This is a genomic window from Cupriavidus sp. 10L43_2 (assembly GCF_056395265.1).
Genome location: NZ_JBFTJE010000004.1, coordinates 111971 through 338164, shown reverse-complemented (window position 1 = coordinate 338164; position 226194 = coordinate 111971). Strand labels below are relative to the sequence as shown.

The 226194-nt window shown below is 67.5% G+C and carries 203 protein-coding genes and 2 pseudogenes (2 of these 205 only partly in view); 82 read left to right on the top strand and 123 right to left on the bottom strand.

Annotated features, from left to right (window positions below; all coding sequences use genetic code 11):
• Positions 1-313, top strand: partial view of a cupin domain-containing protein gene (locus tag AC1DEL_RS08290; protein WP_092294512.1) — the 3' portion only. Its footprint begins 92 nt before the window's first position; only the last 313 of its 405 coding nucleotides appear in the window; its start codon lies off the left edge, out of view; it ends in the stop codon at positions 311-313.
• Between the two features lie 74 nt (positions 314-387).
• Here the strand turns inward: AC1DEL_RS08290 and AC1DEL_RS08285 are convergent, their stop codons facing one another.
• Positions 388-612: a hypothetical protein gene (locus AC1DEL_RS08285; RefSeq protein WP_143093890.1), complete on the bottom strand. Its 225-nt coding sequence runs from the start codon at positions 610-612 to the stop codon at positions 388-390.
• Positions 613-721: 109 nt separating this feature from the next.
• Positions 722-1975, bottom strand: coding sequence for an MFS transporter (locus AC1DEL_RS08280; RefSeq protein WP_477125718.1), 1254 nt, complete (start codon positions 1973-1975; stop codon positions 722-724).
• Between the two features lie 278 nt (positions 1976-2253).
• On the opposite strand from AC1DEL_RS08280, the gene AC1DEL_RS08275 reads away from it, so the two are divergent.
• Together AC1DEL_RS08275 and AC1DEL_RS08270 are read left to right on the top strand one after the other, a co-directional pair.
• On the top strand, positions 2254-3201 hold the full coding sequence (locus tag AC1DEL_RS08275; RefSeq protein WP_441643804.1) for a Bug family tripartite tricarboxylate transporter substrate binding protein: 948 nt from the start codon (positions 2254-2256) through the stop codon (positions 3199-3201).
• Between the two features lie 99 nt (positions 3202-3300).
• Positions 3301-3987, top strand: a complete 687-nt coding sequence (locus AC1DEL_RS08270; RefSeq protein WP_092294518.1) for a GntR family transcriptional regulator — start codon at positions 3301-3303, stop codon at positions 3985-3987.
• Between the two features lie 33 nt (positions 3988-4020).
• Here the strand turns inward: AC1DEL_RS08270 and AC1DEL_RS08265 are convergent, their stop codons facing one another.
• Positions 4021-5004, bottom strand: coding sequence for a Bug family tripartite tricarboxylate transporter substrate binding protein (locus AC1DEL_RS08265; protein ID WP_369823418.1), 984 nt, complete (start codon positions 5002-5004; stop codon positions 4021-4023).
• A 43-nt stretch (positions 5005-5047) separates the two neighbouring features.
• Positions 5048-6238, bottom strand: a complete 1191-nt coding sequence (locus AC1DEL_RS08260; RefSeq protein WP_092294522.1) for a CaiB/BaiF CoA transferase family protein — start codon at positions 6236-6238, stop codon at positions 5048-5050.
• Positions 6239-6430: 192 nt separating this feature from the next.
• Here AC1DEL_RS08260 and AC1DEL_RS08255 point away from each other — a divergent pair, with 192 nt between their 5' ends.
• The 4 genes from AC1DEL_RS08255 to AC1DEL_RS08240 all read left to right on the top strand — a co-directional run bounded on the left by AC1DEL_RS08255 (position 6431) and on the right by AC1DEL_RS08240 (position 10639).
• Positions 6431-7411: a quinone oxidoreductase family protein gene (locus AC1DEL_RS08255; RefSeq protein WP_092294524.1), complete on the top strand. Its 981-nt coding sequence runs from the start codon at positions 6431-6433 to the stop codon at positions 7409-7411.
• A gap of 15 nt (positions 7412-7426) precedes the next feature.
• Complete coding sequence (locus AC1DEL_RS08250) at positions 7427-8179, top strand: glutathione S-transferase family protein (RefSeq protein WP_477125717.1); 753 nt, start codon at positions 7427-7429, stop codon at positions 8177-8179.
• Positions 8180-8195: 16 nt separating this feature from the next.
• The gene (locus AC1DEL_RS08245; protein ID WP_477105293.1) at positions 8196-8954 is read left to right on the top strand and encodes an enoyl-CoA hydratase/isomerase family protein; all 759 of its coding nucleotides are present in this window, start codon (positions 8196-8198) and stop codon (positions 8952-8954) included.
• 65 nt (positions 8955-9019) lie between these two features.
• Positions 9020-10639: a carboxylesterase/lipase family protein gene (locus tag AC1DEL_RS08240; protein ID WP_255370809.1), complete on the top strand. Its 1620-nt coding sequence runs from the start codon at positions 9020-9022 to the stop codon at positions 10637-10639.
• A 14-nt stretch (positions 10640-10653) separates the two neighbouring features.
• On the opposite strand, the gene AC1DEL_RS08235 is transcribed toward AC1DEL_RS08240, so the two are convergent.
• The 4 genes from AC1DEL_RS08235 to AC1DEL_RS08220 form a co-directional block, all read right to left on the bottom strand.
• Positions 10654-10971: an NIPSNAP family protein gene (locus AC1DEL_RS08235; RefSeq protein WP_092294531.1), complete on the bottom strand. Its 318-nt coding sequence runs from the start codon at positions 10969-10971 to the stop codon at positions 10654-10656.
• Positions 10972-11015: 44 nt separating this feature from the next.
• The gene (locus AC1DEL_RS08230) at positions 11016-11990 is read right to left on the bottom strand and encodes a Bug family tripartite tricarboxylate transporter substrate binding protein (protein ID WP_092294532.1); all 975 of its coding nucleotides are present in this window, start codon (positions 11988-11990) and stop codon (positions 11016-11018) included.
• A gap of 122 nt (positions 11991-12112) precedes the next feature.
• Entirely contained in the window at positions 12113-13012 is a 900-nt protein-coding gene (locus AC1DEL_RS08225) for a helix-turn-helix domain-containing protein (RefSeq protein ID WP_441643771.1), read from the bottom strand.
• A gap of 61 nt (positions 13013-13073) precedes the next feature.
• Positions 13074-14207, bottom strand: a complete 1134-nt coding sequence (locus AC1DEL_RS08220) for a DSD1 family PLP-dependent enzyme (protein WP_092294536.1) — start codon at positions 14205-14207, stop codon at positions 13074-13076.
• A 90-nt stretch (positions 14208-14297) separates the two neighbouring features.
• Between AC1DEL_RS08220 and AC1DEL_RS08215 the strand changes: the two genes are divergently transcribed.
• On the top strand, positions 14298-15296 hold the full coding sequence (locus tag AC1DEL_RS08215; RefSeq protein ID WP_477125716.1) for a LysR family transcriptional regulator: 999 nt from the start codon (positions 14298-14300) through the stop codon (positions 15294-15296).
• 27 nt (positions 15297-15323) lie between these two features.
• Here AC1DEL_RS08215 and AC1DEL_RS08210 read toward each other — a convergent pair whose 3' ends face one another.
• Entirely contained in the window at positions 15324-17519 is a 2196-nt protein-coding gene (locus AC1DEL_RS08210) for a phosphocholine-specific phospholipase C (RefSeq protein ID WP_441592832.1), read from the bottom strand.
• A gap of 53 nt (positions 17520-17572) precedes the next feature.
• Positions 17573-17779: a hypothetical protein gene (locus AC1DEL_RS08205; RefSeq protein WP_477125715.1), complete on the bottom strand. Its 207-nt coding sequence runs from the start codon at positions 17777-17779 to the stop codon at positions 17573-17575.
• Between the two features lie 321 nt (positions 17780-18100).
• On the opposite strand from AC1DEL_RS08205, the gene AC1DEL_RS08200 reads away from it, so the two are divergent.
• The 5 genes and pseudogenes from AC1DEL_RS08200 to AC1DEL_RS08180 all read left to right on the top strand — a co-directional run.
• Positions 18101-18289 carry a hypothetical protein gene (locus tag AC1DEL_RS08200; RefSeq protein ID WP_477125714.1) on the top strand — a complete coding sequence of 63 codons (189 nt, stop codon included), beginning with the start codon at positions 18101-18103 and terminating at the stop codon, positions 18287-18289.
• Positions 18286-19170: an isocitrate lyase/PEP mutase family protein gene (locus AC1DEL_RS08195; protein ID WP_092294542.1), complete on the top strand. Its 885-nt coding sequence runs from the start codon at positions 18286-18288 to the stop codon at positions 19168-19170. The genes AC1DEL_RS08200 and AC1DEL_RS08195 overlap by 4 nt, the downstream gene beginning before the upstream one ends.
• A gap of 14 nt (positions 19171-19184) precedes the next feature.
• On the top strand, positions 19185-19331 hold the full coding sequence (locus AC1DEL_RS08190) for a hypothetical protein (protein ID WP_255370838.1): 147 nt from the start codon (positions 19185-19187) through the stop codon (positions 19329-19331).
• Complete coding sequence (locus AC1DEL_RS08185; RefSeq protein WP_477125723.1) at positions 19270-19488, top strand: isochorismatase family protein; 219 nt, start codon at positions 19270-19272, stop codon at positions 19486-19488. The genes AC1DEL_RS08190 and AC1DEL_RS08185 overlap by 62 nt, the downstream gene beginning before the upstream one ends.
• Positions 19467-19820, top strand: a pseudogene (locus tag AC1DEL_RS08180) (YciI family protein); the annotation flags it as partial. The gene AC1DEL_RS08185 and the pseudogene AC1DEL_RS08180, both read left to right, overlap by 22 nt.
• A 24-nt stretch (positions 19821-19844) precedes the next feature.
• On the opposite strand, the gene AC1DEL_RS08175 reads toward AC1DEL_RS08180, so the two are convergent.
• Complete coding sequence (locus AC1DEL_RS08175) at positions 19845-20465, bottom strand: LysE family translocator (protein ID WP_177219912.1); 621 nt, start codon at positions 20463-20465, stop codon at positions 19845-19847.
• A 97-nt stretch (positions 20466-20562) separates the two neighbouring features.
• Here AC1DEL_RS08175 and AC1DEL_RS08170 point away from each other — a divergent pair, with 97 nt between their 5' ends.
• The 4 genes from AC1DEL_RS08170 to AC1DEL_RS08155 all read left to right on the top strand — a co-directional run bounded on the left by AC1DEL_RS08170 (position 20563) and on the right by AC1DEL_RS08155 (position 24344).
• Positions 20563-21414: a LysR substrate-binding domain-containing protein gene (locus tag AC1DEL_RS08170; protein ID WP_092294550.1), complete on the top strand. Its 852-nt coding sequence runs from the start codon at positions 20563-20565 to the stop codon at positions 21412-21414.
• A gap of 148 nt (positions 21415-21562) precedes the next feature.
• Positions 21563-22405, top strand: a complete 843-nt coding sequence (locus AC1DEL_RS08165) for an IclR family transcriptional regulator (protein ID WP_092294552.1) — start codon at positions 21563-21565, stop codon at positions 22403-22405.
• Positions 22406-22455: 50 nt separating this feature from the next.
• Complete coding sequence (locus tag AC1DEL_RS08160) at positions 22456-23268, top strand: SDR family oxidoreductase (protein WP_092294554.1); 813 nt, start codon at positions 22456-22458, stop codon at positions 23266-23268.
• A gap of 98 nt (positions 23269-23366) precedes the next feature.
• A complete protein-coding gene (locus AC1DEL_RS08155; RefSeq protein ID WP_477105308.1) occupies positions 23367-24344 on the top strand; it encodes a Bug family tripartite tricarboxylate transporter substrate binding protein in 978 nt (325 codons plus the stop codon).
• A gap of 9 nt (positions 24345-24353) precedes the next feature.
• Here the strand turns inward: AC1DEL_RS08155 and AC1DEL_RS08150 are convergent, their stop codons facing one another.
• Positions 24354-25097, bottom strand: a complete 744-nt coding sequence (locus AC1DEL_RS08150; protein ID WP_177219913.1) for a winged helix-turn-helix domain-containing protein — start codon at positions 25095-25097, stop codon at positions 24354-24356.
• Positions 25098-25654: 557 nt separating this feature from the next.
• On the opposite strand from AC1DEL_RS08150, the gene AC1DEL_RS08145 reads away from it, so the two are divergent.
• Positions 25655-28351: a glycoside hydrolase family 18 protein gene (locus AC1DEL_RS08145; protein ID WP_477125713.1), complete on the top strand. Its 2697-nt coding sequence runs from the start codon at positions 25655-25657 to the stop codon at positions 28349-28351.
• Between the two features lie 365 nt (positions 28352-28716).
• Here AC1DEL_RS08145 and AC1DEL_RS08140 read toward each other — a convergent pair whose 3' ends face one another.
• The 3 genes from AC1DEL_RS08140 to AC1DEL_RS08130 form a co-directional block, all read right to left on the bottom strand.
• Positions 28717-30117, bottom strand: a complete 1401-nt coding sequence (locus AC1DEL_RS08140) for an MFS transporter (RefSeq protein ID WP_092294562.1) — start codon at positions 30115-30117, stop codon at positions 28717-28719.
• 129 nt (positions 30118-30246) lie between these two features.
• Positions 30247-33678, bottom strand: coding sequence for an ATP-binding protein (locus AC1DEL_RS08135; protein WP_477125712.1), 3432 nt, complete (start codon positions 33676-33678; stop codon positions 30247-30249).
• 6 nt (positions 33679-33684) lie between these two features.
• Positions 33685-34329 (bottom strand): response regulator, encoded by a 645-nt coding sequence (locus AC1DEL_RS08130; RefSeq protein ID WP_092294566.1) that lies wholly within the window; start codon positions 34327-34329, stop codon positions 33685-33687.
• A 574-nt stretch (positions 34330-34903) separates the two neighbouring features.
• Here AC1DEL_RS08130 and AC1DEL_RS08125 point away from each other — a divergent pair.
• Positions 34904-35155 carry a hypothetical protein gene (locus AC1DEL_RS08125; RefSeq protein WP_092294568.1) on the top strand — a complete coding sequence of 84 codons (252 nt, stop codon included), beginning with the start codon at positions 34904-34906 and terminating at the stop codon, positions 35153-35155.
• Between the two features lie 62 nt (positions 35156-35217).
• On the opposite strand, the gene AC1DEL_RS08120 is transcribed toward AC1DEL_RS08125, so the two are convergent.
• The 5 genes from AC1DEL_RS08120 to AC1DEL_RS08100 all read right to left on the bottom strand — a co-directional run bounded on the left by AC1DEL_RS08120 (position 35218) and on the right by AC1DEL_RS08100 (position 40787).
• On the bottom strand, positions 35218-35667 hold the full coding sequence (locus AC1DEL_RS08120; RefSeq protein WP_092294570.1) for a BLUF domain-containing protein: 450 nt from the start codon (positions 35665-35667) through the stop codon (positions 35218-35220).
• 10 nt (positions 35668-35677) lie between these two features.
• Positions 35678-36403, bottom strand: a complete 726-nt coding sequence (gene folE / locus AC1DEL_RS08115) for a GTP cyclohydrolase I (protein WP_092294572.1) — start codon at positions 36401-36403, stop codon at positions 35678-35680.
• Between the two features lie 90 nt (positions 36404-36493).
• The gene (locus tag AC1DEL_RS08110; protein ID WP_477125711.1) at positions 36494-37762 is read right to left on the bottom strand and encodes an arsenic transporter; all 1269 of its coding nucleotides are present in this window, start codon (positions 37760-37762) and stop codon (positions 36494-36496) included.
• A 21-nt stretch (positions 37763-37783) separates the two neighbouring features.
• Positions 37784-39850: a penicillin-binding protein 1A gene (locus tag AC1DEL_RS08105; RefSeq protein WP_441592826.1), complete on the bottom strand. Its 2067-nt coding sequence runs from the start codon at positions 39848-39850 to the stop codon at positions 37784-37786.
• A gap of 10 nt (positions 39851-39860) precedes the next feature.
• Positions 39861-40787 carry an alpha/beta hydrolase gene (locus AC1DEL_RS08100; protein ID WP_454757979.1) on the bottom strand — a complete coding sequence of 309 codons (927 nt, stop codon included), beginning with the start codon at positions 40785-40787 and terminating at the stop codon, positions 39861-39863.
• Positions 40788-40919: 132 nt separating this feature from the next.
• On the opposite strand from AC1DEL_RS08100, the gene AC1DEL_RS08095 reads away from it, so the two are divergent.
• Positions 40920-41153, top strand: coding sequence for a hypothetical protein (locus tag AC1DEL_RS08095; RefSeq protein ID WP_092294580.1), 234 nt, complete (start codon positions 40920-40922; stop codon positions 41151-41153).
• A gap of 18 nt (positions 41154-41171) precedes the next feature.
• Here the strand turns inward: AC1DEL_RS08095 and bglX are convergent, their stop codons facing one another.
• A complete protein-coding gene (gene bglX / locus AC1DEL_RS08090) occupies positions 41172-43469 on the bottom strand; it encodes a beta-glucosidase BglX (RefSeq protein WP_477125710.1) in 2298 nt (765 codons plus the stop codon).
• Positions 43470-43742: 273 nt separating this feature from the next.
• On the opposite strand from bglX, the gene AC1DEL_RS08085 reads away from it, so the two are divergent.
• Positions 43743-45290, top strand: coding sequence for a glucan biosynthesis protein G (locus tag AC1DEL_RS08085; protein ID WP_477125709.1), 1548 nt, complete (start codon positions 43743-43745; stop codon positions 45288-45290).
• Positions 45291-45330: 40 nt separating this feature from the next.
• Here the strand turns inward: AC1DEL_RS08085 and AC1DEL_RS08080 are convergent, their stop codons facing one another.
• Positions 45331-45588, bottom strand: a complete 258-nt coding sequence (locus tag AC1DEL_RS08080) for a DUF3820 family protein (RefSeq protein ID WP_092294585.1) — start codon at positions 45586-45588, stop codon at positions 45331-45333.
• Positions 45589-45639: 51 nt separating this feature from the next.
• Positions 45640-46368, bottom strand: coding sequence for a 2OG-Fe(II) oxygenase (locus AC1DEL_RS08075; protein ID WP_454757978.1), 729 nt, complete (start codon positions 46366-46368; stop codon positions 45640-45642).
• Positions 46369-46531: 163 nt separating this feature from the next.
• Here AC1DEL_RS08075 and AC1DEL_RS08070 point away from each other — a divergent pair, with 163 nt between their 5' ends.
• Entirely contained in the window at positions 46532-47107 is a 576-nt protein-coding gene (locus AC1DEL_RS08070; RefSeq protein ID WP_255370811.1) for a cupin domain-containing protein, read from the top strand.
• A gap of 5 nt (positions 47108-47112) precedes the next feature.
• Here the strand turns inward: AC1DEL_RS08070 and AC1DEL_RS08065 are convergent, their stop codons facing one another.
• From AC1DEL_RS08065 to AC1DEL_RS08015, 11 genes are all read right to left on the bottom strand, one after another.
• Positions 47113-47658, bottom strand: coding sequence for a MarR family winged helix-turn-helix transcriptional regulator (locus AC1DEL_RS08065; protein ID WP_092294587.1), 546 nt, complete (start codon positions 47656-47658; stop codon positions 47113-47115).
• Positions 47659-47660: 2 nt separating this feature from the next.
• On the bottom strand, positions 47661-48146 hold the full coding sequence (locus tag AC1DEL_RS08060) for a DUF3237 domain-containing protein (protein ID WP_092294589.1): 486 nt from the start codon (positions 48144-48146) through the stop codon (positions 47661-47663).
• Positions 48143-49288 carry an ABC transporter substrate-binding protein gene (locus AC1DEL_RS08055; RefSeq protein ID WP_092294591.1) on the bottom strand — a complete coding sequence of 382 codons (1146 nt, stop codon included), beginning with the start codon at positions 49286-49288 and terminating at the stop codon, positions 48143-48145. The genes AC1DEL_RS08060 and AC1DEL_RS08055 overlap by 4 nt, the downstream gene beginning before the upstream one ends.
• Before the next feature lie 25 nt (positions 49289-49313).
• The gene (locus tag AC1DEL_RS08050; RefSeq protein WP_441592821.1) at positions 49314-50594 is read right to left on the bottom strand and encodes a flavin-dependent oxidoreductase; all 1281 of its coding nucleotides are present in this window, start codon (positions 50592-50594) and stop codon (positions 49314-49316) included.
• 120 nt (positions 50595-50714) lie between these two features.
• Positions 50715-51761, bottom strand: a complete 1047-nt coding sequence (locus tag AC1DEL_RS08045) for a DUF2955 domain-containing protein (RefSeq protein WP_477107254.1) — start codon at positions 51759-51761, stop codon at positions 50715-50717.
• A gap of 16 nt (positions 51762-51777) precedes the next feature.
• Positions 51778-52908 carry an HlyD family secretion protein gene (locus AC1DEL_RS08040; protein WP_441592820.1) on the bottom strand — a complete coding sequence of 377 codons (1131 nt, stop codon included), beginning with the start codon at positions 52906-52908 and terminating at the stop codon, positions 51778-51780.
• The gene (locus AC1DEL_RS08035) at positions 52905-54434 is read right to left on the bottom strand and encodes an efflux transporter outer membrane subunit (protein ID WP_441592819.1); all 1530 of its coding nucleotides are present in this window, start codon (positions 54432-54434) and stop codon (positions 52905-52907) included. Before AC1DEL_RS08035 ends, AC1DEL_RS08040 begins: the two co-directional genes overlap by 4 nt.
• Before the next feature lie 17 nt (positions 54435-54451).
• A complete protein-coding gene (locus AC1DEL_RS08030) occupies positions 54452-55621 on the bottom strand; it encodes an AI-2E family transporter (protein ID WP_092294600.1) in 1170 nt (389 codons plus the stop codon).
• A gap of 221 nt (positions 55622-55842) precedes the next feature.
• Positions 55843-56958, bottom strand: coding sequence for a porin (locus tag AC1DEL_RS08025; protein WP_477125708.1), 1116 nt, complete (start codon positions 56956-56958; stop codon positions 55843-55845).
• A 46-nt stretch (positions 56959-57004) separates the two neighbouring features.
• On the bottom strand, positions 57005-58054 hold the full coding sequence (locus AC1DEL_RS08020) for an amidohydrolase family protein (RefSeq protein WP_092294604.1): 1050 nt from the start codon (positions 58052-58054) through the stop codon (positions 57005-57007).
• A 27-nt stretch (positions 58055-58081) separates the two neighbouring features.
• A complete protein-coding gene (locus AC1DEL_RS08015; RefSeq protein ID WP_477125707.1) occupies positions 58082-59230 on the bottom strand; it encodes a 4-oxalomesaconate tautomerase in 1149 nt (382 codons plus the stop codon).
• 154 nt (positions 59231-59384) lie between these two features.
• Between AC1DEL_RS08015 and AC1DEL_RS08010 the strand changes: the two genes are divergently transcribed.
• The 4 genes from AC1DEL_RS08010 (at position 59385) to AC1DEL_RS07995 (ending at position 65386) form a co-directional block, all read left to right on the top strand.
• Positions 59385-60599, top strand: a complete 1215-nt coding sequence (locus AC1DEL_RS08010; protein WP_092294607.1) for a LysR family transcriptional regulator — start codon at positions 59385-59387, stop codon at positions 60597-60599.
• A gap of 234 nt (positions 60600-60833) precedes the next feature.
• Positions 60834-62162, top strand: coding sequence for an MFS transporter (locus AC1DEL_RS08005; protein ID WP_092294609.1), 1329 nt, complete (start codon positions 60834-60836; stop codon positions 62160-62162).
• Positions 62163-62171: 9 nt separating this feature from the next.
• Positions 62172-63497, top strand: coding sequence for a gallate dioxygenase (locus AC1DEL_RS08000; protein ID WP_092294610.1), 1326 nt, complete (start codon positions 62172-62174; stop codon positions 63495-63497).
• A gap of 143 nt (positions 63498-63640) precedes the next feature.
• Entirely contained in the window at positions 63641-65386 is a 1746-nt protein-coding gene (locus AC1DEL_RS07995) for a tannase/feruloyl esterase family alpha/beta hydrolase (protein WP_250025521.1), read from the top strand.
• Positions 65387-65431: 45 nt separating this feature from the next.
• Here AC1DEL_RS07995 and AC1DEL_RS07990 read toward each other — a convergent pair whose 3' ends face one another.
• From AC1DEL_RS07990 to AC1DEL_RS07970, 5 genes and pseudogenes are all read right to left on the bottom strand, one after another.
• Positions 65432-65782, bottom strand: a complete 351-nt coding sequence (locus AC1DEL_RS07990) for a hypothetical protein (protein WP_092294614.1) — start codon at positions 65780-65782, stop codon at positions 65432-65434.
• Between the two features lie 203 nt (positions 65783-65985).
• Positions 65986-66941 (bottom strand): annotated as a pseudogene (pip, locus tag AC1DEL_RS07985) (prolyl aminopeptidase).
• A 55-nt stretch (positions 66942-66996) separates the two neighbouring features.
• Positions 66997-67662, bottom strand: coding sequence for a DUF2076 family protein (locus AC1DEL_RS07980; protein ID WP_092294618.1), 666 nt, complete (start codon positions 67660-67662; stop codon positions 66997-66999).
• 85 nt (positions 67663-67747) lie between these two features.
• The gene (locus tag AC1DEL_RS07975; RefSeq protein ID WP_477125706.1) at positions 67748-68158 is read right to left on the bottom strand and encodes a VOC family protein; all 411 of its coding nucleotides are present in this window, start codon (positions 68156-68158) and stop codon (positions 67748-67750) included.
• A gap of 86 nt (positions 68159-68244) precedes the next feature.
• Positions 68245-70677: a DUF3772 domain-containing protein gene (locus AC1DEL_RS07970; protein WP_477125705.1), complete on the bottom strand. Its 2433-nt coding sequence runs from the start codon at positions 70675-70677 to the stop codon at positions 68245-68247.
• Positions 70678-70957: 280 nt separating this feature from the next.
• Here AC1DEL_RS07970 and AC1DEL_RS07965 point away from each other — a divergent pair, with 280 nt between their 5' ends.
• A complete protein-coding gene (locus tag AC1DEL_RS07965) occupies positions 70958-72025 on the top strand; it encodes a zinc-binding metallopeptidase family protein (RefSeq protein WP_092294624.1) in 1068 nt (355 codons plus the stop codon).
• On the opposite strand, the gene AC1DEL_RS07960 is transcribed toward AC1DEL_RS07965, so the two are convergent.
• The 4 genes from AC1DEL_RS07960 to AC1DEL_RS07945 all read right to left on the bottom strand — a co-directional run bounded on the left by AC1DEL_RS07960 (position 72009) and on the right by AC1DEL_RS07945 (position 76840).
• Positions 72009-73253, bottom strand: coding sequence for an MFS transporter (locus AC1DEL_RS07960; RefSeq protein ID WP_477125704.1), 1245 nt, complete (start codon positions 73251-73253; stop codon positions 72009-72011). The two genes, AC1DEL_RS07965 and AC1DEL_RS07960, sit on opposite strands and share 17 nt — an antisense overlap.
• A gap of 141 nt (positions 73254-73394) precedes the next feature.
• Positions 73395-74465: a tRNA 2-selenouridine(34) synthase MnmH gene (gene mnmH / locus AC1DEL_RS07955; RefSeq protein WP_441592812.1), complete on the bottom strand. Its 1071-nt coding sequence runs from the start codon at positions 74463-74465 to the stop codon at positions 73395-73397.
• Positions 74462-75529 carry a selenide, water dikinase SelD gene (gene selD / locus AC1DEL_RS07950; RefSeq protein ID WP_477125703.1) on the bottom strand — a complete coding sequence of 356 codons (1068 nt, stop codon included), beginning with the start codon at positions 75527-75529 and terminating at the stop codon, positions 74462-74464. The genes mnmH and selD overlap by 4 nt, the downstream gene beginning before the upstream one ends.
• Before the next feature lie 66 nt (positions 75530-75595).
• Positions 75596-76840, bottom strand: a complete 1245-nt coding sequence (locus AC1DEL_RS07945) for a cytochrome P450 (protein ID WP_477125702.1) — start codon at positions 76838-76840, stop codon at positions 75596-75598.
• Between the two features lie 357 nt (positions 76841-77197).
• Here AC1DEL_RS07945 and AC1DEL_RS07940 point away from each other — a divergent pair, with 357 nt between their 5' ends.
• Positions 77198-78454: an epoxide hydrolase family protein gene (locus tag AC1DEL_RS07940; protein ID WP_454758156.1), complete on the top strand. Its 1257-nt coding sequence runs from the start codon at positions 77198-77200 to the stop codon at positions 78452-78454.
• A gap of 76 nt (positions 78455-78530) precedes the next feature.
• Here AC1DEL_RS07940 and AC1DEL_RS07935 read toward each other — a convergent pair whose 3' ends face one another.
• The 5 genes from AC1DEL_RS07935 to AC1DEL_RS07915 form a co-directional block, all read right to left on the bottom strand.
• On the bottom strand, positions 78531-80267 hold the full coding sequence (locus AC1DEL_RS07935; protein WP_477125701.1) for a bifunctional protein-serine/threonine kinase/phosphatase: 1737 nt from the start codon (positions 80265-80267) through the stop codon (positions 78531-78533).
• 34 nt (positions 80268-80301) lie between these two features.
• On the bottom strand, positions 80302-81114 hold the full coding sequence (locus tag AC1DEL_RS07930) for a formate/nitrite transporter family protein (RefSeq protein WP_092294636.1): 813 nt from the start codon (positions 81112-81114) through the stop codon (positions 80302-80304).
• 275 nt (positions 81115-81389) lie between these two features.
• Positions 81390-82643 carry a nitrate- and nitrite sensing domain-containing protein gene (locus AC1DEL_RS07925; protein ID WP_477125700.1) on the bottom strand — a complete coding sequence of 418 codons (1254 nt, stop codon included), beginning with the start codon at positions 82641-82643 and terminating at the stop codon, positions 81390-81392.
• Positions 82644-82820: 177 nt separating this feature from the next.
• Positions 82821-84293, bottom strand: a complete 1473-nt coding sequence (locus tag AC1DEL_RS07920) for a YncE family protein (protein ID WP_477125699.1) — start codon at positions 84291-84293, stop codon at positions 82821-82823.
• Positions 84294-84306: 13 nt separating this feature from the next.
• Positions 84307-84753, bottom strand: coding sequence for a DUF305 domain-containing protein (locus AC1DEL_RS07915; RefSeq protein WP_477125698.1), 447 nt, complete (start codon positions 84751-84753; stop codon positions 84307-84309).
• A 165-nt stretch (positions 84754-84918) separates the two neighbouring features.
• On the opposite strand from AC1DEL_RS07915, the gene AC1DEL_RS07910 reads away from it, so the two are divergent.
• Complete coding sequence (locus AC1DEL_RS07910) at positions 84919-85533, top strand: DUF2239 family protein (protein ID WP_477125697.1); 615 nt, start codon at positions 84919-84921, stop codon at positions 85531-85533.
• Between the two features lie 21 nt (positions 85534-85554).
• On the opposite strand, the gene AC1DEL_RS07905 is transcribed toward AC1DEL_RS07910, so the two are convergent.
• Entirely contained in the window at positions 85555-86133 is a 579-nt protein-coding gene (locus tag AC1DEL_RS07905; RefSeq protein ID WP_477125696.1) for a DUF1294 domain-containing protein, read from the bottom strand.
• Positions 86134-86265: 132 nt separating this feature from the next.
• Between AC1DEL_RS07905 and AC1DEL_RS07900 the strand changes: the two genes are divergently transcribed.
• Both AC1DEL_RS07900 and AC1DEL_RS07895 read left to right on the top strand, forming a co-directional pair.
• The gene (locus AC1DEL_RS07900) at positions 86266-86811 is read left to right on the top strand and encodes an N-acetyltransferase family protein (RefSeq protein WP_477125695.1); all 546 of its coding nucleotides are present in this window, start codon (positions 86266-86268) and stop codon (positions 86809-86811) included.
• A gap of 228 nt (positions 86812-87039) precedes the next feature.
• Positions 87040-87516, top strand: coding sequence for a RidA family protein (locus AC1DEL_RS07895; RefSeq protein WP_441592806.1), 477 nt, complete (start codon positions 87040-87042; stop codon positions 87514-87516).
• A 7-nt stretch (positions 87517-87523) separates the two neighbouring features.
• On the opposite strand, the gene AC1DEL_RS07890 is transcribed toward AC1DEL_RS07895, so the two are convergent.
• The 3 genes from AC1DEL_RS07890 to AC1DEL_RS07880 all read right to left on the bottom strand — a co-directional run bounded on the left by AC1DEL_RS07890 (position 87524) and on the right by AC1DEL_RS07880 (position 90533).
• A complete protein-coding gene (locus AC1DEL_RS07890; RefSeq protein WP_092294648.1) occupies positions 87524-88222 on the bottom strand; it encodes an RraA family protein in 699 nt (232 codons plus the stop codon).
• Positions 88223-88230: 8 nt separating this feature from the next.
• The gene (locus tag AC1DEL_RS07885; protein WP_477125694.1) at positions 88231-89226 is read right to left on the bottom strand and encodes a Bug family tripartite tricarboxylate transporter substrate binding protein; all 996 of its coding nucleotides are present in this window, start codon (positions 89224-89226) and stop codon (positions 88231-88233) included.
• 101 nt (positions 89227-89327) lie between these two features.
• On the bottom strand, positions 89328-90533 hold the full coding sequence (locus AC1DEL_RS07880; RefSeq protein WP_454757964.1) for a pyridoxal phosphate-dependent aminotransferase: 1206 nt from the start codon (positions 90531-90533) through the stop codon (positions 89328-89330).
• A gap of 132 nt (positions 90534-90665) precedes the next feature.
• Here AC1DEL_RS07880 and AC1DEL_RS07875 point away from each other — a divergent pair, with 132 nt between their 5' ends.
• Together AC1DEL_RS07875 and AC1DEL_RS07870 are read left to right on the top strand one after the other, a co-directional pair.
• Positions 90666-91613, top strand: coding sequence for a LysR family transcriptional regulator (locus AC1DEL_RS07875; protein WP_255370812.1), 948 nt, complete (start codon positions 90666-90668; stop codon positions 91611-91613).
• 126 nt (positions 91614-91739) lie between these two features.
• Positions 91740-92201 carry a GNAT family N-acetyltransferase gene (locus AC1DEL_RS07870; protein ID WP_477125693.1) on the top strand — a complete coding sequence of 154 codons (462 nt, stop codon included), beginning with the start codon at positions 91740-91742 and terminating at the stop codon, positions 92199-92201.
• A 138-nt stretch (positions 92202-92339) separates the two neighbouring features.
• Here AC1DEL_RS07870 and AC1DEL_RS07865 read toward each other — a convergent pair whose 3' ends face one another.
• A complete protein-coding gene (locus tag AC1DEL_RS07865; RefSeq protein WP_092294656.1) occupies positions 92340-93281 on the bottom strand; it encodes a LysR family transcriptional regulator in 942 nt (313 codons plus the stop codon).
• 110 nt (positions 93282-93391) lie between these two features.
• On the opposite strand from AC1DEL_RS07865, the gene AC1DEL_RS07860 reads away from it, so the two are divergent.
• The 3 genes from AC1DEL_RS07860 to AC1DEL_RS07850 all read left to right on the top strand — a co-directional run bounded on the left by AC1DEL_RS07860 (position 93392) and on the right by AC1DEL_RS07850 (position 96808).
• Positions 93392-95221: a gamma-glutamyltransferase family protein gene (locus AC1DEL_RS07860; protein ID WP_441643740.1), complete on the top strand. Its 1830-nt coding sequence runs from the start codon at positions 93392-93394 to the stop codon at positions 95219-95221.
• Between the two features lie 96 nt (positions 95222-95317).
• On the top strand, positions 95318-96301 hold the full coding sequence (locus AC1DEL_RS07855; protein WP_092294660.1) for a Bug family tripartite tricarboxylate transporter substrate binding protein: 984 nt from the start codon (positions 95318-95320) through the stop codon (positions 96299-96301).
• 6 nt (positions 96302-96307) lie between these two features.
• Complete coding sequence (locus AC1DEL_RS07850; RefSeq protein ID WP_092294662.1) at positions 96308-96808, top strand: GAF domain-containing protein; 501 nt, start codon at positions 96308-96310, stop codon at positions 96806-96808.
• A 36-nt stretch (positions 96809-96844) separates the two neighbouring features.
• Here AC1DEL_RS07850 and AC1DEL_RS07845 read toward each other — a convergent pair whose 3' ends face one another.
• The 8 genes from AC1DEL_RS07845 to AC1DEL_RS07810 all read right to left on the bottom strand — a co-directional run bounded on the left by AC1DEL_RS07845 (position 96845) and on the right by AC1DEL_RS07810 (position 107399).
• Positions 96845-97567, bottom strand: a complete 723-nt coding sequence (locus AC1DEL_RS07845; protein WP_092294664.1) for an MgtC/SapB family protein — start codon at positions 97565-97567, stop codon at positions 96845-96847.
• A 45-nt stretch (positions 97568-97612) separates the two neighbouring features.
• The gene (locus AC1DEL_RS07840) at positions 97613-98554 is read right to left on the bottom strand and encodes a pyridoxamine 5'-phosphate oxidase family protein (protein ID WP_477125692.1); all 942 of its coding nucleotides are present in this window, start codon (positions 98552-98554) and stop codon (positions 97613-97615) included.
• 35 nt (positions 98555-98589) lie between these two features.
• Complete coding sequence (locus AC1DEL_RS07835; RefSeq protein WP_477125691.1) at positions 98590-99201, bottom strand: glutathione S-transferase family protein; 612 nt, start codon at positions 99199-99201, stop codon at positions 98590-98592.
• Positions 99202-99322: 121 nt separating this feature from the next.
• On the bottom strand, positions 99323-100222 hold the full coding sequence (locus AC1DEL_RS07830) for a LysR family transcriptional regulator (protein ID WP_477125690.1): 900 nt from the start codon (positions 100220-100222) through the stop codon (positions 99323-99325).
• 61 nt (positions 100223-100283) lie between these two features.
• Positions 100284-101267 carry a Bug family tripartite tricarboxylate transporter substrate binding protein gene (locus tag AC1DEL_RS07825; RefSeq protein ID WP_477125689.1) on the bottom strand — a complete coding sequence of 328 codons (984 nt, stop codon included), beginning with the start codon at positions 101265-101267 and terminating at the stop codon, positions 100284-100286.
• Positions 101268-101289: 22 nt separating this feature from the next.
• Positions 101290-103014 carry an AMP-binding protein gene (locus AC1DEL_RS07820; protein ID WP_477125688.1) on the bottom strand — a complete coding sequence of 575 codons (1725 nt, stop codon included), beginning with the start codon at positions 103012-103014 and terminating at the stop codon, positions 101290-101292.
• A gap of 31 nt (positions 103015-103045) precedes the next feature.
• Positions 103046-106351 (bottom strand): acetyl-CoA carboxylase family protein, encoded by a 3306-nt coding sequence (locus AC1DEL_RS07815; protein ID WP_441643736.1) that lies wholly within the window; start codon positions 106349-106351, stop codon positions 103046-103048.
• Positions 106352-106502: 151 nt separating this feature from the next.
• Positions 106503-107399 carry a LysR family transcriptional regulator gene (locus AC1DEL_RS07810; protein ID WP_092294676.1) on the bottom strand — a complete coding sequence of 299 codons (897 nt, stop codon included), beginning with the start codon at positions 107397-107399 and terminating at the stop codon, positions 106503-106505.
• Between the two features lie 113 nt (positions 107400-107512).
• Here AC1DEL_RS07810 and AC1DEL_RS07805 point away from each other — a divergent pair, with 113 nt between their 5' ends.
• From AC1DEL_RS07805 to AC1DEL_RS07785, 5 genes are read left to right on the top strand one after another with little or no spacing between them, the layout of a single operon-like run.
• A complete protein-coding gene (locus AC1DEL_RS07805; RefSeq protein ID WP_477125687.1) occupies positions 107513-108712 on the top strand; it encodes a CaiB/BaiF CoA transferase family protein in 1200 nt (399 codons plus the stop codon).
• A gap of 37 nt (positions 108713-108749) precedes the next feature.
• Positions 108750-109211 carry a MaoC family dehydratase gene (locus AC1DEL_RS07800; RefSeq protein WP_092294680.1) on the top strand — a complete coding sequence of 154 codons (462 nt, stop codon included), beginning with the start codon at positions 108750-108752 and terminating at the stop codon, positions 109209-109211.
• A 42-nt stretch (positions 109212-109253) separates the two neighbouring features.
• Complete coding sequence (locus AC1DEL_RS07795) at positions 109254-110255, top strand: Bug family tripartite tricarboxylate transporter substrate binding protein (RefSeq protein ID WP_477125686.1); 1002 nt, start codon at positions 109254-109256, stop codon at positions 110253-110255.
• Positions 110256-110269: 14 nt separating this feature from the next.
• Positions 110270-111430, top strand: a complete 1161-nt coding sequence (locus AC1DEL_RS07790; protein WP_477125685.1) for an acyl-CoA dehydrogenase family protein — start codon at positions 110270-110272, stop codon at positions 111428-111430.
• A 12-nt stretch (positions 111431-111442) separates the two neighbouring features.
• Positions 111443-112420, top strand: a complete 978-nt coding sequence (locus tag AC1DEL_RS07785) for an acyl-CoA dehydrogenase family protein (RefSeq protein ID WP_441592796.1) — start codon at positions 111443-111445, stop codon at positions 112418-112420.
• Between the two features lie 5 nt (positions 112421-112425).
• Here AC1DEL_RS07785 and AC1DEL_RS07780 read toward each other — a convergent pair whose 3' ends face one another.
• From AC1DEL_RS07780 to AC1DEL_RS07750, 7 genes are read right to left on the bottom strand one after another with little or no spacing between them, the layout of a single operon-like run.
• Positions 112426-113037 (bottom strand): glutathione S-transferase family protein, encoded by a 612-nt coding sequence (locus AC1DEL_RS07780; protein ID WP_477125684.1) that lies wholly within the window; start codon positions 113035-113037, stop codon positions 112426-112428.
• A gap of 1 nt (position 113038) precedes the next feature.
• Complete coding sequence (locus AC1DEL_RS07775) at positions 113039-114016, bottom strand: Bug family tripartite tricarboxylate transporter substrate binding protein (RefSeq protein ID WP_477125683.1); 978 nt, start codon at positions 114014-114016, stop codon at positions 113039-113041.
• A 41-nt stretch (positions 114017-114057) separates the two neighbouring features.
• Positions 114058-115008: an SMP-30/gluconolactonase/LRE family protein gene (locus tag AC1DEL_RS07770; protein WP_092294688.1), complete on the bottom strand. Its 951-nt coding sequence runs from the start codon at positions 115006-115008 to the stop codon at positions 114058-114060.
• Positions 115009-115021: 13 nt separating this feature from the next.
• A complete protein-coding gene (locus AC1DEL_RS07765; RefSeq protein ID WP_177219916.1) occupies positions 115022-115849 on the bottom strand; it encodes an amidohydrolase family protein in 828 nt (275 codons plus the stop codon).
• Positions 115850-115856: 7 nt separating this feature from the next.
• Entirely contained in the window at positions 115857-116864 is a 1008-nt protein-coding gene (locus tag AC1DEL_RS07760) for a Bug family tripartite tricarboxylate transporter substrate binding protein (RefSeq protein WP_092294692.1), read from the bottom strand.
• A gap of 36 nt (positions 116865-116900) precedes the next feature.
• Positions 116901-117713 carry an SDR family NAD(P)-dependent oxidoreductase gene (locus AC1DEL_RS07755; protein ID WP_441643729.1) on the bottom strand — a complete coding sequence of 271 codons (813 nt, stop codon included), beginning with the start codon at positions 117711-117713 and terminating at the stop codon, positions 116901-116903.
• A 16-nt stretch (positions 117714-117729) separates the two neighbouring features.
• Entirely contained in the window at positions 117730-118284 is a 555-nt protein-coding gene (locus tag AC1DEL_RS07750; RefSeq protein WP_477125682.1) for a carboxymuconolactone decarboxylase family protein, read from the bottom strand.
• Positions 118285-118436: 152 nt separating this feature from the next.
• Between AC1DEL_RS07750 and AC1DEL_RS07745 the strand changes: the two genes are divergently transcribed.
• The gene (locus tag AC1DEL_RS07745; RefSeq protein ID WP_477125681.1) at positions 118437-119333 is read left to right on the top strand and encodes a LysR family transcriptional regulator; all 897 of its coding nucleotides are present in this window, start codon (positions 118437-118439) and stop codon (positions 119331-119333) included.
• Here AC1DEL_RS07745 and AC1DEL_RS07740 read toward each other — a convergent pair.
• From AC1DEL_RS07740 to AC1DEL_RS07725, 4 genes are all read right to left on the bottom strand, one after another.
• Positions 119326-120120 (bottom strand): SDR family NAD(P)-dependent oxidoreductase, encoded by a 795-nt coding sequence (locus AC1DEL_RS07740; protein ID WP_092294700.1) that lies wholly within the window; start codon positions 120118-120120, stop codon positions 119326-119328. The genes AC1DEL_RS07745 and AC1DEL_RS07740 overlap by 8 nt on opposite strands.
• Before the next feature lie 130 nt (positions 120121-120250).
• Positions 120251-120382 carry an MFS transporter small subunit gene (locus tag AC1DEL_RS07735; protein WP_092294702.1) on the bottom strand — a complete coding sequence of 44 codons (132 nt, stop codon included), beginning with the start codon at positions 120380-120382 and terminating at the stop codon, positions 120251-120253.
• 21 nt (positions 120383-120403) lie between these two features.
• The gene (locus tag AC1DEL_RS07730) at positions 120404-121831 is read right to left on the bottom strand and encodes an L-lactate MFS transporter (protein WP_441592791.1); all 1428 of its coding nucleotides are present in this window, start codon (positions 121829-121831) and stop codon (positions 120404-120406) included.
• A gap of 538 nt (positions 121832-122369) precedes the next feature.
• On the bottom strand, positions 122370-124367 hold the full coding sequence (locus AC1DEL_RS07725) for a PhoX family protein (RefSeq protein WP_477125680.1): 1998 nt from the start codon (positions 124365-124367) through the stop codon (positions 122370-122372).
• 355 nt (positions 124368-124722) lie between these two features.
• Between AC1DEL_RS07725 and AC1DEL_RS07720 the strand changes: the two genes are divergently transcribed.
• The gene (locus AC1DEL_RS07720; RefSeq protein WP_477125679.1) at positions 124723-126594 is read left to right on the top strand and encodes a PhoX family protein; all 1872 of its coding nucleotides are present in this window, start codon (positions 124723-124725) and stop codon (positions 126592-126594) included.
• A gap of 96 nt (positions 126595-126690) precedes the next feature.
• Here the strand turns inward: AC1DEL_RS07720 and AC1DEL_RS07715 are convergent, their stop codons facing one another.
• Entirely contained in the window at positions 126691-127824 is a 1134-nt protein-coding gene (locus AC1DEL_RS07715; RefSeq protein WP_092294708.1) for a porin, read from the bottom strand.
• Positions 127825-128085: 261 nt separating this feature from the next.
• On the opposite strand from AC1DEL_RS07715, the gene AC1DEL_RS07710 reads away from it, so the two are divergent.
• The 5 genes from AC1DEL_RS07710 to AC1DEL_RS07690 all read left to right on the top strand — a co-directional run bounded on the left by AC1DEL_RS07710 (position 128086) and on the right by AC1DEL_RS07690 (position 132669).
• Complete coding sequence (locus tag AC1DEL_RS07710) at positions 128086-129000, top strand: LysR substrate-binding domain-containing protein (protein ID WP_092294710.1); 915 nt, start codon at positions 128086-128088, stop codon at positions 128998-129000.
• A 215-nt stretch (positions 129001-129215) separates the two neighbouring features.
• On the top strand, positions 129216-130376 hold the full coding sequence (gene metC / locus AC1DEL_RS07705) for a cystathionine beta-lyase (RefSeq protein WP_477105269.1): 1161 nt from the start codon (positions 129216-129218) through the stop codon (positions 130374-130376).
• Positions 130377-130417: 41 nt separating this feature from the next.
• A complete protein-coding gene (locus tag AC1DEL_RS07700; RefSeq protein ID WP_092294714.1) occupies positions 130418-131248 on the top strand; it encodes a transporter substrate-binding domain-containing protein in 831 nt (276 codons plus the stop codon).
• 3 nt (positions 131249-131251) lie between these two features.
• Complete coding sequence (locus tag AC1DEL_RS07695; protein WP_092294716.1) at positions 131252-131902, top strand: amino acid ABC transporter permease; 651 nt, start codon at positions 131252-131254, stop codon at positions 131900-131902.
• Complete coding sequence (locus AC1DEL_RS07690) at positions 131899-132669, top strand: amino acid ABC transporter ATP-binding protein (RefSeq protein ID WP_477125678.1); 771 nt, start codon at positions 131899-131901, stop codon at positions 132667-132669. The genes AC1DEL_RS07695 and AC1DEL_RS07690 overlap by 4 nt, the downstream gene beginning before the upstream one ends.
• Positions 132670-132723: 54 nt before the next feature.
• Here the strand turns inward: AC1DEL_RS07690 and AC1DEL_RS07685 are convergent, their stop codons facing one another.
• Entirely contained in the window at positions 132724-133071 is a 348-nt protein-coding gene (locus AC1DEL_RS07685; RefSeq protein ID WP_477107212.1) for a hypothetical protein, read from the bottom strand.
• Positions 133072-133327: 256 nt separating this feature from the next.
• Between AC1DEL_RS07685 and AC1DEL_RS07680 the strand changes: the two genes are divergently transcribed.
• The 6 genes from AC1DEL_RS07680 (at position 133328) to AC1DEL_RS07655 (ending at position 140862) form a co-directional block, all read left to right on the top strand.
• Positions 133328-133738: an auxiliary protein of the heavy metal cation-transporting efflux system HmyCBA gene (locus AC1DEL_RS07680; RefSeq protein ID WP_092294720.1), complete on the top strand. Its 411-nt coding sequence runs from the start codon at positions 133328-133330 to the stop codon at positions 133736-133738.
• A gap of 240 nt (positions 133739-133978) precedes the next feature.
• On the top strand, positions 133979-135421 hold the full coding sequence (locus tag AC1DEL_RS07675) for a TolC family protein (protein ID WP_477125677.1): 1443 nt from the start codon (positions 133979-133981) through the stop codon (positions 135419-135421).
• A 2-nt stretch (positions 135422-135423) separates the two neighbouring features.
• Positions 135424-136596 (top strand): efflux RND transporter periplasmic adaptor subunit, encoded by a 1173-nt coding sequence (locus AC1DEL_RS07670; protein ID WP_092294722.1) that lies wholly within the window; start codon positions 135424-135426, stop codon positions 136594-136596.
• Between the two features lie 6 nt (positions 136597-136602).
• Entirely contained in the window at positions 136603-139719 is a 3117-nt protein-coding gene (locus AC1DEL_RS07665) for an efflux RND transporter permease subunit (protein ID WP_092294724.1), read from the top strand.
• Between the two features lie 107 nt (positions 139720-139826).
• Complete coding sequence (locus AC1DEL_RS07660) at positions 139827-140195, top strand: DUF2880 domain-containing protein (RefSeq protein WP_143093892.1); 369 nt, start codon at positions 139827-139829, stop codon at positions 140193-140195.
• Positions 140196-140364: 169 nt separating this feature from the next.
• Positions 140365-140862 (top strand): DUF1579 domain-containing protein, encoded by a 498-nt coding sequence (locus AC1DEL_RS07655; RefSeq protein WP_092294728.1) that lies wholly within the window; start codon positions 140365-140367, stop codon positions 140860-140862.
• Positions 140863-140893: 31 nt separating this feature from the next.
• Here the strand turns inward: AC1DEL_RS07655 and AC1DEL_RS07650 are convergent, their stop codons facing one another.
• Entirely contained in the window at positions 140894-141193 is a 300-nt protein-coding gene (locus AC1DEL_RS07650) for a hypothetical protein (protein WP_255370816.1), read from the bottom strand.
• 283 nt (positions 141194-141476) lie between these two features.
• Here AC1DEL_RS07650 and imuA point away from each other — a divergent pair, with 283 nt between their 5' ends.
• From imuA to AC1DEL_RS07630, 4 genes are all read left to right on the top strand, one after another.
• Positions 141477-142370: a translesion DNA synthesis-associated protein ImuA gene (imuA, locus tag AC1DEL_RS07645; protein ID WP_477125676.1), complete on the top strand. Its 894-nt coding sequence runs from the start codon at positions 141477-141479 to the stop codon at positions 142368-142370.
• Positions 142297-143877 carry a Y-family DNA polymerase gene (locus AC1DEL_RS07640; RefSeq protein WP_477125675.1) on the top strand — a complete coding sequence of 527 codons (1581 nt, stop codon included), beginning with the start codon at positions 142297-142299 and terminating at the stop codon, positions 143875-143877. Before imuA ends, AC1DEL_RS07640 begins: the two co-directional genes overlap by 74 nt.
• Positions 143878-143907: 30 nt before the next feature.
• Entirely contained in the window at positions 143908-147393 is a 3486-nt protein-coding gene (locus AC1DEL_RS07635; protein WP_477125674.1) for an error-prone DNA polymerase, read from the top strand.
• Between the two features lie 124 nt (positions 147394-147517).
• On the top strand, positions 147518-147943 hold the full coding sequence (locus AC1DEL_RS07630; RefSeq protein ID WP_092294736.1) for a phasin family protein: 426 nt from the start codon (positions 147518-147520) through the stop codon (positions 147941-147943).
• Positions 147944-147995: 52 nt separating this feature from the next.
• On the opposite strand, the gene AC1DEL_RS07625 is transcribed toward AC1DEL_RS07630, so the two are convergent.
• The 4 genes from AC1DEL_RS07625 to AC1DEL_RS07610 form a co-directional block, all read right to left on the bottom strand.
• A complete protein-coding gene (locus AC1DEL_RS07625; protein WP_092294738.1) occupies positions 147996-148838 on the bottom strand; it encodes a class II glutamine amidotransferase in 843 nt (280 codons plus the stop codon).
• 107 nt (positions 148839-148945) lie between these two features.
• A complete protein-coding gene (locus AC1DEL_RS07620; RefSeq protein ID WP_092294740.1) occupies positions 148946-149431 on the bottom strand; it encodes a DUF4440 domain-containing protein in 486 nt (161 codons plus the stop codon).
• 128 nt (positions 149432-149559) lie between these two features.
• Positions 149560-151941, bottom strand: a complete 2382-nt coding sequence (locus tag AC1DEL_RS07615) for a cytochrome P450 (protein WP_477125673.1) — start codon at positions 151939-151941, stop codon at positions 149560-149562.
• Positions 151942-151951: 10 nt separating this feature from the next.
• Positions 151952-152941, bottom strand: a complete 990-nt coding sequence (locus AC1DEL_RS07610; protein ID WP_092294743.1) for a Bug family tripartite tricarboxylate transporter substrate binding protein — start codon at positions 152939-152941, stop codon at positions 151952-151954.
• A 102-nt stretch (positions 152942-153043) separates the two neighbouring features.
• Here AC1DEL_RS07610 and AC1DEL_RS07605 point away from each other — a divergent pair, with 102 nt between their 5' ends.
• Complete coding sequence (locus AC1DEL_RS07605) at positions 153044-153868, top strand: IclR family transcriptional regulator (protein ID WP_441592782.1); 825 nt, start codon at positions 153044-153046, stop codon at positions 153866-153868.
• A gap of 33 nt (positions 153869-153901) precedes the next feature.
• Here the strand turns inward: AC1DEL_RS07605 and AC1DEL_RS07600 are convergent, their stop codons facing one another.
• The 4 genes from AC1DEL_RS07600 to hppD form a co-directional block, all read right to left on the bottom strand.
• On the bottom strand, positions 153902-154615 hold the full coding sequence (locus tag AC1DEL_RS07600; RefSeq protein ID WP_477125672.1) for a glutathione S-transferase N-terminal domain-containing protein: 714 nt from the start codon (positions 154613-154615) through the stop codon (positions 153902-153904).
• Between the two features lie 150 nt (positions 154616-154765).
• Entirely contained in the window at positions 154766-155962 is a 1197-nt protein-coding gene (locus tag AC1DEL_RS07595) for an amino acid aminotransferase (RefSeq protein WP_477125671.1), read from the bottom strand.
• 35 nt (positions 155963-155997) lie between these two features.
• Positions 155998-157386 carry an amino acid permease gene (locus AC1DEL_RS07590; protein WP_454757951.1) on the bottom strand — a complete coding sequence of 463 codons (1389 nt, stop codon included), beginning with the start codon at positions 157384-157386 and terminating at the stop codon, positions 155998-156000.
• 184 nt (positions 157387-157570) lie between these two features.
• Complete coding sequence (gene hppD / locus AC1DEL_RS07585; RefSeq protein WP_092294752.1) at positions 157571-158644, bottom strand: 4-hydroxyphenylpyruvate dioxygenase; 1074 nt, start codon at positions 158642-158644, stop codon at positions 157571-157573.
• A gap of 194 nt (positions 158645-158838) precedes the next feature.
• Between hppD and AC1DEL_RS07580 the strand changes: the two genes are divergently transcribed.
• Entirely contained in the window at positions 158839-159312 is a 474-nt protein-coding gene (locus AC1DEL_RS07580; RefSeq protein ID WP_092294753.1) for an Lrp/AsnC family transcriptional regulator, read from the top strand.
• 9 nt (positions 159313-159321) lie between these two features.
• Here the strand turns inward: AC1DEL_RS07580 and AC1DEL_RS07575 are convergent, their stop codons facing one another.
• On the bottom strand, positions 159322-159663 hold the full coding sequence (locus AC1DEL_RS07575; protein WP_477105265.1) for a thioredoxin family protein: 342 nt from the start codon (positions 159661-159663) through the stop codon (positions 159322-159324).
• 75 nt (positions 159664-159738) lie between these two features.
• Positions 159739-162144: an ATP-dependent DNA helicase gene (locus AC1DEL_RS07570; protein ID WP_477125670.1), complete on the bottom strand. Its 2406-nt coding sequence runs from the start codon at positions 162142-162144 to the stop codon at positions 159739-159741.
• 129 nt (positions 162145-162273) lie between these two features.
• On the opposite strand from AC1DEL_RS07570, the gene xth reads away from it, so the two are divergent.
• On the top strand, positions 162274-163206 hold the full coding sequence (gene xth / locus AC1DEL_RS07565; protein WP_477125669.1) for an exodeoxyribonuclease III: 933 nt from the start codon (positions 162274-162276) through the stop codon (positions 163204-163206).
• 16 nt (positions 163207-163222) lie between these two features.
• Here the strand turns inward: xth and AC1DEL_RS07560 are convergent, their stop codons facing one another.
• The 4 genes from AC1DEL_RS07560 to AC1DEL_RS07545 all read right to left on the bottom strand — a co-directional run bounded on the left by AC1DEL_RS07560 (position 163223) and on the right by AC1DEL_RS07545 (position 166128).
• Positions 163223-163831 carry a TetR/AcrR family transcriptional regulator gene (locus AC1DEL_RS07560; RefSeq protein ID WP_092294759.1) on the bottom strand — a complete coding sequence of 203 codons (609 nt, stop codon included), beginning with the start codon at positions 163829-163831 and terminating at the stop codon, positions 163223-163225.
• A 241-nt stretch (positions 163832-164072) separates the two neighbouring features.
• The gene (locus AC1DEL_RS07555; protein WP_441643713.1) at positions 164073-164546 is read right to left on the bottom strand and encodes a copper resistance protein CopQ; all 474 of its coding nucleotides are present in this window, start codon (positions 164544-164546) and stop codon (positions 164073-164075) included.
• Positions 164547-164960: 414 nt separating this feature from the next.
• Positions 164961-165656, bottom strand: a complete 696-nt coding sequence (locus AC1DEL_RS07550) for a fumarylacetoacetate hydrolase family protein (RefSeq protein ID WP_477113053.1) — start codon at positions 165654-165656, stop codon at positions 164961-164963.
• A gap of 49 nt (positions 165657-165705) precedes the next feature.
• A complete protein-coding gene (locus AC1DEL_RS07545; protein WP_092294765.1) occupies positions 165706-166128 on the bottom strand; it encodes a VOC family protein in 423 nt (140 codons plus the stop codon).
• Positions 166129-166261: 133 nt separating this feature from the next.
• Between AC1DEL_RS07545 and AC1DEL_RS07540 the strand changes: the two genes are divergently transcribed.
• On the top strand, positions 166262-167191 hold the full coding sequence (locus AC1DEL_RS07540; protein ID WP_092294767.1) for a LysR family transcriptional regulator: 930 nt from the start codon (positions 166262-166264) through the stop codon (positions 167189-167191).
• Here the strand turns inward: AC1DEL_RS07540 and AC1DEL_RS07535 are convergent.
• Both AC1DEL_RS07535 and AC1DEL_RS07530 read right to left on the bottom strand, forming a co-directional pair.
• A complete protein-coding gene (locus AC1DEL_RS07535) occupies positions 167160-168464 on the bottom strand; it encodes an MFS transporter (RefSeq protein ID WP_477125668.1) in 1305 nt (434 codons plus the stop codon). The two genes, AC1DEL_RS07540 and AC1DEL_RS07535, sit on opposite strands and share 32 nt — an antisense overlap.
• 55 nt (positions 168465-168519) lie before the next feature.
• Entirely contained in the window at positions 168520-169158 is a 639-nt protein-coding gene (locus AC1DEL_RS07530) for a TetR/AcrR family transcriptional regulator (protein ID WP_441592777.1), read from the bottom strand.
• A 154-nt stretch (positions 169159-169312) separates the two neighbouring features.
• Here AC1DEL_RS07530 and AC1DEL_RS07525 point away from each other — a divergent pair, with 154 nt between their 5' ends.
• Both AC1DEL_RS07525 and AC1DEL_RS07520 read left to right on the top strand, forming a co-directional pair.
• Complete coding sequence (locus AC1DEL_RS07525; protein WP_477110117.1) at positions 169313-170077, top strand: SDR family NAD(P)-dependent oxidoreductase; 765 nt, start codon at positions 169313-169315, stop codon at positions 170075-170077.
• A gap of 183 nt (positions 170078-170260) precedes the next feature.
• A complete protein-coding gene (locus AC1DEL_RS07520) occupies positions 170261-172171 on the top strand; it encodes a methyl-accepting chemotaxis protein (protein WP_477125667.1) in 1911 nt (636 codons plus the stop codon).
• Here the strand turns inward: AC1DEL_RS07520 and AC1DEL_RS07515 are convergent, their stop codons facing one another.
• The 10 genes from AC1DEL_RS07515 to AC1DEL_RS07470 all read right to left on the bottom strand — a co-directional run bounded on the left by AC1DEL_RS07515 (position 172172) and on the right by AC1DEL_RS07470 (position 181708).
• The gene (locus AC1DEL_RS07515) at positions 172172-172774 is read right to left on the bottom strand and encodes a M23 family metallopeptidase (protein WP_477125666.1); all 603 of its coding nucleotides are present in this window, start codon (positions 172772-172774) and stop codon (positions 172172-172174) included.
• A gap of 27 nt (positions 172775-172801) precedes the next feature.
• Positions 172802-174046, bottom strand: a complete 1245-nt coding sequence (locus AC1DEL_RS07510; protein WP_477125665.1) for a BON domain-containing protein — start codon at positions 174044-174046, stop codon at positions 172802-172804.
• A gap of 198 nt (positions 174047-174244) precedes the next feature.
• Positions 174245-174649, bottom strand: a complete 405-nt coding sequence (locus tag AC1DEL_RS07505) for a hypothetical protein (protein WP_477125664.1) — start codon at positions 174647-174649, stop codon at positions 174245-174247.
• A gap of 220 nt (positions 174650-174869) precedes the next feature.
• The gene (locus AC1DEL_RS07500) at positions 174870-175268 is read right to left on the bottom strand and encodes a cupin domain-containing protein (protein ID WP_454757945.1); all 399 of its coding nucleotides are present in this window, start codon (positions 175266-175268) and stop codon (positions 174870-174872) included.
• 75 nt (positions 175269-175343) lie between these two features.
• Entirely contained in the window at positions 175344-176171 is an 828-nt protein-coding gene (locus AC1DEL_RS07495; protein ID WP_092294783.1) for an AraC family transcriptional regulator, read from the bottom strand.
• Positions 176164-177129: a patatin-like phospholipase family protein gene (locus AC1DEL_RS07490; RefSeq protein ID WP_092294785.1), complete on the bottom strand. Its 966-nt coding sequence runs from the start codon at positions 177127-177129 to the stop codon at positions 176164-176166. Before AC1DEL_RS07490 ends, AC1DEL_RS07495 begins: the two co-directional genes overlap by 8 nt.
• Positions 177130-177434: 305 nt before the next feature.
• Positions 177435-177902: a carboxymuconolactone decarboxylase family protein gene (locus AC1DEL_RS07485; protein WP_149138057.1), complete on the bottom strand. Its 468-nt coding sequence runs from the start codon at positions 177900-177902 to the stop codon at positions 177435-177437.
• 108 nt (positions 177903-178010) lie between these two features.
• The gene (locus tag AC1DEL_RS07480) at positions 178011-179288 is read right to left on the bottom strand and encodes an Nramp family divalent metal transporter (RefSeq protein WP_477125663.1); all 1278 of its coding nucleotides are present in this window, start codon (positions 179286-179288) and stop codon (positions 178011-178013) included.
• Between the two features lie 163 nt (positions 179289-179451).
• Positions 179452-180024 carry a diguanylate cyclase gene (locus AC1DEL_RS07475; RefSeq protein WP_092294791.1) on the bottom strand — a complete coding sequence of 191 codons (573 nt, stop codon included), beginning with the start codon at positions 180022-180024 and terminating at the stop codon, positions 179452-179454.
• Between the two features lie 142 nt (positions 180025-180166).
• On the bottom strand, positions 180167-181708 hold the full coding sequence (locus AC1DEL_RS07470; protein WP_092294793.1) for an acetyl-CoA hydrolase/transferase family protein: 1542 nt from the start codon (positions 181706-181708) through the stop codon (positions 180167-180169).
• Between the two features lie 283 nt (positions 181709-181991).
• On the opposite strand from AC1DEL_RS07470, the gene AC1DEL_RS07465 reads away from it, so the two are divergent.
• On the top strand, positions 181992-183773 hold the full coding sequence (locus AC1DEL_RS07465) for an FAD-dependent oxidoreductase (protein ID WP_092294795.1): 1782 nt from the start codon (positions 181992-181994) through the stop codon (positions 183771-183773).
• A gap of 57 nt (positions 183774-183830) precedes the next feature.
• Here the strand turns inward: AC1DEL_RS07465 and AC1DEL_RS07460 are convergent, their stop codons facing one another.
• Positions 183831-184808 carry a hypothetical protein gene (locus tag AC1DEL_RS07460; protein WP_477125662.1) on the bottom strand — a complete coding sequence of 326 codons (978 nt, stop codon included), beginning with the start codon at positions 184806-184808 and terminating at the stop codon, positions 183831-183833.
• Positions 184809-185261: 453 nt separating this feature from the next.
• Here AC1DEL_RS07460 and AC1DEL_RS07455 point away from each other — a divergent pair, with 453 nt between their 5' ends.
• The 4 genes from AC1DEL_RS07455 to AC1DEL_RS07440 all read left to right on the top strand — a co-directional run bounded on the left by AC1DEL_RS07455 (position 185262) and on the right by AC1DEL_RS07440 (position 188348).
• Positions 185262-185588 (top strand): hypothetical protein, encoded by a 327-nt coding sequence (locus AC1DEL_RS07455; RefSeq protein WP_092294799.1) that lies wholly within the window; start codon positions 185262-185264, stop codon positions 185586-185588.
• 195 nt (positions 185589-185783) lie between these two features.
• On the top strand, positions 185784-186860 hold the full coding sequence (locus AC1DEL_RS07450) for an alpha/beta fold hydrolase (RefSeq protein ID WP_092294801.1): 1077 nt from the start codon (positions 185784-185786) through the stop codon (positions 186858-186860).
• 41 nt (positions 186861-186901) lie between these two features.
• Entirely contained in the window at positions 186902-187744 is an 843-nt protein-coding gene (locus AC1DEL_RS07445; protein ID WP_477125661.1) for a class I SAM-dependent methyltransferase, read from the top strand.
• A 124-nt stretch (positions 187745-187868) separates the two neighbouring features.
• Positions 187869-188348 (top strand): nuclear transport factor 2 family protein, encoded by a 480-nt coding sequence (locus AC1DEL_RS07440; RefSeq protein ID WP_092294806.1) that lies wholly within the window; start codon positions 187869-187871, stop codon positions 188346-188348.
• Positions 188349-188411: 63 nt separating this feature from the next.
• On the opposite strand, the gene AC1DEL_RS07435 is transcribed toward AC1DEL_RS07440, so the two are convergent.
• Together AC1DEL_RS07435 and AC1DEL_RS07430 are read right to left on the bottom strand one after the other, a co-directional pair.
• Positions 188412-190169, bottom strand: a complete 1758-nt coding sequence (locus AC1DEL_RS07435; RefSeq protein WP_477125660.1) for a dipeptidase — start codon at positions 190167-190169, stop codon at positions 188412-188414.
• Between the two features lie 78 nt (positions 190170-190247).
• Positions 190248-191393 carry an FAD binding domain-containing protein gene (locus AC1DEL_RS07430; RefSeq protein WP_454757938.1) on the bottom strand — a complete coding sequence of 382 codons (1146 nt, stop codon included), beginning with the start codon at positions 191391-191393 and terminating at the stop codon, positions 190248-190250.
• A 214-nt stretch (positions 191394-191607) separates the two neighbouring features.
• Here AC1DEL_RS07430 and AC1DEL_RS07425 point away from each other — a divergent pair, with 214 nt between their 5' ends.
• On the top strand, positions 191608-192183 hold the full coding sequence (locus AC1DEL_RS07425) for an HlyD/EmrA/EmrK family protein (RefSeq protein ID WP_092294812.1): 576 nt from the start codon (positions 191608-191610) through the stop codon (positions 192181-192183).
• On the opposite strand, the gene AC1DEL_RS07420 is transcribed toward AC1DEL_RS07425, so the two are convergent.
• The 10 genes from AC1DEL_RS07420 to AC1DEL_RS07375 form a co-directional block, all read right to left on the bottom strand.
• A complete protein-coding gene (locus AC1DEL_RS07420; protein ID WP_092294814.1) occupies positions 192175-193692 on the bottom strand; it encodes an MFS transporter in 1518 nt (505 codons plus the stop codon). The genes AC1DEL_RS07425 and AC1DEL_RS07420 overlap by 9 nt on opposite strands.
• Positions 193693-193900: 208 nt before the next feature.
• Complete coding sequence (locus AC1DEL_RS07415) at positions 193901-199468, bottom strand: trifunctional serine/threonine-protein kinase/ATP-binding protein/sensor histidine kinase (RefSeq protein ID WP_477125659.1); 5568 nt, start codon at positions 199466-199468, stop codon at positions 193901-193903.
• A gap of 78 nt (positions 199469-199546) precedes the next feature.
• Positions 199547-199936: a response regulator transcription factor gene (locus AC1DEL_RS07410; RefSeq protein WP_255370819.1), complete on the bottom strand. Its 390-nt coding sequence runs from the start codon at positions 199934-199936 to the stop codon at positions 199547-199549.
• Positions 199937-200120: 184 nt separating this feature from the next.
• Positions 200121-201239, bottom strand: a complete 1119-nt coding sequence (locus AC1DEL_RS07405) for a porin (protein WP_092294820.1) — start codon at positions 201237-201239, stop codon at positions 200121-200123.
• Positions 201240-201243: 4 nt separating this feature from the next.
• Positions 201244-201531 (bottom strand): XapX domain-containing protein, encoded by a 288-nt coding sequence (locus AC1DEL_RS07400; RefSeq protein ID WP_092294822.1) that lies wholly within the window; start codon positions 201529-201531, stop codon positions 201244-201246.
• 26 nt (positions 201532-201557) lie between these two features.
• Positions 201558-203189: an MFS transporter gene (locus tag AC1DEL_RS07395; protein WP_441592761.1), complete on the bottom strand. Its 1632-nt coding sequence runs from the start codon at positions 203187-203189 to the stop codon at positions 201558-201560.
• 4 nt (positions 203190-203193) lie between these two features.
• On the bottom strand, positions 203194-203619 hold the full coding sequence (locus tag AC1DEL_RS07390; protein WP_092294826.1) for a DoxX family protein: 426 nt from the start codon (positions 203617-203619) through the stop codon (positions 203194-203196).
• Between the two features lie 36 nt (positions 203620-203655).
• Positions 203656-205593 carry an amidohydrolase gene (locus AC1DEL_RS07385; RefSeq protein WP_477125658.1) on the bottom strand — a complete coding sequence of 646 codons (1938 nt, stop codon included), beginning with the start codon at positions 205591-205593 and terminating at the stop codon, positions 203656-203658.
• Between the two features lie 13 nt (positions 205594-205606).
• Positions 205607-206428, bottom strand: a complete 822-nt coding sequence (locus AC1DEL_RS07380; RefSeq protein ID WP_092295101.1) for an alpha/beta fold hydrolase — start codon at positions 206426-206428, stop codon at positions 205607-205609.
• 251 nt (positions 206429-206679) lie between these two features.
• Complete coding sequence (locus tag AC1DEL_RS07375; protein ID WP_092294830.1) at positions 206680-207366, bottom strand: hydrolase; 687 nt, start codon at positions 207364-207366, stop codon at positions 206680-206682.
• Positions 207367-207734: 368 nt separating this feature from the next.
• Here AC1DEL_RS07375 and AC1DEL_RS07370 point away from each other — a divergent pair, with 368 nt between their 5' ends.
• Positions 207735-208394, top strand: a complete 660-nt coding sequence (locus tag AC1DEL_RS07370) for a response regulator transcription factor (RefSeq protein WP_092294832.1) — start codon at positions 207735-207737, stop codon at positions 208392-208394.
• Between the two features lie 25 nt (positions 208395-208419).
• Here the strand turns inward: AC1DEL_RS07370 and AC1DEL_RS07365 are convergent, their stop codons facing one another.
• The gene (locus AC1DEL_RS07365; protein ID WP_255370820.1) at positions 208420-208542 is read right to left on the bottom strand and encodes a hypothetical protein; all 123 of its coding nucleotides are present in this window, start codon (positions 208540-208542) and stop codon (positions 208420-208422) included.
• A 25-nt stretch (positions 208543-208567) separates the two neighbouring features.
• The gene (locus tag AC1DEL_RS07360) at positions 208568-209041 is read right to left on the bottom strand and encodes a hypothetical protein (RefSeq protein ID WP_477125657.1); all 474 of its coding nucleotides are present in this window, start codon (positions 209039-209041) and stop codon (positions 208568-208570) included.
• A 368-nt stretch (positions 209042-209409) separates the two neighbouring features.
• On the opposite strand from AC1DEL_RS07360, the gene AC1DEL_RS07355 reads away from it, so the two are divergent.
• The 5 genes from AC1DEL_RS07355 (at position 209410) to AC1DEL_RS07335 (ending at position 213868) form a co-directional block, all read left to right on the top strand.
• Positions 209410-210141 carry a glutathione peroxidase gene (locus tag AC1DEL_RS07355; protein ID WP_092294836.1) on the top strand — a complete coding sequence of 244 codons (732 nt, stop codon included), beginning with the start codon at positions 209410-209412 and terminating at the stop codon, positions 210139-210141.
• A 176-nt stretch (positions 210142-210317) separates the two neighbouring features.
• Positions 210318-211724: a dihydrolipoyl dehydrogenase gene (locus AC1DEL_RS07350; protein ID WP_477125656.1), complete on the top strand. Its 1407-nt coding sequence runs from the start codon at positions 210318-210320 to the stop codon at positions 211722-211724.
• A gap of 189 nt (positions 211725-211913) precedes the next feature.
• Complete coding sequence (locus AC1DEL_RS07345) at positions 211914-212738, top strand: DUF2092 domain-containing protein (RefSeq protein WP_477125655.1); 825 nt, start codon at positions 211914-211916, stop codon at positions 212736-212738.
• Positions 212739-212750: 12 nt separating this feature from the next.
• On the top strand, positions 212751-213296 hold the full coding sequence (locus AC1DEL_RS07340; protein ID WP_477125654.1) for a hypothetical protein: 546 nt from the start codon (positions 212751-212753) through the stop codon (positions 213294-213296).
• 5 nt (positions 213297-213301) lie between these two features.
• Entirely contained in the window at positions 213302-213868 is a 567-nt protein-coding gene (locus AC1DEL_RS07335) for a hypothetical protein (RefSeq protein WP_477125653.1), read from the top strand.
• Here AC1DEL_RS07335 and AC1DEL_RS07330 read toward each other — a convergent pair.
• Positions 213865-214698: a MipA/OmpV family protein gene (locus tag AC1DEL_RS07330; RefSeq protein WP_441592743.1), complete on the bottom strand. Its 834-nt coding sequence runs from the start codon at positions 214696-214698 to the stop codon at positions 213865-213867. The two genes, AC1DEL_RS07335 and AC1DEL_RS07330, sit on opposite strands and share 4 nt — an antisense overlap.
• Positions 214699-214968: 270 nt before the next feature.
• Between AC1DEL_RS07330 and AC1DEL_RS07325 the strand changes: the two genes are divergently transcribed.
• The 6 genes from AC1DEL_RS07325 (at position 214969) to AC1DEL_RS07300 (ending at position 221518) form a co-directional block, all read left to right on the top strand.
• Positions 214969-216129 carry a BamA/TamA family outer membrane protein gene (locus AC1DEL_RS07325; RefSeq protein ID WP_477110104.1) on the top strand — a complete coding sequence of 387 codons (1161 nt, stop codon included), beginning with the start codon at positions 214969-214971 and terminating at the stop codon, positions 216127-216129.
• Positions 216130-216229: 100 nt separating this feature from the next.
• Positions 216230-217219 (top strand): Bug family tripartite tricarboxylate transporter substrate binding protein, encoded by a 990-nt coding sequence (locus AC1DEL_RS07320; RefSeq protein WP_477125652.1) that lies wholly within the window; start codon positions 216230-216232, stop codon positions 217217-217219.
• 346 nt (positions 217220-217565) lie between these two features.
• Positions 217566-218024 carry a tetratricopeptide repeat protein gene (locus tag AC1DEL_RS07315; protein ID WP_369823423.1) on the top strand — a complete coding sequence of 153 codons (459 nt, stop codon included), beginning with the start codon at positions 217566-217568 and terminating at the stop codon, positions 218022-218024.
• Positions 218025-218072: 48 nt separating this feature from the next.
• Positions 218073-218903 (top strand): hypothetical protein, encoded by an 831-nt coding sequence (locus AC1DEL_RS07310; protein ID WP_092294889.1) that lies wholly within the window; start codon positions 218073-218075, stop codon positions 218901-218903.
• Positions 218904-219152: 249 nt separating this feature from the next.
• Positions 219153-220151, top strand: a complete 999-nt coding sequence (locus AC1DEL_RS07305; protein WP_477125651.1) for a Bug family tripartite tricarboxylate transporter substrate binding protein — start codon at positions 219153-219155, stop codon at positions 220149-220151.
• On the top strand, positions 220148-221518 hold the full coding sequence (locus AC1DEL_RS07300) for an MmgE/PrpD family protein (RefSeq protein ID WP_477125650.1): 1371 nt from the start codon (positions 220148-220150) through the stop codon (positions 221516-221518). Before AC1DEL_RS07305 ends, AC1DEL_RS07300 begins: the two co-directional genes overlap by 4 nt.
• 79 nt (positions 221519-221597) lie before the next feature.
• Here AC1DEL_RS07300 and purB read toward each other — a convergent pair whose 3' ends face one another.
• The 6 genes in view from purB to AC1DEL_RS07270 are tightly spaced (at most 57 nt apart) and all read right to left on the bottom strand, a layout consistent with a single transcriptional unit that may run on beyond the window.
• The gene (gene purB, locus AC1DEL_RS07295; RefSeq protein ID WP_454757920.1) at positions 221598-222947 is read right to left on the bottom strand and encodes an adenylosuccinate lyase; all 1350 of its coding nucleotides are present in this window, start codon (positions 222945-222947) and stop codon (positions 221598-221600) included.
• 38 nt (positions 222948-222985) lie between these two features.
• On the bottom strand, positions 222986-223333 hold the full coding sequence (locus AC1DEL_RS07290; RefSeq protein ID WP_092295109.1) for a carboxymuconolactone decarboxylase family protein: 348 nt from the start codon (positions 223331-223333) through the stop codon (positions 222986-222988).
• A gap of 57 nt (positions 223334-223390) precedes the next feature.
• Positions 223391-224380, bottom strand: coding sequence for a tripartite tricarboxylate transporter substrate binding protein (locus AC1DEL_RS07285; RefSeq protein WP_092294897.1), 990 nt, complete (start codon positions 224378-224380; stop codon positions 223391-223393).
• 21 nt (positions 224381-224401) lie between these two features.
• The gene (locus AC1DEL_RS07280) at positions 224402-225136 is read right to left on the bottom strand and encodes an enoyl-CoA hydratase/isomerase family protein (protein ID WP_092294899.1); all 735 of its coding nucleotides are present in this window, start codon (positions 225134-225136) and stop codon (positions 224402-224404) included.
• Positions 225133-225720: a cysteine dioxygenase family protein gene (locus AC1DEL_RS07275; RefSeq protein WP_092294901.1), complete on the bottom strand. Its 588-nt coding sequence runs from the start codon at positions 225718-225720 to the stop codon at positions 225133-225135. The genes AC1DEL_RS07280 and AC1DEL_RS07275 overlap by 4 nt, the downstream gene beginning before the upstream one ends.
• 5 nt (positions 225721-225725) lie before the next feature.
• A protein-coding gene (locus AC1DEL_RS07270; RefSeq protein WP_477125649.1) for a CaiB/BaiF CoA transferase family protein crosses the window boundary here: on the bottom strand, positions 225726-226194 show its 3' portion. It continues 704 nt past the right edge of the window; the window shows 469 of its 1173 coding nt (coding positions 705-1173); its start codon lies beyond the right edge, outside the window — the gene reads right to left on this strand; the stop codon is at positions 225726-225728.

The following is a 226194-nucleotide window of genomic DNA, read 5'->3' as shown; positions in this document are numbered from 1 at the left end:
GCAGTTGATGACGAAGCCGTTGCCCGAGTATCCGGGCAAGGAAGGCGAGATGATCGTCGTGGACTATCCGCCGGGCGCCGTGGATCCCGTGCATCGTCATGATGCGCACGCCTTCGTCTATGTGCTGGAGGGCAGCATCATCATGGGCCTGAAGGGCGGCAAGGAGGTCACGCTCAAGGCGGGCGATACCTTCTACGAAGGCCAGAACGATATCCACACGGTCGGGCGCAACGCCAGCAATACCGAGCCGGCGAAGTTCGTGGTGTTCCTGATCAAGAAAAAGGGCGCGCCGATCCTGACGCCGGTGAAGTAACCGGACAGGGGCCTCCGCGCGTCCCCGTCAACGTCATCTGACTTGGCAACATTTGCCTGCCCCGGACCCATCCCCTAGGGGGTCGTGCGTTTGGGGCGGGTGTCGTGCACGGTGGAGGGCGGCGGGTACACGTCGTCGCTCGCGGCGATGGGCTCGCGCGGGGGCGGGGGCGTGGAGGAGGTGTCCCGGGGCGGCGTGTCGCAGCCGGCCACGCCAAGCCCGAGCAGGGTAATGAGAATGCATCCGGCCAACGCGCTGCCCAGGGCGCGGCCAGGACGGGGATCTCGGTGGTAGGCCATGAATGGTCCCGGTGAATGTGCTGTCTTCCAGCATAGACCACCGGTGTTGCCTGCGGATGACTTGTGAGTGCGAACCGATTCAGCCCGTCCCTGGGGCTGACATGCCGGTTCAGCGCGCCTTGGCCCAGCGATCGAACACGGCGCAGGCGAGTAGCAGGGCGCTGGTAACAAAGAACACCGCGCGCATGCCAAGGTGCACGCTGATCTGCGCGCCGATCAACGGCCCGATCACCTGCCCGGAGAACTGCGCGGATTGCAGGTAGCCGAGCATCTTGCCGGACTGGTGCTCCTTGACGGCCTGGCGTACGAGCTTGCCGATGGCGGGGAGCAGCCCGGCGAGCGCCATCCCCATTACGCCGCGCAGCGCGGCCAGCGTCCACCAGTTGGTCACGAACGCCTGGGGAATCAGGACAAGGGCGGTGGCCACAAGGCAACCGATGATGACATGCCAGGCACCGACGCGGTCGGCCAGCGCCCCTAGCCGCGAGGCCGTCAGTACGCTGCCAAATGCCGAGCAGGCCATGACGATGCCGGCCACCGTGGCCAGCCGGTCGTGCGGTACATCGAGTTGTCCGATATAGACGGTGATGATTGGCTCGATCGACATATTGGCCAGCAACACCATCGCCGCGGTCACCAGCAAGGCCGGCAACGCGAAGCGATGCGCGCTGCGGGTAGCACCGTCGGAGGGCACGGATTGGCTGGCGGCCTTCGGCGGACGTGTGAAATCCTCGCGCACGCCAAAGATCGTCAGCAGCGCCGCCACGCCGATCATGGCGCCGCCGGCGAAGAACGTGCCGCGAATCCCGATCAGGTTCGGCAGCAGGCCCCCAATGAGCGGGCCGACCAGATTACCCGTCAGCGCACCGGTGGACAGCACGCCGAGCGCCCAGCCCGCCCGCTCGGGCGGCGCCTGCGTGCCGATCATCACGGTGGCCGCCGACGCATAGCCGCCGATCAACCCCGCAGCGAAGCGCAGCGCAACGAGTTCATAGACGTTGTGGGCCAGCCCGATCATCGACATCACGATGGCCATGCCCACCGCGGCGCGTACCAGCATCGGCTTGCGCCCGAAACGGTCGGCCAGCTTGCCCCACAGGGGCGCGGTCACGGCGGTCGCAAGGAACGTGATGCCGAACGCCACGCCTGACCACTGCACCACTTCGTCCTGCGACGTCACGCCGAGTTGCTCCACGTACAACGGCAAGAACGGCAGCAGCATGCTGAGGCTGACCAGCGTGGTGAAGGAGCCGAAGACGGCAACCGCCAGATTCCGTTGCCAGTAAGCGGCATTGCGGCCGACGTAGCTGTCAGTCGGGTGCCGGGTTGCGGGAGAGGGGAGGGAGGGGGCGGATTCAGTCATTGCGGCGGACGTCTGCGATCGGTGGGGGGCACGGGCCCAATCTAGCTGCCCGGCGCCGAGCGAAGAAGACACCTCGCGGATCAACAGTTTTGTGCGTTGGTAACGAATGCGGCGCGCCGGCCCCCCCGATGGCCGGATATCGAACACCACTTGCGCGGCGCTCGTTGGTTTGGCCGTTGCGTCCCCCATAATGAGCCGCCGACTCGCGCGGCAATTCAAAGAAACAGAATCGGAGACAGCAATTGAGTATCAAGACACGCGCCACGGGCGCCGCACGCATGGCGGCCATCCTCATTGCGGGACTGGCCATCGGCCAGGGGGCGAGCGCAGCAGAATGGCCGACGAAGCCGATCAAGGTCATCGTTCCTTATACGCCGGGCGGGTCGACCGACACCGTGTCGCGCGTGGTGTTCGAGCGGGTCTCGCAGACCCTTGGCCAGCCCATCATCATCGAGAACAAGCCGGGCGCCAACAGCACGCTTGGCGTGGGTGTCGCGGCGCGTTCCGCGCCTGACGGCTATACGTTCGTGTCGGTGCTGGCCGCCTACAGCGCCAACATGTCGCTCTACTCGAAGCTGAGCTACAAGCCGTCTGACCTGGTGCCGGTGGCCGAGATGGCGGAACTGCCGCTGTTCCTGTTTGCCAGCAAGCGGCTGCCGGTAAAGACCGTCGGCGAACTCGTCGCCTATGGGCGCAAGAACCCGGACGCGCTGACCTTCGGCTCGAGCGGCGTTGGCAGCTCGGCGCACCTGACCGGCGAACGTCTGGCGATGGAGTCGAAGCTCAAGATGACGCACGTGCCCTACAACGGTAGCGCGCCGATCCTGCCGGCGCTGGTGTCTGGCGAGGTGTCGATTGCGTTCGATCCGCTGCTGGTGCCCATGCCCCACGTGAAGTCCGGCAAGATCAACGTGCTGGCTGTGGCGTCGGCAAAGCGCTGGCCCGGCGAACCGCAGATCCCCACCATGGAGGAATCTGGCTTCCCCGGGTTTGTCATGAGTTCTTGGACCGGCCTGCTGGCGCCGGCCGGCACGCCGCAGCCGGTGGTGGACCGCATGGCGAAGGCCATCGCCGCCGCCACCACCAGCCCCGAGGTATCGAAGAAGCTGACCGAGCTCGGCTTCGTGCCGGTCAGCGATACGCCGGAGGCCTTCCGCAAGCTGATCGAGCGCGACACGGTGCGGTACGGCGAGATCGTCAAGGCGGGGAAGATCTCGCTGGACTGAGTGGCGTCGCTTTTGTGCACATAGCGGGCAATTGCGCATACGCGGGCGGGCGCGGTAGTAGAATCGCGCCATCCCCACTCAGCGCGCTCGCAGTGTTCCATGTCCGATGAAAAGAAGAGCTTGTCCGAGACCATCCGTACGGCGATCGAGCAAGACATTCTGAGCGGGAAGTTGCCCAGCGGCACGCAGCTGGAGGAACAGCAGTTGCTCGCGCGCTTCAAGGTGTCGCGCACCCCGGTGCGCGAGGCGCTGATCCAGCTCGAATCCGCCGGACTGGTCGATCTGGTGCCGCGTCAGGGCGCCATCGTGGCATCGATCACGCTGCGCGAATACGTGGCGATGAGCGAGATCCTGGTGCAGTTGGAGTCGCTGGCCGCCCGGCTGGCGGCACGCCGCATTTCGGCGCCGCAGCGCAAGGCGATCCAGACGGCACTGGAGGCATGCCGGGCGGCTGCCGAGCAGGCCGATGGCGGGGCGTACCGCAAGGCCAACGACACGTTCCATCACATCATCTACGAAGCCAGCTGTAACGACATCCTGTCGCGCCAGATCCTCACCATGCGCGCACGGATGCGCGGCATGCGCGATCTGCGCTTCGAAAAGCCTGCGCGCATCCGCGCCTCGCTGGCGGAGCACGAGGAAGTGCTGGAAGCGATCCTGCGCGGCAGCGAGGACGCCGCCGCGGCCGCCATGGTGCGCCACATCGCCACGGGTGGCGATGTCTATGCGGACATGATCGCCTCGATGCCCGGCGACGGTGCGGGGCGGGGGCGTGGCCGGCGCTGATCGGCGCCGGGGCTCTTCATCGTCGGATCTTCGTCAATCAAGCTTCACGCCGGCCTGCACGATACGCTCCAGCGCATTGCGCCCATCGGCGGAGGCCCACGCGCCGAACTCCGCCGGCGATTCCGATAGCGACACTTCGCTGCCATTGGCGGCCAGCTTGGCGCGGATTTGCGGGTCGGCCATGACCTTGCGCGTGGCCGCGAAGATCTTGTCCCGAATCTCCGGGGGCAAGCCCGCCGGGCCATAGAGACCGAACCAGAACGTGAAGTTGAACCCCGGGAGCCCGGTTTCGGCCAGCGATGGCAGGCCGGGCGCCACTTCGGACGGCTTCGGCGTCGTCACCCCAATCATCTTCACGACACCTTGCGTGCCCATCGGCAACACCGAGGCGGCCGTCCCGAATGACATTTGCACTTCACCGGCTGCCACGGCCTGCAAGGCCGGCGCGCCGCCCTTGTACGGCACATGCGTCATGCGCACGCCCGTGGCTTTCTCGAACTGCAGCCCCGCCACGTGCGGCGAACCGCCAATGCCGGACGACGAGTAGTTGAAGCCGCCCGCATCGGCCTTCGCCTTGGCCACGAGCGCCTTGACGTCCGCGACACCCAGGTTCTTGTTGACGGCCAGGATCAACGGCGAGACGGTCAGGCGCGTGATGGGCGTGAAATCCTCCCCTTTGTAGCGCGCCTTGTAGAGCCGCTGGTCGATGCCATACAGCGTGGCCGTGGCCAACGCCAGCGTATAGCCGTCCGGCGGGGCGCTGGCCAATGCGGTGGAGGCCAGCGTGCTGCCCGCACCGGGCTTGTTATCGACGACGATGGTCTGTCCGAGTTGCTTGGACAAGGCTTCGCCGAAGATGCGCGCCACGTAGTCGGCCGCGCCGGCCGGCGTGTAGCCCACCAGCACGCGAATGGGGCGATTCGGGTAGTCGTCGGCCGCGAGCGCGGGCGAGGCGAACGTTGCCGCCAGCGCCGCCATCGCGAGTACGCGCCTGGCGCGCAAGTATCGAGGGTTCATCGCTTGTCTCCGCTTATTGTTTTGGCTTGTCGGGTGCGGCCGGTCACGCCGCGATATTGGCTTCACGCAATCGGCCGATGCGGGCATCGTCGTAGCCCAGGTCGCGCAGGATGGCGTCCGTATGGGCACCGGGGTCGGGCGCCGCGCTGAAGAATCGCTCGGGATGCGGCGCGGCGGAGAGGTTGATCGGCGAACGCAGCAGCGCCAGCGGTCCCAGTTCGGGGTGGTCGGCGGGGCGTGTCATGCGCAGGTGCTGGACCTGCGGATCCTCGAACGCCTGGCCGATATCGAAGACCGGGCCGCACGGCACGCCGACGGCGTTGAGCCTGTCCGTCAGCTCCGCAGCGGTGAACGCGGCTGTGCAATCGTTGATTGCCGCGTCGACCCGCTCGCGCTGTGCATTTCGCCCGGCGGCACTGTGCAGCGAGGTATCGGCCAACAGCGCATCCGCGCCGAGCGCCTGGCAGAAGTGGGTCCACATGCGGTCGGTGCTGGCGGCGATGTTGACGACGCCATCCTGGCATCGATACGTGCCCATCGGGGCCAGCGTGGGGTGCGCATTGCCTTGCTGCGTGGGCACCACGCCTTCCACCGTGTAGCGTGCGCCCTGGAAATCGAGCTTGTTCAGCATCGCCTCGATGAGCGAGGTGTGGACCCATTGGCCGCGTCCCGTGCGCTCGCGTTGCAGCAGCGCCAGCAGGATGCCTTGCCCCAGGAACATGCCGGCCGTGGTGTCCGAGATGGCGATACCCACGCGTAGCGGACCGTCCCCGGGCATGCCGGTCACCGAACTCAGTCCGCACATGCCCTGCACGATCTGGTCGAGCCCGGGGCGCTCGCAGTACGGGCCGTCCTGCCCGAATCCGGAAATGCTGGCCAGGATCACACGCGGGTTCAGCGCGCTCAGGCGTTCATAGGTCAGGCCCAGCCGCTCCTTCACCACGGAACGGAAGTTTTCCACCACCACGTCCGCGCGGCGCACCAGCGTGGCCAGGATCTCAGCCCCTTCGGGCGTCTTCAGGTCCAGGCAGAGGCTGCGCTTGTTGCGATGCAGATTCTGTTCGTCCGAGCCCCGGCGGCGCCCGGTGACCGAGCCGCGGTCGCGCGGCGGTGGCGGTTCGATGCGGATGACATCCGCCCCCCAGTCCGCCAGCAGCCGCACGGCAACCGGGCCGGCGCGGGCGATGGAAAGATCCAGGACGGTGTAGCCGGACAGCGGTGCGTCGTGAGTCATCGGTCCTCTTCGAGAATTCGTTATCGCCGGTAAAGTATACGAATAGGCAGCATAAATATACGTATACGGATTTACCATGATGCGACTTGACCCCACATGCGCTACGCTTCCCCCGGCCCACCTACGGCCAATAGGCCACTTTTTGCAGCGGAGCCGGGCATACCTCCCGCCGGCTTGGAGACCACAGACCGTATGCATACGAACGCAGTCCGTATAAGAAAGCATGGCGACGCCGACGTGCTCGAACTCGACGAAGTGCCGGTTGCTGCGCCCGCAGCCGCCGAAGTCCAGATCCGGCAATCGGCTATCGGCCTGAACTTCGCCGACATCTACCAGCGCAGCGGCGCCCATGGCCCGCACACGCCGACGCCGTTTCCCATCACGTTGGGATCGGTCGGCGCGGGCATCGTCACGGCGGTCGGGCGGGAGGTGTCGGGCGTTGTGGTCGGGCAGCGCGTGGCGGCCATGTATCCGGGCGCGTATCAGGTCACGCGCAACGTGCCGGCCGATCGCGTCGTGCCGCTGCCGAACACGATTTCCGAGGAGGTGGCCGGCGCCACCCTGTTGCGGGGACTGACGGCCGAGTACCTGTTGCGGCGGCTGTATGTGGTGCAGCCCGGCGATGGGGTGCTGGTGCACGCGGCGGCCGGCGGAATGGGCGTGCTGCTGTCGCAATGGGCGCGCTCGCTCGGCGCGACAGTGATCGGCACCGTGGGCAGCGAAGCCAAGCGCCGCGTGGCGCTGGACCACGGCTGCCATCACGTGATCTGCTATCGCGGCACGGATTTTGTCGCGGAAGTCATGGCGCTGACACAGGGCAAGGGTGTCGCCGTCGTCTACGACGCGGTCGGCAAGGACGTCTTCGTGCCATCGCTGCAATGCCTGAAGCCATGCGGGATGGCCATCAACTACGGCACCGCGTCCGGCGACGTGGAAGCATTCGACCTGCAGCTGCTGCATGCGAAGTCGCTGATCGTGTCGCGGCCGACGCTGCGTACGTTCATCGCCGATGCGGCGTCGCTACGTCGCGCGGCGCTGGCGCTTTTCTCGGCGGTGGAAGCAGGGCACCTGCGATTGGAGGTGGGGCAGCGCTTTGCCTTGTCCGACGTCCGGGAGGCCCATCGCAGCCTCGAAGGCCGCGCCACGACAGGCGCCACCGTGCTGATTCCCTGACCGGAGATCGCCCACATGAGACTGTTCCACGGCTGGTTATCCAGCGCGTCGCGCCGCGTGCGGCTGTGTATGGCGGAGAAGGGCGTCGATTACGAGAGCGTGCCTGTCGATCTGGCCGCGCAGGAGCACCATTCGCCAGCGTTCCTGGCGATGAATCCGAACGGCGTGGTGCCGGCGCTGGTGCTGGACGATGGCCGTTTCCTGTACGAAAGCGGCACGATCTGCGAATACCTCGACGACGTCCTGCCGCATCCCCCGCTGCGCCCGGCCGACCCGTATGCGCGGGCCACGATGCGCAACTTCGTCCGCTGGACCGACGACAAGCTGCTGCCTAACCTGCTGATCCTGAACTGGAGCATCGCGCTGCAGCCCGTGGCGTCGCAATGGAGCGATGCGGATCTGGCGGGGAAGCTTGCGCGCATCCCGACACCGGAGCGGCGCGAAGCCTGGCGCCGTATCGCACGCAAGCCGTACTCGGACGAGGAGAAGCGCGCGGCGCTCGACGCCTTGCTGGCATTGCTGCCGCAGATGGCATCGATGCTCGACAACGGGTCCTGGCTGATGGGCCCACACTACTCGCTGGCCGATATCGCCGCGGTGCCGTTTATCGCGCGGATTGCCGAACTCGCGCCAGAGGCCATGGCGGCAGACCGCATGCCGGCGGTGGCCGACTGGTGGCAGCGCGTGCAGCAGCGTCCGGCCTTCGCGCAGGCGCGCATCGAACGATTCGACGTCGCGCTGCGAGCGCGAGAGACTACCCTTTCTTGATCCGGAGATTTGACGCATGGCTTCCGAAGGTTCGCTTCCCACGCTCGATATTGCCGCCCATGTGGCCACGCTGACGCTGCAGCGCCCCGATGTGGCCAACCGGCTGGGCCCTGACGATCTGCAGGCATTGCTGCAGCACATTGAAACCGTGAACGGCAGCGATGTCCGCGTGCTGATCCTGCGCAGCACGGGCAAGTACTTCTGCAGCGGCTTCGATATCGGCAAGCTCGCCGCCGGCCAGCGTGGCGCGGGCTTCGAGCCGCTGGTCAATGCGATGGAGGATTGCCGCGCGGTGACCATCGCCGAAATCCAGGGTGGCCTCTACGGCGGCGGCACGGACCTGTCGTTGGCGTGCGACTTCCGGCTCGGCACCGACGCCGTGGAGATGTTCATGCCAGCCGCGCGCCTGGGCCTGCATTTCTATGAGCGCGGCATGCGCCGCTACGTGACGAGGCTGGGCCTGAATGCCGCCAAGCGCCTGTTCCTGACCGCTGAACGGATCCAGGCGCCCGAGATGCTGGCGTGTGGGTTCCTGACCGAACTGCTCCCCGCGGATCAACTGCGCGAGCGTGCGGCGCAGTTGGCCGGGACCATCGCCGGGCTGGCGCCCATTGCCGTGCAGGGCATGAAGCGGCATCTGAACGCGATCGCGCGCGGAGACCTGGACACCGCGGCGCTTGCCGAGGACATCCGGCGCGCGACGCAATCGGAAGACATCCGCGAAGGCGCGCTCGCGTGGAAGGAAAAGCGCAAGCCAGCTTTTACGGGCAAGTAAGGTCGCATCACGCAGCAGACAAACACAAGACCAAAAGAAAGGGAGGGGCGATGGAGCGCAAGGGAATGTCGCGCAGGCAGTGGCTGAAGTCGGCTGCCGTGCTGACGGCGGGGAGTGCGGTCACGGGAAGCGTGCGCGCGATGGCAGAAGATCCGGTGTTCTCGGTGGTCGAGACCGCCGATGGCAAGGTGCGGGGCCTGCGGTCAGGGGGCGTGCACGTGTTCAAGGGCCTGCGCTACGGCGCCGACACAGGCGGTGCCAACCGCTTCATGCCGCCGCAGCCGGTGGCGAAGTGGAGCGGCGTGCGCGATGCCACCGCCTACGGCAACTACGCGCCGCAGATGCCGGCCGACCGGCGCCGTGCCTACGCGGACCTGATCGCCTACGATCTGCAGCCGGGCGGCATGGGCGAAGACTGCCTGGTGCTGAACCTGTGGACGCCATCGCCCGCAAAGGCCGCGAAGCGGCCGGTGCTCGTGCATCTGCACGGCGGCGGGTTCTATGCGGGATCGGGCAATTCGCCGCAGTTCGACGGCGAGATGATGGCGCGCTTTGGCGACGTGGTGTTCATCACCATCAATCACCGGCTCGGTTCGTTTGGCTACCTGAACCTGGCCGAGGCCGGCGGCGAGCGCTATGCGCAGTCGGGCGCGGTGGGCATGCTCGATATTGTCGCGGCGCTGCGCTGGGTGCGGGAGAACGTGGAGTCGTTCGGCGGGGATCCGTCGCGCGTGCTGGTGTTTGGCCAGTCGGGCGGCGGCCTCAAGACCAGCACGCTGATGGCGATGCCGTCGGCGCAGGGGCTGTTTCATCGCGCTGGCGTCATGAGCGGTTCGGGTATTCGTGTGCTGACGGCGGCGCAGTCCACGGAGGTCGCGGCCAAGTACCTGTCCACGCTCCAGATCGGCAAGGGCTCGGTGGACCGACTGCATACGCTGCCGTTCGAGCAACTGCTGGCGGCGCAAATGCGCTTCGAAGCCGCAGACCGATTGAAGGGCGAGGCGCCACGCGCCTTCGCGCCGTCGATAGACGGTGTGGCGATTCCCCGCCATCCGTTCGATCCGGATGCGCCGGCCATCTCGTCGCAGGTGCCGATGATCATCAGCACGACGCTGGACGAGCGCGCGTACCGCCAGATCAATTTCGATCTCGACGATGCCGGGCTGCTGCGATTCGCGCAGACGCGCGTGGGCGACGACGCGTCGCGTCTGGTGGCGATGTATCGGGATGAGGATCCGCGTGCCACGCCGTTCGTGCTGCAGGCGCGGATCGATACGGACATGACGTTCCGTCGCATCGCCCAGCTGCAGGCGGATCGCAAGGCCGCCGCGCACGCCAGTGGCAACAGCGCGCCGGTGTGGACATATCTGTGGAAGACGCCGAGCCCGGCTTACGGCGGCCGCTATGGCGCGCCGCATGGCGTCGATATCGGACCGAGTCTGCACGACATCCGCATGGGGCTGAACGGGCCGAGCGACACCAGCCTGCGTCTGGCCGATCAACTGGCCAGCGCCTGGGTCAGCTTCGCCGCGACGGGCGACCCCGCCAATGCCAAGACCCCGCAATGGCCAGCGTATTCGGCTACGCGGCGCACCACGTTGGTATTCGATGGCGAGGCCTCCGGCACCCGCGCGCAGGAGGATCCTCGCCGGGCGTTCCGGGAGTACTGGGCCGGGCGGCTGTAGGCCACCCGTGCCGGCTAGGGCTTGAAGAACGACACCGGCGTCATCAGCCGGTTTTCCTGGCTGATCAGGTAGGCGGCGTCGGCGCTTATCTTCAGGTACTCGCCCCAGGCCGGATCCTTCTGCAGCGCCTGGCGCTTGGCCTCGCGGTCGGCCGCGCTTTCATAGACCCAGATGTGCGTGTAGCTGTTCACATTGCCGGTCTCGGTTTGCATATAGGCCAGCGGCTTGCCCAGATGGCGGCTCTGGGTCTCGTAGCCGTGCTCGGCATACAGCGCCAGGTGTTTCTTGATCGTGCCGGGGCGGCAGGTGTAGGTGCGAACGTCGTACAGCATGGGGTTTCCTCCAGGGATAGCGATGGCGATGGCGATGCGTGGCGTCAATCGACGGTGGCGCCGGACTGCTTGACCAGCACGGCCCAGCGCGCCACTTCCTGATTCACGTATTTCTGAAATGCGGGTTGATCGTCCCCGACCGGGTCGGCGCCCAGCCCTTTCAGCCGATCCTTGACGGCGGGGTCGGCCACGCTCTGGACGATGGCCTGCGAGAGCTTCTCGACGGCAGCTTTCGGCGTGCCGGCCGGTGCGAACAGGCCGAACCACGAGCGCGCGGTCATGCCCTGGAACGGCGTTTCGGAGAAGGCGGGCACGTCGGGCAGGGCGGCGTGGCGCTTGTTGCCCGTCACCGCCAGTGCCTTGAGCTTGCCGCTCTGCACTTGCGCGAGGACTTCGGGCAGGTTGGCGAACATGACCTGCACCTGGCCACCCATCACGTCATTGAGCGCCTGCGCCCCGCCCTTGTAGGCGACGTGCGTCATCTTCGTACCAGCCAGCGTGCTGAACTGCTCGCCGGCCAGATGGGAGGCGGTGCCGGTGCCGCCCGACGCGTAATTGACACGGCCGGCGTTGGACTTGGCGTAGGCGGCGAGTTCGGCCGCCGAATTGACCGGTACGGTCGGATTCACCACCAGCAGCAGGGGGACGGACGCCAGGTTCGACAACCCTACGAAATCCCGCGTGAGACTGTAGTTGAGCTTCTGGTAGAGCGATGCGTTGATGGCATGGCTCGACGTGGCCATCAGCAGCGTGTAGCCGTCGGCGTCCGCGCGTGCGGCCGAGACGGCGCCGATATTGCCATTGGCGCCGGCCTTGTTCTCCACCACGACCGACTGCCCGAGCCGGGCCGACATGGCCTGCGCCACGGTGCGCGCGATCACGTCGGTGGCGCCGCCAGCGGCGAACGGCACGATGATGCGCAGGGGATGATCGGGGTATTCCGCCATCGCGCTGAAGGGGATAACGGCCAATACGGCGGCCACGGCAAGGCCCCGCAACGGGGCGATGACTCGGTACATGTCTGTCTCCTGTGCTTTTGGTACTTTTTGGTGCTTATGGATGCACCATGAGGAGCACTGTACGCACGCGCGTGGCGGCAGTGTTAGGACGGATCAGACGTTGAGTTGGACTTTTTCGCGCGTTAGTCGAGCGGACGGCAGTGCTTCCTGCGGAAATCGCCCGGCGTGAGGCCGGTCTGCTTCTTGAAGAAGCGCGCGAAGTAGGCCGGATCCTCGATATTGAGCCGGAACGCGATCTCGGCGATGCCGGTTTCGGTGTTGCTGAGCCAGCGCTTGGCTTCCAGTACCACGCGTTCCTGTACCACCTGGCTGGCGGTGCGCGCCAGGGTGCGCTTGACTGCCTCGTTGAGCTGGCGCTCGCTCACGCAGAGCGCCTCGGCGTACTGGCCGATCGTGCCGAAGCGCAGGTAGTGGGTCTCCACCAGCATCGTGAAGCGGCGCGTGAGGGCCTGATGCGGGCCAACGCCGCCGGCGGGCTCGTTCTCGGGGCACAGGCGGCGCAGGCGCGTGAGCAGGATCAGCAGGCAGGCCTGCACCACGTCCGGGAAGCCGGGCTGGCGATTCCGCGCCTCCTGCTCCATCTCGTCGAGCAATGGCAGCAGGCCGTCATGCTGGTCCGGCGTGAGATAGAGCGCGCTCTGGGCGCGCGTGGGGTGGTAGAACGGGAATTTCGCGGCGTCGTCGGCGCGCGGAAACATCCGGGCGAAGAAGTCAGTGCTGAAGTTCAGCACGTAGCCGTGCGGCTTCACGGATGACGTCCAGGCATGCACCTGCCCGGGCGAGAGGAAGAACACCGAGTGGTCGCGCACGTCGAAATGCGCGAAGTCGAGCATGTGCGTGCCGCTCGCCCGGGTCATCCAGAGCAGGTGATAGTAGTTGTGCCGATGCAGGAAGCCGCGCGGGATGTCGTCGCGGTCCTGCAGCCGTACGAGGTCGAAGTAGAACGACCCATCGCCCGCGAAATCCGATGTCTCGAAGGTGGGAATCTCGCCGGCGGGGCTGGCGGGGAGGGCTTCGGGCAAGCGCGGGTCTCCTTGTGTTTCTGATCCTGGTTACCGGCGCCATGCTATCGCAAAACCGTGCTCACCATCCCCCGAAACGAGGCCATTGCGCTTCCACCACAGTGCTGCCCGCGACGACCGTGTAGGCGCCATGCTGCGCCCCAGTGGCGCACGCGTGATTGGGCAGCACGCGCAACAGCGTGCCGACCGGCAGCATCGGCGTGGCGGACGGATCCGTGCGATGGCTGACGATGCCATGCTCCTGGTTGGCATCGACCATCACCAGATCCGGCAGCGGCTTGCCGTCGATATCGCACACCAGCCCGTAGCCCTGGTCGATCGGCTGCTTCGCGGTGCCACGGTCGCGCGACATCGCCATCCATCCCGCGTCCGTGATCAGCCAGCCTTTCTCGCGCTGGTGGCCGATCACCGTGCACAACACCGACAGGGCGATGTCATCCACGTTGCAGACCCCGATGCCGTGCATCACCAGATCGAAGAACACGAACACGCCGGCCCGGACCTCCGTCACACCTTCGAGCGAGCGGGCGAAATGCGCGGTAGGCGTGCTGCCGACGCTCACCACCGGCGCCCGGTAACCGGCGGCGCGCAGCCGTTCCGCCGCCTGGACCGCGCCGGCGCGCTCCTGCTCGGCGACGGCTTCGATGGCCTCGGCCGAACGGCAATTGTAGGAATCGCCCGCATGGGTGAGCACGCCCGCGAGCCAGGCGCCCGTGCCTTCGTCCTTGCCCAGTGCGGCGGCGATATCGAGCAATGCCGGGTCCGCCGGCTTGACGCCCGAGCGGTGCCCGTCGGTATCGATCTCGATCAACACCGGCACGTTCAGGGCGCGTTCGCGACACCAGTTGGCGAGTGCGTGGGCGGCCTCGACGTTGTCCAGCAACAGCGTCAGCGCGGCGCCGCGTCGCAGAAGGTCTTCGACATGGGGCAGCTTGGACGGCACGATGCCCACTGCGTACAGGATGTCGCGCCAGCCGTGGTCGAGGAAGTAGCCTGCTTCCTTCAACGTGGACACGGTGATGGGCGTGCCCGGTGCGCCGATGCGAGACGCGACGTCGGCGGACTTGTTGGTCTTGGCGTGTGGTCGCAGCGTGACGCCGAAGGGCGCAAGGCGGTCTCGCAGCCGCGCGATATTGCGCTCCATCTTCAGGCGGTCCAGCACGAGGACCGGCGTTTCAAGTGCTTGCAAGTTCATGGGAATCCGTTATGCGAGTGCCAGCACGCGCTGGAGGTTCGAGCCTTGCAGTGTAGAGGGGCCGGACCCTCAGGTGGTTAATGCCATAGAATGGCTTCATTCACCTACAGGTTAATAATGAAGCTGGACATCGAGGATCTGCGGTTCATCCTGGCGCTGGACCGTCTGGGGAGCCTGGCCGCCCTGGCCCGGGAAGAGAATGTCACGCCGCCGGCCGTGACCAAGCGGCTGAGCCAGTTGGAGGCGCGCCTGGGGATCCGGCTGGCCCAGCGGACCACGCGGCGCCTGCAACTGACGCACGAAGGACACCTCCTGGCGCAGCACGCCACTGGCGTTCTGGAGCAGATGCAGGTGATCGAAGAGGCGCTACAGCAGCGTAGTCAGGTTGTGGCGGGCAAGCTGAAGGTCCACGGGCCGTTTGGCTTCGGGCGCCGCTACCTCGGACCGCTGTTGGCGCAGTTTCACAGCACCCATCCTAATCTCGAGGTGCAGTTGTACCTGTCGGACAACCTGATGGTGCCGCGCCAACCCGTGCATGGCCGCGATGCCTTCGACGTGCTGGTCAGCATCGGCACGATCCCGGATTCGCGCTGGATTGCGCATCGCCTTGCCCCGAACCGTCGCATCCTGTGCGCCGCGCCCGAATACCTCGCCAAGGCCCCGCCGTTGGAGACGCCGGCGGACCTTGAACGGCACGCCTGCCTGGTGCTCAGGGAGAACGACGAGGATGTGACGCTGTGGCGCTTTGCCGAAGACGACGGCGACGGCGACAGGAACCATCGCCCAGCGCGATCACGGGAACTGACCGTACGGGTGCGTCCCACGATGGAGAGCAATGATGGCGACGTGGTTCATCACTGGTGCCTGACCGGCAAGGGCATCATGGCGCGGTCGGAATGGGATGTGGCCGATGAACTGGCCGCCGGGCGGCTGGTGGCGCTGCTGCCAGCGTACCGGCTGCCCGATGCGGATGTGATGGCGCTGGTGCCGCAGTCGCGCCAGTCGTCCATGCGCACGCAACGATTCGTCGAGATGCTGCGCAACGTGCTGGGGCCCAGGCCGCCGTGGCGCATGACCCGCCAGCCGTAGAAGGCGGACGGGTCAAGCCAAGGCAGGTTACGACAGCTGAGCCATGGCCGGATCGCTCACCGTATCCTTGCCGGTCTCGATACGGCCCGCGATACGGCGGCGGAGCGACGGTGCCAGATCGCAACTGATCTCGAAGTCGTACCAGTTGCCGCTGTCACCGAGCGTCCAGGTCAGCTCGCCCACCTTGCCGGCCTCGACCTTCTGGCCCCACGGGCCGTCCGTGCGATAGGCCTTGGCGCTCGCGCTGAACGTGCAGGCCTTGTCGCTGCGGTTGTACAGCTTGACCTGCAGCACGGGCGGATCGCACGGTTCGTAGCAGACCTGGATTTCCGTGCCGCCGGCAGCCGACTGCTCGTTCAGGTCGCCCACGAATTCGCGGTGATAGCCGTTCGGGCCCAGCACCCACAGATCGTACTTGCCGTTGTCGGCCGCCACGTTCCACAGGCCGTCCAGACTCTTGCCCGCCTCCACCACGTAGCGGCGCGGAATGGCGTCGAGGTGCAGCTTGTCGTAGACGTGGAAGACCGTGCCAGCCGTGCCGGTGTTCGAGAACATCAGCGTGACGGTCTTGGCGCCGGCGTCGATGCGGGACGTGGTGTGCAGCTCGTACGGCAGCGCGCGCGAGGGACGCGTGCCGGCCACCTGCGGCGGCAACACGGGCGTGGCCGGCACGGGAATCGCGACCGAAGCCTTTTGCGTCAGCGCAAGGTTGTCGACCGTGACCTTGGTGCTGCGGCCCGCCAGCGTCGGCAGGGCGTCCTTGTTCGGGCTGACGAAGTTGAAGGCCGAGGTCAGGTCACCGCACACGGCGCGGCGATAGGCGCCGATCTGCGGCTCCTTCACGCCGAAGCGTTTTTCCAGGAAGAGCAGCGTGGACGTATGGTCGAAGACCTGCGAGTTGACGAAACCACCGCGGCTCCACGGCGAGACGATCCACATCGGCACGCGCGGGCCCGGACCGTAAGGCTTGCCATCGCTGGCCGACTGGTTCGTCGTGGCGGGCGCGTAGTTGTGATACTCGAAGGCCATGTCGGCATCGCTGAGCGTGCTGCCGCCGGCGAGCGTGGCATCGGCATTGCGCGACGGGGCCGAGGGCGGCGGCAGGTGGTCGAAGAAGCCGTCGTTCTCGTCGTAGTTGATCAGCAGCACGGTCTTGCTGAAGACCTCGGGGTTGGCGGTCAGCGCGTCCAGCACCTGCTGCACGTACCAGCCGCCCTGCGCCGGGCTCGACGGCCCCGGGTGTTCGCTATAGAGCGACGGCGGGATGATCCACGAGATTTCCGGCAGCGTGCCGTTCTGCACGTCGTCACGGAAGGACTGGAGCAGGCCGTCGGGCATGGTGTTGCCAAAGCCCTTGGCGAGCGGGCTCAGCGCGTCGTCGATCGTCGGATCGTAGGCGGGCGAGGTGCCGGGCAGCGCCACCGGGCGCCGTGCCACCGGCATCGACTCCATCGCCGTGCGCCAGTGCTGGAAGCTCATCATCTCGTTGCAGCCGTAGTTGTCGGCCAGGCTCTGATACACCTTCCAGCTCACCCCCGCATCCACCAGGCGGTCGGCGTAGGTCTTCCACGTCCAGCCCTGGGTCGACGGTCCCACATCATTGCCGCCATTGAACTCGTTGACCATGGCCGCCACGTTGGCGCCGCTCGGGCCGTTCGTGCCGGTCCAGTAGAACAGGCGGTTCGGGATCGTGCCGGTGTGCATCGAGCAGTGGTAGGCGTCGCACAGCGTGAACGCATCGGCCAGCGCGCGCTGGAACGGCACCTCGGCGGTGTCGTAGTACGACATCGACAGCCGGTTCTTGGCCACGGGCCAGCGATTCATGCGCCCGTGGTCCCACGCCGCCTGCCCATCGGGCCAGGTATGCGGGGTGCTGCCCGCGCGCTGCGCGTTGCCCAGCGTGGCGTCAAGCCGATAGGGCGTGATCGTGTTGTTCGTGGCGTCGGTCTGGAAGAACGCGTTCTTGCCGTTCGCCAGAGGGATCGCGAAGCGGTCGCCGTAGCCGCGCACGCCCTTGAACGTGCCGAAATAGCTGTCGAAGGAGCGGTTCTCGAGCATCAGCAGCACCACGTGCTTGACGTCCTGGATCGTGCCAGTGGCGTTGTTCGCCTCGATGGCCAGGGCGCGGCGGATGCTGGGCGGGAACGATGCGAGCGTGGCAGCCGCAGCCGCGGTGCCGAGCGTGTTGCGCAGGAAGCTGCGCTTGGACGGGTTGAATGTCATGCCGGGTCGGTGTCGGTTGGATGGGGAGGGCGCGGGCGGCGCGGGGTTAGCGGTCAGGGAGCCGGCGCGCAGTGCGCCGTGGTGCAGGCGGCGGGCGTGGTGCCGGGGCCGCCGTTGCCACCGTCTCCGCCGCCCGTGGCCGGGGGCGGGGTGTTGTTGTCGTCGCCGCCGCAGGCGCTCAACAGCAGGGCCAGGCATAGTGCGCCGGCACCGAGCACCGGCCTGTACATGCGCGAATGAACAGGTTTTGTGGTTGTCATGGGTTCTAGGTCAGAGAAGTTCAGGTGACGGATCGGGTCGCAATCGCCCGCATTCCGTACGGATTCCACGCCGCCTTTGTCTGCCAATGTCTTGATGGACAAGGATCACCCTACTCAGGTGGGGTGCCGGTGGGCGAGACGTGGAGTCTGTCTTCTTGATATGTCAATGATGTGACCAAATCCATACGAAGCGACCGTTTGAAAGTAAAGACATTTCAAATGAATGTCACTTTTTGGGGTTGGAGGCAGGTGGCGGGGAGGGCATTTACCGGCATTCGTCGGCGACTTGAACGCCAACGGTGATACCGTGATGCGATTGCCGTGGGCGTGCAGAACGGTCTCGATATCTTCACCGCGGCGGCGCAGCCGAAGAGCTATGTGTTGCTCGATGGCGCCGATCATCTGTTGCAGGACCGGGCGTCGGCGGCCTACGCGGCGAACCTGATTGAAGCGTGGTCGCAGCGCTATCTGCCGGCTGGCGATCCAACCTCACTACCGGAGACACCATGACCTCCCTTTCATCCTCCCGCCGACAGGCATTCCGAAAACAGGTGGCGGCGAAACAGGCGCTGCTGGTGCCCGGCGCGTTCAACGCCATGAGTGCGCGCGTGATCGAGGACCTGGGCTTCCAGGCGGTCTACCTGACCGGCGCGGGCGTCACCAACATGTCATTCGGCCTGCCTGACCTTGGCTTCATCGGCCTGAGCGACATCGCAGAACATACCGCGCGCATCCGGGATGCCGTGGCGTTGCCGATGATCGTCGATGCCGACACAGGGTTTGGCAACGCACTGAATGTTCAGCACGCGGTGCGTACGCTCGAGCGCGCCGGGGCGGATGCGATCCAGCTCGAGGATCAGGTGATGCCCAAGAAATGCGGGCATTTCGCGGGCAAGCACGTCGTCAGCACGAGCGAGATGGTCGCCAAGATCCGCGCGGCGGCCGACGCCCGGCAGGATGACGCGTTCCAGATCATCGCCCGTACGGACGCTGCGGCGGTGCACGGCATCGAGGACGCCATCGACCGGGGGCACCGCTTTGCGGAGGCGGGCGCCGATATCCTGTTTCTCGAGGCGATTGAAGACTTGCCCGACATCGAGCGCCTGCCCGGACTCTTCCAGATTCCGTTGCTGATCAATATCGTCATCGGCGGCAAGACGCCCGTTCAGGATCGAGACGCGCTTCAGCGGCTCGGCTACGGGCTGGTCCTCTACGCGAACGCGGCGCTGCAGGGCGCGGTACGCGGCATGCAGCAGGCACTGGGCCAGTTGCAGTCGAACGGCCAGATGAACGAGGACCCCGCGATCGTGGCACCGTTCAGCGAGCGCCAGCGCCTGGTCAGGAAGCCGCTCTACGACGAGCTTGACGCCCGGTACAAGAGCGACGACTGAGCACGGGAGCCATCATGAGAACCGCCTTGCTCGTGCTCGACCTGATCAATGACATTGTGGATGCCCAAGGCAAGCTTGCCTGCGGCGGCACCGCAGCCCATGCGCGTTCGCAAGACCTGCTGCGCAACGTCGGTGGAGTCCACCGCGCGCGACGCGCATGACCGGGGCTATCAGGTCATCGTCATCCAGGACGCCTGCGCGGCGCGCAGCGACGAAGACCACGGCCACGGGCTGAAGATGGGCTGCGCCACGGGCAGGCCGTGGCGCCGTGAAATCGAAAGACAAGGAGACAGACGATGCGTGTCATGGTGTTGGTGAAAGCGACCGAAGACAGCGAAAGGGGCGACCTGCCCAAAACCGAGATGTTCGAGGCGATGCACAGGTTCAACGAGGAGCTGGCAAAGGCCGGCATCCTGCGCGCGGCCGATGGCCTCAAGCCCTCGTCGCACGGCAGGCGTGTGGCGTTCGATGGTGCCGGTCGTACGGTCATCGACGGACCGTTCGCCCAGACCCGTGAACTGGTGGCCGGCTTCTGGCTCTGGGAAGTCAAGGACATGGACGAAGCCGTCGCCTGGGTGAAACGCTGCCCCAACCCCATGCCAGGGCCGAGCGAGATCGAAATCCGGCCGCTGTACGAGATGTCGGATTTCGAATGAGGGGCTGAGTGCGGCTGCCTACCAGGCCTGGACGCCCAGCTTCACGCCCAGGCCAACCAGCAACACGCCAACGATCCAGCGCTGGGCGGTGAGCAGGCCCGGACGGCCGGCCATCGCCGTGGCCGCACTTCCCGAAGCAATCGCCACGCAGGCATTCACCGAGGCAAAGGCGGCCGTGAGCGCCAATCCCAGCGTGAGCGATTGCCTCAGCACGTCGCCGGCCTGGTAGTCGATGAATTGCGGCAGCACGGAGATGAAGACCAGGGCGAGCTTGGGGTTGAGCAGGCTGGTCACGGCCCCCATCGCCAGCAGCCTGCGTGTCGGCTGCGCATCCGCCTGCGCCACCTGGAGCGGGGAACGGCCGCCGGGGCGCAGGATCCGCCACGCCATGTAGAGCAGATAGCCGCTGCCGAACAGCGTCAGCAGGCGCGCGGCGCCGGGTATCGCCAGGAACAGCGCGCTGATGCCAAAGGCCGCGCCGAACATGTACGAGAGATAACCGAGCATGACGCCCGCCAGCGAGATCAGGCCCGCCCGGGTGCCTTGCGAAATCGAGCGCGCCATCACATAGACCATGTTCGGCCCCGGGGTCACGGCGAGCAGCCCGCCCACCACCAGGAAATCCACCATTGCTTTCATGTCTGCCACCGTCCGAGAGATGAAGACAGTGTCGGGGGGACCGATCCCTAAGTAAAACGGAATATACTGAAGCGATTCATCAGATTATCTGAATCGCATGCGCAAGCTCGACCTCGATGTGCTGGAAATGATCGTTGCCGTGGCGGATGCGGGCTCCTTCGCTCGCGCGGCGGAGGCGCTGCACCGCTCGCCCTCGGCCGTCAGCATGCAGATCAAGGCGATCGAGGATGTCCTGGGCAAGCCGCTGTTCGTGCGGAATACCCGCAACGTCGCGCTGACCGACGACGGCCGGATGCTCACCGACTACGGCCGGCAGATGCTGGCCCTGCGCGAGGAGGCCTGGTCGGCGGTGGTGCGGCCGGAGATTCGCGGCCGCGTGACGATTGGCGTGCCGGACGACTACGCGTCGTCCCTGCTGCCTTCCGTCCTGCGCAAGTTCGCAGCCGCCCATCCGCGCGTGGAGATCCGCGTCATCGGCATGCCCAGCCACGCGCTGGTTCCCCTCCTGAAGGACAACACGCTCGACCTCGCCTGCATGACCAGGTCGCGTGGCGTGAGCGGCGAGTTCCTCCGATATGAGCCGATGGACTGGGTGGCCGCGCGAGGGGCAACCCAGATCTGGAAGGAGCGGCCATTGCCGATCGCCGTCTTTCCGCAGGGCAGCGCGGGGCGCGCCAGCGCCATCCACGCGCTGCAGCAGGCCGGCATCCCGTTTCGCATGTCCTACGAGAGCCCGAGCCTGCTTGGCCTGATCAGCATGGTCGACGCCGGCCTGGCCGTCGCCCCGCTCGCCCGTTGCAGCATCCCGGCGCAGCTAGATGCCCTCGGGGCGGCGGAAGGGCTGCCGGAACTGCCGCCGCTCGAAGTGATCCTCGCCCGAAGCGCCGGCTCCGCCCGCCCGCCATGCGATTTCCTGGCCGAACAGTTGCTGGCTAATTTGAAGGGGTGAGGGGTCTTGAACGCGTAATCACTCAGCTAAAAGCTATCTATAAGACACGTCGCGTTGACTGTCCGGTTGTCATAAGCGCCGTTTCCGGGTCACATGTTTTCGCTGCATAGCGGGCGTGCCGCCGCGCGGAAACTGTTATGAATCTGCCATGAAGCGCACCACCTCGATTCCGCAACCGGCCGATGCCGGACTCCTGTCCGGCGACGCGGCCCATCCCGCTGACGGCGAGGACCGCAATTTCGTGACGGCGCTGGCGCGCGGGCTGGAGCTGCTGCGCGCGTTCGGCCCGAATGACGATTTCCTCGGCAATGCGGAGCTGTCGCGCCGGACCGGCATTCCGCGCCCCACGGTGTCGCGGCTGACCTACACGCTGGCGAGTCTCGGCTATCTGGTCTATGTGGAGGGACAGGAGAAGTACCGCATCGGGCAGGGCGCGATGCTGCCCGGACAGCGTTACCTTTCCGGCGCAGGCATCCGTGACATTGCCCAGCCGCTGATGCAGTCGCTGGCCTTCGCGACCGACTGCACCGTGGCGCTGGCGGCCCCGGACCGCCACGACATGCTGTACCTGGAAGTCTGCCAGCCGCGCGGCGCGCTGGTTATGCGCCTGACGCCGGGCTCGCGGCTGCCCATGGCCACGTCCGCCATCGGGCGTGCGTGGCTGGCCGGGCTGGCCCCGGCACGCCGCACGGCGGTGCTGGCGGAACTGGAGCGGCACCACGGCCCGCGCTGGCCGGGTCTGCGCGCCAAGCTGGATCGCGCCTTGCGCGACCACGCGCGGCGCGGCTTCTGCCTGGCCCATGCGGAGTGGGACCGCACGGTCAGCGGCGTGGCCGCGCCGGTGCGCCTGCAGGATGGCGCGGAGGTACTGTCGATCAATATCGGCGGGGCGTCCACGCGTCTTTCGCCCGAAATTCTCGAAACCAATCTCGGCCCGCGCATCCGCGAACTGGCCGATACGCTGGCCGCACGGCTCTGGCAGGCGGCCTGACGACCGAACACGCGAACGCTCGAACATTCGAACACCAAGAGGAGACAAGCATGGAGATTCGTAACAAGACCGTCATCGTGACGGGCGGCGGCACGGGCATCGGCCGGGCGCTGGTGCTGGCGTTCGCACAGGCCGGCGCGCGCGGCGTGGCCGTGGCGGACATCGACCACGCCGGCGCTGCCCAGGTGGCCGCCGAGGCCGCGGCGGCCGCGCCCGATTGCCAGATCTTCGCCCAGCGCGTGGACGTGGCCGATGCGGCCGCCGTGCAAGGGCTTGTCGATACCGCCACGGAGCGCTTCGGCCAGGTAGACATCTTCTGCTCGAACGCCGGCATCATCCTGCGCAAGGGGCTGGACGCCACTGACGCCGAATGGCAGCGCATCTGGGAGATCAACGTCATGGCCCATATCCACGCGGCCAAGGCGGTACTGCCGCAGATGCTCGAGCGCGGCGAGGGCTACTTCGTCAACACGGTGTCGGCGGCGGGTTTGCTGTCGCAGATCGGCTCGGCGCCCTATGCGGTGACCAAGCACGCGGCCATCGGCTTTGCGGAATGGCTGTCGATTACCTATGGAGAGCAGGGCATCCGGGTCAGCTGCATCTGCCCGCAGGGCGTGCAGACCAAAATGCTGTTTGGCGAGGGCGGCGAGCGCAAGGGCTTCCTGCAGGCAGGTTCCGTCACGCCGGAGCATGTTGCCGAGAAGACGCTCGAAGGCGTGGCCAATGAGAGTTTCCTGATTTTGCCGCACCCGGAGGTGCTCGAGTACTACCGCCGCAAGGGCCAGGATTACGACCGCTGGCTGCGCGGCATGCGCCGCCTGCACGACCAGGTGTCTAAGGAATTCGGAAATATCGCCGTATAAGATGACAGGCGGCAGAAGATCGCCGCCCATCCCAAAAAAAGACAAGACAATCAGGAGACAACTTCATGCGAGTACGTGTATACCCGCGCCGCCGCTTTATGGCCGCCATGGCCACGATGGCGGGCGTGGCAGTGACGGCGGCGCTCTCCGCGGTGCCGGGGGCGGCCCAGGCCCAGAACTATCCGAACAAGCCGATCCGCATGGTGGTGGGATTTCCGAGCGGTGGCGCGCCGGACATCCTCGCGCGGATTTTTTCCGAGAAGATCTCCCCGTCGTGGGGCCAGCCCGTGGTGGTGGACAACAAGCCCGGCGCGGGCGGCAACATCGGCGGCGAGGCCGTGGCCCATGCGGCGCCGGACGGCTACACGCTGGCGCTCGGCACTGTCGGCACCCACTCGATCAACGGCGCGCTGTACAGCAAGATGCCGTACGACATGGTCAAGGACTTCGCGCCGGTGATCCTGCTGGCGTCCACGCCCAACGTGCTCGTGGTCAATCCGTCCGTGCCGGCCAAGAACGTGCAGGAGCTGATTGCGCTGGCCAAGTCCAAGCCCGGCGCGCTGCAGTTCGGCACGCCCGGTGTCGGCACGTCACTGCACGTGGCCGGGGAACTGTTCAACACGATGGCGCAAGTCAAGATCACCCACGTGCCGTACAAGGGCCGGGCGATGGCCATCCCGGACCTGCTGGGCGGACACATTCCCATGATGTTTGACAACCTGCCCTCGGCGCTGCCGGTGGTGAAGGAGGGCAAGCTGCGCGCGCTCGGCGTGACCAGCGCCAAGCGCTCGCCGTCCGCGCCGGACATCCCCACCATTGCCGAGCAGGGCCTGCCCGGCTACGAGGCCGAGTCCTGGTTCGCCGTCTTCGCGCCAGCCAACACGCCCAAGGACGTGGTGGCCAAGCTCAACACCGAGCTGAACCGCATCTTCAAGCTGCCCGACGTGCAGGCCAAGCTGAAGACGCTGGGGCTCGATCCCGTGCTCGGAACGCCCGAGGCGCTGGCCACGTACCAGCGTAGCGAAATCGCCAAATGGGCCAAGGTGGTGAAGGACTCGGGCGCCAAGGCGGAGTAAGGCGCGGCGCTACATGGCGGGCGGGCGCGCCCCGCCATACCCCTGCTGGCGGAAGCGGTAGCCCACCTTGGGCACCGCCGCCACGCAGTTGTCGAGGCCGAGCGGGTGCAACGCCCGCCGCAACCGCGACACCAGCTGCGTGAGGCAATTCTCATCGACCATCGCCTCGGCGCCCCACACCGCCTCGATAATCTGCTGCCGCGACATCACGGTGTCGCGGTGCTCGATCAAGGCGGCCAGCAGGCGTAACTCAAAGCGCGTGACCTTGGCGACCACCCCGCCGTAGGAAATGACGCCCTGTGTCTCATCGACATGGAGGTCGTCCTCCGTGGCCGGCAAGGGCTGGGTGGCGGGCGGCATGCCCAGCCGGGCCAGCACATGCGCCAGGCCGCGCGCCTGTTCGAGTTCCGCACGGGCCTGGCCGGCGGGATCGGGCGCCAGCACGGTGTTCGGCACCGGGATGAAACGGTAGCCCTCGCGCGGCACGGTCACGATGTGCCCGTCCAGACCGACGGCGCTCAGTGCCTTGCGCAGCCGGTAGACCAGTTGCACGAGGTAAAGCTCGTCCACCAGTTCGGCACGCTTGCCCCAGACGCCATTCAGTAAATAATCCTTCGGCTTAACCGCTGGTTTTTCCTCTACCAATAACCGCAGCAATCGCTTTTGCTGGCCGGTTATCGTTGTCTCCACGCCGCCGCGAATCACGCGGTCATTGTCCCAGTCAAAAAATACCGAATCGCCATTACGGATCATTTCGCAACCCTCATGTCGTCTGCGATGGACGACAAGCGTACGGGCGCGATTCACCGGCTCCCATGGAAGATATTTTCGCGGCGATGTGCCCCGAGCGGGTGACGCCATCGCACCGGGCACGCGCAATATCACACGGGGTTGAAACAATGCGGCCGGACGCGCAATGGTTGTCGTCATTCTTTTCAGGAATTCACGTTGTCCACGCGGCGTAACCCAGCGCCGCGCGCGAACTCTCTAACATCGCGCGTTCCCGCTTATGGCGGCGATCATAACCCATTCGGGTCCGGCATCCTTGTGCGTCCGCACACTCAAAACTGCCAGTGCATAACCGGATGGATTCCCGGAAATCCACGTCATCCATTTCTTTGGCGTAGAAACATGATTCTTCGCATCGATTTTTTTTATAGCCTGCGATTAATCCTGACACAGAATATTCCATCCCCATTCCATGTCATTAAGTCTGGCCCGAGAGAAAGATGGCATGGCCGCCTGGCGAGGGTTTTGTCAACGCGAAGGGAACCGGCGGCATTCATCCAATTCTGCAAGGACAGATAGTCATGGCAAAAGTATCGGACAACAGCACCCCGGGCCAGCAAGGGCGGACAGGATTCGCATCCACGGGATATCGGAATGGGGCTCCCGATGAGCAGGCGCCGCCGAAAACGCCGCTGTCGCGCTTCAAGGGCCGCAGGCAAGCATTGAAGGGCGGGCGCGCCGGCAGTGCGCTGGTGTACAACGGCGACCCTGGCGATCCCGCCAAGCCGCAATCGGTAGGTGCCACGGAGCGCACTTACCAGCAAAACAAGTTCGATCCGGCCACGGAGACCGAGGACTATTCGTACACGGCGACGCGCGTGGTCAAGCGTGTCTACAACACCTACGGGGCCGTGCCCCAAGGCAGGAAGGTGTTTGGGTATTTCACGGATTGGTCGCAGTACGACGGTCGCCTCGAGGGCAACTTCAACAATGCATCGGCCGGGCGCGGCCTGGACATGATGCTGGTGAACGCGGCCGCCTACGACAAGATCATCATCGGCTTCGCCGGCATCGTCGGCGACAAGGGCGAGAAGCAGTACGTGATCGACAACGCCGCCGTGGACTTCGGCAAGAAGCTGCACGAAGCCACCTTCGTTGATCCCTGGGGCGATGTGGCGTCGTTCCTGAACGTGGGGTTCACCAGCTGGGTCAGCAATGACTACCAGGATCTCTTCATCCAGAGCAAGGCCCAGGGCGTGCTCGGCGGCCTGAAAAAGCTGAAGGACAAGAACCCCAACCTGAAGTTGTCGCTCAGTCTGGGCGGCTGGACGATGAGCGAGGCGTTCCACGCAGTGGCGGCGAATCCGAGCCAGCGCAAGACGCTGATCGACAGCCTGGCGTTCATCGTCCAGCGTTTTCCGATGTTCACCGAGATCGACCTGGACTGGGAGTATCCGGGCAACGCGGGCGCCGGCAATCCGCACGGCCCCGAGGACGCTGGCAACTTCCAGACGCTGGTGCGCGAACTCAAGCAGCGCCTGCCAAGCATCCGGGTCAGCATTGCCGCGGGCGCGTCCATGTCGACGCTGCTGACGTCCGATATCAAGGGGATGATCGCGTCGGGCGTGGAAGGCATCAACCTGATGACCTACGATTACTTCGGCACGCCGTGGGCGCCCAAGCTCGCCCATCACTCGAACTTGTTCGATGTCGATCCGGCGGACCCCGAAGGCCACAGCATTGACCGTGCCGTGAAGTACCTGCTCGGACAGGGCGTGCCGTCGACCAATATCAACATTGGCTTCGCCGCCTACAGCCGTAGCGGGCGCAACGCCGTGATCGACAGCTGGTCGCCGCTGCAGGGTACGTACAACCCGGGCTCCGGCACCACCACCGGCACGTTCGAGTCGGGCACCACGGAATTCTTCGACCTGCTCTACAACTACCTCGACCTGGAGCACCAGACCGGCATCAACGGCTTCAACGTCTATACGGACGAGGTGGCCGACGCGGACTATCTGTACAGCCCGGAGAGCGGCCTGTTCCTGTCCGTCGATACCCCGCGCTCGGTGTACGCCAAGGGCGAGTACGTGCGCAAGCACAACCTCGGCGGCCTGTTCACGTGGACCATCGACATGGACAGCGGCGTGCTGGTCAACGCCGCGCGTGAGGGATTGGGCGCACCCGTGCAGACGCGCGTCGTCGACATGGACCCGTTCTACTTCTCCGGTATCAACGTGCAGGACGGCGGCAGGGCGCCGGTAGCGGTGATCGACGGCCCCACGGAGGCGTTCGAGGGCGACGACGTGGAATTCACGGCGCTGCGTTCGGTGGGCTCTGACCTGACGTACAGCTGGAGCGCGCCGGGCCTGACCTTCATCGACGACAAGACCACGTCGACGGTGGGTGGCCTGCTGCCCACCGTGGCCCGTTCGTACACCATCACGCTGACCGTGCGTGACGGGAGCAACCGCACCAGCACGGCGACACAGACGCTGAAGGTCAAGGCGCGCACCGCGGCGCCGCCCACGTCGCGCATTTCGGTGGTGCTGGAGGCCGGCACGCCCTTCGCGCTCTCCGGGGAAGCGTCGTTCGATCCCGACAACGATCCGCTGACCTACCTCTGGGACGCGCCGGGCCTGCCGTTCTCCGGGAGTACCGAGGAGCTGGTGGAGGGTACGGCACCGTCGGTGGACGAGCAGACCGACTACTGGGTCAAGCTGACCGTGAACGATGGCACGCAGACCGACCAGAGCGCGATCTTCCTCTCCGTGGTGCCTGGCGAGACGCCGTCCGGCGGGGTGGTGGCCAAGATCACGGGTCGCTTGCAGGTAGAGGCGGGCGCGCCGATTTCGCTGTCGGCCGTCGACTCGACCGGCCCCGCGCCGCTGCTGTATGCGTGGGACGCGAACGGCCTGTCGTTCGATGGCGCCGACACGATCTCCGTGACCGGGAACGCGCCGATCGTCGACCGCGACACCACCATCCAGGTGACGGTGACGGTGACGGTGACTGGCGCGGGCGGCAGCGGCGACCGGGACTCGGATACCGTGGAACTCCTGGTGCTGGCCGGCGGCAGTAGCGGCGACGAGGGCACGTGGCGTCCCGAGGGCTATCCGGGCGATGCCATCGTGACCAACAACTACCAGGGCCAGGGGCTGCATCAGTACAAGGCCAAGTGGTGGGCGGGCGCCGATCAGGAGCCGGGCGATCCTGACGTGACGACCACCCAGGCGGAGGGCGACGCCAAGGTCTGGTACGACATGGGACCGGTCTGACAAACCGGGAAGACGGCCGGGTGAAGACCCGGTAGCGGTTCCGGGTGGCGGGTCATCGGCAGGATGACGCCCACCCGGCTTTTTTGTTTCGGGCTACCTGATGTGGGGCGAGGCGCCATGGCCAGACTGCGGCGGCGGCGGAGGTGGTGGGTGGGATGGAGCCGGTGGGCGTGCGCGGCATGCCTCCTGGCGCTCTCCGGCTGCACGATGATCTGCATCCGTGGCGACCACAACCGCGTGCAGGATGCCGGCGGGCACGGCAAGATCATGCTGCCCGACCTTCGGCACGATGACAGCCCGACCCGCCATCAACCTGACGGTCAGGCGCGCCATCGTGAGGGCGGCCGGGGGCCCTAGGCTATCGCCTACGCATCGGGTTCCGGCGGTTCCGGGCGGGCAACCGCGGGTCGCGCGTCGTCCTGGCTGCGCAGGCGGCTCAGGCTGATGGCGGCGCCGATGGCGGCGACTGCCGCGGCCACGCACAGCGCGCCGCGCGCGGCGCCGGTCGGATCGAGCCCGAACAGCAGCGCCACCACGGCCGTGCCGGTGGTCTGTCCCAGCAGTCGCGTTGTAGCTTGCGCGCCGCTCGCGCCGCCGCTGCGCTCGGGCGGCGTGGCGGTGATCATCGCGCGATTGTTCGGCGACTGGAAGAACCCGAAGCCGATGCCGCAGAGCGCCGTGCGCCAGGCGATGTCGAGGCTGGAGGCATCCTTGCCGAGCAGGGCCAGTCCGATCAGGCCGCCGGACAGGCAGATCAGGCCGGCACCGGCCAGGATCGACGCCGGATACCGCTCGGAGAGGCGTCCCGATACCAGCGCCATCGCGGCCACCATCAGCGGCCAGGGCGTGATCAGCAGTCCGGTCTCCTGGAGACTGCGTGCAAGCTGGTATTCCAGATAGAACGGCAGCGACACAAACGCCAGCATCTGGGTCATGAACGAGCAGAACGACGTGCCCACCGCCAGCGTGAAGGCCCGGCTGGCGAACAGGTCCACCGGCACGAGCGGCGCGAGGCGCCCGCGCTGGCGTCGCACCAGCAGCCAGCCGAGCCCGATCGCCGCGACCAGGCCCGCCGCGCCGGCCAGCCGCAGCGGGGCATGCCCGAGCGCGTCCACGCCCAGCACAAACATCCCGAACACGATGGCTGACAGCACGGCGCTGGGGTAGTCGAATTCGCGCGGCTGGGCGGGCGTCTCCGGCAGCGCGGTACGCGAGATCGCCAGCGCGGCGAACGCCACGGGAATATTCACGGCGAACAGCCATGGCCAGCTGCCCACGGCGAGGATCAGCGCGCCGAGCGACGGGCCCACCGCAATCGTCACCCCCACGACCAGCGCGTTGAGCCCGATACCGCGCCCGAGCTTGGTCGGCGGGTAGATGAACCGTACCAGCGCGGTGTTCACACTCATGATGCCGGCGCCGCCAATGCCCTGCAGCACCCGCGCCGCCACCAGCATCGGCAGGTTGGTGGCCAGTGCGCAGAGCACCGAGCCGACCAGGAAGGTGGCCAGCCCGACCCGGTACACGCGCTTGTAGCCGAGGATGTCGCCCAGCGACGACAGCGGCAGCAGGCAGACGGTGACCGTGAGCTGGTAGGCGTTGACGACCCAGATGGTTCGGGCGGGATCGGAATCGAGCGCCCGCGAGATGGACGGCAGCGCGATATTGGCGATGGAGCCGTCCAGCACGGCCATGATCAGGCCGCAGAAAACCGTGAGGATGGCCCAGGTGCGCTGGGGCTGGGGAAGACCTTGATCGGGCGGCATGAAAGGGGGGCGACTGGCGTATTCGTGCCGCGCCCCGGCCCCGGGGGAACCGGACCGGCGCGGCCGCGCCATTATCGTCCGGTGCCGCCGTCCCCGCAAATCGCGCTTTTGTGGTAGGCGCGGGTGGCCTCAGACCTGCGGCGCGGTGTCGCCCTCGGCATAGTGCTGCACCACGGTATGGAGCTGGTCGGCGAGGCCAGCCACCTCGGGCGTCCACGTGGCAGCGGCCTCGCACAGGTGTTCGACGTTTCGGCACACGCCCACGATATCGTGGGCCTGGACGATCTGGAACGCGCCCGCCGACCGGTGCGCCCAGTGCCGCAACCCGGCGGGGTCGTGCGCGGCGATGATCCGGGTGAGGTCGGGCAGATCGGTCTGCAGGTGTTCGCGCAGCAGCGACTGGTAGCGCGAGATGTCGGCGGGCGGCAGCACGGGCGGGGCCGGTGGCGCGGCCGGTGCCGAGGGGAGCGGCATCGCGAACGTCCGCAGCACCTGTTCCATCTCCCGCAGCGAGGCAGGTTTGCCGATATGGCCAGCGAAGCCCAGCGTATCCCAATCCACGGCCTGTCCGGTCTGGGTCACGGCGCTGAAGGCGAGCACGGGCAGGGCGGGCCGCGTGCGCCGCAGGGACTCGAGCAGCGCGTAGCCATCCATCACCGGCATGTGGATGTCGGTCAGCACGAGGTCGGGCTCGGCGGACATCTGCTCCAGCATCGCCAGCGCCTGACGCCCGTCGCCCACCACCACCGGATGCCAGCCCAGCGTCTGCAACTGTTCGGCGACCAGCGTCTGGTTCAGCGCGTTGTCCTCCACGACCAGGATCGTCCGGCCCGGGGCGGGGTTGTCATCGTTGGCGAGGGCTGCCGAGGCTTCGTCCTCTGCATTGTCGGCGTCGCCCTCATCCTCGCCGGAATCGCCCAGCGCCGCCTCGATGGCTGCAAAGATCGCGCTGTGGCTGTAAACCATCGCCTCATGCACGCCCGGTGCACGGCGCGCGGGACGATCAGGACCGTTGCGCGTGAGCCACGCCACGCCGGCAGGGCGGATCTCGCGCAGGGCCGCGAGCTCCGGCAGGCCGTAGTCCCCGGTTGCGACCAGTACATGGGGCCGGTTCCCGCGCAGGTATGCCAGCGCGCCGCCCAGGGTGTACGCGACATGGGTTTGCCATCCGGCCGATTGCAGCCAGGCGTCGATGGCCTCGCCGGACTCGGCTTCCTGGCACAGGACCATGGCGCGGCCGCCCGGCGCGGGCGGGGGCTGGGCGGCCCAGCCGGCGGCCCGTTCGAGCGGAATCGCCACGGTGAACGCCGTGCCGACGCCCTCCACGCTCTCCACGGCGATGCGGCCGTCCATCAGTTCGCAAAGCCGGGCGCAGATGGACAGCCCGAGGCCCGTCCCGCCATGGCGGCTGGTCGCTCCGGCGTCCCCTTGCACGAATGGCTGGAACACCCGCGCGACCAGTTCGGGCGGCATGCCGACGCCGGAATCCAGCACGCGGCACACCAGCGTCGTCCTGCCCCGGGGATCGGTGCTGACCTCGGCGGCCAGCGTGATCTTGCCGCAGGACGTGAACTTGAACGCGTTGCTGAGCAGGTTGTTGGCGATCTGCGCCAGCCGGGTCCGATCGCCCACGAGCACGGTATCGAGCGACGGCATCAGGTTGGCATGGAAGCGGATCGGCCGGTCCGCCGCCAGCGGGGCGAAGGCCAGCGCCACGCTTTCCAGTTCGTCGATGGGCCGGAACGGCGCTGCGGCCAGCGTCATCTCGCCGGCGTCGATCTTGGAGAAATCGAGGATGTCGTTGACGATGCGCCGCAAGCCCTCCGACGCCGCGTTCAGCGCGCGCAGGCGCGGCGCGTGGGCTTCCAGGCCCTCGTCGCGCGCCAGCAGTTCGAGGTTGCCGAGCAGCGCATTCAGCGGCGTGCGGATCTCGTGGCTCATCGACGCGAAGAAGTTCGAGCGGGCCCGCATCATCGCCTCGGAGGTCTGCTGTGCCGCGCGCAGTTCGTGCTCGATCTGCTGTTGCGCCGTCACGTCCTGAATCGCACAGAACAGCACGTCCTCCTCCTGATACCGGGCGCGCGCGTGCGTGATCTGGAGGAACTGCTGTGCTTCGTCGTGCGGCTTGGGGGCGTCGTCCGGCTCCCGGGCGGGTACCTCCACCTGCGCGACCGACACGATATCGCCCGGCGTGTCATCGCGTGCGCCATGCCGCAGCGCCTGCACCACGTGCGCGGGCAGCCGGCCGCCCTTGTTCAGGCTCAACAGCGAATCGGCGACCTGATTCGACGTCAGCACCACGTCGTCCTGGAGCCGGACGATGCACAGCCCGATCGGCGTGGCGCTGACCAGGATATGGTTGATCGTCTCGCTCTCCAGCGCACGGGCGGCTTCCGCGTGGCTGCGGCGCAGCAGGTGGACATCCCAATATCGCGCCGTCACGACAATGGCAGCGATCAGCAGCGCCCCGATCAGACCGATCAGCCCCAGCGCCTGCGCCACGGCGCTGAACAGGAGGCCGTACGAGAGCAGATAGACCAGCGCGCCGAAGCCGTGACCCAGCGGCTGGATCAGCACCATACCGGCGCGGGTGAAGGCAAAGGCGTCGGACGAGCGATCGCGCGCGTCAGTCAAGATGCGCCGAACCACCGCCGGCGGGGCGGGCGGGGACGGCGGTGACACGTCGATCTGCGCCTGCGCGTGGTTCACCAGCATCAAGGTGGCGGGGTCGCTGGGCCGCTGCAACTGGGCAAGGAAAGCGCCCACCGGGACGCTCGCGGCGACGAAGGCGACGGGTCGTTCCCCGTCGCTAACGGACATGAGGGCCGTCATCGCTGGCAACTGGAGCATGGGGTCGACGGTCGGGCCGATCCAGCGGGGCTCCCCTCGCGTGCCCGGCGCCGGGCCGGCGGGCAAAGCCCGCAGCGCCTCGGCGAAGCTGTCGCGCAACGTCGTCACAAGCCCCGGTTGCAGCGCAAGGGCCGTGGCCGAGGTACTGCCCGGCGACAGGACGATCGCGTAGGCCGCGTCGGCATCGACGATATAGGCCGGGTGATGGAGATCGAGCGCCTGTTGGGTGGTCAGCGCGGCATTGGCTACCTGCTGCAGCTGCCAGAGTCGATCAGGCAGCGCCGCACCCCAGGCGGCGCGCGTCTCGGGGGGAATCAGCAGGGTGTAGCGGCCGCCGGGCGGCGAGGCAATCCCGCTGGCGTGGACCTGCTGGAGCAGCGCCCGGGGCAGGTCGGCATCGGCGTGCGCCGGGTTGGGGGCCGGCCGGTACCGCTGCACATTCACCACGGTCAGGGCGGTGCGCCGCAGGAAGGTCGCCTCGCCCTGCAATTGCAGCGAGATTGCGCTGACATACTGGGCGACATGCCCGCGACGGTAGTCGATCTCCCGCGCCGCCGCCAGCACGGCAAGCAGCACCGCGGAGACGACGACAATGGCGATCAGCAGGCCGATGGTGGTGTAGTAGAGGTGCTGCTGCCGCCGGGCATTGCGCGCGAGCGAGGCGAAGGCCTGGGCGAGCGATTCTTGCGTGCGGTCGAGAATCTGCTGCATGAAGGATCAGATCAACCCGTGCTCGTAGGCATACCGGATGAGGTCCGTGTTGGTCTGGATGCTGAGCTTGCGCATGGCCACGGTCTTCTGGCTCGAGACCGTGCTGACCGAGCGGCCGAGCTTGCTGGCAATCTCGTTGAGCTGCAGCCCCTGCGCGTAGAGCCGCACGATCTCCAGTTCGCGCACGGTCAGTTCGGTGGATGGCGCGGCGGTGCTCGCGGCCTCCAGCACGGCGCGGATGGAGGGGGAAAAGAAATCGCCGCTGGTGGACGTGACCTGGATGCACGCGCGGATCACCTCGTGCGGATCGTCCTCCTTGCTCACGAAGGCGCGCGCGCCGAGTTTCATCGAGCGATGAATGACACCGGTATTGGTCTGGGCGCTGATCACGACGACCGGCGTCTTCGGATGCAGCCGCACCAGCCGGCGCAGCAGGTTGAAGCCGTCCAGCGAGCGGTCGCCGTGGCCCATGCTGAAATCGGTCACGGCGACGTCCGCCGGGGTGTGGCTCAGGGCGCTGGTCAGCTCGCTGCCATTCGTGCATTCGCACGCAATGACAAAGCCAGGCGTGCGCTGGAAGCAGTCTCGCAGGGCTGCCACCACGAGTGGGTGATCATCGGCCAGTGCAACTCGAATGATTCTTCCGGACATGCCTCGATTTCCTCTCGCTGACTGGCAGCGCATTCGGTATAAAACAGTGAAATGACAGCGCGTTGCGTGAAGTGTAGTGCTTTCGCAATGCTTAGGAAAATGCCTGCTGGATATCGATGATGTCTATCTTGAATTTCCGATGAATTAGGACCAGTCCGATATCGATGACGTATCTGCGAAGTCCATGACAATTGCAACAGTGTTGTTGCAATGCCGCGGCGTGGAACGCGATGATCGACCCTTTGCAGATTGTTGACGCCGGCGATTTCAGATTCGGAAAGATAAGATATTTTCGCAATAAATTCGATACGAAGAGAATCGTAATTTGGCGAAAAATTGATTGCCATCATCGATTTCTACTCGACGTGTTCGCAGTCTGGCGTGGGGCTGGAAAGGGGCTGGGATGGTGCTGGCGAAGGGGGCGGTGCCGGGCGGCGCCCGCCAGGGCCCGCCGGGAATACATCTACCGCCATTGGGGTCATTGGCCCGCCATCACGTGCCGGGCAGATTGGTGGCATGCTGTGGCGGCGCTCGCGCAATCCTGGCGCGACGCTCTTCCACGGTGAGGTGTGCCATGGCAAACCGCCCATTCTCCGAGTTTCCCGCCCATGAACGGCAAGACGTCGAGGCCGTGTTCCGGCAAGTCGGTCTTGCGTCACAAGAGTTCGAGATCTCAGACGTCAATGGCACGTCGGCCCGGCAGGTCACCGTGCGAAGGCAGCGCACCGGGGCCGAAAGCGTCTACGACGCCAGCCCCGGCAACGTATGGGTCGAGGAGTTCGAGAGCGATCTCGAGTGCGGCCTGTTCGGCCAGGTCTCGGTCTGACGGCGCTGGCGGTGCATGATCAGGCACCCAGGAGTGCCAGCCTGCCAGCGTCCTGACCGACGCTAGGACGTGTGCCGCCCGCGTTCCGGCGCGCGGCCGACAATGGCGGCGCCCGCGATCAACTCCTTCAGCAGCGCCAGCGACGACGCGCCGGGCATCCGGCACGGGTCCAGCTCGCCCTGGGCGGAGTAGCGCAGCAGCGTGGCGGCGTTGATCTTGCTCGCGTTGACGCGGCCCATCGACCAGCCCGCGAAGGCCCGCTCGGCGATTTCCTCGTAGTGCAGCAGCACCACGTCGTGGTGGCGCTTGTCCCGGCCAATGCTGAGGTACAGGCGCGAAACCGCCTCGCGGTCGCCTTCGAGCGCCTGCAGGAACACCCCGTTGCCGTGGCAGAGCACCCCGGTAATGCCATGGCGCAGGTTCTGCGCGAGGCTGGTTTCGAGAATATCGTCCAGCATGGCCGGTTCCATCGGCGCGCTGGCGCGGCTGGCGTAGATCAGGCGGACTAGCATCGGCAAATCCTCAGCGGCGATTCAGGTTGAGCAGCGTCAGGAACTCACGGCGCAGCTTGTCGTCCTTGAGGAACGAGCCGCGCATGACGCTGTTGGTCATCTTGGCGTCGGTGTCGCGCACGCCGCGCCAGTGCATGCAGAAATGCTCGGCCTCCATGACGATGGCCAGGCCATCAGGGTTCATCTTCTCCTGGAGCAGATCGGCGATCTGCGCCACCGCTTCCTCCTGGATCTGCGGACGGCACATGATCCATTCGGCCATGCGCGCGTACTTGGACAGGCCGATCAGGTTGGAATGGCGGTTCGGCATCACGCCGACCCAGAGACTGCCGATGATCGGGCACAGGTGGTGCGAGCACGCGCTGCGCACGCGGATCGGGCCCACGATCATCAGTTCGTTGAGCTGCTCGACGTTCGGAAACTCGGTGACCTCCGGCGCCTTGGCGTAGCGGCCCGCGAAAATCTCCTTCAGGTACATCTTGGCCACGCGGCGCGCGGTCTCGCGCGTGTTGTGATCCTGGTCCACGTCGATGACGAGCGTGCGCAGCACCTCTTCCATGCGCGCCTCGACTTCGGCCTGCAACGCGTCCAGCTCGCCGTGCTCGATAAAGCGGGCGATGTTGTCGTTGGCGTGGAAACGCTCGCCGGCGGCTTGCAGGCGGCCCCGGATGCGTTCCGAGACTGGTGTGGAGGCGGGCGCGGGGAGGGAATCCCCGGAATGATCCTTGTGTGGCATGAGCGGGTGCTGGGGCAGTGGTGCGCGGTGCTTCACTATATGGCAGATGGCAGGGCGCCACAACCGGCCCCATCCGCGTGGGCAAACCGGCTAGCGCAGCACGGCCAGTGCCGGCAGCAGCGCCAGCGGCATGACAAGGGCGCCAGTCTTCAGGAATGTGCCGGCGCCCACGGCATGGCCCTCACGCCGTAGGGCGGTCAGCCACAGCAGCGTGGCCAGCGAGCCGGTAACGGAGAGGTTCGGGCCCAGATCCACGCCGATCAGCACCGCTGCCGTCACGGTGTCCGAGGCGTGGCCGGCCGCCAGCGCCGAGGCCGACAGCAGCCCCGCCGGCAGGTTGTTCACGATATTGCTGATTACGCCCACCACCACGCCGGCCAGCCCGGCACCGAGCAGGCCGGCCGGGCCACCCTGCGCGGACATCGTGGAAAGATCGCGCACCCAGTGCGCCAGCGTATCGACCAGCCCGGTGCGTTCCAGGCCCGCCACCAGCACGAACAGCCCCGCCACCAGCGGCAGCACGCCCCAGGAAACCTCTTTCAGCGCCGGCACCAGCAGGCGGGGCCGCGTGGCGCAGACGGCGGCCAGCGTGGCCAGCCCGCCGAGGCAACTGGGCCAGCCCAGGTCCTGGCCGCGCAGCGAGGCCACCAGCAGCGCCAGCCCGGTACCGACGATGCCGAGCGTGGTCAGCCATGCCTGCGGCGTCAGCGGCGGGACAGGTACGTCCGAGTCGATGCGTTCCGCCAGCGCATGGCGCTGCGTCCAGTACAGGACGACGAAGGTCATGACGATGGCGACCACGGACGGCAGTGTGAAGCGTGCGAGCCAGCCCGCCAGCGGCGGCATCCGCTCGCCGAACAGCACGAGATTGGCCGGGTTCGAGATCGGCAGCACGAAGCTCGCCGCGTTGGCGATGAACGCGCAGGCGTAGAGGTAGGGCAGCGGATGCTTGACCCGCGCGGCGCGCGTGGCCGCCAGCACCGCCGGCGTCAGCACCACGGCGGTGGCGTCGTTCGACATGAACACCGTGACCGCCGTGCCGAAGCCGTAGACCAGCAGGAACAGCCGGCGCGCCGAGCCCCTCGCGCCGCGCACGGCCAGCGCGGCCACATGGTCGAACAGGCCGGTCTTGCGGGCCAGTTCCGAGATCAGCATCATCCCGGCCAGGAACAGGTAGACGTCGTTGCCGCGCGCCACGGCGGCCAGCGCCTCGCGCCAGGGCAGCAGGCCCGCCACGCAGAGCAGCAGCGCGCCGGCCATGGCCCAGAAGGCTTCGGGCAGACGGAACGGACGCAGCAGCACGCCGGCGGTGGCCGCCGCGGCCACCGTCCAGATCATCGAGGCATGTTCACCGGGCATGGGAGGGAGCGTGTCGTCGGTTCAGAGCGGCGCGGCGGGGCTGGCCAGGGCAGCGGGCGGCAAACTGGTCGCGGCGGGCGTGGGGCCGGCCGGGCCCGGCGTCACCGGCACGCCGGCATCGGCAGGCAGGTCCGCCACCGCTGGCGGGGGCGGGAAGCCCAGCGCCGCGATGCCGTGCGCGCCGTCCGCGTTCTCGGCATAGGCCCAGTCGCCGTTGAACTTGGCGAGGTCCGCAGGCGGGGGGAAGGGGGCTTCCGGCACGCCGGCCAGCCGGCCTTCCATATAGGCGGCCCAGATCGGCAGCGCCGTGGTGGCGCCGAACTCGTGCCGGCCCAGGCTGTGGTTGTCGTCGAAGCCCATCCACGTCACCGTGACCACGTCGGCCGCATAGCCGGCGAACCAGCCGTCCACGGCATCGTTGGTCGTACCGGTCTTGCCGGCGATGTCGCCGCGCCGCAGGTAGCGCCGCACGCCGTTGCCGGTGCCGGCATCGACTACGCTCTGTAGCAGGCTGTCCATCACGAAAGCGTTGCGCGCGGAAATCACTTGCGGCGGTTCCGCACCTGCATCGCCCGTGCCGGCGGTAAACAGCACGTTGCCTTCGCCATCGGTGATCTTGTCGATCAGGTACGGCTCCACGCGATGGCCGTGGTTGGCAAACACGCCATAGGCGGCCGCCAGCCGCAGCGGGGAGGTGCTGCCGGTACCCAGCGCCAGCGGCAGGTAGGGCGGCAGCCGCTTGGTGGCGAAACCGAACTTGCCGGCATGCTCGATGGCGTACGGCACGCCCACGGCCTGCAAGGTGCGGATGGCCGGCAGGTTGCGCGACTCGGCCAGCGCCTGGCGCACCGTGATCGGGCCCACGAAGCGGTTGTCGTCGTTCGACGGCTGCCAGCGCGGATTGTCCAGCGGCGCGTCGTTGATCAGCGTGGCCGGCGAGATGCCGCGCTCCAGCGCCGCGGAATAGATAAAGGGCTTGAAGGTCGAGCCGGGCTGGCGCTGGGCCTGCGTGGCGTGGTTGAAGCGATTGGTGGCGAAGTCCGCGCCGCCGATCATGGCCTCGATGGCGCCGGTGCGGCTGTCCAGCGAGACCAGCGCGGCCTGGGGCAGGGCGGCGTTAGGGGCATCGGCAGGCTTGGCGCCGTGGCGCTTGCCATAGCGCTCCAGGCCGGCCTGCACGGCGTCGTAGGCCAGCGTCTGGCGCATCGACGACACCGTGGTGTAGACATTCAGCCCGCGTGTATAGGCGTCGTCGCCAAAGCGGTCGTGCGCCAGTTGCCGGGCGAGTTCGGCCACGTACTCGGCATGGCCCGCGAAGCGGCCATTGCCGGCGTTGCTGACCACCAGCCGGGCCGCGCGCGCCTCGCGGTATTCATCCTGGTTGATCATGCCGAGCGCCAGCATGCGCCCCAGCACGTACTCCTGCCGCCGCTTGGCGCGCGGGAAGTTGACCACCGGATTCATCGTGGAGGGCGCCTTGGGCAGCCCGGCCAGCATCGCGGACTCCGCCAGCGACAACGCCGCGAGCGGCTTGCCGAAGTAGGTCTGCGCGGCACTGCCAAAGCCGTAGGCGTGCTCGCCCAGGTAGACCTGGTTCATGTACAGCTCGAGGATGCGCGCCTTGGGCAGCGTGCGGTCGATCTGCCAGGCCAGCAGGATCTCGTACCACTTGCGGGACAGCGTTTTCTCGCGCGAGAGGTAGAAATTGCGCGCCACCTGCATGGTGATGGTGGAGGCGCCCTGCGCGTAGCCTTCGCCCAGATTGGCCAGCGCGGCGCGGAACAGGCCCGGCACGTCCACGCCCACATGATGGAAGAACTGGTCGTCCTCGGCGGCGAGCAGTGCATTGGACATGCGCTGCGGCACGTGCTCGATCGGGATGAACTCGCGGTGCTCGGTGCCGAACTCGCCGATCAGCACGTCGTCGCTGGTGTAGACACGCAGCGGCACGTCGGGGCGGTAGTCGCGCAAGGCATCGACATTGGGGAGCTGCCGCAGGCTGATGACCGCGGCAAAACCGGCGAGCAACACGCCGCTCGCTGCCAGCGCCGCGGTGACGGCGGCAGCCTTGACTGCAAATCTTTTCATGGCGCGCATTCTACCGTGCTGCAGGTAGCGGCAACGCCACTCCGGTATCTGAATGATCGGTGGGTGGCACCTTATCCACACGGACGGTCGGTCGTTCGTGTGGATGATGAGGCACTTGTTGCGCGAATTCGCAGAGGGCCTGCCACGTCTCGGGCCGTTCGACGATGGTGAAGTGGTCCACGCCGGGAATGGTCTGGAGCGAAACCGGCCCCGGCCAGGCCGCCATCAGCCGTTCCGAGCACTCGTGCGGGACCACGTCGTCCGTCTCGGCCAGCAGCACCTTGGTGCTCTGCACGACCTTCTTGCAGTGCGAAATCGAGTCGAAATGGTGACGCATGAGCTGGCGCAGCGGCACCAGCGGAAAGCGCTTGCGGACGATTTCCAGCAGCGAGTCGTAGGGGGTGATCAGCTGCAGGCTTTCGAAATCCTGCAGATCGGCGAGCTGGATGGCCACCCCGGTCCCGAGCGAGCGGCCCACCACGTGCACGCGCACGCCGGGAAAGGCGCGGCGGATATGGAGCAGGAACTGGCTGGCATCGGCCACGGCGGCGGCCTCTGAAGGCATGCCGTCAGAATGGCCCAGGCCGCGATAGTCGAATGTGGCGAAGCCCATGCCCGGCGCCAGCCACTTCACGTATTGCAGGGTTTCCAGCACGTCCTCGCCACGGCCCGGCAGGTAGAACAGCAGGTCCCGCACGCCTTCGTGGTCCGCGTGGTAGACGTAGCCCCGGAACAGGCCGCCCGGCACGGTGTGCGAATAGGCGACGATGCCTTCGGGCAGGTCGCGCGGCGGGCGCCGGCGGGCATCGAACAGCAGCTTTTCCTGGTTCACGGCCAGGTAGGTCCAGTAGCAGACAAAGCCGCCGGCGGTCAGCAGCGTGGCGGCGACCGAGCGGCGGAGCAGCGTGGTGAGGCGGGGGGCGTCAAGGTCAGACATGGGGCGATGGGGCAGGCGCGGCGGCAGGTGGCGACGAAGCTACCTGATTTTGAGGGATGAGGGCGTTCGACCGCCAGAGGCGCCGCCGAGTTCTTGTACGATACGCCTCACAAACATGGAAGGAACCTTGGCATGAACGACGAACAGAAGCGCGCGGAAGAAAACGAGGCGATGGAACGCGTGGTCAACGCCACGCGCCAGGTACAGGTGGCGTTTGCCGCGCTGCAGAGCCAGTATCCGCCGCAGGGCAGCGGCAAGCCGTCGAAGATGGCGCTCCAGACCTTCGACGCCGCGCTCCAGGCGCTCGAAGACGCACAGGCCGGCTTCGACGATCTGCTAAACGAACTGCTCGACGGCAACCGCTGACTCCCTGTCACGCGTCATCTACGGTTGCAGCGTGAACCGCTGCTGCCGCACCGAGGCCGAATCCAGGCCGACCTGCACGTTGAAATCGCCCGGCTCGGCCACGTACTCCAGCTTGCCGTTGTAGAAGCGCAGCTTGTCCTCGCCGATCGGGAAGCTCACCACGCGGGACTCGCCCGGCTTGAGCATCACCTTGCGGAAGTCCTTCAGCTCCTTCACCGGCCGCACCACCGAGGCGGTCACGTCCTGAATGTAGAGCTGCACCACGGTCTCGCCTTCGCGCGTGCCGGTATTCTTCACGGTCACGCTGGCGGTGATCTGGCCGTTGCGCGGCAGCGCCTGGCCCGAGAGCGCCACGTCGGAGAGACTGAACGTGGTGTAGCTCAGGCCATAGCCGAACGGATACAGCGGGCCGGATTCCTCCTCGAAGTACTGGGAGGTGTAGTTCGGCGGCTTGCCCGGCGTGAACGGCCGTCCAATGCGCAGGTGGTTGTAGTACGTGGGAATCTGGCCGAGCGAGCGCGGGAACGAGATCGGCAGCTTGCCGGACGGGTTTTCGTCGCCAAACAGCACATCGGCGATGGCGTGGCCGCCCTCGGTGCCCGGATACCAGGCTTCCAGCAGCGCGTCGGCGTTGTCGCGCTCCCAGTTGATGGTCAGCGGGCGGCCGTTCATCAGCACCACCACCAGCGGCTTGCCGGTGGTGCGCAGCGCCCGCAGCAGCGTCTGCTGGCTGCCCGGCAGGGACAGGGTGGTGCGGCTGGAGGCCTCGTGCGACATCCCGCGCGACTCGCCCACGGCCACCACGATGGTATCGGCCTGCCGCGCCGTCTCCACGGCCTCGGCAATCATCTCGCCCGGGGAGCGCTTGTCCTGCACCACCTCGGGGTTATCCCAGTTCAGGAAGTTCAGGTAGCCGACCACGCGTTCGTCGTCGGTCATGTTGGCGCCGCGCGCGTACCGCACCTGGCCGCTTCCGGCCAGCGCGTCGCGCATGCCCTGCAGCAGCGTCACGGACTGGGTGGCCTTGCCTGCCGCCGACCAGCTACCCATGATGTCGATGGGCGCGTCAGCCAGCGGGCCGATCACGGCCACCGTGCCGCCCTTCTTCAGCGGCAGCGTCTGGTTGCGGTTTTCCAGCAGCACGAGCGACTTGCGCGCCGCGGCGCGGGCCTCCGCGCGGTGCAGGCGGCTCTCGGCGTTCACGTCGGCCGGGTCCTGTGCCGCCGTGCCGATGCGGCGATACGGGTCCTGGAACAGGCCCATATCGTACTTGGCGCCCAGCACCTCGCGCACGGCCTCGTCGATCAGCCGCACCGGCACCTCGCCTGTCTTCACGAGGTCGGGCAACTGCTCCAGGTAGCGCGAATCCGCCATGCTCATGTCCACGCCGGCCTCGATGGCGAGGCGGGCGGCCTGGCGGCCGTTGTCGGCCACGCCGTGGCGCAGCAACTCGTCGATGGCGCCGTGGTCGCTCACGGTCACGCCCTTGAAGCCCCATTCCTTGCGGAGGAGGTCGCGCAGCAGCCATTTGTTCGACGTGGCCGGCACGCCGTTCACCGAGTTCAGCGCGATCATCACCCCGCCGGCACCCGCATCCAGCCCGGCGCGGTAGGGCGGCAGGTAGTCCTGGTACATACGCTGCGGGCTCATGTCCACGGTGTTGTAATCGCGCCCGCCCTCCACGGCGCCATACAGCGCGAAGTGCTTGACGAAGGCCATCACGCTGTCCGGGTTGGCCGGCGTGGCGCCCTGGAAGCCGCGCACGCTGGCGCGCGCGCATTGGGAGACGAGGTACGGGTCTTCGCCAAAGCCCTCGGAGGTGCGCCCCCAGCGCGGATCGCGGGAGATATCGACCATCGGCGCGAAGGTGGCATCCAGGCCGTCGGCGCTGGCTTCCTTGCCCGAGATGCGCGCGGCCTGCTCGACCACGGCCATGTCCCAACTCGACGCCAGGCCGAGGCTGATCGGGAACACCGTGCGATGGCCGTGCACCACGTCATAGGCGAAGAAAATGGGAATCTTCAGGCGGCTCTGCTGCGCGGCGGCGTCCTGGAGCGGGCGGTTGTCGGCGCGGGTCACCGAGTTGAAGGTGCCCCCCACGCGGCCGGCGGCGATTTCCTTGATCAACTGCGGCTGCGGCATGTCCTGGCCGATGCTGATGAGCCGCAGCTGGCCGATCTTCTCCTCCAGGGTCATCTTGCCGATCAGGTCGGCGATGAACGCGTTCTTGTCGCCGGCGGCGGCCGGTGCGGCGCCGGCCAGCGCCGGCGTACAAACCAGGCTGGCCGCAAGGGCCAGCGTTGAAAGCAATCGCATGTGGTGAGTCTTCCCCAATGAGCCAGGCCCGCAATCATGCCCCGAAGTGCCCTGAAAGTGTGCACAAGGGTGCAGGAAGCGGCGCCGGCCGGCTGTCGTCCAACGTCTGATCGGCACGTCGGGCGAAATCGGTTATTTTTGTGGACTGCGTCGGCAGTTTACCCAAATAGGACGGCAACTTTGCCTCCCGGGCGCTGTCAGCCTGTTTTCGATTCGATTTTTCTGGAGGGATTCGTGGTTCTTGCCGTCTTTGCCGCGTCATTACGTAACAAGATGCAACTTGCCTTGCCGGCCATCGCGCTCGCGGGCGCGTTCGTGGCCAGCACGCCAGCCGCCGCCTTCTCGCTCGACGACGTGACCACCCGCGCCAGATCGATGGCGGACCAGCCTTATGTGGCCCCGGTCAGCAACCTGCCGCCGGCCTTCTCGAAGATGCAGTTTGCCGACTACATCAAGATCCAGCCGAAGATGGATGCGGTGGAGTGGAAGGACCACCCCACGCCGTACCGGCTGGGCTTCTACCATCAGGGCATGCACTTCAGCACGCCGGTCAAGATCAACGAGATCGTCGGCAGGAACGTGCAGGAGATCCGCTACTCGCCCACCCGTTTCGATTTCGGCGACCTCAAGCTCGACAAGGCCGCGACCAACAACCTCGGCTACGCAGGCTTCCGCGTGCTCTACCCGCTGAACCGGCCAGACAAGCTCGATGAAGTGATGAGCATCCTGGGCGCGAGCTACTTCCGCGTGATCGGCAAGGGCCAGGTCTACGGGCTCTCCGCGCGCGGGCTGGCGATCGATACCGGCCTGCCCGTGGCCGAGGAGTTCCCGGCCTTCCGCGAATTCTGGATCGAGCGGCCTACGGCGCCGGGCAAGCCGCTGGTGTTCTTCGCGTTGATGGATTCCCAGCGCGCCACGGGCGCCTACCGCTTCGAGCTGATGCCGGGCACGGACGCAACGCTGAAGGTCCAGGCGCGCGTGTTCATGCGCGGCGCGGTGACCAAGCTCGGCATTGCGCCGCTGACCAGCATGTTCCTGTTCGGCCCGAACCAGCAGCGCGACGCCAACAACTTCCGCCCGGCGCTGCATGACTCGAACGGGCTCTCCATCCACACCGGCGACGGCGAATGGCTGTGGCGCCCGCTGAACAACCCCAAGCATCTGGCGATCAGCACCTTCCAGGTGAACAACCCGCGTGGGTTTGGCCTGATGCAGCGCGGCCGCGAGTTCTCGGCCTACGAGGACCTCAAGGACCGCTACGACCTGCGCCCGAGCGCGTGGATCGAGCCGCAGGGCGACTGGGGCCGCGGCAAGGTCGAGCTGGTGGAGATTCCCACGCCGGACGAGACCAACGACAACATCGTCGCGTTCTGGACGCCTGACCAGCTGCCGCCGAAGGGCCAGCCGATCAAGGCCGACTACACCATGCACTGGACCATGGACGAGCGCGCGATGGTCGACAAGGACCTCGCCTGGGTCAAGCAGACGCTGCGCAGCGCGGGCGAGATCATGCAGGCCAACCTGATCCGCCATCTGGATGGCAGTCTGGGCTTCGTGGTCGACTTCGAGGGCGGCGCACTGGCCAAGCTGCCGCCGAACGCGCCGGTGCGCGCGTCGTTCAGCGTCAGCGACAACGCCGAGGTCATCGAGAACATCCTGCAGCCGAACCCGGTGACCAAGGGCTACCGGGTGACGCTGCGGATCAAGGTCAAGGACCCGAAGAAGGTGGTGGAGATGCGCGAGGCGCTGGTTTCCGGCGACAAGGTGCTCAGCGAGACGTGGAGCTACCAACTGCCGCCGGATTCGATGCCGGCCAACTGATCACGGATCGCCGTACGGCGATGCACCCGAGCGGGCCGCCTTAGCGCGGCCCGTTTTTCTTGGGGAGGGGGATGCGCCCGGCGCCTTCCCGCAGCGGCTTGAGCAGGTCCGACAGCCCGTTGTGGTCGAGTTCGTGCATCAGCGCCAGCAGGCGGCCAATCTCGCCGGGCGGGAAGCCCTCGCGCGCGAACCAGTTCAGGTAGTTGCCGGGCAGGTCGGCAATCAGCGTGCCCTTGTGCTTGCCAAACGGCATGGTGCGCGTGACGAGCAGGCGCAGGGCTTCGGCGTCGGGAAGCATGGGCGGCTATCGGTTGGGTCGGGAAAGCGGGCATTGTAGCGCCGCCGCCGGTCACTCGGCGTCGTGGAAGATGATGCCGAGCGTGTGGCGCATGCCCGAGCGCAGGCGGCTCACGCCGTGACGCATGTTCACCCTGTAGGGCCCGCGCGTGCCCTGCACGGGCCGCTGGCTGACCGCGAAGACCACCGCGTCGCCCTGCGCCAGCGCCACCACTTCCGCGCGCGACTGCATGCGCGGGCGCTGCTCCGTCATCACGAACTCGCCGCCGGTGAAGCCGGTGCCGGGCGCCGACAGCAGGATCGCCACCTGGAGCGGGAACACCTGTGCGCCGTACAGGTCCTGGTGCAGGCAGTTGTAGTCCCCCTCGCCATAGGCCAGCAGCAGCGGCGTGGGCCGGCGCTGGCCGGCGCGGTGGCACGCGTCGAGAAAGACGGCGTGCTCGGGCGGAAATTGCCGTTCGATGCCCATGGCCGCGTGCCAGCGGTTGGCTACGGGCACCAGATGCGGATAGAGCGCCGTGCGCAGCCCTTCGACCAGCGGCGGCAGCGGGTAGCGGAAGTACTTGTACTCGCCCCGCCCGAAGCCGTGCCGGCCCATGACGATGTGCGACCGGTACAGGGCGTCTTCGTCGTAGCGCGCCGCCAGGGCGTCGCATTCGGCGGCCGAGAGCAGGCCCGGGATGGTCGCGCAGCCCTGCGCGTCGAGGTCTTGCGTGATGGCGTCCCAGTCGAGCGCGCTCACGCGCTGCGCCGGATCGTGCTGGTAGGAAGATGTCCGCATCCGCATACCTTAAGCCACCGGCGGGCGCCGCGCTCGCCGGATTCGGACCCCCGTTCCAAACTGTTGTTCCAAATGTCACCGATGGTGCGGCCCCGCACGGAGCGCGGGTGTCACGCTGGCTTATCTTTCGTCGGTCAGCAACCTCAAACAGGAATGATTGCCGATGAAAGACGAGCATATGGCGGCCCACGGAGCTGACCAGGCACCTGCATCCATTCGCGAAACCGGGGCCTTCAGCAAGGCCAGTGCCCTCCCGATGAAGCCCTGCGAGATCCAGCCCGGCTGGGTGCGCAGCGGCCAACCCGTGACGCACTACAGCGAGCATTCGACCGCGGCGGATGAACTTGCCTGGACCTCTGTGTGGGACTGCACACAAGGCGCCTTCGAGTGGCACTACGCGCTCGACGAGATCGTCTACATCCTCGAAGGCGAGACCCGCGTGACGGATGCCCACGGGCGCACCCACACGCTGCGGGCTGGCTCGATTGGCTACTTTCCGGCGCATACCACGTGGTACTGGGAGGTAGACCAGTACGTACGCAAGGTGGCGATCTGCCGGCGCGAGGTGCCTGTCGGCCTGCGCCTGGCCACGCGCTTGCTGGCGCGGATCAACCTCGATGGGCGGCTGCTGCGCCGCCTGCGCGCCAGGGGCCAGGTCACCGGCGCCATCACGCGCAAGCGCGCGGCGGCGTTAATGCTGATGCTGGCGGCGGCTGTCGGGGCCATCGCGGCCACGTAAGACGGCTAGGGTTCGCCCGGCGCCAGCTTGTCCAGCAGGCGCAGCAGCGTCTGCCGCTCTGCCTCGGAGAGCTGCGCGCCGATGCGGGCGTCGTGGTCGCAGACCGCCTCGGTCACGGCGGCCAGCGTCTGGCGCCCCGTGGCCGTCAGCGCCAGCGCATAGGCGCGCCGGTCCGTGGGCGAAGGCTCGCGCGCGACCAGCTGCATGGCTTCGAGCGCATCGAACAGCATCACCGCCCCGGAGCGGGCGATGCCGAGGATGCGCGCGAGGTCCGTCAGCCGCACGCCGGGATTCCGCGCGATGATCTGCAACGCCGAAAAGCGCGGCGGCGTGATCTGCCACGCCGCGAGCGAGCGGACGAAATCCTCGTAGATGCGGATCTGCGCGCGGCGGATGGCGTAGCCGGTCAGCGTGTCCAGCACGCCGTAGTCCACGTCGGGCAGATGGGGGTTGAAGTGCCCCTCGCCGTCTGCGCCCTCGCCGAGGGCCGGATCCGGCGCCAGCGGCTCGCGCGTCTTGCGCGTGCTAGACCCCTTACCTGTTGCCGTCATCGTCAGCGCACGACGAAATAGCGCAGCACCACGCGGTCCGGGTAGCGCGCGCCAGTGGCCACGAAGGTGTGGCGCATCAGCCAGAGGTAGGCGGGCGTGGCGGTCTCGAAGCGTGGTGCGGTGCGGAAATAGAGGCGGGACGGGTCCACCGTGCCGCCCGCGTTGAGCTGGGCGATATCGGCCTCCGTGCCGCTGCGCACGCCGGCGTTGACGATATAGATGCGCGCGCCGTCGTCGGTTTCCAGCACATAGCGCGCTTCGATGTCGGCCGTGGTCCAGCCGTCGCCGCTGCCGGGGCGGATCAGCTGGAAGTCAGCGCCGCCGGGCAGGATGCGGCCATTGAGCAACGGCCCGGACGCCGTGCCGGACAGGATCGGGATCACGCGGCGCTGGCCGAGCGGCCCGGCGCCGAGATCCGTGGCGGGTGCCACCGCGATCTCAAAGTCCGCCACCAGTTCCAGCGCCGGCGTGGGCAGGGCGAGCGTCATTTCAGCAGCTTCCAGTTGCCGTTGTCGATGGTCAGCATCACCCGGCCGCGATTGTCGAAGCCGAAATGGTCCTGCGCCGTGTAGTTCAGTACGCCGTGGGAGACGACGATGTCGCGCTCGCTTTCCAGGGCGTCGCGCAGCGCCTTGCGGAACTCGGGCGTGCCCGGCTTGGCGTGCTTGAGCGCCACAGGCACGATGCGCTGCAGCACCAGCCCCGCGTCATACGGATGGGCGCCGAACTGTGTGCGGGTTTCCGGCCCGTACTGCTTCTCGTAGCGCGTGACGTAGTCGAGGCCCGGTTTGCGCGGCGCGCTGTCCGCCGGCAGCTGCTCGGCCACGATCACCGGCCCCGCCGGCAGGATCGCCCCGTTGACAGCCTTGCCGCCAATGCGGATCAGGTCGCGCGTGGCCGCGCCGTGCGTCTGGTAGACCGGGCCGGTGTAGCCGCGCTCGCGCAGCGTGGTGTGCGGCAGCGCCGCGCCGGTGCCGGCGCCGGCAATCAGCATCGCGTCAGGCTTGGCAGCCATCATCTTGAGCACCTGGGCGGTCACGCTGGTGTCGGAGCGCGCGTAGCGCTCGGTGGCCAGGATGCGGATGCCCTTCGCCGACGCGGCGCTGGTGAACTCCTTGAGCCACGTTTCGCCGTAGGCGTCGGCAAAGCCGATAAAGGCGACGCTCTTGACGCCATTGGCCTGCGCCCGGGCGGCCACTGCGTCGGCCATCAGCTTCACTGGCTGGGCCAGCCGGTAGGTCCACGCGCCGCGCCCGGGCTTCAGTTCGATGGGCGAGAAGGCGAGCTGTACGGTCTGGCTCTCGTCCGCCACTTCCGAGATGGCGATGGACGGCGCCACCGACGACGAGCCCAGGATGATGTCGACCTTGTCCTCGGTCACAAAGCGCCGCGCCACCTTGGTGCCCTGCGTGGGGTCCGAGGCGTCGTCCATGAGGATGTAGCGGATCTTCTCGCCGCCGATGGTCTCGGGCAGGAACGGCATGGTGTTCTTCTGCGGAATGCCGAGCGAGGCGGACGGGCCGGTCGAGGAAATGCTGACGCCGACGGTGACCTCGGCATGGGCGAGGCCGGCGGCCAGCAGCAGGGCCGGCAGGGCATTCAGGCTGAGGCGGATGGGGTGCGGCTTCATGTTGTCTCCCTGTTTTGTTGTGATGTCAGGCGCGCGGGGCGTCGGCCTGGAGTTGCTGCTGGCCGAAGCCGGCCAGGTTCTTGTAGCGCTGGGCGATGGCCTCCAGCTCGGCGCGCGGAATCACCGCATCGATCTGGGAAAACCCCTGCGGCGCGCGCTCCTCGGCCATCTGCATGACCTGCTCGGGGCCGTTCATCCGGTTGCGCAGCACGATGCCGGCGGTGCGCGGCAGCCGTTCCGCCTCGTACTCGCGCAGCGCGTAGTCCAGGTCGGCGTGGCCGAGCAGGCAGTCGGTCAGGTAGCGGGCATCGACAATCGCCTGGGCGCTGCCGTTGGAGCCGATCGGGTACATCGGATGCGCCGCATCACCCAGCAGCGTCACGCGGCCGAAGGTCCAGCGCGGCAGGCAGTCCTTGTCCACCATCGGGAACTCGTAGATGGCCGGCGCGCCGTCGATCAGCGCGGGAATGTCGATCCAGTCCCAGCGCCAGTCGGCAAAGGCGTCGCGGAACACGGATTTGTCCACCTCGCGGTTCCAGTCGCTGCGCGGCGGCTCGTCCGGGTAGCTGTCCGGCACGCGCAGCTCGGCAATCCAGTTGATCAGCGAGCGGCCCTGCCGGTGCAGCGGCGCGGAGATCGGATAGGCGACGAACTTCTGGTCCTGATGGCCGGCCATGAACATCGAACGGCCGTCGAGGTAGGGCGCGGCCTCCGTGGTGGCGCGCCAGAGCAGGCGGCGGGAGAAGCGCGGCGCGTCGCCGGTCGGATAAAAATGCCGGCGCACGGCCGAGTGGATGCCGTCGGCGCCCACCAGCACGTCGGCGTCGGCCTCGACGGTGGCGCCGTCGCTGCGGCGCCGCAGCACGAAGCGCGCGCGCTCGCCCGCCTTGCCGCCGCCCACCGAGGCGATGGACTCGATCGCATGGCCGGTATGGACCCGGTCCGCGCCCAGCCGCTGCACCGCCGTCTCGTACAGCAACATCTGGAACTGCCCGCGATGCACCGAGAACTGCGGCCAGGCATAGCCAGCGGCCATGCCGCGCGGCTCGTGCCAGATCTGCTGCCCGAGCTTGTTGTAGTAGGAAAGGGAGGATGTCTCGATGGCGATCTCGGCCAGCGCGTCCTGCAGCCCCAGCGCGGCGAGTTCCCGCACCGCATGCGGCAGCAGGTTGATGCCGACGCCAAGCGGGCGGATCTGCTCGCTGGCTTCCCAGACTTCCACATCCATGCCGTGCCGATGGCAGAGCAAGGCGAGCGTCAGCCCGCCAATGCCGCCGCCGGCGATGGCGATCTTCGGGGTCTTCATGGTCTCCTCCGCGGCCTTTTGTCCGGGCGTGGCGCGCCGGTGGCCGTTATCTGCGATGCCGAAATTGTTATGGAGTATAACTAAATGGCTCGCAAGTCCGGGGTGCCAGATCGCCCGTGTTTACCCGGGTGGCGGCGTGGCGGAGGGGTGCGCCTCGGCCTGCGCCCAGCGGCTGCGTTCGAGCCAGTAGACCATCAGCCAGGCATACAGCGTGATGCCGATGAACAGCGCCATCCGCACGGCAAAGGCCGTGTAGACGTCCTTGCCGGCGGCGCTGTCCTGGATCGACTGGCCCAGCAGGATGATCAGCGTCACGAGGGTGTTGAGCCAGAACCCGGGCGTCAGCCGCGTGGGGCTGAGCCGGTAGAGCTTGCGCGCCAGCAGCAGCGCGAACAGCAGCATCCACAGGAAGAGCATCCACAGGTGCACGAACAGGCTCAGCGCGCACCAGAACAGGATGGCCAGCACGCCGCCGAGCAGCGTGGAGCCGAGCAGTTCGCGCCCGGCGTCGCGCGCGGTGGTCGTGCAGGTCTGCCGACCCAGGCTCACGGCCTTCATCAACACCGGGGTATAGCCGGACGGGTCGGTCAGCGCCAGCAGGAACGCGGGCATCACCACCAGCGCGGCGCGCAGGGCAATCCACGTGGCCTGTAGTTCGGGCAGCGCAGCGGGCTTGGGCGCCGCCGCGCCGCCGGCCTCCGGAAACAGCCAGTGGCAGAGCGCCAGCACCGCCACCGCCATCAGCATGCCCTTGGCCAGCGCGCTGACCACCTCCAGCGCCAGGCTGAACTCGAATACGCCGGCGGAGGGAATCAAGGTGAGGCCGACGGCGAGGAAGGTCCCCACGAGGTTGCTCCCGCCGCGCAGGCCATAGCGGAAGGTGACGAACAGCCCCAGCGCGACCACCAGCACGCCGCTGAACGGCGCGTACTGCAACAGGGGAATCAGCAGCAGGCCCACGCCGGTGGTCAGCATGACCAGTAGCGTCAGCGCCACGCCGGCCTTCCAGGACAGCGGCTGGTTGACCATCGCCAGCAGGAAGGCGCACAGCACGGGCGCGAGCATCGGCACGGGCAGCGCCAGCCCGAAGCTGATCGCCATGCACAGCGCCGTGCCGAACGCCAGCCGGATGGGACGTTGCTGCCGGGGTGGGCGGGCGAGAGGCATGGCGGCGCGTGGGCGATCAATAGATGTAGGACAGCCAGCTCATCACGTAGAGGAACGCGCGGCCCAGCGGATTGAGCGGATTGCCCTGCGTGGGGAAGGCCATGACTTCGGCCTGGCCGCCGATGCGGATGCCGGTCAGTCCACGCAGCTCCGCCGTATCCAGTTCGATGATCACCGGGAAGCGCTGCGCCGGACGCAGCCAGTCGCGGCTGTTCTGCACCGTGGGCAGGGTGCCGGGCGGGGCGGGCTGCCCGACACTGACGCCATAGCCGACGCTGCGCACGCGGCCTTCGAAGATGCGCCCCGGCAGGGCGTCGAGCACCACCGACACCGGCGTGCCCGGCTGCACATGGCCGAGGTTGTTCTCGGTCATCTCGGCCGTGACCCAGATGTCGTGGATCGTGATCAGCGTCATCACCGGGTTGCCGGCGGCGGCGAACTGGCCGGTATCGGTGCGCAGGTCCGTCACCAGCCCGGCGGAACGCGCGCGCACCTGGGTGTTCGACAGGTCGAGTTCGGCCTTCTCCACCGCGCCCGCCGCGCTGCGCAGCTTGGCGTTGTCTTCCGCGCTGCCGCCTTCCTGCTCGATGGCGCGCTGCACCTCGGCGCGGGACGCCGCCACCTTGCTGGTGGCCTGTTCCAGATCGGCCCGGGCGATTTCGAGCCGGCGCAGCGAGATGGTGCCGGCGTCCTCCCGATAGAGCCGTTCGAGCCGGTCGCTGTCCTGCCGCGCCTTGACCTCCAGCGCCTGCGCGGCGCGCAGCGAGGCGCGCGCCGATTCGATGCCGGCCGTGCTGGCCCCGATCTGCCGGCGCGTGGCCTCCAGGTCCGCGCGGGCGCGGTCCACGGCAATCCGATATTGCCCCGGGTCCACCTCGAACAGCATGGCGCCGGCCTGCACGTCCTGGTTGTTGCGCACATGCACGCGCGTGACGCGGCCGGACACCTCCGAGGCCACCGGCACGATGAACGCCTGGATCCGCGCCTGCTGGGTGTAGGGAGTGAGCCGGTCGGCGAGCAGGTACCAGACCAGGCTGATCACGATCAGCACGACGACCCAGCGGATGCCCTTGCGCGCCGGATCGGCGGGCGGAGGCGGAGCGGTTGGCGAGGTCGGCGGGGGTGGGGCCTGCGTGGTGTCTGTCATGGGGCGGCACCGGTGGGTACGCGGCGCGGTTCGTCGAGCAGCACGCCCCAGTCGGTGCGCTGCTGCATCTGGGTGCGCGTGGCGGCGTCCACGAGCATCTGGTCCGTGTGCCAGCCGCCGCCGAGCGCCTTGTACAGCGCGATCAGGTTCGACACGGCGCTGCCGCGGTTGACCAGATAGGTGTCCTGCTGGGCCGACAGCGCGCGCTGCGCGTCGAGCACGCGCTGGAAATCGGAATAGCCCTCGCGGTACAGCGCATTGGCCAGCGTCAGCGAGCGCCGCGCCGAAATGGCCGCATCGCGCAGGATCACGTCCCGCTCGAACGCCTTGATCAGCCCGCTCGCCGCGTCGTCGGCCTCGCGCGCGGCCTGCCGCACGCTCTCCTGGTAGGCCACGATCAGTTGCTGGAGCCGCGCGTCCTGCATCCGCACGTTGTTGCGGATGCGTCCGTAGTCGAATACGTTCCAGCGCAGGCTGGGGCCCCCCAGCAGCGTGAAGTTGTTGGGCGTGCCGCCGAGCGTGCTGGCGGACCAGCCGATGCTGCCGATCAGCGTCAGCGACGGATAGAGGTCCGCCAGCGCCACGCCAATCAGCGCCGACTGCGCGGCGATCTGCCATTCGGCGGCGCGCACGTCGGGCCGGCGCAGCAGCAGGTTGGCGGGCACGTCCTGCAGCACGGCACGGCCGATCAGCGGCAGCTCGCCCTCGTGCGCGGCCAGCTCCGGCAGGTTCGGCAGCGTGCCGGGCGGGCGGCCGATCAGCACGGCCAGCGCGTTGCGCGTGCGCAGGATCTGGCCTTCGAATTCGGGGATGGTGCTCAGGGTGCCGAGGTACTGGGTGCGCGCCTGCTGCAGGTCCAGTTCGTCGGTCTGGCCGCTGCGGAACAGCTTCTCGGTGATCTCGAAGCTGCGATGCTGCAGCGCCGCGTTGTCCCGCGCGATGCGCAGGCGCGCTTCGGCCGTGCGCAGCGCGTAGTAGGTCTCGGCCATCTGCGCGTGGAGCAGGACCAGCACATCGTCACGATTGGCCTGCGCGGCGAAGTAGGCGGCATCGGCGGACTCGATGGCGCGCGCGAAGCGTCCCCAGAAGTCCAGTTCCCAGCCGATATCGAAGTTGGCGCTGTACTGCCAGAAGCGGCTGTTGGCGGGATTTCGGCCGCCGGACTGGCGGCGGTCCGTGTACAGCACGTCGGCGCCCACCTGCTGTACCTGCGGAAAGCGGCCAGCCTGCGCGATGCCAAGCTGGGCGCGCGCCTCCAGCACGCGCAGGCCGGCAATCTGAAGCCCGGCATTGTGGGCATCGGCCTCGGCCATAAGCCGTTCGAGCGCCGGGTCGGCAAAGACCTGCCACCACTCGCGGAGGTCAGGCTGCGCGCCGGTTTCCGTGACCGTGTCGATGGCCTCGCTGCGCCAAGTCGCGGTCCAGTCCTCGCGCTGCGGCGTCATGTCGGGGCCCAGCCGCGCGCAGCCGTGCAGGCAACAGACGCCAAGCAGCACCAGATGCCTTGTGCGGAGCGGGCCGGGCATGGACGCGCACGTCCGCGTCAGGCCCGCGGGATCTCTACGGGGGCAACGGTGGGTGTGCCAGGTGCGCCGGGCAGGGGCGCGCCGGACACCACCTCGATGGCTACGGGCTCGCTGGCCACGGGCGGCTCTTCTACCCACAGCCAGAACAGTCGATAGCCCACGGACAGCATCACGGGGCCGATGAACAGGCCGATGACGCCTCCGGTGACCATGCCGCCCAGGGCGCCGATCAGCACCACGGGCATCGGCACATCCACGCCACGCCCGAGCATCAGTGGCTTGAGCACGTTGTCGGCCAGCCCGGCGATGAACTCGTAGATCGCGAAGGTAATGGTCGCCACGTTCGGCCCTTCCTTGTAGAGCACGTAGGCGATCACGGGCAGGGTGATCAGCGTGGCCGGCAGCTGCATGATGCCCAGGAGCAGCACCACCAGCGCCAGCACCCCGGCGCCCGGCACGCCCTTCATGATGAAGCCGATGCCGATCAGCAGCATCTGGATGAAGGCGATGCCCACCACGCCCTGCGCCACGGCGCGGATGGTGGCGGTGCACAGCGCGGCGATGCGCGGCCCACGGTCCAGCCCGAAGATGCGCGAGGCGATCTGCTCCGAGCTGCGGTGTCCTGTCTCGCCATAGGCCATGATCACGCCGGCAATGATCAGCGCGAAGATGAACACCAGCATGGCCACACCCAGCCCGGCCAGCTTGCCCAGCAGCAGCAGGCTCGTGTCGCGCAACTCGGGCAGGAACTTCTGCACCAGGCTGGTCATGTCGGTGGCGGCCTGCATCCAGACATCGTGCAGGCGCTGACCGATCAGCGGCCAGCCGGCCACGAAGTCCGGCGGCTGCGGAATGCGCATGTTGCCGCCGCGCACGGCGTTCATGGCCTCCTCCGCTGACTGGAGCAGCGCGATCCCGAGCAGGTAGGCCGGCACCATGATCAACGCCAGCGAGAGCAGGACGATGAGCGTGGCCGCACGGCCGCTGCGGTTGCCCATGCGGGCGCGTAGCCGGACGTGTAGCGGATAGATCGTGATGGCGAGGATGACCGACCACAGGACGAGGTCGAGGAAGGGGTAGAAGATCCGGAAGCAGAACACCGAGAGCACGGCGATCAGGCCGGCCCGTATCAGCACGTCGAGCATGCCGCGGGAGAGCATCCGTTCCGAGAGGGGCGTAGGCAGCATCGTTGGTCTCCTGACAGGCCGCCGAGTGCAGTCTAGACCAGCGATCCGGCAGGTACAACCAGTGCGTCACCCTCCGCGAAAACAGTCACATCGGCCCGCCAAAGTATTCATTGGCTTTTTACTGCACTTTGGCCGGGACCAGGCTACGGAACCCCGCCCAAGGGGGGCGGGGCCCGCATGCCGCTACCACTGTGGCTGCTATTTGCTACCGCTCTTGCACATCAGAATGTGTGCTTGACCCCCACCATTGCCCCGAGCTGGTTGCCGCCCGCCACCGGGTTGGCCCCGGTAGACGCGCTGTCGACGGACAGCGACAGCGAACCATGATTGTCGATATAGCCGCCCGTGGCATAGACGGACGTGCGCTTGGAGAACGCGTAACTGGCGCGCAGCGCGCCCAGCCAGGCCTTGTCGTTGCTGTGGCGGTACTGGAGATAGTAGCCCTCCGCCGCCAGCGTGACGGCCGGTGCGATGTCGTACGCCACGCCCGCGTAGAACAGGTTGCTGCGCGGGGCGGCCAGCGCCTCGTTGCGGCGGCCGATCCAGCCGAGGCCGGCCTTGGCCTTGCCGACCAGCATGTAGCCGCCTAGCGAGAGGCGGTCATCCTTGAGGCCGCTCGAGGTCAGCCCGGCAAAGGCGCCGGGGCCGCCGCGCAGGGAATCGTATGCGGCGTGCACCGACCACCAGTTGGTCTCGTACATCAGCAGCGCCGACCATTCGCGGCACGCCTTGCTGTCCGCCGCGTTCTCGCCGGCGCAGTTGGCGCCGGAGGGGCTCGGGCCGGCGTTCACCGTATCGCGCCCGAAACTGTAGGTGGCGCCCACCGTGAAGCCGCCGAACTTGCCCTTGTACGCGATCGAATTATCGGCGCGCGTGTTGGGGAGGTAGTTGTCGAGCGAGCTGGAGCCGTAGGCGTTCGGTCCGAGGATGTCCGAGTCCAGCGTAGCCCAGAACAGCATGGTGTACTGGCGGCCGAAGCTGACCTGCCCCCAGTTGCTGGAGAGACCCACCCACGCCTGCCGGCCGAACAGGCGGCCGCCCTGGTTGGAGGTGCCGCTGTCCGGCGCGAAGCCGGACTCCAGCACGAAGTTGGCCTTCATGCCGCTGCCGAGGTCCTCCGTGCCGCGCAGGCCCCAGCGGGACGGCACCGTGCCGCTCAGGTTGGCCATCTTGACGACGGAGTTGCCGGCCGCGCCGACGTGGTTGATGTACTCGACCCCGGTGTCGACCACCCCGTACAAGGTGATGGATTGTGCACTCGTCACCGCCGGCACGCCGGCCGCCAGCGCAAGCGCCGCTGCCGCCGTTCCTCGTTTTCCCAGTTTTCCCAGTTTCATGCTTCTCCTCCTTATGGTTTTTTTAAGGCTCGTGTGAAAGATCGTTCTAGCTGGCCGTGCGCTGCTCCCTGGCCTGCTCTTTGGCCTTGAGTTGGGCATCCAGCCGCCCGTAGACCCGCCGCGCGTTGCCTTCGTAGATCAGCTGGCGCTCGGCGTCGGTCAGCGCGGCCTGGTCGATGTAGCGGCGCGTGTCGTCGTAGTAGTGGCCGGTCTCCGGATCGATGCCGCGCACGGCGCCGATCATCTCGGAGGCAAACAGCACGTTCTCGACCGGCATCACCCGCGTCAGCAGGTCGATGCCGGGCTGGTGGTAGACGCAGGTATCGAAGAACACGTTGTTGAGCAGGTGCTCGCGCAGCGGTGGCAGCTTCATCTCCTGCGCCAGCCCCCGGAAGCGCCCCCAGTGGTAGGGCACCGCGCCGCCGCCGTGCGGAATCACGAACTTCAGGGTCGGGAAGCGCCGGAACAGGTCGCTGGTCAGCACCTGCATGAAGGCCGTGGTGTCGGCGTTGAGGTAGTGCGCGCCGGTGGTGTGGAAGCAGGCGTTGCAGCTCGTGCTGACGTGGATCATCGCCGGCAGGTCGTACTCGACCAGCTTCTCGTAGATCGGGAACCAGTACGGGTCCGACAGCGGCGGCGAGGTCCAGTGGCCGCCCGAGGGATCCGGGTTCAGGTTCACGCCGACGAAGTTGTAGTCGCGCACGCAGCGTTCCAGCTCGGGAATGCAGGTGGCGATGTCCACGCCCGGCGACTGCGGCAGCATGGCCGCGCCGACGAAGTGATCGGGAAACAGCTGGCTGACCCGGTAACAGAGCGTGTTGCAGATGGCCGCCCAGGTGGCGCTGGTCTCGAAGGTGCCGATGTGGTGCGCCATGAACGAGGCGCGCGGGGAGAAGATCGTCAGGTCCAAGCCGCGCTCGCGCATCAGCCGCAGCTGGTTCTGGGCGATGGCCTCGGCCAGTTCGTCGTCGCTGATGTGCAGGGCGTCCGGCGAGGGCGCCAGCGCCGGCGCGGTCAGGCTGGCGATCTGGCGCTGGCGCCAGGCTTCGAGGGCTTTGGGTGCCGTGGTGAAATGGCCGTGGCAGTCGATGATCATGCGTTACAGGTCCAGTCCGAAATCCAGTCAGGGGAGGGGCCACGCGCTGGCGGGAATCAGCACCTCGCCGCGCATGATGGGACGCGCGGTACGCACCAGCGCGCTTCTGACGATCGACCCCGGGCGTGCCGGGTCGGTCTCGAGTTCTACGGTGAATTCGCCGGTCGGGTGCGCCACGCTGATGGTGTGGACCGGCCCGGCGCCGCGCAGCACGGCTACGCCCGCCGCGACGGTGCCCGGCAGCACGCAGGCGGTGCCGACAGTGATCGCGGCCAGCACGCCAATCGCCTCGTGGCAGACGCGGGGGATAAAGCAGCGCGTGGCGATGCTCGCGGCGGCGTCGCGCGGTGGCGCGATCAGGCACATCTTCGGATAGCTCTTGGCCGACACGTCCCCCAGGCCCATCATCTCGCCGGCCACCAGCCGCAGCGCCTCGATCACCGCCTTGAGCGCGCTGTCGGCGTTCAGTTCGGCAACGGACTCGTAGGCGGTGCGCTGGAGATCGGCGGCGCGCAGCAGCACCATCGGCATGCCGTTGTCGATCAGCGTGGCGGCCACGCGAAGCGGCTCGCCGGTCTGCGGGTCGCGGATGGCGAGGGTGTCGATGGCGTTGCCGGTGGGCAGCAGCGCGCTGCACACCGAGCCGGCGGTATCGAGGAAGTCGATCACGATGGGCGCGGCGGTGCCCGGCACACCATCGATATGGGCGTCGCCGGCATAGCGCGGCCTGCGGCCGGGCGTCTGCATGGTGATGTCGCACAGCATGCCGGTGTTGCGCGTCAGCACACGCGCGCGGGTCACGTCGCCTTCGGCGACCAGCAGGCCGCTCTCCAGCGCGAACGGGAGCACCGCCGCGAGCATGTTGCCGCAGTTCGGCGTGGTGTCCACGGTGTCGTTGGCCGGCTGCAACTGGGCGAACGTGAAATCGAGGTCGGCCTGGCCGGGCTTGCCGCGCGTGACGATGCCGGCCTTGCTGGTCAGCGGATGTGCGCCGCCCAGGCCGTCGATCTGGCGCGGGTCGGGGCTGCCCATGGCGGCCAGCAGGGCGCGGTTGCGCGCGGCGATGTCGGCGGGCAGGTCGCTGGCGAGGAAGAACGGGCCGCGCGAGGTGCCGCCCCGCATCAGCATGCAGGGCACGGCGCGCAGATCCGAATCCAGGGTGAAAGCGTGCGTCATGGGCGGCGGGTTTCCGGATACGACAAGGTGCAGCGAGTATCGGCGCGCACCCGGCGGGCTTGGTTGCGATGTCGCATGACAACTGTTCTAATCTGCTTATCGCGCCGGGTGCCAACCGGCCAACCGCCCCAGCCCTCCGCCCCGATCCGCCCCCATGCTCTCCACCGATACCGTCAGCCTGCATCACCTCCACGTCTTCGCCGGAGTCGCGGCGGCAGGGGGCGTGCGCCGTTCGTCGGAATCGCTGCACCGGGCCTCGTCGGCCATCGCCCGCTCCGTGGCCGCGCTGGAATCGGCGTTGGGCGTGGCGCTGTTCGAGCGCAAGGGGCGCGGCATGCTGCTGACGCGGGCGGGGGAGATCGTGCTGGTGCGGGCGCAGCATATCGAGGCCGCGCTGCGCGAGGTGCGGGACGACGCCATGCGCATGCGGGGCCGGCAGGGCGCCCCCGTGGCCAGCCTGGAAGCGCTGCACAATGAACGGCGCCTGGAGGTGGCCGCGCTGCTGGCGGAGGTGCATCACATGCCCAGCGTGGCGGCGGCCATCGGGGTGTCGCAGTCGGCGGTGAGCCAGGCGATTGCCCGGCTTGAGGACGCGCTGGGCCAGCAGATCTTCACGCGCACGGCGCGCGGCATGGTGCCGACCGACCACGGCGCGCGCTGGGTGGTGCGCTTCGAGCGCGCGCTGGCCGATCTGCGCCATATCCGCGCGGACATGGCGGCGCTGCAGGGCGTGCTGGAAGGCGCGGTGACCATCGGCGCGCTGCCGCTGGGGCGGACCCAGCTGCTGCCGATGGCGATTGCCGAGGTCCACGGGCGGCATCCGAAGCTGCGCTTCCAGTCGCTGGAAAGCCCCTATGAGGAGTTGACGGCCGGCCTGCTCAGCGGCCGCATCGATTTCATCCTCGGCGCGCTGCGTCCGGACCCGTCGCAGGGGCTGGCCACGGAAGTGCTGTTCGAGGATCGCATCTCGCTGATCGCGCGCGCCGCGCATCCGCTGGCCAGCCGCAAGCGGCTTTCGCTCGACGATCTGGCGCCGTACCCGTGGGTGGTCTCGCGCGGCGGCTCGCCCTCGCGCCAGGCGCTGGACGACGTCTTCGCCGCCCACGGCCACCCCCTGCCGCAGCCGCTGGTGGAAACCGGCGACCTCGCCCTGGTGCGCGGCCTGCTGCTGCGTGGCGACATGGTCACCGCGCTGTCCGCGCTCCAGTTGCACTACGAGATCGAGGCCGGCTGGCTGCGCGTGCTGGACCTGCCGATGCCGGGCACCTCCCGGAACATCGGCATCACCACGCGGATGGGGGCGCGGCTCTCGCCTGGCGCCGACGCGCTGATCGCCCAGCTGCGGGCGTCCAGCGCCGTCTGGCGCTGAGGCGCCCGGCACACCCCTGGCACCTCGCCCGCCAACATCAGGGTTTCCCACACCCCCGTTTTCCCGTCTCGATAAGCAAACGGCAACGCGGCCCAAGTCAGAAAGCAATACTGCCCGGCCGCCCCAAACGTAGACTGCCGTTGCCGTGAGCCGCTGCGTCACGGCGGGCCGCGCCCGCGGCGATTAGACATCTCGATAACAAGAACCGCTGAGCGGTTTGCTGCAGGAGACGGCATGACAACCAGACAACGGCTCGATATCCGGGCCCATATCAACGAGCGAAAAATGTCGGGGTACCAGTGGCTGTTGCTGGTGCTGTGCTTCATGATCGTGGCCACCGATGGCATGGACGTGGCCATCATGGGCTTCCTGGCCCCGGACATCACCCGGGAGTGGGGCATCTCCAAGGCCGCCTTCGGCATGGTGATGAGCGCCGCCCCGATCGGCCTGGCCATCGGCGCGCTGCTGGTGGGGCCGATGTCGGACCGCTTCGGCCGCAAGAAGCTGCTGATTGGCTCCATCGCGCTGTTCGGGACCTTCAACCTGCTGAGCGGGTTTGCCGACAGCGTGGCGATGCTGTCCTTCCTGCGCTTCCTGACCGGCCTGGGCCTGGGTGCCGCCATGCCGAGCACCACCACGCTGCTCTCCGAGTATGTGCCGGAGCGCTCGCGCAGCATGCTGCTGGCCACCATGTTCACGGGCTTCAACCTCGGCTCGGCGCTGGTGGGCTTCGGCGCCGCCGCGCTGCTGCCGCACTACGGCTGGCGCACGGTGCTGATGGTGGGCGGCGCGATTCCGCTGGCCTGCCTGCCGATCTACCTGCTGCTGATTCCGGAGTCGGCGCGCTTCATGGTCGTGAAGAACATGTCGCCGGAGCGGATTGCGCGCACGCTGCGCCGCGTCTGCGGCAGCACCATCGCCCCGGACACGACGTTCACCATCAGCGAGGTCCAGGTCTCGGGCAAGCAGCCGGTGCGCACGCTGCTCTCCAACGCGTTCCGTGGCATGACGCTGTCGCTGTGGATCACCTACTTCATGGGCCTGCTGGTGATCTACCTGCTGAGCGGCTGGCTGCCCACGCTGATCAAGGACGCCGGCCTGCCGATCGACCGTGCCGCCAACCTCACCGCGCTGTTCCAGCTCGGCGGCACCGTTGGCGCGCTGGTGGTGGGCTTCCTGATGGACCGCATCACGCCGAGCCGCGTGATCGGCACCGCCTACGTGCTGGGCGCCGTGTTCATCCTGATGCTGGCCTCCGGCTCTGTGACCTCGGCCATGTTCGCGTTCTACGTGCTGATGGCCGGCTTCTGCATGAGCGGCGCGCAGACCGGCCTGAACGCCTTCGCCCCGTCCTGCTACCCGACCCCGGTGCGGGCAACCGGCGTAAGCTGGATGCTCGGTATCGGCCGCTTCGGCAGCATCACCGGCTCCATGGCGGGCGGCGTGCTGCTGTCCATGGGCTGGGGCTTCAGCGCGGTGATCGCCATCCTGGCGATTCCCGCCACCATGGCGGCGATCTCCATTGTTTCCACCAAGGCGCAGCCTCGCGCCGTGACTGCCTGACAGCTTGATATGGCCACCATCATCGGCGCGATTGCGTCTTCCCATACGCCGACCATCGGCTTCGCCCTGGATGCAGGCAAGCAACAGGACCCTGCCTGGGCGCCCATTTTCGCGGCGTACGCGCCGGTGAGCACGTGGCTGGCCGAAGCCAGGCCCGACGTCCTGCTGGTCATCTACAACGACCACGTCACGTCGTTCTTCTTCGATCACTACTCGGCGTTCGCGCTGGGCGTGGGGGAGTCGTGGTCGCCGGCCGACGAGGGCGGCGGGCCGCGCGCGCTGCCGCCGGTCAGCGGGCATCCGGCGCTGGCGCGGCACGTTGGCGCGTCGCTGATGGCGGACGAGTTCGACATGTCGTTCTTCCAGCACAAGGCGCTGGATCACGGCTGCTTCTCGCCGCTGTCCGTGATGGTGCCGCACGACGCGGAGGCCGGCTGGCCGGTCAGCGTGATTCCGCTGCAGGTGGGCGTGCTGCAGGCCCCGGCGCCGTCCGCGCGCCGCTGCTACAAGCTTGGTCAGGCCATCCGCCGGGCGGTGGAGAGCTATCCGGAAGACCTGCGCGTGGCCGTGGTGGCCACCGGCGGGCTGTCGCACCAGGTGCATGGCGAGCGCTGCGGCTTTAACAACACCGCGTGGGACCACAAGTTCCTGGACCTGTTCGAGTCCGACCCGGAGGCGCTGCTGGAACTGACCCATGCCGACTACGCGCGCCTGGGCGGTTTCGAGAGCGCCGAGGTGGTGATGTGGATGGTGATGCGCGGCGCGATGGCGGCCCGCATCGAATGCAAGCATCGCGACTACTACCTGCCGTCGATGACTGGCATCGCCGTAGCCGTCTACGAAAACCATGCCGCCGACGACCGCGCGATGCAGGAAGCCCGGGCCGAGCGCCAGCGCGAACGCATCGGCCACCAGCTACGCGGCATCGAGCAGCTGGAAGGCACCTACCCGTTCTCGCTGGAAACCAGCGTGCGCGCCTACCGCATCAACCGCTACCTGCACCAGCTGGTGCTGCCGGCGTTCCGCGAGCGTTTCCGGGCCGATCCGGCGGCCACGTTCGACGAAGCCGACCTCACCGCCGAGGAGCGCGACCTCATCACCCGGCGCGACTGGCGCGGCATGATCCACTACGGCGTGATCTTCTTCCTGCTGGAGAAGCTCGGCGCCGTCAGCGGGGTCTCGAACCTCCACATCTACGCGGCGATGCGCGGGCAATCGCTCGAAGACTTTCAGAAGACCCGCAACGCGCCCGGCGCGCTCTACTCGGTGAGCGGCGGGGCAGGCCAGGGCGCCGACTGGGCCGGGCAGGCTGCCGGCGGCCCGACGCCCAGGTAGATCGCCACCTAGCCGGCCCGCCGCGTCGCCCACGACGCGTGCGCGGCCCGTCATCCCTCTTCACGGTTTCCACTGCACTGTGCGCCCCGCGCGCACGGTGTGGCCTGTTGTCGTCCAAAAAGAGATGAGAAGGAGACTTGAGCATGGCGTATTCCCGAAAGGTTTTCTCGGTCGGCGCGTTCTCGCTGGCCACGGCAGTCGCGGCGTCGCTGGCCGCATGTGGCGGCGATGACGCCGCCACCCCCTCCCAGAGCACGACGACCACCGTCCCCAGTACACCCGCCAACGCCAGCGCCGCCGAGAAGTGCAACGCCTTGGCGACGATGAGGATTGGTGCGCCGGACATCGGCCTGAGCACCAGCGGCGCGGTGGTCCAGTCGGCGCAATGGATCGCGGCCGACGCCGCGGGCAACGTCAATGGCGAGTACTGCAAGGTGCTCGGCGCGATCCGCCCCGTCGACGTGACGGCGCCCGACATCAACTTCCAGGTCAACCTGCCCACCAGTTGGAACAGCAAGACGCTGCAGATGGGCGGTGGCGGGCTCGACGGCACTGTCGTCACCGGCGACGGTGCGTTCACGGCGCAGCCGGCCAGCGTGGCCAATGCCATCCGGCAGGGCTACGTCACGTACGGCAGCGACAGCGGCCACGATGCTTCGGGCGGTGGCGCATTTGCGCTCAACGACGAGGCGCTCGCCAACTTCGGGCGCCTGCAGATCAAGAAGACGCACGACGCCGTGGCGGCCATCGTCAAGGCGCGCTATGGCGCTGCCCCTGCACGCAGCTACTTCGTCGGCGGCTCGCAGGGCGGGCATGAGGCGCTGATTGCGGCGCAGTTCTACCCCGAGGACTACGACGGCGTGGTGGCCGGCTATCCCGCCTACAACGTGACGATGATGCACGTGGCCAGCAACGACTTCGCCAAGGCGCTGTATCTCAATGGCGGTGCCGGCTGGATCAGTGCGGCGAAGATGAAGACGCTGTTCACGGCGGCGATGAATGCCTGCGACACGCTGGACGGCGTGGCCGACGGCGTCGTGAGCAACCCCAACGGCGCGGCCTGCACCGCACTCACCAGCAAGTTCGTCCTGACCGATGTCAGCAACCCGCTGCGCTGCGCCGGCGGCACCGACACCGGGGACACCTGCCTCTCCGACGCGCAGATCGCCACGGTGGCGCACCTGAACTCGCGCTTCAACCTCGGCTTCACGCTGCCTGGCGGCATCAGCAGTTACGGCAAGTGGCCGATCCTGGACGGCACGACGTTCACCGAGCAAGGCTTCGGCAGCAAGCCGGCCTATAGCACCCCGCCCAGCGGCGACGCGTTCCAGTACACCATCTCGGACACGACGGTGCGGTACATCATCACCAGGAATCTGTCGATCGATTCGATCCAGGGCTTCGATCCGGCCGACTGGAAGAATCGCATCACACAGGTCAGCGACATGCTGGACGCGAGCTACGTGGACCTCGACGCGTTCCGCGCCAAGGGCGGCAAGGTGCTGATGTTCCACGGCACCAACGATTCGTCGATCACGCCGTATAACTCGATCGACTACTACACGCGGCTCGTGCAGCGCTACACGCAAGCCACGGCGGACACGTTCTCGCGCTTCTACCTGATTCCGGGCTTTGGGCACGGCAGCGGGCAGTTCCAGAGCACGGTGGACTGGCTCGCGGCGCTGGACGGATGGGTGGTCAACGGCGCGGCGCCGGCGGGCCTGGTGGCGACGGACGGCAACAAGGGCGCCAGCACCACGGCGACCAACGGTCGCACGCGGCCGGTGTGCGTCTACGGCAGCTATCCGAAGTACACGGGGCCGGCCAATCCGACGCAGGCGCAGCAGAACGACGCGGCAAACTTCAGCTGTACCGCCACGACGAGCTGAGCGCCGAGGGCCAGCCGTTGCCGCCGCGCGTCGCTCCGCCAATCCTTAGCAGATCGACCCCGGCACGGGCTTGCCCGAGCTGGTCATGCCCTGGCAGGCCTCGCCGGCCGCGAGGCCGTTGTCGGTGCCGGGGGCCAGCTTGAGCTTGCCGGCGACGGTGCAGCACAGGCGCGGGGCAGCGGCGGGCGCGGGGGCAGGGGTGGCGCGGGCGGCGGGCGCGGCGGGTGGTTTGGGCGCGGGCTCGGCGGCCTCCTCTGCATCGGGGGAGACGCACTGCCCCATCTGGCAGATCCGTTCCCCTTTGCACTGCATGTCGTACTGGCATCCGGCGGCCGGGGCGGGCGATGCCCAGGCGAGTCCGATGGAGGCGATGAACAACAGGCTACGCAGCGTCATGACCGCTCCCGCATTCGATGAATCCGGGCTGCCGCCGCTTGGTGCCGCATGGTGCCGCATGGTGCCGGGGGCGCCCGTGAGTTCAGGATAGGTCGCTGCCGTGGGGGGGGGAAGCTCGCGCCGGACACGCGCGCGAGGGGTCTGTGAGCTACCCAACACGGGCGTGCGGCGACGCCCTTGCAGTCATCGGAAACCGGCAGTCGTCAGGGCTGCACGGCGAACTTGTCGGTGGCGGCGATCAGCTGGTCCATGATGGCGGGCTCGGTCCAGGCATGCCCGGCACCCTCGATCAGATGGAACTCCGCCTCGGGCCACGCGGCGTGCAGCGCGAACGCGTAGCGCGCCGGGCACGGCATGTCGTAGCGGCCATGCACGATCACGCCGGGGATGCCGGCCAGCCGATGCGCATCGCGCAACAGTTGGCCGTCCTCGAACCAGCAGCGGTGCGTGAAGTAATGATTCTCGAGCCGGGCGAAGGCCAGCGCGAAATGCGCGTCGGCATGCTTGGCGCTGTTGTCCGGGCTGGGCAGCAGCGTGATGGTTTCCCCTTCCCAGACGCTCCACGCCTGCGCGGCCTCGAGCTGCTTCGCCTCGTCGGCGCCGGTCAGCAGCTTGCGGTAGGCGGCCATCATGTTGCCGCGCTCGGCTTCCGGCACAGGCGCCTGAAAGCGCGCCCACTTGTCCGGGAACATCTCGGAGACGCCGTACTGGTAATACCAGTCCAGCTCCGCCTGCGAGACCGTGTACACGCCGCGCAGCACCAGCGCGCTGGTCCGTTCGGGATGCGTCTCGGCATAGGCCAGCGCCAGCGAGGACCCCCACGAGCCACCAAACACGAGCCAGCGCTCCACGCCGGCCAGTTCGCGCAGCCGTTCGATGTCGTCCACGAGGTGCCAGGTGGTGTTGGCTTCCAGCCCGGCATGCGGGGTGGAGCGCCCGCAGCCGCGCTGGTCGAACAGCAGCACGTCGTAGCGGCCGGGTCGAACAGGCGGCGATGGTCGGGCGAGATCCCGCCGCCGGGGCCGCCATGGAGGAACACGGCCGGCTTGGCGCCGGGCGTGCCCACGCGTTCGTAATACACCACGTGCCCGTCGCCCACATCCAGCATGCCAGTGGCGTAGGGTTCGATCGGGGGATAGAGCAGGCGCTGTTCGGACATGAGGGGCTCGCGAAGGTGGGCGGTGGCGCCAGTGTAGCGCCACCTTCCTCCGCCCTCAGACCTGCGACGAGTCGTCCAGGTAGTCGTCCAGCCCGGCATCGAGGTTGCCGCTGTCGGCCGTGCCGCTGCCGAAGCCCTGCCCATCGTCGAAGTAATTGTTGACGACGGTTTCCGACGGCTGGCCTCCGAGGAAGCCGTTGCCACTGTTACCGGCGCCGCTGCCACTGCCGTTAAACAGGTGTTCGATCCCCTGGAACAGGAACGCGCCGCCGGCCACGCCGGCCGCGGTGGTGGCGATGCTGCCCAGCGCGCTGCCGAACCCGCCACTGAGGAAACCGCCGCGCGCGGGCGGGGCCGGCTGCATCGGAGCTGCGGGGGCGACGGAAACCGGCTGGACCGGAGCGGCCGGCGCCACGCCGCGCCCGACGCTGTTGCCCCAGGCCACGTCGCCATCGGCAAAGCCGCGCGCGCCGTAGCCCTGCGCGGCCTGCGCCTGCTGGAGTTGCTGGACTTGCTGTTGCAGCCCGGCGATCTGCGCGCGGGCGTCGGCCAGCGCGTGGTCGAGCAGCATGGCGCGCTGTACCAGCAGGTAGGCGGCGTCTGGCTGCCGCGCCACGGCGTCGGCAATCATCGCGGCGGCCTGCGGGTCCTTGGCCTGCAGGCGGGCCTGCGTCAGCTGGGTCAGGAAGTTGTCGAGTGCCTGGGTATCTTGAGGGGTCATCGCGTCACCTGTGTGGTGGTGGGTGGGATGGCCCCACTGTAGGTACGGAAGCTTAAGACAGACTTAAAAGCCGGCCAGGTCGCAATCAGGTCGCAGCCGGATAGCTGGCCACCTCCACCAGATTCCCATCCGGGTCGCGGCAGTAGACCGAGGTCATCGGCCCGAGCGCGCCCGAGCGCTGCACCGGCCCCACCTCCACCGGCACCCGGTGGGCCAGGAAGTGGGCCATGACCTCGGCCGGCGGCATATGCGTGATGAAGCAGAGGTCGTCGCTGCCGGCGGTGGGGTGCACGCCGGTGAACCACGCCACGGTGTCTTCGCCCACCGTGCGCAGGTTGATCTTCTGCTGGCCGAACTTCACCGCCACCCGCGTGCCCGTGCGCGACGCGAAATCCTCGCGCTGCATGCCGAGCACCTGCTCGTACCAGGCGGCGCTGGTTTCCACGTCTTTCACGTTGAGGACGAGATGGTCGAGGCGGTCGATTTGCAGCGTCATGTCCGGTTCCTTGTCGAAGGGGGGGAGGGGAGGCAGCCGGCTGGCGGCCTCCCGCACTCTACACCGTGTCCGACCCGGACCGCAGGCTAGGTGCCCAGCGCGGCGGCGGTGTTCTCCAGCCGCAGCGTCTGCGGCACCGACAGGGCGATATCGGCCGCGCGCAGCCGCTTGAGGATCTCGAACAGCAGGTCGCTCTTGGTGTTGGCGGCGATGCGCGGGCTGTTCACGTAGCCCGTCACGCTCAGCGTGATGCCGTTCGGCGCCAGCTGGCTGAAGGTGACCGAGGGAGCGGGAATGTCGAGGATGGCCTCGTTCCCGCGGTAGGCGTCCAGCAGCAGGTCGCGCACCTCCTCGGGGTCGATGTTCAGCGGGAAGGTCAGCTGGAGCGTGGCCACCCCCTGCGTGCTGTTGCTCATCGTCACGTTGCGCAGGTTCTGGGAGATCAGCTGCGAGTTGGGCACGATCACCGTCGAGCGGTCGCCCAGCTGGATCTCGGTGGCGCGCACGTTGATGCGGCGGATATCGCCCTCCACGCCGGCCAGGCTGACCATGTCGCCCACCTTTACCGGCCGCTCGGTCAGCAGGATCAGGCCCGAGACGAAGTTCTTCACGATCTCCTGCAGGCCGAAACCGATACCCACCGACAGCGCGCTGACGATCCAGGCCAGGTTCTCCCACTTCACCCCCAGCAGCGACAGCATGAGCAGCACCAGCAGCACGTAGCCGACGTTGCTGAACAGCGTGATCAGGGAGGCGCGCAGGCCCGGCTCGCCACATACCTTGGGCAGCAGTTCCTGGTCCAGCCAGCGGCGCACGGCGCGCATCAGCCAGATCCCCACCACGAGCGCGATCACCGCGTTCAGGATGCGGTCCGGCATGATGTTCAGGCTGCGCAGCTTCTCGCCGCCGAGCACGGTCAGCAGCGTGTTGAGCAGATCCGCCGGTGTGGTGCCAAAGCCACCTGTGAGCAGCGCCAGCACGGCCACCAGCAACAGCAGGCTGGCGCCGATGCCGGAGAGCACCGTCGATACCTGGTCCAGATGGCTGTCATCCACCCCGAAAAGTTGCTTGATCACGCGCCCGCTGCGGTGCGCCGACGAGAACATCGTCTCGCAGACATCGCGCGTCAGTTGGGTGAGCAGGTAGAGCGTGCACAGGACGATGTCGAACCAGACCAGTTCGTAGGTCAGGAAGCGGGCCACGCTGATATAGCCGATCAGCAGCGCCACCATCGACACGATCACCACCACGGTCACGGCGGCGTGGATCAGGCCGGCCAGCGTGGCGCGCGCCTCGGGGCGCTCCCCGGCGGCGGCCAGTTCGGTCCGCACGCGGTTGGCGCGCAGCAGCGCGGCGCCGATGGTCAGCACCACCACCAGCGAGACCAGCCCCCGGCCCAGCAGCGTGACCTGCACGCTGGTATCGGCCATGCGGCTCAGCAGTTCGAGCGTGCCCGAGACCAGCAACAGCCCGGCCAGCACGGTCGGGAAGGGCTTCATGGCCAGCGCGACGGGGTCGGCCAGCGCCGGCAGGCGCCAGGACGGATGCTTGGTGCACAGCAGCGCCCGGCCCAGGCCGGCGATCAGCGCGCTGGTCATCATCAGCTTGCCCAGTTGGGCGATCAGTTCCTGGAATTCCGGCGTCAGTTCGTAGCCGCGCGTGAAGCTAGAGAAGACGATCTGCGCCGCGAGCGCCGTCGTCAGCACCGTGGTCAGGGCCGTGGCCAGCGCCAGCGCGCTGCGCCGCAGCCGGGTCTCGGGCAACTGGGTGAGGCAGAACCACGCCGCGCCGCGCTCCAAAAGCCGGCGACCGAGCGACCACACCGCCAGCGCGAACACCAGCCACAGCACCGTGCCCACGCGCTGTGCGGGCTCCCACGCCAGCGCCAGCAGCGGCACCACATCGTCCCGCAGCGCGCCCAGCCGCTCGCGGTCTTCGGCGGAGCGCTTGACCAGCGGCGCCCAGAACTGCGGATTGAGGATGCTGTCCGAGCGCAGCGCGAGCTGGTCGCGCAACTGGCTGCGGTGCAGCTTGGCCACCTGATCCTTCAGGTTGGCGATGTTTTCCTGGCTGTCGGCGGTCTGCTTGCGTTCCTCGTCGAGCTGCGCCTTGCGCGCGTTCAGCTCGGCACGCTGCCGCGCCACGGCGGGCGCTTCCTTGGCTGTGCCCGCGTCAGGTGGCGGACCCAGCACATCGAGCTGGGCCTGCAGCGCGGCGCGCTGGGCGGTCAGCGTGGCGGTCAGTTTGTCCACATCGGCGGCCAGCTGGCGCAGGGCGTCGTCCAGCCCGTCGAGCTTGGGGTTGTTCGAATTGCCGGAGGCCTGCTGCTTGATCTCGTCCTGCGCAATCTGCAGGCGCTTCAGTTCGGCCATCGCCTCGACGTGGGTCAGGGTGACGGCTGCGGGGGCCTCGGCGGCCGACGCCGATTCGGCGGCGAAGGCTGACGAGTACGAGAACGGGAGTAGCTGGATCAGAGCAACCAGCACAAGGCTGAGGGCGAGCCTGGGAAGTTTGCGCATGTCGGGGGCACGAAGGGGAGCAACAAGGGGAACAACAAGAAGTGACGGCCGCCGGGGGGGGCTGATGCACTTCCGCGAAGGTGGGCGGCGCTGCGCGCCGACCGGTATTGAATTGGCCCGGGGCCGGTCCGTGGCGCGTTGGCCACGGAAGCCCGGATTATACGCAAGCGAATGGATCACACGGCTTTTTCGGTCATCTTGCGTCGATCATGCCGCTCCGGCATGGCTCTTGCGATATGCTGACCCGGGGCCGGGTCCGACTGGCCAACACTCTCTGACCATGAAGACATTCCACTGCAATCGCTGCGGCAACCTCGTCTTTTTTGAAAACGTTACCTGCGAGCGCTGCAACGCCACGCTCGGTTTCCTGCCGGATATTTCCCAGATCGCCGCGTTCGAGGGCGATGACGACGCCGGCTGGCGCAGCCTGCAACCGGACACGGCCGGCACGATCTACCGGCGTTGCCATAACTATCGCGTGGAGGCGGTCTGCAACTGGATGGTGCCGGCGAACAACGAGGAGACCCTGTGCCAGTCCTGCGTGCTGACCGATACCATCCCCAACCTCGATGTGCCGGACAACCGGCTCTACTGGTACCGGCTGGAGGTGGCCAAGCGGCGCCTGCTCTATACCCTGCTGGCCCTGAACCTGCCGATCGACTCGCGCGACGATGACCCCGATGGCGGCCTGCAGTTCGACTTCCTCCAGGACGCCGACGACCACAGCAGGGTCCTGACTGGCCACGACAACGGCCGCATCACGATCAACATCGCCGAGGCCGACGACGCCCATCGCGAGCAGACCCGCACCGCCATGCACGAGCCTTATCGCACGCTGCTGGGCCACTTCCGGCACGAGGTGGGGCACTACTACTTCACGCGGCTGGTGGTGGGCACGCGCTGGGTTGAGCCGTTCCGCGCGCGCTTCGGCGACGAGCGGGTGGACTACAACACGGCCCTGCAGCACTACTACGAGGGCAACCTGCCGCCAGACTGGCAGGACGCCTTCATCAGCGCCTACGCCACCATGCATCCGTGGGAGGACTGGGCCGAAACCTGGGCCCACTACCTCCATATCGTCGATACGCTCGATACCGCCGTGTCCTGCGGGCTGGTGCTGCGGCCCGAGGGGGCGCAGGAGCCGACGCTGACCGATCAGACGCCGGTGGAGGATTCGTCCTTCCGCAGCCTGATGAACCGCTGGTTTCCGCTCACCTACGCGCTGAACAGCCTGAACCGGAGCCTGGGCGTGCCGGACAGCTACCCGTTCACGCTGTCCCCGCAGGTGGTGGCCAAGCTCGAGTTCGTCCACCGCGTGGTGGAAGACGCCGCTATGCAGCGGCCGTAACGCCCCGGCGGGACGTGCTGCGCAGCGACCACCCGAAGACCAGCAGCCCGCCCAGTGCCAGCAGCAGGCCCACCCAGCCGGTGGAGGTCCAGCCGTAGCCGGCGGCAATCGTCACACCGCCGAGCCATGCGCCCAGCGCATTGGCCAGGTTGAAGGCAGAGTGATTGAGCGCGGCGGCCAGGGTTTGTGCATCCCCCGCCACATCCATCAGCCGGATCTGCAAGGCCGGTCCCAGCGCGACGCCCGTGCCGATCAGCAGCACGTTGATCGACGCCAGCCACGGATGCGGCGCGGTGAAGACAAAGGCCGCCAGCACCAGCGCCGACCAGACCAGCACGCCGCCGATGGTCGGCATCAGCGCCTTGTCCGCCAGCCTGGCGCCGGCGAGGTTGCCCGCCACCATGCCCACGCCGAACAGCGCCAGTACCACGGGGATGCCGCCGGCGGGCAGGTGGGCGACTTCGAGCATGGTCGGTTTGATATAGCTGAACACGGCGAACAGGCCGCCGAAGCCGATGGCGCCGATGCCGAGCGTCAGCCAGACCTGCTTGCGCGCCAGCGCGCCCAGCTCCCGCAGCGGGCTGGCGTGGCGGTCAGGCGGCACGAAGGGCACCCAGGCCAGCACCAGCAGCACCGTCAGCACGCCGATGGCGCCCACGATCACAAAAGCCGCGCGCCAGCCGAGCCATGTGCCGATGGCGGCGGCAATCGGCACCCCGATCAGTGTGGCGATGGTCAGCCCGAGCATGACCAGCCCCACGGCCTGCGCGCGTTTCTCGCGCGGGACCAGGCCGGCGGCCACCAGCGCGGCCACCCCGAAGTAGGTGCCATGCGGGAAACCGGTCACCAGCCGCGCGACGATCATCGACGCATAGGACGGCGCCAGCGCGCTGGCGAAGTTGCCGACGGCGAAGAACGCCATCAGCGCGATCAGCAGGTTGCGGCGCGGCCAGCGCGCGCCGAGCACGGCCAGCAGCGGGGCGCCGACGACCACGCCCAGCGCGTAGGCGCTGATCAGGTGGCCGGCTTCGGGAATGGAGATGGCCAGGTCGCGGGCGGCATCGGGCAGCAGGCCCATGATGACGAATTCGCCGGTGCCGATGGCGAAGCTGCCCACGCCCAATGCCAGCAGCGCGCGGCGGTCGGCCGAGCGGTTGCGGGGGGTGGAGGCGTCGGAGTCGGAGGAGAGGTCGGGTAGGGTGTCGAAGTTTCCGGAGGGCGCGGACATAAGGAGAGAGATCGCAAGCATTTATGGATCACCACGCACTGGCGGGCGGGATCTGTGTCCTGCCTCGGGGCTGCCAGCGTGCTCCGGTGTGGCGTCAGGGCGCTATTGTGAAGGAAGTTCGCCCGGCTTGCTGGCGGTGGCTTATCCGCCCTGTTTTGCTCGCTTTGCCGCTTCTCTTGCTGCAATCTCCCGTGCCAGGGCCACGATCCCCTCGGGGGACAGGTCGTCCGCCGTGATCACGGTGCGCGCATCCCACGCATAGAAGTGCTTGCGCTGGGAGCGCGCGTAGGCCGGGTCGTAGTGCCGCGTCGCCAGTTCGGCGAACAACTGGGGCAGGTTGCCGGCGTGGGCCATGGCCTGCCAGGCGGTGATGGTGTCCTTGCCATGCAGCGGCTTGAGATGCGCGAGCTGGTCGGCCAGCCATTGGGGCCGCTCGCCGAGGTAGGCGTAGTCCCGCAGCAGGAAGTCCAGCCGCGCCGGCAGCGCCGCCTGGATCTCCACGCAGGGGGCGGCGCGCATCCGGGCCACCAGCGGCACCGGCAGGTTCAGCTGGCCGATCCGCGGGCCTTCGCCCTCTATATATAGAGGGCGCGAAAAATCCAGCCCTTCGACCCCCGCCGCGAGGGCGGTTTCGAAGGCGGTCTGCGAGGGCTGGGGGTGATCCGGCAGGGCGCCCAGCAGCGATCCCTTGTGCCGCGCCATCCCCTCCAGGTCCAGGGTTTGCTCGCCCTGCGCGGCCAGCGCGTGCAGCAGCCGCGTCTTGGCACTGCCCGTGGCGCCGCACACCACCACCAGCGGCAGCAGCGGGGCCTGCACGGCGAGGGTGTCGATGACATGCCGGCGCCAGGACTTGTAGCCGCCGGCCAGTTGCTGGGCATCCCAGCCGACCAGGCGCAGCCACGTCGTCATCGACCCGCTGCGCAGCCCGCCGCGCCAGCAATAAATCAGCGGCTTCCAGTTCGCCGGGCGATCCGCGAAGGCTTCACGCAGATGGCGGGCGAGGTTGGCCGCCACCATCGCGCCGCCTACCCGCCGGGCCTCGAAGGCGCCGGCCTGCTTGTAGAGCGTGCCGACGATGCGGCGCTCCTCGTTGTCCAGCACCGGGTAGTTCACGGCCCCGGGAATGTGATCGATGGCGAACTCGGCGGGCGAGCGGGCATCGATCAGCGTATCGAAGGCGTGCCGATCCTCCACACGGACGACGGGCTTCATGCGCGGACCGTCAGGCCGGGGGTGCCGGCCTCCATGCGGCCGACCACGGCGGCCTCGCCGAAACCCTGTTCCCGGAAGATGCGCAGCACGGCATCCACCGCCTGCGGCGCGCAACTGACCAGCAGGCCGCCGCTGGTCTGCGGGTCGGTCAGCAGAGCCTGGGCGATGGCAGGCAGGCCGGCATCGAGTTGCACCTCGGCGCCATAGCCCTCCCAGTTCCGGCGCGACGCCCCGGTGACATGGCCTTGCCCGGCCAGCGCCGCCACCTCGGGCACCAGGGGCAGGGCGGACCAGTCCAGCACCGCGCGCAGCCCGGCGCCGCGCGCCAGCTCCAGCGTGTGGCCGGCGATGCCGAAGCCGGTGACGTCGGTCAGCGCATGCACGCCGTCTAACGCCGCGAGGGCCATGCCGGGGGTGTTCAGGCGCGTGGTGGTGTCAATCAGCCGCGCGTAGCCGTCATCGGCAAGCTGGCCTTTCTTCAGCGCGGCGGACAGCACGCCCACGCCGAGCGGCTTGCCGAGCACGAGCACGTCGCCGGCGCGGGCGTCGCGGTTGCGGCGGATCTTCGACGGATGCGCGAGACCCATCACCACCAGCCCGTAGATCGGCTCGACCGAGTCGATGGTGTGCCCGCCGGCAATCGGAATGCCGGCCGCCCGGCACACCGCCTGCCCACCTTCCATCACCCGGCCGATCACCTCCAACGGCAACTGGTTCACCGGCATCGCCACCAGCGCCAGCGCCATGATCGGCCGCCCGCCCATGGCGTAGACGTCGCTGATGGCATTGGTGGCGGCAATGCGGCCGAAGTCGAACGGGTCGTCGACAATCGGCATGAAGAAATCGGTGGTCGCGATCAGCGCCTGGTCGTCGTTCAACTGGTAGACCGCCGCGTCATCGGCGGTCTCGATGCCGACCAGCAACTCCGGCGGCATCGGCAACCCGCCACTACTCCGCAGGATCTCCGACAGCACCCCCGGCGCGATCTTGCACCCGCACCCGCCCCCATGGGAAAAGCTGGTCAGGCGGATATCGGGGGGCGTGGCGGGCGTGGGGGTGGTCATGGTGGCTGGGGTAGGTGCGGAAGGGACACGCAAGGATACCCCAGCCCCGGGGAGCCGCCGCCCGCGTTACCGCGTGCGAACCCGCAGCGTCTCCACGCCGCGCAGGTTGTTGCGGCGGTGCCAGGACAGTTGATCGAGGTCAACCGGCTGGAGGGCTGGGAAGCGGGCGAGCACGCCGGCAATCGCCGATTCGAGTTCGAGCGTGGCCAGCCGGGTGCCGAGGCAGTAGTGAATGCCGCCGCCGAAGGCGAGCGAGGGCGTGGCGTCGCGGGCGAGGTCGAGGCGGTCGGGGTCGGTGTACACGGCCGGATCGCGGTTGGCGGCGCCGATCAGCATAAAGACGATGCTGCCGCGCGGTACGGTCACGTCTTCGACCGTGACGTCCTCGAACGCCGTGCGCACCACCATCTGCACCGCACCGTCGTAGCGCAGGCATTCCGCCACGGCTTGCGAGACCGCCGTGGCGTCAGACAACTGCGACTTCAGGCGCGCCAGCTCGGCGGGCGCCCGGAACAGCGCAATCATGCTGTTGCCGATCATGTTCGAGGTGGTTTCATGGCCGGCCACGAACAGCAGGATCACGTTCGAGATGATCTCGGCCTCGCTCAGGGTGGCGCCGTCGTCCTCCGCGCCGAGCAGGCTGGAGATCAGATCCTCCCCGGGATGCGCGCGCCGCTGCGCCACCACGGTCTGGAAGTAGGCCTCCAGCTCGAGCGCGGCTTGGTTCGCCGCCGCGAGCTGGGTGGCGTTGAGCGGCGCGAGGTCGAGCGCGGAGGCCAGCCGGCTGGCGGCCGTGCCGAGTGCGACGCCATCGGCGGCAGGGATATTCAGCAGCCGGCAGATGATCTCCACCGGCAGCGGCAAGGCGAAATCCGCAATCAGGTCGAATTCGGGGTTGTCGCCGGGGTTGTCGCCGAGTTTGTCGCCGAGTTTGTCGCCGATGCGGTCGAGCAGCGCCTGCGTGGTGGCTTCGACAATCTCTCGCAGCCCCTCCACCTGCTTGCGGTTGAACGCCTGCATGAGCAGCGCGCGCAGCCGGGTATGCGCCGGCGGATTCATCATCAGGAAGGTGCGGCTCAGCGCCTGGAACACCGGGTCCCGCGTGGCGGCTTCGCCGTAGCGCGCCTCCACGCTCTGGAGGTAGGTCTTGCCCATGCGGCGGTCGCGCAGCAGGGCATCGATGACCGCGAAGTGGCCGGTGACAAAGATGTTGCGCCCGAGCGGCAGCAGGGCGCCCGCGCTGCGGATCTGGTCGTACAGCGGATACGGATTCGTGAAAAAGGCGGGGGAGGCGAATGATTCGAAGTTCATCACTTTTTCTTGGTCTTGAGGAGGGGGACGAAGGGAATACCGGTGCCGAATTTCGGGCCATTTATATCAGCCGGCCGGCGCGCCATCCATCCGACTCTGTATCGCAATGTATCTGGCCGCGTGAGGATACATGGCGAGCCAAAACCGTGCATTGGCGACACGTTGGGCGGGCACTTGGCGGTCACACTGCGTGGGTTCGTACAAGCCCCGTACAAGCCCACTTCTTTGCATTGGGCGAATCAACCAGGAGAAATCTTTATGTCCCGTGCAGTGACCCCATCCGTTTGGCAATTCGCATTGGCCCGCCGGGCCATTTCTGGCGCGGCAGTGCTCGCGGCCTTCGGCTTTGCCGGCGCCATGCAGCCGGCATTTGCCGCGGATTCGGCGCCGAAGGCTGCCGCCGCGCAGCGCGCCAGCACCGACGAGAGTATTCGTCCGTTCAAGGTGCATGTGCCCCAGCGCCAGCTCGACGATTTGCGCAAGCGGATTGCGGCCACGCGCTGGCCCGACAAGGAAATCGTCAGCGATCAATCCCAGGGCATCCAGACGGCGCAGGTTCAGGAACTCGTCAAATATTGGGGATCCCAATATGACTGGCGCAAGGCCGAGAAGGAACTGAATGCGCTGCCCCAATTCGTCACGACGATCGACGGGGTGGATATTCATTTCATCCACGTCCGCTCGCGCAACCCCAAGGCCCTGCCGGTCATCCTGACGCACGGCTGGCCGGGCTCGATTTTCGAGTTCACCAAGACGATTGGCCCGCTGACCGACCCCACCGCCTTTGGCGGCTCGGCGGATGACGCGTTCGATGTCGTGATTCCGTCGATTCCCGGCTACGGCTTTTCGGGCAAGCCCACCGAACTGGGCTGGGGGCCGGACCGCACCGCGCGCGCGTGGGATGTCCTGATGAAGCGGCTTGGTTATACGCACTATGTTTCACAGGGTGGCGACCATGGCTCGGTCATTTCCGATGCCCTCGCGCGGCAGGCGCCGAAAGGCTTGCTGGCCATCCATCTGAATATGCCCGCCACCGTGCCGGGTCCGCTGATGAAGTCGATTCTCAGCGGCGATGCGCCGCCGTCGGAACTGACCGCTCCGGAGCGCGATGCCTACCAGTCGCTGAGCACCTTCTTCGGCCGCAATGCCGCCTACGGCGGAATGATGGTGACCCGGCCGCAGACCATTGGCTACGCGTTGTCTGATTCGCCACTGGGCCTGGCCGCCTGGACCTACGAGAAAATCGCGCAATGGAGCGACAGCGACGGCGTGCCCGAGCGCGTGGTGTCCCGGGACGCGATCCTGAATGACATCACCCTCTATTGGCTGACGAATACGGGCGCCTCGTCCTCGCGTTTCTATTGGGAAAACAATAACAACAACTTCAGCGCCGACGCGCAGAAGACGCGCGAGATCAAGGTGCCGGTGGCGATCAGCGTATTCCCGCACGAGATTTACCGCGCGCCGGAAAGCTGGAGCAAGCAGGCCTACCCCTCGCTGATGTACTACCACCAGGCCGCCAAGGGCGGGCATTTCGCCGCCTGGGAGCAGCCGCAACTGTTTGCCGAGGAACTCCGCGCGGCATTCAAGTCCGTGCGCCAACCCGTGCGCTAACGCTTTCGCCGACCTTCCCGTGGAAGCGATTTCCCGTCCGGCCGCAAGGCTGGGCGGGTTTTTTACGTCCATTCCGCTACACCCCCATTACCCGCAGCCCCAGCAAGACCACCACCGCCACCCCCAGCAGTGCCGCCAGCGCTTGCCAGAACCGCAGCGGGTTTCGCTCCAGCAGCGGGGGCGTGGCGCGTTGCCAGAGCGGCTCGGTGGGCGCCCGCAATGCCTGGACGAATTCCGACAGGGCTTCGTGCCGCTTCAGCGCGTTGGAGTGCAGGGCGCGCCGCAGGGTGTCGTCGACCCAGGCCGGGAGTTCGGGGCGCTGCTCGCGCAGGCTGGTGTAGCGCAGGCGGCGGACGTCGGCGCGGTCGCGGATGCGCGTGACTTGCAGGCCGTAGGGCAGCTTGCCGGTCAGCATCTGGTAGGCGAGGGTGGCCAGCGAGAACAGGTCGGAGGCCGCCGTGCCGTCATCGCCGACGAAGTACTCCGGCGCGGTGTATTGCAGCGTGCCGACCGGCATGGCGGCGTGGGGCGGCCGCGTGGCCTCGGCCAGCCCTGCCACGTGGACCGAGCCGAAATCGATGATCTTGACGGTGCCCGAGCGGTCGATCATGACGTTCTCGGGGCGGAGGTCCTGGTGCAGCATCTCGCGCCGGTGGAACGCCTGCAGGCCGGTGGCCAGTTGGGCGATGATGCCGCGCACGGCGTCCAGGTCGGGCTGGGGATGATCGATCATCCATTGCGCCAGCGTCTGGCCTTCGAGGTACTCCATCGCCACGAACAGGTGCTTGCGGGGCCGGTCCGCCGCGTGGGGGCGCAGCACGTGCTGGTTGTCGATGCGTCGGGCGACCCATTCCTCGAGCAGGAAGCCCTCCAGATGGGCCGCATCGTCGCGTTGATCGACGGCAGGCGTTTTCAGCGCCACGTGTTGTCCGCTGTGGTCGTCCGTCGCCAGATAGACGTGGCTGCGCGCGCTGCCATGCAGCGCCCGGACGATGGTGTAGCCCTCGAACTGCATGCGGGGCGTGAGCGGCGGCGGCAGGGTCAGGTGCCCGGTCTGCGCCATCGCGTTGCGGGCGCCGGGTTCGGGCAGGGCGTCGACACGGGCCAGCAGCAGCGTGACGTTGTCCTCGCTGCCGCGCGTCAGGGCCAGCGCCGTCAGCGTCTGCGCGGCGCGGTCCAGGTCGTCGCCGCTGGCGGTCAGGGCCTGGTGGACATCGGCGGCTTCCAGGTATTCGTAGGCGCCGTCGGTGGCCAGCAGGTAGATCTCGCCGGGCTCCACGCCCCACGTCCGATAGTCGATTTCGACAGACGGGCTCGCACCCAGCGCTCGGCCCAGATAGGCCTCAGAGGCCGACACGCAGACCCGATGATCGACGGTGAGCTGCTCCAGCGTGTGCCGATGCAGCCGATAGACGCGCGCGTCGCCCACGTGCAGCAGGTGGGCCTCCCGCGCCTTGAAGATCAGCGCGCTGAATGTGCAGACGTAGCCGCGGTCGCGGTCGAAGCGGGCTTCGCTGTGACGGCTCTGCGCGTGGAGCCAGGAGTTGACGGCGGCCAGCACGCACTGCGCCGCCCGCCGCACCGTCCAGGCTTCGGACGTGCAGTAGTAGTCCTCGAGGAAGGTGCGGACGGCGGCGGCGCTGGCGATCTGGCTGACCGCGCTGGTGCTGATGCCGTCCGCCAGCGCCAGCGCAACGCCCTTGGTCACGCGGTGGTGGCCGGCGGGGTGGGTCACGCCATGAAAGTCCTGGTTGACCGCCTTCCGGCCAGCGTCCGAGTGTTGGCCAACGCTGACCTGGAGCCCGCCGGACATGGCGCGGTCGCCTCGATACCGGGTAGTGATCCGATCAGCCCAGCGCGCGCTTGCTGGCCGACTTGTAGTGCGTGCTGTAGAGCGTGATGCCCACGAAGGTCAGGCCACCCACCAGGTTTCCCAGCACAGTCGGGATTTCATTCCAGATCAGGTAGTCCATGAGGGTGAAGTTGCCGCCCAGCATCAGGCCCGACGGGAACAGGAACATGTTCACGATGGAGTGCTCGAAGCCCATGTAGAAGAACACGAGCACGGGCATCCACATGCCGATGACCTTGCCGGACACCGAGGTCGACATCATGGCCGCCACCACGCCGGTGGAGACCATCCAGTTGCACATCACGGCGCGGATGAACAGCGTCAGCATGCCGGCGGCGCCATGCGCGGCGTAGCCCACGGTGCGGCCTTCGCCGATGTGGCCGATCTTCTGGCCGATGGCGTTCGGGGCTTCGGAGAAGCCGAAGGTGAAGATGATGGCCATGAAGAACGCCACGGTGACGGCGCCGGCGAGGTTGCCACAGAACACCAGGCCCCAGTTGCGCAGCACGCCGCTCCAGGTGGCGCCCGGGCGGCGGTCCAGCACGGCCAGCGGCGCGAGCGTGAAGACGCCGGTCAGCAGGTCGAAGCCCATCAGGTACAGCATGCAGAAGCCAACCGGGAACAGCAGCGCGCCAACCAGCGCGTTGCCGGTGTTGACAGTGATGGACACCGCGAAGGCTGCCGCCAGCGCCAGGATGGCGCCGGCCATATAGGACCGGATCAGCGTGTCACGCGTGGACATCAGCAGCTTGGACTCTCCGGCATCGACCATCTTGGTGACGAACTCGGTGGGGGCGAGATAGGCCATGGGGTATTCCTCTCCGTTTCCTTCGTTTGGCTCAGAAAAGACAAACGGCGTCCGTCCGCCCGGCCTATGGCCGGCACGTGACAGGACGCCGTCATCCTTGATGCTTTACAGGGTGATGCACTGCCGGGCCGTCATCAGCCCGATGTCAGTGCTGACGCACGTTCCATGCCCGCCGCCGGGTGGGGCCGGGTTGGGCCGGGTTGGGGCAAGTGACGATCTAGGGGGCGTTGGTAGTGCATGGGCTGCCCGCTTTTGGTGCGCGCGGCCGGGCGGGTTCAATCCTGGTGCTGATCGTCGTCCTGTGGGGGCAGGGCGAGGCCGGTGAGCGAGAGGGTGGCTTCGGCAATGTCCGCCAGCCGGCGGTTGTTGTCCATCGACGCCTTCTGCAAGGCCCGGAACGCGGCGTCCTCGCTGAGCCCCATGCGGGTCATCAGCGCGTTCTTGGCGCGCTCGATCACCTTGCGCTCCTTGAGCGCGCGCCGGGCGGCATCGAGTTCCACTTCGGTCTGGGCCAGCCGCGCCGACTGCTGGCGCAGCAGGCGCTCCAGCGACGTGACGGTGGTGGCGTGCACCTCGGCGGGTCCGTTTCCGGCATCGGGCATGCCCGGCAGCACAGGGGCGGCGGCGGGTTGCTCGGCCACATCGAAAAAGCGCTCGACGGCATGGGTATGGGGCGGCGGGTTGTCCAGTAGCTGGCGCAGCAGCCCGGCCGAATCCTGGAGATCGGCCTGGGAACGCTGGATCTGCGCCTCGCAGGCCTTGCGCAGGTCCTGCACCACCTGCATCTCCAGCGTCCACATGCCCGTGATGACCTCGCTGCAGACTTCGAACCACTTCTCGCTGTCGTCGTGCACCAGCGCCGTGCCCGGCGGCGTGGTCAGCAGCGTGCGGCGCATGCCGTCCTGCGCGGCGACCGCGGCGCTGGCCTGCCGTTGCCGCCATGCGGCGAGCAGCGACGGGTCGGCGAAGCGCTCGAACATCTGGAAGCTGCGCTGCTGGGCTTCCACCAACTGCTGCACGCGCTGCGGCGCGGTGCCCGCGCAGGTGCCGGAGGCGAACATCTGCGCCCCCACGGCCCGCTCCTGCCCGGCGGCTTCCTTGCCCTGCACGAGGTAGACGAAGGCCACCAGCGGCCGGGCGATGCCCGGATACATGGCCACATCGGCCAGATGGAAGATCAGCTCCAGCAGCGCGGCGATCAGGCGGCTGAACGCCGCCACGGCGTCGTGCGCGGTGGTCTGGCATTGATCGATGGACTGGCGCAGCGCCGGCAGCGTGGCCAGATCGAGCTGCACCCAGGCCATCAACGACACCATCGACGCCGTGCCGGTATGGCCCGCTTCCAGCTGGCTGGCGAAGCGCTCGCCCAGCCGGGAGGCGATGTGGACCGCCTCGCCCATCGCCGTCTGGCGCTCCTGCGCCAGCCGTTGCCCACCGGAGGCCAGGAAGATGCTGCTGGCCCCCCGTTCACGCTGCAAGGCGTGGATCAGCTGGCCGATCAGGTCGGCCAGCTCCACGCGACTTGCCATCAGGCGGACGGCCTCGATTTCGAGCTGCTTGGCCCGAAGGACGAGGGTTGAGGCGGAAAGGGGCATTGTGCTGGGAATGTGGGCGCGGCCGGGATGGGTACTACGCATTTGCCAGGTACTACGCAAATGTCGTGCCATTTGTATCATCCGCCGTACCTTCCCGGCCCCCCGGACCGGCTACAGCGCCTGCACCTGCACAGGCGCGCCGGGTTTGCCGTTCTCGGACGGGGCGATCACGAGATAGCGGCGCGCGCCGGCCCCCGTATCGTCCCGCACCACCTGCCGGATCGGGCCAATCGCGTTGACGATGGCCGAGCCCGCCGGATTCGACATGAAGGCGGCGAGCGGCTCCAGCGGGCCGCTGCCGTCCGCGCGGGTGGCGAGCGCCAGCACGTAGGCGCGCTTCGGCTGCAACCCGGTCGCCGAAGCCTGCAGGACCTGGAGCAGTCCCTGATCGAACAGCGTGACGCTGGTCGGCGCATGGTCGGTGGCCACAGGCTTGCCGTTCACGACGCCATGCAGCTTCAGCTGCGTGGTCTGCCCGGCCACCCCCAGCGGCTGGAGTCCCTGCGTGCCGTCGCCCTCGGGCACGGCGTTCGGCACATAGGCGATGGCCTGCGGCGCCTGCCCGACCGGCACGTTGGCGACTACCCGATTGGTGGCGGTGTCGATGGCGGCCAGCTGGTCGGCGTTCTCCAGCCCCACGTAGATGCGGGTGCCGTCGCCCGAGGGCCAGATGCCGTGCGGCAGGCTGCCCACCGGAATCGTGGCCACCTGGGAGAAGTCATCGGTCCGGAACACCTTGACCTGATTCAGCCCGCCCACCGTGATGTAGGCGAAGTCGCCCGCCGCCGTGTGGGCGAAGTTCACGTGGTTGGTGATCGGGCCGGTCTCCAGCGTCTTGATCAGGCGGAAGGGCGGGCGGGCCTCGAACACCTGGGCCTTGCCGACGTCCTTGAGCGTGAACCAGACCTGCTTGCCGTCAGGCGTGGCGGCGATGTTCGGGCAGAACGGGCTCTCCTGCTTCACGCGCCCCACGATCTGATGGTCGGCCACGCTGACCACGGCCGTTTCCGGATTGAACGACGAGCAGATGTAGCCGTACTTGCCATCGGGGGAGAAGATCTGCATGCCCGGGCCGTCGGCCACGGTCATGCGGGTCTTTTCCTGGAACGTGGCGGCGTCGATCACCGAGATGTAGTTCTCCCCGCGCACGGTGACCCAGACCTCCTTGCCGTCCGGCGTGTAGAACGCCTCGTGCGGCGACCGTCCCACGTAGGTGACGTGCTTGACGGCGTTGGTAGCCGTGTCGATGAACGACACCGAGTTCGACCCAATCGACACGATGGCAAGCGTGCGGTGATCCGGCGAGAAGCCCATCCCGTGGACCAGCACCTGACCGCGATACAGCGGGCTGAAGTTGCCCGGCGCAGGGTCGCCCAGGCGGATGACGCCCAGCAGCCGGTTGTCCGCCGGGTCCGTCACGGAAACCGTGTTGGAGAACTGCTCGGCGGCATAGAGGCGGTCGCGGTGGCTGATGGGGACGTCCGGGGCCGTCGACGGTCCCGGCGCCTGCCCGGCCAGAACCGCGCTGGCCGCGCCGAGCAGCAGCATGAGGGAGAGGGTGTTCCTGAGGGAATGTCTTGTCATGGTCGTGGGCGCATCAGTGCGCGTGAGCGGAATGGCTGGGGGTGGTGGGTTGGCTGGCCGATTGGGCCGGATCGGGGCGGGTGGGCGCCGGCGCGGATGGGGGCAGGGGCTGTCCGAGCGCGAGCCGCATCGCGGCAATCTCCTGCAACTGGTCGACGATGATTTCCTGCGCGATGCGTCGGAGCTGCTCGTTCTTGCCGTGGCGCAGCTCGGCCATGGCCATGTCGATGGCGCCCTGATGGTGGGGAATCATCATCGCGACGAAGTCCTCGTCGACGTTGCCGCCGGGCTTGACCGCCATGTCGTCCATCATTTTTGTCATGGCGGCATCGCTTTCCGACAGGAACGCAGCGCTGTCAGGGCTGGCGGGCGGGGCGGCGACGGCGGGCAGCGCAAGGGCGGCCAATAACGGCAGGAGGAACCTAAGCGGTGGTGATGGGGATCGGTGATGACTGGGCACGGGGCTCCTCGTGAAGGGTGGCGGCCTGGTTGCGGCCGCATGCCCCGTAAACGCAGGACACCCTGCTGTTATTCCCTCGCCACCTCAGGGTAAATTTATACCCGGGTAATATTGACTTTAATTTTATCCGGGTATAAATTGCGGACGTCATCACGGGGAGCCACCATGAGCCCAATCGATCATCTTCCGTCCCATACCGCCTTCGAAGGCCATCGTCGCCTCGCCTCCGGCCCGCTCGGCGTGGTTGCGCTCGCGGTCAGGCGGGCGATGGAGGGGGGCACCAGCGACCCGGTGCTGGTGTTCGACAACGCCACCGGGCGCACCATCGACATCGACACACGCGGCAGCGATGCGGACATCGTCGCCCGTTTTAGCCCGGAGGGTGGGCGTGCCGATGCCGCCGATCAGGAAGACGCCCCGGACGCGCCGCGCGGCAGGGGCCGCCCCAAACTAGGCGTCGTGGCGCGCGAGGTCACGCTACTGCCGCGCCACTGGGACTGGCTCGCCCAGCAGCCGGGCGGGGCCTCCGTGGCGCTGCGCAAGCTCGTGGAAGAGGCACGCCGCGCCAATGCCCATGGCGATAACCGCCGCGTAGCGCGGGAGCGCGCGTATCACTTCATGTCCGCCATCGCCGGGGATCTTCCGGGCTTCGAGGAAGCGTCCCGCGCGCTGTTCGCGGATGACCGGCAACGCATGGACGAACTGATCGCCGGCTGGCCGGAGGACGTGCGCGGGCATGTGGTGTGGCTGGGGTTTGGGGGTGGTGCGGAAGCTAGATAGACAGCCTCGGCGAGCAGTCCCTCAATTGGCAATGACCGTCTTCCACAGCACCAGCGCGCCAATGTTCAGGGCCACGGTGCCCCAGAAGACAACCTGAAACGCCTGCTTCCGATTTTTGTGCCGAAGGAGGTGCTGGGCGGCGAGCGCGCCGGGCCATCCGCCGCAGAGTGCAATCAGATGCAAATTTGCCTCAGGAATGCGCCATGCCTTTCGATTTGCCCGTGCCTTGTCGTCCGCGTACGTGAGGAAGGCGATGACGCTGGCCAGAACGCTGACGATGCCGGCCTGTTGAGGGAGATCGCCACGGAGCGCACCAACGACCATGGCAGCCAAGGCCGCCAGCCCGACGAGCGCCGGCAACCAGTTCGCCGCGCCGCCGCCGGATTTTGGTGCGCCCGCTATCGCGACATTGAGCGCCTGCATCCGGCCATCCTTTCCTCTGGCCAGCTCGAAGCTCACGCGGTCACCCGGCTTCGGGTGAACTGAGCGAGTCTGCAATGCGCTGACATGGCAGAACACGTCCTTGAGGTCCGCATGAATGTCGATGAACCCATAGCCCTTATCGGCATGCCAGGATTTGATTCTTCCCGCTTTTCTCATGATCTGTGGGTCCTTGACGTGCCATGCGCAAAAATCGCGCGATATTTGGGCAGAATGGTACGTTAGAATTACTCGAAATAGTTCGATGTACCAGACTCGCGGCCTGTATTCCGAGGAACGCTGTTCGACAAGATGAACAACCACATAACCATACGACAGCTCCATAGTGCCGACGCATTGGAATGCGTTGGTGTACTGTCCGATATCCTCATTGACTGCGTGCAGGGTGGCGCCTCAGTCAGCTTCATGATGCCTATCTCGCGACAAACAGCAGAGGACTTCTGGATAAAGGTCGTGGAAGGCACAAGGCGCAACGAACGAATTCTGCTAGTCGCCGAGAATGCTGCCGGTCAAATCGTTGGAACCGTACAGTTAATCACCGCGCAACCGGAAAACCAACCACATCGCGCTGACGTTGCGAAGATGTTGGTGCATCGGGAAGCGAGACGCCAAGGCGTTGCGAGGCGATTACTGGAAGAAGTAGATAAGGTGGCCCGCTCTGCCGGAAAATCCGTTCTCGTACTTGATACCGTTACCGGCGGCGATGCTTCGAGGCTTTACGAGCGAGCTGGTTGGCAGCGCGTCGGCGATGTGCCCAATTACGCGCTGATGCCGGACGGCACATTCTGCGGCACGACGTTCTTTCACAAGCAGGTGGCGTCGATGCTAGCGGAATGAATTCGGCGTGACGGGGGTCCCGCCGAAGGCGGCCTCTTACCGGCCAAATCCGGCCATTCGACGTCGCTGCCAAAATCGTCGACACCTAGAACGACTCACCCGCCAGTGCATAGCATTTTCCATTTTCGACCAAGCCCATGGCGAATCTGAGGGACGGAGCGTCATCTCAGACAAACGCAGCGCAATCGATTACGCTTTACCCTTTCGACAGCGTTGGTGAAGGTGCTCATGACAAGAGACGACAAGCTGCGGCAGATCGCGGCGGAATTCGGATTTGATCCGGACGAGGAAATCAAGATCGGTGGAAAGTACACGCCTGTTTTGGTGGATGGGAACGTAGCCTACGTTGCTGGCCAAATCCCGCGAGTTGGGGAAACGGTGCGCTTCGTTGGCGTAGTGGGCGACTCCATTTCGCTCGACGAAGCGCGTCGTGCAGCAGGGACTTCGACGCTGCGTGCCCTGTCTCTAATCAAGAAAAGCTGCGGAACGCTCGACGCCATACAGGCGGTGCCGCGCATCACCGTATTTGTGCGAAGCGCGCCAGACTTCACGATGCAAAGCGAAGTCGCCGACGGCGCCTCTGACGTCTTGTATGCGGTGCTTGGCGACGTCGGCATACACACTCGCTCGTCTGTTGGTGTATTGCAATTGCCAAAAGGCGCGTCGATAGAAGTGGATTTTATTTTTACGGTGCGGCCTGTGTAGTGGGGCTCTATAGCACCTGCCCCGGCGCAAGCACCCCCGAGGCCGATAGCGCAGAGGCAAGCCAGGCGGGGCTTGTCTCCGCGCCGGATTGGATATTGGCAATCCGTTTGCGTTCTGCTTCCAGCTTATCCGCCGCAAGTTCAAGTATGGTGGCGACTTTCTCGCGTTCGATCACGACCACGCCGTCGGCATCTCCCACAATCAGATCGCCCGGGCGTACGGTCACGCCGCCGCATTGGACCGGGTGATTGATCAGGCCGGGGACAAGCTTGGTCGGGCCATTGGCATTCGTCCCGACGGCGTACATCGGGAAACCCAGTTCGCCAATCTCGTCGCGATCCCGCGCGGCCGCGTCCAGGACGACCCCTGCCACGCCCTTGGCCCGGCACTGGTTCGCCATGATCGCGCCCATCAGGGCGCACGTCTGATCCGCCTTGCCATCGACAACGATGACATCGCCGGGTCTGGCCATCGCAATTGCGGCATGAATCATGAGGTTGTCTCCGGGGCGAACCTCGACGGTCAGCGCCGTCCCGCACAAGCGGGATCGAGGATCCAGCGGCGCCACGCGGCCGTGCATGCCGCCGCGGCGGCCATTGACATCCGCCAGCAGCGAGGAGGCGAATTGCGAAGCACGTGCTACGAGGTCCGGTGATACACGCGCGATATCGGTCACGATGGCGCGGAAGTCCTGGCTGTCTTTCATCGGGATTCTCAGTTTGCGGTAACGTTGGCGGCCTTGATCACGCCCGCCCACTTCTGTCTGTCGGCCTTCAGGAATTCTCGGAACTTCTCCGACGAGTTACCCACGACCTCCATGCCATCCTGTTGCAGTCGCTGCGCGATATCGGGCTGCCGCAGTACCTGCTGCACCTCTTTTTGCAGCCGTGCGACCACCGGAGCCGGCGTCCCCTTCGGCGCACACAGGCCGGTCCAGGCCACGGGCTCGAAGTCCTTCACGCCCGCTTCGGCAAACGTCGGCACCTCGGGCAATCCGTCCAGCCGATGGGAGGCGGCGACGCCGAGTACCCGCAACTTGCCCGACTTCGCGTACTGCAAGGAGCTGATCGGCTGGTCAAATATGAGGGATACCTGGCCACCGAGCAGGTCGGCCATGGCCTGGCCGGTGCCCTTATAAGGCACATGCACGATATCAATCCCGGTACGCAGCTTGAGCATCTCGCCCGCGAGGTGGCCCGCCGTGCCATTGCCAGAAGAGGCGTAGTTGAGCTTGCCGGGGTTCGCCTTGGCATAGGCGATCAGCTCCTTGACGTTGTGGATGTTCAGCGACGCGTTGACCAGGGCCACGTATGGCGTATTGGCAATCAGCGACACCGGCACGATGTCCGTCTGGGCGTCATAGCTCATCTTTTGCAGGCTTGGCTGGATCGACAACATGCCTGTCGTGCAGATCATGAGCGTATGGCCATCGGCGGGGGCCTTGAGCATGGTGTCGGCGGCGATGTTGCCACCCGCTCCCGGCCGGTTGTCGATCAGCACTTGCTTCCCCAGCGCATCGGCAAGTTTCGGCGCGATCAAGCGGGCGACGATATCGTTCGAGCCCCCCGGCGAGAAGCCGATAAGAATGCGGATCGGCCGGGTTGGCCAGGCTTCCTCCGCCGTCGCAACGCTTGTGGCGGCAAGCGAGACACAGACGGCAAGGAGCTTCAGAAAAGCTGGGCGAATCAGGAGGCTGGGCAGGCTGCGCATGATGTTTCGTTTCGTCGTTGTAGAGGAAGTGTTGCGCTGGCGGAACTGTCGGCGGATCTCTGCGGATCTCTGCATGTTTGTAAGGTGTCTTCGTGGCGGCGCTACGCAAGCAGGGTTTCGGCCGCGTGCGCAATGCGCCGGGTGCCTTCTGCCAGCACTTCCATGCTGGTGGCGAACGAGAGCCGGAAATGGGTATCGACCCCATAGGCAGAGCCAGGCAGGAAGGCGATGTTGGCCGCGTCAAGCGACCAGGCCGCCCATTGGTCACTGTTCCGGATGGCGAGGCCTTCGCTGGTCCGGCGTCCGAAAAGGCCGGCACATGACGCGAAGAGATAGAAGGCACCGGCTGGCGGTTTGCACGCGATGCCCTCGATACGGTTCAGCGCTTCCACCACGAAGTCGCGGCGTTGCCGATAGACGTCGCGGTTCGCCGCGATAAAGTCTTGCGGCCCTTCCAGCGCGGCGAGCGCAGCGGCCTGCGCCACGGCATTGGCGCACGAAGTGCTTTGCGATTGCAGCTTGGTCATGGCCTTGATCAACGCTGCCGGCCCGCCGGCATAGCCAATTCGCCAGCCGGTCATGGCATAGGCTTTCGATACGCCATTGATCGTCAGCGTCCGGTCGGCCAGTTGCGGGCACACCTGCGCGATGGTGAAAAACCCCGTGCCGTCGTACATCAGGTGCTCGTAGATGTCGTCGGTCATGATCCACACATGGGGGTGGCGGCTCAGGACTTCGCCGAGCGCGACCAGTTCGTCACGGCTATAGGCCGCGCCGCTCGGATTGTTCGGCGCGTTCAGCATGAGCCAGCGGGTACGCGGCGTGATGGCGCCCTCCAGCGACTGTGGCGTTAGCTTGAAGCCCATTTCCGGCGAGCCGGGAACGAATACGGGCGTACCGCCCGCGAACAGCGTGATGTCAGGATAGGACACCCAGTACGGCGCGGGAATGATGACTTCATCGCCGGCCTGCACCGTGCATAGCATCGCGTTGAAAATCACTTGCTTTGCGCCAGTGCTGACGATGATCTCGCTGGGCCTGTAGCTCAGCGCGTTTTCGCGTGAGAACTTGCGCGCAACCGCCTCTCGCAGTTCGGACGTTCCGCCCACATCGGTGTAACCGGTTTTGCCCGACTGCATCGCCGCCAGGGCGGCCTCGCAGATGTGCGCGGGCGTGGCAAAGTCCGGCTCTCCGGCCGTCAGGCCGATGACATCACGGCCGGCGGCCCGCAGCTCGCGGACGCGCTGCCCTGCCATGGAACTGGGGGATGGTTTGATGCGGTTGAGTCTGTCGGCAAGCTTCAGCATGGGCGGTTCACTGGTGGATCGATGGACACCAGTATGTGAGCCCTCTCCGCATGCCACAAACGAGTAATAAGATTGCTTTGCTATTCTTTAAATTCCTGGATTGCTTCATAGTGGTGCCTAATCCGTCATTCAATGGGTGAAAAAACCGTGAATGTGACATTAAAGCAACTTGAAGCCTTCTATTTCAGCGTCACGAGCGCGTCATTCACCGTCGCGGCCGCCAAGCTGTTTACGACGCAATCAGCCGTCTCGAAGCGCGTGATCGAACTCGAACAGGCACTAGGCGTGCAACTGGTGCACCGCATGCCCAAGGGTCTCGTCCCTACGCAGGCTGGCGCGCGGCTCATGCCGATTGCCGAAGAGTCGATGGTGCTCAAGGACCGAATTGCGCGAGAGGTCGGCCTGGACAACGAAGTGCGCGGCACGTTCCGCATCGGCGTGACCGAACTCGTGGCGCTGACATGGCTGACACGCCTGTTGCGCGAATTGAAGTTGACGCACCCGGCACTCGAGATCGAGCCCGTGGTCGATGCTGGCCTAAGCCTGTTCGCCGCGCTGGAAGCCAATACGATTGATCTGACCATTTTGCCCGGGACGTACTGGGGCGATGCCTACCGGTGTGTCGAAGTTGGCCGGGTGGAGGATCTCTGGATGGCCAGCCCAAAGCTGGACATCCCCGATCGCCCACTCAAGCCCAATGAGCTTGCCGAATATCCGGTGTTGCAACAGGCGGCCGGCTCTGCAAAGAATGCGTTCTATGGTTCCTGGAACCGTGAGCACGGATTCCAGTTCAAGAAGGTCTTTTCCACCAACAGCCTCACGGTGTTGCGGGAGTTAACGATCGAGGGACTGGGCGTCAGTCAATTAGCGGTCGACTACTTCGCCTCGGATATCAATGACGGCCTGCTGCGCGTAGTCCGGACCGATCCAATGCCGCCTCCCCTCATCTACTCGGCCGTGTATCGGCAATCCGGTTTCTCGCGGGCCCTGGATGTCATCTCAGAAACGGCTGGCAATGTATGCAATTTCAAGCGGGGACCCTATGACCTTGCGGAAAGGCGGGTACGCATGATGCGGTAAGACAGCGCACGCGAATCGCTCTTATCGGGACGCGATCCACACGCCGTACGCCACAGCAATCCACGCCGCCTCGCGGCTCACGTGTGACAGACTGGTGCTTTCCAACGTCGCCTTGCGAAGACCCCCGTGAACCTCCGAAGCTTCCAACCAGGCGATGAACCGGCACTGTTCCGGGTCTACTTCCCGGCCATCCATGAGATTGCCTCTAGTGACTATTCCCCCGAGCAAATCGCAGCCTGGGCGCCAGCCGACTTTGACATGGCCCTATGGGCACCGCGGGTCCAAAAGCTCCGGCCCTTCGTCGTCGAACTCGAAAATGAGATCGTCGGTTATGCCGACGTTCAGCCCAACGGCTACATCGATCACTTCTATGTGTCGGGTTTCCATCCCCGGCAGGGAATCGGGACCCTGCTGATGACGCGTATTCACGAGGAGGCCGTGAATCTGGGGATAACGGCACTCACCTCAAACGTGAGCAAGACGGCCGAGCCCTTTTTCGCGCGCCACGGTTTTCACGTGGTCGAACGGAATTTCCCAGTCTGTCGGGGCGTGACGCTGGAAAACGCCCTGATGCGGAAGATGCTTTGACCAAAAAAAAGCCCGCGACGAAGCCGTCGCGGGTGCGGGTACAAATGTCGAGGGGTCAATCACGACAAGCACATTGTCCATGAATGTATGAGACATGGCGTCCCCTCGCACGGAGGGCACGCACTCTGAGTGAAGTGACTATTGAGCCGCTTCTCGCAGCGCCTCCACCAGCGACGTCATCAATTCGTTGTCTTCCAGCCCCCGTCGCCACATGAGGCCGACGGGCGGCAAGTCCCAGCTCAGCGCAAAGGGCAGGGTGGCGGCACCGCCCAGTTCCACCAGTTCGGCGGCCACCGAGCGCGGCACGATGGTGATGGCGTCCGGCTGGCGGCGCAGCAGGGTGGCCATCGGCTTGATCGAGTAGGTTTCGACCGTGGGCAGCGGCGGCGCCACGCCGGCCACCGCGAACATCGTATTGATGGTGCGGCGCACCGGCGTGTGCGGGGGCGGCAGGATCCAGTCCCGCTCCGACAGCCGTTTCCAGTCCAGCCCTGCCCGGGAGAGCCGCGCGGCGGCGTCCGCCGGCACCACCAGCACCGGTTCCTCCCGATACAGCGGCTGCTGGACGATATCCTCGCCTGCCAGGTAGAACGAGCGCGCGATCACGCAATCGAGTTCGTGCTGGCGCAGCGCGTTGACCAGTTCGTCGGTGGTCCCCTCCCGTACTAGCATCGAGATGCGCGGCGTGTGGCGCAGGCCGAAGTCCAGCGCGGCATCGAGCACGCCGCGCGCCACGTAGGGAATCACGCCGATCCGCAGCCGCCCGCGCAGGCCGGCCTCGATCACCGTCAGCTCGCGCCCCAGCGCCTCGGCATCGGCCAGCGCCGTGCGCGCGTGGGCCAGCACGGCCACGCCGGTCGGTGTCGGCTCCAGGCCCTGCCGGGTGCGGGTGAACAGCGGCGTCAGGAAAATGTCCTCGATCTCGCGCAGCGCCTTGGTCACGGCCGGCTGGGAGAGATTGAGTTCGGCGGCCACGCGCGAGACAGAGCGCTGGCGCTCGAGCGCCAGCAGCAGCGGCAGATGGCGCAGGCGCAGGCGCGAGACCACGTTGTGGAGCAGCTTGTCGGACGAAATGGGCATGATGGCGAAGGAGCGATATAACCAAATGGTAATGCAACAATAATTTTTTCGCCGTTTGCAGTTATTCCGGGCTCCTATACTCAAATGCATTCGATACCAGTCATTAGGCCATGTTCACCACCCGTCCGGAAATCGTTGGCACCTTCGGCGTTGCCGCCTCCACCCACTGGCTTGCCACGCAGACCGCGATGGGCGTGCTCGAGCGGGGCGGCAATGCCTACGATGCGGCCGTCGCCGGGGGCTTTGTGCTCCAGGTCGTGGAACCGCACCTGAACGGCCCGGGCGGCGAAGTGCCGATCCTGTATTGGGATGAAAAGACGCGCGCGATGCGCTCGGTCTGCGGCCAGGGCCCCGCGCCCGCGCTGGCGGACCCCGAGGCGCTGCGCGCCCAGGGTATGGAGCTGATGCCCGGCATCGGCCTGATGCCCGCCACCGTGCCCGGCGCGTTCGGCGCGTGGCTGACCATGTTGCGCGACCACGGCACGTGGTCCCTGGCGGACGTGCTCGCGCCCGCCATCGGCTATGCGCGCGATGGCTTCCCGCTGGTGCCGCGTATCTCGCAGGCCATCCTGGCCGTGCAGTCGCTGTTCCGCGACGAATGGCACAGCTCGGCTGATACGTGGCTGCCGGACGGCAAGGTGCCGCGCCCCGGCGCGCTCCACCGGCTGCCGGTGCTGGCCGACACCTATACCCGCATTATCGAGACGGCCCAGTCCGCGAGCGACTCCCGCACGGGCCAGATCGATGCCGCCATGGACTGCTGGTACCGCGGCTTCGTGGCCGAGGCCATCGACGCCTACTGCCGCGACACCCCGGTGCGCGACACCACCGGCGAGAAGCACACCGGCCTGCTGCGCTACGACGACCTCGCCCAGTGGGCGCCCACGGTAGAAGCCCCGGTGACGCTGGACTTCGGCCGCTATACCGTGGCCAAGTGCGATATCTGGAGCCAGGGTCCGATGTTCCTGCAGCAGCTCGGCATGCTGCGCCACGCCGGGCTGGAAGCCCACGCGCCCACGTCCCCCGAATTCGTCCACAAGATTGCCGAGGCCGCCAAGCTGGCGATGGCCGACCGTACCGCCTGGTACGGCGACCCCCGCTTCACCGAAAGCAAGCTCTGCGCGCTGCTCAATCCGCACTACCTGGCCGCGCGTGCGGCGGGCATCGGCGAGCAGGCCGCGCTGACCATGACGGCGGGCACGCTGAAGGGCGAGGCGCCGCGCATGCCGGACCTCGACGTCGCCACGCGCACGCTGGCCACCGCCGACGTGCGCTTCGGCGTGGGCGAGCCCACCTTTGCCGCGCTGCCGCCCGTGACCGAATGGGCCGAGCGCGAGCTGTTCGTGGGCGATACCTGCCATATCGACGTGATCGACCGCCACGGCAACATGGTGGCGGCCACGCCGTCCGGCGGCTGGCTGTCGTCGAGCCCGACGATTCCGTCGCTCGGCTTCGCGCTGAACACGCGCCTGCAGATGACCTGGCTCGAGCCGGGCCTGCCGAACACGCTGGCACCGGGCAAGCGCCCGTGCACCACGCTGTCGCCGTCGATGGCGCTGCGCGACGGCGAGCCGTACATGGTCTTCGGCACGCCTGGTGGCGACCAGCAGGACCAGTGGTCCCTGGCATTCTTCCTGCGTCATGCCGTGCATGGCATGAACCTCCAGGAGGCCATCGACGCGCCGGCCTGGCATATCGATCATTTCCCGGGTTCGTTCTGGCCGCGCCAGACCGTGCTCAACCGCATCAGCATCGAGTCGCGCTTTCCGGCGGCCACGCTGGAGGCGCTGCGCGCGCGCGGGCACGAGGTGCGCGTGGGCGACGACTGGTCCGAGGGCCGCATGTCGGCCTGCTCGCGCGAGCGCGATGCCCAGGGCCGGCTGGTGCTGCGCGCGGGCGCCAATGCGCGTGGGATGCAAGGCTATGCCGTGGGCCGCTGACGGGGCGGCAGGCATGGAAGGTATCGCGATAGCGGTATCGCACAAACAGTCGGCCCGCACGGGGCGGTCCGCACGAAGACAGAGGGAGTTGCAGTCATGAGGTCCGTAGTCAAGAGCCTGCTGTGCGGCGCCGCCGCGCTGGCAATGTCGTTCGCCGCCATTTCGGGGGCTGGTGCCGCCGATGCCTATCCGACAAAACCGATCACGCTGATCGTGCCCTGGGCCGCCGGCGGCTCCACGGACATCCTGGCGCGCGTGCTGTCCGAACACCTGACCAAGTCGCTCGGCCAGCCGGTCATCGTCGACAACCGCCCCGGCGCCTCGGGCAATATCGGCTCGGCCACGGTCGCCCGGGCCCAGCCGGACGGCTACACGCTGCTGATCGGCTCGATGAGCACCCACGCGATGAACCCCTCGCTGATGCCCAACATGCCGTTCAAGGGCGTGGAGGACTTCACCCCGCTGGGGCTGCTGGCCTACGTGACGAACACCATGGTGGTGCATCCGTCGGTGCCGGCGAAGAACGTCAAGGAACTGATTGCCTACGCCAAGGCCAATCCGGGCAAGCTGGCCTACGCCAGCGCCGGCTCCGGCTCCACCAACCACCTGAGCGCGGTGCTGTTCGCCAAGATGGCCGGCGTGGACATGCTCCACGTGCCGTACAAGGGCGGCGCCCCGGCCGTGGTGGATCTCGTGGCAGGCCAGACGCAACTGCTGTTCTCCGCCGGCACCCAGACGCTGCCGCACGTGAAGGCCGGCAAGCTGCGCCTGCTGGCGGTGACCGAAGCCAAGCGCTCGCCGCTGCTGCCGGACGTGCCCACGGTGGGCGAGACGCTGCCCGGCTATGAGCTGTCCGTGTGGTACGGCGCCTTCGGCCCGAAGAACATGCCGGCCGAGCTGGTGACGCGCCTGAACAGCGAGATCAACCGGATCATGACGCTGCCGGAAGTGAAGGCCAAGATGGACAGCATCGGCGTGGAGACCACCACGTCCACGCCGCAGGCGTTCGGCAAGATCCTGCGCCGTGACGCGGACCGCTACGGCAAGCTGATCCGCGAACTCGGCATCAAGGCGGAGTAAGCGTCGATGGTAGAACTCGCCAACCTGGCGCGGCTGAATACGCTGTGCGACCAGTTGCGCCACGCGGCGACGCCGGTGGCCGTGATGGATGCGGTGGGGCAGGCCACGCTGGACCTGCTCGGCCCCGGCCTGCTGACGATCAACACGTGGCAGGCCGAGACCGGCGAGATCGGGCGGCTGTGGTCGTCCGATCCGGCCGCCTACCCGGTGGGTGGGAAGAAGGTCAAGGGCGACACGTCCTGGACGCGCCAGTTGCTGGTGCGCGGCGAGGTGTTCGTCGGCGAGGGCGACGCGGCGCTGGCCGCCGTCTTCGACGACATCGCCGTGATCCGTGGCCTGGGTCTGAATGGCGTGGTCAACGTGCCGCTCTGCGAGGGCGGCCGGGTGATCGGCACCTTTAACTACCTGACCGCCGTGGAAAGCTGGACCGGTGACCAGATCACCGTGCTGCGGGTGCTCGGCCAGATGGCCCTGCCCGCCGTGGCGGCGCTCGCCGCCAACCGCTAAAGCCGCATAAGCCGTTGAACCCCGGCGCCGGCGCTGCTACTCGGTGGTGCTGGCGCTCCAGAAGGCCTGGCTGACCACGCTCGTGGCGCCCAGCCTGGCCACCATCGCGTCGAGCGCGTCGCCCTCCACCGAGGCGGCTGCCAGCACCGCTTCGATCTCCACATCCTGTTCACCGAACGCCCGCACCTCCAGGTCACGGGTGGGGAAGTCGGCCGCATCCAGCGCTTCCTCCAGCAGCCGCATGGCGAGTTTCTGGTGCTCGCGCGCAGTAATCACGTGCACGGTATGGGTGACTTCCACGGCAGGCGTGTCGATGGGCTGGCGGTTGATGCGGTCCACCACGGGCCGCAGCAGCGTGTTGGCGGCCAGCACGAACAGCGCGCCGATGGCCGCCTCCATGATCAGGTCCGCCCCGGCGCACGCGCCGACCGCCGCCGAGCCCCACAGCGTGGCCGCCGTGTTGAGGCCGCGCACATTGCCTTCCTCGCGCATGATCACGCCGGCGCCCAGGAAACCGATGCCGGACACCACGTAGGCCACCACGCGCACCGCGCCATCGTGGCCGGCGAGATGGTTGGCCATGTCCACGAAGATCGCCGCGCCCACGGCCACCAGCACATTGGTGCGCAGCCCGGCCGTGCGCTGGCGGTACTGGCGCTCGTAGCCGATCATGCCGCCGAGCACGAACGCGGCGGCGAGGCTGATCGCCGTATCGAGCAGCGATTGCGGATTGATGTTTTGCAGCGCTTCCAGGGACATGATCGCGGACTCCGGGGCCAGGCGTCGCGCGATTGTGTCACAGGGCTATGGCCGGGGCAAAGCGTCCGGGGCGTGCCAGACCAGCGGCAGCGCCGCCTCGCGCCAGACCACGCGGTCCGGTATCACGCGCCAGAGGCGCTCGGCGCCTTCCCAGTTGGCGATCTCCGGGGAGTCGGTCAGCACCTCGGCCCGGCCCGAAAGCTGGAGCAGGTTGCCGGTGGTGTAGTCCACGAAGGCCAGTCCGGCAATCGGGTTGGCGGCCAGATTTCCCAGCGTATTGAAGAAGCGGTTGCCCGAGTAGTCGGGAATCGTCAGCCCGCCGTCCGCATCGAGCCGGACGAAGCCGCGCGGCCCGCCCCGATGGGATACATCCACCTGCCGGCTGCCATCGGCCAGATCCACGTAGGACGCCACGAAGAAGGTATCCGCGCCGGCGATCAGCGCGCGCGCCCGCTCGTCCAGGGCCGGCAGGACCTGCGGCGGCTGGTCGGACGCCACGCCGGGATCGCGCGTGAAATCGAACGCGCGCTGCTGGATGTACTGCGGGCAGTTGCCGAAGCTCTGGCCCACGGCCAGCCGGAAGCCGTCCGGGCCGGTGCGCTGCACGTGGCCGTTCATGCGATTGCGGCGCCGCGTCATGGGATCGATGCCGAGCAGGCCGAGGGCGTTGCCGTCGTCCATGCCGGCGTCGGCCGGGTCGGCGGGCTCTCGCGCCACTGCCACGTCCAGCACGCGCGGGTCCGGGGAGTGGAGGAAGCCGGGCGCCCCGGCGCGCAGCGTGGCCCAGACGCGCCCATCCGGCGCCACCGTGCCGAGCACGACCAGCGGAAGCTGTTGGAAGAAGTCGCGGTGCTGGTCGGGCATGTAGTCCCGCACCACGCGCGGGCCGACCTCTGCCATGCGCGCCTGCACGCCGGCGCGCTCCTGCAGCAGGCGTTCGCCGGTATGCCAGGGCAGATCCGGGAGGAGGGCGGCGTGGGAGGACATGTTGGCTCCGGTAGGGTGGATGGCGGGGGCGGCAATCAGGCGGCGAGCCCGACGGCGGTCTTCTGGAACGGCACGAAGCCGGGCAGCGCTTCCACGCGCGCCAGCCATTGCCGCACGTGGGTGTAGTCGGCCAGATCCACAAAGCCTTCCGGCGCGCTGGCGGTGTAGCTGTACAGCGCCACATCGGCAATCGTCGGCTGATCGGCGGCAATCCACTGGCGGCCCGCCAGCGCGCGGTCCATGCGGCCCAGCACCAGATGTGCCCGGGCAATGACCTGCTCGCTGTTCAGCGGCGCGCCGAACACGGTAATCAGGCGTGCCGAGGCCGGCCCGGCCGCGAGATCGCCCGCGGCCACGGACAGCCAGCGCTGCACGGCGGCGGCGCCGGCGGGGGTCTCGGGCAGCCAGTCGGTCCGGCCCAGCGTTTTGGCCAGATAGACCATGATCGCGTTGGAGTCCGGCAGCACCGTGTCCCCATCCACCAGCACGGGCACCTGGCCGAACGGGTTCAGGGCGAGGAATTCCGGGGCCTTCTGGGCGCCGGCGCGCAGGTCCACGTCGATGAGTTCGACTGGCTGGCCGATCAGGGCGAGGAACAGCCGCACGCGGTGCGAGTGGCCGGAGAGGGGGTAGGCATACAGTTTCATGTCGGATCCTGGTTGGGATGGTCCGACTATAGGTGCCTTTCGGCGCACGAAAAACCGCCGCCGGCAGAAGGCACTCTTGCGCCAACGCGAAGAATGCCCAGTTGCCGCCTGCCGAGCCGCTCTAGCGCAGGGACGGCGCGGCGCGCAACGTCTCGATGGCGAGGTCCAGGAAGGCGCGCACCTTGTGCATCGCGTGGCGGCCCTCGCGATGGATCACGTTGATCGGCAGCGGCGCCGGCTCGAAGTCGGCCAGCACGACCTGCAGGCGGCCGTCGCGCAATTCATCGGCAATCTGGTACGACAGCACGCGCGCCAGCCCGAAGCCGTCCACGGCCGCCGCGATGGCCGAATCGTTGGTGGTGGTCGCCATGCGCGGGGCGAGCCGCGTGGGCGTCATCTCGTTGCCGGCGAGGAAGCGCCATTCCGGCAAGGTGGAGATGCCGGTGGTCTGGATCACGGTGTGCGCCGGCAGGTCCGCCGGGGAGGCCGGCACCCCCTGCCGCGCCAGGTAGGCGGGCGACGCGCAGACCACGCGCCGCACATGGCCGACCGGCACCGCCTGGAGCGAGGAGGCGGGCAGCTCGCCAATGCGGATGCCGACGTCGATGCCCTCGTCGACGAAATTGACGATGCGGTCGATAAACAGGCAGTGGACGTCCACCTCCGGGTAGCGCCGCAGGTACTCGACCACGATCGGCGTGACGAAGCGGCGGCCGAACAGCACCGAGGCCGTGATCGACAGCTGCCCGCGCGGCGCCGCGTGGGCGCCCGTGGTGGCGAGTTCGGCGTCGTCGATCTCGGCCAGGATGCGCCGGCAGTTCTCGTAGTAGGTGGCGCCGGTGTCCGTCGGGCGCACCAGCCGCGTGGTCCGCGTGAGCAGCCGCACGCCAAGGTGGGCTTCGAGGTCGGTAACGATGCGGCTGACCACCGACAGCGAAATATCGAGCTTGCGCGCGGCCGCGGTGAAGCCACCGCTCTCCACCACGGTGACAAAGGTCTTCATGGCCTGCAATCGATCCACGCGCGCTCTCCCCGAGACGATGCGGGGAGTATATCGGGAGACGCCGGCCTATGGCATCGCCTTACGACGCCACCTTGATCCCCGACTGGCTGACCAGCGCCTGCCACACCTGCTGGTCGCGCTTGAGCAGGGCGCCGAACTCCGGCGCCGTGGTGCCGCGCGGCAGCATGCCGCTATCGGCCAGCATCTTGGCGCCAGCCGGGGATTTGACAATGGTCGCGATCTCGGCGGACAGCCGCTGCACCAGCGGGGCGGGCGTCTTGGCGGGGGCGAGCATGCCGATCCAGCCGATCGACTCGAAGCCCGTGAAGCCGGCTTCGGCGAAGGTCGGCACGTTCGGCATGGACGGCACCCGCGCCGGCCCCAGCGTGGCGAGCACCTTGATCCGGCCGGCGTCGCCATAGGTCTTGGCCATCACCGTGGAGACGAAGCCGGCGGGCAACTGCTTGGCGAGCAGGTCCGCGATGGCGGCCGTGTCGCCCTTGTACGCCGCGTGCACGATGTTGAGGTTGGCCTTGCGCTTGAGCAGCTCGCCGTACAGATGGCCGGTGGAGCCCACGCCCAGGCTGCCGTAGGCCGAGCCGGGGTTCTGGCGCGCGTACTCGACGTACTCCGCCAGCGTCTTGGCAGGGATGGCATCGCTGGCGACAAAGACCTGCGCGGCGTCCGCCACCAGCGTCAGCGGCTCGAAGTCGGTCATCGGGTTGTAGAGCGGCTGCGGCTGGATCAGCGGACTCTGGATCAGCGCGGTGTTGGTGAACAGCAGCGTGCGGCCGTCCGGCGCGGCCGAGGCCACAGCCGCCGCGCCGATCATGCCGGCGGCGCCGGGGCGGTTGTCGACGATCACGCTGGTCTTCAGCGAGGCACCGAGTTTGTCCGCGATAAAGCGCGTGATGGCGTCCGTGGAGCCGCCGGGCGGGTAGGGCAGCACGATCCGGATCGGACCGGAGGGGGTGGGCTGCTGCGCCCAGGCGGGGCGGCCGAGGGCCAGGCCGCCGAGCGTGGCGGCGGACAGTTTGAGCAGGGTGCGTCGCGGCGTGTTCATCAGGTGTCTCCTCTTTGTCTTGTTAGTTCTGCTCGAACTGCGCCTGCAGTTCCACCTTGCGGACCTTGCCGGTGGCCGTCATTGGCAGTTCCGCCACCAGGCGGATCTCCGGCACCTTGTAGCTCGCCATATGCTCGCGGCACCAGTGCAGCAGGTCGTCGCCGGAAACGGCGGCATGCTCGGGGCGCAGCCGGATGAAGGCCACGGGCACCTGCCCGCGCTCCGGGTCTGGCCGCGGCACCACGGCCGAGCCGAGCACGGCCGGATGCCGGCCCAGCAGCACTTCCAGCTCGGACGGAAACACGCTCATGCCGCGCACCTTGATCATCTCCTTGCGGCGACCGAGGAAGTGGAGATAGCCGGCCTCGTCGTAGGCGCCGATGTCGCCGGTATGGAACCAGCCGTTGCGGAACACCTCGGCGTTGGCTTCCGGGCGGCCCCAGTAGCCCTTGAACAGCGAGGGGGTGCTGACCACGATCTCGCCTTCCTCGCCCACCGGCAGCACCGCGCCGGTTTCGAAATCGCAAATCTTGATGCGCGTACCGGGCACGGGCAGGCCCACGAAGATCGGGCGGCCGTGCAGGTCCATGTCGTCGGTCTGCATGCCGGTGGTGAAGGTGTCGCTGGTGTGCGTCTCGGTCATGCCCCAGGCACCCTCGGCCAGGATGCCGCCGGTCAGCGCCTGCCACTGGCGGCGCAGGTCCGGCGTGAGCTTGCGGATAAACGACGCCACGCGCGTGTGTTGCAGCGTGCGCAGGTCGTGGCGGGGGAGGTCCGGGTGCTGGAGCAGTTCGACGATGCTGTCCACCACCATGAAGGTCCGGTTCACGCGGTAGCGGTCCACGGCGGCCATCACGGCCGAGGGGTCCCAGCGCGCCAGCAGCACCAGCGTGGCGCCGCTGAAGATCGGGTAGATCAGGCCGAGGTTCTCACCGGCGATCCAGAACATCGGCAGGAAGTTCAGCATCACGTCCGAAGAGGGCTGGGCCGGGTCGCGGCCCGCCTGCCCGCTGGCCACCGCCAGCGAGGCGGCGGCGGTGTAGAGCATGTCCCGCTGCGTGTGCATGCAGCCCTTCGGCATGCCGGTGGTGCCGCCGGTGTAGTTGAGCGCCGCCAGGGCGTCCAGATCCACGTGCGCGTCGCGCACGTTGCCGGTGCACAGGCGCACGGCGGCCATCAGGTCGATGGTGCCGGCGTGCTCGACGGGCGGCGCATCCAGCCCGGCGGGCACCGGCAGCGTCGGCTGGGCCGGCAGGAACTCGCCCGGCGAGGTGCGGAACACCGTGGCCACCGGCGTCTGCGCCTTCACGGCCATCAGCATCGGCACCAGCGAATCGAGCGCGATGACGGTGGTGGCGCCGGCATCGTTCAGCTCGTAGGCCAGCTCGTGTTCCTTGAACAGCGGGTTGACCGGCACGTAGACCGCGCCAATCTTGAGGATCGCGTAGAACACGATATGGAACTGGGGGCAGTTGCCGAGCAGCACCGCCACGCGCTCGCCCGGCCCGGCGCCGTGGCCGCGCAGCAGCTCCGCGCAGCGTTCGCTGAGGTCGTCGAGTTCGGCATAGGTCAGCGTGGTGCCGTAGTAGACCAGCGCCGGGCGGTCTGGCTGCACGCGCGCCCAGGCGCGCAGGGTGTCACCCAGTCCGATCTCGCCGTGCGGGTAGTGCGGGGCGGTAGGCAGGCCAGCCGGCCAGATGCGGGCGTGGCGGGCGTCCAGGTCGGCAAAGAAGGCGGTCTCTTCCATCGTGTCTCCGGGGCGTTGGACGAACAGGGGGTTACCAGGCGTCTACATAGCGGCGCGGCGGGATGTCGCGCGGGGCGGGTTCCAGCCCTGCCAGCAGCCAGCGGCGTGTCTCGGCGGGATCGATCACGGCGTCGATCTCCAGCCCGGCGGCGGCGTTGATCGCGTGGCCGCGCTCGTACATTTGCGCTACCAGCTGTTGATAGAGCGCGTCGCGCTCGGGGCCTTCGGGCAGCGCCTCCAGTTCCTTGCGGAAGCCGAGCCGCACGGCGCCCTCCAGCCCCATCCCGCCGAACTCGCCGGTGGGCCACGAGATGGTGAAGGCCGGCGCGCGGAAGCCGCCGGCTGCCATCGCCATCGCACCGAGTCCGTAGCCCTTGCGCAGCACCACGGCCATGAACGGCACGCGCAGCTTGGCGCCAAGCACGAACAGGCGGGACACGTGCCGCACCTGCGCGCGCGCCTCGATCTCGGGGCCGACCATAAACCCCGGCGTGTCGATCAGCGAGACGATGGGCAGCCCGTGGGTGTCGCACAGTTGCATGAAGCGCGCGGCCTTGTCGGCGGCGTCCACGTCGATAGCGCCGCCGAGGTGGCGCGGGTTGTTGGCGACGATGCCGACCGGGCGCCCCGCGATGCGCGCGAGCGCCGTATGCACGCCCGTGCCGTAGCCGGCGCGCAGTTCGAGCAGGCTGTCCACGTCCGCAATGCCCTGCATGGCCGCCCGCGTGTCGTAGACGCGCAGGCGGTTCTCGGGCACCACGCCGCGCAGCAGCAGCGGGTCGGGCGCCTGCCAGTCCTGCGTGCGGCCCTGGAACATCGACAGATAGTGCTTGGCGGCCTGCACGGCAGCGGCCTCGTTGTCGACGAGCAGGTCCACCACGCCGTTCTGGAACTGCACGGCAGCGGGGCCGATGTCCTCGGGGCGATACACCCCCAGCCCGCCGCCCTCGATCATCGCCGGGCCGGCCATGCCGATGTTGGCGTCGCGTGTGGCGATGATGACGTCGCAGCAGCCGAGCAGTGCGGCATTGCCGGCAAAGCAGCGGCCCGCCGCGATGCCGATCACCGGCACCTCGCCGCTCAGGCTGGCGAACGCCGCGAACGACGGCTGGTAGAGCCCGGCCACGGTCGGGAAATCGACATCGCCGGGCCGGCCGCCGCCGCCTTCGGCAAAGATCACCGTGGGCAGCTTCTGGTCCGCGGCGACTTGCAGGATGCGGTCAGTCTTGATGTGGTTGCGCTTGCCCTGCGTGCCGGCCAGCACGGTGGCGTCATAGGCCAGCACCGCGCAGCGGGCTGCCTCGGGTGCGAAGCGGGCGCCGTTGACGCGCCCCGTGCCGGTGATCAGGCCATCGGCAGGGGTGTTGGCGATCAGGTCCTCGGCGCTGCGCCGGCTGGCCTGCGCCGCCACCGCGTAGGCGCCGTACTCGACGAAGCTGTCGGCATCGCACAGGTCCGCCACGTTCTCGCGCGCGGTGCGCTGGGCACGGGCATGGCGCTTGGCCACGGCGTCCGGGCGGGCGGCGTCGGCGAGGAAGGCGTCGCGGTCGAACACGCGCTGCAGGTCTGGTCGTACGGCGCGCGGATCGGCGCCTGCGGTGCGGTGCTGCGCTGCACCGGTGGTCTCCATCGGCTCCAGCACCAGCAGGATCTGGTTCTCGGTGGTCTGCGCGCCGGCGCCGAGGCGCACGTCGATCACGCGGCCGGCGGCCTCGGCGACGATGGTGTGCTCCATCTTCATGGCGTCGAGGATGGCCACGGTCTGGCCCGGCTGCACGATGGCGTCCTCGTTGACGCGCATCTCGACCACACGGCCGTTCATCGGCGCGCGGATGGCGATGAGGCCTTCGCCGGGCGCTGCTTCACTGCCCGCAGCCAGCGCGCTGGCCGGTACGCCGGCGGGCTGGCCGCTGGTGGCATCGCGGGTGGCAGCCGTGGCAGCGATGCGCCTCGCGTGCTCCAGCAGTTCTGGCAGGATCGCCTCGAAATGGCGCGTATGCACGTGCTGGGTGGCGAAGTCCTCGCGCGCGACCAGCGCCCGCAACAGGTCGATATTGGTCGGCACGCCGTCGATGCGGAACTCGGCCAGCGCGCGGCGCAGTCGGCGCACGGCGTCGTCGAAGCGCGGCGCGGCGGCGGTGACGATGAGCTTGGCCAGCAGTGAGTCATAGCCCGGCGGCGGGGCATAGCCGGTGTAGCCGTGGGTATCCACGCGCACGTCCGGGCCGCTGGGCGGATCGAAGCGCTCGAGCCGGCCCTGCGCGGGCCGCGCGAGACCCTGGGCGTCGGTGGCCTCGGCGTTGATCCGTAGCTGGATGGCATAGCCGCGCGGGGCGGGCGGCGCCTGCGGATCGAGCCCCGCCTCGCGCAGCGAGCGGCCCTGCGCGAGGGCAAGCTGCGTCGCCACCAGATCCACGCCGGTGACCTGCTCGGTTATCGTGTGCTCGACCTGAAGGCGCGGGTTCGCTTCGATAAAGACGAAGCCGCGCGGCTCGCCGGCTTCCGTGGTCTCCACGAGGAACTCGAACGTCCCAAGGCTGCGATAGCCCACCTCGCGCGCCATTACGGTGGCGGCATGGAGGATGCGCTCGCGCAGGCCCGCCGTGAGCACCGGGCTCGGGGCGATCTCGACCAGCTTCTGGAAGCGCCGCTGCAGCGTGCAGTCGCGCTCGCCCAGCGCCACCACGTCTCGCCCATCGCCCACGATCTGCACTTCGATATGGCGCGCGCGCTCGACCAGCCGCTCCGCGTAGATCTCGTCCACGCCGAAGGCGCTGCGCGCTTCCGAGCGGCAGCGCGCGTAGGCTTCCGCGAGCGCCTCCGCCTCGCGCACGATGCGCATGCCGCGCCCGCCACCGCCGCCCACGGCTTTCAGCACGATCCCGTTGCCTTGCTGGGCGTGGAAGAACGCCGTGATGGCGTCAAGCGTGGCACCACCGGGCGTGGCGGGCATGACCGGCACGTCGCAGCGCGCCGCCAGTGCCAGCGCGCGGCCCTTGTCGCCGAACAGCCCAAGCTGCTCGGGCGTGGGGCCGACGAAGACGATGCCCGCATCGGCGCACGCCTGCGCAAAGTCGGCCCGCTCGCTCAGGAAGCCGTAGCCGGGGTGAATCGCATCGGCGCCGGTGGCGCGCGCGGCGCCGAGCATCGCGTCGATATCGAGGTAGGCCGCCGGGCCGCTGCCCGGTAGCGCCACCGATTCGTCGGCCAGCATGCGGTGGCGGCACTGGGCGTCGTCGGCGGCGTAGACGGCCACCGTGGCGATGCCAAGATCCTGGGCCGCCCGTTGGACACGCAGCGCAATCTCGCCGCGATTTGCAATCAGAAGCTTCTTCACTGGCTGGATTCCCGAGGTTGACGACGTGGGATGCAAGCCAGACTGTAAGGGGCGGCGGCCACCGGTCACAACGTGAATCGGACACGCATGGCGCAAGTTTCATTACGGCCATGCACGGCCTGTATGACCGGTGCTGCGCTGCGGAACGGCGCTAGCCGTCCTGCATCATGCCCCGCGCCACGGTGGTGAAGTGCTGCACGTGGCGGTCATCGGCGCCCTCGCGCGTGGCCAGCGCAATGCCGATGCGCGCGGCGGGCCGGGGGCTCGACAGCCGCAGGAAGCGCACGCGCCGATTGGTGTAGCGGGCCGTCACGCCGGGCACCAGCGCCACGCCCAGGCCGCTTTCCACCAGACTGACCATGGTCTGCACCTGCACCGCCTCCTGCGTCACGCGCGGCACGAATCCGGCCTGCTGGCACAGCAGCATCGCCACGGCCTGCTGGTTGGGCACCTCGGCGCTCGGATGCATGATGAAGGGCTCGTCAGCCAGTGCCTTGAGCGCGATGGACTCCTGCGCCGCGAAGCGGCTGTCGGCCGGCACGGCGGCCACGAAGGTGTCTTCTTCCAGCGGTGTGAGCGTGAAGGGGCCGGCGCTCAGGATCGGGAAGCGCACGAGGCCGGCATCCACCTGCCCGCGTTCAAGTCGGTCCAGGATCGAGGCCGATGTCGACTCATGCAGGATCAGTTCGATGCCGGGATGCGCCGCGCGGAAGGCCGGAATCAGCCGGGGCAGCAGCGCGTAGGTAGCCGAGCCGATAAAGCCGACGCGCAGCGCGCCGCGTTCGCCATGTGCGGCGGAGAGCGCAGCCGCCCGGGCCTGATCGGCGTGGAACAGCGCGCGGCGGGCATCGGCCAGCGCCGCCTCGCCGGCCTGCGTGAGGCGCACGCCGCGCGTGGTGCGCACGAACAGCGGCGTGCCCAGATCCGCCTCCAGCTTGCGGATGGAGATCGAGAGCGGCGGCTGCGCCATATGCAGGCGCTCGGCCGCCCGGTGGAAGTTGCCGGTTTCGGCGAGCACGACGAATTGCTGGAGTTGGCGCAGGTCCATGGCGAGATGGCGATATCTAATCGATATCGGTTCCTAAAAAACTAATATTAGACGGAAAGGGTTCGCCAGCGGTAACCTCGTCGCTCAAAGCCAAAAGATATAAGGAGACGCCCATGCTGCCGCTGTCAGGCATTCGCGTGGTAGACCTGTCCACGGTTGTGATGGGCCCGTACGCCAGCCAGTGGCTGGCCGACCTGGGCGCCGAGGTCATCAAGGTGGAACCGCCCGAGGGGGATTCCACGCGTCGCACCGGCCCCGCCACCGAAGACGGCATGTCGGCCATCTTCCTGGGCGTGAACCGCAGCAAGAAGAGCGTGGTGCTGAACCTGAAGCTGCCCGCAGCGCAGGCCGCGCTGCACCGGCTGCTGGCCACGGCGGACGTCTTCATGCACAGCATGCGGCCGCAGAAGCTGGGCAAGCTCGATCTGGACCCCGCCAGCGTGATGGCGCGGCATCCGCAACTGGTCTATGTGAGCCTGCTGGGCTTTGCGGAGGATGGCCCCTACGGCGGGCGCCCCGCGTACGACGACATCATCCAGGGCCTGTCCGGCAATGCCGCGCTGATGGCCGCGCAGACCGGCACGGTGCGTTACTTCCCGACCATCGCAGCGGACAAGACCAGCGGGCTGGTGGCGGCGCTGTCGATCTCGGCGGCGCTCACCGGGCGCGCGCGGCAGGGCGGCAAGGGCTCGATGGTGGAAGTGCCGATGTTCGAGTCGATGGTGGCCTTCAATATGGTCGAGCATCTCTACGGCCAGCATTTCGAGCCGCCGCGCGGCACCGCCGGCTATCCGCGCGTACTGGCGCCGCTGCGCCGGCCCTACCAGACCGCCGACGGCTACGTCTGCATGATGCCGTACACCGACGCGCACTGGCGCGACTTCTTCCGCAGCGCCGGTCGCGACGATCTGGCCGCCGACCCGCGCTTCACCGACATCGCGGCGCGTACGCGCCATATCGAAACCCTCTACGAAATCACCGGCGAACTGGTGAGGGAACGCTCCACGGACGACTGGCTCGAGATCTGCGAGGGCCTCCAGATTCCCGTGGCGCGCGTGAACGACCTCGACGAGCTGATTGATGACCCGCACTTGAAAGCCACCGGCTTCTTCGAGCAGGTCAGCGATCCGTCGATGGGCACGCTGCGCTTTCCGGGCGCCCCGGTGCGCTTCGACGGCGAGCGCGCCCGTGCGGCGCTGCCGCCCCGGCTCGGCGAGCACACGCGCGCCGTGCTCGGCGAGGCTGGGCTGGACGCGCAGGACATCGACGCCCTGACGCGCGACGGCGCGGCGTTCGCAGCCAAGCCGCGCTGATACCCCCATTCCAAACAAGATCCACAAGGAGACGAACATGACCCAAGCACAGCCCAAGCGCCTCGGGCAGGGCTACTACTGGCAGGACATCGAGGTCGGGCAGGTTTTCGAGACCTTCCGCCGCACGGTGACGGAGACCGATCTGGTCAACTTCATCTCCACCACCGGCATGCTGGAGGCCATCTTCATCGAGGCCGGCTACGAGGGCGGTGCGATTCAGGGCCGCCCGGTGCCGGCCGCGCTGACCTATGCGCTGATCGAGGGCTTCATCCTGCAGACCATGATCCAGGGCACCGGGCTGGCGATGCTGGAACTGACGCAGAAGATCCACGGCCCGGTGGTGGTAGGCGACACGATCCGCGCCACCGTGACCGTGACCGGCATCCGCCCGACGTCGAAGAGCGGCCGCGCGGTGGTGGATTCGAGCATCGAGGTCTTCAACCAGCGCAACGAGCTGGTGATGACCTACACCGCGCGCCGCCTGCTGGCAGGGCGCTAGCCCGCCGGCGGCGGCCCCCACGCATACCCAGGAGGAGACAACATGCCAGTTCAGAGCAAAAATGCCAGGCATCACCCCACGCTGCGACGCGTCTGCGCCGTCGCCGCGCTGGTCTGCGCGCCGGTCGCCATGTCGGCGCAGGCGGCGGAATTTCCCGATCATCCGATCAAGCTCGTGGTGCCGTTCCCACCGGGCGGCCCGACCGACCTCGTCTCGCGCGTGATCGCCAAGAAGATGTCGGAAGACCTTGGCCAGCAGGTGGTGGTGGACAACCGCCCCGGCGCCAACGGCAATATCGGCGGCGAGATGGTCGCCAAGGCGCCCGCCGATGGCTACACGGTGCTGTACAACACCTCGTCCATCGCACTGAGTCCGGCGCTGTACAAGAAGCTGCCCTACGACGTGAAGCGCGACTTCGCGCCGGTGGCGATGACCGCCATGGTGCCGCTGGTGCTGGAGGTGAACGCGAAGGTGCCCGCGAACACCGTGGCCGAGTTCGTCAGCTGGCTCAAGGCCAACCCCGGCAAGATGACCTACGGGTCGGCCGGCAACGGCAATGTCACGCATCTGGCCGCTTTCCTGTTCCTGCAGGCCAACGGGCTGGACGCGGTCCACGCACCCTACAAGGGCAGCGCGCCGGCCCTGACCGACCTTGCCGGCGGACAGGTGCAGTTCATGACGGACACGATCAACTCGTCGCTGCCATTCATCCGCGACAAGCGCATGAAGGCGCTGGCGGTGACCAGCCTCACGCGCAGCTCGCAACTGCCGGACGTGCCGACCGTGGCCGAAACCGTCATGCCGGGCTTCGAGGTGGGCGCCTGGCAGGGCATGATGGTGCCGGCCAAGACGCCGCCCGAGATCGTCAAGAAGCTCAATGCCGCCACGCTGAAGGCACTGGCCGCGCCCGAGGTGCGCGCCAGCCTGGCCGCGCAGGGCGCCGAGCCGCGCGGGACCAGCCCCGAGGCCTACGGCAAGTACGTGGCCCAGGAGCTGGATCGCTGGCGCAAGGTGGTCAAGGATTCCGGCGTCACGCTGGACTGAAACAGGAGTTCGATGTGAGTGCGCTGTTCGCAACGTTCCAGCTCACGGCGCTGCCGCCGCAGGCTGCGGCCTTCCGTGCCGAGGTCAAGGCCTTTCTCGCCGAACATCTGCCCGCGCTGCCGCCCGATGTGCGCGCGCGCTCGTGGATGGGCTTCGACGCCAGCTTCAGCCGTGCGTTGGCGCGGCGCGGCTGGGTAGGGATCACGCTGCCGGCGGCCTACGGCGGCGCCGGACTCGACGCCTTTTCGCGCTTCGTGCTCGTGGAGGAGCTGCTGGCATGCGGCGCGCCGGTCTCCGCGCACTGGATCGCAGACCGGCAGAGCGGGCCGCTGATCCTGCGCTACGGCAACGACGCCCAGCGCGCCTTCTACCTGCCGCGTATCTGCCGCGGCGAGGCGTTCTTCTGCATCGGCATGAGCGAGCCGAACGCCGGCTCCGATCTCGCCAGCGTCAGCACGCGCGCGGTGCCGCTGCCGGAAGGCGGCTGGCGGCTGAACGGCCGCAAGATCTGGACGACCAATGCCGACCGCTGCCAGTACATGCTGGCGCTGGTGCGCACCTCGGGTGAGGCGGGCGACCGCCAGAAGGGCCTGTCCCAGGTCATCGTGGACCTTGCCGCGCCGGGCATCACGATCCGGCCGATCCACGACCTGGCTGGCGACGCGCATTTCTCGGAAGTGAGCTTCGAGGATGTGACCCTGCCGCCCGATGCGCTGGTGGGGCTGGAAGGCGCGGGCTGGGAGCAGGTCAATGCGGAGCTGGCTTTCGAGCGTAGTGGCCCGGAGCGGCTCTATTCGAGCGTGGTGCTGCTCGATGCATGGATTGCCGCGCTGCGCCGGCTGCCGTCGATCCGGCGCGACACGGTCACCGTCGGGCGGCTGGTCGGCCGGCTCGCCACGCTGCGCGCGATGTCGCTGGCGGTGACGGCGCGGCTCGCCGCCGGGGAAAGCCCGCTGGTGGAGGCCGCGCTGGTCAAGGACCTCGGCACCGAGCTGGAGCAGTCGGTGGGCGCGCTGGCCGAAGCGGCGCTCGGGGAGGATCCGGAACTGGCCGCCGACACGGCGCTGTATCGCACGGCGGCCTACGTCAGCCAGATTTCGCCGACCTATTCGCTGCGGGGCGGCACCCGCGAGATCCTGCGCGGCATGATCGCGCGCGGGCTTGGCCTGCGCTGAAGGAGTTTCGAGATGGATAACGCCTATTCCGACGCGCTGACGGCCCTGCTGCGCGACCACTGCACGCCGGCGCATGTGCGCGCCGTGGAAGCGGGGCAGGGCGCGGCGTCGCTGTGGAACGTGCTGCGCGACAGCGGCTTTGCGGACTGCCTGCTGCCCGAGGACGCCGGTGGCGCGGGGCTCTCGCTGGCGGACGTCGCCCCGCTGTTCTTTACGATGGGCTGGCACGCGATGCCGTTGCCGCTCGCGCAGACGATGTTCGCGCGGGCCGTGCTGCACCGGGCCGGCATCGAATTGCCGGAAGGGCCGATCGCGCTGGCGACGTTTGACGGCGCGCCGCGTACCCATGCGCCGGGTGGGGCGACTGCCGCGTGGTTCGTCGTGCAGGACGGCGGTCAGGGCGCGCTGGTCGCCCGCGAGGCAGCGGACGTATCCGAGACCGGCGTGCACGGCGACCTGACGGTCTCCATCGGCCGCTCCCCGTCAACAACCTTTCCGCTGGCGCCGGGGCTGCTGCGCACGTTGGGCGCCTGCCTGCACGCCGCGCAGATGGCCGGCGCGATGGCGCGCGTCTTCGACATGACCTTGCAGTACGCCAACGACCGCGCGCAGTTCGGGCGGCCTATTGGCAAGTTCCAGGCGATCCAGCATCAGGTCAGCGTGATGGCCGAGCAGGTGGCGGCGGCGCGCGTGGCGGCGCAGATCGCGTGCGCGTCGGACGACGCCTGGCCGGACCGCATGCGCGCAGCGGTGGGCAAGCTCAATGCCAGCGAGGCGGTGACCCCGGTGACCGGCAGCGCCCACGCCGTGCACGGGGCGATGGGCGTGACCGAGGAATACGACCTGCAACTGTTCACGCGCCGCCTGCACGCGTGGCGGCTGGCCGATGGCTCGGAGCGCTACTGGGGCCGGGAGATCGGCGAAGCGGCGTGCGCGGCGGATGCCGGCACGGTCGACCTGATCCGGTCGTGGAGTACCGACGCGGCTTGACGCAGCTACGCCGACGGCACGGTTTCGCGCATCGACGCGCGCTGGTCGAATGTGGCGAACCATTGCGCCAGCGCTGGCGCCTGCGCGCGCCAGTCACGTTCCTGAAAGCGGAAGTCGAGATAGCCCAGCGCGCAGCCGATGGCGACATGCCCGAGCGATACGGCTGACTCGCGCAAGGTGGCCGCTTCGCCGTCGAGCACCGCCAGTGTCGCCGCCAGCTTGGCGGCCCAGGCGTCAAGGATGGGTGCCGATTGCTGCGCCGTCGGGCGTAGCCGCTCGTTGCGCCACAAGACCAGCAGATCGGTCAGCCCATGGCCGATGCCGTGCCAGCGCAGCGCGCGCAGGCGGGCCGCGCGCTCCTGCGGCACCAGCGCCGAGCCGGCAGCGAGGTATTCGCAGATCAGCGTCGATTCGGACAGCACGCCGCCGTCCTCCAGCACCAGCGTCGGGATCTTGTTGAGCGGGTTCACGCCCATCACGTCTGCGTTGCAGGCGGTCATGGCCACCACGGCGTCCGTGCAGCGGATGCGGTCGGCGATGCCCAGTTCGTGCGCGGTCACCATCACGCGCCGCACGAACGGCGAGCGGGGCGACCAGTACAGCGTCATCGTGCTCATGTCATTCTCCGTGGATGTTGTGTTCCTTGACCACGCGGCCCCACTTGGCGGTGTCGTTGCGGATCAGCGTGGTGAACTCGGCGGCGCTGCCAGGGGCGGGGACCAGACCAAGTTGTTCAAGGTTTGTGCGCACGCCGGGGTTGTCCAGCGTGCGGCGCAGCGCCTCGTTCACGCGCTTCACCACATCAGGCGGCGTGCCGGCTGGCCCCATCATCCCGTACCAGTTGCTGGCCTCTACGTTGGCGATGCCCAGCTCGCCGAGCGTCGGCACATCGGGCAGGAGGCCGAGCCGCTTCGGCGCCGCCACGCCAATCGGCCGCAGCCGCTTGCTGGTGATGAACGGCATCAGCCCGGACGCATCGCCAAAGAACGCATCCACCTGACCGCCGAGCGTGTCGGTGATGGCCGGTGCGGCGCCCTTGTAGGCCACGTGCAGGAAGTTCACGCGCGTGGCTGCCTTGAACAGCTCGATGGTCATATGCGGCATGCTGCCGACGCCGGTGGAGGCCAGGCTCGGCGGCTTGGCCGCCTGCTGCGCCTGCTTGACGAATGCCGCAGCGTTGGCGGCGGGCGCGTCGGGCTTCACGACCAGCACTTCGGGCGTGTTCACCACCAGCGAGATCGGCGTCAAGTCCTTCTGCGGGTTGTAGGGCAGGCTGGCGTAGAGCGACGGGTTGATGACGATGGCCCCGGCGCTGGTCAGGAACAGCACCGAGCCATCGGTGGGCGACTTCGCCACGAAGCTCGCCGCGATGGCGCCGTTGGCGCCGGGGCGGTTGTCGATGACGACGGTCTGCTTGAGTTCGAGTTCCAGCTGGCGCGAGATGGCGCGCGCCAGCGAATCAGCAGGGCCGCCGGCCGGGAATGCGACAACGAGCCGCGTGATGGGCGCCGCGTGGGCGACGGGTGCAGTGGCAAGGGTGGCCAGCGTGGCCAGGGCCGCGAGCGCGAACGCCGGGGCAAGCATGCGGATGCGCATGGGGGTCTCCTCCAGATTGACAGGGTCGGTGGCGCGCGGGTCTAGCCGCCCACGGCGCCTTGCGTGTTGACGTACAGCGAATAGATCGACGTGCAGGACGCCATGAACAGCCGGTTGCGATGCCGCCCGCCGAAGCAGAGGTTGGCGCAGCGCTCGGGCAGCGAGATATGGCCGATGGCCTCGCCCTGTGGCGAGAACACGCGCACGCCGTCCAGTTCCGGCGTGCCCATGCCCCAGCCGCACCAGAGGTTGCCGTCCACGTCCACGCGGAAGCCGTCCGGCGTGCCGGGGCCGGCATCGACCAGCACGCGCGACTCGCCGAGCCGGCTGCCGTCGCCGCTGACCTGGAAGGCGCGGATGCGGCGCGGGCGGGCGCGCGATTCGATCACGTACAGCGTGGATTCGTCGGGCGAGAAGGCCAGGCCGTTCGGCCCGCTGACGTCGTCGGCCATCACGGTGGCGGTGCCGGTAGCGGGATCAAAGCGGTAGATGCGCTCCGGCTGCTCGGCTTGCGCGCGCTCGCCCTGGTAGTAGCCGGCGATGCCGAACGGCGGATCGGTGAACCAGATCGAGCCGTCGGACTTCACCACCACGTCATTGGGCGAGTTGAGCGGCTTGCCGTCGACGCTGTCAATCAGCACCGTGATGCGCCCGTCATACTCGGTGCGCGTGATGCGGCGGCCACCGTGCTCGCAGGTGATCAGGCGGCCCTGGCGGTCACGCGTGTTGCCGTTCGCATGGCCGGAGGGCGCGCGGAACACGCTTACCGCGCCGGTTTCTTCCTCCCACTTCATGATGCGGTTGTTCGGGATATCGCTCCAGAGCAGGTAGCGGCCATCGCCGAACCAGACCGGGCCTTCGTTCCAGCGCCCGCCGGTGGCGATGCGCTCCACGGCGGCCAGCACCAGGCGGTAGTGCTCGAAGGCGGGCTGCAGGACCTGGACGGCGGCGTCCGGATAGCGGCCGATGGGCATGCGGTCGTTGTCGTGCATGGGGGTTCCTGTTTCAGGCATAGAGCCGGGCGGGGTTGTGGCGCAGCACGGCGTCGGCGGTGGCGGCGTCGCCGCACAGCGCGCGAATCCAGGCCAGCAGTTGCGCCTCGTCGGGCCGGGGATAGCGGATGTTCGGGTGCGGCCAGTCGGTGCCCCAGATCGCGCGGTCCGGCGCGGTGTCCAGCAGGGCGCGCGCTACGCGCACGGCATCGAGATAGGGCGCGATGCCGTCGGTGATGCGGTCAGGCCCGGAGAGCTTGATCCACAGGTGGGGCAGGGCGAGGGTCTCCTGGAGCCGCGCGAAGCTGGCATAGGCCACGCCGTCGCGCGCCTGCACGCGTGCCATGTGGTCGATCACGAGCGGTACGCCCAGCGGGGCCAGCACCGCGAGCGCGCCCAGTACATCGTCGATCTGGCCGTGTAGCAGCGCGTGCCAGCCGTACGGGCGAATCCGCTCCAGCACGGCGCGCATCTGGCCCATGTCCGGCGCGCCGCCGAGGTGGGACATCAGGCCGAGGCGGATGCCCCGTACACCGCGCGCCGCCATGTCGGCAAGCTGGGCTTCGTCGATATCGGGATCGATGGTCGCAATGCCGCGATAGGCCCCGTCGGTCGTATCCAGCGCGGCAAGCAGCGCGCTGTGATCGTTGCCATAGCAGGCGCCCTGCACGATCACGCCATGGGCGATGCCGAGCGCGGCGTGGATCGCCCGGATCTCGGCAAACGGCGCGGGCGGCGGCGTGTAGATGGGGTTGGGGGGCAGCGGATGGGCGTCGTAGGGGCCAAAGATATGGAAGTGGCAGTCCCAGATGCCCGAGGTGCTGGCGGCAGAAGTCGGCATATTGGTGTCAGTCGGAGCGCGCGCCGGTTTCCTTGACCACGCGGGTCCAGCGCGCATATTCGTTGCGGATCAGCGCGCCGTACTGCTCTGGCGTGCCGCCGGTGGCTTCGGCGCCCTGCGCGTGCAGCGCGGCGAGCGTGTCGGGGTCCTTCAATACGGCGGCCACCTCGCGGTGAATCCGTGTAACGACGGTAGTGGGCAGGCCGCGCGGCGCCACGATGCCCTGCCACGTGCCGGAGTCGAACCCGGGCGCGATGGTTTCGGCCAGCGTGGGCACATCGGGCAGCACGGAGACGCGCCGCGCCGTGGTGGCCGCAATCGCGCGCAGCCTGCCGTCCTGGATGAACGGCAGCGCGGCGTTGAGGCTGCCGGACATCATGAAGTCCAGCCGGCCGGAAAGCAGGTCTGGCAGCGCGGCGGCGTTGCCCTTGTAGGGGATATGGTTGAACTGCGTGCCCGTGCGCGCGGCAAACAGCACGCTGGTCAGGTGGTCGATGGTGCCGTTGCCGGACGAGCCGAAGCTCATCTGCCCGGGCCGCGCCTTCAGTTGCGCGAGGAAGTCCTTGGGCGTGCGGATCGGCGAGGCGGCGTTGACGATCACCACCAGCGGCACCGTGGCCACGTACGCCACCGGCGTGAAGATCTCGGTCGGATTCAGCGCGGGCTTCTGGAACAGCGCCGGCGAGATGGCGATCGACGAGCTGTTGTAGAGCAGCGTGTAGCCGTCCGCGGCGGACTTGGCGACCTGCTCCGCCGCGATATTGCCGCCCGCGCCGGGCCGGTTCTCGACCACGACCTGCTGGCCCAGCCGTTCCCCAAGCTTGCGCGCGATCACGCGGGCGATGATGTCGGTGGGGCCGCCCGGCGAGAACGCCACGACCATGCGGATCGGCTTGTCGGGGTAGGTGTCGGCCTGGGCGGCCTGCGCGAAAGAGGGAAGGCCGAGGCTGGCCGCCAGGAACGTGGCCAGCAGGATGCGTCGCCGGGAAGCGGCGGCGCGCGGTGTCGATGCCATGAGCGGGTGTCTCCTCTATCTGTTTTTATATGCTGCTCAGTCGCAGCGCACGCTCATCCCGCCATCGACGACGATCTCGGTGCCGGTGACGAAGCGTGCTTCGTCCGAGGCGAGGAACAGGGCTGCGTTGGCGGTGTCGCGCCCGTCGCCCATGAAACCGAGCGGGATGCGGGCCTGGCGCTGGGCCAGCAGGGCGTCCACGTTGCCGCCGGCGCGCTGGCCGGCCAGGCGGGCTTCGACCATCGGCGTATGCATCTGGCCGGGAATCACGGTGTTCACGCGTACGCGTTTCGGGGCGTACTGCACGGCCACCACGCGCGAAAACTGGATCACGGCGGCCTTGGCCGAGGCGTAGCCCACCTGCGCGGCGCCAGTCCAGCGGATGCCGGACGTGGACGCCGTGTTGACGATGGCGCCGCCGCCCTGTGCCTCCATGTGCGGCAGCACGGCCTTGCAGGTCAGGAACACGCTCTTGAGGTTGAAGTCGAGCTGGGCGTCCCAGGTCTCCTCGCTCAGTTCCACGGGGCCGCCCTTGGCCGAGCCGCCCACGTTGTTGACCAGCACGTCCACCCGGCCGAAGCGGGCGATACAGGCATCGACCATGGCGTTGACCGCGGCGGCGTCGGTCACGTCGCAGCAATGGGCTTCCACGTCGCCGTCGATGGCGCGCACGCGCTCCAGGGTTTCGGCCATGGCGTCGGCGCTCTTGTCGACGGCGAAGATGCGCGCGCCTTCCTCGGCAAACCGCACGGCAACGGCGCGGCCGTTGCCCCAGCCCGGGCCGACGCAGCCCGCGCCGGTCACGATGACGACTTTGCCTTCGAGTCTCTTGGACGATGTGGATGACATGTTTCGGGATTCCTGTTCAGAGCGGATCGAGTTCGCTGGGCGTGCCTTCGGGCGGCACCACCTCGAACGCGTTGATGGTCATCGAGATCAGCGTGTAGTAGCCGGCGAGGCCGACGAGGTCCACCACGCCGTCCTGGCCGAGCACGTCGATGGCGTGCTTGTAGAGCGTGTCGGGAATGCGGCGCGTCTGGTCGAGGCTCTGCATCACGGCATGGACCACGGCCTCGTCCTCGTTGGCGAAAGCCGGGGTGCGGCCGGTGCGGATGGCTTCGACCACCTCAGGCTGCACGCCGGCCTTCAGCGCCAACGGCTTGTGGGCGTACCACTCGTACTCGGCGCGCCAGGCGCGGGCCATGCAGAGGATGGCCAGCTCGGACAGGCGCGGCGGCAGGGAGGAGTGGTAGCGGCAGTATTGGCCCAGCGCCTGGGCGGTGGCGGCGAGCTGGGGGCGTTGCAGCCAGACCGCCAGCGGTCCGCGGACGCCACCGCGCGGGCCGCCGGCAATGGTGTCGTGCACGGCGCGCTGGGCAGGGGTCATGGCGTCCAGCGCCAGGTTGGGGATGCGGGGCATTGCGCCTGTCTCCGGAATTGTAGGGTTGTCTTGGAATCCGGCCATTGTGCAAATGGCGTTTGGATGCGTCCAATATATTTTTGGGAACAGACTGATTCCAAAATAGAATGACTTGCGCCGCTGTCCGGTGGCGCACGCAAGGGGCGGGAAGCATGAAAGCGACGATGGAGATTCGGGACCTGCGCATGTTCATGGCGCTGGCGGAGGAACTGCATTTCGGCCGCGCGGCGGAGCGGCTGCGCATCTCGCAGCCGCCGCTGACCAAGCACATCCAGCAGCTCGAGGAACAGCTTGGCGTGATGCTGTTCGACCGCAACAAGCGCAGTGTGCGGCTGACGCCGGCCGGCGCGGCGCTGGTGCAGGAGGCGCGGCGCATCCTGAATCAGGCCGAGGTGGCCTTGCAGGTGGTGCGGCGCGCACAGCAGGGCGAGACCGGCACGCTGCGCATCGGCTTCGTGGCGGCAGTGGTCTACATCGGCATCGAGGCGCTGTTCGCCCGGCTGCATCGCGAACTGGCGGGCGTGGAAACGGTGTGGGAGGAGATGGGCTCGTCAGAGCAGGTGGAGGCGCTGCGCAAGGACCGCATCGACCTGGGCTTCGCGCAGGTGCCGATGGGGGTGGGCGAGATGGCGGCGCACCTCGTGGCCAGTGTGCCGCTGGCGGCGGCGCTGCCCGCCACGCACCGGCTGGCCGGTCGGGCGAAGATCGACGTGGCGGCGCTGGCCGACGAGCCGTTCATCGTGATTCCCCGGGAGAGCGCGCCGGGCTACTTCGACCTGACGGCGGCCACCTGCCTGGCCGGCGGCTTCAGCCCGAACTTCCGCCACTACGCCAAGCACCTGCTGTCCGTCATCAGCCTGGTGGCGCTGGGCCGGGGCGTGGCGCTGGTGCCGCGCACGCTCGGCACGGCGGCGGTGCCCGGTGTGGTGCTCAAGCCGCTCACCGGGCCGCCGGCGCACGCGCAGTACTCGGCGATCTGGCATCCGGGGAACCCGTCGCCGGTGCTGGCGCGTGCGGTGGAATTGCTGGGGGCGGGCGGCCTCAGATGATCGTATCGACCACGCCGCCATCCACCCGCAGCGCCGCGCCGGTGGTGGCCGATGCCTGCTTCGAGCACGCGTAGACGATGATATTGGCCACTTCCTCCACCGTGGCCGCGCGCTGGATCAGCGACGAGCTGCGGTGCGCCTTGACGAAGTCGGCCGCCACTTCCTCGGCGCTCTTGCCGGTCTTGGCAATCTCGTCCTTGAGCATTGCCTCCACCCCTTCGGACAGCGTCGGCCCCGGCAGCACCGCGTTGACCGTCACGCCGGTGCCCGCCAGCCGCTTGGCCAGCCCACGCGAGATGGCCAGCTGGGCGGTCTTGGTGACCCCATAGTGGATCATTTCCACCGGGATATTGATCCCGGACTCCGACGCGATGAACACGATCCGGCCCCATTTCCGGGTGGCCATGCCTTGGGCGTAGGCGCGCGAGAGCCGCACGCCGGTCAGCACGTTGACGTCGAAGAAGCGCGTCCATTCGCTGTCGGGGATGTCGAAGAAGTCCTGCGGCTGGAAGATGCCGAGGTTGTTCACGAGGATGTCGAGGTCGGGATGGGTGCCGACGAGCTTGTCGCACACCGCCGCATCGACCAGATCGCCGGCAAAGCCTACCGCCTGGGCGTCTGGCACGGCGGCTTTCAGCTTGGCCAGCGCCTGTTCCACGCTGGCGCTGCTGCGGCCGTTGACGATGACGCGCGCGCCGGCCTCGGCGAGCCCCTTGGCCGTGGCAAAGCCGATGCCGGCCGTGGAACCCGTGACGAGGGCGGTCTTGCCCGATAGATCGATCTTCATGGCGACTCCATTCAACTGGGTGGAAAGAAAGGAACGGGCCCCGCGCGGGGCAACCCGACAAGTGTAGGAGGAAATGAAAAGGGCCGCGTTGCCGCGGCCCTTCCGTCACTGAGTCACTGGCTGTCCGGTATTAGTGGAACAGCTTCAGCGCCTGGGTGATGGTGTTGGACACCCCCCAGACCAGCGGCACCAGCACATAGAGCCAGAACACCGCCAGCAGACCCGTATTGGTCGGTTGCGCGTTGAGAGATTGGTTTTCCATGGATGACTCCGTTCTAGATACTTAGTGCGCGCCGCCCGCCACACCGGCCATGCCGGCCACGTCGGCGTCGCTCATGTGGTGCTTCTCGCTGACGCGCGAGACCAGCAGGTTGGCCAGGAAGCCGATAACCAGCAGGGCGGCCATGATGTGCAGCGTCATCGTGTACGCCGCGCCACCGGTCACGCCGTGCGCCACCTGGTATTCGCGGATGTAGTTCACCAGCACCGGACCGGCGATGCCGGCGGCGGCCCAGGCGGTCAGCAGACGGCCATGGATGCCGCCCACGTAGGCCGTGCCGAACATGTCGGCCAGGTAGGCCGGGATGGTGGCGAAGCCGCCGCCGTACATCGACATGATGACGCAGTAGGCCAGCACGAACAGCGCGATGCTGCCGGCGCCACCCAGTTGCGGCACCAGCCAGTACAGCACGGCACCCAGCGCGAAGAACACGAAATAGGTGTTCTTGCGGCCGATCCAGTCCGACGACGAGGCCCAGAAGAAGCGGCCACCCATGTTGAACAGCGACAGCAGGCCCACGAAGCCCGCGGCGGCAGCCGGGGTGACCGAGCCCTTGAAGCTTTCCTGGATCATCAGCGAAGCCTGGCCGAGCACGCCGATGCCGGCGGTCACGTTCAGGAACAGCACCACCCACAGCAGGTAGAACTGGGGCGTTTTCAGCGCCTGGTCGATGTGCACGTGGTTACGCGTGATCATCTTGTTGGTGGTGACCGGCGGGGTCCAGCCAGCAGGCTTCCAGCCGGGCGGCGGGACGCGGATGGCCAGCGAGCCGATGGTCATCGAGATGAAATAGCCCACGCCCATGACCAGGAAGGTCTGGGTCACGCCGACCGAGGTGGCGCTCTTGAAGGTGTTCATCAGCGCCACGGACAGTGGCGCGGCGATCATCGCGCCGCCGCCGAAGCCCATGATGGCCATGCCGGTGGCCATGCCGCGGCGGTCCGGGAACCAGCGGATCAGCGTGGAGACCGGCGAGACATAGCCGAGGCCGAGCCCGATCCCCCCGAGCACGCCGTAGCCGAGGTAGAGCAGCACGATCTGGTGCGTATAGACCCCGAGGGCCGAAACCAGGAAACCGCCGCCGAAGCAGCAGGCCGCCGTGAACATGGTCTTGCGCGGGCCCACGCGTTCCAGCCATTTGCCGGCGAAGGCGGCGGAAATGCCGAGGAAGAAAATGGCCAGCGAGAAAATCCAACCCAGCGTGGTCAGTTTCCAGTCGTCAGCCGCAGATTCGGTAATACCGATGACCTTGGAAAGGGGGGCATTGAATACCGAGAAAGCATAGGCCTGGCCAATGCAGAGGTGCACCGCCAGCGCGGCGGGCGGGACCATCCAACGGGAAAATCCCGGTTTGGCGTAGGTCGCTTCCTTGGAAAAGAACGGCGCTCGCCCGTAGGACGGGCTGCCACCATCGTTGATCACGCTGCTCATGTTGAACATTCTCCGGGACATGGGAATACCGGGTAGTTCGTCCCCACTGGCCTGGCGCGCCCGGCTGCTCTGGCGGCAGCGCGGTTGACCCCGTCACGCCCTGGACGAATTACCCCCAGAAATGTCGGTGCCCCCGGGCTTTGAGAGGGTTTGTGGCCCCGGGGCGGTCCGACAATTACTACACGGTGGAAACGGGGGCCGCACACACCGGACGTGCGTGCGCAACGGACCTGGGGGGTCCGGCATCGAGGGCGAAGGAAGGCGTGCTGCGTCCCGTTTCGAAATGACTCATTTGGATTTCCAGATTGGGGCGTGCAATATATGTCGCGAATAACATATATCACCGTGGAAAATATTATTCGCCGAACCTTATCCGCCCTTATTCAGGACTTCAATAGGCTAAAGATGACATATTCCCGTTGCGCGTGAATTGCGGGCGTTGATCGGGAATTGGACTGGATGGTGCCCTGGGGGCGTGGGATTTTTGCCACATGACCGGGCCACCCGGCAGTGCGGATGGCCCGGGTACATCAGGACATCAACCCAGCTTGACGCTGGTGGCATCCGCGGTCAGGTAACCGACGGCGGAGCCGAACTTGTCCTTGTAGTTGGCACGCACGAGCGGATCGAGCGTGGTCTTCACGCCGGCGGGCATGGTGCTGATGAATTCACCCGCGTGCTGGAAGTTGCTCATGATGTAGGTCCAGCCGTTGAGTTCGTCCACGGCGTGCAGGCCCGTCGACTCGCCGCCAGACGGCACCGACATCAGGCGGCTCAGCTTCTTCGTATCGATGTTGTACGCCCACAGGAAGTTGTTGGCGTGCTGGCCGCTGTCTTCGCCGATGAACAGCGTGCGCAGCTTTTCCGAGAACTTCAGGTTGTCCGGGTTGCCGATCGTTTCCGGATCCGCCGTGTTGCCCAGCGCGTCAGCGGCGATGTCCTTGCCGGCGATCAGCGCCTTGGTGTGCACCGGCACCCATTCGCTGCTGATGGCAGCGCCGCTGGTGTCGGTCTGGCCACCGGTCAGGTTGTGCTGCATCACCACGCCGGCCTTCAGCGCGGCCGGCACGCTGATGTTGCTGGCGGCGTTCCAGCCCTTGGCGTTGTTCAGCACCATCGAGTCCTGAACGTTCTGCAGGGCGGAATAGGCGATCTTGTCCTTGATGTTGACCGTGGTGCCTTCCATCTTGGTGAAGCCCATGCTGCCGCCGGCCAGGTAGGCGTAGCGGTGGGTTTCCAGGAACGCGGCGACGTGCTCCTTGCCCGGCACGACCTTGACCCATTGGGCAATGCCGTTCGCGAAGATCTTGGTGTAGCTGGCGTCCACCGGGTCCGCCCACTTCACGTCCATGATGTCCTGCGGACGGTGCGACTTGGCCATGGCTTCCACCTCGGCGCTGGTGGCGTGGCCGAGCTTGATCCAGGTCAGCGCGGCGCCAGCGGCGGCCGGATCGACCGAGAAGCCCGAACCCACCTTCGCCACGTACAGCGTGCCGGCGGACAGGTCCTTCTCCTTGTCGGCGATGAACATGAACATGGCGCTGTTGGTGGCGTCATCGCCCATCAGCACGGTGCGGTTGTCCGGCATCACCTGCACGAGTTCGTGCGAGATGCGGCCCAGGCAGTAGTGCTTCTTGATCGAGCCTGTGCCGTCCGCGTTCACCGTGACTTCCGGCAGGTGGCCGTACAGGTACGGGTTCAGCGGAATGCTCCCGTTGCCGTACAGGTTGGTGGAGTACTTGGCGTACTGCGCGATCAGGGCGGCGTCCGTGGTCCACGGGTCCGGCTCGTACTCTTCGCTGGAAAGGTGGGTGTTCCACGGCGACAGGCTCGCGCCGCAGGTAATCCACAGGCCGTTGGCGCTGGAGGTGTCGACGTTGTGGTACTTGACCAGCGACAGCTTGCCGGTGGTCGGGTTCTGGTCGAGCGTGAGGATGGCGATCGGCGACGGCAGGCAGCCGTAGGTGCTCACGCCGGCCTGGTCGGCCGTGTTGTATTCGAACTGGACCACGGCGAACACGGTGTTGCCGGTCACGCCGGCCACCTTGGCACCGTCGATCTTCAGCAGCGACGTGCCGTCCGGCGAGTCGGAGAAGAACTGGCGTTCCTTGCCGGCCACCGAGACGTCCGTGATCGGCTGGTTATTGATGTTGACGTAGCCGCCGGCCAGGATCTTGCCGCCGTTGCCGTCAGGCACCTGGTCGCCGGTGATGAAGAACGGCTGGTAGGCCAGCTTGTAGGTCTGGCTGGTGCCGTCGCTCATGGTCACCTTGAGCGACGAGCCCACCGTGGTGGTGGACATCGCGGCCGGATCGGCCAGCGTCGGCGCGGCCATGCCCGTGAATTCGGCGGAGGCGAACGTCGCGGGGGTGGCGCCCGGCGTGGCGGGCGTGTTCGGCGTACCCGGCGTGGCAGCGTCGCTGTCGCCGCCGCAACCGGCCAGCAGGGAAATGGAACCCATGCCCAGCGGCAGCATCGGCGCGCCGGCGAGGAGTTTCAGGGCCTTGCGGCGCGATGCGTTGAGTTTGTCCAGCATTTTCTCGTCCTTTTTTGTGTGGTCGGCAACCCGATGGCAAGGCTCGCCATGTCGCCGAGTGGGAACGACCTCTAATCGTTCAGGCCGGACGCCATGCTATGAACGGAGTGTGACAAGGTGTTGAAAGCGCAATAACCATCACTTGATTGCGCACCCGGGGCGTCGCAAAAGTGCAAAAAAGGTGGGCGATCATGGTCGCCCCAAATGTCTCTCAACCTGGAGTGCCGGGTATGCATTGATGTACAGACATGATGTAACGAAACCGTCATTTGTGATCGCTAGTATCTGCCCCGGCAAGTCGCCGCCGGGACAACAGAAGCCCGGCGGTCTCCCTGACAACTGGAGGTCTCTATTCATGTCGTACATCACCGATAAGTTCCGCGCACCGCGCCGCGAAGCCCAGGGCTCGGTCACCGTGCCTGGCCAGACGCTGGAGGAAATCGTTGCCGCCAACCCCGAGCGCCGCAAGGTGCTGCGTGGCGGGCTGGGCCTGTCGCTGCTGTCGGCATTCGGCAGCGGCAGCCTGCTGGCGGCCTGTGGTGGCGATGATGATCCCGCTCCGGCTCCCGCGCCGGCGCCGGCTCCTGGACCCGGCGCGGCCCCAACGCCGACCCCGGTGCAGCCGCTGGACTACAGCATCAACTTCACGCCGGTGGCCGACAAGGTGACCGCCGACACCGTGACGCTGCCGACCAACTACTCGTATACCGTGCTGTTCTCGGCGGGCGACCCGGTGGAAGCGGGCTCGGTGGGCTACACGGGCGCGTTCCAGTCGTCGGCCGAAACCGAGCGCCAGGCCGGCGGCAACCACGACGGCATGCACTACTTCGAGATCCCGGGCACGGACCCGCAGAAGGGCGGCCTGCTCGTGATGAATCACGAAGCCATGGATAGCGCCATCCTGTTCCCGGGCTCGTACAACGCCGGCACCGCCACGCCCGAGCAGAAGCGCCTGGCGCTGTCGTCGGTTGGCGTGTCCGTGATCGAGGTCGAGTTCGTCGCCAACACCTGGCAGGTCAAGAAGAACTCGACGTACAACAAGCGCTACACCGGCAACTCGCTGTATCGCGTCTCCGGCCCGGCCGCCAGCGTGGTGGGCGGTACCGTGGTCGGTACGCTGAACAACTGCTCCAGCGGCCACACGCCGTGGGGCACCTACCTGACCTGCGAAGAAACCACCGATAACTACCTGGACCCGACGCAAGCCGAGGAAGGCTACGGCTGGGTGGTGGAGATCGATCCGCTGCAGCAGATCTCGGGCATGCCGGTCAAGCGCACCGCCATGGGCCGCTTCGACCATGAGAACACCGCGTTCATGACCGATTCGAGCAATCGCGTGGCGTTCTACATGGGCGACGATGGCACGCCGGGCTGCATCTACAAGTTCATCCCGAGCACCGCTTTCGACGCGACCAATCGCCTGAACAACGCCAGCCTGCTCGACAACGGCACGCTGTACGTGGCCAAGTTCAATGCCGACGGGTCGGGCGACTGGATCGAACTGACCCAGGGCAAGAATGGCCTCGTGGCGGGTGCCTCGGACCCCGGCAATTTCACGCAGTCGGTCGTGCCGCCGGCGCCGGTGGCAATCGACTTCAATACACAGGCCGACGTGCTGATCAACACCAAGGCCGCCGCGCGCGTGGCCGGCGGCACGCTGATGGACCGCCCGGAGTGGATCACGGTGGGCCTGGACCGGACGATCTACTGCACGCTGACCAACAACGGTGGCCGCCAGGTGACCGACGCGGCCAACCCGCGCGTGACCAACTCGCACGGCCACATCGTCCGCTGGAAGGAAACCGGCGATTCGCCGCTGGCGGTCAAGTTCACGTGGGAAATCCTGCTGCTGGCCGGCGACCCGTCCATCGCGGCGGCGAACCTGAAGGGCAACATGGTGGGCGACACGTTCTCGAGCCCGGACGGCATCCGCGTGGACCCGAAGGGCCGCCTGTGGGTGCAGACCGATGCGGGCACGGGCACCAGCGTGACCGACATCTTCGGCGCCAATTCGATGCACTACGTGGATCAGGCCACGCGCGAGGTGAAGCGCTTCCTGGTCGGCCCGCACGGCTGTGAAATCACCGGTCTCGCGTACACGCCGGATCTGACGACGTTCTTCGTGAACATCCAGCATCCGAACGACAAATGGCCGAGCGCCAGCCTCCCGGCACGCTCGTCCACGGTCGTCATCCGGCACAACGAAGGCAAGCCGATCGGCGCCTGATACAGGCGCACGGGCGGCATAGTGGGTGCCGCCCGATCGGCACATTGACACGCCGCGGTCCGCAGGGATCGCGGCGTTTTTTTAGGTTCGGCACGCTTAGAACTTGTGGCGAACCCCCACACGCGCCACCACCTGTCGCGTCGTGGACGACTGGCTTCCCGTTGCGCCGTCATAGACATCGGCCCGGGCACCACCTGCGGATTGCTGATAGATGCCCATCAGATAGACGTCGGTGCGCTTCGAGAAGTAGTAGTCCAGCAGTGCGTTGAGCTGATGGTACTTAGGGCTCCCGCCCGTGGCGTCGACCTTGGCCCGTGTAAAGGTGTATCCGAGCGTCGTCTGCAGGACTGGCGTGAAATAGTATCGACCCCAGATTTCGTAGTTGTCGAACTTCACGGTATTGCCGGTGACGCCGTTGGCATCGTCAAAGCTGACATGCGAGAAGTCCATGCCGATAAGGCCGGCCTGGCCGAACGAATAGGTGCCGCCGGCCGCGTACGTTTCCATGTTCGAGGGATTGCCGACATAGCCGAACGGCCCACGACCCGATACGCCAGGATTCGTCGTGCTGGGGGCCCAGTTGCCATCGGGAAACTGGGTCGCCGGGTTGCGTGCGTAGAAGTATGCGGCGCCAAGATAGACGGGGCCGCTGCCATAGCTGGCGCCCGCGCCGACCGTGCTGTTGCCGCGATAGTTGCCCGCCTGCTCGCCGAATGCGTAGAGTGCCTCGAAGGTAAGCCCGCCCAGCGGCGCGGTGACGTACTTGACGGCGTTACTGACGCGGAAACCGTTGTTGCTGTTGTCGATGTCACCCGCATGGGAGAAGAAGGCGCCGCTCGAGCCGTTCATCACAGCCGGCTGCACCAGGTCGGCTACGGGATCGTACTGGCGGCCGACAGTGACGGTACCGTATTTGCTGTCGGATAGCCCGACATACGCCTGCCGGCCGAAGATCAGGCCACCTTGTCCAAGCTTGCCGGTATCGACATTGAAGCCGCTTTCGAGTTGAAAGATCGCCCTGACGCCCTGGCCGAGATCTTCCGCGCCCTTTATCCCCCAGCGACTCCCCTGGGCCACGCCGCTCTGTACCTGCCAGAACTGGTGCCCGCCTGCATTGTTGGTAAAGGTGATGCCTGCGTCGATAATGCCATACAACGTCATGGCATTTTGCGCCGACACGGGGCTCGCCGCTGCACTCATTAATCCCAGTGCGATAAGCGACTTCTTCATATTATGGTCCTCCGAGATACTAGTGGAAAGGTATGCGCGCAAGCATCCGGGAGAGATGTACCATTATGGAGTGCTGTTCCATAATGGTGCAGGTGTTGTGGGCGGATGCACCGGATTTGAGCTTCTCTTTTCTCTTGAGCCTTGTCCGGAGAACGGTTATCCAGAAAATCTCGATGCCGTCTTGTGCGTGGCCGGATTTTTCACGTCCCCATATTCGCAGTCCACTCATTTACCTTCTTGATACAGAAGCGGAGCTTATAGGTGTATATCAGGGAAATTGAGGCATTTCGGGCGGTCATCACGTCGGGATCGACCGGCAAAGCGGCCCGGTTGCTTGGGGTGTCCCAGCCGGCCGTGAGCCAGGCCATCCGCAAGCTTGAGGAGTTGGCCGAATTGCGTCTGTTCGACCGGATTGGCGGCCGCCTGCAGCCGACCCAGGAAGCGCACGCGCTGATGACGGAGGTGGACAAGTTTTTCGTCGGCTACGAGGCTATCGAACACCGCATCCGAAGCCTGAGAATGTTCGGCGTCGGGCGGCTATCGGTGGCCTCGTACCCAGCCTTCGGCGTTTCCTTCGTGAGCCGGGCAATCGCCGCCTTCGCGCCGCAAAAGCGAGATGTGCGAATGTCTCTGCAGGTCGGCAGTTCGAAGGAGGTCTTCCAGCTCGTCTCCGCTGGCCTGGTTGATTTCGGGCTCATGAATGATGAGGTGGCGACCCAGAGTGTCGAACATTCGGTGTTTTCGACGTTTTCCGGCGTGGTTGCCATGTCGCCTGAACACCCGCTGCGCGCGCGGCGGGTGATTCAACTGGGCGACCTCGCTTCGGACGCCTTCATCGACATGAACCCGGAGGATCTGGGTAGGACTCGCCTCGAGAGCGCGCTGGTCGAACATGGCGTGACGCTCCGCCGTGTCATCGAGACGCCGCTCTCGGCGACTGCCTGTGAGTTGGCACTGGCGGGAGTTGGCCTGGCGCTGGTCAATCCGATTGCGGCGCTGGACTATATGGCGCGCGGACTTGTGGTCCGCCGCCTGGCAGTGGCGATCGATGCGCGCACGCTGCTCATCATGCGACCGGGGCGGCCGGTTTCCACGAACGGGCAGGAGTTCCTGAGGTACCTGCGCCTGCAACTTCAGTCTGAGACCGACAAAATCAACAGATATCTGGATGCCTAATCCCGCCCCCGGCCGGAAAGCTTATCCAATACCCTGATGGGGATTCCACTGATTGCGATATTCCAGATAGCGAATATCTGGATTTTCCCGGGCGCAAGGCAAGGTGATATGGCTCATTGGCCAATAAGCCAGGCTTCTCGATTGAAAAGTCCCGCAGGTGGATGGATTTGAAATCGTGGTGAAAAATGCTGGCACATATTCACTGGCATTGAAAAATGAGCACGCCACCGGCCGACTACCGTAACCAACCTTTTGAGAGTCTTTCTCCTGGTGTATTCAGGGCGTCCACGATCGTATTCGATTCGTATGAAGATTTCGTTGCGCGAAAATCACGCCAGCCAGATGGATTCAGCTACGGGGTGACTGGTACCCCGACCCACCGCGAGCTGGAGGGCAGGATCGCGGCGCTGGAAGGCGCCAGCCACTGCGTCGTTGTTCCGTCTGGGCAGGCCGCGCTGGTCAGCGCGATCATGCCATTCGTCAAAAGCGGCGACCACATCCTGATTTCCGACGCGTGCTATGGCGGCCTGAAGGCCTTCGCGGGCGACTGGCTGGCCCGTCTTGGTGTGGATGTCGATGTCTATCCGGCCGACATCGGCAGCGACATCGCTTCCTACATCCTGCCGTCGACACGGATGATCTGCCTCGAGTCTCCGGGGACGGTGTCGATGGAAATGCCCGATGTACCGAAAATTGCCGCCGAGGCCCGGCGGCGCGGCATCCTCACCATGATGGACAACACCTGGGCGAGTCCGCTTGGGTTCCAGCCGCTCCTGCATGGTGTGGACATGAGTATCGAGGCCGCCACGAAGTTCTTCGGCGGGCATTCCGACCTGCTGATGGGTGCGATCAGCACGAACGACTTCACGCTGTACGAAAAACTGCGCGAGGCGCAAGCCACCCTGGGCCTTGCCGTGAGTGCGGACGACTGCTTTTTGGTGTTGCGCGGTCTGGAGACGTTCCCCTTGCGCTTCGCCGAGCAGGGCAGGCGCGCACTGGAGGTGGCGCAATGGATGCGGCACCACCCAGTTGTCGATCGCGTGCTGTTCGCTGCCTTGCCAGACGACCCCGGGCATACGATCTGGAAGCGGGACTTCACGGCTGCCGGGTGCCTATTCTCATTCGTGCTCAAACCTGCCCCGGAACAGGCGGTCGCAGCGTTCTTCAACGCGCTCAAGGTGTTTTCGATCGGTGCAAGCTGGGGCGGGACGCATAGTCTGATCGCGTTCTACCCGGCAGGGATCCAGAAGGCTCGCAGATTCCCACCCACCGACCAGCCGATCTTCCGCGTGTCTATTGGTCTTGAGGACACGCAGCGACTCATCGCCGACCTTGAGCACGGCTTCGAACAGTATGCCGGCCATCGGCTGGTCTGATTTCCCCCCCCCCACACACACTCACAGCAACAGGATAAAAAATGAAACGTTGGCCTCTGACAATGCGACTCAGGCAGGCACTCTTGGTGGGTGTGATGATGGGCCTATGGCCGGCCGCTCACGCTACCGATCTCCTTCCGAAGATCAAGGCAGACAACGTGCTGCGTGTGGCCAACACCCAAAGCAGCCCGCCGTGGAGCATGCTCGACGAGAAGAACCAGCCTGCCGGCTACGACGTCGAGATCGCCAAGGAAGTGGCACGGCGCATGGGTGTACAGAAGGTCGTGTTCATCGCCGACTCGGGAAAGAACTTCATCGAAGGCCTGAAGGCGGGTAAGTACGACGTGGTCATGAACGACCTGACCCCGACGGTCGAGCGCAGCAAGCAAGTGGACTTCGGCACGCCGTACGGTGCGGAGGACTTCCGGATCTTTGTGCGTGCCGACACTACGACCATCAAGGGACGTGGCGATCTCGGCGCGAAACGCGTCGGCGTGACAACGGGCTCCAGCAACGAATCCTGGGCACGCAAGCATCTCACGTCTTCCGAACTGCGGTCCTACGACAACGGCGGACTGCTGTTCAGCGATCTCGCCAACGGGCGCATCGATGCGGTGATCGTGTCGCATTTTGGCGGGCTGCGATACGCGACGGTCAACAAGCTTCCCCTGAAGGAGGTCGGCGAACCGCTGACCTACCAGCTCTCGGCGCCTGCGCTCGCGAAGAACCAGCCAGCCCTGGCGGCGGCGATCAACAAGGCAATTGGCGAGATGCTGGCGGATGGCACGGTCGACCGGCTGGCGAAGCGGTGGGTAAGTCATGACTATGACATGCGTGGTGCCATTGCCAGGGCAAACGAAGACAAGGAGTAAGTGATGGGCGAGCTATTCCTCCGTTCGCTGCCACTGCTCAAGGACGCCGTCCTGATGACGCTGTTCCTGGGGCTCGGCGCGTTCACGCTCGGGTCGATCCTCGGCCTGCTGCTGGCCCTCGCCCGGCTCTCCCGCTTCGTTGCGCTGCGGGCGTTGGCCTTCGCTTACGTGTCGGTTTTCCGGGGCACGCCGCTGCTCGTACAGATCCTGCTGCTCTATTTCGGATTGCCGCACTACGGTGTGACGCTCGACCCGATTCCCGCTGCACTGCTTGCACTCACGCTGTTTGCCGCGGCCTATCTGAGCGAGAACTTCCGGGCGGGTATCGGCGCGGTGGACAAGGGCCAATGGGAAGCCGCGATGTCGCTCGGCATGGGGTACTGGAAGGCCATGTCGCGCGTGATCCTGCCGCAGGGTCTTCGCATTGCCATTCCGCCCGTGGGCAGCCGCATGATCGCCCTGATCAAGGATACCTCGCTGGCGTCGACGATCACGGTGGTGGAGTTGACCCGGGTCGCCGAGCAGGTCGGCGCGACCACCTTCCGGTACATGGAAATGTTCCTGATGGTCGGGCTTATCTATTGGGTAGTGAACCAGATCCTGACGATCCTGCAGACAGTGCTGGAAAGCAGGGCGTCGAAGCGTTATCTATGAACAATACGGAAGCAACAATCTGCGTACGTGGCCTGACCAAATCATTCGGTGGAACGCCGGTACTCCTTGGCGTCGACTTCAGCGTCGCCAAGGGCGAGGTCGTCGTGATCATGGGACCCTCCGGGTCTGGCAAGACCACGCTGTTGCGCTCGCTGAACTTTCTCGAGCAGCCCGACGCCGGATCCATACGGGTCTGCGGCACGGAAGTCGAGTGCTTTCCGAATCGGCAGCTCTCGCGCGAGAACAGGAAGCGGATCGCCGCGATCCGCCAGCGATCCGCGATGGTGTTTCAGTCGTTCAACCTCTTCCCGCATCGCACGGTTATCGAGAACGTGATCGAAGGCCCGGTGAGTGTCAAGAAGGTCGACCGCAAGGTGGCCATGACACGGGGAATGGCGCTGCTGGAGCGTGTAGGGTTGAGTGCCAAGGCCAATGAGTATCCGTCACGCCTGTCCGGTGGCCAGAAGCAGCGCGTGGCCATTGCACGCGGCCTGGCCATGGATCCCGATGTGATCCTGTTCGATGAGCCAACGTCCGCACTCGACCCCGTGCTCCGCGAGGATGTGCTCGTAGTCATGCGCGAACTGGCGCGGGAAGGCATGACGATGCTGGTGGTGACACACGAGGTGCGTTTCGCTCAGGACGTGGCTGACCGCGTCGTATTCATGGAAGGTGGCGTGGTAGTGGAAGATGCGCCTCCGCAGCAGTTCTTCCGCGGCAACGACAATCCTGGCGTGCAACGGTTTCTGAATCTCATTGCGAGTTGAGCCGGCGCTGGCCGCGACACGCGGGAGGAGATCGACCCGCCAGGCGCCGCCAGCTCAGGGCTTTCTCCCCTTGACCGCCCCTGCCTTCACCTTCCACCCCGAAAACACCACATCCAGACACTCCAAAGACGTACACGCATCCCGCTGCTTGCGGAACGCCGCCACATCCGCGTCCGTAATCTTCTGCTCCCGCAGCAACCGCTGCTGGTCCGCGAAGATCCGGCGGTAGCCCATGGATAGCAGCGCGTGGTCGCAGATCAGGCGGTGGGCGGGGAGGGCGGTGGCGGCCAGGGCGGGGTCGCAGTCGAGGTCGATGCCTTCGGCGTGGGCGGCGAGGGTGCCGGTGGCGAAGCTCAGGAAAATGGTCAGCCGGATCAGCGATCTACGGAAAATTCGATGCATATGACGATGGCGGCGCGTGCGTGCGCCGGCGCGCTGCGGGTTCCAAAGCGGCGATCGTAGCACCGCTGCGGGGGATGACCGCGGGCATCGGGGCGACGGTCTTAGGGGAACTACTACCCCGTCTGACCAGTCAATTGTTGCGTTCGGTTACAATGCTGTACCGCAGCAACGCCGGTACTGGTGCGTGTTCTGCAAGAACCCCAGCGCCGTCCCGGTGAGTGCCCCCAATCGCCCCAACGCCCATCGCGCCCCCGTTTTGAGACGTTTCATCCTCTTCGTGCTGACTGCCCTGTGCTTGTCCGCGCTGTCCTTTACGGCAGCGGCGGGTGCGCTCGCGGGCACGCCGAAGGTGGAGGCGGCCATGCCGGACTATGACGCGATGCTGGCAACCGGTGACGACCTCGCCCAGATCGTCCTGCCCGGCGATGCCGCGCTGGAGGCCGAGGCGCTGTTCGACAACGCGCCGCCGCCCGGCTACTGCAATATCTGGTCGGCCGATCTGCTCGACCCGCTGGACCTGCTCGATGAAATCGAGGAATCCAGCGCGCTGTTCGATCTCCCCGACATGAAACTGGCCCAGTCGATCGACGACGTGGCGCCCATCCTGCCGGGACGCTCCGCATCCCAACCGGACGGCCTGTTCCGGCCGCCCAATCTCCTCGCCTGATCTCCCGGGCCACCCCGCGCGCTGTCTCTGACACGGTCGCCTCTGTCTTCATGGCATTGAGCGACTACTCTTAACCAGCCGTCCGTCGTCCCGTCCATTGCCCCTGAGCGCCCCCAAGCGTCCGTGATCCGAGCCGTCACGGCGTGATGCCATGCAGGTCCTCTCGCGCCCGCCGCAGCCGAGGACGCGCCTGGCCATCGTGGCGGCGTCGGGCAGTTGTATCGCTCGATTGATTCCGACATGACTATCAATAAAACGCTGACCTGGGTCGCGTCGCTATCGCTGGTAGCGGCGCCGGCAATGGCCGCGCAGCCTGTGCCCGGTGGCTCCGCCGCCGCGCCCAAGGTGGCGCAGTCCGCCACCACCAAGCCTGCCGCGCCGTCCGGCCCCGTGACGCTGCCGCGCGCCGCCTCACCGGCCACGATGGCCGCTGCCGACAGCTTCGACCTGCCTTACCTGCTCTCGCTGGCCCAGTCCACCAACAAGGGCGTGGAGGCCGCGCAGGCCAATGTCGATGCCGCGTCCGCGGCCATCAGCACCGCGCGGGCCTATCCGAATCCTCAGGTCGAAGTGATGTACGGTCGACTTCACGGCAAGGAGGCCGGTGTCGCCAGCGGCAACGCGCCGTCCTACGCCTTCGTCCAGAAGTTCGACTATCCGCAGCAGCGCAGCCTGCGCCAGGAGATGGCCGGACGCGGGTTCGAAGCCTCGCAGGCCGTGCGCCAGGGGTTCCGCAGCGACCTCTCCGCGCGCGTGAAGACCTCGTACTACCAGGTGCTGCGCCGCGAGACCGAGCTGGCCGCCGCGCAGGAAGACCTGTCCCTGATGCGCCAGATCCATTCCCGCGCCAAGGTGCGTGTGGACGTGGGCGAAGCGCCGCGCTACGAGCTGATCAAGGCCGAGACCGAACTGCTGGCCGCCCAGAAGACGCTCCAGACCACCGAGCTGCGCGTCGAGCAGGCCAAGACCGCGCTGCGCCAGCAGGTGGGCGGGGCGCTGCCGTCGAACTTCCGCCTGACCGGCACCCTGGGCAGCGCGCCGGATGTGCCGAACCTGCCCGTGCTGCGCGACACCATGCAGGCCGGCAACGCGGAACTGGCCCAGCGCCGCATGGAGCTGGAGCGCGCCCGGCTGGGTGTGGACTACCAGCGCTCGCTGCGCTGGCCGGAAGTGGCCGTGCGTGCCAGCACGGATCGCCAGCCCGACAACAACGTGTCGCAGATCGGCCTGGTCATGACGATTCCGCTGTGGGACCGCCGCAGCGGCCCGGTGGGCGAGGCGGCGGCGCAGGCCACCCAGGCCCGCACCGCGCTGGAGGCGCGCGAGTTCGAGCTGAACCAGGAGCTGGAAACCGCCTACCGCCAGTACGAGATCACCCAGGCGCAGGTCACGGCGCTGGAGTCCGGCATCGTGCGCGAGGCCGAGTCCGCGCTGGGCGTGGCCGAGGCCGCCTACCGCTTCGGCGAGCGGGGCATTCTCGACTACCTGGACGCGCAGCGCGTGCTGCGCAACGCCCGCAGCGAACTGATTTCCGCGCAGTACGAACTCCAGGTTGCCGCCATCCAGATTGAAAAGCTTATGTCGACCGCCCCCGGCACCGCTGCCGGTGTCGCACCCGGTGCGCCCGGTGCACCCGCTGCGCCGTCGATGTCCGACTCCCCGAATCCGCCGACTCCGAACTGATCATGCGCCCCCATCATCCCTATCGTCCACGTGGCCTGCTTTCCCTGATCGCCGCCGCGGTCATGCTGATGGCCGTGGCCGGCTGCTCCGATAAACCCGAGCCGACCGCCGAGGCGCCCAAGTTGCCGCCCGGCATCGTCAAGCCCGAAGAGAACCTCCAGAAAACGCTGAAGGTGGCGCCCGTCGCCACGTCCCCGTTCAGCGAGATGCTGCGCGTGTCCGGCCGCATCGATTTCGACGAACAGCGCGTGTCCCGCATCGGCGCCAGCGTGACCGGCCGGGTGACCGACCTGTACGGCATCCTCGGCCAGGAGGTCAAGGCCGGCCAGGTGCTCGCCCGCCTGCACAGCAGCGAGCTGGGCGCCGCCCAGATGGCCTTCCTGAAGGCCGAGGCGCAGAGCACGCTGCAGGCCCGCAATGCCGAGCGCGCGCGCCAGCTGTTTGCCGCCGACGTGATCGGCCGCGCCGAACTGCAACGCCGCGAGAGCGAATACGCCATCGCCGCCGCCGAGATGCGCGCCTACCGCGACCAGCTGCGCGTGCTCGGCATGTCCGCGGCGTCGATTGCCACGCTGGCCAAGAGCGGCAGCATCGACTCGTACTCGCCGGTCTACTCCAGCATCCAGGGCACCGTGGTGGAGCGCAACGTGGCCCAGGGCCAGGTGGTGCAGCCCGCCGACGCGCTCTACACCGTGGCCGACCTCTCGCACGTCTGGGTAGTCGCCGAGGTGCCCGAGCAGCAGGCCGCCCAGGTGGCCGAGGGCCAGAGTGTCGATATCGATGTGCCGTCGGTGGCCAATGGCGCCGGCCGCATCACGGGCAAGCTGATCTACGTCGGCCGCACCGTGAACCCGCAGTCGCGCACGGTGCTGGTGCGCACGGAACTCGAGAACAAGGAAGGGCGCCTGAAGCCCGCCATGCTGGCCAGCATGCTGATTGCAGGCAAGCCGGTGGACCAGCTCGTGGTGCCGGAGTCCGCCGTGGTGCGCGATGGCAACGACGAGCAGGTCTACGTGGAGACCTCCCCGGGCCAGTACCGCATCACCAAGGTCAAGCTCGGCGCCGAGAGCGACGGCATGCGCGTGGTGCAGGGCGGCATCAAGCCGGGCGACCGCGTGGTCGTGGAGGGCGCGTTCCATCTGGACAATGAACGCAAGCGCCTGGAACAGGGGTAAGCGGCCATGATGACATCCCTAGTTGAAGCCGCTATCAAACAGCGGCTGGTGGTGTGCGTGATTGCCGTGGTGTTGTTCTTCTTCGGCCTGCGCGCTGCCAGCAAGCTGTCGGTCGATGCGTTCCCGGACGTGACCAACGTCCAGGTGCAGATCGCCACCGAAGCCACCGGGCGCTCGCCAGAGGAGGTGGAGCGCTTTGTCACGGTGCCCATCGAAATGTCGATGACCGGCCTGCCCGGCCTCGAGGAAATGCGCTCGCTGAACAAGGCGGGCCTGTCGCTGATCACGCTGGTGTTCACGGAGAAGACCGACGTCTACTTCGCGCGCCAGTTGGTGATGGAGCGGCTGATCGAGGTGGGCGGGCGCATGCCGGCGGACGTGACGCCGGTGCTCGGCCCCGTTTCCACGGGCCTGGGCGAGGTCTACCAGTACACGCTGGACCGCGCCGATGACGGCAACCGCGAACTGACGCAGGAGGAGCTGGCCGAGCGCCGCATCGCCCAGGACTGGGTGGTGCGGCCGCTGCTGCGCTCGATCCCCGGCGTGGCGGAAATCAACTCGCAGGGCGGCTACGTGCGGCAGTACCAGGCACTGGTCAACCCGGAGCGGATGCGCCACTACGGGGTCAACATCCAGCAGGTCTACCAGGCGCTGGCGCGCAACAACGCCAACTCGGGCGGCGGCGTGCTGCCGCACTATGCCGAGCAGTACCTGATTCGCGGCGTGGGCCTGGCCAAGGGCGTGGACGACATCGGCAGCATCGTGCTGAAGGAGGTCAACGGCACGCCGGTCTACCTGCGCGACGTGGCGCAGGTGACCATCGGCCACGAGGTGCGACAGGGCGCGCTGGTCAAGAACGGCCAGACCGAGGCCGTGGGCGGCATCGTGATGATGATGCGCGGCGGCAACGCCAAGGAAGTGGTCAGCCGCGTGAAGGCCCGCGTGGCCGAGATCAACGACCGCGGCATGCTGCCCGGCAAGCTGCAGATCGTGCCGTACTACGACCGCAGCGAACTGGTGGACGCCGCGCTGTGGACCGTGACCAAGGTGCTGCTCGAAGGCGTGGTGCTGGTGGTGATCGTGCTGTTCCTGTTCCTTGGGGACGTGCGCTCGTCGGTGATTGTGCTGGCCACGCTGGTGCTCACGCCACTGATGACGTTCATCGTCATGAACAAGGTGGGGCTGTCGGCCAACCTGATGTCGCTCGGGGGGCTGGCCATCGCCATCGGCCTGATGGTGGATGGCTCCGTGGTGGTGGTGGAGAACGCGTTCGAGCGGCTGGGCCACGCCGAGAAATCGGGGCTGACCCGCACCGAGATCCTCGTCAAGGCGGTGCAGGAGGTGGCCACGCCGGTGATCGTGGGGGTAGGCATCATCATCCTGGTGTTCCTGCCGCTGATGACGCTGTCCGGCATGGAAGGCAAGATGTTCGCGCCGCTGGCTTTCACGATCTCGATTGCGCTGGCGATCTCGCTGTTCCTGTCGCTGACGCTGTCGCCGGTGCTGTCCGCCTACCTGCTCAAGGGCGGCGCCGAGCATGACACCAAGCTCATCGCGTTCATGAAGCGCAACTACCTGCGTATGCTGCACTGGGCGCTGCAGAACAGCAAGACCACCGTGCTGTCGGCGGTGGGGCTGTTCGTCGCGACGATCCTGATCGTGCCGCTGCTGGGTACCTCGTTCATCCCCGAGATGAAGGAGGGCTCCATCGTGCCCGCCATCGACCGTGTGCCGAACATCTCGCTGGAGGAGTCGATCAAGCTCGAGAAGATGGCCAACAAGCTGGTGCTGGAGGTGCCGGGCGTGAAGTCCGTGGTGTCCGGCGTGGGTCGGGGCGAGAGCCCGGCGGACCCGCAGGGCCAGAACGAGTCCACCCCCATCGCCAGCCTGAAGCCGCGCGACGAGTGGCCGGACGGCTGGACCCAGGACGACATCGCCAACGCCATCCGCGAGAAGCTCAAGGCCATTCCGGGCGTGCAGGTCGTGATGGCGCAGCCGATCTCGGACCGCGTGGATGAGATGGTCAGCGGCGTGCGTTCCGACGTGGCGGTGAAGATCTTCGGCGACGACCTCGACAAGCTGCGCGAGCTGGCCGGCGAGATCGCGCGCGTGGCGGGCGGCATCCAGGGCTCGCAGGACGTGCGGATCGAGCGGATCTCGGGCCAGCAATACCTGTCGATCGAGATCGACCGGCAGGCGATTGCGCGCTACGGGCTGAACGTGTCGGACATCCACGACATCATCGAGATTGCCATCGGCGGCAAGCGCGCCACGGACATCTTCGAGGGCGAGCGCCGCTTCGCGGCGGCAGTGCGCCTGCCCGAGGACTTCCGTGACAACGTGCAGGCCATTCGCCAGCTATTGGTGCCGGCGCCGGGCGGCGTGCAGGTGCCGCTGGAGTCCGTGGCCAAGATCGAGGTCAGCGACGGCCCGGCGCAGATCAGCCGCGAAATGGCCAAGCGCCGCGTGGTGGTGATGATCAACGTGAAGGACCGCGACCTGGGCGGCTTCGTGGCCGAACTCCAGAGCGCGGCCGAGAGCAAGGTCAAGCTGCCCGAGGGCTACTACTTCGAGTGGGGCGGCCAGTTCCAGAACATGGAGCGCGCCATGGGCCACCTGAAGATCATCGTGCCGATCACCATCGCCGCGATTTTCTTCCTGCTGTTCCTGCTGTTCAACTCGCTGCGCTTTGCCACGCTGATCATCACGGTGCTGCCGTTCGCGTCAATCGGCGGGATCATCGGGCTGTTCGTGACGGGCGAGTACCTGTCCGTGCCGGCGTCCGTGGGCTTTATCGCGCTGTGGGGCATGGCGGTGCTGAACGGGGTGGTGCTGGTGTCGTACATCCGCACGCTGCGCGAGTCGGGCATGTCGCTGCGCAACGCGGTGGTGCGCGGCGCTACGCAGCGTTTCCGCCCGGTGATGATGACCGCGACGATCGCCATGCTGGGCCTGGTGCCGTTCCTGTTCTCGACCGGACCGGGCTCCGAGGTGCAGCGTCCGCTGGCCGTGGTGGTGATTGGGGGCCTGATCACCTCCACGCTGCTGACGCTGGTGATGGTGCCGGTGCTGTACCGCTGGTTCGACGACAGCAAGCCGGAGCCGCGCGACATGTCGGTGTAGGCGCGGTATGACGTTGGCCCTGACGTTGACCCCTGACGTCGCAGTACAATGACGGCCGGCCGGCACGCCACGCGTGTCGGCCGTTTTTCGTTTTTCGGAGGGATTCCATGACGTTGCCGGTTTCACGGCAGGGGCGCCGCATGCTGGTGGCGCTGGCTGCTGCCACGCTCTCGACCTTCGCCTTCGCTACCGAGGCGCCCGTCAATATCGAACTGGGCCAGCGCGGCGGACGCCCCGAGGCACCCGAGGCACCCGTGGCCTGCATGGAGGCCGTCAAGGCCAGGCTGCCGAACCCCGACCGCTTCCGCTGGGTGCGCGGCACCACGCGGCGCGTGGCGGAGGACTTCTACAGCGTGGTCGGCAACGTCGAGTTCGTGAACCAGGCCGGCGAGACGCGCAAGGGCGACGCCCAGTGTGATGTCATGCGCGCGCCCGGCAACCAGTTCATCGTGCCGAAGGTACGGCTGCCCCAGTAAATACAAGGGTTTGCGAGCCGCCAAGATGACAATGCTGTCATCTTGGCGGCTTTTTCATTGGCGCGTCTTTACACGTACGGGACCATCTCCTAAGCTATTGTGTACGCTGTACACAAATAGGCAGCGACATCATCGACTGAATCAAACCGATCAACAGGAGACCGTTGCAATGCAGACCGAAACGACCAACGAACACCGCTGGCTGCAGAAGCTGGTGGGCAAATGGATGGCCGAAGGCGAGGCGGTGATGGGGCCGGACACCCCGCCGCAGAAGTGGAAGATTCCCGAACAGGTGGGCGCCGTGGGCGACCTCTGGGTGCAGGGCCGCTCCGAGGGCGAGATGCCCGGCTGCGGGCAGGCCGTCACGGTGATGACGCTGGGCTATGACCCCACGCGCAAGCATTTCGTGGGCACCTTCATCGGGTCGATGATGACCCATATGTGGATCTACGAGGGTGACCTCGAGGCCGATGGCCGCACGCTGACGCTGCGCGCCGATGGCCCGACCTTCACGCCGGAAGGCAAGCTGGTGCCGGGCAAGACCTCGAAATTCCGCGACGTGATCGCCTTCCAGGACGATGACAACCGCACGCTGACCTCATTCATGCAGGGCGATGACGGCGAATGGATGCAGATCATGCAGGCGCGGTATCGGCGGGAGAAGTAGGGCGCGGGGAGGGGCGTCGAAGCCGGACGCCTCAGACCCGGTCCAGTTCGTCGCTGTTCCACCAGGCGTCCAGCAGGGGCTGGAAGCGGTTGTCGGGCGCGGGCGGTATGCGCGTGCTCTTGCGCGCGGGCGGCAGTTCGCGCCCCGTCAGCTGGTAGTAGACGGCAGCCGGCAGGGTGCCCGGGCCGTAGGGCACATGGTCGATCACGCTCATCTGCCGCGCGGCCTTCAGCGCCCGGGTGGTCTCCTCCGGGGACAAGCCGCTGGCGTCAGCCAGCGCGTCGCGGCGCAGCGGACCCTCGCGCTGCAAACCGGCGATCAGAAGATGCACACATTGACGTGTATTCCGTTTCATAGGGGCGCATTTTTCCGCACCTGCCCCGCGCTGCACAATCCGGATTGACATTTGTTTGCAATCCGCCACGTCGTTTCGTGGCAGTTGCCCCACTGTAGTGGGAGATGTGGGGCCTTTTGGGCCACTTTTCGCCCAACGAGGCGGCGCGCGTTCCACTTCGGCCATGCCCCTCTTGCGCCAGCGTCGATACTGTATAAACATACAGTAATCGTCAATCTTCCGATGGCGCACGCCCGCCGCGTGTGCCGAATTCATCACCATGACTGCGCCCCCGCACATCCTGCCTGCCGAGGAGGATGGTGCGTCTCCACTGCCTTCGCCTCCCGATCCCGTGCCCGATCACCGGGCCTCGGTGGCCGAACTCGAGCATCGCTACCCCGGCCTGTGGCGCGCCGGGCAACTGGGCCATGCCGGCCGGCTGCCCGTGTGCCCGAGCGGCTATGACGCGCTGGCGCAGGAGCTGCCCGGCGGGGGCTGGCCCGCTGGCGCGGTCACCGAACTGCTGCTCGCCCACGATGGCGTGGGCGAACTGCGCCTGCTGATGCCGGCGTTGCGCACGCTGGCCGCGGCGGGGCGGCGGGTGGCGTTCGTCAATCCGCCTTATCTGCCGAATGCCGCTGGGCTGGCGGGGCTGGCCGGCCTGCCTGCGCGCCAGCTCTACTGGGTGCGGCCGCCGGCGGCCACCCCGCCGGCCTCGCGCCGCACGGACATGCTCTGGGCGGCCGAGCAGATGCTGCGCAGCCAGGCGTTCGGCGCCGTGCTGGTGTGGCTCGGCATCGCACGGCCCGAGGCGCTGCGCCGGCTCCAGGTGCTGGCGCAGGCCGGCGATACCGTGGTCTGGGTGCTGCGGCCCCTGCGCGTGCTCCAGGAATCGTCGCCGGCCGTGCTGCGGCTGGCGCTGTCGCCGTTGCCCGGCAACATGCTGTCGATTGCCTTCCACAAGCGCCGTGGCCCCGTGCGGGACGCGCCGCTGCAACTGTCGCTGGGCGGCATGGCGCACGTGCCCGCACGCGTCGCCACGCCCGTCATTCCCACCGCTCCTGTCACCTCCACCGCGCCTTCCGTGGTGCCCCCTCATCATGCTGCCGACGTTCTGGATCGCGGTGCATCTGCCGCGCCTGCCGCTGGACGCGCTGCAACCGAGCTGGCCTGAGGCCGCCGGTGCGCCGTCCGTCCCCGCCTCCGGCACGCTGCAACAGGCGCTGCCCGGGGCGGTGATGGCGCACGAGCGCGTGGTGCTGGCCAACGGCCCGGCCGTGGCCCTCGGCGTGGCGTTCGGCATGCGGCGCGGCGGCGTGCAGGCGCTGTCGGCGGAGGTCGTGCAACTGGAGCGCAGCCTCCCGGCCGAAGAGGCGTTGATGACCGACGTGGCGCTGACGCTGCTCCACTTCACGCCGGCCGTGACGATCGACCCGGATGCCGAATCGGCCACCGTGATGCTCGACGTCACCGCCAGCCTGCGCCTGTTCGGCGGGCACCGCGCGCTGTGCCGTGCCATCCGCGCGCGGGTGCGGCAGCTCGGCACGTTCGCGCAACTGGGCTGCGGCACCACGGCGCAGGGCGCGGCCTGGCTCGCCCGGCAGCCGCTGCGCCGGACGCGGCGCGGGATCGTGCGGCCCGCGCGCCGCGCCATCCAGCCTGCCCGCATGACGCGCCTGCTCGATGCCCTGCCCGTGGCGTGCCTGCAGACGCTGGCCGATCCGGGCTGGCTCGAGGGCGTGGGCTGCCGCACGCTGGGGCAGGTGAGGCAGTTGCCGCGCGCGGGGCTGTCGCGCCGCATCGGCACGGCACTGCTGGCGCGGCTCGATCAGGCTTACGATCAGGCGCCGGCCGGCTTTGCATGGTTCGAGGCGCCGCCCGCCTTCGCGCAGCGGATGGAGCTGCCGGGGCGCATCGAAGCGGCCGACGGGGTGCTGGCCGGCGCGCAGCGGCTGCTGCTGGCGCTGTCCGGCTGGCTGGCGGCGCAGCAGGCCGGCGTTACGCGCTGCGTGCTGGTGCTGGAGCACGAGCGCTACCGGCTGGGCGAGGACATGGACAGCACGCTCGTGCCGCTGGGCCTGGCGCAGCCCAGCCGTGACCCGGTGCACCTGTCGAAGCTGCTGCGCGAGAAGCTCGACAAGGTGCGCTTCCACGCGCCCGTGGGCGGCCTGGCGCTGCGCGTGGAGGCGATGGAGACCTGCCTGCCGCAGAGCGATTCGTTGTTCCCGGAGCCCGGCGCGGCGCCGGCCGAACTGGGCCGGCTGATCGATACGCTGATGGCCCGCCTCGGCCGCGACAACGTGCTGCAGCCTCGCCCGCTGGCCGACCATCGCCCCGAATGCGCCAACCAGTGGGGCCCGGTGGACGAGCCGCCGCCCCGCGCGCCCGCCACCGGCACGCTGCCGCCCGAACGGCCGCTGTGGCTGCTGGAGGCGCCCCGGCCGCTGCGCGTGCAGCGGCACCGGCCCGTCTACGAAGGCCCGCTGGTCATGCTCACCCGCCCCGAGCGCATCGAAGCCGGCTGGTGGGATGGCGGACTGGCCACGCGCGACTATTTCATCGCCGAACGGGCGGACGGGCTGCGCTGCTGGGTCTATCGCGAGCGCCCCGGCCATCCCACCCGCAGCGGGCAGGAAGAGGGCGGCGAATACCGCTGGTTCCTGCACGGGCTGTTCGCCTGATTTCGCCTGAATATTCCTGACGTTTTCCCCATGCTGTCGTCGCTTCCTGGCCTCTCCTCGCTGCTGCCCTCGCTGCCCGATTACGCGGAGCTGCACTGTGTGTCGAACTTCACGTTCCTCACCGGCGCCTCGCATCCGCAGGAACTGATCGCGCGCGCATTCCAGCTCGGCTACAGCGGGCTGGCGCTGACCGACGAGTGCTCGGTGGCGGGCACGGCGCGCGCGCATCACGCCATCAAGGTGCTGCGCGAGGAGATGTGGGAGGCCGTGGCGCGCAGCGCCCGCCGGCTGGCGGCGGGGCAGGCGGACGGCGAGTTCGATGATGCCGAGCTGGTCCATGCCTTCACACCCGATGGAATGGAGGGGATGGACGATGTGGACGACATGGAGGAGGGCGACCCCGACGCCTTGCCGCTCATCGGCGACCACCCGGACGACGACCCCGATGCCGCCGCGCACCGCCACCGCGTGCTGGAGGCGCGCGCCGCCGCCGCCGATGCGTTCAACGTGATCCTCGGCAGCCGCTTCACGCTGACGGCCTCCCCCGGGCAGCCCCCCGAGCCCTATGCCATGCCCATGCCGCCCCCGCGCCTGCTGCTGCTGGCGCAGAACCGCGAGGGCTTCGGCAATCTCTGCGAGTTCATCACGCTGGGCCGCACGCGCGCGGAGAAGGGCAGCTATCTGCTGTATCCGTCCGACCTCGCCAGCCCCGAGCCGGATCAGGCGCACCTGCGCGGCATGCCCGATTGCCTCGCCATCCTGCTGCCCGACTACTGCGCCGATCCCGATGTGCTGCGCGCGCAGGCGCTGTGGTGCCGGGAGACGTTCGGGGCGCGCGTGTGGATCGCGCTGGAACTGCTGCAGGGCCATGCCGAGGCGCTGCATCGCACCCGGCTCCAGGCCGTGTCGGCGGAAACCGGCGTGCCGCTGGTGGCGGCGGGCGCCGTGACCATGCACGTGCGCTCGCGCAAGCCGCTGGCCGATGTGCTGACCGCCATCCGGCTCGGCCAGCCGCTGCCCGCCTGCGGCATGGCGCTGGCGCCCAATGCCGAGGCGCACCTGCGCATGCGGCAGGTGGTGTCGCGGCTCTATCCGCGCGAGGCGCTGGCGCAGACGCTGAAGATTGCCGATCAGTGCCGGTTCTCGCTGGACACGCTGCGCTACGAATACCCCGAGGAACTGGTGCCCGACGGCGAGACGCCGATCAGCTACCTGCGCAAGGAGGTGGAGCGGGGCAGCCGCGAGCGTTTTCCGCACGGCATGGAGCCCGAGTGGGAGGCGCAGCTTGAGGGCGAACTCGAACTGATCGAGGAAAAGCACTACGAGCCGTTCTTCCTGACCGTGCACGACATCGTGCGCTTCGCGCGCCAGCGCGGCATCCTGTGCCAGGGCCGGGGCTCGGCCGCCAACTCGCTGGTCTGCTACTGCCTGCATATCACCGAGGTGAGCCCGGAGCAGGCCAACCTGCTGTTCGGCCGATTCCTCTCGCGCGAGCGCGACGAGCCGCCCGATATCGACGTCGATTTCGAGCACCAGCGGCGCGAGGAGGTGATCCAGTACATCTACGAGAAGTACGGCCGGCATCGGGCCGCGCTGGCGGCGTCGCTGATCACCTATCGCTCCCGTAGCGCGCTGCGGGACGTGGGGCGCGCGCTCGGCATCGACCCGAGCGTGGTGGAGCAGGTGGTCAAGGGCCAGGCGTGGTGGGATGGCGGCACGGCGTTCCTGGAGCGCATTACGCGCTACGGCCTGGACCCCGACTCCCCGGCCGTGCGGCAATGGGCGAGCCTGACCGAGCAGCTGCGCGGCTTTCCGCGCCACCTGTCGCAGCACGTGGGCGGCTTCGTGATCGCGCGGCACAAGCTGTCGCGGCTGGTGCCGATCGAGAACGCGGCCATGGCCGACCGCAGCGTGATCCAGTGGGACAAGGACGACCTCGAATCGCTGGGGCTGCTCAAGGTGGATGTGCTCGCGCTCGGCATGCTCACCGCCATCCGGCGCGCGCTGGCGATGATCCCGAATCCCGAGCCCGAGCGGGCCGGGCTGCCGTGCCGCATGGAAGACCTGCCCGAGACCGACGACGCCACCTACGACATGATCTGCAAGGCGGATACCGTGGGTGTGTTCCAGATCGAGTCGCGCGCGCAGCAGTCGATGCTGCCGCGCCTGCAGCCGCGCAAATATTACGATCTCGTGGTGGAGGTGGCCATCGTGAGGCCGGGACCGATCCAGGGCGGCATGGTGCACCCCTACCTCAAGCGGCGCGAGGCGCTGCGCCGCACCGGCAAGCTGCCGACCTACTTCAACGACGTGATCCGCCGCGTGCTGGGCCGCACGCTGGGCGTGCCGATCTTCCAGGAGCAGGTGATGCAGCTCGCCATCGACGCGGCCGGTTTCACGCCGGGGCAGGCAGACCAGCTGCGCCGCTCGATGGCGGCGTGGCGGCGGCGCGGCGATCTCAAGAAGCACCAGGATGCGCTGGTGCGCGCGCTGACCACGCGCGGCTATCCCGAGTCCTTCGCGCTGGCCATCTGCAAGCAGATCGAGGGGTTTGGCGAGTACGGCTTCCCGGAGAGCCACGCGGCGAGCTTCGCGAAGCTGGTCTACGTGAGCGCGTGGCTCAAGTGCCATCATCCCGATGCCTTCCTGTGCGGCCTGCTGAACAGCCACCCGATGGGCTTCTATTCGCCGTCGCAACTGGTGCAGGACGCGCGCCGGCATGACGTGGTGACGCAGCCCGTGGACGTGACCGTCAGCGGCTGGGAGAGCGCGCTGGAGGCCCGCCGCCCCGGCCAGCGCTACCGCGACGTGCGGCTGGGGCTGGGCCGCGTGCGCGGCATGCGCGAGGATGCCGCGCTGCGCATCGAGGCGGCGCGGGCCGAACGGCCGTTCGAGAGCGTGGAAGACCTGGCACGGCGCGCGGGGCTGGACAAGCACGACATCGACGTCCTGGCGGCGGCCGACGCGCTGGTGTCGCTGGCCGGCCACCGGCGCCAGGCGCGTTGGCTGGCGCGCGGCGCGGCGGTGCAGTCCGTGCACCGCGACCTGCTGCACGAGGCACCCCCGGCCGAAGCCGAGCTGCTGCTGCCCGAGCCGAAGATCGGCGAAGACGTGGCCGCCGACTACGCCAGCCTGGGGCTCTCCCTGAAATGCCACCCGCTGACCCTGCTGCGCCGCCGCCTGACGGCGCTCAAGTTCCTCACGGCGCAGCAGCTATCGCGGCTGGGCAACGGCCGCCGCGTGCGCGCGTGCGGCATCGTCACGGTGCGCCAGCGCCCCTCCACGGCCAACGGCACCATTTTTACCTCCATCGAGGACGAAACCGGGCCGATCAACGTGATCATCTGGCCCGACCTGGTGGAGCGGCAGCGCAAGGAGGTGCTCGGCGCCAAGCTGCTGGGCGTGATCGGCACCTGGCAAAGGCAGGGCGAGGTCAGGCACCTGGTGGCGCAGGAACTGGTCGACCTGAGCCCGCTGCTGGGCAAGCTGATGGCGGAGAGCCGGGATTTTCATTGAGGGATGGCCGGCGAGCATCGTATCCGTCGCCCGTAGCACCTACACTTAGGCAACCGCGCCGCGATCGGCCAGCACGATCTGCCCGGTTTTTCGGCTTTCCCCCACCTCAACGAGGAGATGCATCATGGCAACATCGCCCAATCCGTTTACCGATTTCACCAAGTTGCTCGAACAGTACAAGCTGCCCGGCGTCGACATGACGGCGGTGATCGAAGCCCGGCGCAAGGATATCGACGCCATCACGGAGGCCAACAAGATTGCCTACGAAGGCATGCAGGCGCTGGTGCAAAAGCAGGCCGAGATCCTGAGCCAGAGCATGCAGGAGATTCAGGCCGCGGCCCAGAAGCTGACCGCAGGCGGCGATCCTGCCGCGGCCATGGCCCGGCAGGGCGAGTTCGTCCAGCAAGGCTTGCAGACGGCGTTCAACAACATGCGCGAACTGGCGGAAATGGCCCAGAAATCGCAAGCGGAAGCGCTGGCCGTGATGACCCAGCGCGCCGAGCAGAACATCGAAGAGGCCAAGCGGCTGATGAAAATGCCCGGGAAGTAAGCGACGGGTAACGACGATCCGGGCCCGGCCGGGGGTGCCCGCCCAGGCCCGCTCAGGCCCGCACCGGCAGCCGGGGCGTGAACCGCAGGTGCTGGATCTCGCCGCCCTTGCCCACCAGGATCGTGGCCTCGGGGATTTCCTCCCAGACGCCTTGCACGTCGATCAGGGGCTCGGACAGCACCAGAAAGGCGTCGTCGCCAGCGGCGATGATGCGCGGGTCTTCCGGATAGAGCGCCCGTAGCTGCCGGAACGAGGTGCTGTGGAACAGCGAGCGCGACGCGTTTTCGCTGGAATAGCGCACGGCCACGATCTGCTGGCCGTCCATGACGCAAACGGTCATGTTCAGCGGGTGCTCCACGTCGTGGCGATGCCCCACCTCCTCGATCAGGCCGGCCATCTGCTCCAGCGCGCCGCGCGGGTCGCGCTCCAGCCCGAACGTCAGCGCCAGGAAGAACATCACCTCGGAGTCGGTCGAACCCTCGATCCAGCGGAACAGATGCGGCGCCACCGCCATCATCAGGTCGCGCCGCACCAGCGGAAAGTCGCGGATCAGCCCGTTGTGGACGAACAGCCAGCGCCCGAAGCGGAACGGGTGACAGTTGGTTTCCTGGGTGGGCGTGCCGGTGGCCGCCCGGATATGAGCGACGAACAGGGGCGCCCGCACCGCCCGGGCGGCCTCGCGCAGGTTGGTGTCGCTCCACGCCGGGTGCAGGCCGCGATAGCGGAACGGCAACTCCGAATGCCGCCCGTACCAGCCCACGCCGAAGCCGTCGCCATTGGTCGTGGTGTGGCCCAGCCGGGAGTTCAGGCTCTGGTCGATCAGGGAGTGCTCGGGCTGGAACAACACAGCCTCGAGCGGGACGGAACGGCCGGAATAGGCCAGCCAGCGGCACATGGGGGCGTCTCCTGTGTGTGGGCTCTCCACTTCAGGATAGCAACTACGCGCGTGTTGTGACGGATGCGACCGATGGTAGTCGTGCTGCGGCGCAATATCGGGCCGCGTTAGGTCTTCTCCGGCATGGCCGACGAATGGTGGCTGGTGATCAGCCACTGCGTGCCGTCCCAGCGGTAGGTGTAGGTGTAGCGCGCCTTCACCGTGGCGCCGGTTCGGGCGAAGGTGAAGGTGTAGAGCCCGGCATCCACGGCGGTGTTGCAGCCGATTTCGATGGTGCGGAAGTCGATCTTGCCGGACGGCCCGCTCTGCAGGAAGTGGGTGAAGTAGTCCTCTTTCTCGGCCGGTGTCACGCGCGGCTTGTTGGACACCGTGGCCAGCAGGATCGATCGTTCCGCGTAGTTGGCCACCACCTTGCGGGGGTCGCCGGTCTGCAGGGAGCGGTTCCAGCGGTCGAACAGGGCCGAGATTTCCTGCTCGGAGGTCGCCTTGCAGTTCTCCGTGCGCGACGCCTGTGTGCTGCCGGGCGTACCCGGGCTCGTGGCGCAGCCGGCAAGCAGCAGGGCCAGCGCAGCAGCAATCTGGTAGCGCGCCATGACGGTCTCCTCAAGCCCGGGATTGAGCCTTGAATACTAGGCGTGGGCGCGGCAGGTGACGGCGCCGGGGCTGGCGAGTCTGTGCGGTAGCACACGGATGGCGGGGGCGCCGGCCTTGACGTGGCGCGCTACAACTCCAGCACCAGCTTCCCGCCGCCCACCGCGCGCGAGCAGCAGGCCATCATCCGGCTGTTCGCCTCGCGTTCGCCGCGCGTGAGCACCACGTCGCGATGGTCGATCTGGCCCGCCAGCACGCGCACCTCGCAGGAGCCGCACAGGCCTTCCTCGCAATCGCTCTGCACGTCGATGTTGGCGCAGCGCAGCGCGGTGAGCAGCGTCTGGTGGGCGGGCACCTCCACTGTCAGGCCGGAATCCTTGAGTTCGACGGTGAACGGCTGTTCCCGCGACGGATCGAGCGTGCCGAGTGCCGAGACGAAGTGCTCCACGCGCAGCGCATCCTCCGGCCACGCGGCGCAGTGGTCTTCCAGCGCCGCGATCATGCGCGCCGGGCCGCAGGCGTAGATCTGCGTCTGCGGGTCGGGCGTGCCGAGCAGCGCGGCGAAGTCGGCGCGCTGGCCTTCGTCGCCCGCATGGACGTGCAGCCGGTTGCCATGCAGCGCGGCCAGTTCCTCGCGCAGGGCCATGCTGGCGCGCGAGCGGCCGCAGTAGTGGAACGTATAGTCGATGCCCAGGTCGCGGGCCCGCCGCGCCATCGCGCTGACCGGCGTCACGCCGATGCCGCCGGCGATGAAGATCGCCTTGCGGCAGCCCTCGTCGAGCCGGAAATGATTGCGCGGGCCACGAATGCGGAGCCGGTCTCCCGCGCGCAGCACGTCATGGACCCAGGCCGAGCCGCCCCGGCTATCGACCTCACGCAGCACGGCGATCTCGAAGGCGCCCGCGTCGGCCGGATCGCCGCACAGCGAATACTGGCGCGAAATCCCCGTATGGCCGCACTCCACGTCGATGTGCGCACCCGGCGCCCAGCGCGGCAGCACCTTGCCATCGGGCGCCACCAGCCGCAGCCGCACCACGTTGTCCGCCACGGGGTCGATCCGCTCTACCACCACAGTGCGGGCGATGGCTTGCCCGGAGGGCTCGCCAATCCGCACGGCGTCGCGCCAGTCCAGCACGGACGGATCGGTGCGCTCGGGATTGCGCGCCGGGTCCCATTCGACCCAGAGATGCTCCGGCCCCCGGAACGAGGTGTTCGGCACGTAGCTGAACGACTGCTCGGCCAGCCGCAGATGGGGCAGCCGGCGCGTCAGCTCCTCCAGAAAGACCTGCATCTCCATGCGCGCGAGGTTCTTGCCCATGCACTGGTGCGAGCCGTAGCCGAAGGTCAGCTGGTCGCTGGCATTGTCCCGGCGGATGTCGAACAGGTCCGCATCGGCGAAATGCCGTTCGTCGTGATTGGCGGACGAGGTGACGATCAGCAGCTTGCTGCCGGCCGGCAGGGCGATGCCGCCGACCTGCGCATCCCGCGTGACCAGCCGCCGCCAAGCCGCCACCGAGCCGTTGTGGCGCAGGCATTCCTCCACCGCATTGGGGATCAGCGCCGGGTCCGCGCAGATCTCGCGCCAGGCATCCGGGTGCTGGAGCAGCAGCTTGATCGCGTTGGCGGACGCATTGGCCGTGGTCTCGTGCGCCGCCACGATGCCCGCCATCATCATCGAATGGAGGTAGGAGTCGGTGACCACCTCGGGCAGCTCGCGCTGCTTGCGCAGGCCGTACTGCATCCAGCCGGGCGCGTCCGGGTTCTCGCGCATCTTGTCGAGGATCTTCCCGGCGAGCTGCCAGAAGTTGCCTACCGCGTGCGCCACGGCCACCTGCTCCTCGGGCTTGGGGCGGCCCCAGGTGTTCACCGTATGGGCGATCGAATATTGGCGCAGCCGGTCCATGTCCTCTTCGGGCACGCCGAGGAAGTGCAGCGCCACGGTCAGGGGCACTTCCCAGAGCATCTGGTCGACCAGGTCAGCGCGTCCGCTGTCGATGAATCGATCGACGTATTCGCGCGTCAGTTGCCGCACCATCGGCTCATGGTGGGCCAGTTCGGCGGGCGTGAACGGCTCCATCAGCGCGCGGCGGCGCGGCATGTGGGCTGGCTCGTCCTCGTTGACCAGCGTGCGGTTCATCGCATAGCCGTAGGTGGCCAGCACCGCGTTGGCCTCGTCGCCCGTGGGCGTGATCTTCTCCAGGGCGATGGACGGGCTGAAGGTCAGGTTGTCCCGGAAGATCGCCTTGATGTCGTCATAGCGCGTGACCACCCAGTAGCCCAGCTTCGGGCTGTAGAACACCGGTTCCTGCTCGCGCGACCAGCGCACGTAGTCGGGCGGGTCCTGCTGGTAGCCGTCCTCGAACGGATCGAACGTGGCCGCGTGGGCGCTCACCGGGCAGCCGTTGGGCGCCCGCAGCGCGGTGTGGTCGATGGGACAACCGCCCGGGCGGGCGGCGGTGGCGGAGGACGAGGACGAGGACGAGGACGACGGGGGCGTGGCGGATGACGGCATACAGCGAACCTCAGTTATCGAGCGTGATCTTCAGGTCGTGGATCAGCTTGGTCCAGCGCGCAATCTCGCTGCGCAGCAGCTCGCTGTATTGCGCCGGGGTGTTGCCGACCGGCTCCACGCCGAAATCGACCAGCTTCTTATGGATGGCCGGCTCCTTGATGGCCGCCACCACCTGCTTGTTCAGCGTGGCGATCACCTCGGGCGGCGTGGCCGCCGGCACGACCATGCCGACCAGCGCGGCGGCTTCCACGTTCCGGTAGCCGAGTTCGGCGAAGGTCGGCACGTCCGGCAGTTGCGGCAGGCGCGTGGCGTTGGCCACGGCCAGCGGGCGCACCTTGCCGCCCTTGATGAAGCCGGCGCCGGCGGCGTAGTCGACCATCATCGCGGGAATCTGGCCGGCCGCCACGTCGGACAGCGCGGGCGCCGCACCGCGATACGGCGCGTGGGTCATGGTCAGCTGGGCCTCCACCTTGAGCAGTTCCATGGCCAGGTGGTGCGGGCTGCCGGCCCCGGCGGACCCGTAGTTCACGCCGCCCGGCGCGGCCTTGACCTGGGCGATGAACTCCTGCGCGGTCTTGGCGGTGGTGCCCGGCCCAACCACCAGGATCATCGGGAAGCGGCCCAGCAGCGTCACCGGCGCGAGGTCCTTGGCGGGGTTGTACGACAGCGTCTTGTAGAGCGCCGGGTTGAAGACCAGCGTGCCGTTATCGGCCGAGAGCACCGTGTAGCCATCGGCTGCCGCCCGCGCCGTCTCGGACGCGCCAATCGCCGTGTTGCCGCCCGGCTTGTTGTCCACCACCACGGGCTGGCCGACCTTGGCGGAGAGCCCCTGCCCGATGGTGCGGGCGAGGAAGTCCGAGCCGCCGCCAGCCGGGTAGGGCACGATCCAGCGGATCGGCTTGCTCGGATAGGCGTCGGCGGCGTGGGCCGAAGGGAAGGCAGCGGAAAACGCAAAGGTCAGGGATGCCGCGATGAGGCCGGCAGCGCGATGGCGGGGCATGGGTGCTTGTCTCCTTGGTATTTGGCCGGATAGTATGTGGCCTTGTTTTGCGTAAATCATATACGCAATGCGTAATCGTTGAATGGGGGTTAACCCAACGCCATGCCAGCCATACCCGACATTCCCGGCAGTCCTGAGCCCGAAGCCCGCCCCCGCGAACGCCGCCAGCGCGTGCAGGCCGCCGAGACCGGCATGGCCGTGCTCAAGGGGCTGGCGCGCCTGGGCGGCCGTGCCAGCCTGACGGCCATCGCGGCCCATATCGACGAAAGTCCGGCCAAGGTGCATCGCTACCTGGCGAGCCTGATCGAGGAAGGGCTGGTGGCGCAGGAGAGCGGCACGCAGCAGTACCACCTGGGGCTGGAGGCGCTCCAGATCGGGCTGGCCGCGATGCGGCAGTCCGACCCAATTCGGCTGGCCGAGGCGTCGCTGATCCGGCTGCGCGAGCGGCTGGAGATCACCTGTTTCATCTCGGTGATGGGCAACAAGGGGCCGACCATCGTCCGGTTCGAGGAACCGGCTCTGCCGGTGACCGTGAACGTGCGGGTGGGATCGGTGATGCCGCTGCTGTGGTCGGCCACGGGCCGCGTGTTCCTGGGTTTGCTCGACGACCAGCGCGTGCAGGCGCTGGCGGAGGCGGAACTGCAGGCGGCCACGCCGGAGCAGCGCGCGCTGCTTGACGCCCAGGACCCGCTCGGCCCGCTACGCGCGGCGGTGCGCGCCGATGGCTGCGCGGCCGTGCGCGATACCAATCTGAAGGGGATCAGCGCCGTGGCGGCGCCGGTGCGGGACTACACGGGGCGGGTGTGCGCGGTGCTGACCGCGCTGGGTGCCACGGGCGGCTTCGACCCATCGATCGACGGGCCGACCGGCCGCGCGGTGCGCGAGGAAGCGGCGGCGGTGAGCACCTTGCTGGGCTTCGCCGCCTGATTCCTGCCTGATTCCTGCGCCCGGGAAAGGGTCTTACTCGGGACGCTTGGGGATGTTCACCGCGCGCTGCACGGCGGGGCGGGCCAGGAAGGCGTCCAGCACACGGCGCACTTCGGTGAAGTCGTCGAATCCGACGAGGCTGCCGGCCTCGTAGAAACCGACCAGATTGCGCACCCACGGGAAGGTGGTCATGTCGGCAATCGTGTAGTCATCGCCCATGATCCACTGCCGGCCCTTGAGCCGCTCGTTGAGCACGCCCAGCAGCCGGCGCGACTCCGCGACGTAGCGGTCACGCGGCCGCTTGTCCTCGTAGTCCTTGCCGGCGAACTTGTGGAAGAAGCCGATCTGGCCAAACATCGGCCCGATGCCGCCCATCTGGAACATCACCCACTGAATCGTCTCGTAGCGGACCGCCGGGTCCGTGGACATGAACCTGCCGGTCTTCTCGGCCAGGTAGATCAGGATCGCCCCCGACTCGAACAGCGCCAGCGGCTTGCCGCCCGGCCCATTCGGGTCGAGGATCGCCGGGATCTTGTTGTTCGGGTTCAGCGACAGGAACTCGGGCGTGGTCTGGTCATCCTTGTCGAAACGCACCAGATGCGGCTCGTAGGGCAGGCCCAGCTCCTCCAGCATCAGCGAAACCTTGATGCCGTTGGGGGTGTTCAGCGAATACAACTGCAGGCGCTCGGGATGCTGCGCCGGCCACTTGCGGGTGATCGGGAAGGCGGACAAATCTGCTGCGGCCATGCACGGGCTCCTGTCGGAATCTTGGGAAGATCCGCGATGGTAAACCGGATGGCGGAATGCTGCCGGGGCGAATCCAGCGCACTCTAGAAAACAAAACAGGCCGCAAGAGCGGCCCGATCTGTTTCGCATGCTGCACAAGCGGAAAGGCTTTCACCCCTTCAACACGTCCCCGATCGCACTCGCCACCACCCCCACATTGCGCTCGTTCAGCCCCGCCACGCACATGCGGCCGGAACGGAGGATGTACACGCCGTGCTCGGCCTTCAGGCGTTCGACCTGATCGGCGGAGAGGCCGGTGTAGGTGAACATGCCGCGCTGGGTGATGTAGCGGGAGAGGGCCTCGCCGCTGACGTGGTCGCGCAGTTTGTCGTGGATGGCCTGGCGCATGTGGGCGATGCGCTCGCACATGGCGGCCAGTTCCTGCTCCCAGCTGGCGCGCAGGGCGGGCGTGGTCAGGACGCGGGCGACGACGCGGGCGCCGTGGGTGGGCGGGTTGCTGTAGTTGGCGCGCACGGCGCCGGTCAGCTGGCCCAGCACGCGGCTGGCTTCGTCGGCGCTCTGGCAGATCACGCTCAGGCCGCCGCAACGCTCGCCGTACAGCGAGAAGTTCTTCGAGAACGAGTTGGCCACCAGCGCCGGCACGTTCTGGCGGGCCAGTTCGCGCACGGCGAAGGCGTCGTCGTCGAGCCCCGCGCCAAAGCCCTGGTAGGCCATGTCCACGAAGGGCAGCAGCTTGCGCGCCTTGAGCACCGCGATGACCTGGCGCCACTGGTCCTGGTTCAGGTCCACGCCGGTCGGGTTGTGGCAGCAGGCGTGCAGCAGCACGATGCCACCTTGCGGAATGGCTTCGATGGCCGCGAGCATGGCGTCGAACTGCAGGCCGCCCGTGGCGGGGTCGTAGTACGGGTACGCATTGACCTGGAAGCCGGCGCGCTCGAAGACCACGCGGTGGTTCTCCCAGCTCGGGTCGCTGATCCACATCTGCGCGGTGGGGAAGTAGCGCTTCAGGAAGTCGGCACCCACGCGCAGCGCGCCGGAGCCGCCCAGCGTCTGCAGCGTGGCGATGCGGCCTTCGGCGCGGGCCGCGCAGTCTTCGCCAAACACCAGCGCCTGCACGGCCTGGCGGTAGCCGGGAATGCCGGCCATCGGCAGGTAGGGGCGCGGGCCCATGTCCGCGAGCAGCGCGGCTTCGGCTTCGGCCACGGCCTGCATCACCGGCAGACGGCCTTCGCCGTCGAAATAGATGCCGATGCTCAGGTTGACCTTGTTGGTACGCGGGTCCTGCTGGAAGTCCTCGTTGAGCGAGAGGATCGGATCGCCCGGAAAGGCTTCGATGTGTTCGAACATGGGAAAGCTCTGGCTGTGTTTCAGGGGGCGGAGACTCATTGCGCCTGCACGCTCGGGGCGCGCAGCGCGGCGGCGGCGTTCTTTTGCCGGAGGCGATAGCTTACGCCAAGTACGCCAAGCCATACCGGAATCAGGTAGACCGAGATCCGCAGGCCGGGTGTCAGATACATCACATAAAGGATGCCGGCGAGGAAGGCGAGGGTCAGGTAGTTGGTTAGCGGATAGCCCAGGCTCTGGAAGCGCGTGGTCTGGCCGGCCAGGCGCTTGTCGCGGCGGAACTTCAGGTGAATCAGGCTGATCATGGCCCAGTTGATGATCAGGGCCGATACCACCAGGCCCATCAGCAGTTCGAAGGCTTCGCCCGGCATGAAGTAGTTGATCAGCACGCAGGCGCCGGTGGCCAGCGCGGACACGCCCAGCGCGGCCAGCGGAATGCCGCGGCGGTTCACCTTCATCAGCGCCTTGGGTGCGTTGCCCTGCTGCGCCAGGCCCAGCAGCATGCGGCTGTTGCAGTAGACGCCGCTGTTATAGACCGACAGCGCCGCCGTCAGCACCACCAGGTTCAGCACATGGGCCACCGCCGCGCTATCCAGCGCATGGAAGATCAGCACGAACGGGCTGCCGCCAGTGACCACCTTCTCCCACGGGTACAGCGACAGCAGCACCGCCAGGGCGCCCACGTAGAAGATCAGGATGCGGTAGATCACCTGATTGGTGGCCTTGGGGATGCTCTTCTCGGGGTTGTCCGCCTCGGCGGCGGTAATGCCCACCAGTTCCAGGCCGCCGAACGAGAACATGATCACGGCCATCGCCATCACCAGGCCGCCCAGCCCGTTCGGGAAGAAGCCGCCGTGCTGCCACAGGTTGGCCACGGAGGCCTCCGGGCCCGCGCCGCCGGACATCAGCAGATAGCCGCCAAAGCCGATCATGCCGACGATGGCCGTCACCTTGATGATCGAGAACCAGAATTCCATCTCGCCGAACGACTTCACGCTCGACAGGTTGATTACGTTGATCAGCACGAAGAACGCCAGCGCGGAGATCCACGTGGGCAGCTCCGGCCACCAGTACTGCACGTAGATGCCCACGGCCGACAGCTCGGCCATGCTCACCAGGATGTAGAGCACCCAGTAATTCCAGCCGGACATGAACCCGGCGAAGTGGCCGCAGTATTTATTGGCGAAGTAGCTGAAGGAGCCGGCGACGGGCTCGTCCACCACCATCTCGCCAAGCTGGCGCATGATGAAAAACGCGACGATGCCGGCCAGCGCGTAGCCGAGCAGCACGGCCGGGCCGGCCATCTTGATGGTCTGGGCGATGCCCAGGAACAGCCCGGTGCCGATGGCGCCACCAAGGGCAATCAGCTGGATGTGACGATTCTTCAGGCCACGCTGAAGCGTGCCGTCCTGTTGGGGGGCGTGCATGGGTTTGTGTCCTCTACCTATCTGGCCACTCTGGTGGAATGGCGATCACGTCTCTTTTGACCCGGGAGGTCGGACGCTATGAAAAGGCCGCCGGCGCGGGTAGCTCCGGCGGCGGGGAGGGGTCAGGCGTCCCGGGAGGACGCCGGACCAGGTGAAACAGGTGAAACGGGAAACGGAGGGAGGGTCAGACCTTGAGCGTGCCGCGCTCGATCTGGTCGCGCTCGAGCGATTCGAAGAGCGCCTTGAAGTTGCCTTCGCCGAAGCCTTCGTCGCCGGCACGCTGGATGTATTCGAAGAACACCGGGCCCAGCGCGGCCTTCGAGAAGATCTGGAGCAGCAGGCGGGGCTTGCCGCCCTCGGTGGTGCCGTCCAGCAGGATGCCGCGCGCCTTGAGCTGGTCCACCGGCTGGCCGTGGTCCGGCAGGCGGTTGGCCAGCGCGTCGTAGTAATAGTCGTTCGGCGCCGTCATCAGCTCCACGCCGGCCAGTTGCAGGTTGTCGATGACCTCGATCAGGTTGTCCGTCAGGAAGGCGATGTGCTGGATGCCCTCGCCATTGAACGCCATCAGGAATTCCTCGATCTGGCCGCTGCCCTTGGACGACTCCTCGTTCAGCGGAATGCGGATCTTGCCGTCCGGCGCCGTCATCGCCTTCGAGGTCAGGCCGGTGTACTCGCCCTGGATGTCGAAGTAGCGGATTTCGCGGAAGTTGAACAGGCGTTCGTAGAAGTTCGCCCAGTAAGCCATGCGGCCACGGTAGACGTTGTGCGTCAGGTGATCGATCAGGCGCAAGCCATGGCCCACCGGGCGGCGGTCCACACCGTCCAGGAATTCGAAGTCGATGTCATAGATCGACTTGCCGTCCTCGAAGCGGTCGATCAGGTACAGCGGTGCGCCGCCGATGCCCTTGATCGCGGGCAGGCGCAGCTCCATCGGGCCCGTGGCGATCTCGATCGGCTGGGCGCCCAGCATCAGCGCGCGGTTGTACGCCTTGTGGGAGTCCTTCACGCGGAAGGCCATGCCGCAGGCGCTCGGGCCGTGCTCGGCGGCGAAATAGGCGGCCTCGCTGTGTGGCTCGTTGTTGATGACGAAATTGATGTCGCCCTGGCGGTACAGCAGCACATCCTTGGAGCGGTGGCGGGCCACCAGCGAGAAGCCCATCTTTTCGAACAGGGGCTCCAGAACGTTCGGCGTCGGCGAAGCGAATTCGACGAACTCGAAGCCCATCAGCTGCATCGGGTTTTCAAAGAGATCGGCCATGGTGTGCTCTACAAGGAAGTGGGGGCAAGGGAGTCCAGCACGGGGCTGGCAATCGTATTTCAGCGACTTTCAAAGCCGTCCGAACTGGAATCGAGTGTATAACCCGCGCCAGTAAATAGGATTTCGTTCGGGACGCAGGGAAACCCTGAAATATGAGATAAGATTTCGCGAAATCGCGTTCTGAGGAAACGGAAATGCAGAATACCGAGCTAGACCGCACGGATCGCCGCTTGCTGGGGGTGCTGCAGGAGAACGGACGGGCCAGCAATCTGGAGCTGGCGGAGGCGATCAGCCTGTCTCCGGCGCAGACGCTGCGGCGTCACCGGCGCCTGGAGGAGAACGGCATCATCAAGCGCTACGAGGCGCGGCTGGACAGCACCGCGCTCGGCTTTGGCGTCACCGCGTTCATCCATGTGACGATGGAGCGCGGTCATATCCGCGACCTGTCGAAGTTCAAGGGGCTGGTGGCGGAACTCGCCCAGATCCAGGAGTGCTTCTCCGTCACCGGCGATATCGACTACGTGCTGAAGGTGGTGGCCAAGGACCTGAAGTCGCTGTCCGACTTCCTGCTGGACACGCTGATGCGCATTCCCGGCGTGAGCGGGGTCAAGTCCAGCGTCTGCCTGGACGAGATCAAATGCACCAGCGCGATGCCGCTGGAGGCTTGATCGGTGTGATCAGTGCGTCACTGACGCGCCGTCGATCTGCGCCATCGCCTCGGCAATCGCCTGCGCGTCGGCAGGGCGCACCAGCCGGGCCACTTCCTGGCCATCGCGCAGGAACACCAGCGTCGGCCACAGCTTCACGCGGAACGCGCGGCCGAGCGGGCGCCCGCTGCCGTCTTCGACCTTGATGTGCCGGATGGCCGGATGCTTGCCGAACGCGGTCTCGATCAGCGGCTGGGCGCGCATGCAGAAGCCGCACCACGGCGCGCCGAACTCCAGCAGCGTGGCACCCGGCAGCGCGTCGATCTCCGCGCGGGTGGGCTCGGTGGCGGCAAAGGCCTTGGTCATGCTCATTCTTGGGTCTCCGTCGAGGCTTACCCCCTTTGGGGCAAGTAAGGGCAAGCGAGAACCGCGCCAGAGGCGCTGCCGTCATTCTGCCAGTGGCAGCGCCGGCGCGTGCGGCGTGCCGATGCCGGTTTTTGCCATCGGCGCGACAGATTTACGTGCCGGGGTGTCGATTTCCCACCACGCCGGCAGCAACGCCTGCACTTCCGGCCGGCCGAAGCGGTCGTCGATCAGCCACACCACGCCCCGATCCTCACGCGTGCGGATGACCCGCCCGGCGGCCTGCACCACCTTGCGCAGCCCCGGATACAGGTAGGCATAGGCGTAGCCGTCGCCAAACGCGGCTGCCATGCGCTCGCGCAACTGCTCGTTCACATCATTGACCTGCGGCAACCCCAGTGTGGCCACGAAGGCGCCGATCAGACGGTCGCCGGGCAGGTCCACGCCTTCCGAGAACACCCCGCCCAGCACCGCGAAGCCGATGCCGCGCCCGCCCGGCGCGAACTGGCCGAGGAACGCGGCCTGCCCCGCCTCGTCCATGCCGCGCGCCTGGGCCCAGATCGGAATCTCCGGATGCTGCGCGGCCAGCAGATCGGCAGCCTGACGCAGGTAGTCGTGGCTGCTGAAGAAGGCGAGGTAGTTACCGGGCCGCCGCGCGTACTGGTCGGCCATCAACTGCACGATGGCCGGCAGCGAGCGCTGGCGCTGGGTATAGCGCGTGGAGATGTGGCGGGCGATGTGCACGTCGAGCTGGTCCGCGTGGAAGGGCGAGGGCACCTCCACCCAGACCGCGCTGGCGGGCAGGCCGAGCATGTCGGTGTAGTAGTCCGCCGGCTGGAGCGTGGCCGAGAACAGCGTGGTGGCATGCGCGCCGGCAAAGCGCGGACGCAGGAACGGCGCGGGCAGCAGGTTGCGCACGCAGAGCTGGGCCTGCACGCCGCCGCGCGGGCCGGGCGTGCGCGTGATCTCGAACAGCGAGTGCTGGCCCCCGTGGTCGGGTAGCTGTTCGGTCAGGCGCAGGAAGTGCAGGGCGTCGAAGTAGAAGCGCTCCAGCGTGGCGTCGTGCTGGCCGGGATGGGCGCTCAGATGTTCGAGGATCGCGCCGCATAGCTGGGCCAGCGCCTCCACCAGCGCGGTGGGGGCAGTCGAGTGGGTTTCGAAGTTCGCGCGGGTTGACGATTCGGCCCGCGCCAGCGCCTGCCATGCCCGATGGACGCAGTTCACCGGCCGCGACAGCGCCTTGGGCGCAGCCAGCCGCGCGCCCCGGAAGGCCGCGGGGTCGAGCGTGGCCGTGTACATGGCGCGACCGCGCTCCACCAGATTGTGGGCCTCGTCCACCAGCACGCTGGCGCGCCAGCCGTTCAGCACGGTCAGCGCGTACAGCATGGCGCTGCGGTCGAAGTAGTAGTTGTAGTCCGCCACGACCAGATCGCTCCAGCGGATCATCTCCTGGGCGAGGTAGTAGGGGCAGACGCTGTGCTGGCGGGCGATCCCGCGCACGGCGTCCCGGTCCAGCAGCGGCACGGCGGCGGCGGCTTCGCGGGCGGCGGGCAGGCGGTCGTAGAAGCCCTGCGCGAGCGGGCAGGATTCGCCGTGGCAGGCCAGATCGGGGTGTTCGCACGCCTTGTCGCGGGCGGTCAGCTCCAGCACGCGCAGGGGCAATGGGTCGCAACCCCGGTCGCCCTCGCCCCGAAGTTGTGCGGCGGCCTGCAATGCCACCGCGCGGCCCGTGGTGCGGGCGGAGAGGAAGAACAGCTTGTCGAGGCGCTGCCCTGGCATCGACTTCAGCGCCGGAAACACCGTGCCGATCGACTTGCCGATGCCCGTGGGCGCCTGCGCCAGCAGCGTGCGCGCCGCCACATTGGCCTTGTAGACCGACTCCGCCAGCACGCGCTGGCCGGGCCGGAAATCGCCATGCGGGAAGGTCAGCGCCACCAGCCCGGCATCGCGTGCCTGACGGTGGGCGATCTCGCGCTCGGCCCATTGCAGGAAGCGTCGGCAACTGGCCTCGAAGAAGGCACGCAGCGTGGCGGCGTCGTGGCGCTCCTGCTCCACGCGTTCGCGCTGGCTCAGGATGTCGAAATAGACCACGGCGATGTCGATCTGGGCCAGCCCACGCGTCTGGCATAGCAGCCAGCCGTAGACCTTGGCCTGCGCCCAGTGCAGTGCCCGGTGGTTGGCGGGCACCTCGACGCCTTCGCCGCGCACCGTCTTGATTTCCTCGAGGCGATTGGCGGTGGGGTCGTAGCCATCGGCGCGGCCCCGCACGTGCAGCCCTTCGAACGTGCCGGAGAGGGACACCTCGGCCTCATAGCCCGCGCCGCGCCGGCCCGTGACCACGCCGTGGCCGGCCACGCCTTCCTGCGCGGTGGGCGAAGGCGTGAAGCGCAGGTCGAGGTCACCCGCCTTGGCTGTGAACTCGCACAGCGCCCGCACGGCAACCGTGTAGCGGGGCAGAGCACGCGATTCTGGGGTGGATGTGGCGGACAAGGCGCAGCAGGCAAGGGCAACGAAAGAACTGTATAAATATACAGTCTTTGCGCCGGAAGGAAAGCACGCGACGCTATCGAAACCTGCTGAAACTTGCCGATGGCGTTGCCACTTCGCACAGGAGAGCCGATGTCCCGCTTCAAGATCGCCACCTTCAATATCAACGGCATTCGCACCCGCCTGCCGGCGCTGCTGGACTGGCTGGCGCGCGAGGCGCCCGACGTGGCCTGTCTCCAGGAACTGAAGACCATCGACACGGCGTTTCCGATCGACGAGATCCGCGCCGCCGGCTACGGCGCCATCTGGCACGGGCAGAAGTCGTGGAACGGCGTGGCCATCCTCGCCCGTGGCACGGACCCGATCGAGGCGCGCCGCGGCCTGCCCGGCGACGAGGCCGACACCCACAGCCGCTACCTGGAAGCCGCCATCAACGGCGTGCTGGTGGCCTGCCTCTACCTGCCGAACGGCAACCCGCAGCCGGGACCGAAGTTCGACTACAAGCTGGCGTGGTTCGAGCGCCTGATCCGTCACGCACAGGGTTTGTATGACAGCGGCCACCCGGTGGTGCTGGCCGGCGACTTCAACGTGGTGCCGACCGACGAAGACATCTACAACCCGCGCTCGTGGCTCAAGGACGCGCTGCTGCAGCCTGAGAGCCGGGAGTGCTACCGCCGCCTGTTGGCGCAAGGCTGGACGGACGCCCTGCGCACGCGCTACCCGGACGAGCGCATCTACACCTTCTGGGATTACTTCCGCCAGCACTGGCAGACCAACTCGGGGCTGCGCATCGACCATCTGTTGCTGAATGCCGAACTGGCGCCGCGCATGGTCGATGCCGGTGTGGACAAATGGGTGCGGGGCGAAGCGCGCGCGAGCGATCATGCGCCGACATGGATCGAACTGGATCTGGGGGAGGTGCCGGCGAAGAAGGTGCCGGCAAAGAAGGTCGCGGCAAAGAAGGTGGCAGCGAAAAAAGCGCCAGCCAAGAAAGTCGCGGCCAAGGAAGCCCCCGCCAAAACGACAAAGGCGCCCGCCGCAAAGCGACGGGCGCCACGCGCCTGATTCCGGAGGTTGGACCTTACACCGCCACGGCCTCTTCGGCCTTTGCCGATACCGGCACGGGGTGCGCCACGGCGCCAAGCAGCATATCCGCCGCCGCGTCCAGGCGGTCACTCGACCCCGACATCCGCGCCGTGATCATCCCGTTCTGGATCGCGCCATACAACACCTTGGCGAAGGCCGACGGCGGCAGCGGGTAGGGCTGGCCACGCTCGGCTTCGGCACGGCGCAGCAGCTCGGCAATCCACGCCTCGTGCATGCGGAAGTGATCCTGCAGCAGCGCGCCGATGGCCGGCGGCAGCATCATCACCTCGGCGGACAGCATGCCGACCAGACAGACCTGCCCGTTGTCCGAGCCGCCACGCAGCGGCTCGATATAGCGCTGGGCCTGCTCGGCCAGCGGCAGCGTGGTGTCGATGGCCCCGATCCGCGCCGTGGCGGTCTCGCGGTAGCACCGCACCACCTCCAGTACCAGGTCGTCCTTCGACGGAAAGTAGTAATGGATGCTAGACGTCTTGACGCCAACCAGCTCCGCCAGATCGCGGTAGCTAAAACCGTTGTAGCCCCGGCGCCGAATCAGCACTGACGCGTGTTCCAGCAATTGCTCGCGTACGGGTTGCGTTTTCATGGCGACTGTCTCCCTTATGGGAGACCCTCCGGTTCATGCCGCCGCCGATCAGATCGGATCAGACCGACAGCGACTGCGCGACGAGAGAAAGCAGTGATCCGCTGGCAATGCAGAGCACTACCCATCCGCCCAGGATCAGGGCGCTGTCACGCAAACTCATGATGAAACTCCTTGTTCGATCTAGGCCGTGCGCCCGGTTTCGCTACCAGGCGATTACCGGGCGCGCGGCGCTGCACTAGGCTCAGGCCAGCGCGCCGTCGGTGTACACGTCGAAGGTGCGCGACGGTTCGCTCGACACACCGGTGCGGTCCAGGCCAGCCACGATGCGGGCGCCGTCCGTGTACGGGTCGAACTTGCCGGCACGGGCGCCGTCGGTGAAGGCATCCACCGTGCGGGCCGGGCTGGCCGAGACGCCCTGGGTGTCCAGGCCGGCAACGGTGCGGGCACCATCGGTGTACGGGTCGGTCTTGCCGACGCGGGCGCCGTCGCTGAACGGGCTGCGTTGGTCATTCACGCGGGCACCGTCGACAAACGGGTTGCGGGGTTCGTTCACGCCGCTGGCACGGGCGCCATCGGTGAAGGGGCTGCGCTGGTCGTTGACGCGATAGCTGTAACCGTAGACTTCGCCGGTGCTGTTACCGGGAGCGGCTTGGGCGGCGCCCGTCACGAAAGCGGCGGCGAGGGCGGCGGCGGAGAGGATGGTCTTGGCGTTCATGGTGTTGCTCCTTGTCTTTGGTTTGACCGGGCGATCTCGGTTAGAGGTGGATCGCGGGGCCGATGTCTTGCTGCGTTGTAACGGTCCTTGCTGCTGCTATCTACTGGTAGGTAGAGGGTCAGGGCTAAAAAAAAGACCGTCTTCCGGTACCAACCAACTACATGTACTGCGTGGACTTGGACTGCATCGCGGGGCTTGTTTCTGTTTGCCGGGTGGTGCAGCGCCGTCCATGAGCCAAATATTATCTACTACTAGATAGATAGGCAAGGACTTTTTAAAGAAATTTCGATTGTGGGGCAGAGGGGTGTCTGGTGTGCCGCGCGTGTCTACATCGTAAATCGATGATTGATAAAGAAAAACGGCGCCGATCCCCGTGTGGATCGGCGCCGTCTGGCGACCTTGCGAACCCTCGGATCAGCGCTTGCCGATCGTGAAAGCGATCTCGCCGAGGCCGTCTACGCCACCCGTGACCACGTCGCCCGGGTTCAGCGCGCCCACGCCGGCGGGCGTGCCGGTGAAGATCACGTCACCCGGGGCCAGCGTCATGCTCTCCGAGATATAGGCGATAACATCGGCCACGGGCCAGATCAGTTCGTCGAGGTCGCCCTGCTGGCGGGCCTCGCCGTTGACCTTGAGCCAGATCGCGCCCTTGGCCGGATGGCCGACCTTCGACACCGGATGCAGCGGGCCGCAGGGGCCGGAAGCGTCGAACGCCTTCGACCAGTCCCAGGGGCGGCTCATCTTCTTGGCCACGTCCTGCAGGTCGCGGCGCGTAAGGTCGACGCCGACCGCATAGCCCCACACCAGATCCAGCGCCTGCGCCGGGGTGACGTTGGCGCCACCCTTGCCGATGGCCACCACGAGTTCGATCTCATGGTGCAGATTCTCCGTCAGCGGCGGATAGGCCACGGTGCCTCCGGCCGCCACCACGGCATCAGCCGGCTTGGTGAAGAAGAACGGCGGTTCGCGGTCCGGATCCTTGCCCATCTCGCGGGCGTGCGCGGCGTAGTTGCGGCCGACGCAGAACACGCGACGGATCGGGAAGCGGGCCTGGCTGCCGGCCACGGCCACGCTGGCCTGCGGGGCCGGCTGGATAACGAATTCGGTCATGTCTCGCTCTTCTCTTGTGGGTCTGGGTTTGATGGGGACGACTTGGCGATTACTTGGCGAACACCTGGCTCAGGTCGCCGAATGCCTTGAACTCGAGCGCGTTGCCCGACGGGTCCAGGAAGAACATGGTGGCCTGCTCGCCCACCTGGCCCTTGAAGCGCACATGCGGCTCGATCACGAACTTGGTGTTGGCGGCGCGCAGCTTGTCGGCCAGCGCTTCCCACGTCTCCATCGGCAGGATGGCGCCGAAATGGCGTACCGGCACATCGTCGCCATCGACCGCACTGGTGCCGCGATGGCCGCATTCGTCCGGCGAGAGATGCGCCACCACTTGATGGCCGTAGAAGTCGAAATCGACCCAGGCGTCGGAGCTGCGGCCTTCCGGGCAGCCCAGCAGGTCGCCGTAGAACTGGCGCGCGGCGGCAAGGTCGTGCACGGGGAAGGCAAGGTGGAACAGGGGCATCGTGCTCATGGCAATCCTTTCGTGGGCAGGGATGTTTTGATCTGTCGTTGATTGTAATCAGCAGAACTCGTAATATGAAACGAATGATTTCTGGTCTGAGTATCAGAAATTTCGATATGCGCCTGCCTACGCTGCGACGCCCGTGATCCGCTACTTCCGCACCTTCCTGATGGCCGCCGAGACGGCGTCGTTTTCCGCCGCCGGCGCGCGGCTCGGCCTGACGCAGTCGGCGGTGAGCACGCAGATCCGCCGGCTGGAGGAGGATCTCGGCTACGCGCTGTTCGACCGCTCGGGCAAGTCCGTCGCGCTGAGCGAGGAGGGCCGGCAACTGCTGCCGGACGCCACGCGCTTCGTGGCGCTCTATGAGTCGATGAAGGGCAGCGCCCAGGCGCGGCCGGACACGGCGCCGCTGGATCTGGGCGCGGTCTCCACGGTGCAGTCGACGCTGCTGCCCAAGGCGATGCAGCGCTTCCGCGTCGCCTACCCGGACACCCACGTCAACATCGTGCCCGGCATGTCCACGCAGCTGCTGACCCAGGTCGATGCGCGCGAGCTGGACATCGCCGTGCTGGTGAAGCCCCGTCTGGGGATTCCGCCTGAACTGAAATGGGTGCCGCTGCTGCACGAGCGCTTTGTGGCGATTGCGCCGGTGGGCGGCCCGGCGGACCTGAAGACGCTGCTCGCCACCGTGCCGTTCATCCGCTACAACCGGCATTCCACGGGCGGGCAGCTGGTGGACCGCTACCTCAAGCGGCACCGGCTGTGGGTGCGCGAAGGCATGGAGCTGGACGAGCCGGCCGTGATCCTGCAGATGGTGGGCGAGGGACTCGGCTGCGCGATCATCCCCGCCGATCTGGTGCCGTTGCGGCAGACGCCGAACATCGAGGAAGTGCCGATGCCCGGCCCGCCGCTGTTCCGCGAGATCGGCGTGCTGGTGCGGCAGTCGGCGCTCAAGCGCGCCCCGGCGGCGGCGCTGATCGACGCCTTCGTGGCCGTCGCACCGCCGCCTGCCCAGGCTGGCGAACCTGGCGAGGCCGGTGTTAAGCCTGCGCCGCCGCCTGAGGCGGGGTAGCGGCCGGCGCCTTGCGGCGCACCGCGAGCGCCATCAACGCAGCCACCAGGCAGGCTCCGCCCGCCACGTACAGTGCGGGCGAATAGGTCAGCAGCAGCGTGCGCGAGAGCCCTGCGCCGAACGCCGCCGTGGCCGCGCCGATCTGGTGGGCGGCGAAGATCCAGCCGAACACCATCGGCGCACGCTCGCGGCCAAACGTGGTGGCAGCCAGCTTCACCGTCGGCGGCACCGTGGCAATCCAGTCGAGGCCGTAGAACATCGCGAAGATGGACAGGCCGTAGAGTGTGAATTCCGAATGCGGCAGCCAGAACAGCGAGAGGCCGCGCAGCGCGTAGTACCAGAACAGCAGCTTGCGGCTGTCGTACCGGTCCGAAAGCCAGCCAGACAGGATCGTGCCGACGAAGTCGAATGCGCCCATCATCGCCAGCGCCGAGGCCGCCGGTACCGCCGTCATGCCGAAGTCCGCGCACAGGGCGATGAAGTGGGTCTGGATCAGGCCGTTGGTGGACAATCCGCAGATAAAGAACGTGCCGGCCAGCAGCCAGAAGGTCTGCGTGCGCGCGGCGTCGCGCAGCACGACGAAGGGGCCGCGCAGCGTGAGCGGCATGGGCGGGCCGGACGGCGCCGGCGCCGTGCCGGGCAGTTCGCCGAACGCGGGCAGGCCGACATCGCCGGGCCGGTTGCGCATCAGCGCGAAGACGAGCAGTGCCAGCGCGGCGCAGGCCACGAGCACCGGAATCACCGCCGTGCGCCATCCCATATGCTCGATCAGCCATGCCGCAACCGGCAGGAACGCAAGCTGGCCGGTGGCCGAACTCGCCGTGAGGATGCCGATCACCAGCCCGCGCCGGGCGGTGAACCAGCGATTGGCCACCACGGCGGCCAGCACCAGCGCGGTCATGCCGGAGCCGATGCCGAGCATCAGCCCCCAGGCGACGAACAACTGCCACAACTCCGTGGCCACCGTGGCCAGCGCCATGCCGCCCGCGATCAGCGCGAGCGCTGCACAGACCACATTCTTCACGCCGAAGCGTTCCATCAGGATGGCCGAGAACGGCGCCATCAGGCCGAACAGCGCGAAGCGGAAGGCGAGGATCGACGAGATCTGGTCGGTGTTCCAGCCCATCTCCTGCGTCAGCGGTTTCAGGAACGCGCCGGGCAGGCCGAGCGCGGCGGAAGTGGTCAGCATCACGCAGAAGGTGATGGCGGCAACGATCCACGCATAGTGGATGCCGCGCCGGTCCAGCCGGCTGGAAAGGGCTTGCGCAAACATGGGGGTCTTGGTTTGGGTGGGTCGGATGTGTGGAGAAAAGGTGTCCGCGCCGACCTCAGCCGGCAGCGGGTTCGGGGGCAGGCTCGGCGGCCGGTTCGTCAACATCCGCGCCCAGCAGCCACGCACGCGTGGCATCGAGGATTGCCTCGGAGAGCGGGTCGCCGGTCGTGGCACGGGCCAGCATCAGCGCGCCGGCCATGGCCGACACCTCCACCAGCGCCTGCTGGCGGGCGTCGGCTTCGGGCAGGTCGGCCGGGGCAGTCGAGCGCCATTTGTCGATCAGCGCCGAGAGCCCTTCGCGGTACACGGGGCGCACGGGTTTGTCGGCATCCTCGCGCGCCACATCGGCGGCCAGCGCGGCGGCGGCGCAGCCCTCGGCGGCGTGGTCGCGGTGCACGGGGGTGAGGTAGGCCGCCACCAGCGCGCGCCGGGCGGCCTGGCGGTCGCCGTCCGCGCTGGCGATGCGCCGGTCCCAGCGCTGGTCGCCTTCCTCGAACGCGCGCCGGCAGGCCACGGCCACGAGGTCGTCCTTCGACGCGAAATGGCCGTAGAAGCCGCCGTGGGTCAGCCCGGCATTCGCCATGATTTCTGCCACACTGACTGCGTGCGGCCCGCGTTCCCGGATCAACTTTGCCGATGCTTCTTCGATGGCCACCTTGTGCTGGCTGGCCACTGCTCGTGATGCGCGCGCCATCTGACGCCTCCCTCTGGAAATCTGACTGAAACTTGCCTTGACCGCAGTTTAGATGACGTCCATACTTTATTCAATAGATGCTGATCATCATTTAAGATAAGTGGCTGGCATCGTTGTTGTCATGTCGTCCCATCGATCCAAGGAGATTCCTGCTATGTCCAATCTGTTCGACCTGTCCGGCCGCGTCGCGGTGATTACCGGCTCCACCAAAGGCATGGGGCTCGAGATGGCCCGCGCGCTGGGCCAGCAAGGCGCCCGCGTGGTGGTCTCGGGCCGCGATGGCGCGGTGTCCGAGCGCGTGGCGGCCACCTTGAAGGCCGAAGGCATCGACGCCACCGGCATCCCCTGCGATATCGCCGACCTCGTCAGCGTGCGCGCCTTTGCCGACAAGGTGCTGTCCACCTTCGGCCGCGTGGATGCCCTCCTGCTCAACGCCGCCGCCAGCGGCGTGGTCGGCTCGATGCTGGAGCAGGGCGAGAAAGAGTTCGATGACGTGATGGCCGGCAACGTGCGCGGCAATTTTGTGCTGGTCAACGCACTCGCACCGCAGATGATCGAACGCCGCGATGGCTCGATCGTCTTCATGTCGAGCATCGCCGGCCGCCGCGGTTCGGCCTTCCTGCCGCTGTACAGCGTCTCCAAGGGCGCCATCGACGCCGTGATGCGCAACTTCGCGCTGACGCTGGCGCCGCACAACATCAACGTGAACAGCATCAACCCGGGCCCGGTGCGCACCGATTTTTCGCGCGACGCGCTGTGGGGGGATCCCGAGCGCGAGAAGGCCCTGAGCGGTGCCATCCCGATGCGGCGCATCGCTGAGGCGAGTGACGTAGCCGGTCTGGCCGTGCTGCTCGCCTCGCCGGCGGGCCGCTACATCACGGGTCAGGTGATCGGCCTCGACGGCGGCGCCACGGCCTGATTTTCGCCCCGCCGCCGTGCTTTGCGCACCGTGCGCGTGCGGCGGCGGCACCGTGTTTGTGCAGTGCGAAAAATAGCGGGGAAAGTGGCTTTATTCCTTCGAATCGGGACCGATACAGCGTGAAATCAGTCCTCGACATCAAGGAGCCCCGTGACCGCTTTCCTCACCCCTGCAAAGCATCTGATGGCGCGTCTCACGATCACGCGCAAGCTGGTGCTGCTGACCATCCTGTTCCTGATTCCGCTCTGCGGCGCGCTGGTCGCGGTGCTGAATCAGTCGGTACAGTCGATCCGTGCCACGCAGGATGAACAGCGCGGCCTGACGCTGGTCGGCCGCGCGCTCGACTTCATGCGCGAGACGCAGGTGCGCCGGGGCGCCGCCAATGGGCTGCTGCTCGGCAACGCCACCTTCCGGCCGACCTTCGATGCCGCCAACGGCAAGGCCGATGGGCATCTCAGCGCACTGCGCGCCGAGGTGGCGCGCGTGACATCGTTCAACGTCACGCAGGATGCGGCCAAGCTCGACGAAGCCTGGGCGCAGATCCGCAAGCTCGGTCTGGAAACCCCCGCCGCGCCGCTGTTCGAGCGCCATACCGCGCTGGTCAAGCAGACGCGGCTGTTTATTGGCGATGTGGCGGACCGCTCTTCGCTGGCGCTCGACCCGGACGCCGGCTCCTATTACCTGATCAACCTGATGGTCGGCCCGATGCCGAAGCTGGCCGAGCTGAGCGCGCTGGCGCGTGGCCGGGGCGCGGGCATCATCGCGCAGGGCGGCTATTCCGATGCAGCCCAGCAGGCCGATCTCGCCGCGCTGGCCGAGCAGATCCAGGACGGCCTGGAAGCCGTGCGGCGCGACATCGCCCGTGCCGAGCGCGGCGCGCCGGCCTTCAAGGACCGCATGGAAGCCGCCACCGCCAAGCTGGCCGCGATGGACAACTTCTACCGCACGCTCAAGGTGAGCATGCTGGGTTCCAGCGGCATCACGATCGATGCGAAGTCGTATTTTTCCGAAGGCACGGCGGCGATCGAGGCGGTGTCGGCGCTCAATCAGGAGTTCGCCGCGCTGACGGGCGAGATGCTGGCCCAGCGCGTGGCCGCCGAGCAGCGCCAGCTGGTGCTGCTGGTCGTCATCGCGCTGGCCACGGTGGGCGGCGCGCTCTACCTGTTTGCCGGCTTCAGCCAGGGCATGCGCACCGATGTGCAGGACGTGGCGACGCTGGTGGCGCGCATCAACGCCGGCGACCTCACCGTGCGCATCGACGCCCATGGCCGGGACGAGTTGAGCGACGTCAAACGGCACCTGATGTCGATGGTGGAGACGTGGCGCGGCATCATCGGCGAGACCAAGGACGGCGCGCAGAACGTGCTGGTGGCGGCGGGGCAGATCGCGCAGGGCAATGCCGATCTGTCGCAGCGCACGGAGGAGCAGGCGTCGTCGCTGGAGCAGACCGCCGCGAGCATGGAGGAGCTGACCGCCATCGTTCAGCAGAACGCGGGCAACGCCAATGAGGCCAGCGCGCTGGCGGCGGAGGCGTCGGCGATTGCGGTGGCGGGCGGGGAGTCGGTGTCGCGCGTGCGCGAGACCATGGGCGAGATCGAGGCGGATTCGAAGCGGATTGTCGAGATCATCGCCGTGATCGACAGCATCGCCTTCCAGACCAATATCCTGGCGCTGAACGCGGCCGTGGAGGCGGCGCGCGCGGGGGAACTGGGCCGGGGCTTCGCCGTGGTGGCCAGCGAGGTGCGCACGCTGGCCCAGCGCGCCGGCCATTCGGCGAAGGAGATCCGCGCGCTGATCTCGCAGTCGACCAGCCGGGTGACGGCGGGCACGGCGCTGGCCGGGGAGGCCGCCGCGACCATGGAGCGCATCGTCACGGCCGTGCAGCGCGTGACGACGATGATGGACGAGATCAGCCGCGCCTCCCACGAGCAAAGCGGCGGCATCACGCAGGTGAATCAGGCGGTGACGCAGATGGATCAGGTCACGCAGCAGAACGCCGCGCTGGTCGAGGAAGCCGCCGCCGCCGCCGAGGCGCTGCAGGAACAGGCGCTGCGCATGGAGCAGAGCGTCAGCGTGTTCCGGCTGGCGGCTTGATCAGGAGGATGGCGGGGAAGTTGGCACGGGCGGCGCGCGCAGCAACGGATAGGGGTTGATCGCCCCGGTCCCGGTGTAGACGCCGAAATGCAGGTGCGGCGGTGTGCCGCGCGCGTTGCCGGTGGTGCCGACGTAGCCGAGCACTGCGCCCGGCGCCACGCGGTCGCCGATGCTCACATCGGCATAGTCATCCAGATGCGCGTAGTAGTGCATCTGACGACCCGGCCCGAGCACCCAGACCACCTTGCCGCCCAGGCTGTTGGTGCCCACGCGCGAGACGATGCCCTCCGTGGCGGCCAGCACCGGCGTGCCGCGTGCGGCAAAGATGTCGATGCCTTCGTGCTTGCGCCCGCCGGAGCGCGCCCCGTGCCAGGTGTCCCGCAGCCCGCGCTGGGCCACGCCCTGCACCGGCATCGCCAGCGCGGTGGGGGCCGGCATCGATGCCAGCCGCACCGCGTACAGCGCACTATCTATATAGGGTTTGACGTAGGGCCAGCCCAGCGCGCCCGCTGCCAGCAGCGCAACCAGCCACAGCCAGCCGGCGTAGGAGCGTGGCTGGGGCTGCGGTTGGGGTTGGGGCTGGCCGGCCGGGCGCGTCACCATGGGTGGCTCCGGCCGGTGGGGATGGACTCACCAGCCGTTGGAGCCGGCGCTGGTGCCGCCGGCGGGCGCTTCGCGCTTCTCGACGCGGATGTTGTTTTCGACTTCGGTAACGCCGAACGTGTTATCGGCGATGTCCTCGATGGCATATTTCTGGCTCCGCTGATGGACGGTGCCGGATAGCGTGACCTTGCCCTTGTCCACGTCGACGCTGACTTCGCCCACATCCACGCCGCTGGTAAAGGTCAGCCGTTCGCAGATCTGGTCGCGAATGCGCTCGTCGGTGCGGGTGTAGCCGCGCGGGACGTTGCGCTTGTCGATGTCATCGTCGTCGTGGCCGAAGAAGTTGCTGACGGCTTCGCCGATCCGGTGGCCGAGATTGTAGAGCGCGCCGTGCTCCTCGCCTTGATCGCGGTCATCGTCGTCGTCCGACCAGCGCCGTGGCGAGCGGTAGCCGAGTTCCTCGTCGTAGCCGCTGGTGCCGGCGCTGGTGCCAGGGTAGTCGCGCCCGTAGGACTGGGCGTAGGGCTGGCGGCCAGCGTAGCGGTCAGACCCACCCGAGGGGCGGGATTCTCCCCACTCGTCGCGTGGCTCGGTCCAGTAGCGGGTGTCGCTGCGCAGGTCGTTGAAGTAGGCGTCATGCCCGGACCCGCCGGCCTGCCAGGGTTCGCGCTGCTGGGCGCGGCGCAGCCATTGCTGATCGGCGCTGCCGAAGCCCTGCTGGCCGCGCTGCCCTTGCTGCCCTTGCTGATAGTCGCGTTGACCCCGACCCTGTTCCCATCCGCGCTCGCCGCCGTAGCCGCGTGCTTCCTGATTGCCTTGATAGCCTCGGTTGCCGCGATTGCCTTGCGGGCCGCCGTAGTCCTCGAAGTCCCCATAGTCGCCAAACTCGCTGGCCTGGCGGCGGCTGCGGTATTCCTGCTGGCGGCGCTGGGCGTCGCTTTCGGGGGAGTCGCTGCTGGCATAGCCGCCGTTGAGCCCGTAGCGCAGGTTGCTGCCCTGCCATTGGCCGCTGTCCCGGTAGGCGCCGGCATAGCCGCTGCGGGGCGGGCCGCCGTCGCTGGTTTGTCCCGGGGTCAGGCGCTGGCGCCGGCGGGCATCGTCCCATTCATCGCTGGCGGACTCGGGCTGCCAGTCCTGATCGCGCGCACGCAGCCCCCGGTTGTCGCTCCATGCATCGTCGCGCCATGGATCGTAAGCGTCGTCGTCGCGGACATTTTCAAAGGCCCGCCAGGTCTGGCCCCGGCGATAACGCTCGGTGTTGTGGTCGCCCATTGCTGATCTCCTGAAGTTGCGGGTGTGCCATTACTGGCAATCCAGAAGAGGGGCAAGATTCGTACCGCGCCGGCTGGCCCTTGTCAGGGCTGGCCTTGCGGGATTTAGGGTGCTGCGGGTGCGCTTCACGCCCATGCAAGCCTTGCGCGGGCGCGTGTAAAGACTGCTCGGCAGCAGGAGGGGAGCAACCGGGACGGGTTAATGGGCCGTCACACGGCGCAGCGAGCCCGGCGGATGGGCCAGCACGGCAGCCGGGATCATTGGCGTGGAAGGTGCTGCCGGTGCGGGATCGGTCCGCTCGGTACGGGTCGCGCGCACCGGGGCGATGCCTTCGACAGCGCCCAGCGCCTGGCCGTTCTCGTAGCCGGTGGACACCGCTTCGAGATAGCCGGGCGAGAACTTCTGCTCGGGCGTGACGGCCGGGGCCGGGGCCGGCGCGGGCTGCGCATACACCGCCGTGTGGGCGCAGAGCGCCAGCACGCGGAGCAGCAGGATGCCGCCACGCATGCGGTAGAGCAGGGCGAGGGGCGCGAGAGGCGAAAGAGGACGAGGCTGGTGGAGGGGCGCGGCGTCGGTGGGGCGCAACTGTGGCGGGATCTTCATGATGGTTCTCCAAAGGAGCTTTCGCTCCGGCTGAAAAGGTGCTGCGGGACGAGCATCGCGGCGCCGCGCTCGTCCTTCCTTTTCGCAGGGAACATGCCACCATCATTTCGGCCCCGGGCGGGCAGGCCGGGCCACTTTCACGGGGAAAAGAGGGGGTTGTGGGCCAACACGTTGCGAGGAACGGTTGGGGCCGGGCCAACATCCCACCAACCTCCACCCATCAGATCCAGACGTCGTTTTGCGCAGTGCGCTCGCCCACGTCGTCGCCCGTATTGCGCACGCCGCGCGGCTCGATCAGCAGCATGCGCACCTCGCCATCGGCAAACGGTTTGTGCTCGATGCCACGCGGCACCACGTACATCTCGCCGGCGCGCAGGTCCACGTGGCCGTCGCGGAAGTCGATGCGCAGGTGGCCGTCCAGCACGATGAAGGTCTCGTCGGTGTCGGCGTGGCTGTGCCAGACGAAGTCCCCCACGATGCGGACGATCTTGAACTGGTAGTCGTTCATCTCGGCAATCACGCGCGGCTGCCAGTGGTCCGAGAACAGGGCGAGCTTCTCGGCGAAGTTGATGGCGCGATAGGGGGTGCGATAGGGGGTGGGATTGGGAGTGGGGGACATGGGGCGCTCCTTCGGATGGGATGAAGGCCCGAGCATGCGCCGCCGGCGGGCGGGCCGTCTTGTACGATCGTGCAGCTACGGCGTGCGCCCCAGCGTGCGCAGCCAGCGCGCCGGCGTGATGCCGAAGGTGCGCGCGAAGTGCCGCGTCATATGGGCCTGGTCGGTGAAGCCGGCCCACGCGGCGGCGTCGGCCAGGGTCTGGCCGGCCACGATCAACCGGCGGGCCATGTCGAGCCGGCGCATGGTCAGGTAGCGGTACGGGCTGGTGCCGAACAGTCCACGGAAATCGCGCGACAGGCGCCAGCGGTCCCGGCCGGTGGCGGCTTCGAGTTCGTCCAGCGTGACGATGCGCGCCACGTTGTCGAGCAGGAAGGTCCGGGCCGTCTCGGCGGCACGGTAGTCGAGCGCCTGCCGGCGCCCCGGCGTAGTGCCGCCGGCGACGGCCGCCAGCGCGTGGGCCAGGTCGTAGAGCGCGTCGTCTTCCTCGAGCGGGTCGATCGGGCTATCCATCGCGCGGAGCAGGGTCTCGGTGGCGGCGAACAGCCGGGGGTCGTCCGATCGGCCGCCCGGGATGAACGGCAACGGCCGGCCGCCCAGCGCGCGCTGCACGTGCGCGGGCTCGACATAGATCATCCGGTACTGGAAGCCGGCCTCGGTGCCGGCCTGGCCGTCGTGCGGCTCGTCGGGGTGCAGGACGATGGTGCCACCCGGCAGGCTGTTGCAGACGCCGCGCCGATAGGAAAAGCGCTGCACGCCGGTCAGCGTGCGGCCAATCGCGTAGGTGTCGTGGCGATGCATGTCGTAGCCATGGCCGCCGATAAACGCCTCGATCCGCTCCATGCGCTGGGCGGACGCATCCCGCCGCATCCAGTCGCGCCGGCCCGGCAGTACCCCGTCACCCATGCGTGTGGCCGGGGTGGCTGTGCGAGTGGCTGGGGGCGGCGTGCGTGTGGATGTGGTCCGCCTCCGGGGGCGGGGAAAGATCGGCGCTGCAGCTGGGCGACGACTCATCGTGGCTATGCGGCTCCAGCGCGCCGGGCACGCGGCGGCTCTTCAGGCCATCGGCACGCAGCCAGGCCACGGTGGCTTCGGCGGCGCGGTCGATCAGCTCGCCGCAGCGCGTGTAGTCATAGGGCGAGACATCGAGCGGACAAAGCGGCGGCACCACGGCGATATGCGCGTGGTCGGCCCAGCGCTCCAGGTCATGCACGAGTTGCCGCGCCACCAGCAGGGACAGCGCATTGAGCGCGTGTTCCACGGCGCCGCGCGGCGGGCGGCGCTCGGCGCAGGCGAAGCCGGCCGGCAGCACCACGATGCGCGTGGCGCCCAGCCGCACGGCCGTGGAAACGGGCGTGTTGTTGGCCACGCCGCCATCGATCAGCGCGCGGCCTTCCACCTGCACCGGCGGAAACACGCCCGGAATGGCCGCGCTGGCCAGCACCGCATCGACGATATTGCCCGAGGACAGCACCACTTCGTCGCCGGTATGCATGTCCGTCGCCACCACATAGAGCGGCAGGCTGGCATGTTCGAGCCGGGATTCGCCGAAGTGGCGCGAAAGTAACTTCTGGAGGCCGAACGATTCGACCAGATGCCCGCGCCGCCCGCCCAGCATGCCGAGCATGCTGCGCCAGGACCAGGGCAGCACCTCGGCCCGGCGAATGCCGCGCCAGAGGCTCTCCAGCTTGGCCGTGCCTTCCTCGTGCGGATGGCAGGCGAAATACGCGCCGTTGATGGCGCCGGCCGAGGCGCCGATCACCATGTCGGGCGCCAGGCCCCACTTCACCAGTTCCCGCAACATGCCGACCTCGATGGCACCGAGGCTGCCTCCACCGGCAAAGACGAATGCTGTTTTTTCCATGGCTGGGCGCGCGGGGAGCCATCCTCCCCGGATTCTCGATCTGTTAGTGGCCACAGCATAGGCCACTTCCGGGCGGGAGCGAAAGAGTCTGTTAGTGCGGGAGTGTCGGGCGCTTGTTATGCAATTAACCGCCAGGAATTTAGCGCGACTGCAGAGGCCGGCTGGCAGGGGATGGGGTCGAAGCATGATGCGGACACCGCACGCGGCACGCGAACGCCAAATACGAAAAAGGCGCCGGCAGCGGAATCCCGCTGTCGGCGCCTCGCGGCAGTCCAACCTGGCGCGCTAGAGAAGCAAAAGCCCGATCAGAAGCCGGGAGCCGGCGTTTCCGGAATCTGGTTGCGCAGGCTCAGGTTCATCACGTTCCAGCCTCGGATGGCGGCGATGGTGTACGACAGCTCGGCGATTTCCTGCTCGCTGAACTGCTCGCGCAGGGCCGGCCAGGCGGCGTCGGTCAGGTCCTGGTGGGGCAGTGCGTTGACGGCCTCGGCCCAGCCCAGCGCGGCGCGCTCGCGGGCGTTGAAGAACGAGGCGGGGGCTTCACGCCAGCCGGCGATGGCGTTCACGTGGCGCGGGTCCAGGCCCTGCTTGATCAGGTCGCGCCAGTGCATGTCCACGCAGACGCCGCACTGGTTGATCTGGGACACACGCAACTGCACGATCTCCACCAGACGCGGGCCCAGCGAGCTTTGCTTGACCGAACCCGACAGCGCGATCATGGCCTTCAGGTTGGCCGGGGCGAGCTGGAAGAAGTTAATACGCGATGCACTCATGATGGTTCCTCACGGTAGTTCAAGGGAGTTGGCGTGCGCCCTTTGCGCTTGCCTTTCCCTGTAAGACGTACCGTGAACCCGGCTTGTGACAGCTTTTCCGAAAATTTTTTAACCCAGCCATTCCCGGAAGGTGAGCACGAGCATGGCCGCGTTCATGGCGATGATGATGCCGACCGTCAGCGAGGCCAGGATCACCACGCTGCGCGGGTTGGCGTAGGCGCCCATGCGGGCGCGGCTGCTGGTGAAACGCACCAGCGGAATCGCCGCGAACGGCAGTTGCAGGCTCAGCACCACCTGGCTGGCGATCAGCAGCTGCGCCACGCCTTTGTCGGCATACAGCCACGCCACGATCAGCGCCGGCACGATGGCCACGCCGCGCGTGACCAGCCGCCGCGCCCACGGCGCCAGCCGCGTGCGGATAAAGCCCTCCATGACCACCTGCCCGGCCAGCGTGGCGGTGACGGCCGAGCTTTGGCCCGAGGCCAGCAGCGCCACGGCGAAGATCACGCTGGCCCAGGCGGCGCCGGTCAGCGGGGAGAGCAGGTGGAAGGCCTCCTGGATCTCGGCCACCTCCGCATGGCCGCTGCGGTGGAACACGCCGGCCGCCGTGACCAGGATCGCACTATTAATAAAGAAGGCGATGGCGAGTGCCACCAGCGTGTCGATGGCCGTGTAGCGCAGCGCCCGTTGCAGCGCCGGCGCATTGTCCTCGACGGTGCGCGTCTTGACCGCCGCCGAGTGCAGGTAGAGGTTGTGCGGCATCACCGTGGCGCCGATGATGCCCGTGGCGATGACCACGGCGTTGGCGTCGGTGAGCGAGCGCGGCGAAGGCAGCAGCCCCCAGCCCACCTCCGACCAGGACGGCTCGGCGATGATCAGCATCGCCACGAAGCACAGCAGCACCAGCGTAATCATGCTGATGACGAAGGCTTCCAGCCGCCGGAAGCCGCGCTGCTGCAGGATCAGCACCAGCAGCACGTCCAGCACGGTCAGCGCCACGCCAGCCAGCAGGGGGATGTTGAACAGCAGGTTGAGGGCGATGGCCGTGCCGATGACTTCGGCGAGATCGGTGGCGCAGATCGCCAGTTCGGCCAGGACCCATTGCGAACAGGCCGACCAGCGCGAGGCGCCGTGCCGGCACGCCTGCGCCAGATCCATGCCGGTGACCAGCCCGAGCCGGCTGGCCAGCACCTGGAGCAGCATCGCCATCAGGCTGGACATCGCCACGACCCAGAGCAGGGTGTAGCCGTAGGCGGAACCGCCCGCGAGGTCGGTGGCCCAGTTGCCGGGGTCCATATAGCCCACGGCCACGAGGTAGGCCGGTCCGAGGAAGCGGACGAACTCCCGCCACCTGGCGGCGGGGCGGCTAGGGATGACGACCGACACGTGCCCATCCTACGAGGTGATGACCGCGCATGGCGCTCCCGTTCACGTTGTGTGTGGCTCAGGTCGCTTGCACGACCAAGGCAGCCAATTTAGCCGAATTTTTCGATCGATGCGCTGAGGGCACATTGCCGGTGCGGTCATCCGGCGCCGGCATCGAGCGGGGCTAGGTGTGCTGCGCCACGGGCTTGGCGCGTGCCGCCTGGGCACGCAGGCAGCGCAGCAGTTCCTCCGCATAAGGCAGCACCACGAACAGGCCGAGCGCAGCGAACAGGCCGATCAGGTAGGACGACGGCAGGGGATCGCGTTTCGGGGTCAGGGTGAGGCGGGGCGGCTCGGCGCCGGCGCCGAACAGCGCCAGGAACTGGTCCCAGTGGGCGGCGGCCAATATGACCACGGCCGTGATCGGCAGCATCTCCAGCAGGCTGTGCATGTGCTGCTCGTTCGGCGGCACCGTGCGCCGGGTCACCGCGTAGCCGACGTCGACCCAGGCGGTGACCGCGTGGACCACCACAGCGACGATCATGATGGCGAACAGCAGCGCGTTCACCTCGAAGAACAGCACCAGCAGGACCGGGACGCCCACCTGGACCATCATCAGGCTGTGCATGACCGATTCCCGGACGCCCGCGTTGATCTCGATGCGCTGGCGCCGATGGAACCACCAGTCGCCCAGCCCCGCGAGGATCCAGAGCGGGATCAGGCCGTACATCAGGATCAGGCGAACCGGTTCTTGCATGGCGTCTCCAGCGGTGGCGGGAGCGCGCCACCTTCCGGCACGGTGCAAGTGCCGTTCCATGCCGAAAAGGGCCCGTGGGAGGCCCGTAGGAGGCAGCCGGCAGCCGGGCGGGATGTAAAAACCGCCCGGTCGTGCAGAAACGTCAGGCTGCCAGCGGCGCGGCTTCGATTGGCTCGACGGCCGTCGCCCGGGATGCCGGCAGCATGGTGCCGTGCTCGCGATAGTTCAGATGCCACGCAAACGCCTCTTCCAGCAGGTGCGGGGTCTGGCCGCCGCGCGTCTGGGCCCGGCGGAAATAGTCGAGCAGGCCGTCGCGGTAGGCCGGGTCGGCGCAATTGCGGATCACCTGGAGCGCCCGCTCGCGTGGCGCCAGCCCGCGCAGGTCGGCCAGGCCGTGCTCGGTGACGAGGATGTCCACGTCGTGCTCGCTGTTATCCACGTGGGAGACCATCGGCACGATGCTGGAAATCCGCCCGTCCTTGGCCACGGACTTGGTCACGAAGACCGACAGGTAGGCATTGCGCGCGAAGTCCCCCGAGCCGCCGATGCCGTTCATCATGTGCGTGCCGCCCACGTGCGTGGAGTTGACGTTGCCGTAGATATCGCACTCCAGCGCGGTGTTGATGGTGATCAACCCCAGCCGGCGCAGCACCTCGGGATGGTTGCTGATCTCCTGCGGCCGCAGCACCAGCCGCGACTTGTAGCGGTCGATCTCCTCCAGCACGCGGCGATAGACCGGCCCGGACAGCGTCATCGACGACGCCGAGGCAAAGCGCAGCTTGCCGGCGTCGAGCAGCGAGATGGTGCTGTCCTGCAAGACCTCCGAGTACATCGTCAGGTCATGAAATGGCGAATCTACGAGCCCGTGCAGCACCGCGTTGGCAATCGTGCCGATGCCGGCCTGCAAGGGCTGGAGCGACGGGGAGAGCCGCCCGGCGCGCACCTCGCGCTCGAACAGCGCGTTGAGATGGCCGGCGATCAGGCGCGTGTCGCCGTCGGGCGGCAGCGCGTTGGACGGGCTGTCGTCGCGCGCGGTGAGCACGATGGCCGCAATACGTGACGGATCGACGGGGATATAGGGCAGGCCGATGCGCTGCTCGACGGCAATCAGCGGAATCGGCTGGCGATACGGGCGCTGCACCGGGAAGTAGATGTCGTGCAGCCCTTCCAGCGCGGCCGGCATATTGGTGTTGATCTCGACGATGACCTTCTTGGCCATCATCGCGAAACTCGCCGAATTGCCAACCGAGGTGGTCGGCACGATGCCGCCGGTCTCGGTGATGGCGGCGGCCTCGATCACGGCGATGTCCACCGGGGCGAGCTGGCCGCTGCGCAGCTGCTCCACGGTCTCGCCCAGATGCTGGTCGATGAACATGACCTCGCCGTCGTTGATCTTGCGGCGCAGGGTGGCGTCGGACTGGAACGGCAGGCGGCGCGCCAGCACGTTGCTTTCGGCCAGGATCTTGTCGATGTCGTTGCCGAGCGAGGCGCCCGTGATCAGCGTGATCTGGAGCGGGTCGGCGGCGGCGCGGCGGGCCAGGGCGAAGGGCACGGCCTTGCAGTCGCCGGCGCGGGTGAAGCCGCTCATGCCGACCGTCATGCCGTCCTGGATCAGCGCGGCGGCCGCATCGGCCGACATGATCCGGTCCTGCAGGGCGGCCAGGCGAATGCGATCACGGTACATCTCGTCTCCTTGCTTGTTGGCTTCTGTAGCCTGTGGGGGCGTTGTCGGGGCCAGTGTAGCGAGCGCTGAATATTCTCACCATGATTTAAATCGCTAGAAGTCAGTCGGTTTTTTCATGGGTGACGACGCCGTGCAAAGTGCCGCGCGCCGGGCAATTCGGCAAGCAACGGTGGCCATCGCTTCCTAAAATCTTCATGTGTGTTTCGTAGCCACGCCGGCTACTATCTCAGTCGAGTACGCAGTCGAGTCCTGTCCTACCTAGACCGAAATTGAGGGGAGTCGCATGGAGATGACGCAGGGAGCTTCGCAGCCCGAAGCCAGTCCGGACCCGGTTGCTGATCAGGTCGCCAATCAAGCCGCACATGAGCCGGTGGTAGGGCTGGAGGCGCCGTTTTCGGTGCTGGAGACCCGCAAGCACCAGATGTTTCCGACCCTGACGCCGGCCGAGATCGAGCGCGTGCGGCGCTTTGGCGCGGTGGAATCGTTCAAGGCCGGCCAGACGCTGTTCCGCGTCGGCGACCCGGCGCCGGGCATGCATCTGATCCTGACCGGCAAGCTCCAGATCATCCAGCGCGACGGGCTGGGCAACAGTTTCCCGATCAACGACGAGGGCCCGGGCCAGTTCCTGGCCGAGGTGGGCCAGCTCTCCGGCAAGCCGGCGCTGGTGGATGCCGTGGCGCTGGAGGACTCCACCGCGCTGGTGGTGCCGCCCGAACGGCTGCGCGCGCTGCTGGTGGCCGAGGCGGATCTGGGCGAGCGCATCATGCGCGCGCTGATCCTGCGCCGGGTGGGCCTGATCGAGCGCGGCGGCGGCCCGGTGCTGGTCGGCAAGGGCACCCAGCCGCTGCTGCTGGCGCTGCAAGCCTTCCTGCGCCGCAACGGCTATCCGCACAAGGTGGTCGATATCGACACCGACCCGGACGCCATGGCGCTGCTGGACGTCAGCAACGCGCCCGCGAGCGATTTCCCGATGGTGATTTGCCCCGACGGCGGCATACTGCGCGCGCCGGACGAGGGCCAGCTCGCCTCATGCCTCGGTTTGGTGCCTGAATTCGCGCCGGACCATATCTATGACGTGGTGGTGGTCGGCGCCGGCCCCGCAGGGCTGGCGACGGCGGTCTATGCCGCGTCCGAAGGGCTGTCCGTGGCCGTGATCGACTGCCGGTCCCCGGGCGGGCAGGCCGGCGCGAGCGCTCGGATCGAGAACTACCTCGGTTTTCCCACGGGCATCTCGGGCCAGGCGCTGGCCGGGCGGGCCTTCGTCCAGGCGCTCAAGTTCGGGGCCCACGTGGCGATTCCGCTCGAGGTGAGCGCGCTCCATTGCGGCGAGAACCCGATCCGGATCGAGCTGACCGATGGCCGCATGGTGCCCACGCGCACCGTGGTGATTGCCAGCGGCGCCCAGTACCGGCGCGCGGAGATCGAATCGCTGGATCAGTACGAGGGGCGGGGCGTCTATTACTGGGCGTCGCCGGTGGAGGCCAAGCTCTGCAAGGACGAGCACGCGATGCTGGTCGGCGGCGGCAACTCGGCGGGGCAGGCGGCGGTGTATCTCGCCTCGCACGCGGCCGAGGTGCATATGCTGGTGCGCGGCGAGGGGCTCGAGGCCACCATGTCGCGCTACCTGATCGACCGCCTGAAGAGCCTGCCGAACGTCTTCCTGCACACGCACGCGCAGATCACGGCGATGGAGGGCGAGGGCTGGCTCTCCACGGTGCGCTACAGGGAGCGCTCCTGCGGCCCGGACTGCATCTCCCGGCCGATGCGCCACGTGTTCCTGTTTATCGGCGCCGCGCCGAACACGGAATGGCTGCGGTCCTGCAACGTGACCACGGACCCCAAGGGCTTCGTGCTGACCGGCTATGAAGCCCACCAGTCCTGCACCGAGCGCGCCGACTACACGCTGGAGACCAGCGTGCCGGGCGTGTTCGCGATCGGGGATGTGCGCTCGGGCTCGACCAAGCGCGTGGCCGCCGCGGTAGGCGAGGGCGCTGCGGTCGTGGCGCAGATCCATCGCTACCTGGCGGGCATGCAGGCCGGCCAGACCATGCAGGCGGTGGCCTAGGCGGCGCGGGCGGTACTCAGGCCGCCCACGCCACCGTCCGCCATCATCGAACCGCCGTCAGGCCGCCATCGCCGGAATCGGCACGCCGGCGGCGGGCATCGCGTACATCAGCGGTCCCATGGCGGCCTCGATGCACGCCATCTGCCCGGCATCGACCATCCCGCCCAGCAGCTTGCTGAAGCGCGGTTCCAGCATGCCCGAGACGATGTAGGTCCAGCGGTACGCCTTGAGCACCACGGCTTCCACCTCGGCGGCGCGCGGGGCGTCCGGCGTGCCACGGATCACGCGCATGACGTAGTGCGCGTCGGCGGTGGCCTGGGCCTGCAGGATCTCGTCCACGGCGCCCACCAGCGCGATCAGGTCGTCGATGGCGGCATCACGCGAGGTGCGGCACATGCGGGCGTCTTCGCGCAGCCATTCCAGCTCGTCGAGGTTGGCGTGCTGGGACTCCTCGCGCCAGTGGTACAGGAACACGTCCTTGAACAGGTCGGACAGGTCCGGCGCGGTGCCGATGCTGCCGCGATAGTGCGCCTGTGACAGCAGTTCGACATGGCAGGTCAGCGCCAGCACCGCCCAGGTGCACTTGGAGAGCACGAAGGCAGCCACGGCGTTGGCGTCCGCCCCGAAGGTGTAGCCCACCGGCATGCCCTGCGCGGCCAGTTGCTCGATGCGGCGGAACAGCTCCTGGTGCTTCAGTTCCTCGTCGGTGAAGCGCACGAGCGCCTCCAGCGCGACCTGATCGCCAACGCTGTGGGCCTGCGTCAGCTCCACCACCTTGGCCGAGACGAAGCGCTCCACCAGCCCGAACATATTGGCGTAAGTGCGGCCTTGCACCTGACTCACGAAGCGGCGTTCGGCCGCGCTGAGGAAAGGCAGTTCGTCGGCCAGGGACAGCCCGTCGGGCAGGAACTTGTGGGAGAGGTCGAAGGTGCGGTCGCGGATGACGTCACGGTCGATGTCCCAGCGGATGCGCTTGGATGCGGCGATACAGCGGGCGTAGCGGGCGGTGTCGGCTGACAGGGATACGGCTTGCATTGCAAAACTCCTCTGGAATGAACGGCGTCCATGCAGAAGGTGCCTGACAGGACGTAGGCGGATCATTCCAGCGGCACGCGCCGCCAACATGAGACGGGTGTCCCGGGTTTGGCGCGCTTCGAGGGTTTTGGAGTGGGGCGGTTGTCCTGCTTTAGGGCTTACCCTCTAACTGCCGTTTCTCGCCGCTTCATTTCGCTGAAGCCCCCGCGGAAGCGCGCCAGCGCCTCCGCCACCCCCCGGTAATTACCCGCGCCCGGGACCCTTGTCCCACGGAATCCCCCCGCACAGACCCTGACGAATCCCGCAAACCGGGACACCCGCCTCATGTTCGCCCGCACCCCGCTGCCCACAATCGGCCCCTCGAACAAGGAGCAGTGCGGCTCAGGCGATCCCCACACCGTTCCTTCATCCTGAGCTGTGATCGCCTTCCTGACGTTGTAGTTGGAGTTTGCGATGTACACGAATCTTGCCAAGACCCTCTTGACCGCTTCCTCGCTGGCCATCGGCCTGTGCAACCTGGCGTATGCCGGGCTGGGCGGCGATCGTTCCTCTTTCACCACCACCGCGGCGCAGGCCGGCATGTCTGCCTGCAAGGGCGGCAAGTTCGATCCGTACCAGGACGGCCTGCGCACCAGCAAGCCGGATCCCTACACCGACGGCGCCCGGATGGATCAGCGCGACCCCTACACCGATGGCGCCCGCATGGGTCAGCGCGACCCGTTCACCGATGGGGCCCGGATGGGCGCTGCCGGTGGCGGATGTCTGCTGCGCAACGCCTGACCGCGGATAATGCGCCGGGCACGGTATGCACCACGTCTGGCTTTCCGCACTTCGCGGGGCCAGCTGGCCGTGGTTTTGCCTGCACGCTGGGGATCGTTGACTAAGATTAGTCAATCGCCCGTTCCAAGCGGACGTGGTGAGCTATCGCCCCGGCGCCCTGCACCGGCCGTACCCTGTCCCGCGCGCGATCCCACCATGCCGATGCTGAAGCAGCAGATACGCCTTTGCACCAGCCTTGACCGGGTGCGACTGGCGTATGCCATCACGGGCAGCGGACCGCCGCTCGTGAAGGCCGCCAACTGGATGAGCCACCTCGAATTCGACGTGGGGAGTCCGGTCTGGAGCCACATGCTGTGCGCGCTGTCAGAGAACCACACGCTCGTGCGCTACGACGAACGCGGCTGTGGCCTCTCTGATCGCCACGTGGAGGACCTGTCCTTCGAGGCGTGGCTGCGTGATCTCGAAACCATCGTGGACGCCACCGGCGTCGATCATTTCCCCTTGCTGGGCATTTCCCAAGGCGCGTCGATCGCCGTGGCGTACGCGGTGGCGCATCCCGAACGGGTGAGCCACCTCGTGCTGCACGGCGGCTACGCCCGGGGGCGCCTCAAGCGCAACCTCGGGGCCGAGATGCGCGAAGAAGCCGAGCTGATGGCGCGGCTGGCCGAGCTGGGCTGGGGGCAGGAGAACCCGGCCTTCCGCCAGTTCTTCACCACGCAGTTCATCCCGGGCGGCACGGCGGAGCAGCACCGCTGGTTCAACGAGCTGGAGCGCGTGTCCACCTCGCCGGCCAACGCGGCGCGCTTCATGCGCATCTTCAACGACATCGACGTGGTGGAACTGCTGCCGCTGGTGACCTGCCCCACGCTGGTGCTCCACGCCGTGCGCGACGCGCGCGTGCCGTTCGACGAAGGCCGGCTGATCGCCAGCATGATCCCGAACGCGCGCTTCGTGCCATTGGAGAGCGGCAACCATCTGCTGCTGGAGACGGAGCCGGCATGGGACCGCTGGCTCGAGGAAGTACGCGCCTTCCTGCCCGCGCCGGTGCCGGTCGACGACCCGGCGTTCCACACCTTGACCCGGCGCGAGCGCGACATTGTCGTGCTGATCGCGCAGGGCCGCGACAACGCACAGATCGCCGCCTACCTCGGGCTGTGCGAGAAAACCGTGCGCAACCACATCACGAGCATCTTCTCGAAGCTCGAGGTGGAAAACCGCTCGCAGGCCATCGTGCTCGCGCGTGAGGCCGGGTTCAACCGGTCCCGCGCGTAAGCCGGCGGACCTGCCGGGCGCACAATCAGGAGACTCCCATCATGACGACTACCCCCGACCCTGCCGCTGCCCCGGCGACTTCGCCCGACCTTGCCGCCCTGAAAGGCCGCCAGCAGGTGGCCTGGGCCAGCGGCGACTATGCCGTGATCGGCACCACGCTCCAGATCGTGGGCGAGCAGCTTGCTGAAGCCTGTGACCTGCGCTGCGACGAGCGCGTGCTCGACGTGGCCGCCGGCAACGGCAACGCCACGCTGGCGGCGGCGCGCCGTGGCTGCATCGTGACGTCCACCGACTATGTCGGCGCACTGCTGGAGCGCGGCGCCGAGCGCGCCAAGGCCGAGCGGCTGGAGGTCTCCTTCCAGCAGGCCGACGCCGAGGCGCTGCCCTTCGACGACGCGAGCTTCGACGCCGTGCTCTCCACCTTCGGCGTGATGTTCGCCCCGGACCAGCCCAAGTGCGCCGCCGAGATGGCGCGCGTGACCCGGCCCGGCGGCCGCATCGGGCTGGCGAACTGGACGCCGCAGGGCTTCGTCGGCCAGATGTTCAAGACGCTGGGCGCCTACGTGCCGCCGCCGGCGGGGGTGTCGCCGCCGTCCAAATGGGGGGTGGAGGAGCACCTGCGCACGCTGTTCGCACCGCATGGGGTCGATGTCCGCGTGACGGCGCGCCAGTTCAACTTCCGCTATCGCTCGGCGGCGCACTTTATCGAGGTGTTCCGCACGTGGTACGGCCCGGTCCACAAGGCGTTCGCCTCGCTGCCGGCCGACAAGGCCAGCGCGCTGGAAGCCGACCTGACCACGTTGCTCAACAGCTTGAACGTGGCCGGCAAGGATTCGATGGTGGTGCCGAGCGAGTACCTGGAGGTGGTGGCGACGAAGCGGTAGGGGGGGGGCGGGCGCGGTCGCCCACCTCCCGAAAATCTCCTTGACATACAGATCTGTCTACTCCACGATAGTAGACAGATCTGTCTCATTCCGGCGATAGCCATCCCATCCTCAAGGAGCTTCGATGTCGACCCAACCCGAATCCCGTCCGCCGTTTCCGCCCTTTACCCGCGAGAGCGCCGCCCAGAAGGTCCGGGGGGCCGAGGATGGGTGGAACAGTCGCGATCCGGCGCGCGTGGCGCTGGCCTATACCGTCGACAGCCAATGGCGCAACCGGGCGGAGTTCGTCACGGGGCGTGCCGCGATCGAGGCCTTTTTGTCGCGCAAGTGGCAGAAGGAGCTCGATTACCGGCTGATCAAGGAGTTGTGGGCGCACGATGGCAACCGCATCGCGGTGCGATTTGCGTACGAATGGCATGACGACTCGGGCAACTGGTACCGGTCGTATGGCAATGAAAACTGGGAATTCGACCAGAACGGTCTGATGCAGCGGCGCTTTGCCTGCATCAACGATGCCCCGATGCGCGAGGCGGACCGCAAGTTCCACTGGCCGCTGGGCCGCCGCCCGGATGACCACCCGAGCCTGAGCGACCTGGGGCTGTAAAGATGTAAAAGCCGGCATGCGGGGGGGCACCGCTGCACCCCCGCCGCGCATGCCAGCGCCGGCTTACTGCATGGTGTCCAGATTGCCGATGCGGACCAGCATCTCGGTGAACATCTGCATGTCCAGGTTCAGGTCGGCCACTTCCTTGTACTCCTTGGCGTTGTGCGCGGTGTACTTCTTGCCGGGCATGGCCGGGCCGAAGTTGATGGCGTTCGGCATCAGCTTGGCCGTGGTGCTGCCGGCCGTGGGCACCGGCTTGGCTTCGAGCCCAGTGGTGTCGCCGTAGATATTCAGCAGGGTAGAGAGCCAGGCGCCCTTGGGGTCACGCGCCATCCAGTTGCCCTGGTCGTGCTGGATCTCGACCGCCGTCTGCGTGGCGCTGGCCCAGGCGTTGATCCTGGTCGCCACCCGGGCGCGCAGTTCGTCCGGCGTGGCGCCGCGCGGCATACGCACGTTGGCGGTGACTTCAAGCTTGCCGTTGCGCTCGCGGATCAGCGTGGGCGACATCGTCAGCGGGCCCATGAAATCGTCCCGATAGCCCACATCCATCTTCTCGCCCAGATAGCCGGTGCCGTACAGGTCGCCGAGGTAGCGGATGGCGCGCGCGTACTGGTTGTCCGCGAACGGCACGCCGGCGCCTTGCAGGAACAGCGCCAGGCGCGGTACCGGGTTCACGCCTTCTTCGGGCCGGGAGCCATGGGCCGACGAGCCGGTCACCTTGACGTCCACGCCGCCGGCGCCCGGTGTCACGTCGATCGAGAACTTGCCCTGCGCGGCATGCTGGGCGATGAACGGATCGCGCGCCTTCTCCAGCGCGGCAGCCACGGCGGCCGGATCGCCGCCCGTGATGCGTGCCGTGGCGGTCTGCGGAATCGCGTTGGCGGACGCCGCGCCAGCCATTGCCACGATGGCGGGGGCCTTGCCGTCCGTCGGCCGGTCCGCGAAGCGCACCGTCAGCGCGCCCGAACCCTTCTCGGCCACCACTGCCGGGTACTTGCTGTCCAGCACGATGTTGTACGCCGGCAGCGTGGTGTGCGCCTGGTAGTACTTCATGCCGTCGCCGCCGGTTTCCTCGGTGGTTTCGATCATCAGACGGATCGTGCGGGCCAGCGGCACGCCGCTCTCGCGCACGGTCTTCATCGCGTACATTGCCGCCGCGATCGAACCCTTGTCGTCAATGGTGCCGCGCCCGTACAGGTAGTCGCCCACGCGGGTCACCTTGAACGGGTCGAGCTTGGTGCCATCGTCGAGCACCCATTCGTCGGCCACCACGGGCACTACGTCGGCGTGCGTGAGGATGCCGAAGGTGTCCGCGCCGGTGCCGGGCAGGGTCACCTCGAACACGCGGTTGTCCACGTTGCGATAGGTCAGGCCGAAGTCCCGGGCCATGCGTTCGACCACCTTGCCGAAGGCGATGATGGCCGGGTTCTCGTGCTGGGGCACCTTTTCGTCGCGCACGGTGCGGATTGCCACCATCTCGGTGATGCTGTCCAGCACGGCGGTTTCGTTGTGGAGCCGGTTATAGACACCGAGCAGCCGGCCGATGTTGACGAGATCGTCGCCCTTGAGCGGCTTCTTCGCCCGGTAGGCCCGCACGGCCGGCGCCAGCTTCGGCTCGGTCTTCACGGCGGCGGTCAGGAAGGCGTTGAAGCTGGCCGGCGGCTTGGCCGACTGGCTGGCGACCAGATGGTCCAGCGCAGGCTTGGCCAGCGTCTCGGCCAGCGCCGCGCCGGGGATCGACATAGCGAGCAGCGGGGCGAGCAAGGCAGCCAGCAAGGCGGCCCGCAGGGGGGAGGTCGGCACGGCAGGCAGGCGGTTCATCGATGTCTCTCGTACGGGTCTTGTGATGGATGCGCATGATAGCAGCGCCTCCATCGCCCGCGTCGACCGCGCCGGGGGTCAGGCGGCGTCGTGCCGGCCCATGATGCGGGTGCCCAGTGCCATGCCCCAGCGCACGAGTTGCGCGCCAGCTGGCAGCTGCGTGCGCTCCCACTGGGACAGCGCGGTGTCGATGCCACCGCGGTTGGCGTGCAGCGCGCGGCCCAGCGCCACCGCATTGCCGGCCGCCTTGCCCGCGCCGGCGCCGGTATGGGGGCGTGCGACGAAGGCCGCGTCGCCGGTCAGCACCACGCGGCCGAACACCATGCGTGGCGCCTCGTAGTCGTGGATCAGTTGCAGGAAGGGATCGGGCGTGCCGGTGACCAGCGCGGCGAGGTCCGGCGCGAGGTCGCGCACCGCCGCGTGGCGCAGGCCATCGATCTCGCCGTCGCGCATGACGCCCGGCGGGAGCGAATGGAGGTGCTGGTGTCCCACGCGGTCCCGCAGCGCCGCGTCGCGCGCCGGGCCGCTTGGTAATGGGCGATACCAGACCCAGTTCTGCCGGCGCTGCCCCGGGGCGGTCTCGCCGTTCTCGCCGGGAATCAGGTAGGTCAGCAACTGGTGGCCGTGCCCTTCCTCGAAGGCGAAGTTGTTGTGCAGGAGCTGGCGCGTGGCGTCTGGCAGGGCCGACTCGGGCAGCACGCCGCGCCAGGCCGCGTAGCCGGCGTAGGCCGGTGCGGCGCCGGGCAGCAGTTGCGCGCGCACGGTGGAGAGCGGCCCGTCCGACGCCACGAGCAGGTCGGCGGTCTCCGTGCGGCCCGACGCGAAGCAGGCGGTCACGCGCGCGCCATGCTGGCGCAGCGCCAGGAAGGTCTCGCCCGCATGCACGGCGCGGGGGCCGAGCGCCTGCCGCATGTGACCGTACAGGCCGTTCCAGGCGATCTGCGTCTGCGGCATGTAGACGCGGCGCACGTCGCCGTCACGCGTGACGAAGATGCGGCCGCCCGAGGGCACCCCGAAGTCCTCGGGCAACGGCACGCCGGCAAAGCCGAGTGCGTCGGCCACATCGGGCTGCAGGACGAGGCCGCCGCCCCGGCTGTCCAGCGCCTGGGGCGAGCGTTCGAACACATCCACGTGCCAGCCGATGGCGCGCAGGCAGAGGGCCGTGAACAGGCCGCCGAGAGAGCCGCCGATGATCACGGCGCGAGGGGTGGAGGTTGGATGCATGGTCGTCAGGGAGGTGGAGGCGTCTTCGCATCGTAGGGGCGGGCCCGGATGCCGCCAATCGGCCACAGGTTTGCGGCGTGTGACACGAAGGTATAGGCACCCGCCCTAGCGGCGTTCCAATCGACAAAAAGCCGGCGGACGCGCCATCCTCGCAGCACCGGCGTGCCAACAATTCGCTCCGAGGGGGTCCTGCTCCCGTATTCAAGGAGTTGTCATGAATATCCAGTCGCGTTCATCGGCGGGACGGCCGCTTGCCGCCGCGTGCGCCGCTGCCTGTGCGATGGCGGGCCTCGCCGCCGTTGTCGGGCACTGGTGGATCGAGGGGCGCCATTTCGAATCCACGGATGACGCTTATGTGGCCGGCAAGATCGTGGATGCCGCGCCGCGCGCTGCCGGCGCAGTGGTGGCGATCGTTGCCCCGGACACGCGGGGCGTGCCATCAGACGCGGTGTGGGTCGACGCGCGGTTCAAGAAGCACCAGCTTGCGCGGCTGCGCGCCGGCCAGCCGGTGACGTTGTACGCCGACGCATATGGCGCGAAGGTGCGCTATCACGGCACGGTGGCCGGATTCTCGGCAAGGAACGGTGCGGCGCTCACGCCGCAACCCGCCCACGGCGCCATCTGCCAATGGATCAAGCCGCCGCAGCGGTTGCCGGTGCGCATCGCGCTGAACCGGGCGGAACTCGCCGCCCATCCGCTGCGTGTGGGGTTGTCGATGTACGTGACGGTAGACGTGCGTACGCGGACCGGGCAGGGCCAGGTGGTATCGAACCAGAGGCCGCTAGCGTAGCGCGCGCTGCCAGATGGCGACGGCAGCGATGCCCAGGCAGATGACGGCGACCACCGCCAGCATGTTCGCCGACGCCACCAGCACGGCCTGTTGGTCGATTAACTGCGACAGCGTGGCCAGCGCGGTGGCGTCGAGCGGGGCGGGCAGCCCGTAGGGCGTGACACGGCCAATGAGGTGCGTGCGCGCCACGGCTTCCCCGGCCTGCAGCCACTGCCCGGCCAGTCCGGTGCCGCCCATCAGCGCCACCTGCCGGAGGATGTTCTTGAACTGGTAGGCGTGGGGGAAGTCCTCGAGCGAGGTCTCCATGAAGGTGAGTTTGGCGACGAGGATCAGCGTGAACGGCAGCGCCACGCTTTGCAGCAGCAGCGCTGGCAGGACGGCGGAGACGGGCAGCCCGTCCGACAGGCGCGTGGCGAACAGCCACGCCGCCGCCGCCGTCATGCCGTAGCCGAGCGCCAGGTAGCGCCGCGCGCCGGGCAGGCGCGATCCCATCAGCATGAAGGCGACGCCGGCCACCAGCCCGCCGAGCGCCGACAGGGTCAGCACCATGCCGGTGGTCTCGAACGTGAAACCGAGGCCGAGCTGCATCACGTTGGAGACCGTAAAGGTCCAGAGTCCACTCAGGCAGGCAAAGATCGAGTAATAGGCCAGCCCCGTGAAGTAGCGGCGGCCGTTCAGGCGGCGCGGGCTGAGCCAGGCGTCCGGCGCGCGGTGCAGCCGGATGAAGGCGAGCACGACGACGACCAGACCGGCCAGCGGCGCGGCGGCCACGCGCAGGGAGTCGCCGGTGGCATAGAGCCGCAGCGAGGCCAGGCCATGCACCAGCACCAGCGCGCCGGCGCCGACCAGCAGCACGGTGAGCCAGTCCATGCCGGCCACGTCGTCGAGGTCCGGCGTGCGTGGCGGGCGGGCGCGGTGCGGGTAGACGCAGAACACGAACAGGGCCGTCAGCGCGGCCAGCAGCGCCTGCACGAGGAAGATCATGCGCCAGCCGGTGTCGAGCATCAGCGTGGCGGTCAGCCAGGGCGCAATCGCCGGCAGGCCAATCGTGCCAATCACGAAGCCCGTCAGCAGCCGTGGGCGCTCCGCTGGCGTGGCAATCAGCTGGATCAACACGCGCGACGCCGAGAACAGCCCGCCGGCGCCCAGCCCCTGCACCGCCAGTGCCGCGGACAGTTCCGCGACGTTGGACGACGCGGCGCACAGCAGGCAGCCGACGAAGGCGATGACGAGGCCAAGCAGCGTGAAGCCGCGGTAGCTGAGATCGTCGGCGAGGCGCCGCGTCAGCAGGTTGGCGACGATGGCCGCACCGGCATACGCGGTCAGGCACCACAGGAAGTCGTCGGGCGTGGCGTAGATGCCGGCGCGGATGTGGAGCGTCCCGGTGGCGAGCATCGACGTGGCGACGAAGTCCACGCCCGTTGCGCAGCCCAGCGCGAGGCCCAGCCACTGCACGCGCGCCCGGGACAGCTCGGGGAGCGCCTCCAGCGGTACCGCGTCAGCCGGCATGCTGCGCAAGAGGAAGCGTGAAGGGGAAGGCGATTCGGGACATGCATCTCTCCGGGGATCAGGCCGGCATTCGGCAGGTCTCCAGCTTAGGCGTGTCCCGCCGCCAGCACACTCGTCCCCGCGCATGGGGGCGCCTGTGCATCGGTTTGTGACGACTATCCCCGGGTATGGAATGTCTGGAATGTGCGGCGGCTGGCGCTCCGGTCCCTCACCCGCCCAGCGGCCAACACAGCGGCAGCGTGAACGAGAACTCGGTGCCGTGCGGCGTGCGCGCCGTGGCGCGGAGCCGGCCCTTGTGGGCTTCGACGATGGAGCGGCAGATGGCCAGCCCCATGCCCATGCCGTTCTCCTTGGTCGTGTAGAACGGTTCGAACACCTGGTCGATGGCGCCCTCGTCGAGCCCCGCCCCGGTGTCCGAAACGCTGACTTCCAGCATGTTGTCGCCGGCGATGCGCGTGCCCATCGTCAACAGGCGGGCGCGGTTGGTGATGTCGCCCATCGCCTCCACGGCATTGACCACGAGGTTCAGCAGCACCTGCTGGAGCTGCACGCCGTCACCGAACACGCAGAAGGCGTCGGCATGCAGCGCCAGTTGCACGGACACCTGCCGGCGTTCGATCTCGCTGCGCGAGATGGCGAGGATATGGCGGATGGACTCGTGCATGTCCACCTCGGCCAGCACGGGCGCGGCGTTGCGCGTAAGCCCCTGCAGGCTGCGGATCATGTCGCCGGCGCGCTGCCCCTCGCTGGCGATGGCCTGGAGGCCCTCGCGCGCGTACTCGATCTCGGGCTTGCTGCGCGCCAGCCAGCGCAGGCTTGCGCCGGCATTCGAGACGATGGACATCAGCGGCTGGTTGATCTCGTGGGCGATGGAGGCCGTGAGCTGGCCCACCGTGGTGGCACGCGCCACGCGCGCGAGGTCGGCCTGCGCGTTACGCAGCGCGTCGTCGGCATGGCGGCGCGTGGTCACGTCCGTGACCGTGCCGACGTACTCGAGTATCTCGCCGTCCGTCACCAGCGGCTTGCCGATGCCTTCCACATGGCGGACCGCGCCGTCGCCGCGCACGATGCGGTACTCCAGGTGGATGGGCACCTTGTCGGACACGCACTGGATGATGGTGTGCAGCGCGGCGGCGCGGTCGTCGGGATGCATCCGGGCGCCGAAATCCTCCAGCGCGAAGTGGGCGCGCGCCGTGTCGAGTTCGAAGATGCGACGCATCTCATCGGAGCAAGAGATCGCTTGCAGCCGCAGGTCCCAGCGCCAGCTACCGGTGTGGCTGACGCTCTCGCCCATGCTCAGCGAGGCCTGGCTCGCACGCAGCGCGCGTTCCACCTGCTGCCGGCGGTCGTTCTCGGCCAGCAGGTCTTCGTAGAGCCGTGCCGTGCGCAGCGAAATAGCGGCCTGCGAGGCGATCAGTTCGAGCACCTCGGTCTGCTCGGGCGTGAAGCCGTCGCCGAGCAGGCGATTTTCGAGGTACAGCGCGCCAATCAGCGTGTTGTGCCGCGACATCGGGATGCAGATGGCCGCGCACTGCGTGTGGGCCGCGAAGTAGGGGTCGAGCCCGAACGGGTTGGTGCCGGTCGCGTGGCCCACCATCACCGGTCGGCCGGTGCGGATGACGGTGTGGAACATCGACATCGGCAGGTCATCGGCGGCGGGGGCGCCCTGCGCCAGCTGCACGCGGATACCGGCGGGCGAGGTGTGGGCGCGCGCCTCGATGATGGGCGCCTTGCCCTGGAGGCGGATCAGCAGCCCCCGCTGCGCGGCGGCGTATTCGAGCGTGATGGTCATCAGCGTGTCCACCAGCTTGTCGAGCCGGATCTCGTCGGTCAGCGCGCGCGAGGCGCGGATCACGCTTTCCACGTCGCGGATGCGCTTGCCGTTGGCGAGCACATAGGCCGGGCCACGCGCCGCATCGAACAATTGCGGGTAGGTGGCGGCCATGTGGCGAGCCTTGCCCGTCGCGCCCCATTGCCGATAGCGGTCATGCGCCGCGCGCAGGTGGCCGCGTGCGGCGGTGGTCAGGCCGGCCGCCATGCAATAGTGGCCGGCGCGTTCGTGCGCCAGCGCGGCCGTGTGCACGAAGCCGTGCGCCGTGGCATGGGCGATGGCCTGCTCGTAGCGCGTCATCGCTCCCAGTCCGTCGCCATCGAGCCGCGCCAGCTCCCCTTCCACGAGCAGCGCCTTGTCGGTGAAGGTGATCGGATTGGCGTCGGCCCAGCGGCGCAGCTTGCTGGCGTCCTCGGTAAGCGTGGCGCGCGCCGCCGCGTCGGGCGTGCTGGCGGCCAGCGTCAGCGCGCGATAGAGATGGAAATCGACCTGATGGATATGGGCCGGCGCGGACCACGCGAGCGTCCCGGCCGTCTCCAGGCTCGCGGCGGCTTCGGCGTGCCTGCCAGCCAGGTATTGCAGCGTGGCGCGATAGAGCCAGTACCAGAACTCCAGCGTGGACATGCGCTCCCGCGCCGGCGTGCGGGCGAGGTCGTGGCCGTCGAGCGCGGTGGGCGCGTCGGCGCCGAGCGGGAATTCCGCTTCGCGCAGCCCGTCGACAAAGCGCTGTTGCAGCAGCAGGATGGCTTCCACGTCGTGGAAGCCGGTCTCCCGCACGAAGTTGAGTCCGCTGGTGATTTCGGCGGAAACCTCGTCGAGCGTGTCGCCGCGTGCGAGCCGGTTGCTCACCAGATGGCAGCAGAGGAAACACGCCGTGGTCACGTCGCCGTTGGCGACGCCGGCCGCGAAGCCCGCCCGGGCGCAGTCGGTCGAGTAGCCCAGCGGCTGCGTCCACACGCTGAGCTGGTCGAGCGGCAGCAGCGTGCGGGCTTCATACGCGACGTAGCCATGCCGCGTGACCAGTTCCCGCGCCATCTCGCCGTAGCGGAAGCCGTCCTCGTAGGCCGCGAAGCGGTGGCAGACCAGCACGCCGAGCCAGCCCAGCGCAGCGGTGGACGGGCCGCTGATGCCGTGCGCGAGCGTCAGCCACACCATCTCGCACAGCTCCAGGAACACCAGGTGCTCGTCGACGAAACTGGCGGGCACGGAGAGCGCGGCCAGCAGCGCCATGGCCGCCTTCACATCGGGGTCCGACATCTGCGGAAGGTGCGCCAGCGCCTTGAGTCCAGGGCGATCCAGCCGCGCCGCGATGGCCCGGTAGGCGGCGTCGGCGTCCGCTGCCGATGGATGCGCGGACAGCGAAATGCCGAACATCCGCAGCCCCCGGATGGCCGTTTCCACCGCCAGCGCGTTCTCCGAGCGCCGGGTATGCAGTTCGGTCTTGAGCCGGTATACCTCGGCAAGCTGGCGGGCGGGCGCGTCCGCATCGAGCAGCGTTTCGGCCAGCGTCAGCGCCTCCGGCAGCCGGCCTTGCTGGAGCAGGCACGCGCAGCGCTCGCGCAGCAGCGCGAATTCCACCTCGCCGGCACCGGCATGGCCTTGCACACGCGCGGTGCGCACGAAGGCGAGGCCGGCGGTGACGGCGTCCAGCGCGGCCGGATAGGCGATGGCGCGGCGTGCGCGCGTGGCGGCGGCCAGGCTCAGCCGCGCGGACTGGATGGCCTCGTCGGCATCGGTGATCAGCTCTACCACCTGCGCCAGCATCTCGGTGGCGCGGAACAGGGTGTCGTCGCGCAGGGTGTCTTCGGCCGTATCGGAGGCATCGCGCAGCAGCCGGCCTACGCGCAGGTGCACGCGGTCGCGCTCCTCGGGCGTCAGCAGCGCGTGGGCGGCCTCCTGCACGCGGTCGTGCGAGAACACGTAGTGGGGCTCCTGCAGGCCGATGGCGTCGGCGGCGCGCGCCGGGGCCAGCAGGGCGTGCAGCGCCCCTTCCTCCACCTCGAACGCGGCGCAGACCAGCGCCACGTCCGACTGCCGGCCCAGGCACGCCATGCCGCCGAGCAGTTGGCGCGTGCGCGGCGGCAGCCGCTCCAGGCGCTGGAGCACCATGTCGGCGACGTTGTCGGTGTAGGCGTGCTGCGCAATGCGCTGGAAGTCGTACTGCCAGCTGCCCTCGTCGGGCGAGTAGGTGACGAGCCGGTCATCGACCATGGTCTTGATGAACTGGCCGACGAAGAACGGGTTGCCGAAGGTCTTGGCGTGGACCAGCCCCGCCAGCGGCTGGAGGTCGCGGCGGCGGGCGCGCAGCGTTTCGGCCAGCAGCGTGCCGACAGCCTCCACGTCGAGTGGTTGCAGCGCGAGATGGTGGTCCTGCGGGCGATCTTGTGGGGGATCTACCGATCGACCGTCTGATTGACCCAGCGCATCGCCCGCCGCGCGCGTGCTCCCCACGAGCAGCAGCGGCAGCGGCGTGGCGCAGTCCAGCAGGCGCGCCAGTAGCTGCCGGGAAGATGGGTCGAGCCACTGGAAATCCTCGATCACCAGCACCAGCGGACGCTCCGGCAGCCCGAACGTGCCGACGAGGTTGCGCATCGCCAGATCGAAATGCACGGCCGTATCGGCGCCGCTCCCCCTCGGCGGGGCGGGCAGCGGGCCGGTCAGCGCCGCGAGCGCGGGCGCGATGCCCACGGCGGTGCGCGCATACGGGCCCAGGCTGTGGCTGACGCGCGCCTGCCAGTGGCGCACGCGCTCCTCGGGCTGGCCGAGGATGTCGATGACCAGCCCGTGGAAGGCTTCCGCGATAGCCGCGTAGGGGGTCTCGTGCCGGAACTGGTCGGCCTTGCCCACCGCGCAGCAGACCTGCTGCTGGCGCAGGCCATCGACAAACGCCCGCATCAGGGCGGACTTGCCGATGCCGGACGGCCCGCTTACCGTCACCAGCGCATGCTGGCCCGTGAGGGCGACGTGCGCGTAGGCTTCGGCGAGTTCGCGCAGCTCGGCGTCGCGGGCGTGGAGCCGGTCCGGCAGTTCGAGTTCGGCGGGCTGGTCGCGGCGGCCCAGTTCGAAGACGTCGATGCGGCCGAGCGTGCTCCACGCGGCCCGGCAGCGCCGGATATCCGCTTCCAGCCCCGCCGCGGACTGGTAGCGCCGGCTCGGGCGCTTGTCGAGCAGCTTCATGATCAGCAGCGACAGCGCTTCCGGCACGCCGGCCGCCAGCCGATGGGGCGGCAGCGGTTCGCTGGCCACGTGGGCGTGGATCCACTCGTTGGCGTCGGCCGGATCGCGCGCGGCGAACGGTAGCTGGCCCGTGGCCAGGCGGTAGAGCACCACGCCGAGCGAATAGAGGTCGCTGCGCGCATCCAGCCCGTTGCGGGTGCGGCCGGTGTGCTCGGGCGACATATAGGCCAGCCCCTCGCTCCCGGCCAGCGTGTGGGGCGCCAGCGCGTCGGCGATGTCACACTGCTGCGCGGCGGCCAGCCCGAAGCGCGTGAGCCGGCACCGGCCGTGCGCGTCGACGAGCAGGGCCGACGGCATGATCGCCTTGTGGATCAGCCCCGCCTCGTGCGCGGCACGCAGGGCCTGGCTGGCACTCTCGGCAACGGACAGCAGCCGTGTCACCGGCAGCGGCGCGGGCGGCAAGTTCGCCAGCGGCACCGCGCCGGTGTCCTCGTACACCAGTGCCACGCCGCCCTGGTACTGCACGCAGGCGCGCGGCACCATCGCCCAGGCCGGTTGCAGCAGAGCGACGAGACCGAATTCATTGTGGAACCGGCGCACGGCCTCGCCCTCGGTGAGTACCGACGCCGCGTGCGCCACCAGCAGGGTGCTGCCATCCTCGACGTGGAAGCCGCGCGAGAGCGCGACGATGCCGTTGTGGCAGAGCGGCGTGAGGGCGTACTCGTCCAGCGATACTGCGGCGGCCTGGCTTGTGTCGTACGGCGTCATCGTGAGGCGTCTATTGCTGGCCGCCGCACCGGTGGGGCTGGTGCGGACAACGGGGCGGGGGTGGGGCGTTGCGCCGCGCTAGGCGCCGGGATCTTCCGGGGCGGGCGCCAGCGCGCGCTCGATGCACGCAATGATAGCCGTGTCGAGGAAAGGCTTGTGCAGGAAGCATGCCGCGCCGGCGGCCACGGCGCGGGCTTCGTAGCCCGCCTGTGCGAACGCGGTCATGAAGATCACGGGCATGTGCAGGTCGCGCGCCCGCAGGGCCTCGCACAGCTCGAACCCGTTCATCTCGGGCATCTGTACGTCGGTTATCAGGCAGGAAACCGTATCGAGGGCGGCCGATTGCAGCAGTTCCTCGCCGCTGCCGTACAGCGCGACGGCGAGGTCGAACGAGCGCACGAGCCGTCCCAGGGCGTGTCGGACCGACGCGTCGTCGTCGACGATGGCGATCACCGGGGTGGCAGTCACACGGGATTCCTTGAGTAGTCCGGAGCGATGACGGGGCCGATTCCGGGCCCCCATCGCTTGCTCACAGCATACTGCCAGGCGGGCGCGGCCCATATCATACGGTGGTATTGTCGGCGCCCGTCCCACACGGCAGCCGCGCCGGACCGCGCCGGCGGACTCATACCTAGGTATGTCTTGCAGCGCTTCAGAAATAGTGGCGCATGCCCAGGGCAAAGGTCTGCGGATCGGCCCCCGCGCTGACGCCAAGCTCGTTGATGGCGAAGTCGTAGACCGCGTTCGGGCGGTTGTTGATCCGGCTATACCAGGCGAACAGGGCCGTGCGCTTGGAGAGCGGGTAGTCGTAGCCAACCGTCACCTGCGTGGCGCCCGTGCCGGAGCCGCTCCGGAAAAAGCCGACGGTGTCCGTGGACGAGCCCGTGCCATTGGCGGCATAGGCGAAGCCGATCCGCACGCTGCCGGGGCCGAGCTGCTGCACCAGCGAGGCATAGTAGCCGTTGCGCTGGAGGTCGCCGGTGTCGGTGCGGTAGTGCAGGTGCTCGTAGATGGCGGAGACGCGCGTGCCGGCGAACAGCTGGTAGGCCACGCCGACCTTGATGGCGTCGTCGTTGCGGCCGGCGGCCTGGTAGTGCTGGTGCACCTCGTAGGCCAGGGTGGCGTTCAGCGGGCCGCGCTCGTAGACCGCCGCCGCCGAGTACAGCGCCGGATTGCGCGCCACGGTGGTCTTCTCCTCCGGCAGCCCCCAGCCCAGCCAGACGCTTACGCCACCGAACTGCGGCGAGCGATATTGCACGATGTTCTTCTGGCGGCGATCGAACGAACTGGTGTCCTGCACGTTGTCCGACGAGGACGTGGAGCCGTTGCCGATCAGCGCCATGTAGCCGGCGGTGGTCGGGTAGTACGGGTCGTAGGCCGCCGTCGACTCGGTATAGGGCGTCTGCCAGTGCCCCATGAACAGCAGGCCGTAGTCGCCCTGGAGGCCGACGCGCGAGTTGCGGCTGGCGATCTGGCCCTGGCCGGTATCGAGCGACAGGTTGCTCTCGATCTGCCACAGCGCCTTCAGGCTGCCGCCGAGACCTTCCTCGCCGCGCAGGCCGAACACGGAGCGGTAGTTGGTCTGCCGCACCACGCTGCCCAGCGCGGTGCCGTCGGTGGCCGTGCTGGCGCGGCTATATTCGATGGCCGTGTTGAGGCGGCCGTAGATGGTCACGGAACTCTGCGCTGCGGCAGGCCCGCCGGCCACGCACAGTCCCAACCCCAACCCCAGCGCGGCGACGCGCGGCGATACAAGACGTCGGTACGGCATGGGGTCAGCGCTGGCTCTCGTTGGGGTTGGCGGCCTCGGCCTTGTTGGCTGCGGTCAGCGTGCTGGGCGGCGCGCCGGTGATCTTCGGCACGCATTCGCTGTGGAACCACGCGGCGGTGACCGGCTCGCCGGCCAGCATGCGCTTGATCGGCGGCACGACCTGCTCGCCGATCAGCATGCCCAGCAGGCCGATCAGTGCCACCACGGGCGGCGCCGGGGAGCGCACCTGCATCAGCGCGTAGATGATGCCGACGAGAATGCCGGCGCCCAGGGAGACGAGATAGAGCTTCATGATGGTCTCGATATGAATGGGAGGGGTCAGACAGCCGGCTTGCCCGGGGGCAGGCCAACGCCCAGCAGGTGGCGCACGCGGGGCGGCGTGGCGCCGGTGTGGTAGCGCGTGACATCGCGCTGGAGGTCGGCGTCGGCGTGGTGCACGCGCTCGTGCTGGCGCATGTGTTCGGCCCAGGATTCGACCAGGAACCACTCGGTCAGCAGTTCGGGGTCGGCCGGGTCCTCCATCACGCCCCAGTTGAACGCGCCGTCGCGCAGGCGCTCGTCGGACAGCTTGTGCACGGCGCGCAGGAAGGCGTCGCGGTCCGCGGCGGTGACGCAGTACTCGATCAGGATCATGACCGGGCCACGGTCCTGGGCGATCTCACCCGCCATCTCCGGCTGAGGCCAGTGCCGTGCCGGGACAAGGTCTTCCTCGCCCTGCGGCAGGCGCAGGCGGTGCAGGAGCAGCGCGGCCACGACCAGCCCCGCCGCCGCGATCAGCAGCGCGTTCGGCGTGCCGGTCTCTTGTGCCACGAAGCCCCACAGCAGGCTGCCGCCGGCCATCGCCCCGTTGAACACCATCTGGTAGACCGCCAGCGCACGGCCGCGCACCCAGTTCGGCAGAATCGCCTGCGCCACGCCGCCGAGCGTGGTCAGCGCGGAAATCCATGCCGCACCGAGCAGCAACAGCAGCGGCAGGGCGATCCAGACCGGCGGCGCCACGGACAGCACCGCCATGACGCCCGCCGTGACGAGGGCGGAGAGCAGCACCATGCCATCGGCATCGAGCCGGCGTTGCAGCTTGGGCATGATCAGCGCGCCGAGGATGGCGCCGGCGCCCACGCCGCCCAGCAGCACGCCGTAGAGGCTGGCGCCCCCGTGCAGCAACTGCTTGGCGACCAGCGGCAGCAGCGCCCAGATGCTGCTGCCGAACGCGAAATGGACGGCGGCGCGCGCCAGTACTACGTGGAGTTGGCTGTGGGCGCGCGTGAAGCGCAGGCCGGCGCGGAAGGCGCCGAAGAAATGCTCGCGCAGCGGGTCGGTGGCGCGCTCGGGGCGCTTCCACCAGAGCAGCGCGGCAATCACGAAGATATAGCTGAGCAGGTCCAGCCCGTAGGTGGTGGCCGCGCCGAACGCGGCCAGCAGCAGGCCGCCGGCAGCAGGCCCGATGGCGCGCGCGATGTTCACGCCCAGCGCGTTGAGCGCCACGGCGCGCTTCAGCTCCTGCATCGGCACCAGTTCCGGCACGATCGACTGCCACGTGGGCCCCATCATGGCCGCGCCGATGCCGCCGGCGAAGGCCATCGCGATCAGGATCTCGATGGTCAGCGCCTGATTCCAGGCGAGCAGCATCAGCGTGCCGCTGACCGCCGCCATGCCGAACTGGATGACGATCAGGAAGCGGCGCCGGTCGAGGATGTCCGACAGCACGCCGGCCGGAATGGCCAGCAGGAACACGGGCAGCGTGGCGGCGGCCTGGATCGTGGCCACGGCGGCGGGGGAGGAAGACAGGTCCGTGGCCAGCCATGCGCTGGCCACGTCGCGCATAAAGCTGCCGATGTTGCCGAGAATGGTGGCGGCCCAGAGCACGGCGAACGTGCTCTGGGCGAGCGGGGCGAAGGTGCCGCCGGCAGGGCTGGCGGCGGTGGTGGAGGAGGAGCGGGAATCGGCCATGGAATCAGTGTCTGCGGAGGTCTTCCCACGCCACGAGCACGAAGGCCCCGGCCAGGCCCAGATGCTCGAAGAAGGCGTTGGCGAGCATGAAGCGGGCTTCGGGCGGCGCGCTCCAGAAGCGGTTGGCCATGAACGTGGCGGCGACCGTGAACACGGCCAGCGCCAGCGCGCCCAGCCAGCGCCAGCGGCCGAGCAGAATCAGCGCGGCGGCGCCCAGCTCCAGCACGATCGTGGCGACGGCCATGGGCACGGCCGGCGTGAGGCCGAAGTGCTCCATCTCGGCCACCGCGCCGGGGAAGTCGAACAGCTTGACGAGGCCGCCCTGGATATAGGCGCCGCAGAGCAGCAGTAGGGCGACCCAGCGCACCCAGCGCGGCAGGATGCCCGAGCCGGCCGTGGCCGATCTCATCGAGGAAGTGGTATCAGCCATGGCCGGTCTCCGGTCAGCAATCAAGGAACAGGGGCATCAGAACGCCCAGCACGAGCAGCCCAGCGCGCCCCAGAACGAGCTTTCGTCAGCCGTCGGCACGCTCGACGTCCACGCCTTGGCGTGCGCGTGGCCGTGCACGCCGCAGGAACTGGCGCAGCCGCAGGCGGTGGCCAGCGCGAGAGCCTTCGCTTGCGGGCGCGGCTGGTACTGGCTGCCGTGGCGGGCCGGCGACCAGTCCGGCATGGCTGGCGGAATCTCGGGCGAGAGCTTGTTGAACTCGCTGTCGCCGTAGACCACCTTGCCGCCCAGGATCGTCATCACCGAGGTGATGTCCTGGATGTCGTCGCCCGGCACGCTGAAGTAGTCCTGCGACAGCACGGCCACGTCGGCCAGCTGGCCCACCTTGATCTGGCCCTTCTTGCCGACTTCCGACGAGAACCACGTGTTGGCCTCGGTCCAGAGGCGCAGCGCGGTTTCGCGGTCGAGCAGGTTGGCCTGCGGGTACATCGCCATGCCGCCCACGGTCTTGCCCGTGGTCAGCCAGTACAGCGAGACCCACGGGTTGTAGGACGCCACGCGCGTGGCATCGGTGCCGGCGCCCACCTTGACGCCTTTTTCGAGCATCCGCTTGATCGGCGGCGTGGCCTCGGCGGCCTTGGCACCGTAGCGTTCGACGAAGTACTCGCCCTGGTAGGCCATGCGGTGCTGCACGGCGATGCCGCCGCCCAATGCCGCGATGCGGTCGATATTGCGATCGGTGATGGTCTCGGCGTGGTCGAAGAACCAGTTCAGGCCGTCGAACGGGATGTCCTTGGCCACTTTCTCGTAGACATCCAGCGCGCGCGTGATGGTCTCGTTGTAGGTGGCGTGCAGGCGCCACGGCCAGCGCTTCTCGGCCAGCAGGCGGATCACGGGCTCGAGGTCGCCTTCCATCGACGGGGGCATGTCGGGCCGCTCGACGCGGAAGTCCTCGAAGTCGGCCGCGGTGTAGACCAGCATCTCGCCGGCGCCATTGTGGCGGTAGAGGTCATCGCCCTGGCCCGGCTTGACGGTCGAGGTCCAGGTCTTGAAGTCGCTCAGTTCTTCCTTGGGCTTCTGCGTGAACAGGTTATAGGCCAGCCGCACCGTGAGCTGGCCATCCTTATGCAGTTCCTCGATGATGTTGTAGTCATCGGGATAGTTCTGGTAGCCGCCGCCGGCGTCGATCACGCCGGTCACGCCGAGTCGGTTCACTTCGCGCATGAAGTGGCGCGTGGAGTTCTTCTGGTACTCCGGCGGCAGCTTCGGGCCCTTGGCCAGCGTGGCGTACAGGATGGTGGCGTTGGGCTTGGCCAGCAGCAGGCCGGTAGGATTGCCGGCCTTGTCGCGGATGATCTCGCCGCCCGGGGGATTCGGCGTGTCCTTGTTGTAGCCCACCGCGCGCAGCGCGGCACCGTTGAGGATGGCGCGGTCGTACAGGTGGAGGATGAAGACCGGGGTGTCCGGCGCCGCAGCGTTCAGTTCCTCGATGGTGGGCAGGCGTTTCTCGGCGAACTGGTGCTCGGTGAAGCCGCCCACCACGCGCACCCATTGCGGGGCCGGCGTGCGGGCTACCTGGTCCTTGAGCATGCGCATGGCGTCTGCCAGCGAGCGCACGCCGTCCCAACGCAGTTCCATGTTGTAGTTCAGGCCGCCCCGGATGATGTGCATGTGGCTGTCGATCAGCCCGGGAATGGCCCGCCGGCCGTTCAGGTCGACGATCTTCGTCTGCGTGCCGGCCAGTTTCATGATGTCCTGGCGCGTGCCCACGCCGATGAAGCGGCCATTCTGGATGGCGACGGCATCGGCCTGGGGGTTGGCGCGGTCAAGCGTGGCGAACTTGCCGTTGACAAGGATGAGGTCTGGCGTGGCGGATGTCATGGCGAAGAGCTCCGAAGAAGCCGCCGCACCGAGTGCGGCGGCCGAGGCGATGAAGTGCCGGCGGGTAACTGACATGGTGCGGCTGGGATCAGGTGTTGAGGAAGGCGAGCAGGTCGGCGTTGATCTGGTCGGCGTGGGTCACGCACATGCCGTGCGGCGCGCCGGGGTAGACCTTCAGTGTGGCGTTCTTCACGATCTTGGCGGACAGCTTGCCGGCGTTGTCGATCGGCACGATCTGGTCGTCGTCGCCGTGCATGACCAGCGTCGGCACGTCGATCTTCTTCAGGTCGTTGGTGTAGTCCACCTCCGAGAATTCCTTGATGCACGCATACTGGCCCAGGATGCCGCCGGCCATGCCCTGCGCCCAGAAGGCGTCGATGGTGCCTTGCGAGACCTTGGCGCCCGGACGGTTGAAGCCGAAGAACGGCACGGCCAGGTCCTTGTAGAACTGCGAGCGGTTATCCGTCACGCCCTTGCGGATGCCATCGAACACGTCCATCGGCAGGCCGTTGGGGTTGTTGGCGGTCTTGACCATGATAGGCGGCACGGCGCCGATCAGCACGGCCTTGGCGACGCGCTTGGTGCCGTGGCGGCCGATGTAGTGCGTGACTTCGCCGCCACCGGTGGAGTGGCCGACCAGCGTGGCGCCCTTGATGTCGAGCGCGTCGAGCAGCGCGGCGAGATCATCGGCGTAGGTGTCCATGTTGTTGCCCTGCGACGGCTGGCCCGAGCGGCCATGGCCTCGACGGTCATGAGCGATCACGCGGAAGCCCTTCTGCACCAGGAACAGCATCTGCGCGTCCCAGGCGTCCGCGTTGAGCGGCCAGCCGTGCGAGAACACGACCGGGCGACCCGAGCCCCAGTCCTTGTAGAAGATCTGCGTGCCGTCCTTGGTGGTGATGGTGCTCATGGTGTTGCCTCCTGCGGAATGATGGGTAGCGCCAGCCTGCGGCTTGCCGGCTGCATTGGCTTGGGTCGTGGCGGAAAGCGCGGCGACGGCGGCCACGCCGACGGTGCCGGCGCCCGAGACCAGCAGCTTGCGACGCGAGGGATTGAGCGCTTCGATTTGTTCTTGGGGTTGCATGACGGTTCTGGCGAGGAATGTGAAGGATGCGACGGAGGAGCGCCCCGCTCCCGCAGGCGGCAGCGGGGCGGCGGACATCAGCGTGCGGCGACCGGCGCCACGGACTCGTGCGGCGTGGCGGTGCGCTGGGCGGCCTTGTGGACCATCGTGTAGGCGTAGTCCACGCCCATGCCGTAGGCGCCCGAGTGCTCCTTGACGAGCTTCATCACGGCGTCATAGGAGTCGCGGTGGGCCCAGTCGCGCTGCCACTCCAGCAGCACCTGCTGCCAGGTCACCGGCACCACGCCGGCCTGCACCATGCGCTGCATGGCGTAGTCGTGGGCTTCCTTCGAGGTGCCGCCCGAGGCATCGGCGACCATGTAGATCTCGTAGTCGCCTTCCAGCATCGCGCACAGCGCGAAGGTGGTGTTGCAGACTTCGGTCCAGAGACCGGCCACGACCACCTTCTTGCGGCCGTTGGCGGCCAGGGCGTCACGCACCTTCTGGTCGTCCCACGAGTTCATCGAGGTGCGCTCGAGCGTCTTCTGGTTCGGGAACACGTCCAGGATCTCCGGGTACGTGAAGCCCGAGAACGACTCGCTTTCCACCGTCGTGATGGTGGTCGGCACGTTGAAGATCTTGGCCGCCTTGGCCAGACCCACGACGTTGTTCTTCAGCGCCTGGCGGTCCATCGACTGGACGCCGAAGGCCATCTGCGGCTGGTGGTCGATGATGATGAGCTGGCTGTTTTGCGGGGTCAGGACTTCGAGCTTCGGATTGGACATGGTATTGCTCCAGGAAACATTGGCAAGGGATTGGGGCATGCTGGTGGTAACAGCCCGGCGGAAGACTAAGCGCCTGTCCCGCTGACAGCTACTGTTCGATCGTATTAGTTTCTCGTGCGATCGGCTAAGCGGCGGTCGACACCGGGCGGCAGGAAACCCGCCACGCGCGGCCAGTCGTGTTTGCGGATGACATGGTGGCGCCTGCGCCGCGTTTGGCCAACTAACCCGATGGTATGAATGGCATGTCCGCGCTGACTATGTTGAAATGCGGGGCGCTGCGTCCGTGGTGGCCGGCGGGGCATCTCGCTGTCCTCGATATAATTCGCAGCAGATACCCGGGACCACCCCCGCGGACAGGGAGAGAAAACGTGACATCGAATAGCCTGGAGCCCGCTGACGACAGCACGCGCGACAATGCGCTGGTGCTGGTTGTCGACGACGACGCGATGCTGCGCGCGGGCCTGGGCAACCTGTTCCGCTCGGTGGGCATGGAGGTGGCGCTGTTCGCCTCGGCCGCCGAACTGCTCGAGTTCACCATTCCCGACGTGCCGTGCTGCCTCGTGCTCGATGTGCGGCTGCGCGGGCCGAGCGGGCTCGACCTCCAGACCCGGCTGGCCCAGATGGGCGTCAACATCCCCATCATCTTTATGACCGGCTACGGCGACATTGCGATGACCGTGGCGGCGATGAAGGCTGGCGCCGAGGACTTCATGGCCAAGCCGATTCGCGACCAGGATTTGCTCGACGCGGTGTCTGCCGCGCTCGACAAGGATCGTGCACGCCGCCTGGAACTGCGGCAGGCGGCGACGCTGCGCGCCAGCTACGAGGCGCTGACGCCGCGCGAGACCGAGGTCATGACGCTGGCCGTGTCCGGCCTGCTCAACAAGCAGATCGCGAGCCAGATCGGTATCAGCGAGGTCACGGTCAAGATTCATCGCGGGCAGGCCATGCGCAAGATGCGTGCGCGTACGTTCGCCGATCTCGTCCTGATGGCGCAGCAGCTCGGCATCTGCAAGCAGCGCCTCTGAAAGATATTCTCGGAAGGGGACGCGGCTAGCCCGGCCCTTGCGTGGCGGGCGGCGGCAGGCGCAAGGTCGCTTGGAACAGCGGGCGCGGCGACAGCGCGAACGTGGGCGCCGCCGTGGCCTGGGCCACCCGGGCCAGGATGCCGGACATCAGGCGTTTCTGCTGCGCGAGCGCCTCAGGCCGAACATGATTCGTGACGTGCAAAGCCATAGCGTCCTTCCTTCCCGATTGTGCTGCTGACTGTCCTGTCAGCGTCCGGCCGCGTCACGCAGCGGAATCGCGCGCTGCCTGGCGTGCGCGTGAATTGCCGGATCACGCGTTCGCACAAAAAATCCATCTTTCGGGTCTGCGACACGCAGACGTACTGCTGCACCGACGGGTGGGCGTCCACATGGTGGCGCATCGCCTGCAGCAGGGCCTCCGAGAACTGCCAGACCATGTGCGGGCAGGGCAGGCGCCAGAAGTCCGGCAGGAACATCGTGCCGTGGTCGGCCTCCACGCGCACCACCGTGACGAAGCGGGCCGCCTGGCCTGCCGGCTCATCCGCCAAGTCCTCGGGGACATCGGCAAAGAACATCACATAGCGCAAGTCGGCGAAGCCGATGCCGACGACCTCCAGGCCATCATCCACGCGCATCGTTTCCGTCACGTGAATGTCGCCACGTCCGCCTTGCGGCGGTAGCGTGGGAAATACGCGTGTAACCAGTGCGGGGCAAATGAAGTCGTACATCGGGCAACAAAAAATGCATCACAAAAAGCGGCATACCTGCCTTTACAAGCCCGGATGCTAACTGCCGTGCAGCCCGGCGGCCCGCTTCTTTACAACATTTCACGTCAACCGGGCAGCCTTGGAAATTCCGTGCGATAGAGAAAAGCAATCGGAAAACGCCGATTGATAATAGATTGTATCAATCGCCGAGGTAGGAACGATGAATTGTACAAATCACATGGCGATCGTCAGAATCCATCCCATCGCTACGACACGTGGCGCCAATCCAACCCAGAGGAGTCTTACCAATGCTGCAATCCCGCGAAGGCCAACGCGTTCCCCAAGTCACCTTCCGTGTACGTGAGAACAATGAATGGAAGAACGTGACCACGGCCGAACTGTTCGACGGCAAGACCGTCGTGGTCTTCTCGCTGCCCGGCGCCTTCACGCCGACCTGCTCGTCGACCCACCTGCCGCGCTACAACGAACTGGCGTCGGTGTTCGCCAAGCATGGCGTGGACGACATCCTGTGCGTGTCCGTCAACGATACCTTCGTGATGAACGAGTGGTCCAAGGACCAGGAGTCGCAGAACATCACCATGATTCCCGACGGCAACGGTGAGTTCACCGACGGCATGGGCATGCTGGTGGACAAGGCCGACCTGGGCTTTGGCAAGCGCAGCTGGCGCTATTCGATGCTGGTCAAGGACGGCGTCGTGACCAAGATGTTCATCGAGCCGGAAGAGCCGGGCGACCCGTTCAAGGTCTCGGACGCCGACACGATGCTGAACCACATCGCCCCGAACGCGAAGGGCCCGGACCAGGTCGTGGTGTTCTCGAAGGTCGGCTGCTCGTTCTGTGCCAAGGCCAAGCAGCTGCTGTCGGACAACGGTTTCGAGTACATCGACGTGCCGCTGGAAAACAAGGTGCGCGGCAAGGTGCTGGGCGCGGTGTCCGGCAACATGACCGCCCCGCAGGTGTTCATCAACGGCAAGCTGATCGGCGGCGCCGAAGCGCTCGAGCAGTACCTGACGCGCTAAGCGCATCTCCCCACGCCTCCCCTGGCCCGGCTTCCCGCCGGTGTCCGGGGGGACATTTCCCGAAGCACGACAGTCGTCGGATCCGATGACATCGGGCGCCCAGCCTGGCGCCGGTGTCATGCCGTCCGCTGATTGAGAAAAAAAGCAGCAAACCGCTCATTACCAGGAATCGCATCATGAAGACGACCATCCAGACCGACGTAGCCGTGATTGGCGCAGGCACCGCTGGCCTCGCGGCCTACCGGGCCGCCATCGCGGCTGGCAAACGCGCCGTGATCATCGAAGGCGGCGCCTACGGCACCACCTGTGCCCGCGTGGGATGCATGCCGTCGAAACTGCTGATCGCCGCCGCCGAGGCCGCCCACGAGGCGCGCCACACCAGCGCATTCGGCGTGCATGTGGATGGCTCGGTGCGCGTCGATGGCCGCGAGGTCATGGCCCGCGTCCGTAGCGAACGTGACCGCTTCGTTGGCTTTGTGGTGCGCGGGACCGAGAACATTCCGGCGGCGGACCGCCTGATCGGCCACGCACGCTTCATCGACAACACCGTGCTGGAGATCGACGACCACACCACGGTGCGCGCCAGCCGCGTGGTGATTGCCACGGGTTCGCGTCCGGCCGTGCCGCCGTCGTTCCAGGTGTTTGGCGACCGGCTGATCGTCAATGACGATGTATTCGCCTGGGACGACCTGCCGACCAGCGTAGCCGTGTTCGGCCCCGGCGTGATCGGGCTCGAACTGGGCCAGGCGCTGTCCCGGCTTGGCGTGCGGGTGCGCGTGTTTGGCATGGGCGGCTCAGTCGGCCCGTTCACCGATCCGGCCATCCGCGCCTATGCCGCGCAGGCGTTCAACCAGGAATTCTCGCTGCAGCCGGACGCCCGCGTGACCGATATGCGCCGCGAGGGCGACGAAGCGGTGATCACGTTCGAGGATGCCGATGGCCAGCCCGTGACCGAGCGCTTTGCCTACGTGCTGGCCGCCACGGGCCGCCGCCCCAACGTCGACAACCTGGCGATAGAGAATGCCGGGCTGGCGTTCGATGCGCGCGGCGTGCCGGTCTTCGACCCGCTCACGCTCCAGTGCGGCACCGCGCCGGTGTTTATTGCCGGCGATGCCAACAACGTGCTGCCGCTGTTGCACGAGGCCGCCGACGAAGGCAAGGTCGCCGGCGACAACGCCGCGCGCTGGCCCGACGTGCGCCCGCTGGCCCGCCGCGCCATGCTGGCCGTGGTGTTCTCCGATCCGCAACTGGCCATCGTCGGCAACACTTTCGCCAGCCTGGAGCCGGGCAGCTTCGTCACGGGCGAGGTCAGCTTCGAGGATCAGGGCCGCAGCCGCGTGATGCTGAAGAACAAGGGCCTGATGCACGTCTATGCGGACATTGCCACGGGCCGCTTCCTTGGTGCTGAGTGGATGGGCCCGCGTGCCGAGAACATCGCCCACCTGCTGGCGTGGTCGTACCAGCAGGGCCTGACCATCGCCCAGATGCTGGCCATGCCGTTCTACCACCCGGTGGTGGAAGAGGGCCTGCGCACCGCGCTGCGCGACGCGGAAGCCAAGCTGGCGAATGTGACGAATACGTAGCAGTAGGCCTGGCCAGGGGTCTGGTTGGGAAGGGCCGGCAGCGGTGACGCTGTCGGCCCTTTTTTTCGCCTGCGGGCGCGGCTTACCCGACTATCGATTGTTGTTAATTCGATTTAAGAAAAATTGACTTCCGTCAGAGCAGGAAGTGGGGAACGATCACGCACGAAACCAGATTTCAGGGAGCCTGCCATGAGACGCATTGCGGTATCGAGCGTGCTTGCCGTTTCGCTCTGGGGCTGTAGCCACGCGCCATCGACGCCTCCGGCGGCCCCTCCGCCGACCAGCGCTTCCCAACCGAGTGCCGCGCCGCCCCCGGCGCCGGCTTCCTCCGCACCACCGGCGGCCAACGCCGTGGACCCGGCTGCGGTGCAGGCGCTGCAGAAGATGGGCGCCTATCTCCAGACGCTGCGGACGTTCGAGGCGCAGGTGGACCTCTCCGGCGAACGGGTGCTCCAGGACGGCCAGAAGCTGCTCCACATGGCCACTGCCAAGGTGGACGTGCAACGCCCGAACATGCTGCGCGCCGAGATGCGCAGTGCACGGTCCGCGCGCGACCTGATCTACGACGGCAAGACGGTCGTGCTCTACCTGCCCGAGCAGAAGTACTACTCGAAGGCGCCGTTCACGGAGAACCTGGACGCGCTGGGGAACCGGCTGCAAGAGCGGTACGGCATCGAGCTGCCGGTGGCGGACCTGTTCCTCTGGGGCACGCCCCAGGCGCCGCTCGACAACATGACCTCGGCGATGAATGCCGGCCAGGACGTGGTGGAGGGCGAGGTTTGCGACCACTATGCCTTCCGCCAGGGCAATGTCGACTGGCAGATCTGGATCGCCACCGGCGCGCGGCCCCTGCCGCGGAAGCTGGTCATCACCAATCGTGCCGATGAGGCACGCCCGCAATCGGTCTCGCTGATCCGGTGGCGCATCAATCCGGGCTTCAATGCATCCCGCTTCGCGTTCACGCCGCCCCAGGGTGCCACCGAGGCGAAGTTCGTTCCGCTGAAGTCTCAGTAAAGGAGCTGCATCATGCATCACGCTATTGGGAAGGGCTTCTTGCTGTCGATGGCCGTGATCTTCCTCGCCGCAGCCACGGCGTGGGCCCCTCTGGCGGACGCGCGTCCCGGAGGCGGAGGCGGGCACGCAGGCGGAGGCGGGCATGCGGGCGGCGGCAATCGTGCCGCGGCGGCGCCGGCGCGGGGCGGCGGTGGCGCGCAGCACGTCAACAACCAGAACGTGGATGCGCGCGCGAACAACGTGCGCAGCAACAGTGTCAACAGCGTCAATGCCAACCGCAACGTGAACGTCAATTCGAACCGCAACGTAAACGTGAACGTGGAAGGGGGCGGCGGGTGCTGCCACAACGGCTGGGACAATGACTACCACCCCGTGGCGACGGCCGCCGCCGTGACCGCCACGGTGGCCGTGACCTCCGCCGTGATTGGCTCCATGGTTCGCACCGTGCCGCCCGGCTGCGCGCCGGTCAACTATGGCGGCATGGTGTACCAGCAGTGCGGCACCACGTGGTATCAGCCGCAAGGCACGCAATACGTGGTTGTGAATCCACCTTACTGACGGGCATGCGAATTTCCCTTTTTGACCGCCGGCTGGCTGCCGGCCTGACCCTGATCGCCCCGCTGCTGCCGGCCCATGCCGAAGACTCCGCGGAGCTGGCAAAGAAACTCAGCAATCCGGTGGCCGCCCTGATCAGCGTGCCGCTGCAATTCAACTACGACCGGGGCATCGGCCCCGCGCATGACGGCGAGCGGCTGACGATGAACATCCAGCCGGTGGTGCCGATCACGCTCAACGCGGACTGGAACGTGATCTCGCGCACCATCCTGCCCGTGACGCACCAATCGTCCCTCACCCCCGGTTCCGGCACACAGACCGGCCTTGGCGATACGCTGCAAAGCCTGTTCTTTTCGCCGAGGCAGCCTACGGCAGCAGGGCTGGAAGCAGTCGCAATGGAGCGTGCCGATTCACGCGGGCATCAGCAAGCTCGTCAAGTTCAAGGATCGGCCGGTCAGCTTCGCCTTGTTCGCCACGTACTGGGCCGAGGGGCCGGTCAGCGGCCCGCACGGCTGGGGCGGGCGCGCGGTGGTGACCTTCCTGTTTCCCAAGTGATGAAAGGCGGTGCGGCCTAGCGCCAGGCGTAGGCGATGCCGGCGCCGTAGGTCACCTGGTTGCGCGTGCCGCGCTGCGTGACGATCGGGCTGTCGGCGGCGCTGCCGGTGATGCGCTGGTAATAGATCATCGCGCCCGCGTACCAGTGCTGGTCGATCCGATAGATCGCCCCGAGCCAGCCCGTGCCCTGCTGCAGGCCGCCGCCGGGCGTGTAGACGGGCAGGCCGCTGGCAGCGCTGTCTTCCGCAGTCACGCCGAAGTAGGTCCGGTTGAAACTGCCGCTCACCCACGTCAGGCCCACACCGAGCCCGAGCATCATCCGCGTGTGCACGGGCACCCAGAAGGTGCCCGTCGCCGACACGCGGGCCCCGCCATACACGATCCCCGCGTTCGTCAGCACATTGATCCCCCCGCGCAGCCGGTACGGAATGCTGCCGGGATGGATGTACTCGTAGCTGATGAAGCCGCCGGCTTCCCCGGTGGTGTCGATCTCGTGGATTTTGGAGACGACAGCGTCATCCACATCGTTCCGTCCCAGGCGAAGGGAGACGGCCGGGCCGTACTGGAAGCCCGTCAGGCTGCCGAAGTTGAACTGGGCGTAGGGGCCATACCATTCCAGCAGCCGGCCGCTTTCCGTGGTGTAGCGCAGGCCCGGCAGCACCCCGATCATGCGTTCGTTGCCGCCGGCGTACTCGGTGGTGGAGCCCACGCCAACCCCAAACATGTTCGGGATGGTGCTCGGCAGGTCGAACGGAGAGGCCGTCGCCGTGGTGGCGGCGCCGGTCATCAGCAGCATGCCGAGGATGCGGCCCAGCGCAGGCGTCCGGCGGCGGGAGCGGCGCGCGCTCATCGTGGGGGTCTCCTTGCGGCGAACCCGCGCAGGCACACGCGGGGGCTGACAATTCGCGGATTGTGCGACGGCCCGCCCGGCAAGGGAATTCAGTCTTTTCGGGCGGCGCGTTAAGTGAATTCGAGTCCTCCCCGGGACATCGCAAAAAAACACGCAGGGCGGCTTCGAAAGGATTCACTTGGATGCACCCCGTGGCTCCACCAAGATGCAGTATCTCGGGGTTCCATCATGCATGTCCGTTACCTCCGCCGCTTGTGTGTGTCGATATGTGTGTCGATTGGCCTGGCAGGCGCCGCCATGCCCGGGCGGGCGGACGAGCCGGTGGAAGTGGTGGAAGCGGTGGGCGCGCCGGCCAGCAAGGAAGAAAAGCAGGGCTGGATCGACCGGATCCTCACCAAGCTCGGCGCATCGGACGCCGTGGACGTGAGCCAGGGCATCGACTGGGGCGTGCTGCCGGGGCCGTTCTACAACCCGGAAATGGGCTTCGGCATCGGCGCGGCGGCCATCGGCCTCTACAAGCCGGGCAACGCCGCAGAGGAGACGCAGCTATCCACGCTGTCGATCCGCGGCTTCGGCACCGTGAAGGGCGCCTACGGCATCTCGATCGAGAACAACACGTTCTTTGCCGACGACAGCTACCGCTTTCTCATCGAGGCGGATCTCATCAACATGCCCACCGCCTACTGGGGCATCGGCTACGGCAGTGCCATCGACAACGCCAACAAGGAAGCCTTCACGCGCAAGGAGGTGGTACTGCAGCCCAAGATCATGATGCGGGTGCGTCCCAACATCTACGTGGGGGCAGGATGGAGCTTGCAGTACGACGATGCGGTGAAGCTGGAGCGCGGCGCCGACAGCAAGCTGGCGACCGACCCGCATGGCCCCCGCGTGCTCAGTTCCGGGGTCAGCGCGCATTTCTCGTACGACACGCGGGACTTCATCCCCAATCCCTACCGGGGCGAATCGCTGCTGGCCAACGTCACCGTCTACCGCCGCGAACTCGGCAGCGACACCGATATGGAGAACGTGGAACTCACGTTCAACAAGTACTTCCACATGCGCGAGCGCGATGTGCTGGCCTTCGACGCCTACGCCAACATGAACTGGGGCGACGTGCCCTGGGACATGATGGCTACCCTCGGCAACAACAAGCGGATGCGCGGCTACTTCTCGGGCCAGTTCCGGGACAAGGTGATGGCGGGGGTGCAGGCCGAATACCGCTGGCACATCGCGGGGCGGCAGGGCATGGTGTTCTGGCTCGGCACCGGGGCGGTCAGCCCCAATGTGGGGGCGCTGTTCCGGGGGCACTGGCTGCCGAATGGCGGCATCGGCTACCGCTTCGAGTTCAAGCCGCGGGTCAATGTTCGCTTCGATGCCGGCGTGGGGCGCAACACGAAAGGCGTGTATTTCCAGATCAATGAGGCGTTCTGATCTTCACAAAAATGGACCTTCACAAAAATGTCACATTAACGTCACAATAGCGCTTCGGTCCGCCGCCGTGTAGAGCGGGGCCGCCTCCGGAGACAAGACGATGACGTTGTTCGCTGCCCACCGTGCCCGGCAAGCCCTGGCCGTATTGGCCCTTACCCCGCTGGCCTTCGCGGCCGGCGTTGCCCACGCCGCCTGGCCCGAGAAGCCGATCCGGATGGTGGTGGGATTTCCGCCTGGCGGTCCGGTGGACACGCACGCGCGCATCCTGTCGGAGAAGCTCCAGCCCTTGCTGGGCCAGTCCGTGGTGCTGGACTACAAGGCCGGCGCGGCCGGCAATATCGGTTCGGACAGCGTGGCCAAGGCGGCGCCGGACGGCTATACGCTGTTGATCGCCAATACGGGCCAGATGTCGATCAACAATTCGCTGTATCCCAAGCTGCCGTACAGCATGCCGAAGGACTTCGCGCCCGTGGCGCGCACCGCGCTGATCCCGCTGGTCATGGTGATCAACAACAACGTGCCGGCACGGAATCTCAAGGAATTCATCGCCTATGCCAAGGCGAACCCGGGCAAGCTCAACTTCGCTTCGGGCGGTAACGGCGGGATCTCGCACCTGATGCCGGAGATGTTCAAGCAGGCATCGGGCACCTTCATCGTTCACATCCCGTACAAGGGCAGTGCGCCAGCGCTGACGGACGTCATGGGCGGGCAGGCCCAGATGATGGCGGATTCGATTCCGCTCTTCACCCAGTACATCAGGGCAGGCAAGGTCCGCGCGCTGGCGGTGACGTCCGGCAAGCGCTCGCCGGCGCTGCCCGATGTGCCGACGATGGAGGAGTCCGGCCTGAAGGGCTTCGAGGTGGTGGGCTTCTATGGGGTGCTGGCGCCGGCGGGTACGCCGAAGGAGATCGTCGACAAGCTGTCGGGCGCGCTGCGCACCGTGCTGGCCGACCCGGATACCAAGGCCAAGCTGGAAGCGCAGGGCGCCGAGCCGGCGTGGCAATCGCCGGAAGCGTTCGCGGCGACCATCATCAAAGAGCAACAGCGGTGGGGCCAGACGGTGAAGGTATCGGGCGCGAAGATCGACTGATCCGGGCGGCGGGAGGCCCTGCCTCCTGCCTTTTCTTGGGGTTTACCCTGATAAGAACGTGTCCGCGACGCAACAAAAGCACTGATTCGCATTACGAATGTGTTGCAATCCCCACATGCAATGCCGTTACAATCTACACGTTTACTTACAAAGCTAAGTATTCGAGGTATTGCAAAAAAAATAAATATGTTCGGGGTGGGTTGCTATGCGTTTTTCAGTTCCTTTGTTGTTCGTGACAGTTTTGGGCTTGGCGGGCTGCGCCGCGCAGTCGGCGGAAGGGCAGCTGTCGCGCTCGCCCACGGTACGCGTGTGCAACGGCAATGCCTGCACCGAACAAGACCGACGCGTGAGCACATTCCGGGACGCGCCCGTCGATGCCGAGGCCGAGCGCCGCATGCAGGCCCTGACCGAAGTGGCGGAGCGCAATCCGAACGCGGCCTATGACCTGGGCCTGCGCCTCCTGCGCGGCGACGGCGTCGAGCGCAACAGCTATCAAGCCCTCGAGTGGATGCGCAAGGCCGGCGACAACGGCCACGTGCAGGCCCAGCTCGCGCTTGGGCGAATCTATCTGATGGGCTTCGAGGAAATGGGATCGGACCCGGCGGAAGCCGAGGCCTGGCTGACGCGCGCTGCCTCCAAGGGCAACAAGGAAGCCCGCGACCTGATTCCGCAAGCCCAGGCCGCCAAGAAGGACGAACAGAGTCTGTATCAGGTGCGTGAGGCGTATCGCAAGTCTTGGTACGCGTGGTACAGCGGCTACCCGTATTACTGGGTCTGGGGCCCTTCCGGCTGGCATCTGCGCTAAGCCGTCCCACCCTTCCTCTTTCCATCACTTCCAATAACAGGCGATTTCATGCCCAAGAAGACTTCTTTGCGCCTGGCCGCACTGGCCGCGTCCCTGGTTCTGGCTGGCTGTGCCGTCCCGGGCGGCGGCGGTAGCATCTCCACTGGCACGGCACCGACGGCCGCCACCGGCGCCGCGGGCGGCGCAAGCAGCGTGAATGCCAATCCGTCGCTGGAGCGCTGCGACGCGCCCCTGGGCACGCTCGCCGTGGACGATGGCCGTGGCAAGGAGTGGTACGCAAGCTTCGGCGCCACCACCAAGATCACGACCATCGAGCCGCTGATCCGCCTGGCCGTGCAGCAGTCGAACTGCTTCGTGATCACGTCCGTTGGCAATAACCGCACCGAAAGCAAGCTGTCGTCGATCACCGACAAGCAGCGCAATTCGGGCGAGTTCCGGGCCGGTTCGAAGCAGCAGAAGGGCCAGCGCGTGGCCGCCGACTTCTACATGGAGCCGGCCATCATCATCGATAACGACGCCACGGGCCAGTTGGCTGCCGGCGTGGGCAGCCTGTTCGGCGCCGCCGGCGCACTGGTTGGCGGTGCGATGCAAAGCAAGGCATCGGTCGTGACGCTGACCATGTTCGACATCCGCTCGGGCGTGCAGCTCTCCATCTCCGAAGGCAACGCCACGGCCACCAACTTCGGCGCCGCACTGGGCGCCTTTGGCGGCGGCGCGGCCGGCGGGCTTGGCGGTTTCTCCCGCACGCCGGAAGGCAAGGCCACGGTTGCAGCGTTCATGGACGCCTACAACAACATGGTGGTCTCGCTGCGCAACTACAAGGCGCAGGAAGTGAAGGGCGGCCTGGGCCGCGGCGGCCGACTCAAGGTCGGCTCGTAATCGCCTTCGTAATACCTCCGGCCGCCGTGCAACGCGGTGGCTGATCGGCGGGGATGACGGGCACTAGCCCGTCGCACCCCTGCCGCGTGTGTCGCCTTCGCGCAAGGCGACACGAATCCCCCCTACCGTACCTCCCCAAGCCGCGTCGTTCCGAATCGTGGAACATCCATGCGCTTTGCAGGGGCTCGTCCAGAATCGTTGCAGGCTTGCCGTCAGCGGCAGCCGGCATAACGACTGGAGGAGACAACGATGACTTTGCATAGGGAAAGCGCGGCCACACGCGCATGGCGTGGCGTGCATTGGCTGCTGTGCATGATGGTATGCATCACGGCAACTGCTGTGCACGCGGAGTACCCGGATCGGCCGATCAAGCTCGTGGTGGGCTTCCCGCCGGGCGGCGGTGGCGACCTGTACGGCCGGCTCATCGCGGATCAGCTCTCGCGCAAGCTTGGCCAGCCCGTGGTCGTCGAGAACAAGGGTGGCGCCGGCGGCATGATGGCGGCCGAGCAGGTGGCGCGCAGCAAGCCTGACGGCTACACGCTGCTGATGGGCATGAGCAGCAACATGTCGCTGGCGGCGGCGATCCGGGGCAGCGAACTGCCCTACAAGGTACCCGAGGACTTTGTCGCCATCGGCATGCTGGTACAGGCGCCGCATGGCCTGTTCGCCGCCGCGGATCGCTACAAGAACGCCTCCGCTGCGTTCGCCGAAGCCAAGGTGCGGCAGATCAGCTACGGGTCGTCCGGGCCCGGCAGCGTGGGCTATGTGACCATGGAGATGGTCAAGGCGAAGGCCGGCGTCGAGATCGCGCCGATTCCCTACCGTGGCTCCGGCCCCGCCATCACGGACCTGCTGGGCGGGCATACCGACCTGTTCTTCGCCACCGCGCCGCCGATCATGGGGCAGGTCAAGTCCGGCAAGCTCAAGCTGCTGGCGTTGACGGGCGAGCAGCGCACCCCGGCATTTCCCGATGTGCCGACCTTCCGCGAACTGGGCATCGATGTGACGGTGACGCAGTGGTACGGCCTGGTGGCGCCCGCCGGCACGCCGGATGCGATCGTGCAGCGCCTGTCCAAGGCCGTGTCGGAAGGGCTGCGCAATGCCGAACTGCAACGCGTGGTGCGGCAGGATGGTGCCCGTGAAGTCGACATGCCGACCAGCAGGTTCCGCCAGTACATTGTCGATGACATCGCCCGCTACCGCGCCGGCATCAGCGACAAGCTGCTGAAGACGATGGAGGTGAAATGAACGCGCCACATCCTCCATTGCATCCCGTGGGCCTGCCGCAAGGGCTGACGCGGGAACTGGTGGCACACAGCCTGTCCGTGGCATCGGGCGGGCTGCCGACTGACGTGGGGCGTATCGCCCGTCACAGCCTGCTCGACTGGTTCGCCGTGGCGCATGCCGCGTGGCGGGAGGCACCGGTCCAGATCCTGCTGGCCGAAGTGCGGGAGGAGGGCGCCAACCCATGCGCCACCTTGCTCGACGGCTCGCGCGCCAGCGCGGTGCAGGCCGCGCTGGTGAACGGCACGGCGTCCCATGTGCTCGATTTCGACGATGCGCACCTGCAGTCCCGCGTCCATCCGTCGGTGCCGCTGTGGCCAGCGATTCTTGCGCAGGCCGAAGGGGGCCGGCATCACGGTATCGCGGTGCTGGCGGCCTTTGCCGCAGGCGTCGAGTTGCAGAGCCGCGTGGCGTCGTGCATGGGCGAAGATCACTACCGGCTGGGCTGGCACAACACCGCCACGCTCGGCGCACTGGGCGCCACGGTGGCAGTGGCCTCACTGCTCGGACTCGATGTCGACCGCACCGCGCATGCGCTGGGTATCGCCGCCACGCAGGCGGGCGGCATGCGCGCGCTGTTCGGCACAATGTGCAAGCCGTTGCACGCCGGGCAGGCTGCCGCGATTGGCCTGCGCGCCGCCCGGCTGGCGGCGCGAGGCTTCCAGGCAGTGCCAGACATCCTTGAGCGCGAGCAGGGCTTCGCGGCGTTGTACGCCGGCGCGTGGGATGCCGACGCAATCTGGTGCGATGCCACCACCTCGCGCGTGCACGGCATCGTCTACAAGTACCACGCGTCCTGCTACGGCACGCAGGCGCCGATCGAGGCCTGCCTGCAATTGCGCCAGCAGCTCGGTGCTGCAGCAGCCGAGATCGGGACGGTGGAGATCGCCATCGAGCCGCAGTATTTGGATGTGTGTTGTATCGCCAATCCCAGCACGCCATCGGAGGCCAAGTTCAGCATCGCCCATATGGCCGCGCTGGCGTTGGCCGGCCACAGCACCGTTGCGGCGGAAAGCTTCACCGCCGCGCTGGACGACCCTGCGCTGGCCGCGCTGCGCCAACGCATTCGTGTGCATGGCGAAGCCGCGATGCCGCGCGCGAACGCCCGGGCGACCGTGACGCTGGAAAACGGCCGCATGCATGCCTGCCATAGCGATGCGAGCCGTCCCGAGACCGATCTCGACCGGCAGGAAGCGCGCATCGCCAGCAAGGCGCGCACGCTGCTGGTGCCGGGGCTGGGCGCCGAGCGCACGGAAGCGTTGATCGCCACGGTCCTGTCCTGCGAGAGCCTTGCCGACGCCGCCGACTGCTTTATCCACTTCCGCCAGTAATCCCTATCCACAAACCGCCGCAATGCAAAGCGGGTGCCGGAAGAATCCCGGCACCCGCTTCTTGCTTGCGCAGCGCGTGTCAGCGCGCTTGCTGTCCCACCACCCGATCCACAAAGAACCCCGCCATGCCGGTATAGCCGTGCGGGTCGAGCATCTTGTCGATGGTTTGCGCATCGATGCCGGCCGCCACCTTCGGATTCGCCAGCAGCGCCTCGCGGAAGTCACCGCCGCGCTCGAACACGTCCATGCAGACCTCGTAGACGATCTCGTGTGCCTCCTGGCGCCCCAGTCGGTCGCTGAGCCCCATCATGACGGCCTCGGACATCAGCAGGCCGCGCTGGATGAACAGGTTCTTCTCCATATTGGCCGGGCGCACAGTCAGGTTGGCACACACGTAGCCGAGCTTCAACGCTGCCGCATCGCTCATGCAGCACAGGCGCGAGATGAACTCGCGTTCCGTCTGCAGCACGATCTTGTCGCGCTCGTGTTCGGCCATGATCGACTCCAGCGCCATCGGCGCGGTGTTGCGCACCAGACGGGCCAGCGCCACCACGGTTTCGCAGGTCGGCGGATTGCGCTTGTGCGGCATGGTGCTGCTGCCCACCTTGCCCATCGCGAACGGTTCTTCCAGCTCGGCCGTCTCGGTCTTTTGCAGGCTGTACACCTCATGCGCGATCTTGCCGATGGTGCCGGTGCAGATCGCCAGCACGCAGGCCAGCTCGGCGATGCTATCCCGCGAGACATGCCAGTGGATGCGCGGGCAGCCCAGGCCCAGCTCCTCGAACAGCGCCTCCTGCACCGCGATGCCCTTGTCGCCCAGTGCCGCCAGCGTGCCGACCGCGCCGGAGAACTGCCCCACCAGCACACGCTGCTTCATGGCCGCGAAGCGCTCCTGATTCCGGCGCATCTCCTCGACCCAGACGGCAGCCTTGAAGCCGAACGTGATGGGCAGCGCCTGCTGGCCATGGCTGCGTGCCACCATGGTCAGGTCGCGGTGCGTCTGCGCCAGCTTCACCAGATGGCCCTCCAGCTCCGCGTAGCGGGTGCCGATGACCTCCAGCGCATCGCGCACCTGCAGCATGGTGCCGGTGTCGATGATGTCCTGCGTGGTGGCGCCCCAGTGGATGTACTCGGCCGCGTCGCCGCTGCACACCTTCTTCATGGCGCGCAGCAGCGGCACGATCGGGTGGCTGGTACGGTCCATTTCGCGCTTCAGGTCGGGCAGGTCGATCAGCTCGACCCGCGCCTTCGCGCAGATTTCGTCGGCGGCGCGCTGGGGAATGATCCCCAGGCGCGCCTGCACCTTGGCCAGCGCGGCTTCCACATCGAGCCACCGCTGCACCGTGGTTTCATCACTGAAAATCTCGCGCATCTGCGCGGTACTGAACTGGTCCCGGAACAGGGCGCTGTCGATGACGTATGCGGCCATGTTTGTCTCCTCCTTATTGGTGCGCGCGATTCGCCGGATCAGGCGGCTTCCTTGAGCTGGCTGACGGCTTCCATCGCGCGCAGCGAATACACATAGGCCGCGCCGGCATTGAGGGCGATGGCGGTGCCAAGGGCATCGCTGATCTCCGCCTCCGTGGCACCGGCCTTGACCGCCGCTGCGGCGTGAGACGAGATACAGCCGTCGCAGCGCGTGGTCACGGCCACGGCCAGCGCAATCAGCTCGCGCGTCTTGGCGTCGAGCGCGCCGTTCGATCCTTGCGCTGCTGCCAGGTTCCGATAGGCTTCCAGCATCTTCGGGTTGGAATTGCCGAGACGGTTGTAAGAACGCTTCAGCGTGTTGAGCAGATCGGGCCAGTTCATGAACATCGACATGCGGAATCTCCTTGGATGATGTCGGGGGGGGAAATCGGGGGGTTACTGAACCTACTGAACCTTCACGTTGCCGGCTTTCACAACCTTGTGCCAGCGGGCGATGTCATCGGCCAGGAAGCGCTTGAAGTAGTCGGGCGACTCCATCATGGTTTCCGCGCCCTCGCTCCGCATGCGTTCACGGAACGCCGGATCGGACACGGCTTTGTTAATGGCCGCATTGAGCCGATTGATGATCGGCGCCGGCGTGCCGGCCGGGGCCAGTACCCCGTACCACGCGGCCATGGTCATATGCGGCATGCCCGCCTCGACCATGGTGGGCACATCGGGCATCAACGGCGAGCGGCTGGCGCTGGTGATGGCCAGCACGCGCATGCGGTTATTGGACTTCACCGCCATGACCGACGGGATATTGATAAACGTGTACTGGACCTCGCCGCTCAGGATCGCGACGATGGACGGCGCGGAGCCTTTATACGGCACGTGGCTGGCCTTGATGCCGGTCTCTTGCCGGAACAGCTCGCCGCCAAGATGCTGCGAACTGCCCGCGCCCGACGACGAGAAGTTCACGCCATCGTCATTCTTCTTCTTGGCGTAGGCCACGAACTCGCTGACCGAACTTACCCCGAGCGATGCGGGCACCACCATCAGGTTGGGGCTCTGTCCGAACACCGCGACCGGCGCGAAGCTCTTGATCGGGTCATAGTCGAGCTTGTTGTACAGGCTGATGTTGACGGCCAGCGCGCTGGAACTGAGGAACAGGGTGTAGCCGTCCGCCGGCTGCCGGGCCACATAGCTGGCCGCGATGTTCTGTCCCGCGCCCGGCTTGTTCTCGACAACGACGGGCTGCCCCAGCGCGATACCAATCTGCTGGCCGATCAGGCGCGCCATGATGTCCGTGCCGCCGCCGGGGGCGTAGCCCACCACAAGATGGATCGGCTTGGACGGATAGGGCCCCTCGCCCTGCGCGTGGGCGCCCGTGGCGGCCATCCCCGCCATGGCGACGGCCACGGCCGCTGCAAACCGCTGGATCTTCCCGTTCATCGTCTGTCTCCTTTGTCTTTGTTATCGTGCCTGCCGTGCCTCGGCTTGCCGGTTCACATAGGCCGTCAGCCGCTGCTGCAAGCCGGCGCATGCCGCCGAACGCACGAGCGCGGCAAGGTCGCGCGCGTCGTCGAGTTCGGCATTGCCATCGAGGGCACCGGCGAGCGGGCCGTCTAACGCGTTTGCAACCGGCGCCGTGAACGTGGCCGGGGCCGCTTCCACGCGTGCCGTGGCAAGGCCGGCGGCAAGCGCCTCGGTATCAGCGATGACGCACGCGCGCTCGATCCAGTCCCGCGCGCGAGCCGTACCGATGCGCGCGGCCAGCCGCCGGCTGCCAAGCACGAGCCCGAAGCCGCGCCAGCCTGGGAAGGCGAAGCTCGCCCCCGCTACTGCGATGCGTACCGCGCAGGCAGCAAACAGGTCGGCGCCGGCGCCCATGGTGCGGCCGTGGGCGACGGCAATCGTGGGATACGGGGCACGTGCTACGCGCTGGAGCAGCAGTTCGATCCGTGTGAAGCGCGCCAGCAGGCTGTCATCGGTTTCGTCAGCTAACCCGGAGAGATCGAAGCCGGTGCAGAAATGGCGTCCCGCGCCGTCGATCACAAGACAGGCCGGCGGGCGGGCCGCGCAGTCGTCCAGCGCCGCATCGAGTGCATCGAGCAGGTCGCGGGACAAGGCGTTGCCCTGCTGCGGCCGGTTCAGTGTCAGCCGGCACACGTTGTCGTCCCAGCGGAGCAGCAGCGGCGCTTCGCTCATGCGGACGCCTTTTCCACGTTGGCGTAACCGGAGATGAAGGTCTTCATCGCGCCGGTAGCCGCATCGAACACATGCCGGGACTGCTTGCCGATATCGGTGCCGTACACATGGATGCTGATGGACACCTGGTCGTCATAGGCATTGCGCACCACGTGGATGTCGCCGATTGCAGGGGAGACGAAGGCCACGTCGCCCGGATCGAGCCGTTCGGCCTCGCCGGTCTCGACCATGCCGGCCGCGCCCTGCGCGTACGCCTGTCCCACTTCGGCACCGCGCAGCATGCCGATCGCGCCCCAGGTGCAGTGGTCGTGGATCGGCGTCTTCTGGCCCGGCCCCCACACGAAGCTCACCACGCTGTAGCGGTCCTCCGGGTCAGCGTGGAGCAGGTACTGGCGGTAGTACTCGGGATGCGGCACGGCGAATTGCGGGTCCAGCCAGTTGTCCTGCGCCACGAGGTCGCCCAGCGCCTGGCCGACTTGTTCGAGCGTGGCTGCCTCGGGCTGGCTGGTGTCCGCGACGATGGCGTCCATCCGGGCGATGAAGCGCCGCAGTGGCTGGGTGTCTGCTGTGGATGTGTTCTGCATGGTGTTTACCCCTGTTTGTCTTGCGGGTTGCCGATCGTGCGGCGGACTTCCTCCGAATGCTGGCCCAGCGCGGGCGGCGCGCTGCGCACCGGCACCGCATGGCCGTCGATGCGAATCGGCGAGGAGAACGTGCGCGTCTGGGTGCCGCCCGGCAGTTCGATATCGCGAATCCAGCGCATGTGGTCGACCTGCGGGTCTTCCAGTGCGCGCGCATAGTCGTTGATGCGCGAATGCGGCACGCCGGCGCTGCGGAAGACATCGATCCAGTGGTCGACGCCTTGCTGCACAAAGACTTCTTCCAGCAGCGCTTTCAGCGCCACCTGATGGCGGGCGCGCAGCGTGGGCGACAGGAAGCGCGGGTCGTCCGCCAGCGGCTCCATCTGCACTGCGCGCAGCACATCGCGCCACAGGCCATCGTTGCCGGCGGCAATGGCGAAGTAGCCATCGGCGGCGCGAAAGGCCTGGTAGGGCGCA

Coding starts and splice junctions, on each gene's coding strand:
- AC1DEL_RS08010 (WP_092294607.1), top strand. CDS start 59,385: ATGCTCTCCACCGATACCGTCAGCCTGCATCACCTCCACGTCTTCGCC.
- AC1DEL_RS07990 (WP_092294614.1), bottom strand. CDS start 65,782: ATGACGCTGCGTAGCCTGTTGTTCATCGCCTCCATCGGACTCGCCTGG.
- imuA (WP_477125676.1), top strand. CDS start 141,477: ATGACTGCGCCCCCGCACATCCTGCCTGCCGAGGAGGATGGTGCGTCT.
- AC1DEL_RS07525 (WP_477110117.1), top strand. CDS start 169,313: ATGTCCAATCTGTTCGACCTGTCCGGCCGCGTCGCGGTGATTACCGGC.
- AC1DEL_RS07555 (WP_441643713.1), bottom strand. CDS start 164,546: ATGAACGCCAAGACCATCCTCTCCGCCGCCGCCCTCGCCGCCGCTTTC.
- AC1DEL_RS08050 (WP_441592821.1), bottom strand. CDS start 50,594: ATGAAGACCCCGAAGATCGCCATCGCCGGCGGCGGCATTGGCGGGCTG.
- AC1DEL_RS07305 (WP_477125651.1), top strand. CDS start 219,153: ATGACTTTGCATAGGGAAAGCGCGGCCACACGCGCATGGCGTGGCGTG.
- AC1DEL_RS07350 (WP_477125656.1), top strand. CDS start 210,318: ATGAAGACGACCATCCAGACCGACGTAGCCGTGATTGGCGCAGGCACC.
- AC1DEL_RS07625 (WP_092294738.1), bottom strand. CDS start 148,838: ATGTGCCGCTGGCTGGCCTATTCCGGCCGTTCCGTCCCGCTCGAGGCT.
- AC1DEL_RS07810 (WP_092294676.1), bottom strand. CDS start 107,399: ATGGACCTGCGCCAACTCCAGCAATTCGTCGTGCTCGCCGAAACCGGC.
- AC1DEL_RS07310 (WP_092294889.1), top strand. CDS start 218,073: ATGCCCAAGAAGACTTCTTTGCGCCTGGCCGCACTGGCCGCGTCCCTG.
- AC1DEL_RS07550 (WP_477113053.1), bottom strand. CDS start 165,656: ATGACCGAATTCGTTATCCAGCCGGCCCCGCAGGCCAGCGTGGCCGTG.
- hppD (WP_092294752.1), bottom strand. CDS start 158,644: ATGGCCGATCTCTTTGAAAACCCGATGCAGCTGATGGGCTTCGAGTTC.
- AC1DEL_RS08280 (WP_477125718.1), bottom strand. CDS start 1,975: ATGACTGAATCCGCCCCCTCCCTCCCCTCTCCCGCAACCCGGCACCCG.
- AC1DEL_RS07785 (WP_441592796.1), top strand. CDS start 111,443: ATGGATAACGCCTATTCCGACGCGCTGACGGCCCTGCTGCGCGACCAC.
- AC1DEL_RS07520 (WP_477125667.1), top strand. CDS start 170,261: ATGGCGCGTCTCACGATCACGCGCAAGCTGGTGCTGCTGACCATCCTG.
- AC1DEL_RS07450 (WP_092294801.1), top strand. CDS start 185,784: ATGCCGATGCTGAAGCAGCAGATACGCCTTTGCACCAGCCTTGACCGG.
- AC1DEL_RS07630 (WP_092294736.1), top strand. CDS start 147,518: ATGGCAACATCGCCCAATCCGTTTACCGATTTCACCAAGTTGCTCGAA.
- AC1DEL_RS07395 (WP_441592761.1), bottom strand. CDS start 203,189: ATGGCCGATTCCCGCTCCTCCTCCACCACCGCCGCCAGCCCTGCCGGC.
- AC1DEL_RS07770 (WP_092294688.1), bottom strand. CDS start 115,008: ATGCACGACAACGACCGCATGCCCATCGGCCGCTATCCGGACGCCGCC.
- AC1DEL_RS07725 (WP_477125680.1), bottom strand. CDS start 124,367: ATGCTGGACAAACTCAACGCATCGCGCCGCAAGGCCCTGAAACTCCTC.
- AC1DEL_RS07675 (WP_477125677.1), top strand. CDS start 133,979: ATGACTATCAATAAAACGCTGACCTGGGTCGCGTCGCTATCGCTGGTA.
- AC1DEL_RS07895 (WP_441592806.1), top strand. CDS start 87,040: ATGACAAGAGACGACAAGCTGCGGCAGATCGCGGCGGAATTCGGATTT.
- AC1DEL_RS07285 (WP_092294897.1), bottom strand. CDS start 224,380: ATGAACGGGAAGATCCAGCGGTTTGCAGCGGCCGTGGCCGTCGCCATG.
- AC1DEL_RS07510 (WP_477125665.1), bottom strand. CDS start 174,046: ATGGGCGACCACAACACCGAGCGTTATCGCCGGGGCCAGACCTGGCGG.
- AC1DEL_RS07355 (WP_092294836.1), top strand. CDS start 209,410: ATGCTGCAATCCCGCGAAGGCCAACGCGTTCCCCAAGTCACCTTCCGT.
- AC1DEL_RS07635 (WP_477125674.1), top strand. CDS start 143,908: ATGCTGTCGTCGCTTCCTGGCCTCTCCTCGCTGCTGCCCTCGCTGCCC.
- AC1DEL_RS08070 (WP_255370811.1), top strand. CDS start 46,532: ATGAAAGACGAGCATATGGCGGCCCACGGAGCTGACCAGGCACCTGCA.
- AC1DEL_RS07535 (WP_477125668.1), bottom strand. CDS start 168,464: ATGTTTGCGCAAGCCCTTTCCAGCCGGCTGGACCGGCGCGGCATCCAC.
- AC1DEL_RS07780 (WP_477125684.1), bottom strand. CDS start 113,037: ATGAGCACGATGACGCTGTACTGGTCGCCCCGCTCGCCGTTCGTGCGG.
- AC1DEL_RS07445 (WP_477125661.1), top strand. CDS start 186,902: ATGACGACTACCCCCGACCCTGCCGCTGCCCCGGCGACTTCGCCCGAC.
- AC1DEL_RS07965 (WP_092294624.1), top strand. CDS start 70,958: ATGAAGACATTCCACTGCAATCGCTGCGGCAACCTCGTCTTTTTTGAA.
- AC1DEL_RS08245 (WP_477105293.1), top strand. CDS start 8,196: ATGGCTTCCGAAGGTTCGCTTCCCACGCTCGATATTGCCGCCCATGTG.
- AC1DEL_RS08195 (WP_092294542.1), top strand. CDS start 18,286: ATGACCTCCCTTTCATCCTCCCGCCGACAGGCATTCCGAAAACAGGTG.
- AC1DEL_RS07905 (WP_477125696.1), bottom strand. CDS start 86,133: ATGAGAAAAGCGGGAAGAATCAAATCCTGGCATGCCGATAAGGGCTAT.
- AC1DEL_RS08110 (WP_477125711.1), bottom strand. CDS start 37,762: ATGCCCGGTGAACATGCCTCGATGATCTGGACGGTGGCCGCGGCGGCC.
- AC1DEL_RS08210 (WP_441592832.1), bottom strand. CDS start 17,519: ATGACATTCAACCCGTCCAAGCGCAGCTTCCTGCGCAACACGCTCGGC.
- AC1DEL_RS07590 (WP_454757951.1), bottom strand. CDS start 157,386: ATGCACGCCCCCCAACAGGACGGCACGCTTCAGCGTGGCCTGAAGAAT.
- AC1DEL_RS08260 (WP_092294522.1), bottom strand. CDS start 6,238: ATGACTCACGACGCACCGCTGTCCGGCTACACCGTCCTGGATCTTTCC.
- AC1DEL_RS07660 (WP_143093892.1), top strand. CDS start 139,827: ATGACGTTGCCGGTTTCACGGCAGGGGCGCCGCATGCTGGTGGCGCTG.
- AC1DEL_RS07545 (WP_092294765.1), bottom strand. CDS start 166,128: ATGAGCACGATGCCCCTGTTCCACCTTGCCTTCCCCGTGCACGACCTT.
- AC1DEL_RS07845 (WP_092294664.1), bottom strand. CDS start 97,567: ATGTCCCTGGAAGCGCTGCAAAACATCAATCCGCAATCGCTGCTCGAT.
- AC1DEL_RS07760 (WP_092294692.1), bottom strand. CDS start 116,864: ATGGCATCGACACCGCGCGCCGCCGCTTCCCGGCGACGCATCCTGCTG.
- AC1DEL_RS07980 (WP_092294618.1), bottom strand. CDS start 67,662: ATGACCCCTCAAGATACCCAGGCACTCGACAACTTCCTGACCCAGCTG.
- AC1DEL_RS08000 (WP_092294610.1), top strand. CDS start 62,172: ATGGCCACCATCATCGGCGCGATTGCGTCTTCCCATACGCCGACCATC.
- AC1DEL_RS08175 (WP_177219912.1), bottom strand. CDS start 20,465: ATGAAAGCAATGGTGGATTTCCTGGTGGTGGGCGGGCTGCTCGCCGTG.
- AC1DEL_RS07685 (WP_477107212.1), bottom strand. CDS start 133,071: ATGCATCGAATTTTCCGTAGATCGCTGATCCGGCTGACCATTTTCCTG.
- xth (WP_477125669.1), top strand. CDS start 162,274: ATGTCCCGCTTCAAGATCGCCACCTTCAATATCAACGGCATTCGCACC.
- AC1DEL_RS08125 (WP_092294568.1), top strand. CDS start 34,904: ATGGCAAACCGCCCATTCTCCGAGTTTCCCGCCCATGAACGGCAAGAC.
- AC1DEL_RS07800 (WP_092294680.1), top strand. CDS start 108,750: ATGACCCAAGCACAGCCCAAGCGCCTCGGGCAGGGCTACTACTGGCAG.
- AC1DEL_RS07775 (WP_477125683.1), bottom strand. CDS start 114,016: ATGCGCATCCGCATGCTTGCCCCGGCGTTCGCGCTCGCGGCCCTGGCC.
- AC1DEL_RS07970 (WP_477125705.1), bottom strand. CDS start 70,677: ATGCGCAAACTTCCCAGGCTCGCCCTCAGCCTTGTGCTGGTTGCTCTG.
- AC1DEL_RS07910 (WP_477125697.1), top strand. CDS start 84,919: ATGAGCCCAATCGATCATCTTCCGTCCCATACCGCCTTCGAAGGCCAT.
- AC1DEL_RS08045 (WP_477107254.1), bottom strand. CDS start 51,761: ATGCCTCTCGCCCGCCCACCCCGGCAGCAACGTCCCATCCGGCTGGCG.
- AC1DEL_RS07300 (WP_477125650.1), top strand. CDS start 220,148: ATGAACGCGCCACATCCTCCATTGCATCCCGTGGGCCTGCCGCAAGGG.
- AC1DEL_RS07840 (WP_477125692.1), bottom strand. CDS start 98,554: ATGTCCTCCCACGCCGCCCTCCTCCCGGATCTGCCCTGGCATACCGGC.
- AC1DEL_RS07865 (WP_092294656.1), bottom strand. CDS start 93,281: ATGCCCATTTCGTCCGACAAGCTGCTCCACAACGTGGTCTCGCGCCTG.
- AC1DEL_RS07750 (WP_477125682.1), bottom strand. CDS start 118,284: ATGCCCCGCATCCCCAACCTGGCGCTGGACGCCATGACCCCTGCCCAG.
- AC1DEL_RS07420 (WP_092294814.1), bottom strand. CDS start 193,692: ATGCCGGCTGACGCGGTACCGCTGGAGGCGCTCCCCGAGCTGTCCCGG.
- AC1DEL_RS07640 (WP_477125675.1), top strand. CDS start 142,297: ATGCTGCCGACGTTCTGGATCGCGGTGCATCTGCCGCGCCTGCCGCTG.
- AC1DEL_RS07665 (WP_092294724.1), top strand. CDS start 136,603: ATGATGACATCCCTAGTTGAAGCCGCTATCAAACAGCGGCTGGTGGTG.
- AC1DEL_RS07860 (WP_441643740.1), top strand. CDS start 93,392: ATGTTCACCACCCGTCCGGAAATCGTTGGCACCTTCGGCGTTGCCGCC.
- AC1DEL_RS08065 (WP_092294587.1), bottom strand. CDS start 47,658: ATGACGGCAACAGGTAAGGGGTCTAGCACGCGCAAGACGCGCGAGCCG.
- AC1DEL_RS08190 (WP_255370838.1), top strand. CDS start 19,185: ATGAGAACCGCCTTGCTCGTGCTCGACCTGATCAATGACATTGTGGAT.
- AC1DEL_RS07505 (WP_477125664.1), bottom strand. CDS start 174,649: ATGAAGATCCCGCCACAGTTGCGCCCCACCGACGCCGCGCCCCTCCAC.
- AC1DEL_RS07995 (WP_250025521.1), top strand. CDS start 63,641: ATGGCGTATTCCCGAAAGGTTTTCTCGGTCGGCGCGTTCTCGCTGGCC.
- AC1DEL_RS07975 (WP_477125706.1), bottom strand. CDS start 68,158: ATGACGCTGCAAATCGACCGCCTCGACCATCTCGTCCTCAACGTGAAA.
- AC1DEL_RS08105 (WP_441592826.1), bottom strand. CDS start 39,850: ATGAAAAGATTTGCAGTCAAGGCTGCCGCCGTCACCGCGGCGCTGGCA.
- AC1DEL_RS07930 (WP_092294636.1), bottom strand. CDS start 81,114: ATGGCCTATCTCGCCCCCACCGAGTTCGTCACCAAGATGGTCGATGCC.
- AC1DEL_RS07425 (WP_092294812.1), top strand. CDS start 191,608: ATGAATATCCAGTCGCGTTCATCGGCGGGACGGCCGCTTGCCGCCGCG.
- AC1DEL_RS08130 (WP_092294566.1), bottom strand. CDS start 34,329: ATGTCCGGAAGAATCATTCGAGTTGCACTGGCCGATGATCACCCACTC.
- AC1DEL_RS07715 (WP_092294708.1), bottom strand. CDS start 127,824: ATGAAGAAGTCGCTTATCGCACTGGGATTAATGAGTGCAGCGGCGAGC.
- mnmH (WP_441592812.1), bottom strand. CDS start 74,465: ATGAAGCCCGTCGTCCGTGTGGAGGATCGGCACGCCTTCGATACGCTG.
- AC1DEL_RS07745 (WP_477125681.1), top strand. CDS start 118,437: ATGAAAGCGACGATGGAGATTCGGGACCTGCGCATGTTCATGGCGCTG.
- AC1DEL_RS07345 (WP_477125655.1), top strand. CDS start 211,914: ATGAGACGCATTGCGGTATCGAGCGTGCTTGCCGTTTCGCTCTGGGGC.
- AC1DEL_RS08240 (WP_255370809.1), top strand. CDS start 9,020: ATGTCGCGCAGGCAGTGGCTGAAGTCGGCTGCCGTGCTGACGGCGGGG.
- AC1DEL_RS07530 (WP_441592777.1), bottom strand. CDS start 169,158: ATGGCGCGCGCATCACGAGCAGTGGCCAGCCAGCACAAGGTGGCCATC.
- AC1DEL_RS08215 (WP_477125716.1), top strand. CDS start 14,298: ATGGCTTCATTCACCTACAGGTTAATAATGAAGCTGGACATCGAGGAT.
- AC1DEL_RS08235 (WP_092294531.1), bottom strand. CDS start 10,971: ATGCTGTACGACGTTCGCACCTACACCTGCCGCCCCGGCACGATCAAG.
- AC1DEL_RS08270 (WP_092294518.1), top strand. CDS start 3,301: ATGTCCGATGAAAAGAAGAGCTTGTCCGAGACCATCCGTACGGCGATC.
- AC1DEL_RS07380 (WP_092295101.1), bottom strand. CDS start 206,428: ATGAGCACCATCACCACCAAGGACGGCACGCAGATCTTCTACAAGGAC.
- AC1DEL_RS08170 (WP_092294550.1), top strand. CDS start 20,563: ATGCGCAAGCTCGACCTCGATGTGCTGGAAATGATCGTTGCCGTGGCG.
- AC1DEL_RS07730 (WP_441592791.1), bottom strand. CDS start 121,831: ATGAGCAGCGTGATCAACGATGGTGGCAGCCCGTCCTACGGGCGAGCG.
- AC1DEL_RS08205 (WP_477125715.1), bottom strand. CDS start 17,779: ATGACAACCACAAAACCTGTTCATTCGCGCATGTACAGGCCGGTGCTC.
- AC1DEL_RS08230 (WP_092294532.1), bottom strand. CDS start 11,990: ATGTACCGAGTCATCGCCCCGTTGCGGGGCCTTGCCGTGGCCGCCGTA.
- AC1DEL_RS07695 (WP_092294716.1), top strand. CDS start 131,252: ATGGGCGAGCTATTCCTCCGTTCGCTGCCACTGCTCAAGGACGCCGTC.
- AC1DEL_RS08095 (WP_092294580.1), top strand. CDS start 40,920: ATGAACGACGAACAGAAGCGCGCGGAAGAAAACGAGGCGATGGAACGC.
- AC1DEL_RS07805 (WP_477125687.1), top strand. CDS start 107,513: ATGCTGCCGCTGTCAGGCATTCGCGTGGTAGACCTGTCCACGGTTGTG.
- AC1DEL_RS07670 (WP_092294722.1), top strand. CDS start 135,424: ATGCGCCCCCATCATCCCTATCGTCCACGTGGCCTGCTTTCCCTGATC.
- AC1DEL_RS07515 (WP_477125666.1), bottom strand. CDS start 172,774: ATGGTGACGCGCCCGGCCGGCCAGCCCCAACCCCAACCGCAGCCCCAG.
- AC1DEL_RS07960 (WP_477125704.1), bottom strand. CDS start 73,253: ATGTCCGCGCCCTCCGGAAACTTCGACACCCTACCCGACCTCTCCTCC.
- AC1DEL_RS07945 (WP_477125702.1), bottom strand. CDS start 76,840: ATGAACTTCGAATCATTCGCCTCCCCCGCCTTTTTCACGAATCCGTAT.
- AC1DEL_RS07875 (WP_255370812.1), top strand. CDS start 90,666: ATGGGTGAAAAAACCGTGAATGTGACATTAAAGCAACTTGAAGCCTTC.
- AC1DEL_RS07440 (WP_092294806.1), top strand. CDS start 187,869: ATGTCGACCCAACCCGAATCCCGTCCGCCGTTTCCGCCCTTTACCCGC.
- AC1DEL_RS08035 (WP_441592819.1), bottom strand. CDS start 54,434: ATGCCCGGCCCGCTCCGCACAAGGCATCTGGTGCTGCTTGGCGTCTGT.
- AC1DEL_RS07465 (WP_092294795.1), top strand. CDS start 181,992: ATGGAGATGACGCAGGGAGCTTCGCAGCCCGAAGCCAGTCCGGACCCG.
- AC1DEL_RS08120 (WP_092294570.1), bottom strand. CDS start 35,667: ATGCTAGTCCGCCTGATCTACGCCAGCCGCGCCAGCGCGCCGATGGAA.
- folE (WP_092294572.1), bottom strand. CDS start 36,403: ATGCCACACAAGGATCATTCCGGGGATTCCCTCCCCGCGCCCGCCTCC.
- AC1DEL_RS07280 (WP_092294899.1), bottom strand. CDS start 225,136: ATGAGCGAAGCGCCGCTGCTGCTCCGCTGGGACGACAACGTGTGCCGG.
- AC1DEL_RS07330 (WP_441592743.1), bottom strand. CDS start 214,698: ATGAGCGCGCGCCGCTCCCGCCGCCGGACGCCTGCGCTGGGCCGCATC.
- AC1DEL_RS07935 (WP_477125701.1), bottom strand. CDS start 80,267: ATGTCCGGCGGGCTCCAGGTCAGCGTTGGCCAACACTCGGACGCTGGC.
- AC1DEL_RS07460 (WP_477125662.1), bottom strand. CDS start 184,808: ATGCAAGCCGTATCCCTGTCAGCCGACACCGCCCGCTACGCCCGCTGT.
- AC1DEL_RS08145 (WP_477125713.1), top strand. CDS start 25,655: ATGGCAAAAGTATCGGACAACAGCACCCCGGGCCAGCAAGGGCGGACA.
- AC1DEL_RS07435 (WP_477125660.1), bottom strand. CDS start 190,169: ATGAACCGCCTGCCTGCCGTGCCGACCTCCCCCCTGCGGGCCGCCTTG.
- AC1DEL_RS07615 (WP_477125673.1), bottom strand. CDS start 151,941: ATGCCGTCATCCGCCACGCCCCCGTCGTCCTCGTCCTCGTCCTCGTCC.
- AC1DEL_RS08020 (WP_092294604.1), bottom strand. CDS start 58,054: ATGATCATCGACTGCCACGGCCATTTCACCACGGCACCCAAAGCCCTC.
- AC1DEL_RS07825 (WP_477125689.1), bottom strand. CDS start 101,267: ATGAACACGCCGCGACGCACCCTGCTCAAACTGTCCGCCGCCACGCTC.
- AC1DEL_RS07735 (WP_092294702.1), bottom strand. CDS start 120,382: ATGGAAAACCAATCTCTCAACGCGCAACCGACCAATACGGGTCTGCTG.
- metC (WP_477105269.1), top strand. CDS start 129,216: ATGAGCACGCCACCGGCCGACTACCGTAACCAACCTTTTGAGAGTCTT.
- AC1DEL_RS08275 (WP_441643804.1), top strand. CDS start 2,254: ATGGCGGCCATCCTCATTGCGGGACTGGCCATCGGCCAGGGGGCGAGC.
- AC1DEL_RS07795 (WP_477125686.1), top strand. CDS start 109,254: ATGCCAGTTCAGAGCAAAAATGCCAGGCATCACCCCACGCTGCGACGC.
- AC1DEL_RS07405 (WP_092294820.1), bottom strand. CDS start 201,239: ATGCCGTACCGACGTCTTGTATCGCCGCGCGTCGCCGCGCTGGGGTTG.
- AC1DEL_RS07455 (WP_092294799.1), top strand. CDS start 185,262: ATGTACACGAATCTTGCCAAGACCCTCTTGACCGCTTCCTCGCTGGCC.
- AC1DEL_RS07485 (WP_149138057.1), bottom strand. CDS start 177,902: ATGAGTGCATCGCGTATTAACTTCTTCCAGCTCGCCCCGGCCAACCTG.
- AC1DEL_RS07490 (WP_092294785.1), bottom strand. CDS start 177,129: ATGGAAAAAACAGCATTCGTCTTTGCCGGTGGAGGCAGCCTCGGTGCC.
- AC1DEL_RS08085 (WP_477125709.1), top strand. CDS start 43,743: ATGCAACTTGCCTTGCCGGCCATCGCGCTCGCGGGCGCGTTCGTGGCC.
- AC1DEL_RS08055 (WP_092294591.1), bottom strand. CDS start 49,288: ATGAAGCCGCACCCCATCCGCCTCAGCCTGAATGCCCTGCCGGCCCTG.
- AC1DEL_RS08150 (WP_177219913.1), bottom strand. CDS start 25,097: ATGATCCGTAATGGCGATTCGGTATTTTTTGACTGGGACAATGACCGC.
- AC1DEL_RS07495 (WP_092294783.1), bottom strand. CDS start 176,171: ATGGGTGACGGGGTACTGCCGGGCCGGCGCGACTGGATGCGGCGGGAT.
- AC1DEL_RS08100 (WP_454757979.1), bottom strand. CDS start 40,787: ATGTCTGACCTTGACGCCCCCCGCCTCACCACGCTGCTCCGCCGCTCG.
- AC1DEL_RS07595 (WP_477125671.1), bottom strand. CDS start 155,962: ATGTTCGAACACATCGAAGCCTTTCCGGGCGATCCGATCCTCTCGCTC.
- AC1DEL_RS07470 (WP_092294793.1), bottom strand. CDS start 181,708: ATGTACCGTGATCGCATTCGCCTGGCCGCCCTGCAGGACCGGATCATG.
- AC1DEL_RS08250 (WP_477125717.1), top strand. CDS start 7,427: ATGAGACTGTTCCACGGCTGGTTATCCAGCGCGTCGCGCCGCGTGCGG.
- AC1DEL_RS07885 (WP_477125694.1), bottom strand. CDS start 89,226: ATGCGCAGCCTGCCCAGCCTCCTGATTCGCCCAGCTTTTCTGAAGCTC.
- AC1DEL_RS07340 (WP_477125654.1), top strand. CDS start 212,751: ATGCATCACGCTATTGGGAAGGGCTTCTTGCTGTCGATGGCCGTGATC.
- AC1DEL_RS07335 (WP_477125653.1), top strand. CDS start 213,302: ATGCGAATTTCCCTTTTTGACCGCCGGCTGGCTGCCGGCCTGACCCTG.
- purB (WP_454757920.1), bottom strand. CDS start 222,947: ATGGCCGCATACGTCATCGACAGCGCCCTGTTCCGGGACCAGTTCAGT.
- AC1DEL_RS07575 (WP_477105265.1), bottom strand. CDS start 159,663: ATGAGCATGACCAAGGCCTTTGCCGCCACCGAGCCCACCCGCGCGGAG.
- AC1DEL_RS07900 (WP_477125695.1), top strand. CDS start 86,266: ATGAACAACCACATAACCATACGACAGCTCCATAGTGCCGACGCATTG.
- AC1DEL_RS07720 (WP_477125679.1), top strand. CDS start 124,723: ATGTCGTACATCACCGATAAGTTCCGCGCACCGCGCCGCGAAGCCCAG.
- AC1DEL_RS07940 (WP_454758156.1), top strand. CDS start 77,198: ATGCAGCCGGCATTTGCCGCGGATTCGGCGCCGAAGGCTGCCGCCGCG.
- AC1DEL_RS08080 (WP_092294585.1), bottom strand. CDS start 45,588: ATGCTTCCCGACGCCGAAGCCCTGCGCCTGCTCGTCACGCGCACCATG.
- AC1DEL_RS08165 (WP_092294552.1), top strand. CDS start 21,563: ATGAAGCGCACCACCTCGATTCCGCAACCGGCCGATGCCGGACTCCTG.
- AC1DEL_RS08285 (WP_143093890.1), bottom strand. CDS start 612: ATGGCCTACCACCGAGATCCCCGTCCTGGCCGCGCCCTGGGCAGCGCG.
- AC1DEL_RS07700 (WP_092294714.1), top strand. CDS start 130,418: ATGAAACGTTGGCCTCTGACAATGCGACTCAGGCAGGCACTCTTGGTG.
- AC1DEL_RS07740 (WP_092294700.1), bottom strand. CDS start 120,120: ATGAAGATCGATCTATCGGGCAAGACCGCCCTCGTCACGGGTTCCACG.
- AC1DEL_RS07610 (WP_092294743.1), bottom strand. CDS start 152,941: ATGCCCCGCCATCGCGCTGCCGGCCTCATCGCGGCATCCCTGACCTTT.
- AC1DEL_RS08075 (WP_454757978.1), bottom strand. CDS start 46,368: ATGCGGACATCTTCCTACCAGCACGATCCGGCGCAGCGCGTGAGCGCG.
- AC1DEL_RS07690 (WP_477125678.1), top strand. CDS start 131,899: ATGAACAATACGGAAGCAACAATCTGCGTACGTGGCCTGACCAAATCA.
- AC1DEL_RS07835 (WP_477125691.1), bottom strand. CDS start 99,201: ATGAAACTGTATGCCTACCCCCTCTCCGGCCACTCGCACCGCGTGCGG.
- AC1DEL_RS07375 (WP_092294830.1), bottom strand. CDS start 207,366: ATGTCCAATCCGAAGCTCGAAGTCCTGACCCCGCAAAACAGCCAGCTC.
- AC1DEL_RS07600 (WP_477125672.1), bottom strand. CDS start 154,615: ATGGCCGCAGCAGATTTGTCCGCCTTCCCGATCACCCGCAAGTGGCCG.
- AC1DEL_RS07320 (WP_477125652.1), top strand. CDS start 216,230: ATGACGTTGTTCGCTGCCCACCGTGCCCGGCAAGCCCTGGCCGTATTG.
- AC1DEL_RS07475 (WP_092294791.1), bottom strand. CDS start 180,024: ATGCAAGAACCGGTTCGCCTGATCCTGATGTACGGCCTGATCCCGCTC.
- AC1DEL_RS07500 (WP_454757945.1), bottom strand. CDS start 175,268: ATGTCCCCCACTCCCAATCCCACCCCCTATCGCACCCCCTATCGCGCC.
- AC1DEL_RS07365 (WP_255370820.1), bottom strand. CDS start 208,542: ATGTCCGGCATCCTGGCCCGGGTGGCCCAGGCCACGGCGGCGCCCACG.
- AC1DEL_RS08265 (WP_369823418.1), bottom strand. CDS start 5,004: ATGAACCCTCGATACTTGCGCGCCAGGCGCGTACTCGCGATGGCGGCG.
- AC1DEL_RS07415 (WP_477125659.1), bottom strand. CDS start 199,468: ATGACGCCGTACGACACAAGCCAGGCCGCCGCAGTATCGCTGGACGAG.
- AC1DEL_RS07400 (WP_092294822.1), bottom strand. CDS start 201,531: ATGAAGCTCTATCTCGTCTCCCTGGGCGCCGGCATTCTCGTCGGCATC.
- AC1DEL_RS07430 (WP_454757938.1), bottom strand. CDS start 191,393: ATGCATCCAACCTCCACCCCTCGCGCCGTGATCATCGGCGGCTCTCTC.
- AC1DEL_RS08025 (WP_477125708.1), bottom strand. CDS start 56,958: ATGAAACTGGGAAAACTGGGAAAACGAGGAACGGCGGCAGCGGCGCTT.
- AC1DEL_RS08220 (WP_092294536.1), bottom strand. CDS start 14,207: ATGAACTTGCAAGCACTTGAAACGCCGGTCCTCGTGCTGGACCGCCTG.
- AC1DEL_RS07925 (WP_477125700.1), bottom strand. CDS start 82,643: ATGGCAAGTCGCGTGGAGCTGGCCGACCTGATCGGCCAGCTGATCCAC.
- AC1DEL_RS07390 (WP_092294826.1), bottom strand. CDS start 203,619: ATGGCTGATACCACTTCCTCGATGAGATCGGCCACGGCCGGCTCGGGC.
- AC1DEL_RS07275 (WP_092294901.1), bottom strand. CDS start 225,720: ATGCAGAACACATCCACAGCAGACACCCAGCCACTGCGGCGCTTCATC.
- AC1DEL_RS08155 (WP_477105308.1), top strand. CDS start 23,367: ATGGCCGCCATGGCCACGATGGCGGGCGTGGCAGTGACGGCGGCGCTC.
- AC1DEL_RS07580 (WP_092294753.1), top strand. CDS start 158,839: ATGCAGAATACCGAGCTAGACCGCACGGATCGCCGCTTGCTGGGGGTG.
- AC1DEL_RS07820 (WP_477125688.1), bottom strand. CDS start 103,014: ATGGAAGAGACCGCCTTCTTTGCCGACCTGGACGCCCGCCACGCCCGC.
- AC1DEL_RS07385 (WP_477125658.1), bottom strand. CDS start 205,593: ATGTCAGTTACCCGCCGGCACTTCATCGCCTCGGCCGCCGCACTCGGT.
- selD (WP_477125703.1), bottom strand. CDS start 75,529: ATGACCACCCCCACGCCCGCCACGCCCCCCGATATCCGCCTGACCAGC.
- AC1DEL_RS08160 (WP_092294554.1), top strand. CDS start 22,456: ATGGAGATTCGTAACAAGACCGTCATCGTGACGGGCGGCGGCACGGGC.
- AC1DEL_RS07855 (WP_092294660.1), top strand. CDS start 95,318: ATGAGGTCCGTAGTCAAGAGCCTGCTGTGCGGCGCCGCCGCGCTGGCA.
- AC1DEL_RS07850 (WP_092294662.1), top strand. CDS start 96,308: ATGGTAGAACTCGCCAACCTGGCGCGGCTGAATACGCTGTGCGACCAG.
- AC1DEL_RS07880 (WP_454757964.1), bottom strand. CDS start 90,533: ATGCTGAAGCTTGCCGACAGACTCAACCGCATCAAACCATCCCCCAGT.
- AC1DEL_RS08135 (WP_477125712.1), bottom strand. CDS start 33,678: ATGCAGCAGATTCTCGACCGCACGCAAGAATCGCTCGCCCAGGCCTTC.
- AC1DEL_RS07605 (WP_441592782.1), top strand. CDS start 153,044: ATGCCAGCCATACCCGACATTCCCGGCAGTCCTGAGCCCGAAGCCCGC.
- AC1DEL_RS08005 (WP_092294609.1), top strand. CDS start 60,834: ATGACAACCAGACAACGGCTCGATATCCGGGCCCATATCAACGAGCGA.
- bglX (WP_477125710.1), bottom strand. CDS start 43,469: ATGCGATTGCTTTCAACGCTGGCCCTTGCGGCCAGCCTGGTTTGTACG.
- AC1DEL_RS07765 (WP_177219916.1), bottom strand. CDS start 115,849: ATGCCGACTTCTGCCGCCAGCACCTCGGGCATCTGGGACTGCCACTTC.
- AC1DEL_RS08040 (WP_441592820.1), bottom strand. CDS start 52,908: ATGACAGACACCACGCAGGCCCCACCCCCGCCGACCTCGCCAACCGCT.
- AC1DEL_RS08185 (WP_477125723.1), top strand. CDS start 19,270: ATGCGCGTTCGCAAGACCTGCTGCGCAACGTCGGTGGAGTCCACCGCG.
- AC1DEL_RS07620 (WP_092294740.1), bottom strand. CDS start 149,431: ATGGCGCGCTACCAGATTGCTGCTGCGCTGGCCCTGCTGCTTGCCGGC.
- AC1DEL_RS08015 (WP_477125707.1), bottom strand. CDS start 59,230: ATGACGCACGCTTTCACCCTGGATTCGGATCTGCGCGCCGTGCCCTGC.
- AC1DEL_RS08060 (WP_092294589.1), bottom strand. CDS start 48,146: ATGACGCTCGCCCTGCCCACGCCGGCGCTGGAACTGGTGGCGGACTTT.
- AC1DEL_RS08030 (WP_092294600.1), bottom strand. CDS start 55,621: ATGCTGCCTACGCCCCTCTCGGAACGGATGCTCTCCCGCGGCATGCTC.
- AC1DEL_RS07655 (WP_092294728.1), top strand. CDS start 140,365: ATGCAGACCGAAACGACCAACGAACACCGCTGGCTGCAGAAGCTGGTG.
- AC1DEL_RS08140 (WP_092294562.1), bottom strand. CDS start 30,117: ATGCCGCCCGATCAAGGTCTTCCCCAGCCCCAGCGCACCTGGGCCATC.
- AC1DEL_RS08255 (WP_092294524.1), top strand. CDS start 6,431: ATGCATACGAACGCAGTCCGTATAAGAAAGCATGGCGACGCCGACGTG.
- AC1DEL_RS07890 (WP_092294648.1), bottom strand. CDS start 88,222: ATGAAAGACAGCCAGGACTTCCGCGCCATCGTGACCGATATCGCGCGT.
- AC1DEL_RS07755 (WP_441643729.1), bottom strand. CDS start 117,713: ATGTCATCCACATCGTCCAAGAGACTCGAAGGCAAAGTCGTCATCGTG.
- AC1DEL_RS07290 (WP_092295109.1), bottom strand. CDS start 223,333: ATGTTCATGAACTGGCCCGATCTGCTCAACACGCTGAAGCGTTCTTAC.
- AC1DEL_RS07560 (WP_092294759.1), bottom strand. CDS start 163,831: ATGAAAACGCAACCCGTACGCGAGCAATTGCTGGAACACGCGTCAGTG.
- AC1DEL_RS07920 (WP_477125699.1), bottom strand. CDS start 84,293: ATGACAAGACATTCCCTCAGGAACACCCTCTCCCTCATGCTGCTGCTC.